The organism is Streptomyces endophytica (assembly GCF_026153355.1).
GTDB lineage: Bacteria > Actinomycetota > Actinomycetes > Streptomycetales > Streptomycetaceae > Streptomyces > Streptomyces endophytica.
The window spans coordinates 3,910,164-4,140,849 of record NZ_CP110636.1 but is presented as its reverse complement, the minus strand read 5'-3'; the positions used below and the strand labels follow the sequence as shown (position 1 = coordinate 4,140,849).

Sequence of the window (230,686 nt, the reverse complement as noted above, 5' to 3'; positions counted from 1 at the left end):
CGGCGGATGCGCCGACGGTGTCGGTCGCGAACGCCACGTCCTGGCCGAGGATTTCACCGAGCCGCTGAGCGGCGGGGGCCAGGGAGAAGGCCGGGTCCGGGGCGCCCTTGGGACGGCCCAGGTGGGAGGCGACGATCACCTTGGCGCCGCGCTCGGCGAGCTTGGCGATCGTCGGGGCGACGGCGCGGATCCGGCCGTCGTCGGTGATGGTGGTGCCGTCCAGCGGTACGTTCAGGTCGGCGCGGACAAAGACCCGCTGTCCTGCTACCTGAAGGTCGTCGATCGTCTTCATGGGAAGTGCTCCGTCGCTTGATTCGGTCGCAGGACGGGGCTCGTACGACGCTTCGTCGCGCCGTACGAGCCCCGTCCTTCACACCTCGGTGCCTGGGGTATCAGGCAGAGATATCAGAGCTGGCCGCCGACGAAGGTGGTCAGGTCCACCAGGCGGTTGGAGTAGCCCCACTCGTTGTCGTACCAGCCGACGACCTTGACCTGCTTGCCCTGCGCCATCGTGAGGGAGGAGTCGAAGGTGCAGGAGGCCGGGAAGTTGACGATGTCCGAGGAGACGATCGGGTCCTCGGTGTACTCCAGGATGCCCTTGAGCTGGCCCTCGGCGGCCTTCTGGAACGCGGAGTTGATCTCGTCCTTGCTGACCTCGCGGTCGAGCTCCAGGACGAGGTCGGTGACCGAGCCGGTGGGGACCGGGACGCGCATGGCGATGCCGTCCAGCTTGCCCTTGAGCTGCGGGAGGACCAGCGCGGTGGCCTTGGCGGCACCCGTGGAGGTCGGGATGATGTTCTCCGCGGCGGCACGGGCGCGGCGCAGGTCCTTGTGCGGGAAGTCCAGGATGCGCTGGTCGTTGGTGTACGCGTGGACCGTGGTCATCAGGCCCTTGACGATGCCGAAGTTCTCGTCGAGGACCTTCGCCATCGGCGCCACACAGTTGGTGGTGCAGGAGGCGTTGGAGATGACGTGGTGCTTGGCGGCGTCGTACTTGTCGTTGTTGACGCCCATCACGATCGTGATGTCCTCGTCCTTGGCGGGCGCGGAGATCAGGACCTTCTTGGCACCGGCGGCGAGGTGCTTCGCGGCGTCCTCGCGCTTGGTGAAGATGCCGGTCGACTCGACGACGATGTCGGCGCCGAGCTCGCCCCAGGGGAGGTTCGCCGGGTCGCGCTCCGCCATCGTCTTGAAGGTCTGGTTGCCGACCGTGATGGTGTCGTCGGTGTGGCTGACGTCCTGCTTGAGGCGACCCAGGATGGTGTCGTACTTGAGCAGGTGGACCAGGGTGGCGTTGTCGGTCAGGTCGTTGACACCGACGATCTCGATGTCCGCGCCCTGCTCCAGGAGCGCGCGGAAGTAGTTGCGACCAATGCGGCCGAATCCGTTGATGCCTACGCGGATCGTCACGAACCGATCTCCTCGTTGGTACGCCGGTAAGACACCGGCGAGCTGTATGGGCTGTCCCCGACCGCCTCCGACCCTACCCCCTATACGAGACGTACGTGACATTGACAAAACGCGCTCGATGCTTCTCAGATGAGCACTTTCGGCCGGATCCGCGGGCACACGAGGACGCCCCCGGTGCGGTTTGTGGCACCGGGGGCGGAATGGGCGGATGAGGAGGTCGGGTCAGCCGACCATGCCCTCGGCGAGTTCCTCGGTGAGGTTGGATTCGGTGCCGGGGATGCCGAGGTCCTGGGCGCGCTTGTCGGCCATCGCCAGGAGGCGGCGGATCCGGCCGGCGACCGCGTCCTTGGTGAGCGGCGGGTCGGCGAGGGCGCCGAGCTCCTCCAGGGAGGCCTGCTTGTGTTCCATGCGCAGCCGGCCGGCCGCGGCGAGGTGCTCGGGAACCTCCTCGCCGAGGATCTCCAGTGCGCGCTGTACGCGGGCGCCCGCGGCGACCGCGGCGCGCGCCGAGCGGCGGAGGTTGGCGTCGTCGAAGTTGGCGAGGCGGTTGGCGGTGGCGCGGACCTCGCGGCGCATCCGCCGCTCCTCCCAGGCGAGCACCGACTCGTGGGCGCCGAGCCGGGTCAGCAGGGCGCCGATCGCGTCACCGTCACGGACGACGACGCGGTCCACGCCGCGGACCTCGCGGGCCTTGGCGCCGATGCCGAGGCGGCGGGCCGCGCCGACCAGGGCGAGGGCCGCCTCGGGGCCGGGGCAGGTGACCTCCAGGGAGGAGGAGCGGCCCGGTTCGGTGAGCGAGCCGTGGGCGAGGAAGGCGCCGCGCCAGGCGGCCTCGGCGTCGCAGGTGGCGCCGGAGACGACCTGTGGGGGCAGTCCGCGGATGGGGCGGCCGCGGCCGTCGACCAGGCCGGTCTGGCGGGCCAGCTGGTCGCCGCCGGCGACCACCCGTACGACGTAGCGGCTGCCGCGCCGCAGTCCGCCGGGGGCCATCACCACCAGGTCGGAGCTGTGCCCGAAGATCTCCAGGATGTCCTTGCGGAGCCGGCGGGCAGCGATGCCCGTGTCCAGCTCGGCCTCGATCACAATGCGTCCGCTGACCAGGTGCAGACCTCCCGCGAACCGCAGGATCGACGAGACCTCCGACTTCCGGCAGCAGGTCCGGGTGACGGGGAGCCGGGAGATCTCATCCTTCACCGCAGCCGTCATCGCCATGGGCCGATCCTTCCATGCATCCGAAAAATACGGTCGTACGCGGCGGCCAGCAGCTCCGGGTCGTGCCGGTCGGGGGCTCCCCCGGCGGTCGACCGGGCGTCGTCTCCTTGCGCCGCGACCGCCGCCAGCTCGACCTCGCTGCCGACGAGCTGCTTGGCGGCAACCGTCAGGCCATCGATGTCGGGCACGGCGGCCTTGTCGGCCAGCACCACGTCGAAGGCGAGTTTAGGGGCGTGTCGGGCCAAAACCTCCAAATGACGCTGCGGGGAGAAGCCTTCGGTTTCGCCCGGCTGCGGTGCGAGGTTGAGGGAGAGGACCTTGCGGGCCTTGGTCTCCTCCAGGGCCTCGCGCAGCTGTGGCACCAGCAGATGGGGGATCACGGAGGAGAACCAGGATCCGGGGCCGAGAACCACCCAGTCGGCGTCACGGACCGCGGCGACCGCCTCGGGGACGGCCGGCGGGTCCTCGGGGACGACGTGGACGGACTGCACCTCGCCGCGGGTCAGGGCGACGGTGGCCTGGCCGCGGACCGTGGAGACGTCGTCGGGGTGGTCCGGGTCGTGGCCCCTGACCTGCGCCTGGAGCTCCAGGGGGACGGCCGACATGGGCAGTACCCGGCCCTGTGCGCCGAGCAGCTTGCCGACCAGGTCGAGCGCCTGGACGTGGTCGCCGAGCTGCTCCCACAGGGCGACGATGAGCAGGTTGCCGACGGCGTGGTCGTGCAGGTCGCCCTCGCTCTGGAAGCGGTGCTGGATGACCCGGGCCCAGGTCTGGCCCCAGTCGTCGTCGCCGCACAGGGCGGCCAGTGCCTTGCGCAGGTCGCCGGGCGGCAGCACGCCGAGCTCATCGCGGAGCCGGCCGCTGGAGCCGCCGTCGTCGGCGACCGTGACGACGGCCGTGAGGTCGCCGGTGATGCGGCGGAGCGCGGCGAGGGAGGCGGACAGGCCCATGCCTCCGCCGAGCGCCACCACCTTGGGGGTGGCGCCCTTCGTCGTACGGCCGCTGGGGACGAATCGGCGGACCCGGCGCAGCCGTGGTGTGCGGCCGCTCACTCGCGCCCCATGTCACGGTGGACGACGACGGTTTCCACCCCTTCGGAAACCAGCCGGTGGGCGAGCTTCTCGGACATCGCGACGCTGCGGTGCTTGCCGCCGGTGCAGCCCACGGCGATGGTGACGTAACGCTTGCCCTCGCGGCGGTAGCCCTCGGCGACGATCCGCAGCAGCTCGGCGTAGCCGTCGAGGAACTCCTTGGAGCCGGGCTGGCTGAAGACGTAGTGGGAGACCTCGTCGTTGAGGCCGGTGAAGGGGCGGAGCTCGGGGACCCAGTGCGGGTTGGGGATGAAGCGGCAGTCGATGACCATGTCGGCGTCGACGGGCAGGCCGTACTTGAAGCCGAAGGACATGACGGTGGCGCGGAGCTCGGGGACCTCTTCGCCGGCGAACTGGGCGTCCATCTTGGCGCGGAGTTCGTGGACGTTGAGGCTGGAGGTGTCGATGACCAGGTCGGCGTCGCCGCGCAGCTCGCGCAGCAGGTCGCGTTCGGCGGCGATGCCGTCGACGATGCGGCCGTCGCCCTGGAGGGGGTGCGGGCGGCGGACGGACTCGAAGCGGCGCACCAGGGCCTCGTCGGAGGATTCCAGGAAGACGATGCGGCGCTTGACGTTCTGCGCGTCGAGGGTGGCCAGGGACTCCTTGAGGTTGGCGAAGAAGCGGCGGCCGCGGACGTCGACGACCACGGCGATCCGGGCGACGTTGCCCTGGGAACGGGCGCCGAGCTCGACCATCGGGGGATCAGCTCGGGCGGGATGTTGTCGACGACGAACCAGCCGAGGTCCTCCAGGCACTTGGCGGCCGTGCTGCGGCCGGCGCCGGACATCCCGGAGATGATCACCAGCTCGGGGATCGCGGCGCTCTCGCCCTGGTCGGACTCGCGCATCGTGCCCGTACTCACCTCTGCACCGTCTCTCTCGGTTTCCTGCGTCTCGTGCTCTGTGCTCATGGTTCCTGCCCCCGTTCTGCCGACAACGCGGCCGGTGGGGCCCCGTCATCCTCAATGATCTCTCCTGTGGCGGTGTTCACCGCGGGAGCGGTCGGTGCCGCTCCGGCCAGTGCGGCGGCGACCGTTTCTGCGGTCTTGCGGCCGACCCCCGGGACGGCGCAGATCTCGTCGATCGTCGCGGCCCGCAGCTTCTTCAGCGAGCCGAAGTGCTTGAGCAGTGCCTGGCGGCGGGTGTCGCCGAGGCCGGGCACGGCGTCGAGGGGCGAGGCCTTCAGCCGCTTGGTGCGCTTGCTGCGCTGGTAGGTGATCGCGAAGCGGTGTGCCTCGTCGCGGACGCGCTGGAGGAGGTAGAGGCCCTCGCTGCTGCGGGGCAGGACGACCGGGTCGTCCTCGCCGGGCAGCCAGACCTCCTCCAGGCGCTTGGCCAGGCCGCAGACGGCGACGTCGTCGATGCCGAGCTCGTCCATGGCCCGGCGGGCGGCCGCGACCTGGGGGGCGCCGCCGTCGACGACGACGAGCTGGGGAGGGTAGGCGAACCGCTTGGGGCGGCCGTCGTCGTCGAGCGGGCCGTCGGGGGCGGGGGCGGTGTCCTCGGGGTTCTCGGGGTTCTCGGGGTCCTCGCCGTCGGGCTGTCCGGGCTCCTCGGTCCACTCCCCGGACTTCTGCTTCTCCTGGAGGTAGCGCCGGAAGCGGCGGCCGATGACTTCGTGCATGGACCGGACGTCGTCCTGTCCGGCGAATCCCTTGATCTGGAAGCGGCGGTATTCGCTCTTCCGGGCCAGGCCGTCCTCGAAGACCACCATGGAGGCGACCACGTCCTCGCCCTGGAGGTGGGAGATGTCGAAGCACTCGATGCGCAGCGGGACCGAGTCCAGGCCGAGGGCCTCGGCGATCTCCTCCAGGGCGCGGGAGCGGGTGGTCAGGTCGGAGGCGCGCTTGGTCTTGTGCAGGGCGAGGGCCTGCTGGGCGTTGCGGCCGACCGTGGCCATCAGGTCCTTCTTGTCGCCGCGCTGCGGGATGCGCAGGGAGACCTGTGAGCCGCGGCGCTGGGTGAGCCACTGGGCGACCGGTTCGACGGGGTCGGGGAGGGCGGGGACCAGTACTTCCTTGGGTACGGCGTCGCCCTGTTCCTCGCCGTAGAGCTGCTGGAGGGCGTGTTCGACGAGGTCGCCGGTGGTGACCGCCTCGACCTTGTCGGTGACCCAGCCGCGCTGGCCGCGGACCCGGCCGCCGCGGACGTGGAAGATCTGGACGGCGGCTTCGAGTTCGTCCTCGGCGACCGCGATCAGGTCGGCGTCGGTGGCGTCGGCGAGGACGACGGCGCTCTTCTCCATGGCCCGCTTGAGGGCGCCTATGTCGTCGCGGAGCCGGGCGGCGCGTTCGTACTCCATCTCCTCGGCGGCGTCCTGCATGCTGCGCTCCAGGCGGCGGATGTAGGCGCCGGTGCGGCCGGCCATGAAGTCGCAGAATTCCTCGGCGAGTTCGCGGTGGTCGGCTTCGGAGATCCGGCCGACGCAGGGGGCGGAGCACTTGCCGATGTAGCCGAGCAGGCAGGGGCGGCCGATCTGGGCGGAGCGCTTGAAGACGCCGGCGGAGCAGGTGCGGACGGGGAAGACCCGCAGCATGAGGTCGACGGTCTCACGGATGGCCCAGGCGTGGGCGTACGGGCCGAAGTAGCGCACGCCCTTCTTCTTGGCGCCGCGCATGACCTGGGCGCGGGGGAAGTCCTCGTTGAGGGTGACGGCGAGGTACGGATAGCTCTTGTCGTCGCGGTATTTGACGTTGAAGCGGGGGTCGAACTCCTTGATCCAGCTGTATTCGAGCTGGAGGGCCTCGACCTCGGTGGAGACGACGGTCCATTCCACCGAGGCGGCGGTGGTGACCATCGTGCGGGTGCGCGGGTGGAGGCCCGCCAGGTCCTGGAAGTAGTTGGCCAGGCGCTGGCGCAGGCTCTTGGCCTTGCCGACGTAGATGACCCGGCCGTGCTCGTCGCGGAATTTGTAGACCCCCGGCGAGTCGGGGATCTGTCCCGGCTTGGGTCGGTAGCTGCTGGGGTCTGCCATGAACCCCACCCTACTGACCGCCACCGACAATCACGGTGTCCGGACCGCGGCCGGGGTGCCTGCCCGCCGTGGGGGTGGCGGGCAGGCGGCCGGGGGCCCTGGTCAGCGGTGGCGGCGCCGGCGCAGGGCGGTCGCGGTGGACAGGCCCAGGGCGAGCAGTGCGGCGGCGCCGGCCGCGGTGGTGGCGGCGGTCACGGGCAGGCCGCCGTCCGGTACCGCGGAGGCCTGTGCGGGCTGCCGGGCGGCCGGCTCCGCGGCGGGCGCGGCCCGCTCCGCGGTCTCCGGGCCGTAGCCGCCGGCCTCGCCGCGCTTGTCGTACGCGGAGCCGGGGAGCTTGTCGCCGTAGGCCTTCGCCACCCGCTTGCGGTAGGCGGCCACGGTGGTGCCGTGGGCGCCGACGGCCTTCCGGGCGTCCGCGTCCAGGGGCTCGATGCGGTCGCCGCGCTGGAGGTACCAGGCGTCGATCTGCGGCTCGTGGAAGACCGTGCCGGCCGCGTCCCGGGCGGCGCCGGCCGCGGTGTAGCGGGTCTCGTCGTCGCCGCTGGCGATGTTGACGACCTTCCAGGTGCGGCCCTGGCGCACGGTCCACACCGAGGCGGTGCGGCCGTCGGCGGCGACGGCCTTGCTGGCGAGGAACTCCAGGCGGGCGACGGGGGCGTGGGCGGTGCCGCGGACGAAGTCCGGGGAGAGGGCGTAGACGGGGACGGCGGTGCCCTCGATGTGCGGCCGTACGGCGCCGGGCGCCACGGCCGCCGCGCCGGAGTGTTTCGCGGCGGCGGCGAAGAAGCGGGCCAGGGTGTTGAGGGTCGCGGGGTCGGCGGCCGCGTCGTGGGCCGCGGTGAGGCTCGCCCGGGCCGGTGCCTGCGGCGCGGGGACCGGGGCGGCGACCGCGGCGTACGGCGCGAGGCCGATCAGGGCGGTGGCGAGCGCTCCGGTGGCGACGGCGCGGACGACGGTGGGGGCGGCGGTGCGCTGCGTCATGCCTCAGGCTCCTATCCGGTAGAGGGAGTGCGTCCAGGAGAAGGAGCTGCCGTTGACGTAGTTGTCGAAATCGCCCCAGTTGTAACGGTAGTTGGAGGGCCAGGGGTCGCCCCAGTAGATCCAGTTGTTGTCGGTGTCGTAGCCGTAGACGACGTGCATGTGGCCACCGCCGGAGGACCACTGGATCCGGGTCTCGACGGGCCGGTTGGCGTTGATCTCGCTCTGGACGGTGCTGAAGCGGAGCCATCCGGTCACGTAGGAGCCGGAGTTGATGCCCATCCAGTCGAAGGCGTTCTGCACGTTGCCGAGGGTGGCCTGGTTGTTGGGGCAGGTAGTGCCCTGCTGGCGGTTGAACGCGGCGTTGCAGAACTGGTTCTGGCTGTAGTTCCTGCCGTACCAGGAGGCGATGGTGTTGCCGGAGCCGGCCCAGCACCAGTTGGTCTTCTCCTGGGCCTGCATGGAGATGTCGAGTTGGTTGGCGGTCAGGGGGCGCGCGGGGGCGGCCGCGGTGGCTGCCGTGGCGGCGGGGTGCGACGGACGGGCGGGCGGGGTGGCCGCCGCGGCGGTCGCGGTGGAGGAGGCGGTCAGTACGGCGGTGGTGAGCGCCGCGGCCGACAGCCATCTCCGGCGGGACAGGGGTGCACGTGGCATGGCGTTCCTCCCGATGGGGGGTGAGGGGGAGAGGAGCGCATCCGGATGCTTGCGAAGGAGCATCGGGTGTTGTCGCAGGCAGGTCAACACGCTTCAATGCGGGATGACATGGGGGTGTGGACGGACGGGCCCGGATGTGAACGACCGGTGCCCGGCGTACTGCAGTGAACAGGCATGGAGAGCACGCGGCGCGCAATCCGGTTGTGAACGTTCACCCGCGCGCCGGAGGAAGAGGACATGGCACAGAACACTCCCCAGTCGACCGAGCTGGCCCAGCTCCTGCGGACCGGTCCGTTCCATCTCGCCCTGCGCTCCGCGCTCACCGCCCGGGGGCTGGCCCTCACCCGTGTCCAGCACAAGCTCGCCCAGCGCGGCATCACCATCGGGGTGACCAGCCTGAGCTACTGGCAGCAGGGCGCCCGGCGGCCGCAGCGGCCCGAATCGCTGCGGGCGGTCCGCGCGCTGGAGGAGGTCCTGGAGCTGCCCGCGCAGTCCCTGCACCGGCTGCTGGTGCCGCAGGGCGGTGCCCGCCCGGAGGCCGAGCGGCCGGTCGCCCGCACGTACCGCTCGCTGGTGGCGCCCGCCGACGCGCTGCAGCGGCTGTTCGCCGAGCTGGAGGCGCCCGCGGACGGCGGGCTGCACACCGTCGGCCACCACGAACGGGTCCGCATCGGGCCGCAGCGCCAGCTCGTCGAGCGGGAGTCCCACCAGGTGGTCCGGGCCCACCGGGACGGCGTGGACCGCTATGTCGCCATCCACCGCGGCGAGGCGGGCTGCGAGCCCGGCCGGGTGCGGGTGCACGCCGGGGAGAACTGCCGGCTGGGCCGGGTGCGCGGGCACGCCGAGGCCGGTGTGGTGGTCGCCGAGCTGCTCTTCGACACCCGGCTGCGGGCGGGCGACACCCATGTCTTCGGCTACGTCTTCGAGGACGGCAGCGGCGGTCCCAGCAGCGAGTACCTGCGCGGTTTCAGCTTCGCCGGCTGCCAGTACGTGCTGCAGGTGCGGTTCGACGAGGCGGCGCTGCCGGTGCGCTGCCGCCGCTTCGCCCAGGCCTCGGCGGGCGCCCCGCGCAGCGCCCAGCAGGAGCTGACGCTCAGCGGCCGGTACCACGCCGTCCACCTCGTCGAGCAGGGCGTACGGCCCGGAATACTGGGGATCGGGTGGGATTGGGGATAAGGGCAGCATCGGGTGGGACTGGGAGCCAGGGCAGCATCGGGTGGGATGGGGGCTGCCCGGGAGGGCGGGCCCGGCCGCTCAGCCCGCCCGGTCCGGCCCCGCGATCCGCTCGCCCGGTCCGGCCCCGCGATCAGCTCGCCGTGCTCGGGCCCGCGATCAGCTTGCCGTGCTCGGGCCCGCGATCAGCTTGCCGTGCTCGGCCCTGACGGGGACCTCGGGCAGTGGCTCGGACGCCGGGCCCTGGACGACCTTGCCGGTGGTGACGTCGAAGCGGCTGCCGTGGCAGGGGCAGCTGCCCTCCTTCTTCTCGACGTCGGAGAGGATGCAGCCGGCGTGGGTGCACTTGGCGCTGAAGCACTTGTACGTGCCCTTGGCGGGCTGCGAGACGACGAGCCGGTCCTCGCGGTAGAGCTTGGCGCCGCCGACCGGGACGTCGGCGGCGGGCCCCAGCTCCACGGGCTTGTCGGGGATCGCCGAGTCGTCCGTGCTGTCGTCCGTGCCGTCGGGCGTACAGGCCGTCAGCCCGAAGCCGGCGGCCCCGGCGAGCGCGGCGCCCCGCAGCACGGTCCGGCGGGCGGGGGGCTGACTCATGACGGCTCCAGGGATCACACGGTTCAGAGGCGGACGGATCCCGACGATACCGGCACGGCTTCCTCCGCTTCCGGCCGGGCCGGGCGGCCCCGCAGCAGGTCCCGCTCGCTCTCCTCCGGACTGCGGCCCTTGGTCCCGGGCAGCAGCCGCCGTACGGAGAGGAGGGCCGGCAGCGAAGGCCGGCAGCGTCGTCGCGGAAGGCCGGCAGCGTCGTCGCGGCGGAGAAGAGGAGGTTCACGCCCGCGCCCCAGGGGTTGTTCAGGCGCGCGGGCCCGCGCTCAGCCCTTCTGCGGGGCGAGGTGGATCTTGCGGCCGGTGCCGGCCCGGAAGCGGGCGACCGCCTCGCCGAACCCGTCCAGCCCGTAGACATCGCTGACCAGCGGGTCGAGGGCGAGTCCGCCGGCGAGCAGGTCGATGGCCGGCTGGAAGCTGTGGTGCACGGCCATCGAGCCGATGATGTCGATTTCGTGGTGGTAGACGCGGTACGGCGAGAAGGACGCCGACCGGGCCGGGTCGGCGACGCCGAACTGGAGGAACGTACCGCCGCGGCGCACCCGCCCGAGGCCGTCCTCGATGGCGGCGACGACACCGGTCGCGTCCACCACGACCTCGAAGCCGGGCGTCCGGCCGAGCTTGCCGGCGTCGGTCACCGCCGCGTCCACCCCGAAGGACTCGGCGAACGCCAGCCGCTCCTCGTTGAGGTCCACCACGGAGACCGAGGCGGCGCCCGCGGTCCGGACGAGCGCGGCCATCATCAGGCCCATGGTCCCCGCGCCGTAGATCAGGTAGTGCTCGCCGGGGCGGCGCGGCAGCCGGTTGAGGCCGTGCACCGCGCAGGACAGCGGCTCGACGAGGCCCGCCGCGGCCTCCGACAGGCCCTCGGGCAGGACGTAGCAGCAGCGCTCGGGGACGGCGACCAGCTCGGCGAAGCCGCCGGCCCGGGTGACGCCGATCGCGGTGTAGTCCGCACAGAGGTTGCCGCGGCCGATCCGGCAGTAGTGGCAGGCGCCGCACGGCATGTTGGGGTCGACCGCGACCCGCTCGCCGGGGCGGCGGGCGGTGACCGCCTCGCCGACCGCGACGATCTCGCCGGTCAGCTCGTGTCCGGGGACCAACGGGTAGCGCGCGGCCGGGAGTTCACCGCCCAGCAGGTGCATGTCGGTACCGCACAGCCCGCAGGACGTGACGCGCACGACGACCTCGTCGGGCGCGGGCGGGGGTCGGGCAGTTCGGTGACGGCGAAGCCGCCGGGACCGCCCGGGGCGGTGACCAAGAGCGCGCGCATCGGCGCCTCCTCACGACGTCGTGCGAGTGCGATGCCGGGGACCCTACAGAAAATTCCACCGAGACGTAAACGCTTACGCAAGCGTTTACGCCTGGGGGCGATCGTCGTAATGTGGTGGACTCGCGGGGACGAGGCCGTACGGGCGCGGCCGTGGGCGCCGCCCTGGCGCCGCACCCGCGGGAGGAAGAGCCGGATGACGACGATGATGGATGTGGCACGGCGGGCGGGGGTCTCCGTCGCCACGGTCTCGCACGTGCTGAACGCGACCCGGCCGGTGCGCCCGGATACCCGGGCGGCGGTGCTCGGCGCCATCGAGGAGCTCGGCTACACCCCCAACACCCTGGCCCGCTCGCTGGTGACCGCCCGCACCCGGTCGATCGGCCTGGCGGTGTCGGCGATCAGCAACCCGTACTTCACCGAGATCCTCCAGGGCGTCGAGGCCGGTGCGCTCCAGGCCGGCTACAGCCTGCTGATCGCCGATCCGCACGACGACCCGCAGCACGAACGCAAGGTCGTCCAGCTGCTGCACGAACGCCGGTGGACGGCATGATCGTCGCGCCGTCCGCGGAGCCCGCCGAGATGGCCGCCTATCTGGCCCGGCGCGAGGTGCCCACCGTCTTCCTGGACCGGCTGGTCGGCGCGGAACACGACCAGGTGTGCGCGGAGAACACCGGCCCGGTGCGGCAGCTCGTCGAGCACCTCGCCGACGCCGGGCACACCCGGATCGGCCTGGTCGCGGGGCTGCCGGGGCTGAGCACGACCACCGAACGCGTCCAGGGCTACCGCGAGGGGCTGCGCTCGCGCGGCCTCCCCTTCGCGCCCGAACTCCTCGCCGGCGGCAACTCCGAGGCGGAGGGCGCCGAGGACGCCACCCGCCAGCTGCTCGCCGCGCCCGAACCGCCCACCGCGCTGATCACCGCCAACAACGCGATGACCATCGGCGCCCTCCGTGCGCTGCGCGACCTGGGCCTCGACGTCCCCCGCGACATCGCGCTGGCCTGCTTCGACGACTTCTCCTGGGCCGACCTCTTCAGCCCCCGGCTGACCGCGATCGCCCAGCCCAGCAAGGAGATCGGGGCCGCCGCGGTGCGGCTGCTGCTGGAGCGACTGGAGGAGCCCGGCCGGCCGCCGCGCACCCTCCGTCTGCCCTGCACCTTCGTGCACCGCACGTCGTGCGGCTGCCCCGGAACCGGACCGGCGAACGGACCCGCCCCGGCCGCTTCCCCGGCCGGCCGGCCCGCTCCCCCGGCCGCACCGGCCGCTCACCAGGCCGCACCGGCCGCCCGCCCCGCCGTTCCGGCCGCCGCCCAGGCCGCCCAGGAAAGGAACCCCACCCCGTGATCGTCGTCGCCGGCGAGGCGCTCATCGACCTCGTACCCAGCTCCCAAGGCCCTTCCCTGGACGGCCAGTTGCCCGCGCTGCTGCCTCGGCGCGGCGGCGGCCCGTACAACACCGCGGTCGCACTGGGGCGGCTCGGCTCGCCCACCGCGTTCTGCTCCCGGGTCTCGACCGACAGCTTCGGCGAGGCGCTGCTGAACGGGCTGCGCGGCGGCGGGGTGGACACCTCGCTGGTGCAGCGCGGCGCCGAGCCGACCACGCTGGCGGTGGCGGACATCAGCCCGGACGGTTCGGCGGGCTACGGCTTCTACGCCGACGGCACCGCCGACCGGCTCTTCAGCCTGCCGCCGGAGCTGCCCGCCGCGGCCCGCGCGCTCTCGCTGGGCACCTGCTCGCTGGTGCTGGAACCGGGCGCGAGCGCCTACGAGTCCCTGCTGCGGCGGGAGGCCGCGCGCGGCGTCTTCACCGCCCTCGACCCCAATGTCCGTCCGGGCCTGATCCCCGATCCGGAGGCCTACCGCGCCCGCTTCCGCTCCTGGCTACCGCATGTCGCCCTGCTGAAGCTGTCGGAGGAGGACGCACTGTGGCTGGCGGACGGGACGCCGCGGCGGACGGCGGGCCGGACTCCGGTACGGGCGGGGTGCGGCGGGTGCCTCTACGGCGGGGATCCGGGTGCCGGCGGGGGTCCGGGTGCCGGCGAGGGCGGCGGCCGGTCGGCGGTCCTCGCGGCGGCCCGGGAGTGGCTGGCCGCGGGGCCCGCGGCGATCGTGCTCACCCATGGCGGCGCGGGGCTGACAGTGCTGACGCGGGACGGCCGCGAACTGACCGTCCCCGGTGAGCGCGTCACCGTCGTCGACACCATCGGAGCGGGCGACACCGTCAACGCGGCGCTGCTGCACCGCCTCGACGCCCATGACGCGCTCTCGTACGCGGCGCTCGCCGCCCTCGGCGACAAGGACTGGGAGGACATCCTCCGCTTCGCCGCCCGCGCGGCCGCCATCACCTGCTCCCGAGCGGGCGCGGAACCGCCGTACGCCACGGAACTGGCGGCGTAGCCGTCGCGACCGGCGGCCAGCCGTCGCAGCCCGCGCCGGTCGGCCGGGACCCTCAGGTCCCGGCCGGCCGGTGGTGCGTCAGGACGCGGACCGGCGGGTGCGCGCCGCGGTCTTCTTGGCGGCGGTCTTCTTGGCGGCGGTCTTCTTCGCCGTCGTCGTGGCCGCGGTCTTCTTCGCCGCGGCCTTCTTGGCGGCCGGCTTCCTGGCGGCGGGGGTCTTCGCCGCGCCGGGGCCGGACGAGCGGCCGCCGTTGCCGGCCGCGACCGTCACGGCGTCGCTGACCCGGTCGCCGAGGATCTCCCGCAGGAACTTGCCGGTGTGGCTGGCCGGGACCGAGGCGATCTCCTCGGGCGTGCCCTCGGCGATGACCAGGCCGCCGCCGTTGCCGCCCTCGGGGCCCATGTCGACGACCCAGTCCGCCGTCTTGATCACATCGAGGTTGTGCTCGATGACGATCACGGTGTTGCCCTTGTCGACCAGCCCGGACAGCACGTTGATCAGCTTGCTGATGTCGTCGAAGTGCAGACCGGTGGTCGGCTCGTCGAGGACGTAGACCGTGCTGCCCGTCGAGCGCTTCTGCAGCTCGCTGGCCAGCTTGACGCGCTGCGCCTCACCGCCCGAGAGCGTCGGCGCGGACTGCCCGAGGCGGACGTATCCGAGGCCGACCTCGTGGAGCGTCTTGAGGTGCCGGGCGATGGTGGGGACCGCCTCGAAGAAGCTCAGCGCCTCCTCGATGGGCATGTCCAGCACCTCGGCGATGGACTTGCCCTTGTAGTGGACCTCCAGCGTCTCGCGGTTGTAGCGCGCACCGTGGCAGACCTCGCACGGCACGTACACGTCCGGCAGGAAGTTCATCTCGATCTTGATCGTGCCGTCGCCGGAGCAGTTCTCGCAGCGGCCGCCCTTGACGTTGAACGAGAAGCGTCCCGGCAGATAGCCCCGGACCTTGGCCTCCATCGTCTCCGCGAAGAGCTTGCGGACGTGGTCGAAGACACCGGTGTAGGTGGCCGGGTTGGAGCGCGGGGTGCGGCCGATCGGGGACTGGTCGACATGGACGACCTTGTCGACCAGGTCGTCACCGGCGACCCGGGTGTGCCGGCCCGGTACCGACTTGGCGCCGTTCAGCTCGCGCGCGAGGTGGGTGTAAAGGATGTCGTTGACCAGCGTCGACTTGCCGGAGCCGGAGACGCCGGTGACGGCGGTGAACACCCCGAGCGGGAAGGAGACGTCGATGTCGCGGAGGTTGTTCTCCTTCGCGCCGTGGACGGTCAGCCGGCGGGCGGGGTCGGCGGGCCGGCGGATGTCCGGGGTCGCGATGGCCTTCTTGCCGGACAGGTACTGACCGGTGATCGACTCCTTGTTGGTCAGCAGCTGCTTCATGGGGCCGCTGTGCACGACCCGGCCGCCGTGCTCGCCGGCGCCGGGGCCGATGTCCACGACCCAGTCCGCGACCTTGATGGTGTCCTCGTCGTGCTCCACCACGATCAGGGTGTTGCCCATGTCGCGCAGCCGCACCAGGGTTTCGATCAGCCGGTGGTTGTCGCGCTGGTGCAGGCCGATGGAGGGTTCGTCGAGGACGTAGAGCACGCCGACCAGGCCGGAGCCGATCTGGGTGGCGAGCCGGATGCGCTGGGCCTCACCGCCGGAGAGGGTGCCGGCCGCGCGGTTCAGCGAGAGGTAGTCCAGGCCGACGTCGACCAGGAACTTCAGCCGTTCGTTGACCTCCTTGAGCACCCGCTCGGCGATCTTCTTCTCACGGGCGTTGAGCGTCATCCCCCGCAGGAAGTCGGCGCAGTCGCTGATCGACATGGCCGCGACCTCGGCGATCGACTTCTCCTGGACCGTGACGGCGAGCACGATCGGCTTCAGCCGGGTGCCCTCACAGGTCGGGCAGGGCACCTCGCGCATATAGCCCTCGAAGCGCTCGCGGCTGCTGTCGCTCTCCGCCTCGGAGTGCCGGCGCTTGACGAACGGCACCGCGCCCTCGAAGGGGGTGGTGTAGGCCCGCTGGCGGCCGTAGCGGTTGCGGTAGCGGACCTCGATCTGGGTCTTGTGGCCGTACAGCAGCGCCTTCTTGGCGCGGGCCGGCAGCCCGGCCCAGGGGATGTCCGTACGGAATCCGAGGGCGTCGGCGAGCGCGCCGACCAGGCGGCCGAAGTACTCCTTGGTGTGTCCGCCGGACCAGGGGTGGAGGGCGCCCTCGTCGAGGGAGCGGTCCTCGTCGGGGACGATCAGGTCGGGGTCGACCTCCATGCGCGTCCCGATGCCGGTGCACTCGGGGCAGGCACCGAAGGGCGAGTTGAAGGAGAAGGAGCGGGGTTCGAGCTCCTCGAAGGAGAGGTCGTCGTAGGCGCAGTACAGATGCTCGGAGTACATCCGCTCGCGCTGGGGGTCCTCCGGGTCGAGGTCGACGAAGTCGAGGATGACCATGCCGCCGGAGAGGCCGAGGGCGGTCTCGACGGAGTCGGTCAGCCGGCGCTTGGCGCTCTCCTTGACCGTGAGGCGGTCGACGACCACCTCGATGGTGTGCTTCTCCTGCTTCTTGAGCTTCGGGGGCTCGGCGAGCTGGATGGTCTCGCCGTCGACCCGGGCGCGGCTGTAGCCCTTGGTCTGCAGGTCGGCGAAGAGGTCGACGAACTCGCCCTTGCGCTCGCGCACCAGGGGGGAGAGCACCTGGAAGCGGCTGCCCTCGGGCAGCTCCAGCACCTTGTCGACGATGGCCTGCGGCGACTGCCGGGCGATCGGCCGGCCGCACTCGGGGCAGTGCGGCTTGCCGATGCGGGCGAAGAGGAGGCGGAGGTAGTCGTAGACCTCGGTGATCGTGCCGACCGTCGAGCGCGGGTTGCGCGAGGTCGACTTCTGGTCGATCGACACCGCGGGCGAGAGGCCCTCGATGAAGTCCACGTCGGGCTTGTCCATCTGCCCGAGGAACTGCCGGGCGTACGAGGACAGCGACTCGACGTATCGCCGCTGCCCCTCGGCGAAGATCGTGTCGAAGGCGAGCGAGGACTTGCCCGAACCGGAGAGGCCCGTGAAGACGATGAGGGAGTCGCGGGGGAGGTCGAGCGAGACGTTGCGGAGGTTGTGCTCGCGAGCGCCACGGACGATGAGACGGTCGGCCACGCCGGTCGGCACCTTTCTTGGAGAGGGGCGGGAGCCGCGGGCTCTGCGTCCGCCGCTCGGTGAGCGAGCAGAGGCGGCGGAACGGAGCGGGGCCCACGCCCCAGGGTATGGGGCCCGCAGCGGCACTGTCTTTGGGATGCCACACACGAGCCTATAGCACGCGCATTCGATTTACGGGGCTCGCAAGCCCTCTTCACCCAAACGTGTGGCGGCCGCACATCCTTCCCGGTCCGCCGCACGCCCGTACGCTGCGGAAACGCCCGCGGCACGGACCGTCCGGCCCGTCAAGCCGGCAGCGCCCGTTCCAGCGCCTCGAATGTGCGCCGCAGCACTTCCGCCTGCCCGGCGGCCACCTCGTCGACCGGCTCACCCGCGAGCTGGCGGCCCACGGCCTCGGCGTACGCGGCACGGATCCCGGCGACGATCAGCGCCGCTGCCAGCCGGGCGGGGTGGTCCGGCCGCCCGGCGGCGCCGCCCGCGGCCTCGGCGAGCAGTCCGGCGAGGCCGGCCTCCAGCTCCTCGACCGCCTCGCGGGCCCGGGCCCGCAGCGCCGGGGAGTCCAGCACCGTACGCCAGAAGTGCTCGAACCCCTCCCCCACCCCGCACAGCGGATGCCGCTCGGCCAGCAGGTCGAGGACGAGCCGGCGCAGCGCGGCCAGCGGCGTCTCGTCCGGGCCGCGCTCCCGTACGGCGCGGCCGATCAGCTCCTGTCCCTCGGGGATGCGGTCGAGGAAGAGGTCCTCCTTGCGCGGGAAGTAGTTGAAGACGGTCATCGTGGAGACCTCGGCGGCGCGGGCCACCTCGGCGACGGTGACGTTGTCGAAGCCGCGCTCGATGAAGAGCAGGGTGGCTTCGCCGGAGATCCGCTGGCGGGTGCGGAGCTTCTTGCGCTCGCGCAGCGTCAGCCGCCCGTCCTCCGCCTCGAAGCCGGTCTCCGCCTGCCGGCCGCGGACCGCTCGGCCCCGCCCGCCGGCCGCGCCGGCCCGCCCGCCTTCTCCCGCCGCACCCCTCGCGCCCTCACCGGTCCGCGCGTCCGCACGCCGCTGCACATCCACCATGCCCGGAATCCTAGGCGTCCCCACCGACAATTTTTAGTCGCAAAAAGTTTTTAGTGGCTACACTTCGGCTCATGACCTATGACGCAGACGTAGTCGTGGCAGGGGGCGGCCCGGTGGGGCTGATGCTCGCCTGCGAACTGGCACTGGCCGATGTCCCGGTCGTCGTCCTGGAGCGGCTGACCGAGGTGGACACGACGATCAAGGCGGGGGCGATCAACACCCCCAGCGCGGAGGCCTTCTACCGGCGCGGGCTGCTCCCGGAGCTGGCCGAGGTGCAGCGCACCGTCCTCGGGAGGTTCAGCTCGTTCCTGAGCCAGCGGCAGGCCGCCGGTGCCTCCGTGGTGCAGCAACCGCCCAAGTTCGCCGGGCACTTCGCGGGCATCATGCTGCGCGGCGACCTGCTGGACGAAGCCGATCCGGACTTCGACGCCGCCGGCCCGGCCGGCGACGTCGGTCTGGTCCCCCAGGAGCCCCTGGAACGGCTGCTCGCCGCGCGCGCCGCCGAACTGGGCGTCGAGGTGCGCCGCGGGGTGACGCTGACCGGCTTCGACGCCGGGGAGGACGGGGTGCGGGTGCACACCTCACAGGGCACGCTGCACACCGGCTGGCTGGTGGGGTGCGACGGCGGCCGCAGCACGGTCCGCCGGCTCGCCGGATTCCCGTTCCCCGGTACCGCCCCGGGGATCACCGGCCGCCAGGCCCTCGTGGAGATGACCGGCACCGAGGCACTGGGGACCGGCTGGAACTGGACGGAGCGCGGGACGTACGCGCACGGTCCGGTGCCCGGGCGGATCCTCACCGTCGAATTCGACGGGCCGCCCGCGGACCGTGAAGCTCCGGTCACCGCACAGGAGTTGGAGGCGTCGCTGCGTCGCGTCTCCGGGGTGGACGAGGTCCGGGTCCACAAGGTGATCTCGGCGACCCGGTTCACGGACAACGCCCGCCAGGTGCCCGACTACCGGGCGGGGCGGGTGCTGCTCGCCGGTGACGCGGCGCACGTCCACTCGCCGTTCGGCGGGCAGGGGCTGAACCTGGGCATCGGCGACGCGATGAACCTCGGCTGGAAGCTGGCCGCGACGGTGCGTGGCCGGGCGCCCGAGGGGCTGCTCGACACCTACACGGCCGAGCGGCACCCGATAGGCGCCTGGGTGCTGGACTGGACCCGTGCCCAGGTGGCGCTGATGCGGCCCGAGTCGCATGCGGGGGCGCTGCGCCGGATCGTCGCCGAACTGACGGGCACGGTCGCCGCCACCACCTTCTTCGCCAAGAAGATCTCCGGCGTCTGGCAGCGCTACGACCTGCCCGGCGACCATCCGCTGACCGGCCGCAGCGCACCCGACCTGGAGCTCTCCGACGGCAGCCGGCTCGGGGACCATCTACGGGACGGGCAGGCGCTGTTGCTCGACCTCGCCGATGACGCGGAGCTGCGCAAGTGCGCCGCCGGTTATGGCGGCCGGGTGCGGCTGCTGACCACCGGCTGCCCGCGGCAACCCGAGCTGGCCGGCCTCCTGGTGCGCCCGGACGGCTGCACCGCCTGGGCCGCGGACGTCCCCGCCCCGGCACCTACGGCCGATGCGGGCGGCACGGTGGGCGCGCCGAACGGGCTGGACGGGTTGGCGGCCGCGCTCCGGCAGTGGTTCGGCTCGCCCGCCGACCTGACGGGCTGACTCCGCCGGCCCCGGGAGGGGCGGCGCCCAGTGGCCCGTCCGGCCGCCGCGCGCCGCCCGTCCCGCCCCGCGTACGCCCCGATCGGTGCCCGCCGCCTCCCGAACTCGCCCGGTCGGCGCTAGCTTCGGAACATGACCGTCACCCCGCCCCATTTCGCGCACGATGTGGCCGCCGTTCGTGAGGCCACCGACCGGCTCCTGATCTCGCTGGGCAAGCTCGACGACGCGGCGATCGGCGAACCCTCGCTGCTGCCCGGATGGACCCGCGGCCACGTCCTCGCCCATCTGGCACGCAACGCGGACGCCCTGGTCAACCTCCTCACCTGGGCGCGGACGGACGTCCGTACGCCGATGTACGCGAGCGCCGAGGCCCGGGACGCCGACATCGAGCGGGACGCCGACCGTTCCCTGGAGGCGCATCTGACGGACCTCAAGGAGAGCGCCGCGCGGTTCGACGCCGCGGTGGACGCACTGCCGGAGGCGCGCCGCGCCTTCGAGGTGGAGATGCGCAACGGGGTCGTGGAGCGCGCCGACCGGCTGCCGCTGCGCCGCCTGGCCGAGGTGGAGCTGCACCACCTGGACCTCGGCGTCGGCCACACCCTGGACCAGCTGTCGCCCGCGTTCATCGACGACGAGCTGGCGTTCCTGACCACCGTCAAGTTCGCCGGGCACCCGGACCTGCCCGCCCTGGAGATCCGCACCGACGACGGCCGCCACTGGCACACCGGCCGCGCGGCCACCGGCTCGGGGGACGCACCCGCGCCCGTGGTGGTGACCGGCTCCGCAGCAGCTCTGGTCGGGTGGCTCACCGGGCGCGGCGACGGCACGGAACTCGACGGTCACGGCTCCGCGCTGCCTGTCGTACCCCCGCTCTAGAGTGGGGTTCATGGCCTACAGCGGAGCAGTGAAGGTCGGCGGACCGGCCGACGTGCACGAGCTGACCGACCTGATGATCTCGAAGGTCGCGGTCGGTCCGATGGACAACAACGCCTATGTGCTGCGGTGCCGGGCGACCGACGAGCAGTTGCTGATCGACGCGGCGGCGGACCCGCACACCCTCCTCGCGCTGATCGGCGACAGCGGCCTGACGTCCGTCGTGACCACGCACCGCCACGGCGACCACTGGGGCGCGCTGCGCGAGGTGGTCGGCGCGACGGGCGCGCGGACGTACGCGGGCCGGTACGACGCCGAGGGCATCCCCGTCCCCACGGACGTCCTGGTCGACGACGGCGACACGATCACCGTCGGCCGGGTCCGGCTGACGGCGCGCCATCTGGTCGGCCACACCCCCGGCAGCATCGCGCTGGTCTACGACGACCCGCACGGCCCCCGCATCTGTTCACCGGCGACTGCCTGTTCCCCGGTGGCGTCGGCAACACCTGGGGCGACGCCGAGAAGTTCAGCAGTCTGATCGACGGCGTGGAAGGCAAGCTCTTCGGCGAACTCCCCGACGAGACCTGGGTCTATCCGGGCCACGGCAACGACACCACCCTGGGCGCGGAACGCCCGCATCTGGCGGAGTGGCGCGAGCGGGGCTGGTAGCGGGGCTGCGGCCACCGGCCGTCGGGACGTGCGGAGACGGGCCGCGTGACGGCCCGTCTCCGGCTGTTCAGGCCTCGACGCGCTGCTTCGCGTCCGCGTCCGCCGCCTCGGCCGCCGCCTGCTTCTTCGAGGCGCGCAGGCTGGTGAGCGTGGTGACGACCAGCACGGCGCAGATGACGCCCAGGGAGACCGGAATGCTGATCTCCGGTACGGCCACACCGGACTCGTGCAGCGCGTGCAGTACGAGCTTCACGCCGATGAAGCCGAGGATGACCGACAGGCCGTAGGAGAGGTGGACCAGCTTCTTGAGCAGGCCGCCGATCAGGAAGTACAGCTGTCGCAGGCCCATCAGGGCGAAGGCGTTGGCAGTGAAGACGATGTACGGGTCCTGGGTGAGGCCGAAGATCGCCGGGATGGAGTCCAGGGCGAAGAGGACGTCGGTGGTGCCGATCGCCAGCATGACGATCAGCATCGGGGTCATCAGCCGCTTGCCGTTCTCGACCACGAACAGCTTGGTGCCGTGGTAGCGGTCGGTCGACGGGAAGCGCCGCTCGACCAGCTTCAGGAAGCGGTTCTCCTCGTACTCCTCGTCCTCCTGGTCCGCCCGCGCCTCCTGGATGAGCTTCCAGGCCGTCCAGATGAGGAACGCGCCGAAGAGGTAGAAGATCCAGGAGAAGTTGGCGATGATCGCGGCGCCCGCGCCGATGAAGCCGGCCCGCAGCACCAGCGCGATCAGCACGCCCACCATCAGCACCCGCTGCTGGTAGACCGCCGGGACCGCGAACTTCGCCATGATCAGGACGAAGACGAAGAGGTTGTCGACGCTCAGGGATTTCTCGGTGATGAAGCCGGCGAAGAACTCACCGGCCGGTGCGGTCCCGCCGAAGACCAGCAGCCCGAGGCCGAACAGCGCGGCGAGCGCGATCCAGACGGCGGTCCAGGTGCCGGCCTCCTTGAGGGAGACCTCGTGTGGTTTGCGGCCGCCGATGAAGAAGTCGGCGGCGATCAGGGCGCAAAGACCAAGGATGGTCAGCGCCCACAGGGTCAGGGAAACGTCCACTGCTCCTCCGGCAGAGTCGTACGGCACTCACAGCGTCGTCGCTGCCGGAGGTCTCTTCCGCCCCGCGCCGCCCGAAGGGCACGGGGCCGGCGTCCCGGGATCTCGTCACCTGCACGAGCCGTGATGACGGGTACGCCGCATCGGGAGTACTCCCCTCCGCACCAAGAAGAGTAAAGGATGGCCAAGGTTTAGTAAAGGGATAGACAAAAGGCCTGGTCAGTGGGTTGGTGGGAGGGGTGGGCCGGCGGGTTCGGTGCGGGCGGCGGCGCGGCGGGCCTCCGCGAGCCGGGTCAGCACCTGGCGCACCACCTGGCTGCCCTTCGGGGCGAGCGCCGGCTCGTACGTCCAGGCGTGGCCGACCCAGGGATCGGCGAGGTGGGCGTCCGGCACCGGGGTGATGCGCAGCAGGGAGCGCCACAGCGGGTCCAGCACCGGGCCGAACTCCTGGGCCTGGGCGCGGTCGGCGACCATCATCAGATGGACCCCGGCCGCCGGGCCCTCGTCGGCCAGATAGCGGAGCATGGTCACCGCGCGGTCGTCGAAGCCGTGCGGGAAGTCATGGACGATCAGCAGCTGCTCGGCGGTGTCCAGATCCGGCGGGAGCGCGTCCGCGGCCCGGCTGCGCATCGCCATCTGCACCAGGTCGACCCGCCTGATCAGCCCCTCCAGGACCGGGGCCACCCCCTTGGCGCCGGGCACCGGGGGCCCCGGCAGGAAACCGGTCTCCACGAGCGGCGCGAGTGCCTGCGCCGCCGTACCGCCGGGGTCGATGACCTGCACGGCGAACTCCCCGGCGGGGTGGACGGCGAGCAGCCGGGCGGCGATCGCGACGGCGGCCTCCAGGGCGAGCCGTCGTATCTCCGCCGCGTCCGGCGGCCCGTCCGTCAGCGCGCTGCCCAGCTCGCGCCGGCCGAACTCGCGCTCCGGTCCGGGCTCCGCGCCACGGACGACGGAGTCGGGTCCGCTGTCGATCCACAGCCCGCGCTCCAGCGGGAGCCGGACGAGCATGGGGATGCGCAGGTCCAGCACCTCGGGGAGGTGCAGATCGCCCAGCCGCAGCGCCATCGGGCGCTCCAGGGGGACGTGGGGGCCCTGCCAGACGGGGTTGTCCCAGCGGGCGAAGGCGGGCGGCAGGGCGGGCTCGACGACCTCCGACTCGGCGGTCAGCTGCGCCAGGTCGCGGTCGAGGGCGGCGCGGGCCTGGGTCAGGAGGGTGGCGTGCCGGTCGCGGGCGGTGGCCCGGGCGACGTCGGCGGCGGTGCCGAGGCGGTTGCGCGGGTCGGCGAGGACCTCGTCGAGCTCCTGCTCCAGACGGGACGCGGCGAAGTCCGATGCGCTGCGGTAGGCCGCGACCGAGCGGGCCAGGTCCTCGAACATGCCCCAGATCTGGTTGTAGAGCCGCTCCTCCATGCTCCATCCGGCGGCGTCCCCGGCCACCGGCGGCGGAGGGCCGTCCGCCGCGGGGGCGCCGGACGGGGCCGGTGCGGGCGGCGTGGGGCCGGGTGCGGGGGTGCTGCGGCGCTTGGGGTGGCGGTAGTCGACGGGGCCGGCGGCGGCCGGGGCGCCGGCCGCGGACGTGCCGACGGGGGCGGACGTGCCGACGGGGGCGGGGGCCGGGATCTCTTGCGCCGGGTCCGGTGCGGCCGCCGCCTCGACCTCGGCGGCTACTTCGGCCGCCCGGGCCAGCCCCTGGTCGTGCAGCAGCGCCGCCAGGCCGCCGGAGTACCCCTGGCCCACCGCCCGTACCTTCCAGGCGCCCTGCCGGCGGTACAGCTCGACGGCGACGACGGCCGTCTCGGCGGTCAGTCCGGTGACGGTGTAGCCGGCCAGGCCCGTGCCGTCGACGGCGGTGAGCCGTACGGACGGGGCGGGGGCCGCGCCGAAGGTGGCCGGCGCGCCGCTCCGGGCGGCGAGCGCCAGCAGCACGCTGACCCGGTGGACGGCCGCGGGCAGCGCGTCGAGGTCCACCGTGAGGCGGTGCTCGGCGGCGGCCCGGTCGGGCACCTCGACGCCGGGCCGGCGGGGCGCACCCGGGTGGACCACGGCTTCGGCGCCCGGCAGCCCGCCCCGCTCGTCGCCGAGCGTCATCCCGGCCACGACGGGGACGCCCGCCGCGATCCGGAGCTCCACCCGGCTCCGGTCCAGTGGATGGTTCTGGCCCCGGACCAGCTCGGCCGTCATCGTTCTTCCCCCTGGTTGTCACTCGTCCCGGGCCCGCCCCGGGCGGCTGCCCGGGGCGCACGGCGGCGCGGCCCGGGTGCGCGCTGCCGTGGTGCTGCGGCTGCTTACAGGTGCGGGACGATCGCCGGGACCAGGTCCTGGAAGGTGCGGCCGACGGAGGGCTCGCCGATGGCGGTCATCTGCCAGCCGTTGCCGACGCGGTGCACCTTGGCCATGACCTGCGCGGTGTAATTGCCGCCGCCCGTGAGGGTGTAGCGGGCCAGCTCCTGGCCGGTGGTCTCGTCGACCAGCCGGCAGAAGGCGTCCTCCACCTCGGTGAAGGTCTGCCCGGTGAAGGAGTTGACGGTGAAGACGATCTGGTCGATGTGGACCGGCAGCCGCGCCAGGTCGACCAGGATCGCCTCGTCGTCACCGCCCTGGCCGGCGCCGCCGACCAGGTTGTCACCGGTGTGCCGGACCGCACCGTCGTCGCTGACCAGGTGCTGGAAGAAGACGACGTCGATCGGCTGCGTGCCGGCGAACAGCACCGCCGAGGCGTCGAGGTCGATCTCCTTGGTCCGCCGGCCGAACAGTCCGCGGCGCGGCGCCGAGCGCCAACCGAGCCCCATCCGGACCGCGGTCAGCGTCCCCCCGTCGGACTTCTGCAGGCTGATGCCCTGCCCCTTGGACAAATTGACCGACACGCGCCGTCCCCTCTCTGTACCGTCCCGCCCACGTTTCCGGCGGCAGCTTCGACCCTACGCACGACGGCGGGCCCGGGGCGTCACGGGCCCGCGTTTGTGGCGTTTCTGCAACACCAGGGCGGGCGCGCCACCCGTCCTGGTGAGTGCGCCACCCGCCCGGCCCCCCACTACTTCACGCCGGCCTCCCTCATCTGCCGCAGCTCCTTCTTGAGCTCGCCGACCTCGTCGCGCAGCCGGGCGGCGATCTCGAACTGCAACTCGGCCGCGGCGGCCCGCATCCGCTCCGTCATCTCCTCGATGAGCTCGGCGAGTTCGGCCGCGGGACGATCCGTCAGCGGTGCGCCCTCCTTGGCGCCCTTGCCCTTCGCCGGCTTGCCGCCCAGCGCCGGGACCGGCGCCTTGCCCTTGGTGTCCTTGGCGTCGCCCGGCTTGCGGTAGCCGCTGCCCAGCAGCTCCCGGGTGTCGATCTCCTCCCGGGCGATGGTGGCGACGATGTCGCCGATCTTCTTGCGCAGCGGCTGCGGGTCGATGCCGTGCTCCTTGTTGTACGCCAGCTGCTTCTCCCGGCGGCGGTTGGTCTCGTCGATGGCCTTCTCCATCGCCGGGGTGACCTTGTCGGCGTACATGTGCACCTGGCCGGAGACGTTGCGCGCGGCGCGGCCGATGGTCTGGATCAGCGAGGTCCCGGAGCGCAGGAAGCCCTCCTTGTCGGCGTCCAGGATGGCCACCAGGGACACCTCGGGCAGGTCGAGGCCCTCACGCAGCAGGTTGATGCCGACCAGGACGTCGAACTCGCCGGAGCGCAGCTCGCGCAGCAGCTCCACGCGCCGCAGGGTGTCGACATCGCTGTGCAGATAGCGGACCTGGATGCCGAGTTCCAGGAAGTAGTCGGTGAGGTCCTCGGCCATCTTCTTGGTGAGCGTGGTGACCAGGACGCGTTCGTCCTTCTCGGTGCGGGTGCGGATCTCGTGCACCAGGTCGTCGATCTGCCCGTCGGTGGGCTTGACCACGACCTCCGGGTCGACCAGGCCGGTCGGGCGGATGATCTGCTCCACGAAGCCGTCGCCCCGGGCCAGCTCGTACGGCCCGGGGGTCGCGGACAGGTAGACGGTCTGCCCGATGCGGTCCAGGAACTCCTCCCACTTCAGCGGCCGGTTGTCCAGGGCGGACGGCAGCCGGAAGCCGTGGTCGACGAGGGTGCGCTTGCGGGAGGCGTCGCCCTCGTACATGGCACCGATCTGCGGGACGGTGACGTGCGACTCGTCGATGACCAGGAGGAAGTCCTCCGGGAAGTAGTCGATGAGGGTGTTGGGCGCCGAGCCGGGCTCGCGGCCGTCCATGTGCATGGAGTAGTTCTCGATGCCGGAGCAGGAGCCGATCTGGCGCATCATCTCGATGTCGTACGTCGTGCGCATCCGCAGCCGCTGGGCCTCCAGCAGCTTGCCCTGCTTCTCCAGGGTGGTGAGGCGGTCCGCCAGCTCGGCCTCGATGCCGGCGATGGCGCGCTCCATGCGCTCGGGGCCGGCGATGTAGTGGCTGGCGGGGAAGATGTACAGCTGCTGGTCGTCGCTGATCACCTCGCCGGTGAGCGGGTGGAGGGTGGAGAGCGCCTCGATCTCGTCGCCGAACATCTCGATCCGGACGGCCAGCTCCTCGTAGACCGGGAAGATCTCGATGGTGTCGCCGCGCACCCGGAACGTGCCGCGGGTGAAGGCCAGGTCGTTGCGGCTGTACTGGATGTCGACGAAGCGCCGCAGCAGCTGGTCGCGGTCGATCTCGTCGCCGACCTTGAGCGGCACCATCCGGTCGACGTACTCCTGCGGCGTGCCCAGGCCGTAGATGCAGGACACCGAGGCGACCACGACGACGTCACGCCGGGTGAGCAGGGAGTTCGTCGCGGAGTGGCGCAGCCGTTCGACCTCCTCGTTGATGGAGGAGTCCTTCTCGATGTACGTATCGGACTGCGGGACGTACGCCTCGGGCTGGTAGTAGTCGTAGTAGGAGACGAAGTACTCGACGGCGTTGTTCGGCAGCAGCTCGCGGAACTCGTTGGCGAGCTGGGCCGCGAGGGTCTTGTTGGGCGCCATGACGAGGGTCGGGCGCTGCAGCTTCTCGATCATCCACGCGGTGGTCGCCGACTTGCCGGTACCGGTCGCGCCCAGCAGGACGACGTCCTTCTCACCCCCGCGGATGCGCTGCTCCAGCTCGGCGATGGCCGCCGGCTGGTCACCACTGGGCTGGTACGGGCTGACGACCTCGAAAGGTGCCACCGTGCGTTCGATCTTTGATACGGGCCGCATGGAATCCACCGTACGACCCGCCACTGACAATCGACGTGGCAATTGCTCCGACCTGCGATGTCGGGGCCGCCTCAGCGACGGGGCGGCACTGTCCGGCGGGCGCGGGACGCGGCGCGGCGGCGTCGGCCGGATGCCGCGGGGCCGCCATCGCGGGGCGCCCCGCCGATCACCGTCCGCCGGTGCCCCGCGACGCCGGCTTCATGATCGACCGGGCCCCCGAGCCAGGCGGTCCCCGAGTCCAGCTTTTCTGCCCGCCTGACCAAAACCGGTCAGAAGCGCGACGGGTGACACATCATCGGCCAAGATGCGCGGACGCTCCGGCTCCGGCAAGTTGGACGGCGGCGGAAGCGTACGTCTGTTGCATGACAGATCCGGGCATCCTGCAATTGCGCGACGCTCCACACGGCACACCGGCCATGTCTCGTTCAGCGCCCGGCCACCCCACGACCGCCTCCCGTCACGGCCCGGCTGCGAGCCTCTTCCGTCCCTCCGGTTCCTGTCCGTTCTCGTCAGCTCACCTCACGACGTCACGAGGAGTCCGTATGCGTATTCGCCCCGTTGCCACCGTCGTCGCCGGTGCGCTCATGGGTCTGTCCGCGCTCGTCCTCTCCCCGGCCGCCGCCCAGGCCGCACCGCACCGGAACACCCCGGTGACGGTCGCCCACCGCGGCGCCTCGTCGTACGCCCCCGAGAACACCCTCGCCTCCATCGACGAAGCCGCCCGGCTCGGCTTCGAATGGGTCGAGAACGACGTCCAGCGCACCAAGGACGGTGAGCTGGTCATCCTCCACGACAACTCGCTCGCACGGACCACCAACGTCAAGCAGGTCTTCCCCGACCGCTCCCCCTGGAACGTCTCGGACTTCACCCTCAAGGAGATCGAGAAGCTGGACGCGGGCAGCTGGTTCGCACCGAAGTTCGAGGGCGAGCGGGTGCCGACCCTCGTGGACTACATGGACGAGGTGGAGGAGAACGACCAGAGCCTGCTGATGGAGCTGAAGTCGCCGGAGCTCTACCCGGGCATCGAGCTGCAGACCCTCAGGGAACTGCGCCGGGCCGGCTGGCTGGACAGGGAGCACCTCCGGCACCGGCTGATCATCCAGAGCTTCAACGCCGACGCCATCAAGACCGTGCACACCGCCCGCGCGGACATCAGAACCGGCTTCCTCGGGAACCCCTCGGTGGCCGACCTGCCGAAGTACGCGCAGTACTGCGACCAGATCAATCCGGTCCACACGGTGGTCACCCCGGAATACGTCGCCGCCGTACACGGGCTGCGGGGGCCGCACCGGCGGCCGCTGGACCTGTACACCTGGACCGTCGACGACGCGGCCACCGCGGTGAAGGTCGCCGGGCTGGGCGTCGACGGCATCATCACGAACAAGCCGGACGTGGTGCGGGACGCCTTGGAGGGCCGCGACCACTCCGGCTGAGCGCCGGTGACCTGCGGGGAGCGGGCCGCGGCGGCCGTCCGCGGGGCCGTTCCCCGCCGCGTTGTCAGTGGCGCGTCCTACCCTGATCAGGTGACGAATTCCGAGCAGGTTCCGGGGCCGGCGGCCCGGGCGGACGCGCCGCCGAAGGCCGGGTCCGCCGCCCGGCGCGACTGGGCGTGGACCCGCCTTGTGACCCCCATCGGCCCGCTGCTGCTCGCCGCGACGCGGGACGGTCTGGTGCAGGTCGTCTTCCACGCGGACGAGCGGAGGGGCCGCCGCGCGCTGACCCGGCTGGAGCAGTTCTTCGGCGGGCCGCCGCTTCCGGAGACACCCCCGCTGGCGACGGCCGCGGCCGAGCTCACCGCCTATTTCGCCGGGGACCTGCGGACCTTCACCGTCCCCTTGGACTGGTCACTGTCGTCCGGTTTCCATGCCCGGGTGCTGCAGACCCTGGCCTCCGGTGTCCGCTACGGCGACGTGGTCGGCTATCAGGACCTCGCCGACCGGGTCGGGGAGCCGGGTGCCGCCCGCGCGGTGGGTGCCGCGATGGGGTCCAATCCGCTGCCGGTCGTCGTGCCCTGTCATCGCGTGGTCGCCAGTGACGGCGGGATCGGCGGCTTCGGCGGCGGCCTGGAGACCAAGCGGCAACTGCTCGCGCTCGAAGGCGTGCTGCCCGCGCCGCTCTTCTGATCCCGTCCCTCCGGTTCCGGCTCCCGGTACCGGCCGTCGTCCGTCCTCGTCGAGGCCGGCTCCCCGAAGGGCAGTGCCATGTCCCGTCAGATCGCCCTGCTCCGCGGCATCAACGTCGGAGGCCACAACTCCTTCCCCAAGGCCCGGCAGCGGGAGCTGGCGGAGGCGCTGGGGCTGAAGGACGTCACCGTGCTGCTGCAGACCGGCAATCTCGTCTTCGCCGATCCGGGCACCCCGCCCGGCGAGACGGCCCGGCGGATCGAGGACCGGATCGCCGCCGAGCTCGGCCTCAATGTGCCGGTGGTCGTGCGGACCCGTGACGAGCTGGCCGCCGCGGTCGCCGCGAACCCGTTTCCGCAGGCCGTGGCGGAGCCCAGGAGCCTGCACCTGACGTTCCTGTCGGAGGTGCCGGCCGACACCTCGCGGCTGAACGCGATCGACCAGGCGGCGTTCGCGCCCGACCGGTTCCGGCTGGCCGGACGCGAACTGTACCTGTGGTGCCCGGACGGCATCGGCCGCTCCAAGCTCGCGGCGCTGGTGAGCCGCACCCCGCTCGGGGTGACGGCCACCGCCCGCAACTGGAACACCGTCACCAAGCTCCTGGCGCTGGCGGACGCCTGACGCCGCCCTGGCCCCGGCCGTTCAGCGCCAGCCGTGGAACTCCCGCAGCCGGTTGGCGACGAGGTTGAAGCGGCCCCGGTCCAGGGCACACGCCTCGCGCCGCATGCCCTCCGGGTGCACCCGAAGGACCCGGTCGAGCGCCACCCAGGAGTCGCGGCCGGCGCGGTCCCAGGGGCCCGCGCCTATGGCCACCCACTCCCGGTCGTTGCTGTGCCGCTTGCTGGACAGCTGGACCGCCAGCAGCGTGCCGCCGGTCTCCCGGGCGACGACCAGCACCGGCCGGTCCTTGCCCCGGCCGTCGTTCTCCTCGTAGGGCACCCAGGTCCAGACGATCTCGCCCGGGTCCGGGTCGCCGTCCGGGTCGGGCGCGTAGGTCATCCTGACGGTGCCGACGGAGCCCGGCCGGGCTTCCACGGTTGCGGTGGGCCCCTGGCTGCCGGGCAGCGCGTCGGCCGCGCCGGAGGGGTCTGATGCGGTGAAGGAAGAGGTCACGCCCCCACGCTAACCGCCGCCCTGAGCAGGGCGTTCAGCGGCCCCGGGCCGCGCTCCACGGCCCGTTGTCAGTGGTCGGCCGTACGGTTTTTCACAGCGGGGGACGGCCGTCGGGGCCGCCCGGGAGGGGAGCATCATGTCCGAGACCACGACGTACCTGGAACTGTCCCAAGAGGGCGGCGGCGCCCACAAGTTCTACGAGGTGACGGTGCGGGACACGGTCGTCTCGGTGCGCTACGGCCGGATCGGCGCGGCCGGCCAGCGGCAGACCTCGACCTTCCCGACGCGGGAGAAGGCCCAGGCCGCGGCGGCGAAGAAGATCGGCGAGAAGGTCCGCAAGGGCTACGCCCCGGCCGTCCAGGGGCAGCGCACCGCCCGCCCGGTGACGCGCCGCCAGGTGTCCTCGGCGCCGTCGACGGCCCGCGCGGTCGCGCCGGTGCTGTGGCGGTTCCGCACCGGAGCCGCGGCGTTCGGCATCCACATCGACGAGGACCGCGCCTGGGTCGGCAACCAGAACGGCGATGTGCACGCGCTCGGCCACGACGGCGAGGTGCTGGCGCACTACCGGCTGCCCGACGGCGTCAAGTGCCTGGTGGCGGACGACTTCTGGATCTACGCCGGCTGTGACGACGGCACGGTCTACGACCTCTCCTCGAAACTCCCCTTCGCCGCCTACGGCATCGCCCCCGACGTCGACATCTTCTGGCTGGACATCCGCGAGGGCATCCTCAACGTCGCGGACCGCAGCGGCGGTCTGACGGTCATCGACCACGAGGACGAGTACCAGTGGTCGCGGCGCAGCACCGGTGACCACGCCTGGATGGTGCGGCGGGACGAGCGCGCCGTCTACCACGGCCACCGGCGTGGCGTGACGGCCTACCTGGCCGACGGCAGCGGCGAGTTGTGGCACACGCCGACCCAGGGCGCGGTGCTGTTCGGCTGGCAGGAGGACGACTCGGTGTACGCCGGTACCGACCGGCGGGTGGTCCAGCGGCTGGCGAAGGACTCCGGTGCGCTGGAGGCGACGTACGCCTGCGACACGGTCGTCTACTCCTGCGCGACGGCACCGGGCGGCCGTTACGTCTTCGCCGGCGACTCGGCCTCCTCGGTGTACTGCTTCGCCGCCGACGGCACCCGCCTGTGGAAGCTGGGCACGGGCGGGGGTTCGGCGCTGTCGATGCAGTATCTGGACGAGAAGTTGTACATGGTCACCACCGACGGGTCGCTGGTGTGCGTGGACGCGAGCGAGGCGGCGGTCGCCGCCGCCCGGGCGGGCACGGTGCCGGTGGCCCGGGACGTGAAGTCGGCCGCCGCGCTGCCGACGTACACGCCCTCGGCCACGGTGCGGACGGTGGCGTCCGCGGCCGCCTCGGGGGTCGTGGTGGAGTGTGTGCAGGAGGGCGGCCGGCTGCGGGTCCATGTGGTCTCCGAGGGCTATGAGCCGTCCTGGAACGTCCAGTTCCCGCGGCACATACGCCGGCCCGGGGTGCGGTATGTCGTCGACGACCTGTCGGCGGCCGCGGGCGGGTTCTACCGCGTCCGCGGCGAGATCCGACAGCTGGTCTGAGGCCGCCGGACCGTTCCGCGGCCGCCGGATCAGGCGGGCCCGCTCCAGGCCGGCCGGCGCGGGTCGTCGGCCCGTACGACGATGTCCGCGGCCTCCTCGGGCCGGGTCTCGGCCTCGTAGCGCGCGAAGGCGGGCAGCGTCCAGTGCTCGTGCGGCGGGGTGCGGCGGGCGAGCGCGGCCGGTGACAGCGTGAGGTGGACGGTGAGATCGAAGGGGAACCAGTGACCGAGCAGGAGGGGACCGTGCAGCAGCAGGACGCCACCGGGCGGCAGCGTCACGTACGCGCTGCGGGTGGCCCGGTCGGCCACCGGGTCCCAGAGGTCCGGGAGGACGCGACCGGTGCCGCCCGGGTCGAGCGGCTGGAAGACCTCGCGCCACAGCGCCTGCCGGTCGAACCACTCGTCGTGGTAGGCGTCGGGGTCCTCCCGGCCGTATTCGAGCCGCAGCGAGGCGGGGCGCAGGAAGCCGAAGGCGCCGGCCGTGTGCACCGCCCGCCCGCGGAGCCGCAGCGCCTCGGCGAGCCGTTCGGCGAGGTCGCCGGGTGCGGCGGCGGGCGCTCCGTCGAGGGCCACTCTCCGCCAGGGGCTGCCGTCCTCGGCCTCCGTGGTGAGGATCCGCTCGGCGAGCGCGTCGGTGAGCCGTTCCCAGGTGATCGCTTCGAGCCGCACCCCGCCATTGTGCCGGGCGGCGGGGCGCGGTGCGCGCGGGGTCAGCCGGGGAGCGGCCCGGCGGGCGGGAGGGGGAGTTGCGGACCTCGGAGACGAAGCCGGCCTGGACGACGGTGCCGTTGACCCCGCCGCTGATGTTGTTGTGCACGTGCCACACGGTTCCGCGGTCCGGTGCCGGCGCGACCTCGTCGAGCAGGGCGCGGAGTTCGGCCGCGGCGGCCGGGTCCTCGCTCAGCAGCCGTCGCAGCCGCAGCCGCCAGGCCGCGGTCACGCCCGCCACCCCGTCCCGGTCGCCCTCCTCCTGCGCGGCGACGAGATCGGCGCGCGAGTCGTCCAGCTCGCCCTCCAGCGCGGCCGCGTCCCCAGCGCCCCGGCGGCGGGCGAGGAAGGCCGCCATGCGGCGCCGCACGGTGCCCCAGCCCTCCGTCGCCATCTGCTGTACGAGCGTGGTCGCCCCTGCCGTGGCGAGTGCCACCAACTCCGCTTCCATCGGTCCCCCTCGGGTGTCGGGTGTGGTTCCGTCGCGCCGCGGTTCAGGCCTGGCCCGCGTCCGGGCCGGCGGCGCCGTAGCGGCTGAGTTCGGCCGCCGCCTCCTTCGTCGCCTCGATGACGTCCTCGGGGGCCACCGGCATCACGGACTTGAGCTTGAGCAGGAGCACCGCGCCCATGATGGAGCCGTCCCAGATGATCGGCGCGGCGCAGGAGTTCCATCCGGCCATGCACTCCTCGTAGCCGAGCGCGTAGCCGAGGTCGCGGACCTCCGCGAGGGAGGCCGCCAGCGCGTCGTTGTCCCGGTAGACGCCCGGTCCGGCCTGGTCCGGTACGGGCTCGGCCAGGACCCGCTGCTGGAGCACCTCCGGCAGGTAGGCCAGGATCGTCCGCCCGGAGGCGCCGGTGCGCAGGGAGCGCGTCACGGACAGCACATCGCGCGGCGTCATGCCGAGTTCGGCCAGGTCGGAGTCGCCGACGGCCATGTCGACGCACTGCCGTTGGGCGCCGGAGAAGGGCGCCACCATGTAGAGGAACGCCAGCCCGCCGTCGGTGGCGGTCCGCAGTTCCTGCAGCACGGTCTGGGTGACCGTGCCGTCGAGGCGGTGGTCGAGCGCGGTGAAGGCGAGCTGGGCGGCGGAGGTGCGCAGCCGGTACAGGCCGCGGTCGACCCGTTCGAAGATGCGCTGGTAGATGCCGGACTGCAGGATGCGGTAGACGACGGAGTCGTCCAGGCCGGTGAACTCGGCTATCTCGCCGGGGCCGTGGGCCGATCCGCCGAGTTCGGCGAAGGCGGTCTGGACGAGGAAGACCCGCTCGGCATGGCTGGATCCCGACGCCCGGGTGCCCGCCGAGGACCCGTTCTTCGCCGTCTGGCGTCCGTTCTTGCGCCCCGAGGGGCCCGGCGTCGTGACGGCGGTGCCCGAAGCGGAGGCCGACGCGCCGGCCGCGGCCGGCGAACCCGGTGCTGTGGTGCTGTTGCCCATCGTGTGCTCTCTCCCCTGGCAGTGTTCCGCGCCCGTAGGCGCCCGGCGTGTCCGGTGGAAGCCGACGCCCCCGTCACCCGCGGCCGCACCCTCCGGCAGTCGGCGCCCGGGAGTGCTCCCGGGGCCGTTCTGCCCGCCCGTGGCCCCGGGTTACCCGCATTATCGGGCGACGTCGAGGGCGAGCTTCCCGGTCGGTGTGCGGGCGGCGAGGTCGTGGTGCGCCCGGGCGGCCTCGCCGAGCGGGTAGGCGGCGCCGGTGAGCGGCTGGAGGGTGCCGTCGGCGACGGCGTCGAACAGCGCCCGCATGGACGTCGGCAGTGCCGTACGGTCCGCGTAGAGCTGCGGCAGCCAGAAGCCGGAAACGCTCAGGGAGCGCTCCATCAGGTCCCGGGTCGGCACGTTCGCCAGGTCGCCGCCGGCGAAGCCGTAGACGGCGAGCCGGCCGCGCGGTGCGACGGCGGCGAGGGTGCGGGTGAAGGTGGCGCCGCCGGTCATCTCCAGAGCGGCGTCGACGGGGCCGCCGGCGGCGTCCAGGATGCGCTCCGTCAGGTCGTCGGCGTGCGAGTCGACGACGGCGTCGGCGCCCAGTTTCGCGGCCAGTTCGCGCTTCTCGGGCGAGCCGGCGAGGCCGATGACCCTGGCCCCGGCGTGCGCGGCGAGCTGGACGGCCAGCGAGCCGACGCCGCCGGCCGCGGCCGGCACGACGAGGGTCTCGCCCTTGGTGATCCGCAGTACGGTGAAGAGCAGGTGCCAGGCACTGTTGCCCTGGAGGGCCAGCGCGACGGCCTGTTCGTCGCTGATGGCGTCGGGCACGTCCCAGGTGACGCGGCGGTGCAGCAGGGCCTGTTCCGCGTAGCCCCCGCCGCGGCACAGTCCGACGACCCGGCGGCCGCCGTCCACGGTCCCCACGACCTCGTTGCCGGGTGTGTAGGGCAGCTCCACGGGGGCGAGGTAGGAGTCCCCCCGGACGTGCACGTCCGCGTAGTTGACACCGGCCAGGGTCACCTGGACCAGCGAGTGGCCGCCGCGGGGTGCGGGCTCGGGCACGTCCTCCAGCCGCAGCACGTCCGGACCGCCGAATTCTCGCATCACAATCGCGCGCACGACTCTCCCTCAGGTTCACAAGTGCGGTGCCCGCACAGGGTAGGCGGGGCGGTCGTTGTCGGGCGGATACCCGATCATTTCGCGCCAACCATGAGAGGTTCGGCCTGCCGTTGCCCTTCTCCTGACGAGATTTTCCCGCCTGCTTTCTCGCGACGCGAGAAACGGCCGGAGCATTTTCTACCGATTGCGCCGTTTTGCAGCAGATCTACCCAGCGGTATGGCCGAGATGGCTGCCTCGCATCCCTCGCTCAAAGTCGGCTACCGGAAGTGATCGCCGCCGCCTACGATCCCGAATTGTGTCCGCCGTTGACCACTTGTGACGGCCGCGTCCCCTGGGGCCGAGCGCGCTCCGCGAGGCAGTGCCGCTCGCCCACCGCACCCGGTGATACGGGCGGGTGGCGGAGGGCATGGCCGCGTGCAGGGCAGCGCGGGCACGGCCTGAGGGGGAATCATGATGGGGAAATCGGGGGGCGGCAGGCCGGCGTACGCGCCGGCCTGCCGGGACCCACAACGCGCACTGCCACTTCCACCGGCACCTCTCCGCCTGCTGCGGACCGCATCCGCGTCCTTGCCGCCCTCGCTGACGGCCACCGTCGCGGCTGCCACGGATGCCGTCATCGCCGCCGCACGCCGCCACTCCCGGCCATACGCGGCACCGCTCTATCTGGACGTGTCCCGCCCCCGCCGGGGGACCGTGCGCCGCCGACGAGAACGGGACTGCCCATGAACGCCTCGAGCAGTACGCCCGGCAGCGGGCTGCAGTTCACCCACCCCTACCTCGCCGTGGTGCTCGGCGGCGGCTTCACGGGCATGCTCGCCGCGGCCGCGCTGTCCGAGTACGCCGAGGTCATCGTCGTCGAGCGGGAGCGGCTGCCGCGGACCCCGGCGCTGCCGACCGACCTGCCGCACGCCCGGCACGCCCATCTGCTCGCCGCGCACGGCGCCCGGATGGTCGAGGCCCTGGTACCCGGCAGTGTCGAGCGCTGGCTGGCGGAGGGCGCCCGCCGGGTCCCGGTGCCGGCGGAACTGGCCGGTCGCGCTTCCCTGGGCCGGCCGGACCGGCACGGTCCGCCGCATCTGATCGCCTGTTCCCGCGATCTGCTCGACCGGGTCATCCGGCAGCAGGTGCCGGCCCGCCCCGGGGTCGCCGTCGTCGACGGCACCGAAGCGGAGGAGCTGACCGGCACCGCGGAGCACGTCACCGGGGTGCGGGTCCGCGACACCACGACCGGTGAAACGTATCGGCTCGACGCCGACCTGGTCGTCGACGCCACCGGCCGCCACTCCACCAGCCGGGCGCGGCTCGCCGCCCTGGGACTGCCGCGGGTGGGCGAGGACCGCGCGGACTCCGCGATCGTCTCGGCGACCCGGATCTTCCGCGCTCCCGAGGGCGCCGAGAACCTCCCGGTGCTCACCTCCCGTTCGGGCCTCACCGTGCCGCCGCCCGGCCCTTCCGGCGCCGCCCGCGCCGCGGCCGGACGTACCCTCCCGGTACGGGCCGTCCCGGAGCGGACCGCGACGCTGGTGCCGATCGAGGGCGGCCGCTGGCTGGTCACCCTCACCGGCACCGGCGAGGACCGGCCGACCCAGCACGCCGGCCGGTTCGTGCCGTTCGCCCGGCGCGCGGGAGATCCCCGCATCGGTGACCTCATCGCCGACGCCGAGCCGCTGAGCGAGGTGCGGCTGTCCCGCGACACCGTCAACCGGCGGTGGCGCTACGAACAACTGCCGTCCTGGCCCTCGGGATTCCTCCGCGCTCGGCGGTGCGGTGGCCGCGCTCAGCCCCGATTTCGGCCAGGGCCTGTCGCTCGCCGCCCACGGCGCCACCGCACTGCGCGAGGCACTGGCCCGGTACGGCATGGACGATCCGGCGCTCGCCCGGAGGGTCCAGCGCACCATCGGACGCCTCGTCGACGAGCTCTGGTCCGTGGCCATCGGTGTGCCCGGCCACTCCCCCGCCGCCGCCGGACCACCGTCTGCCGCGCCTATGTCGACGCCGTCACCGGGCCCGCGTCCGGCACCGTTCCTGCGCGGCCCGGCCGCCCTCGCGATGCTGCGGGACACGGCCCGGACCCGTCCGGTCACCGGCACCGCGGACTGGGAGGCGCCCCCGCTGCCCGTCCGCCCACGGCGCAGCCCACCGCCTCCGGCGCCCGCCTGAGATCTCGCCGCCGCGGCCGCCGCACCGTCCGCCGTCTCGGCCGTCCCCACCGCCCGGCGCCCGCTCGGTTTCCGGCCGACGGCACTGCGCCGCACCGGCAGGGCGGGGCGCCGTAAACCGGCCGAGGGCTGATCCCGCGGCCGCCGGCCCGGACGTACCGGCCCATGGGGGAAATTCGGTCGCCCGGCGTCCTCGGGGTCGCTCAGAGTGGGACGGGGCGGCGCAACCGGGCGCCGCCCGAGGCAGTGCCAGGAACGGGGGGCGGGATGTCGACGCTGCGCGTCACCGCCGAGGAACTGACCATCCACGCGCATCCGAACGCCGATGCGCTGGAGCTCGCCAGGTGGGCCTGTATCGCGCGGTGGTCGCCAAGGGCGCCTACCGCACGGGCGATCTGGCGGTCTACATACCGGAACAGGCCGTGCTGCCCGGGGAGTTGGTGGCCGAGCTCGGGCTGACGGGGAAGCTGGCCGGCTCCGCGGCCAACCGGGTCAAGGCGATCCGGCTGCGGGGCGAGCTGTCGCAGGGCATCGTCTGCCGCCCGACGGCACTGGCCGGGGTGGATCTGGCGAAGGCGCGGGCGGACGGCTCCGACTTCGCGGCGGAGCTGGGGATCGTGAAGTGGGTCCCGCCGGTGCCGGTTTCGATGAGCGGGGACGTCGAGGCGGCGCCCGAACTGCTGCCGTGGATCGACATCGAGAACCTCAAGCGCTGTCCGGCGGCGTTCATGGACGGCGAGCCGGTGGCCGGTCACGGAGAAGGTGCACGCACGGTGCTGTGTGTGACGTACCACGCCGAGAGCGGGCGACTCCAGGTGACCTCCAAGGGGCTGGGCGCGCAGCGGCTCGCCCTGATGGAGACCCGAAGAACCTGTACTGGCGGGCGGTGCGCGGCCACGACGTCGCGCGGGTGGCGGCGGAGCTCGCCGGTGAGCTGGGGGCGTCGCGGCTCGGGGTGTAACGGCGAGGTCTACGGCGCCGGTGTCCCCAGGACCTCGGCTACGGCGCGGACAGCCGGCGTGGGAGCCGGGTTACGCGGTGTTCGACGTCGCCGTGGAGGCCGGCGGGCAGCTGCGGTGGCTGGACCCCGAGGAGCTGACCGGGATGCTGGACGGCCGGCTCCCGTTGGTGCCGACGCTGTACCGCGGCCCCTACGAGGCGGCGCGGTGATGGAACTGGCCGAGGGCCGCGAGACGCTGTCCGGGCGTGCGGCGCACATCCGGGAGGGTGGTGGTCGTCCGCCCGCTCCGGGACCGCTACAGCGCGGAGCTGGGCGGCCGGGCGGTGGCCAAGGTGGTCGGCGCCGCCTATCTGACGCGCAAGGGCGCCGCACGGAGTACGAGTAGCCGCCGCCCGGCCGCCGCGGGCGCCGTCCGCCGCCGGTCAGGACCGCTTGCTCCGCCGGTCAGTTCGCCGGTCACGGGTGCCTCCTGGGGCTGTTTCCCGTCCCAGGAGGCGCCGGGCGAGGTGAAGCGGGGCGTGCGGGTCGCGGGCCGGGGCGGGGGCCTGCGAGCGGTGTGAGGGGGAGGCGTTCGACGGTGGTCGTGCCGGTGTCGGACTCCAGGGCCGGCGCATAGCCCGCGGCGCGCAGCGCGTCCAGGGTGGCGGTCGGCGGGCGGCCGCTGACCAGGACGGTCGGGGCGATGACGCGCAGGGCGAGGTCGCGCAGTCCGCGGTGGCCGGCGAGTTTCCCGGACGAGGGTTTCGTCGTCGGAGCGGATGCAGCAGGCGGCGGGCAGCACCGCATCCGCCCGTGGGCGGCGGGCGGCGTCCCGTACGAGGTAGTGGAGCGGCTGCGGCAAGGCGCCGGTCGCCGAAACGCCGGTGAGCTCGGTCAGGAGGGTATCGGCCGAGTGTCCGGTGTCCAGCGCGCGGCGGACCGATGCGGGGGTGAACCTCCAGGTCACGGCGTGTTCCTCGGACTCCCGGTCGGCGGCGGAGGCGAGCAGTCCGGCGAGTGCGGCGGACGGCCGGCCGGGGACGACGGCGGTCAGGTCGGCCTGGAAGTGGGCCTGTTCGAGCGGTGCCGGCAGCAGATCGCCGAGCGGATCGGCGAGGGCGTCCGGGCCGTTGAGCAGGGCCCGCCCGAGGGGGGTGAGGCTGCCGTGCGCGACGAGGCCCAGGTAGGCCGCTTCGTGGAGGGTGTGGGCGGCGCGTCCCTCGGCCATCGGCCGGCGGGTGACGGCGAGCGGGCGGTACCAGTCCGCGGCCCGGAGGAGGTCCGCCAACGGGGCCGTCGCCAGGCCTCGCGTTGCTCCGGTGCGTCCGTGGCCGGCAGGGGCGGGAGGGGCGCTCCGGCACCGGACGGGACGGTGTCCAGGGCGGTGAGGAGGGCGTGCCGGAGGGCGGGGGCGTGCCGGTCGCGCCCGCGGACGAGTGCGGTCGGGGTCTCCCCGAACGGCGTGTGGGTGGGGGGCCCACAGGGCGGACCAGGCGGCGAGGACGGGGGCGAGGCGGGCGCCGGGCGGGCGGTCCAGCAGCCGTCCGTCGTAGGCGCCGGTGGGGAGCGCGGTGATCCCCGACGGGGTGCGGGTGAGGGCGATCAGCTCGGCGGCCAGGGCGAGGTCGAGGAGCAGGCGGACGTGCGGTTCGGTGGCGCCGGCGGCCTTGGCCAGCCGTTTGATCTCCCGTACGGCCAGCCCGCGGACTTGCGGAGGGCGGCGGGCTGAGTGGCCAGGGAGGCCAGCAGGCGCTCCAGGGTGGCGGCGAAGGCAGCCGCGGCGGCCCGGGACTCGTCGTACGGCGAGGTCGCCGGGACCGGTGCGGCGGGCCATGCCGGGGTCGCGCTCGGGTCCGGGGTGAGCCGTGGGGCGTCGGGGCGGAACGGGCCGAGGTCGTCGCGCGAGGAGTTGGGGAGGCGCGGCGGGGACGACGACGGCGCGCGTCTTCGGTGGGGGCGGCCGAGACCGTCGTCGTAGAGGGCACGCAGGGCCGCCCTCGGCGGCGGAGCGTGCCGGTCCGGCCGGTCGGCGCCGAGCGCGGCGAACACGTCCTGGGGCGGGACCGGTTCGCCGGCCAGGTGGGCGAAGGAGAGCCGGTGCGCCATCAGGGACTGGTAGTCGGCGCCGGGCGCGGGGGCGGTCCGCCCGGTGCGTTCCTGGCTGAGCCGGGCTGGTGGTGGCGAGTATCCGGAGCCGGGGGTGGTCGAGGTGCAGCACCAGGTGGTGGAGGGTTTCGTAGGACCACAAGGCGGTTTGCCAGGGCCGCGGAGTTCGGTGGGGGCGGGGCGGCGGGCGAGCGGCTCGGCGTGGCGGGTGAGGAGCGCGGCGAGCTGCTCGGGGGTGCGGCGGGCGAGGAGGCGGGTGAGTGTGTCGAGACCTTCCACGGCGTTGAGGTTAGTCATCGTGCGAGCAGGGTGGTGAGGGCGCCTACCGGGTCGGGGTCGGCGGGGCCGGCGGGCCACCAGTCCTCGGCGCCCGGTTCGGATTCGTACGGGTACCAGCGGTGGTCGTGTCCGAAGCGGAGCTGGAGGCCGCGCGCCGGGTCGGTGAGGTGGTTGTGGCGGGGTCGGAGGCCGGCAGGTCCGCGGCGCGGAGGGCGCTGCGGGCCCGGTCGAAGTCGCGGCCGGGGGTTCCAGGTGGTGTGGAGGAGGGCGAGCCCTTCGGGTCCGCCCTGGCGCCAGGCGGCGACGGAGCGGGCCACGTCCGTCGGCGTCCGGCCGGTCGCCGCGGCGAGATCGCGGTAGAGGGTGCGGGTGGCGGAGGTCAGCCCCGGTGGGGGTGGGCCGTGGCGGCGAGGCGCACGGGCGTCCTCCCAGGCGGGAGTTCCGGGAACGGGCCGCTGGGGGCCGGCCGTCCGCCGGGGTCCGCAGCGGTGGTGAGCAGGCGTGGGCGCGGGCCGCGGCGTCGGCGGCAAGCAGTTCGAGGGTGGCGGGTCGAAGGGCAGGCCGTCGCCCTCGGGGAGGGCGTGTGGCCGGCCGGGCTGCGGCGGGGCGGGCAGGGGCGGCGGGAGGGCCGCCGGTGGCGGTCGGCGAGGGCGGCGCGGGCGAGGACGGGGCGCGGCGCGGGCGACCCCGGCGCGGGGTGCGTCCGGAGCTTCGGGAGCGGCTCCGGAGGCCCGGACGGCGCCGATCCGCCGGGCCTCACTCCCTCCTGGCGGGTGGAGCCGTACCGTCCGGTGTCCGGGTGTGCGCCTCCCCGGCGTGAGGCGGTGTTACGGCGGGCGAGCGCGTCGAGGAGTTCGCGCTCGCCGCGGCGCGCAATCAGCAGCAGCACGAACGGGTCGGCGTCCAGCAGCCTGGCCACCTGGAAGCAGAGGGCGGCGGCGGGTGTTTGCAGGGCCTGCCGTGGTCGGGCACGAGCAGCGGGGGACGAGGTCGCCCGGCCCGGGAAGGAGACGCACTTCGCCCTCGGCCAGGGTCCGCGGGAGCTTTTTGGCCAGCAGGGCGGCGAGTTGGTCCGGTTCCGCGGCGACGGCGTCCAGGAGGCCGTCCATCGTGGTCGCTGAGGGTGCGCAGGCGGATCTCGGCGCTGTAGGGGCGGGGCCTGCTGCCCCGTACGGTGGCGGAGGATGCGGCCCGGGGTGACGTTGATGGGGTCGACGTGGCCGTCGCGGGCGTAGGTCCGCGCGGGGCGAGCCGGGCGCTGTCGAGCGCGGTGGTCTCCAGGGCGTCCAGCCAGGCGCTGCCCCACCAGGACTCGGCGAACAGGCCCCGGGCGCCGGGCCGGGGCGGCAGGGGCGGGAAGGAGCGCGTACGGTCGGCGCGGGCCAGCCGGTCCGCGGCGGCGGCGCGCCCCGAGGGGCGGCGGGGGATCATGCGGCCCTCCTCAGGGAGACGAGATCGGCCAGCTCGGCATCGGAGAGTTCGGTGAGCGCGGTTTCCCCTCCCGAGAGCACGGCGTCGGCGAGCGCCCTTTTGCGGCGAGGAGTTGGGCGATGTTGTCCTCGACGGTGCCTTCGGTGATCAGGCGGTGGACCTGCACCGGCTGGGTCTGGCCGATGCGGTAGGCGCGGTCGGTGGCCTGCTCCTCCACCGCCGGATTCCACCAGCGGTCGTAGGATCACATGCCCGGCGCGGGTCAGATTGAGCCCGGTGCCCGCCGCCTTCAAGGACAGCAGGAAAACCGGGGCGTGCCCCGACTGGAACCGGTCGACCATCTTCTCCCGTTCGGCGACGGGCGTTCCGCCGTGCAGCAGCTGGGCGGGGATGCCGCGGGCGGCCAGATGGCGTTCGAGGAGCCGGGCCATGCTCACGTACTGGGTGAAGACCAGGGTGGAGCCGCCCTCGGCGAGGATCGTCTCCAGGAGCTCATCGAGGAGTTCGAGCTTCCCGGAGCGGGCGGCCAGGCCCGGGGCGGTCTCCTTGAGGTACTGCGCGGGGTGGTTGCAGATCTGCTTGAGGGCCGTGAGCAGCTTCATGACCAGGCCGCGGCGGGCGATGCCCTCGGCGGTCTCGATCCGGGCGAGGGTCTCGCGGACCACGGCCTGATACAGGGCGGCCTGTTCGCGTCCGAGGGCGACGGGTGGTCCGTCTCCGTCTTGGGCGGGAGCTCGGGGGCGATCCCCGGGTCGGACTTCTTGCGGCGCAGGACGAACGGCCGCACCAGCCTGGCCAGTCGCTCGGCGGCCTCCGGGTCCTGGCCGCCCTCGACCTCGCGGGCGTGCAGGGCCCGGAACGTCTTCAGCCGTCCGAGCAGGCCGGGCGTGGTCCAGTCGAGGAGCGCCCACAGCTCGGAGAGGTTGTTCTCGACCGGGGTGCCCGTGAGGGCGATCCGGGCCGGCGCCTTGATGTCGCGCAGCGCCTTGGCCGTGGACGAGCGGGGGTTCTTCACGTGCTGCGCCTCGTCGGCGACGACCCAGGCCCAGCGCCGGGCGGCCAGTTCGGCGGCGCTGCTGCGCATCGTGCCGTACGTCGTCAGCACGAAGCCGCCCGTCAGGCCGTCCAGGCTGCGGCCGGTGCCGTGGAAGCGCCGTACGGGCGTGCCGGGGGCGAAGCGCTCGATCTCGCGCTGCCAGTTGCCGAGGAGGGAGGCCGGGCAAACCACCAGGACCGGGTCGGTGGGGCGCCGGTGCAGATGGAGGGCGATGACGGTGATGGTCTTGCCCAGGCCCATGTCGTCGGCCAGGCAGCCGCCGAGGCCGAGGGTGGTCATGGTGTCGAGCCAGGTCATGCCCCGTAGTTGGTAGTCGCGGAGCGTCGCGCGCAGTCCGGACGGCTGGGGCAGGGGGGCGCTTCGGAGGTGAGGCGGTCGCGCAGCGCGGCGAGCGCCCCCAGAGGCACCACCTCGACCTGCTCCCCGTCCACCTCGGCGGTGCCGTTGAGCGTCGCGGCGAGGGCGTCGGCCGGCTCCAGATAGCCCAGTTCCCGCTTGCGGGCCTTGCGCACGAGCCGGGGTCCACCAGGACCCACTGGTCGCGCAGCCGGACGACGGGGCGGTGCGCCTCGGCGAGTTCGTCCATTTCGGCCTCGGTCAGCGGGAGTCCGTCCATCGCCAGCTGCCAGCGGAATTGCAGCAGTTGGCCGGTCTCGAAGAACCCGAAGCCGTCCGCGGCGGAGCCGGGCGCAGAGCGCAGCACCGCGGCCGCGGTCAGCCCGCGGGCCAGTTCCCGGGGCCAGTGGACGGCGATGCCCGCGGCACCGAGCCGGGGCGCGGCATCCCCCAGCAGCTCGTAGAGCTCGTCCCCCAGGGGGAGGACGTCGGGGACCGGCCGCTCCAGGAGGCGGGTCAGCGGGGCCCAGACCGGGCGGCACGGCGCAGCGCGAGCAGGGTGTCGACGCGGGAGCGCGGACCGAAGTGGTCGGGCCCCTCACCGTCCCACAACTGCCGGGCGTCGGCGATCAGCGTCGGGTCCGTGAGGCTCTGCACCTGCAGCACCACCGCCGCGCTCCCCTCGCCGTCCGCTTCGCCCTCACCCGTGACGTCGAAGAGCCGGTCCGGCGCGAGATCGAGGCGCAGGGACAGTCGTACCCCCGCATCGACGCCGGCCGCGACCTCGGCGGCCCAGTCGCGCGCACCGGGGAGGCGCTGCGGTGCGTACGCGGCGAAGGGAGCGCCGGCCACCAGCTCGGCGGCCGGGGTACGGGGCAGCGCGTCCACCACGGCGTCCACATAGCGCCGCACCAGGTCTGCGGGTCGTGCAGTTGCAGCGGCCGGCTGCCGGGGAGGGGGACGGCGTAGGCCTCGGCGGGCATGGCGGCGGCGATCGCCCGGAGGTGCGCGATGTCGTCCGGGTCGAGCGGGCCGGCCCGCCAGGCGTCGGTGTCCTCGGGCGTCAGCCCGGGCAGCAGCCGCCCGCGCGCGGCGAGATGCAGCGCGTGCAGGGTGGCGGCCCCCCAACAGGCGGCGGCGGGATCAGCGGCCGGATCGTGCCGGGCGCGGACGAGCAGGGGGACTGCCTCGGCCAGCGGCAGCAGCACGGCCGGAACCGTGCGCGCCCGGGCGCCGCTGCCATGACGGCGGGCCACGGTCAGCCGCGTCGCCTCCGCGCCCGTCTGCTGCGCGCCGTCGTCGCGCGCACCGGTGCCGGGCTCGGGGAGCGGCCCGCCGTCGGGTCGCCAGAGCGCGATCCGTCCGGCGCGGGGCGGCTGCGCGGGCAGAAAGACCGCGGCACAGCAGGCCGCGGCGGCATACCTGCCGTCATCCCACCGCTCGCTCATGCCGTCTCCTGACGTCCGAATCCTCCGGCTCCTGCCGACTCCCGATGAAAGCAGACGGCACTGACAACGCCGTCGGCCGGCGGGGCGGCGGGCGCCGGGCGGCTGAGTTATCCACAGGCAGAAAAAGATTCGTCGCGGATCCGCCGCGATCGGCTACAGTCAGTTACGTCGTCACTCTCAGTGATCGATTGATGTCGATCGGCGGGCGGGGGCCTCCCGCCTCCGCCGCCACCCCACACCGAAAGGCAGCCCGATGCACACCCCGACTCCCGAACAGCGCGCCGCCGCCGAGCTCTTTCCGACCGGCACCCACCTCGTGATCCAGGCCGGTGCCGGCACCGGCAAGACGACGACGCTGGCGATGCTCGCGCACTCCGCGCGACAGCAGGGCCGGCTCGGCCGCTATATCGCCTTCAACAGAGCCGTCGCCCGGCACGCCGCCCGGACCTTCCCGACCGAGGTCGCCTGCGGGACCGCCCACGCCCTCGCCTACACCGCCGTGGGCAAGCGGTATCAGTCCCGGATGAACGCCCCACGGCAAGCGGGCTGGCGCACCGGCGCAGCCCTGGGCATCGAGGACGGTATGTCCTTACGCATCGGTGCGCGCACGGTCACGCACAAGGCACTCTCCTATACGGCCCTGCGCACCGTCACCCGCTTCTGCCACTCGGCGGACCGCGAGCTCCAGGCCCGGCACGTCCCGCCCCTGCGCGGCGCCGAATCCCCGCCGCTGCACGCCCACCTCGCCGAGGCCGTCCTGCCGTACGCCCGCAAGGCCTGGGCCGATCTGCAGCGCCCCGACCACGGCGTGGTCCGCTTCGAGCACGACCACTACCTGAAGATGTGGGCCCTGACCGAGCCCGTCATCCCGGCCGACTTCCTGCTCCTGGACGAGGCCCAGGACACCAACCCGTCGTCGAGCAGGTCTTCACCGCACAGCGCGACCACGCCCAGCTGGTGCTGGTCGGGGACTCCGCCCAGGCCATCTACGGCTGGCGCGGTGCCCGCGACGTGATGACCGGCTTCGACGGCCGACGGCTCACCCTCTCCCACTCCTTCCGCTTCGGACCGGCGCTGGCGGCCGAGGCCAACCGCTGGCTCGCGATCGTCGACGCGCCGATCCGGCTCCGAGGCTCCCCGGACCGGAAGACGGAGCTGTGCCCGGTCCGCTCCCCCGAGGCCATTCTGTGCCGGACCAACGTGGGGGCGATGGTGGAGGTGATACGGCAGTTGGAGGCGGACCGCCGGGTCGCCCTCGCGGCGGCGGCGAGACCCTGAGCGCCCTGGCGCGCGCCGTGCACGACCTCGAAGCCGGACGCCGGACCGGCCATCCGGAGCTGATGCTCTTCGAAACCTGGGCCGAGCTGCGCGAGTACGCGGAGTGCGATCCGGCCGGACGGGACCTCCTGCCGCTGGTGGAACTCGTCGACGAGCACGGCACGGCCGCCGTGCTCCGGGCCCTGGACCGGCTCTCCCCCGAGGACTCTGCCGAGGTGACGGTGTCCACGGCCCATCGGGCCAAGGGTCGCGAGTGGCCGAGCGTACGCATCGCGGACGACTTCACCGGCCCCGATGACCTCGACGAGCGCGACGACACCGGGCAGCCGCTCCCCGGCCCCATCGACGTCGACGAGGCGCGCCTGGCGTACGTGGCCGTGACCCGCGCCCGCTCGCGGCTCGACATCGGCGGGCTGTCCTGGATCAACGGCCACCCGGCCGGCGATCCCCGCCCCACGCCTTGCCCCACGCACAAGACGGCGAAGGAGACGAAGACCGACCAAGGCGAGGAAGAGCAGTGACGGACTCATGGATCGGGAGGATCCTGGAAGGTGAAGTGGGAGATGAGGCCGATGCGTACGGGAAATGAGCCCCTGCAGGCACGCAGCCCGCTGAAAATACGCTGCGGACTGGCACTGTGGGGACTGCGTGGGCCGTCGCCGGGGCCGTGGCCTTCGCCGACTTCGGGCGGCCGGAATGGGCGGCCGCGTGTGCCGCACTCGCCATGGTGGCAGCCGCAGACCTGATCATGGTCATCCGCCACATCCGCCAGGGACCGCACTACCAACCGGGCAAGGACGTACCACCGTACGAGCCCGACCGCGGCCGGAACGATGTCTTCGGCATACGCAACGACACGGACCGCCGCCGCGGCAGTAGGCCGTGACTCGACCACTGGCCGTGACGCGGCGGCCGGCCGTGACCCGGCGGCGGCCGGCCTCCCTACTCGGTGGACCATCCCCACCTACCGCGGTCCTGTGTCCTCGCCGCCCGGCCGGTCGGGGGCGTCCTTCGGAGCCCGGTCACCGTTGCCCGTGGCGTCCGGGGCGAAGCGGGCCGCCTGGATGAACTCCGGGCGGGGGTCGAGGCCGCCGCCAGCCGGAAGTGGCGGAGCGCCTCGTCAGGGCGGGCGGCGCGCTCCAGGGTGCGGGCGAGCGCGAAGTGCGCGAACGCGTTGTCGGGCTCACGCTCCAGCACGATCTGGAACTCAAGCTCCGCCGGCCGTAGTTGAGCGGCGAGGAAAAAGGCACGGGCGCGCAGCAGTCGGGCCGCGGTGTTGTCCGGATGCGCGCTGATGACCGAGTCCAGCAACCGGATCGCGCCGCGGGGGTCGCGGGCGGCCAGCAGCTGCTCCGCAGCACGGAAGTCGATGACATGCGTCTCGGGGCTGCTCTCGGGCACGACCTACTCCTCTCCACCGGCGTCGCTGTCGGCGCAGGCATGCGTCCGCCAGGGACCGTACGGTGTTACCTGGGGCCACAACAACCCTGTCGGCCACGGCATTCCCCGGATCCGGCGGAGGCCGAAGCAGCCCCGGGGACGCTCGGCCGGACCACCGTCCGCTCCCTCATGAGCCCTGCCGCCAGAGGGCCGCTAGAGGCTGATGTGGTACGCCTTGCGGAGCGTCTCGTGGACGGTCCAGCGGGTGCGGTCGCCCTCGCGGAGGATGCAGGCGTCGCCGGGGCCCACCTCGAGGACCGAGCCGCCTTCCACCTCGATGGTGGCGCGTCCGCTGACGACGACGAACAGTTCATTGGCCTCGGTGTCGGTCACCACACCCGGCGTGATCTGCCAGATACCGCGGATCTGCTGGCCGTCGGCGGACTCCCACAACCCTTCCCCGTCACCTCGGGCGTACCGGAGACGATCTGCGAGGGGTCCAGCGGCTCCGGCTCCAGGTCGGCGTCCGCGATGCCGGGGATGTTCACGACGAAGGAGGGAGGTGCCGATTCGGCAGCGGAAGGTGAGGAGGCGGGCTCGGTCACCGACTCGGCTACAGGCTCGCCGGCCGAGAGCTGGGCGTCAAGATCGGAAGCAGCAGTCATGGCGGCGAGGGTATCGCCCGGCCGTTCGAGCCCGGCAGCCACTCCCCCACCGGGCCGGGCCTCGCCCCCAGCCGGCCCGGCACCCGCTTCCGCCTACCGGCGCGACGCCCATCGCCTCAGCCGGCCCGTGCGCGCATCCCCTGCGGGCCCGAGCCCGTCACTCAGCCTGCCCGTGCACGCATCCCTCGGCGGGCCCAAGCCCGTCACTCAGCCGGCCCGGCACCCGTCACCTAGTCCGGCCGGCGGCCCGCACCTTGTCCGCCCGACGGCCGTCACCTCATGCGCCCGGCGGCCGTGCCTCAGCCGCCTCAACCGTTGCGGAGGCGTTCCCACACCTTGCGGACCTGGGGTTCCAGGGCCTCCAGGGGGCCGTCGTTGTCGATGACCAGGTCGGCGATCGCCAGCCGTTGTTCGCGGGTGGCCTGGGCGGCCATCCGGGACTTCGCCTCGTCCTCCGCCATGCCGCGCAGCCGCACCAGGCGGTCCAGCTGGGTTTCGGGGGCGGCGTCGATCACGACCACCAGGTCGTAGAGCGGCGCCAGGCCGTTCTCCGTGAGGAGGGGGACGTCGTGCACGACCACCGCGTCCGGGCCTGCCGATGCTCGAGTTCCGCCGACCGCGCACCCACCAGGGGTGCACGATCGCATTGAGCGCCTTGAGTTTCCCGGGGTCGGCGAACACGATGCCGCCCAGCTTGGGGCGGTCCAGCGTGCCGTCCGGCGCGAGGACGTCCTCACCGAACTCCTCGACCACCGACGCGAGTCCGGGCGTGCCCGGCTCGACGACCTCGCGTGCGATCTTGTCCGCGTCCACGATGACCGCGCCGTACGACGCCAGCAGTCGTGAAACCTCACTCTTGCCCGCGCCGATGCCGCCGGTCAGCCCCACCTTCACCATGGGCCCACGCTATACGTTGCCCGAGGCGCGGCGCTGCGGGGAAGCGACATCCGGGAAAGGGCCGAAGAGAGCCAGGGCAGGGCCCCGGAGGCGGGGAGGGAGCGGGGGCGGTGCCGCGTCAGGCGGGCCCGCCGTCGCCCTCCCGTTCCGCCAGGAAGCGCTCGAATTCCCGGCCGATCTCATCGGCCGAGGGGAGCTCCACCGGTTCGGCCACCAGATTCCCCCGGGTCTCGGCACCGGCCACCGCGTCGTACTGGTGCTCCAGCCCACTGACCAGCGCGACCAGTTCCTCGTCGCCCTCGGAGATCTGCCGCTCGATCTCCTCCTGAGTGCGCAGCGCCTCCGTACGCAGTGCATGCGCCGGGCCGGGCAGCACCAGGCCGGTCGCCGCCGTCACGGCCTCCAGGACCGTCAGCGCCGCGTCCGGGTACGCGGAGGGGCGATGTAGTGCGGTACGTGCGCCGCCACGCCGAGCACGTCGTGCCCCGCCTCCGCCAGGCGGTATTCGATCAGCGCCTCCGCGCTTCCCGGAACCTGGGCCTCGTCGAAGAAGCTGGCGTGCCCGGGCATCAGGTCGGTGCGGTTGCCGTGCGGGGTGATGCCGACCGGGCGGGTGTGCGGGACGCCCATCGGGATGCCGTGGAAGTTGACCGAGAGACGCACCCCGAGCCGCTCGATGATCTCCTTCACGGCGGCCGCGAAGCGCTCCCACTCGACGTCCGGCTCCGGGCCGGACAGCAGCAGGAACGGCGCATCGGTGGTGTCGCGCACCAGCTTCAGCTCGATGCTCGGCGTTTCGTAGGCGGTCCAGCGGTTGCGCTCGAAGGTGAGCAGCGGGCGGCGGGCGCGGTAGTCGATGAGGCGGTCGTGGTCGAAGCGGGCCACGACCCGGTGCGGCAGGCCGTCCAGCAGCCGCTGGACGATCTGGTCGCCCGTCTCACCGGCGTCGATGTACCCGTCGAAGTGGTACAGCAGCACCAGCCCGGCCGAGTCCCGCGAGGCCAGCGCCTCGACCTCCGCGAGCCCGCTCGGCTCCCATTCGTACAAACCCTGGGGATCCAACACAGTGACCGCTCCTCCTCGTTCTCATGAACGGCAACGTGCGGTCGGCCGTCGGCATTCCCGGCCGTGGATATGACCCGGTCCCGTACCGGACAGTTCCCGCCACCACCGGACCCCACCGTTCCGCGGCCGCCCGTGCCCCTACTGTGCCCTGTTCCGGGCGAGCCCCACCTTCCCCCTCTCCCCATTCACGAAGATGACCCCAACCCACCTCCCCCGAGGGCGAATTGATCCTCCATCCGCTTCTCACCCGAAGCCCTGACGCCTCCCAGCAGGCAACTTCAAGGCCACCGCTACCGCACCTCCGTCTCCGTCTCCGACTCCCGCATCACGCTGACCGGTTCGCCCCGGGCCGTGCTCACCGCGGGCGGCGGCTACGGGCTGTACGTGAGCGGCGCCTCGTACTGGACCGTCAAGGGATCACCGTCACCGGCAGTCAGAAGGGGATCGTGATGGACGCCGCGACATCACCCACTGCGACACGGCCGGTTGCCCGGTGACCATCGCGGGGGTCAACACCGTCACCGGTGGCCGCGGCGCTGCCCATCCGGGCGTCCCCGTGGGCTGACCCGCGATTGCCCCGACCGGAGCGCGCCCTGGCCCCGCAACGCACCTCCGTGGGGCCACGGCCACGGCGGCACGGCGAAGAACACGACGCCCACCAAAGGCCCGAGGGCCCGACGGCTCGACGGCTCGACGGCAGACGGCAGACGGCACCAGCGACTCGACGGCACGATGGCACGGCGAAGGCCCGCTCCCCGAGGGGAACGGGCCTTCGTCGATCAGCTACTGCCTACCGGCGCGAGCTCAGCTCTGGCCGCCGGCCAGCTTCTCGCGGGAGCGCGGCGAGCGCCTCGTCCGACGCCAGGGCGCCGGCGTTGTCCGCCGACTCCGAGGAGTACGAGCCGCCGCCGGCCTGGCCGCCGCCGGCCTGGCCGCCACCCTGCGCCGCCGGCGCCGCAGCGCCCTCGGCCGCAGCCTGCTCGTCGGCCTCGCGGGACTTGATGACCTGGGCCTGGTGCTGCTCGAAGCGCTGCTGCGCCTCGGCGTACTGGTTCTCCCAGGCCTCGCGCTGGGTCTCGTAGCCCTCGAGCCAGTCGTTGGTCTCGGGTCGAAGCCCTCGGGGTAGATGTAGTTGCCCTGGTCGTCGTAGGACGCGGCCATGCCGTACAGGGTCGGGTCGAACTCGACCGCCGTCGGGTCGGCACCGAAGGACTCGTTGGCCTGCTTCAGCGAGAGGCTGATGCGACGACGCTCGAGGTCGATGTCGATGACCTTGACGAAGATCTCGTCGTTGACCTGGACGACCTGCTCCGGGATCTCGACGTGGCGCTCGGCCAGCTCGGAGATGTGGACCAGGCCCTCGATGCCCTCGTCGACGCGCACGAACGCACCGAACGGAACGAGCTTGGTGACCTTACCCGGGACGACCTGACCGATCTGGTGGGTCCGGGCGAACTGCTGCCACGGGTCTTCCTGGGTCGCCTTGAGCGACAGGGAGACGCGCTCGCGGTCCATGTCGACGTCCAGGACCTCGACCGTGACCTCCTGGCCGACCTCGACGACCTCGGAGGGGTGGTCGATGTGCTTCCAGGACAGCTCGGAGACGTGGACGAGACCGTCGACGCCACCCAGGTCCACGAAGGCACCGAAGTTGACGATGGAGGAGACGACGCCGGAGCGCACCTGACCCTTCTGGAGGGTGGTGAGGAAGGTCTGGCGGACCTCGCTCTGGGTCTGCTCCAGCCAGGCGCGGCGGGACAGGACCACGTTGTTGCGGTTCTTGTCCAGCTCGATGATCTTGGCCTCGAGCTCCTTGCCCACGTAGGGCTGAAGGTCGCGGACGCGGCGCATCTCGACCAGGGAGGCCGGGAGGAAGCCACGGAGGCCGATGTCGAGGATGAGACCACCCTTGACGACCTCGATGACGGTACCGGTGACGATGCCGTCCTCTTCCTTGATCTTCTCGATGGTGCCCCAGGCACGCTCGTACTGGGCGCGCTTCTTCGAGAGGATCAGGCGGCCTTCCTTGTCCTCCTTCTGGAGGACGAGGCCTCGATCTCGTCACCGACGGCAACGACCTCGTTGGGGTCGACGTCGTGCTTGATCGAGAGCTCGCGGCTCGGGATGACGCCTTCGGTCTTGTAACCGATGTCGAGCAGGACCTCGTCCCGGTCGACCTTCACGATGACGCCGTCGACGATGTCGCCGTCGTTGAAGTACTTGATCGTCTCGTCGATCGCGGCGAGGAAAGCTTCCTCGTTACCGATGTCGTTGACCGCAACCTGCGGGGTGGTGGCGGTGGTCTCGGTGCTGCTCGTCATGTGGGAAAGGGCTCCGGTACGGACATTGAAGTCGTAGGTACTGCTACGCCGAGAGCCCGTATCGCCTCTGCATAAGCCGGACAGTGTCAGAGACGCTCTCGTGGAGGCTCGTGGATGCCGAAGCATCGGAACCGCCTGAAACGCCTCAAAACCGAGGGGTGCATACAGATGCGAGCGCGGCCTGCTCCGTCTGAGGCGCGCAAGCCCGCAGCGCAACTTGTAGCATACGGGGCAGCCGGACACGGTCAATGCGCGAACGCGCACACCCGGGGCAGAGCGCCCCAAAACCGGCACACGCGATGTTCCGCGAGGCCGAGCGGCCTCACAGTCCCTGCAGCAACAAGCAGAGCGAAGACTACGACGACGGGCGCGATGAACCAAGACCACGAGCCCGAGGCGACCCGCCGTGACGCCTCGGACACCGAGAGCAGCCGCGCCAATCGGGGCTGGTGGGACCGCAACGCCGACGAGTACCAGAGCGAGCACGGCGCGTTCCTGGGGGACGACCGGTTCGTGTGGGGTCCTGAGGGGCTGGACGAGGCGGAGGCGGCGCTGCTCGGGGCCGGCCGCCGAGCTGAAGGGCCGCCGGATCCTGGAGATCGGGGCCGGCGCGGCGCAGTGCTCCCGCTGGCTGGCGGCGCAGGGCGCGCTCCCGGTGGCGCTGGACATCTCCCACCGGCAGCTCCAGCACGCGCTGCGGATCGCCGACGCGACGCCGGGCGCCGCCACGGACCTGGTGGAGGCGGACGCCGGGGCGCTCCCCTTCCGCGACGGCAGTTTCGATCTCGCCTGCTCGGCATACGGGGCACTGCCGTTCGTCGCCGATCCCGTACGGGTGCTGCGCGAGGTGCGCCGGGTACTGCGGCCGGGCGGCCGGTTCGTCTTCTCCGTCACCCACCCGCTCCGCTGGGCCTTCCCGGACGAGCCGGGGCCCGAGGGACTGTCGGTGGCGTCCTCCTACTTCGACCGCACCCCGTACGTCGAGCAGGACGGGTTGGGGCGGGCGGTGTACGTCGAGCACCACCGGACGCTGGGCGACCGGGTGCGGGACGTGGTCGCGGCCGGGTTCCGGCTGCTGGACCTCGTCGAGCCGGAATGGCCGGAGTGGAACACCCAGGAGTGGGGCGGCTGGTCCCCGCTGCGCGGGCATCTGATCCCGGGCACGGCGATCTTCGTGTGCGAGGCGGAGGCGTAACGGCCCCTGCCGGCGGCCGGCGGCGTTGTCGGTGGCGGGCGGCAGACTGGGGGTTGTGATCGCCCGTGACGCACTCGCCCAGCTGCCCGTACGGACCGCCCTGCCCGCGCTGCGCGCCGCCCTCGACGGGGCCGGCAGCGTGGTGCTGTGCGCCCCGCCGGGCACCGGCAAGACGACGCTGGTGCCGCTGGACCTGGCCGGGCTGACCGGCGACGGGCCGCGCCGACGGGTGCTGGTCGCCGAGCCGCGGCGGATCGCGGCCCGGGCCGCGGCGCGCCGGATGGCCTGGCTGCTGGGCGAGCAGGTGGGTGACCGGGTGGGGTTCACGGTGCGCGGCGAGCGGCGGGCCGGGCCGCGTACGGCCGTGGAGGTGGTGACGACCGGCGTGTTGCTGCAGCGGTTGCAGCGCGATCCGGAGCTGGCCGGGGTGGATGTCGTGGTGCTGGACGAGTGCCATGAGCGGCATCTGGACGCCGACACCTCGGCGGCGTTCCTGCTGGACGTGCGGGAGACGCTCCGCCCGGAGCTGCGGCTGGTTGCCGCGTCGGCGACGACGGACGCCGAGGGGTGGGCCGGACTGCTGGGCGGGGCGGCGGGGCCGGCCCCGGTGGTGGAGGCGGCGGGCGTGTCGCATCCGGTGGAGACGGTGTGGGCGCCCCCGGAGCGGCCGGTGCGGCCGGCGCACGGCCTGCGGGTCGATCCGGCGCTGCTGACTCATGTGGCGGGCGTGGTGCGGCGGGCGCTGCGCGAGCGGACCGGCGATGTGCTGTGCTTCCTGCCCGGGGTCGGGGAGATCGGGCGGGTCGCCGGGGAGCTGGCCGGGGTGGACGCCGAGGTGCTGCAGGTGCACGGCCGGGCGCCGGCCGAGGTGCAGGACGCCGTACTGGCGGGCGGCGACGGCGTCCGCAGGGTGGTGCTGGCGACCTCGGTGGCGGAGTCGAGTCTGACCGTGCCGGGGGTGCGGGTGGTGGTCGACAGCGGGCTGGCGCGGGTGCCGCGGATGGACCATGCGCGGGGGCTGAGCGCGCTGACGACCGTACGGGCGTCCCGGGCGGCGGCCCGGCAGCGGGCGGGCCGGGCCGGGCGGGAGGCGCCGGGCGTGGTCTACCGCTGCTGGGCGGAGGGTGAGGACGGGCGGCTGCCGGCCTTCCCCGACCCGGAGATCAGGGTGGCCGATCTGACCGCGTTCGCGTTGCAGGCGGCGTGCTGGGGCGATCCGGACGCGGGCGGTCTGGCGCTGCTGGACCCGCCGCCGGCCGGGGCGCTGGGCGCGGCCCGGGAGGTGCTGACGGCGGTCGGCGCGGTGGACGCGGCGGGCCGGGCGACGCGGCGGGGGCTGCGGATGGCGCGGATGGGCGTGCATCCCCGGCTGGCGCGGGCTCTGCTGGACGGCTCCGCCGAGGTCGGCGTGCGACGGGCGGCGGAGGTGGTGGCCCTGCTCAGCGAGGAGCCGCCGCGGGCGTACGGGGACGATCTGGCGGAGGCCTGGCGCACCGCGCGCCGGGGCGGGGACGGCTATGCCGCCAGGTGGCGGCAGGAGGCGCGGCGGCTGGCGGCGGCGGTCGGTGAGCCCGGTGCGGCCGGGGCCGGGGAGGCGCCCCGTGGTGACGGCCCGGGGCGGGGCGCGTCGGACGACGCGGTGGCGGGGCTGGTCGCCGCGCTGGCGTTTCCCGAGCGGGTGGCCCGGGCGCGCGGGGCCGGCAGCTATCTGATGGCGTCGGGCACCGGTGCCGAGCCGGGCCGGGAGGGTTCGCGGCTGCGGGACGCGCAGTGGCTGGCGGTCGCGGTGGCGGACCGGCCGGTGGCCGCGGCGTCGGCGCGGATACGGCTGGCGGCGGTGATCGACGAGGACACGGCGTGTGCCGCGGCGCGGGCGCTGTATTCCTCGGGTGAGGAGGTGCGCTGGACGGACGGGGACGTGGTGGCGCGGCGGGTGGAGCGGCTGGGGGCGATCGAGCTGGCGGTGCGGCCGCTGTCGGCGCCGGATCCGGAGCTGGTGCGGGAGGCCGTGGTGGCCGGGCTGCGCCGGGAAGGGCTCGGGCTGCTGCGGTGGCCGGCGGGCGCGGTGGCGGTGCGGCAGCGGATGGCGTTCCTGCACCGGGAGCTGGGCGCGCCGTGGCCGGACGTGTCGGACGCGGCGTTGCTCGCGCGGGTGGAGGACTGGCTGGGGGTGGAGCTGGGCCGGGCGCGGCGGCGGGCGGATCTGGAGCGGGCCGACACGGCTGCGGCGCTGGTCCGGCTGCTGCCCTGGGCGACCGGCGACGCGGCCCGCTTCGACGAGCTGGCTCCGGAGCGCATCGAGGTGCCGAGCGGTTCCCGGGTGCGGGTGGACTACGGCGGGGAGCAGCCGGTGCTGGCGGTGAAGCTGCAGGAGCTGTTCGGCTGGCAGGAGTCGCCGCGGACAGCCGGCGGGCGGGTGCCGGTGCTGGTGCATCTGCTGTCGCCGGCGGGGCGCCCGGCCGCCGTCACGGCCGATCTGGCGTCGTTCTGGCGGGACGGATACCGCGCCGTGCGCGCGGAGTTGCGCGGCCGCTATCCCAAGCACCCCTGGCCGGAGGACCCTTCGGCGGCCGAACCGACCCGGCACACCACCGCGCGGCTCAGGCGGGGTTGAGGGCGGGTTCCGCTTCCGTCTCCGGGGTGGCCGGGCGGCGGCCGCGGGCTTCGAGGTGGAGGCTCAGCGCGAGCAGTGCGGCGCCGAGGGTCAGGAATCCCCAGGGGAGGTAGCTGGTCAGGAGCAGGACGAGGGTGCGCTGGGAGGTCACCAGGGCGACGGTGGAGTCGACGTAGTCGGCGCGCATCCTGACGTGGCCGGCGAACGCGGTGACCTTGCCGCCGCCGGGCAGGAGGTCGCCGCCGCGCAGCTCTTCCCGGTGGATTTCCTCGCCGTTGACGGGGGCGCCGGTGACCGGCTCGACCCAGAACATCCGCTTGGTGGCGTACCAGCGGGTGGTGCCCATCTTCTCGACGGCCTTCGGGGTGATGCCCTTGACCGGCATCTTCTTGGGCAGCGGGACCTTGGTCCAGGGGATGGTCTGCTCGAAGTAGTAGACCTCCAGGCCGCGGAAGGTGCGGGTGCCCTTGTAGTGGATGGGGGCCGAGGTGCGGGTCTGGGCGTCGAAGTAGGTGTAGTCGCGCTTCTCGGTGAGGAACGGCCACTTGTACTCGATGCCGGTGCGGTGCACGGGGTCGCCGTCGACCATCTCGCCGGTGGCGTGCACGGGGTCCTGGGAGTGGGCGTCGAAGATGTAGCGCTCGGGGATCTCGGAGACCATCTTGCCGTCGGGTCCGGCGACGTAGGACAGGGCGTCCCAGACGACGACGTCGCGGCCGGCGGTCCGCTCGATCCGGTCGGAGGCGGCGACGTCGCCCTTGAGGGTCTGGACGATGGTGACCTTGGGGACCTTCCTGGCCTTCATGGTGCCGTAGTCGATGAGGGTGGCGGGCCGGGCCTCCAGGACCATGTCCTGGTACTGGCCGGGCGGGATCTTGGCGAGCCGCGGGAAGGCGTACCACCGCAGCAGCGGGGAGAGTGCGGTGAAGAAGACGGCGAAGGCGAGCAGTACCAGGCTGGCGGTGCGGCGCATGGCGGCGGCGTCCCTCCCTCAGGGGTGTGCGGGGACGGTGGTGAGCAGCGGCTTGGGTGAGGTGGTGCCGCTGGGGGTGCCGACGGCCGTGACGGTGAGGACGAGGGCGAGTGCGGCGGCCAGTCCGGCCGCGGCGGCAATCAGGGCGCGCATGGTCGCCTCCCGGCACATCTGATACGGCGTCAGGGCGGGGGCACCGTAGCAACGGGCGGCGGAGATGAGAACACGTGCCGCCCGGGCAGATGGGGCACCGCCGCCCTGCCCGGGACGGCGGGCAGGGCGGCGGTGCGGACCGGGCGGGGTGCCGGCCGGCCGTGGTCTGCGGCCGGGGTCGCCGGCCGCCGGTGTGGTCAGGAGGTGGCCGGGGCGGCAACCTTCAGCTTGACGGTGAGGACGGCGCCGTCGTCGGTGGTCAGCCGCAGCAGGAACGTCCCGGTGTGCGAGTCGGTGTAGATCTTCGGGAGTTTCAGCAGGCCGTCGGCGTCCGTGGTCAGCCCGGCGAGGGTGCGGACCGGCTTGTCCTTGTTGTCGCCGGTGGCCTTCGGGTCCTTGAAGTAGGGACCCCGGTCGTTCTCCACCGGCTTGTCGGGGTCGTCGGTGACCATGGTCGCGGTGACCGGCACCCCGGCCGCGATCTTGCCCTGGAAGGTCGCCTTGATCTCGACGGCGTCCTCGGCGAAGGCCTGGCCGGCGGTGGCGGTCAGTTCCTTGTCCGAGGTGCGGGTGAGGGTGTCGGCCTTCGGCGCCGGCTTGGCCTTGACGGTGGCGTCGAAGGTGACGGCGGGCAGGGTGCGGCCGACGGCCGTCGCCCGGACGGTGAAGTCGCCGGCCTGGTCGCCCGCGTGCAGGGTGGGCGCGGTGGCCAGGCCGTCCTTGCCGGTGGTGACGGTGGCGGTGGTGGCGTTGCCGGGGAAGCGGGCGTCGGTGCCGGCGGGGAGGGTGAAGCGGATCCGGGCGCCGGCGACGGGCTTGCCCGCGGCGTCCTTGGCGCGTACCCGGGGCGCGGTGGCGAAGTCGGTGCCGGCGGTGGCGGTCAGGTCCTGGTCGCCGACGCGGGCGAGAGCGGTGACGGGGCCGGGCTTGGCGGGTGCCGGGGTGCCGGGCTTGGGGGTGCCGGGCTTGGGCTTCGGGGTGGGAGTGCCCGGTGTGTGGCCGGAACCGGAACCGCCGGGTCGCGCGGGCCCGTTGGGCTCGGGCCGGGGCTTGGCGGGCGTGCCGGAACCCTTGCCGTGGGCCCGGCCCTGGCCGCTTCCGCCGCCGGTGCGGCCGCCCGCGTGCCCGGTTTCATGCCCGTTGCCGGTTTCGTGGGTCCCGCGGTGGTGCACCGGGAGGACGCCGTGGCCGTCGGGCACCTCGTAGGTGCCCTTGCGGTAGAACGTGTACCAGGACAGCACGGTGCGCAGATAGTCGGCGGAGTTGTTGTAGCCGAGGACGGCGCGGTCCAGGTCGCCGGGGTCCGACAGATCGCGGCCGTCGGCGCAGAGGTAGCGGCCGGCGGCGAGCGCGGCGTCGTAGACGTTGTTGGGGTCCTTCTTGCCGTCGCCGTTGCCGTCGGCGCCCCAACCGCCCTGGTACGGACCGCCCTGGGACCAGGTGGAGGGGATGAACTGCATCGGGCCGACGGCGCGGTCGTGGGTGGTGTCGCCGTCGTAGCGGCCGCCGTCGGTGTCGAGGATGCGGGCGAAGCCGTGGCCGTTGAGCTGCGGGCCGAGGATCGGCTGGAGGGTGGTGCCCTCGGCGTCGACCGCGCCGCCACCGGCCTGGCCGGATTCGACCTTGCCGATTCCGGCGAGCAGTTGCCAGGGCAGCCGGCAGCCGGGGTCCTCGGCGTCGATGCGGGACTGGGCGTTCTTGTACGCGGCCAGGACGGTGGCGGGGATGCCGGCCTGGGCGGGCCCGGTGATGACGCGGGTGCCGCCGTCGGGGCGGGAGTGGGAGGAACGGCGGGGCGGCGCGAGGCTGTTGTGCGGCGGCAGTTCGGTGTAGTACGGCGCGCCGCCGTCGATGGGGGTGTCGACCGGCGGGGAGGGTTCCTGTTCCTTGGCCGCCTTTGCGGTGGCGTCCGGCGACTGGGAGGCGGTCAGGGCGGCGAGGACGAACGCCGCCACGGCCGTCGAGGCCGCTCCCCTGCGAAGTCGCCGCCGGAATGTGGCTGCCATACGTGGTCCCCTCCGCGTTGACGCACCGCGTTTCTGACGTGGTGTCGCGCTCCCCGGCGCTCCAACTCAGGCGACACTACGACAACTCGGGCCCGGCATCTACCACCTCATCGGACACATAATGATCTGAATCGATCGAGGGGTGGGTTGTCATGCCGTTCACGCTCAGCCATGCGGCGGCGGTGCTGCCGGCCGTCCGGCGGACCGGCACGGCCCGCGGGCGGCTGGTCGCCTCGGCGCTGGTGGCGGGGTCGTTCGCGCCGGACATGACGTACTACGCGGACACGCTGGTGCCCGGCGGTATGGAGTTCGGCGCGGTCACCCATGCGCCGTCCGGGGTGCTGACGGTCGATGTGCTGATCACCGCGGCGCTGGTCGGCGGCTGGCTGCTGGTGCGCGACCCGCTGCTGGCGCTGCTGCCGCGGGCCTGGCGGGGCCGGGTGTCGCTGTGCGTCCGGGGTCGCCCGTGGCGTCCGCGCGGACCCCGTGAACTCGCCGCGCTCACCGGCTGGTTCGTGCTCTCCGCGGTGCTCGGTGCGACGACCCATGTGGTGTGGGACGCCTTCACCCACCCGGGCCGCTGGGGGACGCGGCTGGTGCCGGGCCTGGACCGGGTCGTGGGCGGGTGGCCGGTGCCGACGTATCTGCAGTACGGCACCTCGGCGCTGGCGATGACCGCGCTGGTGTGGTTCGGATGGTCGGCGCTACGGGCCGCCGAGGCCGCCGACCCCGGGGTCAGGGCCGGCGCCGCGGCCGCCGTGCCCGCGTTGACCGTGCGGATGCGGCTGCTGCTCATCCTCCCGCTGCTGGTGTGCGTCCTGGCCGGCGCGGTGGACCGCGTCCTGCGGGCGCACGCCGAATACGGGGACGCGGCGGCGTGGTTCGACTATCTGCCATCCGCACTCTTCGGCGCGGGCGCCGGGCTCACCGTCGGGCTGCTGCTCCACGGCCTGGCGGTACGCCTGCTGGACCGGCGGGCGCGCCGCGGGCGGCCGGCCGAGGGCCCGCTGCCGGCCGCGCGGGCCGGTGCAGCAGCGGACCCACGGGAGGCGGTGCACGCCACCGACTGAGGCACGCCCGGGCGGAACCGAGGCCCCGCCCCTCGGCCCCGGCCCGCCGCGTCCGGCCGGCGGGCTCCGCCGCGCTCCCGTCAGTGTGCCGCCGACTCCCAGTCCTTGCCGGAGCCGACCGACACGTCCAGCGGGGCGCGCAGTTCGACCGCGTCGGCCATCTCGCGGCGGAGCAGCTCCTCGACCTGCTGGCGTTCGCCGGGGGCCACCTCGACGACGATTTCGTCATGGACCTGGAGCAGCATCCGGGACCGCAGCTCCGCGGCCCGCAGGGCGATGTCGACCCGCAGCATCGCGATCTTGACGATGTCGGCGGCGGTGCCCTGGATCGGGGCGTTCAGCGCCATCCGCTCGGCCATCTCGCGGCGCTGGCGGTTGTCGCTGTTGAGGTCCGGCAGATAGCGGCGGCGGCCGAGCATCGTCTCCGTGTAGCCGGTGGCGCGGGCCTCGTCCACGACGCGGCGGAGGTAGTCGCGCACCCCGCCGAACCGCTCGAAGTAGGTGTCCATCAGCTTGCGGGCCTCGTCGGGCTGGATGCCCAGCTGCTGGGAGAGGCCGAACGCCGACAGCCCGTACGCCAGGCCGTAGGACATCGCCTTGATCTTGCGGCGCATCTCCGGGTCGACCTCGGTCTTGGCGACCGAGAAGACCTGGGAGGCGACGGTGGTGTGCAGGTCCTCGCCGGAGGTGAACGCCTCGATCAGGCCCTCGTCCTCGGAGAGGTGGGCCATCACGCGCAGTTCGATCTGGCTGTAGTCGGCGGTCAGCAGCGACTCGAAGCCCTCGCCGACGACGAAGCCGCGGCGGATCGCCCGGCCCTCGTCCGTCCGCACCGGGATGTTCTGCAGGTTGGGGTCGGTGGACGACAGCCGGCCGGTGGCGGCGACGGTCTGGTTGAAGGTGGTGTGGATCCGGCCGTCCGCGCCGATGGTCTTGATCAGGCCCTCGACGGTCGTGCGCAGCTTGGCCTGCTCACGGTGGCGGAGCATGATCACCGGGAGTTCGTTGTCGGTCTGCGCGGCCAGCCAGGCCAGGGCGTCGGCGTCGGTGGTGTAGCCGGTCTTGGTCTTCTTGGTCTTCGGCAGGCCCAGCTCGCCGAAGAGGACCTCCTGGAGCTGCTTGGGCGAGCCGAGGTTGAACTCATGGCCCGCGGCGGCGTGCGCCTCCTTGACGGCCTGCGCGACCGCCCCGGCGAACTGCTGCTCCATCCGCTCCAGCCAGCCCCGGTCCGCGGCGATACCGGCCCGCTCCATCCGGGCCAGCAGATCGCTGGTCGGCAGCTCCACATTGCGCAGCAGATCGGCCGCCCCGACCTCGGCGAGCTTCGTCCCGAACGCCGTGCCCAGGTCGAGGACCGTACGGGCCTGCGCCATCAGGGCGTCCGCCTCGGCCTGTTCGTCCGCGCCGAACGCCAGCTGGCCGTCGCCGGCCGCGGCCGGGGCGAGGTCCCGGCCGAGGTACTCGATGGAGAGGGCGTCCAGCGCGAAGGAGCGGCGGCCGGGCTTGACCAGATAGGCGGCGAGGGCGGTGTCCATCGTCACGCCCTCGATGCGCCAGCCGTGCTCGCCGAAGACCCGCATCAGGCCCTTGGCGTTGTGCATCACCTTCGGGCGCTCGGGGTCGGCGCTCCAGGCGGCGAACGCCTGCTCGTCGGCCTCGTCCAGCTGCGCGGGGTCGAACCAGGCGGCCGGCCCCTCCGGGGTGGCCAGCGCGATCTCCGCCACGCTGCCGCTGCCCAGTGTCCAGACGTCGACGGTGGCCACGCCCAGCGGGCCGGTGGCGTGTTCGGCCAGCCACGGGGCGAGTTCGCCGGTGGCCAGGACCGTGCCGTCCACCTCGACGCCGGGGGCCGGCGCGGCCTCCTCGGCGGTCTCCACGGCGCCCGGGTCGACGGCGTGCAGCCGGTCGCGCAGACCCTGGTTGCGGATCTCCAGGGCGTTGAGGAACACCTTGAGGGCCTCGCGGTCGTACGCCTCGCGGGTCAGCTCCTCGGGGCCGCACGGCAGCTTCACATCGCGCACCATCTCGGTCAGCACGCGGTTGCGCTTCACCGACTCCAGGTGATCACGGAGGTTCTGGCCGGCCTTGCCCTTGACCTCGTCCACGCGCTCCACCAGTTCCGCGAACGAACCGAACTGGTTGATCCACTTCGTGGCGGTCTTCTCGCCGACGCCGGGGATGCCGGGGAGGTTGTCGGACGGGTCGCCGCGCAGCGCGGCGAAGTCCGGGTACTGGGCGGGGGTCAGGCCGTACTTCTCGAAGACCTTCTCGGGGGTGAACCGGGTCAGCTCCGAGACGCCCTTGGTGGGGTAGAGGACCGTGACGTCGTCGGAGACCAGCTGGAAGGAGTCCCGGTCGCCGGTGACGATCGAGACGTGGAAGCCCTGGGCGACGGCCTGCTCGGTGAGCGTCGCGATGACGTCGTCGGCCTCGAAGCCGTCCACCGCGAAGCGCTTGACCCGCATCGCGTCGAGCATCTCGCCGATCAGCTCGACCTGGCCCTTGAACTCGTCGGGGGTCTTGGAACGGTTGGCCTTGTACTCCGGATACTCCTCGGAGCGCCAGGTCTTGCGCGAGACGTCGAAGGCGACCGCGAAATGCGTGGGCGCCTCGTCACGCAGGGTGTTCGCGAGCATCGACGCGAAGCCGTAGATCGCATTGGTCGGTTGGCCGGTGACGGTGGTGAAATTCTCCACGGGCAGGGCGAAATACGCCCGGTATGCCATGGAATGTCCGTCCATGAGGAGCAGGCGGGGACGATCGCCCGCCGCCGCCTCGGTGCCGGTCGCTTCGCTCTTCTTCGCTGCCTTTGCTGCCACGCCCCCGATCCTGCCACGGCCCACCGACAATCCCCGCCGCGACGGCCCCCGCCCCCGGCCCGCACACCCCCGTCACCCCTCGCCGCAGCCCCTGCCGGCCCTCCCCCGCACCCCGGCCGCACTCCCCTGCACCGCCCGCCCCGGTCCGTGACAGGATCTGATGCGCACCACAACGATCCGCCGCGCCGGCGGAGCCAGCACCAGCTCACGGCTCAAGGGAGAGCGCCATGGCAGGCAAGCCGCCCGCGTCGGACCCCGTCCAGGACGCGCCCCAGGTCAGCGCACCCCAGCACTCCGCCGTGGGCATGCCGGCGATCACCAACGCCCTCAAGATCGCCCACCAGCAGATGGGCGTCCGCCGCACCGCCCTGACCCTGCTGCGCGTCAACCAGCCCGACGGCTTCGACTGCCCCGGCTGCGCCTGGCCCGAGCCCGACAAGCCGCACACCGCCGAGTTCTGCGAGAACGGCGCCAAGGCCGTCGCCGAAGAGGCCACCCTGCGCCGCGTCACCCCGGACTTCTTCGCCGCGCACCCGGTCGCCGACCTCGCCGACCGCAGCGGCTACTGGCTCGGCCAGCAGGGCCGCCTCACCCACCCCATGTACCTGAACGAAGGCGCCGACCACTACGTCCCCGTCACCTGGGAGCGCGCCTTCGACATCATCGGCGAGGAGCTGACCGCCCTCGGCTCCCCCGACGAGGCCGTCTTCTACACCTCCGGCCGCACCAGCAACGAGGCCGCCTTCCTCTACCAGCTCTTCGCCCGCGAGTTCGGCACCAACAACCTGCCCGACTGCTCCAACATGTGCCACGAGTCGTCCGGCTCGGCCCTCACCGAGACCATCGGCATCGGCAAGGGCAGCGTCCTGCTGGAGGACCTCTACAAGGCCGACCTGATCATCGTCGCCGGCCAGAACCCCGGCACCAACCACCCCCGCATGCTCACCGCCCTGGAGAAGGCCAAGGCCGGCGGCACCAAGATCATCTCGATCAACCCGCTGCCCGAAGCCGGCCTGGAACGCTTCAAGAACCCCCAGACCCCGCGCGGACTGGCCGGCGGCGGCACCGCCCTGACCGACCTCTTCCTCCAGGTGCGCCTCGGCGGTGACCAGGCGCTCTTCCGCGCCCTCAACCGCGGCATCCTCGACGCGGCGTCGAGCGCCTCCGGCGCGGGCTCCGGCGCCCTCGACGAGGAATTCATCCGCGAACACACCCACGGCTTCGAGGAGTTCGCGCAGGCCGCGAAGGCCGACGACAACTGGGACGAAACGCTCGCCGCCACCGGGCTGACCCGCGACGAGATCGAACGCGCCCTGGAGATGGTCCTCGCCTCCCGGCGCACCATCGTGTGCTGGGCGATGGGCCTGACCCAGCACAAGCACTCCGTCCCCACCATCCAGGAAGTCGTCAACTTCCTCCTCCTGCGCGGCAACATCGGCCGCCCCGGCGCCGGCGTCTGCCCCGTACGCGGCCACAGCAACGTCCAGGGCGACCGCACCATGGGCATCTTCGAACGGCCCGCCCCCGCCTTCCTCGACGCCCTGGAGAAGGAATTCGGCTTCGCGCCGCCGCGCGAACACGGCCTCGACGTCGTCCGCGCCATCCGCGCCCTCCGGGACGGACAGGCCAAGGTGTTCTTCGCCATGGGCGGCAACTTCGTCTCCGCCACCCCCGACACCGACGTCACCGAAGCCGCGATGCGCCGCGCCCGGCTCACCGTCCACGTCTCCACCAAACTCAACCGCTCGCACGTCATCACCGGCGCCCGCGCGCTGATCCTGCCCACCCTGGGGCGCACCGAGCGCGACCGCCAGGACGGCGGCGAGCAGTTCGTGACCGTCGAGGACTCCATGGGCATGGTGCACGCCTCCCGCGGCCGCCTCGAACCGGCAGGCCCCCAGCTGCTGTCCGAGCCCGCCATCGTCGCCCGCCTCGCCCGCCGCGTCCTCGGACCCGGCAGCCGCACCCCGTGGGAGGAGTTCGAGAAGGACTACGCGACGATCCGCGACCGCATCGCCCGCGTCATCCCCGGCTTCGACGACTTCAACACCAGGGTCGCCCGCCCCGGAGGCTTCGCGCTGCCGCACGCCCCCCGGGACAGCCGCCGCTTCCCCACCGCCACCGGCAAGGCCAACTTCACCGCCGCGCCCGTGGAATACCCCACCGTCCCCGAAGGCCGGCTGCTGCTGCAGACCCTGCGCTCGCACGACCAGTACAACACCACCATCTACGGCCTCGACGACCGCTACCGCGGCATCAAGAACGGCCGCCGGGTGGTGCTCCTGCACCCCGACGACGCCCGCGCCCACGGCCTCACCGACGGCGACTACACCGACCTGGTCAGCGAATGGACCGACGGCAGCGAACGCCGCGCCCCCGGCTTCCGCGTCGTGCACTACCCGACGGCCCGCGGCTGCGCCGCCGCCTACTACCCCGAGACCAACGTCCTCATCCCGCTCGACCACACCGCCGACACCAGCAACACCCCCGCGGCCAAGTCCGTGGTGATCCGCCTGGAGAAGACCCCCACCGACTGACCCCCACCACGGCGGCCGGCGCCGCGCCGCCCGCCGGGAACACCCGACCCCGCGCTGAGCGCTCGCTCAGTCGCCTGATAGGAACGGGCACGGATCGACGACGATCACGGGCGAGCGAACGGAGCCGTAGGCATCATGGGTGAGCAGACCACCACCACATTCCCGCAGGAGATCCTCGACCAGTGGGCCGGACTCGGCATCGACCTGCCCGCACTCTTCTCCGCCGGACACCTCGGCGAGCGGATGAGCGTCCAGGTCACCGAGGCCGGACCCGACCGCGTCGTGGGCACCATGCCCGTCGAGGGCAACACCCAGCCCTACGGCCTCCTGCACGGCGGCGCCTCGGCCGTACTGGCCGAAACCCTCGGCTCCGTCGGCTCCATGCTGCACGGCGGCCCCACCAAGCTCGCCGTGGGCGTCGACCTCAACTGCACGCACCACCGCGGCGTCCGCTCCGGCCTCGTCACCGGCGTCGCCACCCCCGTGCACCGCGGCCGCTCCACCGCCACCTACGAGATCGTCATCACCGACGAACACGGCAAGCGGGTCTGCACCGCCCGTCTGACCTGCATGCTGCGCGACGTCGACACCGACGCCTACCGCAGCTGACCGGATCCGGACGGCCCACGCCGCCCACCACCACGGCCCCGCCCCCGCCCAGGGTGCGGGGCCGCACGTTTTTCCGTAACGCTGCGTCACACGCGCGCAATACCGCCGCAACCCGCACAGCCCGGACCCCGTGCCATCACAGGCCCCGGCCCACCCCATCCGATAGCCGGACGCCCTCCGGCGGTCGCACCGCGCAACCACCCACGGAAGTGCGAGTTCACCTTCCGCGCCGCGTTCGCTCCACCTGTAAGGACCATGACGGCAAAACGCTCATCGCTGGTCATAACAAGAGCGTCACATCCTGGCCAGCGCCTCTGCCGACGCGACGAACACCGCTCTAGAGTCACCGCCAGTCACCGCGCCGCCGGGCGCGCTGCGAGCACGGACCCCTGTACCACCGTGCAGCCCGGCGCGCGAATCGGCCATGCGACAGCCGTGGCCGCGCCAGGGAAAGGACTGATCGTGCGTCACCGTTCCTTGCTCCTCATCACCACCGCACTCACCACCGGCGCCCTCACGCTCACCGCGTGCGGCTCCCGCGGCGACGGCAACAAAAACGGCGAAGGAAAAACCACCGTCGTCATCGGCCTCGACGCCCCCACCACCGGCGAACTCTCCGCACTCGGCCTGGGCATACGCAACTCCGCCCAGCTCGCCGTCGACATCGCCAACAAGAACAACGAAGTCAAGGGCGTCACCTTCAAACTCCAGGCCCTCGACGACAAGGCACTGCCCAACGTCGGCCAGCAGAACGCCACCAAACTCGCCGGCAACAAGGACGTCCTCGGCATCGTCGGCCCCCTGAATTCCGGCGTCGCCCAGTCCATGCAGCAGGTCTCCAAGCAGAACAACCTGACGCTGATCTCCCCGGCCAACACCACGCCCGACCTCACCCAGGGCCCGGACTGGAAGAAGAACAAGCGCGTCCGGCAATTCCCCACCTACTTCCGGACCGCCACCACCGACGAAGTACAAGGCGCCTTCGACGGCCAGTACGCCTGGGAAAAGGTCAAGGCCAAGAAGGTCTACGTCATCGACGACCAGAAGACCTACGGCGTCGGGCTGGCCTCCTCCTTCAAGGACCAGTTCGCCAAACTCGGCGGAAAGATCGTCGGCACCGAACACGTCAGCCCCGACGACCGCGACTTCAAGGCCGTCGTCTCCAAGGTCAAATCCGCCAAACCCGACCTGGTCTTCTACGGCGGCGAATACCCCGCCTCCGGCCCCCTCAGCCAGCAGCTCAAGGACGGCGGCGTCACCGTCCCCCTCATGGGCGGCGACGGCATGTACAGCGCCGACTACATCAAGCTGAACAAGAAGGCCCAGGGCGACTACGCCTCCTCCGTCGGCAAGCCCGTCGAACAACTCCCCTCCGCCAAGAAATACATCGCGGACTACAAGGCAGCCGGATTCAAGGAGCCCTACGAGGCCTACGGCGGCTCCACCTACGACTCCACCTGGGCCCTCATCCAGGCCGTCAAGAACGTCGTCGAAGCCAACAACGGCAAACTCCCCGACGACGCCCGCAAGAAGGTCACCGACGCCATGAACAAGGTCACCTTCGACGGCGTCACCGGAAAGGTCGCCTTCGACAAATACGGCGACACCACCAACACCATGATCACCGCCTACCAGGTCGAAAAGGGCGACTGGGCCGCCCGCTTCAGCGCCCCGTTCAAGGAATTCGACAAGAGCTGACCCCACCAGCACCACGCACACACCCGGGCCGCGCCAGGACGCCACCAACGACCCTGGCGCGGCCCGCGGCACATCGGGACACCCGAAAACCCCCCGAATTCCCACCCGTGCTTGATCACACCACGGAGGCCCTGCGGTGAGCGAACTGCCGCAACAGCTGGCCAACGGACTCATCCTCGGCGCGATGTACGGACTCATCGCGATCGGCTACACGATGGTCTACGGAATAGTCCAGCTCATCAACTTCGCCCACGGCGAGATATTCATGGTCGGCGGCTTCGGAGCGCTCAGCGTCTACCTCGCCCTCCCCACCGGCACCTCCCTCGCCCTCGCCCTGCCGGTCATGCTCCTCGGCGGCGTCGCCGTATCCGTCCTCGTCGGCATCGCGGCGGAACGGTTCGCCTACCGCCCGCTGCGCGGCGCGCCCCGCCTCGCCCCCCTCATCACCGCCATCGGCCTGTCCATCGCCCTCCAGCAAGCCATCTGGAAGTGGTACCCCGACGGCAAACAGGCCCGCGTCTTCCCCCAGTTCAAGGGCCGCGCCCTCGACATCCTCGGCGCCACCGTCCAACGCGGCGACCTCTTCGTCCTCATCGCCGCACCGCTCTGCATGATCGCCCTCGGCTTCTTCGTCGCCCGCACCCGCAGCGGCCGCGCCATGCAGGCCACCGCCCAGGACCCCGACACCGCCAAACTCATGGGCATCAACACCGACCGCATCATCGTCCTCGCCTTCGCCATCGGCGCCGCCTTCGCCGGCGTCGCCGCCGTCGCCTACGGACTGCGCACCGGCGAGGTCCAATTCCGCATGGGCTTCATCATGGGCCTCAAGGCCTTCACCGCGGCCGTCCTCGGCGGCATCGGCAACATCTACGGCGCCATGCTCGGCGGCGTCGTCCTCGGCATCGCCGAAGCCCTCGCCACCGCCTACGTCGAAGACATCCCCGGCATGCAGCAGTTCGGCGGCGGAGCCTGGAAGGACGTCTGGGCCTTCGTCCTCCTCATCCTCGTACTCCTCCTGCGGCCACAAGGCCTACTGGGCGAACGCGTCGCGGATCGGGCGTGATACCGATGACCACCACCACCGCAACCACCCCCCGGGGCCTCCTCCCCCTCCCCGAACGCACCGCGCGCCTCACCACCGCCGCCGGCGCCCTCGCCACCGCCGCCACCACCGGCCTCTCCTGGACCTGGAGCAGCGACTTCCCCGGCGACCTCACCTACTACGGCTCCCCCGCCGGTCTCCAGCTCGTCACCCTCACCGGCGGCCTCCTCACCCTCCTCCTCGCCGCCTCCGCACTCGGCCTGCGCGGCCTGACCTGGCTCACCCCCGCCGGACGCAACGCCCCCACCCTCCTCGCCGCCCTCGCCACCTTCGCCGCGACCTGGTTCACCCTCGGCGCCATCGCCGTCCAACTCGGCGGCCTCGTCAACCTCGAACCCGGCGGCTTCGCAGCCGGCGCCGCCGCCCTCCTCACCCTCCTCGGCGCCCTCGCCCTCCCTCCCGACCAACCCCCCACCGACCCACCCGGCAACCCCTGGCAACGCTTCACCGCGCTCCTGACCGCCAGCCCCCTACGGCCCCGCGGCCGCCCGCTCCCCACCTGGGCCGAGATCCTCACCATCGCCGCCGCCTTCGCCGCCGGACTGATCGCCTTCACCTACGGCATCGACACCGACGACGGCGCCCCCTTCGTCGGCTACCTCCTCTTCATCGCCCTCGCCGTCCCCGCCCTGCACCGCGCCGGACTCATCGCGCGCCTCACCGAACTCACCCACCGACACCGCGGCATCGCCCTCACCGCAGCCTTCCTCGCCGCCGCCAGCTTCCCCCTCACCCAGGACACCGACCAGTACACGATCATCGGTGCCAACATCCTGATCTTCGCGACCGTCGCCCTCGGCCTCAACGTCGTCGTCGGCCTCGCCGGCCTCCTCGACCTCGGATACGTCGCCTTCCTCGGCGTCGGCGCCTACGCCGCGGCCCTCGTCTCCGGCTCCCCCGAATCCGCGCTCGGCCTCCACTTCCCCTTCTGGGCCGCCCTCCTCACCGGAGCCGCCGCCTCCCTCGTCTTCGGCGTCCTCATCGGCGCCCCCACCCTCCGGCTACGCGGCGACTACCTCGCCATCGTCACCCTCGGCTTCGGCGAGATCTTCCGCATCGCCATGCTCAACCTCAACGGCACCACCGGCCCCGACGTCACCAACGGCGCCATGGGCATCCCCAACATCCCCAACCTCGAAATCCTCGGCTTCAACTTCGGCGAAACCCACGACATCCTCGGCATCCCCATCGCCACCTACGGCAACTACTACCTGCTGATGATCCTCGTGACCGCCCTCGTCGTCCTCGTCTTCCGCCGCGCCGCCGCCTCCCGCATCGGCCGCGCCTGGATCGCCATCCGCGAGGACGAGACCGCCGCCGTCGCCATGGGCATCAACAGCTTCCGCCTGCGCCTCCTCGCCTTCGCCCTCGGCGCCGCCCTCGCCGGACTCGCCGGCACCGTCCACGCCCACGTCGTCACCACCGCCACCCCCGAACAATTCCAATTCGCCGGACCCCAACCCCCCAACTCCGCCTTCCTCCTCGCCGCCGTCATCCTCGGCGGCATGGGCACCCTCAGCGGCCCCCTCGTCGGCGCCGCACTCCTCTTCCTCATCCCCGCCAAGCTCGACTTCCTCCAGGACTACCAACTCCTCCTCTTCGGCATCGCCCTCGTCCTCCTCATGCGCTTCCGCCCCGAAGGCCTCATCCCCGACCGCCGCAAGCAACTCGAATTCCACGAAACCGGTCAACTCGACGTGCCCGACCAACGCCTCCCCGACCCAGCCGCCACCACCGGCGTCACCAAGGCAAAGGCGTGACGACCATGACCACACCACCCACCCTCGCACCCGCCACCGACAACACCCCACCGACAACGACCCTGTCCTCCGCGCCGACGGCGTCACCATGCGCTTCGGCGGACTCACCGCCGTACGAGGAGTCGACCTCACCGTCCACCCCCGCGAAATCGTCGGCCTCATCGGCCCCAACGGCGCCGGGAAAACAACCTTCTTCAACTGCCTGACCGGCCTCTACATCCCCACCGAAGGCACCGTCTCCTACAAAGGCACCGTCCTCCCGCCCAAACCCCACCTCGTCACCAAAGCCGGCATCGCCCGCACCTTCCAGAACATCCGCCTCTTCGCCAACATGACCGTCCTCGAAAACGTCCTCGTCGGCCGCCACACCCGCACCAAAGAAGGACTCTGGTCCGCCCTCCTCCGCAGCCCCGGCTTCAAAAAGGCCGAACGCACCAGCGAAGAACGCGCCACAGAACTCCTCGAATTCATCGGCCTCGCCCACAAACGCGACCACCTCGCGCGCAACCTCCCCTACGGCGAACAACGCAAACTGGAAATCGCCCGCGCCCTCGCCTCCGAACCCGGCCTGCTCCTCCTCGACGAACCCACCGCCGGCATGAACCCCCAGGAGACGCGCGCCACCGAAGAACTCGTCCTCGCCATCCGCGACAAAGGCATCGCCGTCCTCGTCATCGAGCACGACATGCGCTTCATCTTCAACCTCTGCGACCGCGTCGCCGTCCTCGTACAAGGCGAAAAACTCGTCGAAGGCACCTCCGACACCGTCCAGGCCGACGAACGCGTCGTCGCCGCCTACCTCGGCGAACCCTTCGAGGGCGCCCCCGGAGAAGCCGAGGCGGCCGAGGTCGCCGCCGCCGAAGCGGCAGCCGACACGGCAGCCGGCACGGCGACGGACACGGCGCCCGACGCGCCGAGCACCCCCGGCACCACCAAGGGAGAAGCCCCGTGACCGCACTGCTAGAGGTCGAAGACCTCCGGGTCGCCTACGGCAAGATCGAAGCCGTCAAAGGCATCTCCTTCACCGTCGAAAGCGGCCAGGTCGTCACCCTCATCGGCACCAACGGCGCCGGAAAGACGACCACCCTGCGCACCCTCTCCGGACTCCTCAGGCCCAGCTCCGGAAAAATCACCTTCGGCGGAAAACCCCTCACCGGAGTCGCGGCCCACAAAATCGTCGCCCTCGGCCTCGCCCACTCCCCCGAAGGCCGCCATCTCTTCCCCCGCCTCACCATCGAGGAAAACCTGCAACTCGGCGCCTTCCTCCGCAAGGACAAGGACGGGATAGAAAAAGACATCCAGCGCGTCTACGAGCTCTTCCCCATCCTCGGAGAACGCCGCAAACAAGCCTCCGGCACCCTCTCCGGCGGCGAACAACAAATGCTCGCCATGGGCCGCGCCCTGATGTCCCGCCCCAAACTCCTCATGCTCGACGAACCCTCCATGGGCCTCTCCCCGATCATGATGAAGAAGATCATGGAAACCATCCGCGAACTCCGCGAACAAGGCACCACCATCCTCCTCGTCGAACAGAACGCCCAGGCCGCCCTCACCCTCGCCGACCACGCCCACGTCATGGAAATCGGCCGCATCGCCCTCTCCGGCACCGGCCAGCACCTCCTCCACGACGAATCCGTCCGCAAGGCCTACCTCGGCGAGGACTGACCCGCATACGCGTGCGGCCCCGTACCGGTGATCATCACCGGTACGGGGCCGCACGCACAGACCGTGCAGAGCCGCGCTACTGCTCCTTCTTCTGCTTCTTCTCCTCGGCGTCCTCGATGACCGCCTCGGCCACCTGCTGCATCGACAGCCGCCGGTCCATCGACGTCTTCTGGATCCACCGGAAGGCAGCCGGCTCGGTCAGCCCGTACTGCGTCTGCAGAATGCTCTTCGCCCGGTCCACCAGCTTGCGCGTCTCCAGCCGCTGCGTGAGGTCCGCGACCTCCTTCTCCAGCGTCTTCAGCTCGGTGAACCGGCTCACCGCCATCTCGATCGCCGGCACGACGTCGCTCTTCGAGAAGGGCTTCACCAGATACGCCATCGCACCCGCGTCCCGCGCCCGCTCGACCAGCTCCCGCTGCGAGAACGCGGTCAGCATCAGCACCGGCGCGATGCTCTCCTCGGCGATCTTCTCGGCCGCCGAGATACCGTCCAGCACCGGCATCTTCACGTCCAGGATCACCAGATCGGGACGGTGCTCGCGGGCCAGCTCCACGGCGGTCTGGCCGTCCCCGGCCTCGCCGACGACGGTATAGCCCTCCTCCTCCAGCATCTCTTTGAGATCCAGACGGATGAGGGCCTCGTCCTCCGCGATCACGACGCGCGTGGTCAGCGGCGGAACGTGCGACTGATCGTCATCGGCGGCGGGCTGCTCGGGCTCGGCGGCGCTCACGGGACTCCTCATTCCGGTCAGGTGGTGCCCCATGAGCCTACCTATCTCCTGTATCTTTGATGCACGGCGGGTCTCCGTTGACCTTCACTTCGAAGGACGCCCCGGTAGCCCAGCGGCAGAGGCGATGGTCTCAAACACCATATAGCGTGGGTTCGAATCCCACCCGGGGCACTCGACCTTCAATTCGAAGGCTTCACGCGCGGATGGCGATCTTCACTCGACCTGGTGAACATTTCTTCGATCCGGCCCAGCGCGGCAAAGATCGCATCAAGCTCGCATGCATGTACGACCGCAGTACGCGCGAGCAGACCCTGGCCCTCGTCGCCCAAGGCCGCAGCCTCAACTCCGTGAGCAAGCAGACCGGCATATCCCGGTACGCCATCCGCTCCTGGCAGACCAGGATCGAGCCGCTCTCCCGCGCGACGGAATGTCCGCGGTGCGAGCCCGAGCCACGACCGCCGGCGGCCACCGAGGCGTACGCCTATCTGCTCGGCCTCTACCTGGGCGACGGGTGCCTCAGCAAGCAGCCCCGGAACCGTGGGTACGCGCTCCGCATCGCCTGCGCGGACGCCTGGCCCGGCCTCATCGTGGCGTGCCGCGCGGCGGTGAAGGCGGTCCGCCCCATGAACAGCGTCTGCATCATCCAGCGCCAAGGATGCGTGATGGTGACGAGTTACAGCCACCACTGGCCGTGCCTCTTCCCCCAGCACGGCCCCGGCAAGAAGCATGAGCGGCGGATCTCTCTCGCGCCGTGGCAGCAGGAGATCGTGGACGGACATCCCTGGGAATTCATCCGCGGGCTGATCCACTCCGACGGGTGCCGGATCACCAACTGGACGACGCGGACGGTCGGCTGCGAGCGCAGGCGCTACGAGTACCCGCGGTACTTCTTCACCAACATGTCGGCCGACATCATCCGTCTCTACACCCACGCCCTCGACCGGGTCGGCGTCGAATGGAAGCCGGCGCATCAGGCGCGCAGGGCGGAGAACATCTCCGTGGCGAAACGCAGTTCCGTGGCCCTCATGGACCAACACATCGGGCCGAAGTACTGACAGGGACGGCAGTCAGGTACCTCGGCCCAGCGGGATCTTGTGCGGGTGGGGCTAGTCGGTGGCGTCGGATTCGCCGATGCGGTGGACGCGGACGAGGTTGGTGGAGCCGGGGACGCCGGGCGGGGAGCCGGCGGTGATGATGACCAGGTCGCCCTTCTGGCAGCGGCCGATCTTGAGGAGCTGCTCGTCGACCTGGGCGACCATCTCGTCCGTGGAGTCGACGGTGGGGCCGAGGAAGGTCTCGACGCCCCAGCTGACGTTGAGCTGGGAGCGGGTGGCCGGGTCAGGAGTGAAGGCGAGCAGCGGGATGGGCGAGCGGTAGCGGGAGAGTCGGCGGACGGTGTCGCCGGACTGGGTGAAGGCGACGAGGAACTTCGCGCCGAGGAAGTCGCCCATGTCGGCGGCGGCGCGGGCGACGGCGCCGCCCTGGGTGCGGGGCTTGTTGGCCTCGGTGAGCGGCGGGAGGCCCTTGGCGAGGAGGTCTTCCTCGGCGGCCTCGACGATGCGGCTCATGGTCTTGACGGTTTCGGTGGGGTACTTACCGACGCTGGTTTCGCCGGAGAGCATGACGGCGTCGGTGCCGTCGATGACGGCGTTGGCGACGTCGGAGGCTTCGGCGCGGGTGGGGCGGGAGTTGTCGATCATCGAGTCGAGCATCTGGGTGGCGACGATGACCGGCTTGGCGTTGCGCTTGGCGAGTTTGATGGCGCGCTTCTGGACGATGGGGACGGTTTCCAGGGGCATTTCGACGCCGAGGTCGCCGCGGGCGACCATGATGCCGTCGAAGGCGGCGACGATGTCGTCGATGTTGTCGACGGCCTGGGGCTTCTCGACCTTGGCGATGACGGGGAGGAAGCGGTCTTCCTCGCGCATGATGCGGTGGACGTCTTCGATGTCGCGGCCGTTGCGGACGAAGGAGAGGGCGATGATGTCGGCGCCGTAGCGCAGGGCCCAGCGGAGGTCGTCCCGGTCCTTCTCGGAGAGGGCCGGGACGGAGACGGCGACGCCGGGGAGGTTGAGGCCCTTGTGGTCGGAGACCATGCCGCCTTCGATGACGACGGTGCGGACCTGGGGGCCGGCGACGTCGGTGACCTGGAGGGTGACCTTGCCGTCGTCGACGAGGATGCGTTCGCCGGTGGTGACGTCGGCGGCGAGGCCGGGGTAGGTGGTGCCGCAGACGTGGCGGTCGCCTTCGGTGCCGGGTTCGACGGTGATGGTGAACTCGTCGCCGCGTTCGAGAAGTACGGGTCCTTCGCGGAATCGGCCGAGGCGGATCTTCGGACCTTGAAGGTCGGCGAGGATGCCGACGCTGCGGCGGGTTTCTTCGGATGCTTTGCGGACCCGGTCGAATCGCGCTTCGTGGTCGGCGTAGGTGCCGTGGCTGAGGTTGAAGCGGGCGATGTCCATTCCGGCTTCGACGAGGGCTTTGATCTGCTCGTACGAGTCGGTGGCGGGTCCCAGTGTGCAGACGATCTTTGCTCGGCGCATGTTTCGACCCTATGACTTACCCGGCGGTAGGTAACTGTAAAGAAGTGACTGCTCAACGAGCGCTTGGTGAAAGGCTGTTGACAAGTAATGGAATGCGCGCGAAGGCGCTCCGATGAGCGGAATTTCGCCCTCGCGCGGCGGTGTCTCAGAGTGCGGGACGCGTCATGGTGAAGCGTGCGTTGACGCTGGCGTAGACGGTTTGGCGTTGGGGTTCGAGGTCGAGGGCGGGGGCGCTTTCCTGGACGGGGGCTCCGCCGTAGCCGGCGAAGGAGCGCATGGCGGGGGCGGCGACGGGTGCGGTGTTCTCGGCGCCGAGGTCGGCGATCTCAAGAAGGGCGTCGAGGCGGGCGCCGAGGGCTTCGGCGTATTCGCGGGCGCGCTGGACGGCTTCGTGGACGGCTTGGGTGCGGGCGGCGCGGTGGGCGGGCGAGTCGGGGCGGAGGTCCCACCAGGGGCCGTCGACGCGGGTGAGGTCGAGGTCGGCGAGGCGGGTGGTGAGTTCGCCGAGGGTGGTGAAGTCGGTGAGGGTGGCGGTGTGGGTGACGCGGCCGCGGTAGGCGCGGACGCGTTCGTGGCGGCCTCTGTCGGTGAGTTCGGGGGTGATGCTGAGGGCGCCGGTTTCGAGCTTTTCGAGGGCCTCGGGGTAGCTCTTGATGAGGGTGAGGGCCTGTTCGTTGCGGCGGGTGAGGTCGGCGAGGGCGGTGGTGCGGTCGGTACCGCGGGCGGCGACGGTGACGGCGATGCGGGCGATCTCGGGGTCGACTTCGAGGGTGGCTTCGCCGCGTACGGCGAGGCGGGGGGTGTCGGGGGTGCCGTAGGGCAGGGGGCCGGGGTCGGTCATGGGTGGCTCCTCGGGCGGGGTGCGGGTGGGTGCGGTGGGCGCAGGGTTGCACACCGGGGTGCGGATCGTGGGATTCCGGGCGGCCGGGGGTGTTGCGGAGGGGGCGGCTGGGCCAGAATCTACGCGCGTTGCCACCGGCTGTGGTGGCGCTTGTCCGCGTGGATTCAGGGGAGTTGGGATGTCGCTGGACCGTAGGAAGTTCGTGGGGAGTTCCGTGGTGACGGGGGCCGGGGTGGCGCTGGCGGGGGCGGCCGGGGCGCCGGCGGCCGCGGCGGCGCCGGTGGGGCAGCACGGGCGGGGGCATGGTCACCGGCCGGAGCGGTACGCGTTCACGGTGATGGGGACGACGGATCTGCACGGGAACGTCTTCAACTGGGACTACACCACGGACGCGGAGTTCGATGACGCCGATCACAACGACGTGGGGCTGGCGAAGATCTCGACGCTGGTGTCGCAGGTGCGGCGGGAGAAGGGCCGGCGCAATACGCTGCTGATCGATGCGGGTGACACCATTCAGGGGACGCAACTGGCGTACTACTACGCGAAGGTGGACCCGATCACGGATCCGGGCGGTCCGGTGCATCCGATGGCGCGGGCGATGAATGCGATCGGGTATGACGCGGCGGCGCTGGGGAATCACGAGTTCAATTACGGGATTCCGGTGCTGCGGAAGTTCGAGGAGAGTTGTGATTTTCCGCTGCTGGGGGCGAATGCGGTGGATGCCCGGACGTTGCGTCCGGCGTTCCGGCCGTATGTGCTGAAGCGGTTGCGGTCGCCGCACGGGCGGGTGGTGACGGTGGCGGTGCTGGGGTTGACGAATCCGGGGATCGCGCTGTGGGACAAGGCGCATGTGCAGGGGAAGCTGGCTTTTCCCGGGTTGGTGGAGCAGGCCGCGCACTGGGTGCCGAAATTGCGGTCGATGGGCGCGGATGTGGTGTTCGTGGCGGCGCATTCGGGGGCGAGCGGGACGTCGTCGTACGGGGATCAGTTGCCGTATGTGGAGAATGCGGCGGCGTTGGTGGCGGAGCGGGTGCCGGGGATCGACGCGATTCTGGTGGGGCATGCGCATGTGGAGATTCCCGAGCGGCGGGTGGTGAACGAGCAGACCGGCCGGGAGGTGGTGCTGTCGGAGCCGTTGAAATGGGGGCAGCGGCTGACGCTTTTCGATGTGGTGGTGGAGTGGTGTCGTGGGCGTTGGGAAGTGGGGTCGGTCGGTTCGCGGGTGCTGAATTCGAATGCGGTGGCGGAGGATCCGCGGATCACTGATCTGCTGCGGGCGGAGCACCGGAAGGTGGTGGCGTATGTGAACCGGGTGATCGGCCGGTCGAAGGCGGAGTTGTCGGCGGCCGAGGCTCCGGTGAAGGACGTGCCGGTGCTGGACTTCATTGCCCATGTGCAGGCCGAGGTGGTGGGTAAGGCGTTGGCGGGGTCGGAGTTCGCCGGATTGCCGGTGCTGTCACAGGCGTCGTGCTTTTCGCGTGCGGCGCGGGTGCCGGAGGGGGATGTGACGATCCGGTCGATGGCGGCGTTGTATCCGTTCGACAACACGCTGGAGGCGCGGGTGTTGACCGGTGCGCAGGTGCGGGAGTACCTGGAGTTCTCCGCGCGGTATTACATGCGGACGGCGGCGGGCGGTCCGGTGGATCCGGCGCGGATCACGAATGCGGACGGCATTCCGGATTACAACTATGACGCGGTGCGCGGGCTGTCGTACGAGATCGATATCGCGAAGCCGGCGGGTCAGCGCATCGGGAAGCTGAGCTGGGAGGGGAAGCCGGTGGCGGACGATGCGCAATTCGTGCTGGCGGTGAACAACTACCGGGCTGGTGGGGGCGGCGGTTTTCCGCATGTGGCGGGTGCGCGGCAGGTGTGGTCGACGTCGGACGAGATCCGGAATTTGATCATCAATTGGGTGCAGGAGAAGAAGGAGATCGATCCGTCGGTGTTCGCTTCGGTGGACTGGCGATTGGTGCGGGACGGGGTGCCGGTGTTTTAGCGGGCCTTTGGCGGGTCTTTTGGCGGGTCTTTTGGCGGGCGGCCGGCCCTTGGCGGAAGTGCCGGTCCGTTGGCGGTGGGGTGCGGCGGTGCCGGGGGCGCCGCCGCGCCCTGTTGTCAGTGGCGGGGGACGAGGGTGCTGCCCTGGGTGGGGATGGTGCGGGTGTGGGGGGCGGGGGGTTGTGGGAGGCCGAACGTGGTGAAGGCGGTGCGGGTGGGGAGGGGGTAAGGGGTGGTGTCGGTGAGGTTGTTGAGGATGGTGGCGCTGCGCCAGGCGGCGAGGCCGAGGTCGGGGGCGCCGACGCCGTGGGTGTGGGTTTCGGCGTTCTGGACGTAGAGGGATCCGGTGACGGCGGGGTCGAGGACCATGCGGTGGTGGGCGTCGATGCGGGGCGTTCGGCGGCGTCGCGGCGGATGTAGGGGTCGAGGGCGGCGAGCAGGGTGTCCATGCGGCGTTCGCGGTAGCCGGTGGCGAGGACGACGGCGTCGGTGGTGAGGCGGGAGCGGGTGCCTTGCTGGGTGTGGTCGAGGTGGAGTTCGACCTTGGTGGTGCCGACGCGGCCGGCGGTGCGTACGGAGACGCCGGGGGTGAGGGTGGCGTCGGGCCAGCCGCCGTGGAGGGTGCGGCGGTAGAGCTCGTCGTGGATGGCGGCGAGGGTGTCGTGATCGATGGCCTTGTGGAGTTGCCACTGGGTGGGGACGAGGGTGTCGCGGACGCGTTCGGGGAGGCCGTGGAAGTAGCGGGTGTAGTCGGGGGTGAAGTGTTCGAGGCCGAGTTTGCTGTATTCCATCGGGGCGAAGGCCGGGGTGCGGGCGAGCCAGTGGATGCCTTCGCGGCCGGCGGGGCGGGCGCGGAGCTGGTCGAGGAAGATTTCCGCGCCTGACTGGCCGGCGCCGATGACGGTGAGGTGGTCGGCGGCGAGCAGGCGGTCGCGGTGGTCGAGGTAGTCGGCGGAGTGGATGACGGGGACGGCGGGGGCGTCGGCGAGGGGGCGGAGGGGGACGGGGATGTGGGGGGTGGTGCCGATGCCGAGGACGAGGTTGCGGGCGTGGGTGCGGCCGAGGGCTTCGGCTTCGCCGTCGGCGCCGAGTTGGGTGTAGTCGATCTCGAAGGTTTCGCGTTCGGGGTTCCAGCGGACGGCGTCGATCTGGTGGCCGAAGTGCAGGGTGGGGAGGCTTTCGCTGACCCAGCGGCAGTAGGCGTCGTATTCGGCGCGGTGGATGTGGAAGCGCTCGGCGAAGTAGAAGGGGAAGAGGCGTTCGCGGGTCTTGAGGTAGTTGAGGAAGGTCCAGGGGCTGGCGGGGTCGGCGAGGGTGACGAGGTCGGCGAGGAAGGGGACTTGGAGGGTGGCGCCGTCGATGAGGAGGCCGGGGTGCCAGTGGAAGGCGGGGCGCTGGTCGTAGAAGGCGGTGCGCAGGTGGCTGAGGGGGTGGGCGAGGGCGGCGAGGGAGAGATTGAAGGGGCCGATGCCGATGCCGGCGAGGTCGAGGGGCTCGTCGGGGGTGGCGGGGTGGGTGACGGGGGTTTCGGGGTTGCTGCTCATCGGGGGATGTGGCCTTCCACGAGTTTGAGGAGGGTGGTGAGGTCTCCGGTTTGCGTGTGGGGGTTGAGGAGGGTGGCCTTGAGCCAGAGGCCGGTGGGGGTGGTGGCGCGGCCGAGGACGGCCTGGCCGTCGGTGAGGAGGGTGCGGCGGATGGTGGCGAGGGTGGTGTCGTCGGCGCCGATGGGGCGGAAGAGGACGGTGCTGAGGGTGGGGCGGGAGTGGAGTTCGTAGCGGGGGTGGTCCTCGATGAGGTCGGCGAGGGTCTGGGCGGCGGCGAGGGTGCGGTCGACGAGTTCGCCGAGGCCGCGGCGGCCGAGGGCTTTGAGGGTGACGGCGATCTTGAGGATGTCGGGGCGGCGGGTGGTGCGGAGTGAGCGGTGGAGCAGGTCGGGGAGGCCGGCTTCGGTGTCGTCGTCGGCGTTGAGGTAGTCGGCCTGGTGGGTGAGGGCGGCCAGCGCGCTCGGGTCGGGGACGGCTAGGAGGCCGGCGGCGACCGGTTGCCAGCCGAGTTTGTGCAGGTCGAGGGCGACGGTGTGGGCGCGGGCGAGGCCTGTGAGGGCGGTGTGGTGGGTGTCGCTGAAGAGGAGTGCGCCGCCGTAGGCCGCGTCGATGTGGAAGCGGGCGCCGTGGTGGTCGGCGAGGTCGGCGAGGTCGGTGAGGGGGTCGATGGCACCGGAGTTGGTGGTGCCGGCGGTGGCGGTGAGGAGTACCGGGCCGGTGTGTCCGGTGAGGTTGGCAAGGCAGGTGTGGACGGTGTCGGGGGTGAGGATGCCGTTGGGGGTGGGGAGGGTGAGGGGTTCGGGGAGGCCGAGGAGCCAGGCGGAGCGGTGGATGGAGTGGTGGGCGTTGGCGCCGCAGACGATCTGGAGGGGGCCGGTGTGGGGGCGGCCGGGGGCGGGGGTGGCCTCGCGGGCGAGGAGGAGGGCGAGTTGGTTGGATTCGGTGCCGCCGGTGGTGATCAGCGCGTCGGGTTCGGCGGCCTGGGGGTAGACGAGCGCGGCGAGGGCGCGGCTGGTGAGGGTTTCGAGGGTGGAGGCGGCGGGGGCCTGGTCCCAGGAGTCGAGTGAGGGGTTGAGGGCGGCCGCGGCGAGGTCGGCGGCGGTGGCCAGGGCGAGTGGGGGGCAGTGCAGGTGGGCGGCGCAGTGCGGGTCGGCGGGGTCGGCGGCCCGGCGGCGAGGGTGTGGACGAGGGCGCGCAGGGCGGCGTGCGCGCCGGTGCCGTGGTCAGGGAGGAGGGGGTGGCAGGCGTCGTGCACGGCGCGGGCGACGGCGTCGGGGCCGCCGGGCGGAAGGGGGCCGGCGCGGTCCTCGGCGCCGGTGGTGAGGGCGTCGAGGACGGTGTCGAGGAGGGGGCGGAGTGCGCGGGGGCCGTGGGTGCCGCCTGCGAGGGCGGTGCCGGCAGGGGGCACAGACATGGATGTGCTCTTCTGTCAGGGAGAGTTGGGGCGGTGTGCCTGGCCGGTCCGGGTACGGACGAGCTGTTTAGGCGGCCCTAAGTTACTTTCCCTGTACGGCGCGTATCCCGCTCGCGGTCATACCACCCGTAAGTGGTACGGGTGTACCGCAGGTGTTCGGGTGCGGCCGGATGCCGTGGCGGGGCGGAGGCACCTGGGGGTGGGGCGTCTGGGGCGGGCGGGGGTGCTCGGGGCGCGGGCATCCGGGGTGGAGGCGGCACCCGGGGCGGGGCATCCGGGGTCGAGGCGGCACCCGGGGCGGGGTAGCCGGGGCCGGGGTGGGGCGAACGGATCTCGTAGGGGTTGCCCGTAGGGGATGCGAAAGCCCCCTGCGGGGCCACAACGTGGGGGCAGGGGGCGGTATTCCGCGGGGGGAAGAGTCGGGGGGGTGGTTCCGAGGGGGGCTGGGGGCTGGGGCCAGGCCCGGGTGGGGTTCCCCAGGCCCGGGTGGGGTTCCCGGGTCGGTTCCCCAGGGGGCGGAGGCGGAAGCCCCCGGGATACGCCGCGGGGGGGGGCAGGAGCCCCCGGGCGGGCGGGTGGGCGGGTGGGCGGGGGGCGAACGGAACTCGTAAGGGGCACCCGTAGGGGGTGGGAAGGCCCCTACGGGCCACAACGTGGCGTCAGGAAGCGGTATTCCCGGGTGCACCGGCCCCAGCGGCACCCGCACCAGGGGCACCCGCACCAGCGGCACCGGCCCCAGGGCACCAGCCCCGGGTGCGGCAGTCCCAGAGGCACCAGCCCCAGGGGCCAGGTCCGCGAAGGTGGTCCGGACCCGCAACGCGCGTCGCAAATCGTCGAGTTGGTCGGTGAGTTTGCGGCGGAGGGCGGGGGTGGGGTCGCGGTCGGTGAGGCAGGTTTCGCCGAGGTGCAGGGTTTCTTCGTCGATGAAGGTGGCGGGGAAGGCGTAGCGGCCGGCGGCTTCGGCGAGGGCGGCGCCGCGGGCGGCGGCGAGGCCGGGGACGTCGGTGAAGTAGCGGGCGACGTAGGGCCGGAGCAGGTCGTGGTGTTCGGGGGCCCAGAAGCCGGTGGCGGTGGCGGTGAAGAGGTAGTTGGAGAGGGCGGTGTCCTCGTCGGTGGTGAAGAGGGCGTCCCAGGCGGCTTGTTTGGCGGCGGGGTCGGGGAGGGCGGCGCGGCAGCGGGCGGCGCCTTCGCGGCCGGTGGCGCTGGGGTCGCGGGCGAGTTCGGCGTCGATGGTGGCGTGGAGTTCGGCGGGGGGTGCGGCGCCGAGGGTGGCGAGCCGGCCGAGGATGCGCCAGCGCAGTTCGGGGTCGAGGTGGGGGCCGCCGGGGACGCTGCCGTCGTCGAGCCAGTCCTGGATGCCTTCGGGGGTGGTGGCGCTGTCGATGAAGGCGCGGACGGCGGTGAGCCGGAGGCCGGCGGCGGTGCCGTGTTCGGGGCCTTCGGTGCGGCGGAGTATGTCGCGGCTGAGGGCGGTGAGGGTGGTCAGGGCGGTGTGGCGGTCGGTGGGGGTGAGGTAGCGGTCGGCGATCTGGGTGCGGGCGAAGGTGAGGACGCCCTGGAGGATGGCGAGGTCGGTTTCGTGCGGGAGGTGGGCGCGGGCGGCATCGAGGTAGGCGGTGGGGGCGAGTTCGCCGTCGCGGACCATGTCGCGGGCGGCGTTCCAGACGACGGCGCGGGTGAGCGGGTCGGGCAGGCCGGAGAGGGCGGCGAGGGCGGTGTCCCAGGAGGCGGGGTCGAGGCGGACCTTGGCGTAGGTGAGGTCCTGGTCGTTGAGGAGGAGCAGGGCGGGGCGGCGGCCGGTGCCGGTGTGGGTGGCGTCGTCGGGGACGTCGAGGGTGAGCGGGGTGCGGGCGATGAGGCGGCCGGGGGTGTGCGGGTCGGGGTCGTAGAGGCCGACGGTGAGGCGGTGCGGGCGGGTGCCGTCCTGGCTGCCGGTCTGTTCGACGGTGAGGTTCCACTGGCCGTCGGTGTCGCCGACGACGGGGGTGAGGGTGTCGACGCCGGTGGTGCGCAGCCAGCGGGCGGCCCAGCTGTGGACGTCGCGGTGGGTGGCGCGGGCGAGGGAGTCGATGAAGTCGGCGAGGGTGGCGTTGCCGAAGCGGTGGCGGGCGAAGTGGTCGTTGATGCCGGCGAGGAAGTCCTTCTCCCCATCCAGGCGACGAGTTGGCGCAGGGCGGAGGCGCCCTTGGCGTAGGAGATGCCGTCGAAGTTGAGGAGGGCGGAGGCGGTGTCGGGGACGTCGTCGGGGGCGGGGGCGACGGGGTGGGTGGAGGGGCGCTGGTCGGCGTCGTAGCCCAGCCCTTGCGGGCGATGGCGAAGTCGGTCCAGGTGTCGGTGAAGCGGGTGGCTTCGGAGAGGACCTGGTAGCCCATGTATTCGGCGAAGGACTCATTGAGCCAGATGTCGTCCCACCACCGGAGGGTGACGAGGTCGCCGAACCACATGTGGGCCATTTCGTGGGCGATGACCATGCCGCGGGTCTGGCGTTCGGTGTCGGTGACGGCGGAGCGGTAGACGAATTCGTCGCGGAAGGTGACCAGGCCGGGGTTCTCCATGGCGCCGGCGTTGAATTCGGGGACGAAGGCCTGGTCGTAGGAGTCGAAGGGGTAGGGCTCCTCGAAGATCTGGTGGTAGCGGTCGTAGCAGCGGCGGGTGAGGTCGAGGATTTCCTCGGCGTCGGCGTCGAGGTGGGGGGCGAGGGAGCGGCGGCAGTGGATGCCGAAGGGCAGTCCGGCGTGTTCGGTGCGGACGGAGTGCCAGGGGCCGGCGGCGACGGCGACGAGGTAGGTGGAGATGAGGGGGGTGGGGGCGGCTTTCCAGTGGCCCTCCCCCAGGTGTTCGGTGATGCCGTTGGCGAGGACGGTCCAGTTTTCGGGGGCCTGGACGGTGAGGGCGAAGACGGCCTTGAGGTCGGGCTGGTCGAAGGCGGCGAAGACGCGCTGGACGTCCTCCATGAACAGCTGGGTGTAGACGTAGGCCTCGCCGTCGGCGGGGTCGGTGAAGCGGTGCATGCCCTCGCCGGTGCGGGAGTAGCGCATGGTGGCGTGGACGTGGAGTTCGTGGGGGCCGGCGGTGAGGCCGGTGAGGGGGAGGCGGTTGTCGTCGAGGGTGGCCGGGTCGAGGGGCCGGCCGTCGAGGGTGGCGGTGTGCAGCTCGGCGGGGCGGAGTTCGACGAAGGTGTCACCGTCGGTGCGTGCGGTGAAGTGGATGACCGTACGGGAACCGAATCGCTCGTCGCCCTGGGTGAGGTCGAGGGCGATGTCGTAGCGGTGGACGTCGATGTGGCGGGCTCGGGTCTGCGCCTCGTCGCGCTGCAGTTGGGGCATGGTGGCCATGCTGCCGTACGGTCGGTCGGCGGCGCACGGGGGTTCGCCGGGGGGCGGTGGGCGGGGCGGGTCAGCCGACGAGGGGTGGGTTGTCGGGGTCGGGGATCTGGGTGGACCAGCCGCCGGGGACGCTTTTGACCTGGCGGTCGCGGAAGCGGACGGGGGCGGTGCCGACGCGGCGGGTGAAGAGGCGGCTGAAGTAGGCGGGGTCGTCGTAGCCGACGCGGCGGGCGACGGCGGCGACCGGGAGTTCGGTGCCGACGAGGAGTTCCTTGGCGCGGCCGAGGCGGATGCCGAGGAGATAGTCCTTGGGGCTGCAGCCGGCGCCGCGGCGGACGGCGGTGCGGAGTTCGGTGGGGGTCATGCCGTGGCGGGCGGCGTGTTCGGCGACGGAGAGGGGGAGGAAGGCGTCGCGGGCGAGGGCGGCCAGGACGGGGTCGCCGTCGGCGTCGGTGTCGGCGCGGGCGCGGCGCAGGGCGACGAGGAGTTCGTGGACGGCGGCCGCGGTCTCGACGTCGAGGAGGGGGTTGCCGCGGCGGGCGGCGCGGGCGATCTTGCCGATGGCGGTGCGGGCGGGGCCGGTGTCGGCGAGGGGGACGACGGGGTGGTCGGGGTCGATGTAGCCGAGTTCGGTGTAGGTGGCGGTGGCGGGGCCGGTGAAGTCGACGAAGCTTTCGTCCCAGCCGGTGTCGGGGTCGGCGCCGTAGTGGTGGGTGACGCCGGGGAGGATCCAGAGGAGTGCGGGGGCGGTGAGGGTGTGGCGGTGGCCGTCGGGGGTGGTGTACCAGCCGCGGCCGGCGCGGATGACGATGGCGACGTGGTGGTCGAGGGTGCGGGGGCCGACCGGGGGAGGGTGCCGTGCTGGAGGCCGACGCCCAGGCAGACCAGGCCGAGCCGGTGGTGGACCGGGCTCGGGGTGAAGTAGCGCATCCAGGTGTGGTACACGCCGGGGCTCCCGTCGCTCCGTACCGGGCGGTGTCTTCCGGGTCGTTCGGGTCTGGTTGATCCGGGGCCCGCCCTGACCGCTTCCGTCCAAACAACGCCGATCTTTGTCCATGGACCGGCGGGCCGCCAGAGGGCGAGGGTGATCGGTGAGGTGAGCGCGCCCGCGTGTGCCCGGTCGGCCCGGCCGGGCGGGCGCGGGCGGCCTGGGAGGGGGCGTGGTGGCACGGTTCGTGGTGGGCGAGCGGGATTTCGAGCTGGACGGGCGGCCGGTGCGGTTGCTGTCGGGGGCGCTGCACTATTTCCGGGTGCACGAGGCGCAGTGGGGGCACCGGCTGGCGATGCTGAAGGCGATGGGTCTGAACTGTGTGGAGACCTATGTGCCGTGGAATCTGCACGAGCCGCGGCCCGGGGAGTTCCGGGACGCGGAGGCGCCGGGCCGGTTCCTGGACGCGGTGCGGGCGGCGGGACTGTGGGCGATCGTCCGTCCGGGGCCGTACATCTGCGCGGAGTGGGAGAACGGCGGGCTGCCGGAGTGGCTGACGGGGCCGCTGGGGTCGCGGGTGCGGACGCGGGACGCGGCGTATCTGCGGGCGGTGGAGGGGTGGTTCGGGCGGTTGCTGCCGCAGGTCGTGGCGCGGCAGTGCACCGTGGCGGGGCCGGACGGGCGGGGTGGTCCGGTGGTCATGGTGCAGGCGGAGAACGAGTACGGCTCGTACGGCAGTGATGTGCGGTATCTGGAGTGGATCGTGGGGCGGCTGCGGGAGCTCGGGGTGGAGGTGCCGCTGTTCACGTCGGACGGGCCGGAGGACCACATGCTGACGGGTGGTGCGGTGCCGGGGGTGCTGGCCACCGCGAATTTCGGCAGCGGGGCGCGGGAGGCGTTCGCGGCGCTGCGGCGGCACCGGCCGGCGGGGCCGTTGATGTGCATGGAGTTCTGGTGCGGGTGGTTCGCGCACTGGGGCCGGGTGGCGGAGCCGCGGGAGGCGGCGGACGCGGCCGGGGCGTTGCGGGAGATCCTTCAGTGCGGTGCCTCGGTGAACGTCTACATGGCGCACGGCGGGACGAGTTTCGGCGGGTGGGCGGGGGCGAACCGGGCGGGTGAGCTGCACGACGGGGCGTTGCTGCCGACGGTGACGTCGTACGACTACGGGGCGCCGGTGGACGAGCGGGGGCGGCCGACGGAGAAGTTCCGGCGGTTCCGGGAGGTGCTGGCGGAGTGGGCCGAAGGGCCGCTGCCGGCGGTGCCGGAGCCGCTGCCGGTGCTGTCGTCCGCGGCGGTGGTGGAGCTGGTGGCGTGGGCGCCGGCCGGGGCGGTGATGGACGCGCTGGGCGGGGCCGAGGTGGTGGGCGGCGGTCCGGCGACGTTCGAGGAGCTGGGTGTGGACCGGGGGCTGGTCCGTTACCGGGTGGCGGTGCCGGGGCCGCGGGAGGGATATCCGCTGCGGCTGCGGGGGGTGCGGGACCGGGCGGTGGTGTGCGTCGACGGGGTGCGGCGGGCGGTGGTGGACGGCGAGGACGCGGTGGTGGGGGACGTGGCGGGACCGGCGTCGGTGGAGGTGTGGGTGCAGTCGCTGGGGCGGGTCAACTACGGTCCGCGGCTGGGTGAGCCGAAGGGGATCACGGGCGGGTTGCTGCACGAGCGGCAGTTCCTGCACGGGGTGCGGTCGCGGGGGCTGCGGCTGGACGCGCTGGAGCAGCCGGGGGCGTTGGAGAAGGTGCCGTTCGGGCCGGTGGCGCGGGCGGCGGGCGGGGCGGGGCTGTACCGGGGGGTGGTGACGGTGGCGGGGCGGCCGGGGGACGCGGAGGTGACGCTGCCGGGCTGGGTGCACGGGTTCGTGTGGGTCAACGGGTTCTGTCTGGGCCGCTATCGGGCGGTGGGGCCGCAGCGTGCGCTGTATGTGCCGGGGCCGGTGCTGCGGGCGGGCCGCAACGAGGTGCTGGTGTGGGAGTGGGAGGGCGCCCCGGCCGCTGTGGGGGAAGGGGCCGGGGCGCCCGGTCTGGTGCCCGCGGCGGGTTGACCGCCGCGGGTGGGGAGCCGTGGGGGCGCACCGACCCGCTCCCACGGCTCCGACTACACCTCGCGCACCTCGAAAGAGTCCAGGACGAACTCCGCGGTTCCGTCGTCGCCGGTTTTGTGCAGCCCGATCCATGCTTCGCCGGTGGCGGGCGCGGTGAACTCGTAGGTGTGGGTGGTGGGCCGGGTGGCGACGGGGAGCGGGGTGCGGGTCAGTTCGCGGGGTGCGGGGTCGTCGACGGCGGTGATCCAGGCGTACTGGCCGGCGCGTTCGTTCTCGTAGCGGAAGGTCACGCGGTAGCGGTGGCCGGGGGTGCAGCGGACGGTGTGCGGGACGGTGCGGTAGACCAGGCCGGTGTTCTCGCCGCGGGACTTGAGGGACTGGCCGCCGTCGATGACGTCGTCGATGGCCTTGCCGTTCCAGCCGGCCTGGGTGTAGGGGGCGTGCCGCTGGGCGATGTGGGTGCGGGGGTCGGTGCTGCCGCCGGCGTCGCCCTTGACGAAGACGCCCCAGCCCTGGGGGACGTGCTCGAAGTCCTCGTATACGAGGGTGCCCTTCTTGGTGGTGGGGGTGGCGGGGACGACGCGGACGTTGTCGAAGCGGATCCGGGCCGCTCCGGCGGCGGCGGTGAGGGCGAGGGTGGTGGGGCCGCCGCCTTCGGGGACGGTGAAGTGGGTGAAGAGGCGCTGGAAGCGGGTGCCGGACTTGCGGTCGGCGGCGACGTAGTTGCCGGCGGTGGAGGTGTCGGTCCAGTTGGCGGTGGTGAGGCCGTCGGCGGTGCGGATCTCCAGGGCGGCGCGGCGGCGTTCGCCGGGGGTGGCGCCGACCTCGACCTGGACGGAGGCGGCGTAGCTGCCGGGGGCGAGGCGGGTGAGGTTCTGGGCGACGCGGGCGGCCGGGCCGGCGCCGATGACGAGTTCGTGGTCACCGCGGTCGCTGGCCCGGACGGTGGCCGGTCCGGTGGTCCGCCAGGCGTCGAGGGTGCCGGAGTGGAAGCCGGGGTCGGTCAGCGGGGTGCCTTCGCCCCAGCGGGGGTCGGGCTGGGCGGGGGCCGGGTCGCGGTGGACGACGTACGGCACGCCGGCCTCGGCGGTGAGGGTGATCCGGCCGGCGCGGACCGGCAGCCGGGTGTGCCGGGTGCGGCCCTGGTCGGTGAGCCGGTAGGCGTGCACGGTGGTGGCGGTGGACCAGCCGCGGGGCAGGTCCCAACTCGTGGTGCCGCCGCGGGGGTTGTAGTGGTAGAGCTTGCCGGGGTCGGTGGCGCGGCGGGGTTCCCAGGGGAGCAGGTAGCTGCCGCCGTCGTAGACCAGCCGGCCGTCGGTGGTGATCCGGCGGGTGCCGCCGGTGTCGCTGACGGCGGTGTGGGTGGGGCCCTCGAAGGTGATCTCGTGGTCGGTCCAGGTCTTGATCGGGTAGGCCTGGAGGTATTTGGCGGGGAGGGCGTCGGTCCAGATGATGGCGTAGAAGGCGTGCCAGTCGGTCTTGCCGACCCAGCCCTCGAAGTTGCCCATGCGGCCGCTGCCGAGGAGGGTGGGCCACTTGTTGGCGAAGACGTCCTTGTGGTGGTTGCGCAGGAAGCGGATCAGCCGGGAGTTGATGCCGCGGGAGGTGTCGGGGCCGTAGTCGGTCTCGTTGGCCCAGTGCGACCAGAGGGAGGACCGTTCCAGGCCGTGGCCCCATTCGGTGGCGATCTGCCAGCCCTGGTCGCGCAGATGGCGCTGGAGGCGGTCGGAGTTCCAGCCGGATTCCCGGAAGACGTCGAGGTAGAGGGTGGTCAGGGCGGGGTCGGTCTCCTTGCGGAGCCGGGCGAAGCGGGCGGCGATGGTGCCGGCGACGAGGTCGCGGCGGGCGTCGATGCGGTAGGACTGGTCGAGCCAGTCCCACTGCTTGTCGTCCTTGTTGACGAGCTGCTCGGAGAAGGCGTGCGCGACGGGGTAGGACTCGGTGGCGTTGACGTGCACCGCGAAGTCGCTGTTCCACTTCTTTCCGGCGCGCAGCAGGGTGTTGAGGTCGGCGAGGCCGCCGGCCCGTTCGTTGTAGTTGCCGCCGTAGTCGGGGTGGGCGGAGTCGTGGCCTTCGGACTGGTAGCCCTTGAGGAGGGTGAACTGCCGTAGTCCGTCGGTGGCCAGGGCGATCCGTTTGACGTGGTCGAGGGTGGCGAGGAACGGGTTGGTGGCCTGGCTGGCGAAGTTGAACGGGATGTGCGGGACGACCCGGAGGTGCTGTTCGTCGGCGCCGAGCGGCATGACCATGATGTCGCGCAGGGCGATCGCGGCGTCCTGCCAGTCGGTGCGGCCGTCGCCGTTGCGGTCGCCGGTGACGATGACGGTCGCGTACGGCAGCGGGTCGGTGGCGCCCGTCGGCTGGCCGGCCGCGCGGTGGGTCCACTGCCCGGGGGTGAGGGTGGCCGCCACGAAGCCGTCGCCCTGCACGGTCTGCCGCCACAGCCGGCCGTTCTCCCAGGTGGTGGCGCCGGTGGGCTTGTCGTAGACGGTGTTGGTCTCGATGCCGGCGGCCAGCTGGTCGGTGGCGACGACGGCGTAGGCGCAGCCGGTGGGGGCGGCCTCGGCGGGGGTGTGGTCGGTGACCTCGACGAGGGTGTCGCCGCTCTTGGCCTTGTCGAGTTCGATGCGGGCCGCGAGCAGGGTCGCGCCGGGCTGGTCGCTGCGTACGGAGAGCAGGGCGAGGCCGGGGATCTGGAGCGTGCCGACGCGCAGGGCGGGGGTGTCGGCGATGCGGGTGACCCGCCAGGTGGTCCGCCGGTCCTGGACGGTGATCTCGACGGTGACGGTGGTGCCGCCGTCGAAGGTGAGGGTGTAGGTGGCGCGGTCGGCGCGGGCCCGGTGGGTGACCTGCGGAGTGCGGGCGGTGCCGTCGACGAGGACCTGGGTGACCGGGGTGTGCTGGCCGTGCAGGACGGCTCCGGTGGCGCGGTCGGTGTAGGAGACGATGCGCGGGAAGGCGGTGTCGACGCGGACCTCCAGTGCGTCGGACCGCAGCACGGCCTCGGCGGCGCGGGGCGCGGCCGAGGCGGTGCGGGCGCCGAGCGGGAGGGCCCCGGCGACCGGGGCGAGCGCGGTGGCGGCGACGACCTTTCTGCGGCTGGGCCCGCGCGGGGCACCGGTCTGTTCGTTCACGCGCGCTGTCCTCCTTCGGGCGGCACTTCCTGTCGGCGGACAGCGTGCTGCGGGCGCGGGGGGTGCGCCTATGGACAAAGGAGGGGGAGGTGTTGGACAGATGTGGCGGAGGGGCGGGTTGCGGACCGGGGTGGTCGGGGCCGGCGGGCGGTCCGGGGTGGCGGCTCAGCGCGGGGCGGCGGGCGGCCGGGCGGGGTGGGCGGTGCCGGCGGGGCATTCGACGGGGCCGTGGTGGCCGCCGAGCAGGACGTAGGCCAGGGCGGCGGCGGACGCGGCGAGGAGGACGGCGGCGAGGACGGTGGCGCGGCGGTCGCGGTCGCGGTCGCGGTCGCGGTCGCGGTCGGGGTCGCGGTCGGGGCCCGGGGGCCGGGTGCGGGGGTCGGTGGGCATGCCGTTCACGCTAGGCAGCCGGGCGCCGCCCGCCCATGGGTCCTACGGTCATCGGCGGCGGCACAAGGCCCGGCCGGAGGGGTGCGCTCGGTCCCGGGCGGGGCGGGACGAAGGTCCCGGCGGGCGGGGACCGAGGTCCCGGGCGTCCGGGCGCGGCGAAGGGCCCGGGAGCGGCTCCCGGGCCCTTCGGTGCGTGGGTGGTGCAGGGGCGGGGTCAGCCGCCGAGCTGGCCCGCGGCCTTCTTGATGTCCGCGGCGAAGGTGCTCACCTCGGAGTAGACGCCGGGCTTGCCGGGCCGTGCGCAGCCCTCGCCCCAGGAGACGATGCCGACCTGGAGCCACTGGCCGGCGTCGTCCTTGCGGAACATCGGGCCGCCGGAGTCGCCCTGGCAGGTGTCGATGCCGCCGGTGTCCAGCTTGCCGGCGCAGATCTCGTCGCCGGGCGTGAGCTGGTCGCCGTACGCCTTCTGGCAGGTGGCGTCGTCGACGAACGGGACGGTCGCCTTGAGCAGGTAGCGCTGCTGGTCGCCGCCCTCCTTGTCGGCGCCCCAGCCGGCGATGGTGAAGTCGCCGTTGTTGAGCTTGGTGTCCTCGGCGATCTTCAGGGTGGGCTGGTCTATCGGCTTGGCGAGCTTGATCAGCGCCCAGTCCTTGCCCTTGCCGTTGTAGCCGGGGGCCTGCAGCACCTTGGTGGAGTTGACCTTGACGGCGGCGGAGTCCTGGAGGTCCACCACGCCGGCGGTGGCGGTGATGGAGGTGTTGTCACCGCTTTTGTCGACGCAGTGCGCCGCGGTCAGCACGATGTCCTTGGCGTAGAGGGCGCCGCCGCAGCCCATCGACAGCCGGACCATGAAGGGGAATTCACCCTGGTCGGCCTTGGTGCCGCCGACGACCTTGGTGTGCACGGAGCCGGACGGGTCGGGTGCGGGGGCGGCGGAGGCGGTGCCGGGCTGGAGGCTGAAGGCCGCCAGGGCGACCGCGCCGAGGGCGGTGGTTCTCGTGAGGAGCTTCCGGTAGCTGCGCAACGGGCTTCCTTTCGTGGGGGGTTGCACGTCGCTGACGAGCCCATGCCAACACCGGAGCCCAGGTGGCCGTCGAAGGATCAATGTGGAGGACGACGGCCCGCCGCTTGGCGTCCGGACCCAGTGGGGGATGAGTCCGTGGAGCGCCCTGTGATTATCCGGAGTGTCAGATCGGGGTGACAAGGGTGCGCATCCGGCCAACTCCCGCGGCAGCCACGCCCCGAGGGCCGTACCGGACATTCCCGGCGGCGCCGTACAGTGGCCGGATGACGACCGGTGACCGCGGCATCGAGCACGGCTATCCCACCTCGACACGGTCCGTTCGGCCGTGCACGCGCTGTTCACCCGGCTGTCGTACGACACGGTGAGCACCTTCGGCACCAGCGTGCTGCCGGTCGACGTGGCCTTCGACGACACCGAGGACCTGCATCTCGGCGCCCAGCGGATCGCCCGCGCACTGGTGCGGCAGCTGCATCTGCCCGACGCGCGGATCGTGGTGAGCTTCCGGGAGATGGAGCACGCCGCGAACGTCGAACTGACCGCGGGGCCCGAGTACTTCATCGAGCTCAACGACCGCTTCCGCGGCCACCGCAAGGACATCGGCGCCGCGCTGGCCCACGAGGTGATGCACGTCTACCTGCACCGCCTGGACCTGTCGTTCCCCGGCACCCGCGACAACGAGATCCTCACCGACACCGCCACCACCTACCTCGGCGCGGGCTGGCTGCTGCTGGACGCCTACCGCGAGCACGGCCCGTCCTCGCAGAAGCTCGGCTATCTGACGCCGGAGGAGTTCGGCTATGTGCTCGCCAAACGGGCCGCGTTCTTCGGGGAGGACCCGGCGCCGTGGTTCACCAGCCCGCAGGCGTACGACGCGTACACCGCGGGCGCGGCGCGGGCCCGGCAGGACCTGCGGCGGCCGCCGCTGGCCGCCGCCGGGTGGGCCGCCCGGCTCCGCTACGCCAAGGACCGGCGGGCGGCCCGGGATCCCGGGCACTCCGGCCGGCCGTCCGGGCCGGGCGGGGACGACTACACCGTCGAGGGCCCGGCCCCGCTGCGGGTGTCGTTCCCCTGCCCCGCCTGCCACCAGCGTCTGCGCCTGCCGGTACGGGGGCGGCTGCAGGCGCGGTGCGGGCTGTGCAAGACGCTGCTGGACTGCGACACCTGACGCCTGACCAGGCGGCCTGGTGGCCCGGGCGGGCTAGACCCAGCCCTCCAGCCCCGTCAGGAAGCCCTCGAAGTCGTCGCGGTGGATGGTGTGGCCGGCGCCGGGCACGGTACGGACCTCGAAGCCGCGCCGGGTGAGTTCGGCGGCCGCCTCGTCGGTGAAGAGGAACCCCTCCCCCGCGATCTGCACCAGCGAGGGGACGACCGGCTTCTCCGGCGTGCGGTCCGTGCGGTGTTCGCCGGACAGCGCGAGCGCGGTCGCGGTGTCCCAGTCGGCGAGCGTGGCCAGTTCGATGTCGACGTCGGCGTCGGACCAGCGCGGGTTGAAGCCGCGCACCATCGCCCGGTCGGCGTTCTTGAACGGCAGGAACACGGCCGGGTCGACGGGCTGCCCGGTGCGGCCCAGTGACCAGGCCGGATCGCAGTAGACCGCGCGCCGCGGCTGCAGCCGCTCCACGGCCAGCGAGAGCGCGAGGCCGCCCAGGGAGTGCCCGATGACGACCTCGGGCGCGGCGGGCAGGGTCTCCACGAGGTCCTCGGCGAAGAGTTCGGCGCCGTACTCCCCGCGCGGACTGCGGCCGTGGCCGCGGAGGTCGACGGCGAGCACCCGGTAGCCCCGGTCGGCGAGCGCCGGGCCGACCCGGTGCCAGGTGCGGTGGTCGGACATCATTCCGTGGACCAGCACCGCGGTCCGGCCGCCGGCGCCCCATTCGTGGGTGTGCAGCTGCATACCCGTACCTCTCTCCCGTACGTCCGCGCTCCGGTGGGCGGCGCCCCGGGCCGGCTCTCCCCGGCCGGGGCGCACCCGGCCGACGTTACACGTGTAAGGAGGGGCGGGGAACCAGCCGCGCCCGGGCCCGCCGGGCAAAACCCCTGTGCGAGGATGCCCCGCAGGATGACTGACCCAGCCGGCCCCCGGGCCACCCCGACTCCCCGACCAGCGCGGCCGTTGCCCGGCTCGCCGGGGTCTCGCGCGCGACGGTCTCGTACGTCCTGAACGGCCAGGCCGAAGGCCGGGTCGGGGCCCGCACCCAGGCCAGGGTCCGGGCCGCCGCCGAGGAGCTGGGGTACGTGCCGCACGCCGCGGCACGGACCCTGCGGGCCGGGCGGGGCAGCATCGTGCTGCTGGCCGCCCCCGCCGACACCGTCCCGGCCTTCGGTCCGCTCTTCACCCGCTTCCTGGCCGGTTTCCAGACCGCGCTGCACGGCCTCGGCTACACCGGCGTGCTGCACGGCGCGCCCGCCGCCCCGCCGATGGCGGCCGCCCGCGCCTGGGCCGAACTGCGGCCGGCCGCCGTACTGGCGCTGCACGGCCCGCCGTTGGACGCCGCCGCGGTCGACCTGCTGCACCGCGCGGGCACCGCCGCGGTCCTCACCCACGGGCCGTCCGCGCCGCCCGGCGCCCATGCCCTGCTGCTCGACCAGCGGGAGGCCGGGCTGCGGGCGGGCGGGCACCTGCTGGCCGGCGGCCGGCGCCGGATCGGGGTGGTCCGGCCCGCCGATCCGGGCCTGGCGGACTTCGCCGGGCCGCGCCTGGCGGGCGTGCGGGAGGCGGCGGCCGGCCGGCCCGGCACCGAGGTGCGTCCGCTCGACCTGGAACCGACCGAGGAGTCCGCGGCCCGGCTGGCGGCCCGCTGGCCCGGGCTGGGATTGGACGGGGTGTTCGCCTACAACGACGAGTACGCGATGCTGCTGATGCGGGCCCTGCAGGACGCCGGGCACACCGTCGGCACCGGGCCGGACGAGATCGGCGTGGTCGGCGCGGACGATCTGCTGCTGGCCCGGCTGCTGCGTCCCCGGCTGACCAGCGTCCGCGCCGAGATCACCCCGCCGGACCGGATCGCCGCCCTGGTCGCGGCGCTGATCCGCGACCCGGACCGGGCCTCCGCGGTCCATCGGCTGGGCACGTTCCGGGTCGAGGCGCGGGAGTCGGGGTGAGGGGCGGCGCCGGGTGCGGCACGGGCCGGTGGTGCGGCTACCGCCAGTCCGCCTCCGGGGTGGCCGCGGCCAGCACCGCCCGGGCGTTCTCCCGGATCGGCCCGCCGTGCGCCACACACACCGTCCCGACGTCGTCGAGCGCGGCCAGCCGCCGGAAGGAGGCCTCGGCCTGCTCCCGCGAGACGTTGAACGGCCCGAGCACGGCACGGTCGCCGTCCGGGGAGGCGCCGATGACGTCCCCGGGGAACAGCAGCCCGCTCGCGGGCAGATGCAGGGCGATCCCGCCGGGCGTGTGACCGGGGACCGCGAGCACCCGGACCGGCTCCGGCCAGCCGTCGAGGGTGTCGCCGTCGTGGAGTTCCCGGTCGACGGCGAGGTGCCGCAGCGGCGGGACGCCGGCGGCCGCGAAGCCGGCCATCACTCCTTCGTGCAGCCGGCGTTCGGCCTCGGTGAGGACGGGCGCGGGCTCGGCGGCGGTGCCGCGGACGTAGGGGGCGTCCGGCGCGCCGGCCAGCACCTCGGCCCCGGTGGCCTCGACGAGGTCGGCGGCGGAACCCATGTGGTCCACGTGGTGGTGGGTGAGCACGATCTGCCGCAGCCGGTCCGGGCGGCCGCCGAGCCGGGCGAGCGCGTCGAGAACGGCCGGCGCGGAACCGGGGACGCCGGTGTCGACCAGGGCGAACCCGTCGTCGGGCAGCGCGACGAGGTAAACGTGCCCGGTGGGGAAGGGGAGTTGCCAGACGGCACGGCTGATACGGGTGAGAGGGTCCATGGCCGGACGCTAACCGCGGGGCGCGGCACCGGTCGCCGGATTGCGCCGTGGGCGGATTGAGCGAACGGCGAACGGACGGGCACGGGCGTGGCACCGCGGATCGGGGCGGGGCGCGCGCGTGACCAGGGCCGGCGAAATCCGGCCGGAACCGGTCTTGCGTGCGCTACGTCCCATCCGTGAACCGAGGAGGCATGTCATGCGAGGAATCCCCCACTCCCGCACCCGTACGCTCACCGCCGCGCTGGCGCTGGCGGTGTCCGGCGCCGTGGCCCTGTCCGGCTGCGGCAAGGAACCGCAGAAGGTCGGCAGCGCCCCGCCGCCGAAGAAGCCGGACGCGTTCGAGCAGCGGGCGGACCAGATCGTGCGGGACTGGCCGAAGGTCTCGCCGGTGCACGGCCGGCAGCAGGCGCTGCTGCCGCTGGTGAAGGCCCAGCCGCCCAAGGACGCCGGCAAGGCCCGGGAGATCACCGTGACCGTCGGGCACAGCCCCTGCGACGCCCACTTCGGCGCGCGCAGCCACGAGTCGAAGGGGCTCGTGGTCGTCACCGGCTGGGGCAAGCGCAAGAGCTCCAAGGGAATGTGCACCGAGATGCTGGCCACCGACAAGGTGACGATACGGCTGAAGGACGCCCTCGGTGACCGCAAGGTCGTCGACGCGGCCACCGGCAAGCAACTGCTGAAGGGCTGACCGGAGAAGGGTCCGAGGGCTGGCCGGCCGGCGGGGCCGACGGGCCGACAGGCACGGCGCTGCGGCATGCGCCTTGGAGCGCGCTCCAGCGCCTACCCTCCCCGTATGAGCCCTTCCCTCGCCACCACCACCCGTGTCGACCTGCCCGAGCTGCTGGAGTTCGTCCGCCCCCGGCACCGCGCGATCCTGCTCACCCGCCGCTCCGACGGCACCCCGCAGGCGTCGCCGCTGACCTGCGGGGTGGACGACTCCGGCCGGCTGGTGATGTCGACGTATCCGGAGCGGGCCAAGGTCCGCAACCTGCGGCGGGTGGCGTCGGCCAGCGTGCTGGTGCTGTCCGACGAGTGGAACGGCCCGTGGGTGCAGGTCGACGGGGAGGCGGAGGTCATCGACGCGCCGGAGTCGGTCGAGCCGCTGGTCGAGTACTACCGCAACATCGCCGGTGAGCACCCGGACTGGGACGAGTACCGCGAGGCGATGCGCAAGCAGGGCAAGTCACTGATCCGGGTGACCCCGCTGCGCTGGGGCCCGATCGCCACCGGCGGTTTCCCGGCCCGTCTCATGACCGGCGACGACGGGTCGTCGGACAGCCGGGAAGCCGGCAACCAGGCGTCCGACGAGCGGACTTCCGGGGACCGGGCATCCGACGACCGGGCCTGACCGCGGCCGTCAGCCGCGCGGTGCGGGGAAGGTCAGGGACGGTGAGAGGGCCTCGTCGGGGAGGCCGAGGCGGTCGCGGAAGGCCGTGCGGCCGGCTTCGGTGACGCTGAGGATGCGGGTGGTCGGGGACTTGACGATCCATCGGCGCTCCAGGGTGTGGCGGTAGAGGGCGGCGCCGAGCGCACCGGAGAGGTGCGGGCGCCGCACCGTCCAGTCGAGGCACGTACGGACGTGGGCGCGGTGGGCGAGGGACGGGCCGGTGTCGGGGATGCCGAGGGCGGCCAGCCAGTGGGCGCCGGCGGCGGTGAGGACCAGGCCGTATTCCCGGGCCAGCAGGCCGCGTTCGGTCATCACCTCGGCGAGGGCGCAGCCCAGGGCGCCGGCGATGTGGTCGTAGCAGGTACGGGCGTGGTGCAGGGCCCGGCGCTGGTTGGCCTCGGCCAGTGAGCGGATCGGGACCGGGCGGTAGGGGGCGAGTCCGGCGAGGTTCTCCAGGGTTTCCGCGGTGTCCGGGCCGGCCAGGCGGACGTAGCGACGCCGCCCCTGGCGTTCTTCGGCGAGCAGCCCGCCGGCGACCAGGAGGTTGAGGTGCTCGGTGGTCGTGGAGGGTGCCACCGCGGCGTATTCGGCGAGTTCTCCGGCGGTCCAGGTGCCGCCGTCGAGCAGGGCCATGCAGATGGCGGCGCGGGTGCGGTCCGCGAGCAGCGCCGCGAGCGCGGCGAGATCGGGGGTCTCCGCGAGTTTTTCCTGATCGGCGTCCCATCGTTTCATGTACACAGAGTAACCTCTGATAACATTTCGGTGAGCGCCGAACCATCCGGCTTCTATCCTCAACGGCATGAGAGGCGCGCTGGAGAAGAGCAGTTCGGTCACCCCGGCGCTGCTGTCCACGGAGAACGACGACGGAACCTTCGTCCTGGTCGAGCTGCGGATCCGGTGGGAGCTCGGCCCGGTCGTGAGCCTCTGGCTGCCGACCCGGGGGCGTACCGCCAGGAACCTCGCGGTGCGCCCGGACGTCGTGTTCAATCTGCCGCCGGACGCAACGGGGACCGAAGAGGGACCGGGGGCGCTGCCGTCCTCGGCGGACGCACCGTGGACGGAGCCGTCGGAGCTGGTGCGGCCGCCCCGGCTGGCGCACTGCCCGGTGCAGTTGGAGGCCCGCCGGGTCGGCGAGCGTACGGTGACCGACGGGGCGTGGACGCAGATCGAGGCACAGGTGCTGCGGGTGCACGCGGACCCGCGGTGGGTGCTGCCGCTGAGCGACCGGCGGATCGACCTGGGGGCGTGGCATCCACCGGTGCACGACTTCCGGCCGTCGGCCGCTCCCCCGGCCCAGACCGCGCCGGCCCCCGCCCGGGAGATGGCCCGCCAGCTGGGCCGCCGCTACCCGACTTCCGAACGCAGCGGTTCGTAGGGGGAGTTGAGGGGGCGCGGGGGCGTTGAGGGGGCGCCGGGGGCGTGGGCATTCCGGCAGGTGCGGCGTTTCCGGAAAGACCCGCGGCGCCTGCCCTCCGGTCGGGGAGAAAAGACAGGCGCCGCGGACGGGATCCGGGGCGGGCCCGGTTCCCGTGCCTCCGTACGACGTTGTACGGGACATTCAGGGCCGGTCGCGCGAGGTGCGCGCCGGGTCAGACGGCCAGTGCGCGGTCCGTCGGCTTGATGGGGGCCGGCAGGGCGCTGGCTCCCGTCAGGAAGCGGTCCACACCGCGGGCGGCGGAACGGCCCTCGGCGATGGCCCACACGATCAACGACTGGCCGCGGCCGGCGTCACCGGCGACGAACACGCCGGGGACGTTGGTGGCGAAGTCGGCGTCGCGGCCGACGTTGCCGCGGGCGTCGAGCTCCAGGCCGAACTGCTCGACCAGGCCGTTCTGCTGGTCGGTGCCGGTGAAGCCCATGGCGAGGGTGACCAGGTCGGCGGGGATGACCCGCTCCGTGCCGGGCTTCTGCTCCAGCTTGCCGTCCTTGAACTCCACCTCGATCAGGTGCAGCGCCTTGACGTTGCCGTCCTCGTCGCCCTCGAAGTGGGTGGTGGAGACGGAGTAGACCCGCTCGCCGCCCTCCTCGTGCGCGGAGGTGACCTTGTAGAGCATCGGGAAGGTCGGCCACGGCTGCGTCACCGCGTTCCGCTCCTCGCCCGGGCGGGGCATGATCTCCAGCTGGGTGACGGAGGCCGCGCCCTGGCGGTGGGCGGTGCCGACGCAGTCCGCGCCGGTGTCGCCGCCGCCGATGACGACCACGTGCTTGCCCTCGGCGGTGATCGGGGCGACCGTCAGGTCACCCTCCTGCACCTTGTTGGCGAGCGGCAGGTACTCCATCGCGAAGTGGATGCCCTTGAGCTCCCGGCCGGGCACCGGGAGGTCGCGGGAGGTGGTGGCGCCGGCGGCGATGACGACCGCGTCGTAGCGCTTGCGGAGCTTCGCCGCGTCGATGTCGCGGCCGATCTCCACCTCCGTGCGGAACTTGGTGCCCTCCGCGCGCATCTGCTCGATGCGGCGGTTGATGTGGCGCTTCTCCATCTTGAACTCGGGGATGCCGTAGCGGAGCAGGCCGCCGATGCGGTCCGCGCGCTCGTACACCGCGACCGTGTGGCCGGCCCGGGTCAGCTGCTGGGCGGCGGCGAGACCGGCCGGTCCGGAGCCGATGACGGCGACGGTCTTGCCGGAGAGGCGCTCGGGCGGCTGCGGGGTGACGTCGCCGTTGTCCCACGCCTTGTCGATGATGGAGACCTCGACGTTCTTGATGGTCACCGGCTGCTGGTTGATGCCCAGCACACAGGCGGCCTCACAGGGCGCGGGGCAGAGGCGACCGGTGAACTCCGGGAAGTTGTTGGTCGCGTGCAGCCGCTCGCTGGCCTCGGTCCAGTCCCCGCGGTAGGCGTAGTCGTTCCACTCGGGGATGAGGTTGCCGAGCGGGCAGCCGTTGTGGCAGAAGGGGATGCCGCAGTCCATGCAGCGCGACGCCTGCTTGCTGATGATCGGCAGCAGGGAGCCGGGCTGGTAGACCTCGTTCCAGTCCTGGACGCGCTCCTCGACGGGGCGGGTCTTGGCAGTCTCGCGCTCGTGGGTCAGGAAGCCCTTGGGGTCAGCCATTGGTCGCCGCCTCCATCATCTTCTCGTGGGTCTCGGACTCGGAGAGCCCGGCCTGCTCGGCGGCTTCCTTGGCGGCGAGCACTGCCTGGTACGTGGGCGGGATGACCTTGCTGAACCGCGGGGCCGCGGCATCCCAGTCGGCGAGGAGCTTCTCGGCGACGGTGGAGCCGGTCTCCTCCTGGTGGCGGCGCACCACGTCGTGCAGCCACTGCTTGTCGTTCTCGTCCAGCGGGTGCACCGCGCCGGCGAGTTCCTTGTTGACGTTGTTCCTGTCCAGGTCGATGACGTAGGCGAAGCCGCCGGACATGCCCGCCGCGAAGTTGCGGCCGGTCTCGCCCAGGACGACCGCGTTGCCGCCGGTCATGTACTCGCAGCCGTGGTCGCCGACGCCCTCGGAGACCACCGTGGCACCGGAGTTGCGGACGCAGAACCGCTCGCCGACCCGGCCGCGCAGGAACAGCTCGCCGCCGGTGGCGCCGTAGGCGAGGGTGTTGCCGGCGATGGTGGAGTACTCGGCGAGGTGGTCCGCGCCGCGGTCCGGGCGGACCACGATCCGGCCGCCGGACAGGCCCTTGCCGACGTAGTCGTTGGCGTCGCCCTCCAGGCGCAGCGTGATGCCGCGCGGCAGGAACGCGCCGAAGGACTGGCCGGCCGAGCCGGTGAAGGTGATGTCGATGGTGTCGTCGGGCAGGCCGGCGCCACCGAACTTCTTCGTCACCTCGTGGCCGAGCATGGTGCCGACGGTCCGGTTGATGTTGCGGATCGCGACCTGGGCCCGGACCGGCTGGGCGGCCTCGGCGGTGTCCGCGGCCAGCGCGTCGGCGGCGAGCTTGATCAGCTCGTTGTCGAGCGCCTTCTCCAGGCCGTGGTCCTGCTCGACGACCTGGTGGCGGACCGCGCCGTCGGACAGCTCGGGGACGTGCAGCAGCGGGGCGAGGTCGAGGCCCTGCGCCTTCCAGTGGCTGACGGCCCGGGTGGTGTCGAGGAGTTCGGCGTGGCCGATGGCCTCGTCGAGGCTGCGGAAGCCCAGCTCGGCCAGGAGCTCGCGGACCTCTTCGGCGATGAACTGGAAGAAGTTGACGACGTATTCGGCCTTGCCGTTGAACCGCTCGCGCAGCGTCGGGTTCTGGGTGGCGATGCCGACCGGGCAGGTGTCCAGGTGGCAGACGCGCATCATGACGCAGCCGGAGACGACCAGCGGTGCGGTCGCGAAGCCGTACTCCTCGGCGCCCAGCAGGGCGGCGATGACGACGTCGCGGCCGGTCTTGAGCTGGCCGTCGGTCTGCACGACGATGCGGTCGCGCAGGCCGTTGAGCAGCAGGGTCTGCTGGGTCTCGGCGAGGCCGAGCTCCCAGGGGCCGCCCGCGTGCTTCAGCGAGGTCAGCGGGGAGGCACCGGTACCGCCGTCGTGGCCGGAGATGAGCACGACGTCCGCGTGGGCCTTGGAGACGCCCGCGGCGACCGTGCCGACGCCGACCTCGGAGACCAGCTTGACGTGAATCCGCGCCTGCGGGTTCGCGTTCTTGAGGTCGTGGATCAGCTGGGCGAGGTCCTCGATGGAGTAGATGTCGTGGTGCGGCGGCGGGGAGATCAGGCCGACGCCGGGGGTGGAGTGCCGGGTCTTGGCGACCCAGGGGTAGACCTTGTGGCCGGGCAGCTGGCCGCCCTCGCCGGGCTTGGCGCCCTGCGCCATCTTGATCTGGATGTCGTCGGAGTTGACGAGGTACTCGCTGGTGACGCCGAAGCGGCCGGAGGCGACCTGCTTGATGGCCGAGCGGCGCGCCGGGTCGTAGAGGCGCTCGGGGTCCTCGCCGCCCTCACCGGTGTTGGACTTGCCGCCCAGCTGGTTCATGGCGATGGCGAGGGTCTCGTGCGCCTCCTGGGAGATGGAGCCGTACGACATGGCGCCGGTGGAGAAGCGCTTGACGATGTCGGCGGCCGACTCGACCTCGTCCAGGGGGATGGACGGGCGGTCGGACTTGAAGCCGAACAGGCCGCGGAGCGTCATCAGGCGCTCGGACTGCTCGTTGACCCGCTCGGTGTACTTCTTGAAGATGTCGTAGCGGCGGCTGCGGGTGGCGTGCTGCAGCCGGAAGACGGTGTCCGGGTCGAAGAGGTGCGGTTCGCCCTCGCGGCGCCACTGGTACTCGCCGCCGATCTCCAGCGCGCGGTGCGTGGCGGCGATGCCGGAGGCCGGGTAGGCCTTGGCGTGCCGTGCCGCGACCTCCTTGGCGATGACGTCCAGGCCGGCGCCGCCGATCTTGGTGGCGGTGCCGTGGAAGTACTGGGCGACGAACTCCTCGTCCAGGCCGACGGCCTCGAAGACCTGCGCGCCGCGGTAGGAGGCGACGGTGGAGATGCCCATCTTGGACATGACCTTCAACACGCCCTTGCCGAGCGCCTTGATGAGGTTCTTGATGGCCGCCTCGGGCTCGATGCCGGGCAGGAAGGTGCCGGCGCGGACCAGGTCCTCGACGGACTCCATGGCCAGGTAGGGGTTGACCGCGGCGGCGCCGTAGCCGATGAGCAGGGCGACGTGGTGCACCTCGCGGACGTCACCGGCCTCGACGAGCAGCCCGACCTGGGTGCGGGTCTTGGTGGCGATGAGGTGGTGGTGGACCGCGGCGGTCAGCAGCAGCGACGGGATCGGCGCGTGCTCGGCGTCGGAGTGCCGGTCGGAGAGCACGATGAGGCGGGCGCCGTCGGCGATGGCGGCGTCGGCCTCGGCACAGATCTCCTCGATGCGGGCGGCCAGCGTCTCGCCGCCGCCGGAGACCCGGTAGAGGCCGGAGAGGGTCACGGCCTTCATGCCGGGCATGTCGCCGTCGGCGTTGATGTGGATGAGCCTGGCCAGCTCGTCGTTGTCGATGACCGGGAAGGGCAGGGTCACGCTGCGGCAGGAGGCCGCGGTGGGCTCCAGGAGGTTGCCCTGGGGGCCGAGGGAGGAGATCAGCGAGGTGACCAGTTCCTCGCGGATGGCGTCCAGCGGCGGGTTGGTGACCTGCGCGAAGAGCTGGGTGAAGTAGTCGAAGAGCAGCCGGGGGCGCTCGGAGAGCGCGGCGATCGGCGAGTCGGTGCCCATCGAGCCGATCGGCTCGGCGCCGGCCTTGGCCATGGGGGCGAGCAGCACCCGCAGCTCTTCCTCGGTGTAGCCGAAGGTCTGCTGGCGGCGGGTGACCGAGGCGTGGGTGTGCACGATGTGCTCGCGCTCGGGCAGGTCGGCGAGCTCGATCAGACCGGAGTCCAGCCACTCCTGGTAGGGCTGCTCGGCGGCGAGCTGCGCCTTGATCTCGTCGTCCTCGATGATGCGGTGCTCGACGGTGTCGACGAGGAACATCTTGCCGGGCTGCAGGCGGCCCTTGCGGACGACCTTGCCGGGGTCGATGTCGAGGACGCCGACCTCGGAGGAGAGCACGACCAGACCGTCGTCGGTGACCCAGTAGCGGCCGGGGCGCAGGCCGTTGCGGTCGAGGACCGCGCCGACCTGGGTGCCGTCGGTGAAGGTGACGCAGGCGGGGCCGTCCCAGGGCTCCATCATCGTGGAGTGGTACTGGTAGAAGGCGCGCCGGGCCGGGTCCATGGAGGTGGAGTTCTCCCACGCCTCCGGGACCATCATCAGCACGGAGTGCGGCAGCGAGCGGCCGCCGAGGTGGAGCAGCTCCAGGACCTCGTCGAAGGAGGCGGAGTCGGAGGCGTCCGGGGTGCAGACCGGGAACAGCCGCTCCAGCTTCCCGGCGTTCTCCGCGCCGAAGAGCTTCGAGGCGAGCTGGGACTCGCGGGCGCGCATCCAGTTGCGGTTGCCCTGGACGGTGTTGATCTCGCCGTTGTGCGCGACGAAGCGGTAGGGGTGCGCGAGCGGCCAGCTCGGGAAGGTGTTGGTGGAGAAGCGGGAGTGGACGAGGGCGATCGCGGTGGCGAAGCGGCGGTCGGACAGGTCCGGGAAGAAGGGCTCCAGCTGGCCGGTGGTCAGCATGCCCTTGTACACGATCGTGCGGGCGGACAGCGAGGGGAAGTAGACCCCGGCCTCGCGCTCGGCGCGCTTGCGCAGCGCGAAGGCCTTGCGGTCCAGCGCCAGGCCGGTGTTCTCGCCGTCGGCGACGAAGAGCTGGGAGAAGGCCGGCATGGTGGCGCGGGCGCCGTTCCCGAGCAGCTGCGGGCGACCGGGACGACGCGCCAGCCGATGACGTCCAGGCCCTCTTCGCCGGCGATCGTCTCGATACGGGAGACGGCGTCGGCGGCGGCCTGGGCGTCGGACGGCAGGAAGGCGATGCCGACGGCGTAGGCGCCGGCCTCGGGGAGCTCGAACGTGACGTTCTCGCGCAGGAACGCGTCCGGGACCTGGAGCAGGATGCCGGCGCCGTCGCCCGAGTCGGGCTCGGAGCCGGTGGCACCGCGGTGCTCCAGGTTCGTCAGGACGGTGAGCGCCTGTTCGACCAGTGCGTGGCTGGCCTCGCCGGTGAGGGTGGCCACGAAGCCGACGCCGCAGGCGTCGTGCTCGTTGCGCGGGTCGTACATCCCCTGCTGGGCGGGGCGCCCGTCCATGGGCGACCAGGCGGCGTGGGCGCTGCTGGTGGTCGCGGAGTGCGTGGACGCGAAACGCATCGGCTCTCCCAACGTCGTCGTGGCATAGGCATTGCCGAGGGACGACGTTGGCCCTCCGCGAAATTTCGTGCAGGTTACAGGATGGCCCGCTTCCCGAGAACCGAAAAGAGGCTTCCAACATGCGGACACCGCACGCGCGGTGAGTCGTGGACGCGGACGGAAATCAGCCGTCCCACAAGGCGGCGTTCGGCGAGCGACATTGCCCGCGACGCCTGGGGCTTATGCCCGGTCGTCAACAAACCGAAACCGCGGGGTAACGGGTTAATTATGCAGTCACCCGTATGACGCGTCACCCTACGACGGTTCCGAACAGTGCTCCCAGGGCGTACGTCACACCCGAGGCGGCGCCGCCGAGGGCGAGTTGGCGCAGTCCGCTGTACCACCAGGAGCGGGCCGTCACCCGCGCCACGACGGCCCCGCAGGCGAACAGTCCGACCAGCGCGAGCAGCACCGCGGGCCAGATCGCGGAAGCCCCAACAGGTAAGGAAGGACAGGCAGAAGCGCGCCCAGCGCAAAGGATCCAAAGGAAGAAATGGCGGCAACGGTCGGAGAAGGAAGGTCGGACGGGTCTATTCCCAATTCCTCGCGGGCATGGATCTCCAGCGCCTGCTCGGGGTCGCGGGAAAGCTGTTCGGCGACCTGGCGGGCGAGCTCCGGCTCGACGCCGCGGGACTCGTAGAGGGCCGCGAGCTCCTCCTGCTCGTCCTTGGGGTGCTTGCGCAGCTCGTCGCGCTCGATGTCCAGCTCGGCCTGCACCAGCTCGCGCTGCGAGGCGACCGAGGTGTACTCCCCGCGGCCATCGAGAAGGCACCGGCGGCCAGCCCGGCGAGGCCGGTGATGATGATCGTCTGCTGTGACAGCGCACCGCCCGCGACACCCGTCATCAGGGCGAGGTTCGAGACCAGACCGTCCATCGCGCCGAAGACGGCGGGGCGCAGCCAGCCGCCGTTGACATCGCGGTGGGTGTGGTTGTCGCGGTGTGCCACATGCGTCGGCGCCGCGGCATCCATGATCTCCATGACGGACATATCGGGACCTGCTCCCTTCCGCGAGGTGTGGGCCGATGGCGGCACTTCCCCCTGCAACCCTCGAAGTTATGCGGGGATCACCCTCCGCCGCTAGCAAGGAAGGCCGAACTTACCGCGCTGACCTGCGGTTTCTTCAAAAAGTCGGTAATGGGAGGCCGGTCACGGGCGGTGATCGGGCCGCTTGCGGGCCCGGTCGTGGGTCCGTAGGGGCGTCCCGGCCGGGGCGTCGACCGGGTGACCTCGCGGCCCGGCGCAGGAGAGCCGGGGCACCGCGTGGCACGCATAGCACCATGAGCGCAGCGGACCCCCCGTCCCGGCGCCGGGCGCCCCGGGCCCGGCCGGCGACGGCGTACGCGACCGGGCCCGCGGGGCGCTGCTCGGGCTCGCCGTGGGGGACGCGCTGGGCGCCCCCGCGGAGAACATGAAGCCCTCGCAGATCCGCCGCCGCTGGGGCCGGATCGAGGGCTACGTCGAGGACGACCCGGCGGGCACCGACGACACCGAGTACGCGATCTTCTCCGGGCTGCTGCTGGCCGCGCACGGCTCGGCACTGACCGTCGCGGACGTCGAGGCGGCCTGGCATCAGTGGATCGCCGACCGGGACGAGGGCCCGTTCCGCGGCGCCGGCTTCAGCGAGCGCGGCACCCTGGAGAACCTGCGGCGCGGCCTGGCCGCCCCGATCTCCGCGCAGCACCGGCACGCCTGGAGCGACGGGCTGGCGATGCGCGCCGCGCCGTTCGGGGTGTTCGCGGCCGGCCGGCCCGCCGAGGCCGCCCGGCTGGTCGCCATCGACGGCACGGTCAGCCATGACGGTGAGGGGATCTACGGCGGCCGGGCGGTGGCCGCCGGGGTCGCCGCCGCGATGGTCGCCCTCCCCCAGGGCCCTCGGCGCGCTCCGGGCCAGGGGGGACGCCCCTCACCGACGTGGTGCTGGCCGCCGCGCTGTCCGTCGTCCCGGAGGACTCCTGGACCGCCCGCTCGCTGCGCCGGGCGGTGGCCGCGGCCCAGCGCTGCGGCCACGATCCGGGCATCACCCAGCTCGGCACGGAACGCGCGGTGCGGTCCGCCGTCGTGGTCGGCGGCTATCCCTGGACGGACCTGGCGCCGGAGGCGGTCGGGCTGGCCTTCGGGGCGTTCGCGGCGGCTCGCGGCGACTTCCGGGGCTCGGTGCTGACCGCGGTCAACATGGGCCGGGACGCCGACACCACGGCCGCGGTCGCCGGGGCCCTCGCCGGAGCCCTGGGCGGGGCACCGCGATCCCCGAGGACTGGGCCCGCGCCATCGGCCCGGCCCGCGGCAGCTGCCTGCCGTCGATGGCCGGCTACCACGTCCTGGACATCGCGGACCTGCTGGCACCGGACGGAGTGGGCGGGGGCCCGTCCGGGGCGTCCCCCGGGGCGTGGCCCGTTCCCGGGGCCGGAGCCGGGGCGCAGGCCGGCGCCGGGGTGGGGCCGGGATGAGCCACGGGATGAGCGGCCGGGTGGATGGCGGGGCCGGTGGGACGGGCGCCGGCGGGCCCGTGGACGCCGCGCACGGCCGGATCGAGGGGCTGCTGCTCGGGCTGGCCGCCGGGGACGCCGCCGGATGGCCCGCGGCCCGGCACCGGGCGGCGCGGATGCCGGAGTGGACCCGGCGGCTCACCCGCGAACTGGACACCTTCGCGGAGCAGAACGCCACCACCACCCTGCCGGTGCCGATCGCCCTGAACCAGCCGCCCGAGCCACTGCGGCTGGGCCGTCCGACGACGCCGAGTGGGCGGCCTTCACCGCCGGGTCCGTACTGACCGCGGCCGGGGCACTGCTCAGCGATCTGGGCCGGAACCGCCGGATGCGGGCCGCCCTCGACCTCGCCTGGAACGCGCTCGCGAGCGAGGTCGCCACGGCCGCCGACCGGGCCCCCGAGGTGGAGTCCGCCGTCCTGCCGCTGCGCGCCCGGATCTCCGTACGCGCCGGGCTCGGCAACCTCGCCGCCGGGCTGCGGCCGCCCGCCACCGGCCACGACAACCCGCACTTCTTCGACGACGCGGCGTGCGTCCGGGCCGCTGTCCTGGCCGTGGTGCACCCGGGCGACCCGGCCGCGGCGGCGGACCTGGCCGAGTACGACGCGCGCTACACCCAGGACGGCGACGGGGTGCACGGGGCCCGGGCGATGGCCGCCGCGGTGGCCGCCGCGCTCGGCGGCGCCCCGGCGTCCGGCGCGGTCGACACCGCGCTGGCCCAGCTGCCCGACGGCACCGAGATCCGCCGCAACGCCCTGCACGCGGTCCACCTCGCCCGGACCCACGCCACCGACCGGCCCGGCCGCCCCGGCACCGCGTTCGCCCTGGTGCCGGTCCTGGAGCACGAGATCGTCGACCACGTCTACAGCTACGGCATCGCCGCCGCCGAGACCGTGCCGGTGGCCCTGGCCCTGGCACTCGCGACCGACGGGAAGGTCGCCGAGGCGGTGCCGGCCGCCGCCTGCCTCTCCCGGGTCGCCGACTCCGCGCCCGCCCTCGCCGGGCGCTGACCGGCGCGCTCGGCGGTGCCCCGGGACTGCCCCGCACCTGGCGCGACGCCTGCCGGGTGCTATCCGGCTGCGCACTGCCCCGGCTGGCCGGCACCGACCTCGTCGAACTGGCCGGCGCGCTGGCCCGGGCGGAGCTGACCACCCCGGAAGGCCCCGCGGGCGCCGGCCCCGCAGCCCCGCCCGGAGCCGCCCCGGAGGCCGCTCCGGACCCCTCCCCCGCCCCTCTCGTGGAAGGACTCGTCCGCACATGACGTACACCAGCGACGCCGCACCGGAGGCACCGGGCGCACCCGATGTCCTCGGCGTCGGGGCCACCCAGATCCTGCCCGTCACCCCGTCGCGTCCGCCCCGCCCCCACCGGTCAGGCCCGATGCCCCCTCCCTGGAGGACCGGGCGATCGGCGCTCTGGTGGGGGCCGCGGTCGGTGATGCGCTCGGCGGTCCGGTCGAGGGCCGGACGCCGGAGGAGATCGTCAAACGGTACGGCGGCCGGGTCACCGGCATCGTCGGCCCGTTCCACGACGACTGGCGCACCGCCCGCCCCCTCGCGCCGTACCACAAGGGCAACGGCCACGTCACCGACGACACCCTGATGACCCATGCGCTGGTCCGGGTCTACGAGTCGGTGCGCGACCACCTCGATGCCTACGACGTCGCCGACCACCTCGTCCCGGACCTGATCGGCACCCCGCGCTGGATCCCGGAGCTGGAGGCCGAGGCGCTGCCGCTGCAGCGGATCTTCCTCGCCGAGAAGTGGATCGTGGCCCGGCTGCACTACGGGCACGCCGATCCGCGCGAGGCGGGCGTCGGAAACATCGTCAACTGCGGTGCGGCGATGTACATGGCGCCGGTCGGTGTGGTCAACGCCGGTAATCCGGACCGGGCCTACGCCGAGGCGCTGGACATCGCCGGTGCGCACCAGTCCTCCTACGGGCGGGAGGCGGCCGGGGTGTTCGCCGCGGCGGTGGCCGCCGCGTTCATGCCCGACGCCACCCCGTCCTCGGTCGTCGTGCAGGCCCTGCGGCTGGCGAAGGACGGCACCCGCGCCGCGATCGAGGCGGTCTGCGAGGCCGCCGCGCCGCTGCGCGACCACGAGTCGGCACTGGCCCCGCTGCGGGCCGCGGTCGCCCCGTTCGACACCGTCGGCCCGGACTACCGCAACCCCTCGCTCGGCGCCCGCCGCCCCTCCCGGCTGCACGCGATCGAGGAACTCCCCATCGCGCTGGGCATGTTGCTGGTCGGCGGCGGCGACTTCCGGTCCACCGTGCTGGGCTCGGTCAACTACGGCCGGGACTGCGACTCGATCGCCACGATGAGCGGCGCGCTGGCCGGTGCGCTGCGCGGCGCCTCGGCGGTGCCCGAGGAGTGGAGCGCCGAGGTCGGCCGCGCCAGCCGCCTCGATCTGCAGGCCCCGGGCGCGGCGCTGGCGACCGTCGCCCGCGAGATCTTCACCCGCGACCGGGCCCGGGCCCGCACCCACGAGCAGGCGTTCACCGCGATCTCGGCCATCCCGGCCCTGGCGGAGACGAGCGCACCGTGACGTCGCGGGCCCCGGCCGCCGCCCGGCCCGTCCCGGCCGCGCCGCTCCGGCTGACCTGGGTGCAGCCCGAGGACCTGCTCGGGCACGAGCTGCGGCAGGCGGCGGAGGACGGCCGGGACGCCGCCGCGGTGGCCCGGATCGCGCGGCGCTGGCAGGCGGCGGGCGGGGCGCCGGCACCGGAGCGGGCGGGCGCCTCGGACCGCCCCGCGGACCCGGAACTGCGCGCCACCGCGACCGCCCTGCTCGACGAACTGGCCGCGCTGCCCAGCCCGTTGGCCGTGGACGAGCCGACAGAACTGACGGACATTCAGGCGGCTTGCTCCGCATGGCCGTTGGCGCGTACCGGCGCGGGCACCGGTGAGCCGGCCGCCGCCCGGCTGGAGGCCGCCTGGCTCGGGCGGGCGGCCGGCTGCCTGCTCGGCAAGCCCGTCGAGAAGCTGCCGCTGGACGGTATCCGGGCCCTCGCCCGCGCGACCGGGAACTGGCCGCTGACCTCGTACTTCACCGACGAGGGGCTCGATCCGGCGGTGGCCGCGCGGTACCCGTGGAACCGGCGCAGCCGCACCACCTCGCTCGCCGGGCGCATCGACGGGATGCCCGAGGACGACGACCTCAACTACCCGCTGCTGAACCTGCTGCTGCTCGAACGGCACGGGCCGGACTTCACCGCCGCCGACGTGGCGCGGCTGTGGCTGGACGAGCTGCCGGCCGGGCGGACCTTCACCGCGGAACGGATCGCGTACCGCAACCTGCTGGACGGCATCGAGCCGCCGCACACCGCGCGCCACCGCAACCCGTTCCGGGAGTGGATCGGCGCGCAGATCCGGGCGGACGTCTTCGGCTGGACCCAGCCCGGCGACCCGGCCGCGGCCGCGGCGCTGGCCTGGCGGGACGCCACGCTCAGCCACACCGCCAACGGCGTCTACGCGGCGATGTTCATGGCCGCCGCACTGGCCGCGGCCGGATCGGGGTCCCCCCGCTCGACCGAAGCCGAGAGTGGGGGAGGCACCGATGTGCACGGCGCGCTGCGGGCCGGGCTCGCGGTGGTACCGCCCCGGTCCCGGCTGGCCCGGGCGGTCCGCCGCGGCATCGCCCTGGCCTGCGAGGCGCCGGACCGCACACCGGCCGGATTCGCCGCCGTCGCCGACCAGTTGCACACCGCGTACGGCCACCACCACTGGGTGCACGCGGTGCCGAACGCCGCGCTGCTGGCCGCCGCGCTCACCCATGCCGACGGCGACTTCGCCGGTTCGGTCTGCCGGGTGGTGTCCGGCGGCTGGGACACCGACTCCAACGGGGCGAGTGCCGGTTCGCTGACCGGGCTGCTCGCCGGCGCGCCGGACGCGCTGCCCGGCCACTGGACCGCGCCGCTGCGCAACCGGCTCGCCACGAGCGTCGGCGGGCTGGACGGCATCGGCTTCGACGCCCTCGCCCACCGCACCGCCGCGCTCGTCGTCCCCCGGACCGAGCCGCGCCCCTTCCCGACCGAGTCTCCCCTGACCGACCGGAGGTCGCCGCACCATGACCGACCCGTCCCTGTCCGGGATGTCCCGGCCCGCTGCCGCCGGCCCGAAAGACGCCGCCCCCTCCCCCGGCCCGCTCGACGGGCTGCGGGTGCTCGACCTCGCCACGCTGTTCGCCGGCCCGCTCGCCGCCACCCTGCTCGGCGACTTCGGCGCCGAGGTGATCAAGATCGAGCATCCGCACCGGCCCGATCCCGCGCGCGGACACGGGCCCGCCAAGGACGGCGTCGGGCTGTGGTGGAAGCTGCTGGGCCGCAACAAGCGGACCATGACGCTCAACCTGTCCCATCCGGACGGCCGGGAGGTGCTGCTGCGGCTGGCTGCCGGGGCGGACGTGGTCATCGAGAACTTCCGGCCCGGGACCCTGGAGAAATGGGGGCTGGGCTGGGCCGAGCTGTCCGCGGTCAACCCGCGGCTGGTGCTGGCCCGGGTCACCGGCTTCGGGCAGTTCGGCCCGTACGCCCGGCGGCCCGGGTTCGGCACCCTCGCCGAGGCGATGAGCGGCTTCGCGGCGATCACCGGCGAGCCGGACGGGCCGCCGACCCTGCCGCCGTTCGGCCTCGCCGACGGCATCGCGGCGCTCACCGCGTCCTACGCCGTGATGGCCGCGCTGCGCGGGCGGGAGGCCACCGGCCGCGGCCAGGTCATCGACCTGGCGCTGATCGAACCGCTGCTGACCGTCCTCGGCCCGCACCCGCTCTGGTACGACCAGCTCGGCCACGTCCAGCCGCGGACCGGCAACCGCTCCGCCAACGTCGCCCCGCGCAACACCTACCGGACCGCCGACGGCTCCTGGGTCGCGGTCTCCACCTCCGCCGAGTCGGTCGCGGAGCGGGTGATGCGGCTGGTCGGCCGGCCGGAGGTGATCGACGAGCCGTGGTTCGCGACCGGCGCCGGCCGGGCCCGGCACGCCGACGAGCTGGACGCGGCGGTCGGCGACTGGATCTCCCGGCACGACCGGGACGAGGTGCTGGCCGCCTTCGAACTGGCCGAGGCGGCGATCGCGCCCGTCTACGACGTCCGGGACGTGCTGGCGGACCCGCAGTACGCGGCGCTGGGCTCGATCACCGAGGTCCCGGACGACGAGCTCGGCCCCCTGCGGATGCAGAACGTCCTCTTCCGGCTGTCCGAAACCCCGGGCGCCATCCGGTGGGCCGGCCGCCCGCACGGCGCGGACACCGACGAGGTGCTGGCCGCCCTCGGCCTGGACGAAGGGGAGATCACCGGACTGCGGGAGGCGGGCGCGCTGTGACCAAGGCCCCGCCGATGCCCCAGGAATCCCCCACCGCCACGCCACTGACCTGGCTCTATGTGCCCGGCGACCGGCCCGGGACAGTCGCCAAGGCGCTCGGCTGCGGGGCCGACGTGGTGGTCCTCGACCTGGAGGACGCGGTCGCCCCGGACCGCAAGGACTACGCGCTGGGGGCCACCGCCGAGCTGCTGAGCGACCCGGCGCCGGGCCCGGTGCCGGTGCACGTCCGCGTCAACGCGCTGGACGGTCCGCTCGCCGAGCACGAGATCCGTACCCTCGCCGCGCTGCCGGGGCTGGCCGGGCTGCGGCTGCCCAAGGTGCAGGGGCCGGCCGACATCCGCCGGGCCGCGGGCTGGGCGACGACGGCCGCCGGGCCGCTCGGCGGGCCGGCCGGCGGACGGTTCGCGGAACCGGTCGAAACACCGCTGGCCGCGTCCGCCCTCACCGGCCGGCTCACCGCCGGACGCACCGCCCGCGGTCCCCGCACCGCCCGGCCCGGCCCCGGCACGGCCACCGCCACCCTCGCCCCCGCGGCCGGTCAGGCCACCCGCGCGCTGCCCGCCACCCCGGCGCTCTACGCCCTGCTGGAGTCCGCCCTCGGCATCGAGCACGCCTTCGTCATCGCCACCGCGCACCCGGCGCTGCGCGGGATCTCACTCGGCGAGGCCGACCTGGCGGCGGAGCTGGGGGTACGGGACGAGGCGGGGCTGGCCTGGCCGCGCAGCCGGGCCGTGGTCGCGGCCCGGGCGGCCGGGCTGGCGCCGCCGCCGCAGTCGGTCTACCCGGACGTGCACGACCTGGAGGGCCTGGCCCGGTCCTGCGCCCAGGGCCGGGCGATGGGGTTCCTGGGCCGGGCGGCGATCCATCCGCGCCAGCTGCCGGTCATCGAAGCGGCCCACCTCCCCTCGCCGGAGGAGATCGAGGCGGCGGCGGAGATCGTCCGGGCGGCCGCCGCGGACGGCGGGGCCCAGGTGCTGGCGGACGGGCGGTTCGTGGACGCGGCCGTGGTGGCCGGCGCCCGCCGGGTGCTGTCGCTGGCCGCACGCAGACAATGAGGCGGCCCGGGACACGGGGTCCCGGGCCGCCTCAGGCCTGGAGAAAGGTCAGCTCCTGATCCTCAGGACTTCTTGCTGTCCGCGGCCTCGGCGGCCGGCGCTTCGGCGGCCGCCGCCTCCGGCTTCCCGTCCTGCGCCGGGTCCGCCTTCTCGGTCTTCTCGGTCTTCTCGGTCTTTTCCGCCGTGCCCTTGCCGGCGGACTTCTCCGTCTTCGCGGCGGGCTTGTCGACCGAGACCTTGTCCCGGCCCCGTCCTCGGCTTCCGCGGAGGCGCCGTCGGTGGGCTCGCCCTCCCCGCCGTCCTTGCCGGCCGCGGCGGCCTCCGCGGCCGCGCGCTCCTCCAGCGCACCGGGCTCGACGACCTCTTCGCGGCCGGGCGCCTTCTTGGCGGAGACCACGAAGTAGACGACGGCCAGGACGAAGACGATCAGCGCGGTCCAGACGTTCAGCCGCAGGCCCAGGATGTGGTGCGCCTCGTCGACCCGCATGTACTCGATCCAGGCGCGGCCCGCGCAGTAGGCGGCGACGTACAGCGCGAAGGCCCGTCCGTGGCCGAGCCGGAAGCGCTTGTCGGCCCAGATCACCAGCGCCGCGACGCCGATGCACCACAGGCACTCGTAGAGGAAGGTCGGGTGGTACGTGCCGCCGACGCGGCCGATGGCCGGGTCGGAGCTGATCTTCAGCGCCCAGGGGACGTCGGTGGGCTTGCCGTAGAGCTCCTGGTTGAACCAGTTGCCCCAGCGGCCGATCGCCTGGCCCAGCGCCAGGCCCGGCGCCAGCGCGTCGGCGTAGGCCGGCAGCGGGATGCCACGGCGGCGGCAGCCGATCCAGGCACCGACCGCGCCGAGCGCCACCGCACCCCAGATGCCCAGGCCGCCCTCCCACACCTTGAAGGCGTTGAGCGGGTGCCCGTCCTTGCCGAAGTACGGCTCGTACGTCGTGATGACGTGGTAGAGGCGGCCGCCGACCAGTCCGAAGGGCACGGCCCACACGGCGATGTCCGCGACCGTGCCGGAGCGGCCGCCGCGCTGGACCCAGCGCTTGTTGCCGAGCCAGACGCCCACGAAGACGCCGATGATGATGCAGAACGCGTAGCCGCGCAGCGGGATCGGGCCGAGGTGTACGACGCCGACCGACGGGCTGGGAATGAATGCGAGTTCCATGGCAGGGACGACGCTACCGCGCCGGGCCGGGTCGGCGACAACCCGCCCGGCAACGGCTCCGTAACGACCCCGCCGGTGCGTCGTGACGCTGTGTGGCTAGGAGGAGGGCACGGCCGCGGCCCCCTGGTGGGCGTGCGCGCGGGTGCCGGGTGCGCCGTCGGCGCCCGTGCCGGGCGAGGCACTCGTGACGGGTGGGGCGTGGTGGCCCCGCGATGCGCCGTGGCCGGACGACCCTCCGTGGCCCGACGACCCTCGGTGGCCCGACGACCCGCCGTGGCCCGGTGAGGCGGGGGCGGACGGGGCGCCGGTGCCCGGCTGCTTGCCCTTGTTGGCGTCCAGGACCATCTGCTTCAGGTCCGCCGGGGTCATCCGGCCGCCCTTGACCTTGGACAGGTCCTTGCCGTTGAGCAGGACGGTCGGAGTGCCGCGGTATCCGGAGGAGGCGAAGGCATCGTTGGACTTGCGGACGAACGCGTCGTACTTGCCGTCGTTGACGCATGCGGTGAAGGCGGGGGTGGTCAGGCCCTTGACCTTGCCGGCCAGCTGGAGGAGGACCTTCTTGTCGGCGAACTTGTCCTCCTGCTCGGGCGGCTGGTTCGCGTACAGGACGTCGTGGAAGTCGCGGAACAGTCCGGCGTCCTGGGCGCACAGCGCGGCGTTGGCGGCGTTGAGGGAGCCCTTCCCGCCGGCGTTGCCGTCGATGATCGTCACGAGGTGGTACTCGCTCTTCAGCCGGCCCTGGTCCTGGAGTTCGTGGATCACCGGGCGGAAGCCGGTCTCGAACTGCTGGCAGGCGGGGCAGCGGAAGTCCTCCCACACCGTGAGGGTGGAGGGGGCGTTCGGTGCGCCCACCGGGACGGCTGGTCGGTCACCGCCGCTGGCCTGCTTCGGCAGGGCCGTCTCGTTGTCGGAGCTGCTGCCGCCGCTGCCCGACGACATCACCCAGGCGGTGACGCCGCCGGCGATGGCCAGCACCACCAGCACCGCCCCGGCGACGATCGCCTGCCGGCCGCGCCGGGCGCGCGCCTGCTCCTTCTCCCGCTGGGCCTGCAGCCGCTCGCGGGCGCTTCTCTTACCCTCTTGGTTCTTCTGGCTCACGCCCCTGACAAACGAAGCGGAGGGGTGCCGTCGCACCCCTCCGCACCGATGTTCGCCCTATCGAGGGACGGCGTTCCGTGCCGCCGTGGACGTCCGCCCGGACGGCCGCCGGCCCCTGGGACCGGCGGCCGTCACTCCCGGATGCGGCCGTCCCTCCCGGCCTGCGGCTGTTCTTCCCGGCCTGCGGCTGCCCCTCCCGGCCTGCGGCTGTTCTCCCCGGCCTGCGGCTGTTCTTCCCGGCCTGCGGCCTCAGGAGCGCTTGCGTACGCCCTCGGCCAGGTCGCCCGCCAGGGCGCGCACCCCGGCGAGACCGGCCGGTTCGTCGCCGTCGGCCTCCAGCAGCCGCTTGACGAACGCCGAGCCGACGATCACCCCGTCCGCGAACTGGGCCACCTCGGCGGCCTGGGTGGCGTTGGAGACGCCCAGCCCGACACAGACCGGCAGCTCGGTGGTGGCGCGGGTGCGCACCACGAGCTCCTGGGCCTCCCGGCCGACGGACTCGCGGGTGCCGGTGACGCCCATCAGCGAGGCGGCGTAGACGAAGCCGCTGCCGGCCGCGGTGATCTTGGCGAGCCGCTCGTCCCGGCTGCTCGGCGCGACCACGAAGACGGTGGCCAGGCCGTGCTGCTCGGCGGCCTTGCGCCACACCTCGGACTCCTCGACGGGGAGGTCCGGCAGGATGCAGCCGGCGCCGCCGGCCTCGGCCAGGTCGGCGGCGAACCGCTCGACACCGTAGGCGTCGACGGGGTTCCAGTACGTCATGCACAGCACCGGTGCGCCGGTGGCGGCGTGTACGTCGCGGACCGTGCGGATGACGTCGACGATCTTGATGCCGCCGCGCAGTGCGATGTCGTCGGCGGTCTGGATGACCGGGCCGTCCAGGACCGGGTCGCTGTGCGGCAGGCCGACCTCGACGATGTCGCAGCCGCCGTCCAGCATCTCGGTCATCGCGCGGATACCGCCGTCGACGGTCGGGAACCCGGCCGGGAGGTAGCCGACGAGCGCGGCGCGGTTCTCCGCCTTGGCCTGGGCCAGTACGGAATCGAGCAGTTCGATGTTGCCTGCCATCACTTCTCCCCCTCGCCGGTCGGCTGGACCGCGCCGTTGACGTCGGCGCCGCCCTTCCCGTCGTACAGCCCGAAGTACCGCGCCGCGGTGTCCATGTCCTTGTCGCCGCGGCCGGAGAGGTTGACCAGCAGCAGGCCGTCGGGGCCCAGCTCGCGGCCGACCTCCAGGGCGCCGGCCAGCGCGTGGGCGCTCTCGATGGCCGGGATGATGCCCTCGGTCCGCGACAGCAGCCGCAGTGCCTGCATCGCGGCGTCGTCGGTGACGGCGCGGTACTCGGCGCGGCCGACGTCCTTGAGGTAGGCGTGCTCGGGGCCGATGCCGGGGTAGTCCAGGCCGGCCGAGATCGAGTACGGCTCGGTGATCTGGCCGTCCTCGTCCTGGAGGACGTAGCTGCGCGAGCCGTGCAGGATGCCGGGGGTGCCCTCGGTGAGGGTGGCGGCGTGCTCGCCGGTCTCGACGCCGTGGCCGCCCGGCTCACAGCCGATCAGCCGGACGTCGGCGTCGGGCAGGAAGGCGTGGAACAGGCCGATGGCGTTGGAGCCGCCGCCGACGCAGGCCAGCGCGGCGTCCGGCAGGCGGCCGGCGCGCTCCAGGATCTGCCGGCGGGCCTCGACGCCGATGACGCGGTGGAAGTCGCGCACCAGGGCCGGGAAGGGGTGCGGGCCGGCGACCGTGCCGAAGAGGTAGTGGGTGCGGTCGACGTTGGCGACCCAGTCGCGGAACGCCTCGTTGATGGCGTCCTTGAGGGTCCGGCTGCCGGACTTCACGGCGATGACCTCGGCGCCGAGCATCCGCATCCGGGCGACGTTGAGCGCCTGCCGCTGGGTGTCGACCTCGCCCATGTAGATGGTGCAGTCGAGGCCGAAGAGGGCGCAGGCGGTGGCGGTGGCGACGCCGTGCTGGCCGGCGCCGGTCTCGGCGATGACCCGGGTCTTGCCCATGCGCTTGGTGAGCAGCGCCTGCCCCAGCACGTTGTTGATCTTGTGCGAGCCGGTGTGGTTGAGGTCCTCGCGCTTGAGGAACACCCGGGCGCCGCCGGCGTGTTCGGCGAACCGCGGCACCTCGGTGAGCGCGCTGGGGCGCCCGGTGTAGTTGACCATCAGGTCGTTGAGCTCGGCCGCGAACGCCGGGTCGGCCTTGGCCTTCTCGTACTCGGCCGCGACCTCGTCGACCGCGGCGACCAGCGCCTCGGGGATGAACTTGCCGCCGAAGGCACCGAAATAGCCCTCGGGGCTGGGCACCTGCCCGTCGGGGTCGGGAAGGAAGAAATCGGAGGACATGAAACGCGCTCCTCGATCGGGGCGTACGCCCCGCACTATCGGATTTCGGACATCACGCTACGGGAGAGGCTGCCGCGCAGGCCGGTACCGGGGACGGACGTCCGTCCCCGGATCAGCGTGCGGCGGCGCTGCGCCATCGGCGCCCGTTGATCTGTCCCGGCTCCGAGCCGATGTGGTAGCGCACCCGCCGTCCGCGGACCCGGCGGGCCGGCGCGCGGCAGCCGCGCGGCCGGCAGCCACGGCCCAGTCCCGCATGCCGGCCGTCGCCGGCGGCAGCGGCGAGCAGCACCGCCGGCCCGGAGCGGTGGCCCGGGCCGGGGCGGCGGATGCGGAAGGCGGTGGCGGTCATCTGGGGTGTCCGGGGCCGTCAGGCCCGTCCGTGGCGGATCGCCGGGTGGGAACCGGCGGCGACCAGGTCGGCCACCGCGGTCTTCGGGTCCTTGCCGGTGACCAGCGACTCGCCGACCAGGACCGCGTCCGCGCCGTCGTTGGCGTACGCGATCAGGTCGTGCGGTCCGCGGACACCGGACTCGGCGATCTTGACGATGTGGTCCGGGATCTCGGGGGCGACCCGGGCGAAGTTGCCGCGGTCGACCTCCAGCGTCTTGAGGTTGCGGGCGTTGACGCCGATGATCCGGGCGCCAGCGTCCACCGCGCGGGCGACCTCTTCCTCGTCGTGCACCTCGACCAGCGGCGTCAGCCCGATCGACTCGGCCCGCTCGATCAGCGAGACCAGCGCCTCCTGCTCCAGCGCGGAGACGATCAGCAGGGCGAGGTCGGCACCGTAGGCGCGGGCCTCCCACAGCTGGTAGGCGGTGACGATGAAGTCCTTGCGCAGCACGGGGATGTCGACCCGGGCCCGGACGGCCTCCAGATCGGCCAGCGAACCGCCGAACTTGCGCTGTTCGGTCAGCACGGAGATCACCGCGGCGCCGCCGGCCTCGTAGTCCGCGGCCAGGCCGGCCGGGTCGGCGATCGCGGCCAGCGCGCCCTTGGAGGGGCTGGAGCGCTTGACCTCGCAGATGACCGTGACGCTCTCGCCCTTGAGTGCCGCGACACCGTCCATCGCGGGGCGTGCCTTGCGGGCCCGCTCCTTGAGCTCGTCGAGGGAGGTGCGCGCCTGCCGCTCGGCCAGGTCGGCGCGGACCCCGTCGATGATCTCGTCGAGCACACTCACGCGAGCGGCCTCCTTCTTGAGCGGGGGAGGTGGACAGTGGCCCGTGGGACGCACTGCCCCATCCGGCTCTCCGATGGTATCCGCCACGGGATGCAGGTCCCGCATCCGGTTGACCGTGGTCCCACAAGCTGGACACCTGCGCGCCGGCGGCTCATGGCGCCAGACCACTGCCGAAGGGGAGATTGCGGACGGTCGTGAAGACCAGCAGCAGGCCGCCCAGCGCCCACCAGTGCACGGCGCGCGGCCGCGGTCCGGCCGTGCGGAGCCCGCGGGCCGCCCGGCCGGCCCAGACCGCCCAGAAGGCCGCGCCGGCGGCGCAGGCGGCCACCAGGAGGGCGTTGGCGGCCAGGGCGGTGGCCAGGTCCGCGTGCGCGAGGGCGTGGGCACTGCGGAGCCCACCGCAGGCCGGGCAGAGGACACCGGTGAGGTGCCGCAGCGGGCACACGGGGTAGTGGCCGGGCTGATTGGGGTCGACGGCGCCGACGTAGCCGAAGGCCGCGAGGGCGGCGGTCAGCGTGCCCAGCGGGGCCCGGAGGCGGCGGGGCAGTCCGGCCGCCGGCGGGGCTGCCGGCGGAGCTGGGGGCCGGGCACCGGCCGCACGATCGCTCACGTGCCGATTGTGCGCGGATACGCGCGAAGGCGCAGCTTCTCGGCCGCCGTACGGAGTGGACACGGACGGCGGGTACGGCACCCGCGGGGTGCGTACGGGCCGGGAAGCGGCGCCTTCGGGGGCAGGGCGGTCCGGAGGATCACCCGGTGCGGGGCGGCTCAGCCCTCCTGCGGCTGCGCCTGGGGGGTGCGGGCCTTCGCCGCGCCCTTGGGCTCCTGGCCCAGGCCGGCCGCGCGCATCAGACCGCCCACCACGGCGCCGGCGCCGATGAGCACCATGCCGGCCCAGAAGCCGGGCACGCTCCCCAGCACGATGAAGGCTCCGGCGACACAGAAGCCGATGAACGAGATGATGACGCCCGTCCAGGCTGCGGGGGTGTGTCCGTGGCCACTGCTCGACATGAGTGCTCCTCGTTGCTCTATCGCGCCGGGGTCCGGGCGCGGTGATCCTCGGCGTCCATTGTCACCGATGCCGGAAGGGGCCCCTTTACCGGGTGGGGTCCTCGCCGCGGTCCAGGGACTTCCAGATCTCCTCCGGGCGGTCCAGGTCCGGGGCCGCCGGGGCGCGGCGCGGGCCGCGGGCGCCGCCGGGCGTGCGCTCGTACCGGCCCGACATCGCAGGCCAGCGGCGCCCGAACAGCAGCGCCAGGACGCCGGCGACGAGCAGCAGCAGACCGCCGGCCGCGGCCACCCAGGGCCAGCCGGTGTGCGTGACGTGATGCACATCGGCGCCGGTCAGGCCGACGGCGGTGGCCGCCTTCTCGCGGAGTGCGGAGGTGTCGGAGTTGCCGAGCACGGCGGCGACGACGATGCCGGTGCCGCTGAGCGCGAGCAGTGTGGCGACCGCGATGCGGCCGGCCCGGCGGACCGCGAAGACGGCGACCAGCGCGGCCAGGCCGACCACGGCCAGTGCGCCGGGCACGCCGGTGACGTCGGCGCCGGTGACCGTGCGCGGCAGCTCGCCCTGGGCCAGCACCGCGGAGCCGCGGGCCCAGGTGCGGCCGGAGGCCAGCAGGGCCAGGCCGGCGCCGGCCGCGCCGGTCAGCAGCGCGAGCGCGAGGCTGCGCCGGGCGCCGCCGGCGGCCCGGGCCGGACCGGACGGGGTGCCGGCCGGGGGCGCGGTCTCGTCCGAAGGCGCGGTGTCCGGGGACTCGGCGGCGTCCGGGGGCTCGGTGGCGGCGGGGGTCTGCGGTGCGGCACTCACGCGTACCACTATCGCGCACCGGCCGCAGGGGGCCGGTGCGCGGGGGTGGTAGTGGGCGGGCGGTGGGCTAGCGGCCCAGGTGGTTGGCGGTGTGCACGGCGCGGAGCACCGCCGCCGCCTTGTTGCGGCACTCGGTGTCCTCGGCCACCGGGTCGGAGTCGGCGACCACGCCGGCGCCCGCCTGGACGTAGGCGGTGCCGTCCCGCAGCAGCGCCGTGCGGATCGCGATGGCGGTGTCGGAGTCGCCGGCGAAGTCGAGGTAGCCCACGCAGCCGCCGTACAGGCCGCGCTTGGTCGGCTCCAGCTCCTCGATGATCTGCATGGCGCGCGGCTTGGGCGCGCCGGACAGGGTGCCGGCCGGGAAGCAGGCGGTGAGCACGTCGAAGGCGGTGCGGCCCTCGGCGACCTCGCCGGTGACCGTCGAGACGATGTGCATCACGTGGCTGTAGCGCTCGATGGACATGAAGTCGACGACCTCGACGCTGCCCGGTGCGCAGACCCGGCCGAGGTCGTTGCGGCCCAGGTCGACCAGCATCAGGTGCTCGGCGCGCTCCTTGGGGTCGGCCAGCAGCTCGTCGGCGAGCGCCTGGTCCTCCTGGACGGACGCCCCGCGCGGGCGGGTGCCGGCGATGGGGTGGACCATGGCCCGGCCGCCCTCGACCTTCACCAGCGCCTCGGGGCTGGAGCCCACCACGTCGAACGCGCTGCCGTCGGCGGCCTCGAAGCGGAAGAGGTACATGTACGGGCTGGGGTTGGTGGCCCGCAGCACGCGGTAGACGTCCAACGCGCTTGCCGTGCAAGGGGTTTCGAAGCGCTGGGAGGGCACCACCTGGAAGGCCTCGCCGGCCCGGATGCGCTCCTTGATGTCCTCGACGGCGTCCTGGTAGGCGGGGCCGCCCCATTCGGCGGTGTACGCGGGGACCTCGGACGGCGGCAGCGCGGCGGCGCTGGGCGGCGCGGGCCGGGCGAGGTCGTCGGCCATGGTGTCCAGGCGGGCCACCGCGTCGGCGTACGCCTCGTCGATGCCGGTGTCGAGGTCGTTGTGGTTGATCGCGTTGGCGATCAGCAGGACCGTGCCGTTCCAGTGGTCGAGGACGGCCAGGTCGGAGGTGAGCAGCATGGTCAGCTCGGGCAGCCGGAGGTCGTCGGCGGTACTGTCGCCGATCTTCTCCAGGCGGCGCACGACGTCGTAGCCGAGGTAGCCCACCATGCCGCCGGTGAAGGGCGGCAGTCCCGCGCCCTCGATGAGGTCGCGCGGGGTGTGCAGCGCCTCGACGGTGGCGCGCAGGGCGGCCAGCGGGTCGCCGTCGGTGGGCACGCCGACCGGCGGGGTGCCGAGCCAGTGCGCCCGGCCGTCGTGCGTGGTGAGGGTGGCGGCGCTGCGGACGCCGACGAAGGAGTAGCGCGACCACGTGCGGCCGTTCTCGGCGGATTCCAGCAGGAAGGTGCCGGGGCGCTCGGCGGCGAGTTTTCGGTACAGCCCGACCGGTGTGTCGCCGTCCGCGAGCAGGCGCCGGGTGACGGGGATGACCCGCCGGTCCTTGGCGAGCGTGCGGAAGGTGTCGAGGTCCGGATGGGCGGTGCCGGTGGTTCCCGTGGTCATGGCAGCGGAGCCTACTGGTCCCGGGGGTCCCCGGTCGTCAGCACATCGGCGTCGAAGCAGGTGCGGGCGCCGGTGTGGCAGGCGGCGCCGACCTGGTCGACCTTCACCAGGAGGGTGTCCGCGTCGCAGTCCAGGGCGACCGACTTGACGTACTGGACGTGGCCGGAGGTGTCGCCCTTGACCCAGTACTCCTGGCGGCTGCGGGACCAGTACGTGCAGCGTCCGCTGGTCAGCGTGCGGTGCAGCGCCTCGTCGTCCATCCAGCCCATCATCAGCACCTCACCGGTGTCGTACTGCTGGGCGATGGCGGGCACCAGGCCGTCGTTGCCGCGCTTGAGGCGGGCGGCGATCGCGGGGTCCAGTGCGGAGTCGGCGAGGGGCGTGCGGCTGCTGCTCATGGCTCCATTGTGCCGTGCGGACCCTGTCATCCTGCAGATATGCCCCCGCAACCGCCGCCGCCCGTACCACCGCCCCCGCCGCCGGAGCCGGACCGGGCCGCGCGGGTGGCGGCGCGGGTGCTGGGGGCGGTGTTCGCGGCGGCGGTGGTGGTGGCGGTGGTGGTCGTGCTGGTGCTGCTGCACCGCTGAGGGCGCACAGCGCCCCGGGCCGGGGGCCCGCAGCCGCCGGTCAGATGCCGAGCTTCGCCGCCAGCAGCCGGTCGACCGCTTCCTTGTCGCCGTCCAGCTGCACATCGGCGACCCGCTGCCGGCCGAAGGCGAACATCGTCAGCTCGCCGGGCTCGCCGACGACCGTGACGACCGGTGCGCCGCGGTGGGCGACCGCCGTGCGCCCGTCCGGGCGGCGCAGCACCAGCCCGACCGGTGAGCTGCGGCCCAGCACCCGGGCCATCCGCTCGATCCGGGTCCACAGCGCGTCCGCGAAGACGGGGTCCACCTCGCGCGGGGTCCACTCCGGGCCGGCGCGCCGGACGTCCTCGGCGTGGACGTAGAACTCGACGGTGTTGGACGCCTCGTCGACCGGCTTGAGCGCGAACGGCGACAGCCTGGGCGGGCCGGTCCGGATCAGATGGATCAGCTCGCCGTACGGTTTGGCCGCGAATTCCGCCTGCACCCGCTCCAGCCGGCCCGCCAGTGGTTTGACCAGCAGCCCGCCGGCCGCGTCGGGGCGGCGCTCGCGGACGACCACGTGCGCGGCCAGGTCCCGGGTGGTCCACTTCGCACAGAGCGTCGGCGCCTCGGGCCCGGCGCTCTCCAACAGGTCGGCGAGGAGGAGTCGTTCACGCTTCGCATGGGTCGACATAACGGCCAGCCTACGGCCGGTCGCGATCACCTGCCACGGCGCCGCGCGGCCCCCGCGGCGGGCCGGGGCGCGGGCGCGGGGCGGCGGACGGCCCGAGGCCCAGGTGTTCCTTGAGGATGCGTTCCAGTTCGCGGGCGGCGCGGGACGGGGAGACGTCGCCGCGGTGGGCGACGGAGACGACGCGGTGCATGCCGGGGGTGGCGAAGGGCGTGATGCGCAGGCCGGAGCGCTCGGCGACCATGCTGGGCACGACGGCGATGCCCAGGCCGGCGCGGACGAACCCGAGGACCGCGTCCATCTCGCCGCCCTCGACGGTGAAGGTCGGCTCGAAGCCGGCCGTGCGGCATGCCGCGGTGGTGAATTCCCGCAGGTCGTAGCCGCGGCGGAACATGGCCAGCGGGCGGCCGCGGAGGTCCTCGACGTGGATCCGGGTGCGCCGGCCGGTCACCGGGGCGGGCCGGTCCGGGGCGGAGACCACGACCAGTTCCTCGCGCAGCAGCTCGGAGGTGGCCAGGGCGGGGGCCTGGACGGGCAGCGGGGTGATGATCAGGGCGAGGTCGAGGGCGCCGTCGGCCAGGGCGCGCACCAGGTCCTGGGAGCCGTTCTCGGTGACGATCAGGTCGACGCCGGGGTAGGTCGCGTGGAAGGCGCTCAGGACGTCGGGGACGAGGCTGGCGCAGAGGCTGGGCGGGGCGCCGAGCCGGAGCCGGCCGCGGCGCAGCTGGGCGACGTCCTGGACCTCGCGGCGGGCGGTCTCGGCGTCGGCGAGGATCCGGCGGGCGAGCGGCAGCAGGGTCTCGCCGGCGTCGGTGAGGGTGATGTGGCCGCGGGCGCGGTGGAAGAGCTCGGCGCCCAGCTCCCGTTCCAGGGACCGGATCTGCTGGGAGAGCGAGGGCTGGGCGACGTGTTCGCGTTCGGCGGCGCGGGTGAAGTGGCGGGTGTCGGCGACCGCGGTGAAGTAGCGGAGCTGCTGCAGCTGCATAAGGGGAATGTAAGGCATCGATAGCCTTAGCCTATGGAGATGAGCCGGAGCATGTCTTGGACTGATGACGGCGCGCTCCTTACGGTCGGGATCCATGGCACTGGGCATACGGACGGACCGACGGCCGTCCATGACACAACGGCTCTGGGACTCGTCCGTCGGCAAGAAGACCGTGATGGCCGTGAGCGGGCTGGTCATGCTGCTCTACCTGGTCGTCCACATGATCGGGAACCTGAAGATCTTCTTCGGGCCGGGCGAGTTCGACCACTACGCGCACTGGCTGCGGGTGGTCGGCGAGCCGTTCATGCACCGCGAGTGGACGCTGTGGCTGGTCCGCGTCGTGCTCCTGGTCGCCGTCGTCGCCCACGCCACGTCCGCGTACCAGCTCAGCCGCCGCGACATCAAGGCCCGCCCCACCAACTACGTGCACAAGAAGCGCCGGGCCAGCTACGCCACGCGCACCATGCGCTGGGGCGGGATCATCCTCGGCCTGTTCCTCGTCTGGCACCTGCTCGACCTGACGACGGGCACGGTGCACCCCGGCTTCCGGCCCGGCCACCCGTACCGGAACGTGGTGGGCACCTTCTCCACCTCGTACGGCAACGTCCTCTACATCGTCGCGATGCTGGCGCTCGGCCTGCACGTCCGGCACGGCTTCTGGAGTGCCGCGCAGAGCCTCGGCGTGGGCAGCCGCACCCGTGACCGCCTCCTGAAGACCACCGCCAACGTCCTCGCGCTGGTGCTGACCGTGGGCTTCGTCTCCGTACCCGTCGCCGTCATGACCGGAGTGGTGAGCTGACCATGTCTCCTTACGCCGACTACGCGACCGGGGAGCCGGTCGCCGACACCAAGGCGCCGGCCGGACCGGTCGCCGAGCGCTGGGACACCCGCCGCTTCGAGGCGAAGCTGGTCAACCCGGCCAACCGCCGCAAGCACACCGTCATCGTCGTCGGCACCGGGCTCGCCGGCGGCGCGGCCGGTGCCACCCTCGCCGAACAGGGCTACCACGTCGAGCAGTTCTGCTACCAGGACTCCCCGCGCCGGGCGCACTCCATCGCCGCGCAGGGCGGCATCAACGCGGCGAAGAACTACCGCAACGACGGCGACTCGGTCCACCGGCTCTTCTACGACACCGTCAAGGGCGGCGACTTCCGGGCCCGCGAGTCCAACGTGCACCGGCTCGCGCAGATATCGGTCGAGATCATCGATCAGTGCGTGGCCCAGGGCGTGCCGTTCGCCCGCGAGTACGGCGGCCTGCTCGACACCCGCTCCTTCGGCGGCGTCCAGGTCTCCCGCACCTTCTACGCCCGCGGCCAGACCGGCCAGCAGCTGCTGCTCGGCGCCTACCAGGCGCTGTCCCGGCAGATCGCGGCCGGGAACGTCACGATGCACCCGCGGACCGAGATGCTGGACCTGATCGTGGTGGACGGCCGGGCGCGCGGCATCGTGGCCCGGGAGCTCGTCACCGGCCGCATCGACACGTACTTTGCCGACGCGGTGGTGCTCGCCTCCGGCGGCTACGGCAACGTCTTCTACCTGTCGACGAACGCCATGAACTCCAACGCGACCGCGATCTGGCGGGCGCACCGGCGCGGCGCGTACTTCGCCAACCCGTGCTTCACGCAGATCCACCCGACCTGCATCCCGCGCACCGGCGACCACCAGTCGAAGCTGACGCTGATGAGTGAGTCGCTGCGCAACGACGGCCGGATCTGGGTGCCGAAGGCCAAGGGCGACACCCGGCCGCCCGCCGGAATCCCCGAGGACGAGCGCGACTACTACCTGGAGCGCATCTACCCCTCCTTCGGCAACCTCGTCCCCCGCGACATCGCCTCGCGCGCCGCGAAGAACGTCTGCGACGAGGGGCGGGGCGTGGGCCCCGGCGGGCAGGGCGTGTACCTGGACTTCGCCGACGCGATCGCACGGATGGGCCGGGAGGCCGTCGAGGCCAAGTACGGCAACCTCTTCGACATGTACCAGCGGATCACCGACGAGGATCCGTACGAGGTGCCGATGCGGATCTACCCGGCCGTGCACTACACGATGGGCGGCCTGTGGGTCGACTACGACCTGGCGACCACCGTCCCCGGCCTGTTCGCGATCGGTGAGGCCAACTTCTCCGACCACGGCGCCAACCGGCTCGGCGCGTCCGCGCTGATGCAGGGCCTGGCCGACGGCTACTTCGTCCTGCCGTCGACGATCAACGACTACCTGGCGCGCCATCCGCACGAGGACGAGGTCGGCGCCGACCACCCGGTCGTCCAGGAAGTCCTCGCCGAGACCGAGGACCGGCTGCACCTCCTGCTGGCCGTCGACGGGGACCGCACGCCGGACTCCTTCCACCGCGAACTCGGCGAGCTGATGTGGGAGTTCTGCGGCATGGCCCGTACGGACTCCGGTCTGCGCAAGGCGCTGGGGCGCATCCCGCAGATCCGCGAGGAGTTCTGGCGCCGCATCAAGGTGCCCGGCACCGGGGCGGAGTTCAACCAGTCCCTGGAGAAGGCCAACCGGATCGTCGACTACCTGGAGCTCGCCGAGCTGATGTGCCTCGACGCGCTGCACCGGGCCGAGTCCTGCGGCGGTCACTTCCGCGAGGAGTCCCAGACGCCGGACGGCGAGGCCGCCCGCAAGGACGAGGAGTTCTCCTACGCGGCCGCCTGGGAGTTCACGGGTACGGGCGAGGCCCCGACCCTCCACAAGGAAGACCTGGTCTTCGAGTACGTCCACCCCACCCAGCGGAGCTACGCATGAGGCTCACCCTGCGCGTCTGGCGCCAGCAGAACGCCGACGCCGAAGGCGCCATGTCCACGTACGAGGTGGACGGCATCTCCTCCGACATGTCCTTCCTGGAGATGCTCGACACGCTCAACGAGGAGCTCATCCTCCGGGGCGAGGACCCGGTCGCCTTCGACCACGATTGCCGCGAGGGCATCTGCGGCGCCTGCTCGCTCGTCATCAACGGCGAGGCGCACGGCCCGGAGCGAACCACGACCTGCCAGCTGCACATGCGGTCCTTCCAGGACGGCGACACCCTCGACATCGAGCCGTGGCGGGCCTCCGCCTTCCCCGTGATCAAGGATCTCGTCGTCGACCGCTCGGCCTTCGACCGGATCATCCAGGCCGGCGGCTACATCACCGCCCCGACCGGCTCCGCACCGGAGGCCCACGCGACGCCCGTACCCAAGCCGGACGCCGACTTCGCCTTCGAGCACGCGGAGTGCATCGGCTGCGGGGCGTGTGTCGCCGCCTGCCCGAACGGGGCGGCGATGCTCTTCACCTCCGCCAAGGTCAACCATCTGGGCGTCCTGCCGCAGGGCGCCCCGGAACGCGAGTCCCGGGTCCTCGACATGGTGTCCCAGATGGACGAGGAGGGCTTCGGCGGCTGCACGTTGACCGGCGAGTGCGCCACCGCCTGCCCCAAGGGCATCCCGCTGTTCAGCATCACGAAGATGAACCGCGAGTTCGTCCGGGCGGCCCGGAAGGCGCGCTGAGCGCCCCGCCCGCGCAGGGGCGGGGCACGGTGGTCAGCGCACCGGGTGCCCCGCCTCGCGCAGGGTCTGCTTGACCTCGCTGATGCGGAGGTCGCCGAAGTGGAAGACGGAGGCGGCGAGGACCGCGTCGGCGCCGGCGGCGACGGCCGGGGGGAAGTGGGAGAGCTTGCCGGCGCCGCCGGAGGCGATGACCGGGATGGTGACGTGCTTGCGGACCGCCTCGATCATCTCGACGTCGTAGCCGTCCTTGGTGCCGTCGGCGTCCATGGAGTTCAGCAGGATCTCGCCGGCGCCGAGTTCGGCGGCGCGGTGCGCCCACTCGACGGCGTCGATGCCGGTGCCGCGGCGGCCGCCGTGGGTGGTGACCTCGAAGCCGGACGGCGTGCCGGCGTCGGTGCGGCGGGCGTCGACCGAAAGGACCAGGACCTGGCTGCCGAAACGTTCGGCGATCTCGCGGATCACGTCGGGGCGGGCGATGGCGGCGGTGTTGACGCCGACCTTGTCCGCTCCGGCGCGCAGGAGCTTGTCGACGTCCTCGGGGGTGCGGACGCCGCCGCCGACGGTCAGCGGGATGAAGACCTGTTCGGCGGTGCGGCGGACCACGTCGTAGGTGGTCTCGCGGTTGCCGGAGGAGGCGGTGATGTCGAGGAAGGTCAGCTCGTCGGCGCCCTCGTCGCCGTAGATCTTGGCCATCTCGACGGGGTCGCCGGCGTCGCGGAGGTTCTGGAAGTTGACGCCCTTGACGACCCGGCCGTTGTCGACGTCCAGGCAAGGGATGACTCGGACCGCCAGGGTCATCGCGGATCTCCTTCGGGGGCCCGGGGTGCGCTCCCCGGGGTTGCGCTGTCGCGGAATGCTTCGAGTTCGATCTGCACCAGCACCCGCGGATCGACGAAGCCGGAGACCACGACCATGGTCGCGGCGGGCCGCACGGCGTCGAAGAGCTCCTTGTGGGCCCGGCCGACGGCGTCCACGTCGCGCACGTGGGTGAGGTACATACGGGTGCGGATGACGGATTCGGCGCCCAGGCCGAATTCCCGCAGCGCGTCGAGGCCCTGCCGGAAGGCCGCGAGCGCCTGTTCGTACGGGTCCCCCTCGCCGTGCAGCACCGTGCCGGTGAACGGCAGGGTGCCGGCGACGAGGACCCGGTCCCCGGCCGCGACGGCGCGTGCATGGCCGAAGGCCCCCTCCCAGGGGCTGTCGGACTGGACGCGCCGCACGGCCTCGCTCATCGGGACACCGCCTCCAGGGCTTCCTCCAGGGTGAACGCCTTGGCGTAGAGCGCCTTGCCGACGATGGCGCCCTCGACACCCTCCGGCACCAGGCCCGCGATGGCCCGCAGGTCGTCGAGGGAGGAGACGCCGCCGGAGGCGACGACGGGGCGGTCGGTGGCGGCGCAGACGTTCCTCAGCAACTCCAGGTTGGGGCCCTGGAGGGTGCCGTCCTTGTTGATGTCGGTGACGACGTAGCGGGCGCATCCCTCGGAGTCCAGGCGGGCCAGCGTCTCGTAGAGGTCGCCGCCGTCGCGGGTCCAGCCGCGGCCGCGCAGCGTCGTCCCCCGGACGTCCAGGCCGACCGCGATCCGGTCGCCGTACTCGGCGATGATCTTGGCGACCCACTCGGGGTTCTCCAGCGCCGCGGTGCCGATGTTGACCCGGGTGCAGCCGGTGGCCAGCGCCGCGGCGAGCGAGGCGTCGTCGCGGATGCCGCCGGACAGCTCGACCTTGATGTCCATCGAGCGGGCCACCTCGGCGATCTGCGCGCGGTTGTCGCCGGTGCCGAAGGCCGCGTCGAGGTCGACGAGGTGCAGCCACTCGGCGCCGGCGCGCTGCCAGGCGAGTGCCGCCTCCAGCGGGTCGCCGTAGGAGGTCTCCGAGCCGGACTCACCGTGCACCAGGCGGACGGCCTGGCCGTCGCGGACGTCGACGGCGGGCAGCAGTTCAAGCGTGTTCACAGCGTTCACAGCGTTTCGATCCAGTTGGTCAGGAGCTGGGCACCGGCGTCGCCGGACTTCTCGGGGTGGAACTGGGTGGCCCACAGCGGGCCGTTCTCGACCGCGGCCACGAACGGTTCGCCGTGCGTGGCCCAGGTGACCTTGGGTGCGGCGAGGTGCGGGTTGCCGATCTCCAGCTCCCAGTCGTGCACCGCGTAGGAGTGCACGAAGTAGTAGCGGGCGTCGGCGGGCAGCCCGGCGAACAGCCGCGAGCCCTCGGGGGCTTCGACGGTGTTCCAGCCCATGTGCGGGACGATGTCGGCCTTGAGCGGGCCGACCGTGCCGGGCCACTCGTCCAGGCCCTCGGTCTCCACGCCGTGCTCGATGCCGCGGCCGAAGAGGACCTGCATGCCGACGCAGATGCCCATGACCGGGCGGCCGCCGGCCAGCCGGCGTCCGACGATCCAGTCGCCGCGGGCCTCCTTCAGCCCGCGCATGCAGGCGGCGAACGCGCCCACGCCGGGGACCAGCAGCCCCTCGGCGTTCAGCGCCCGGTCGAAGTCCCGGGTGATCTCCACGTCCGCACCGACGTGCGCCAGCGCGCGCTCCGCGGAGCGGACGTTGCCGAAGCCGTAGTCGAGGACCACGACCTTCTTACGGGAGGACGGAGCGGTCAATTCCACACCTCCAGCCGCAGCACACCGGCGGCCAGGCACATCGCCGAGCCGACGGAGAGCAGCACGATCAGGCTCTTGGGCAGCTGCTGCTTCCAGAAGGAGTAGACGCCGCCGAGGAGGAAGAGCCCGAGGAGGATGAAGACGGTCGACAGGCCGTTCACAGCGCGCCCTTCGTGGACGGGATGATGCCGGCCGCGCGCGGGTCGCGCTCGCTGGCGTAGCGCAGGGCCCGGGCCAGGGCCTTGAACTGGCACTCCACGATGTGGTGGGCGTTGCGCCCGTACGGGACGTGGATGTGCAGGGCGATCTGTGCCTGGGCGACGAAGGACTCGAAGATGTGCCGGGTCATCGTCGTGTCGTAGCTGCCGATCATCGGCGCCATGTTCTCGGGCTCGGTGTGCACGAGGTACGGGCGGCCGGAAAGATCGACGGTCACCTGGGCGAGCGACTCGTCCAGCGGGACGGTGCAGTTGCCGAAGCGGTAGATCCCGGACTTGTCGCCGAGGGCCTGCTTGAAGGCGGCACCGAGCGCGAGGGCGGTGTCCTCGATGGTGTGGTGGGTGTCGATGTGCAGGTCGCCGTCGGTCTTGACCTTGAGGTCGAACAGGCCGTGCCGGCCGAGCTGGTCGAGCATGTGGTCGTAGAAGCCGACACCCGTCGACACGTCGACCTCGCCCCGGCCGTCGAGGTCGATCTCGACGAGCACGGAGGTTTCCTTCGTGGTGCGCTCCACGCGCCCGACGCGGTTCATGCGCTCTGCTCCTTCAGGGGTGTGGGGGTGTCCCCCACGAACTTCACTAGTTCACGGGCCGCGTCGAGGAACGCGTCGTTCTCCGCCGGGGTGCCCGCGGAGACCCGCAGCCGTCCCGGTACGCCGTTGTCGCGGACCAGCACGCCGCGGTCGAGGAACTGCTGCCAGACCGCGTGGGCGTCGTCGAACCGCCCGTACTGGACGAAGTTGGCGTCCGACTCCGTCACGTCGTAGCCGATGGCGCGCAGTTCGTCGACCAGCCGGTCGCGCTCCTGCTTGAGCTGCTCGACGTACCCCAGCAGGGTGTCGGTGTGCTCCAGCGCGGCCAGCGCGGTGGCCTGGGTGACCGCCGAGAGGTGGTACGGCAGCCGGACGAGCTGGACCGCGTCCACCACCGCCGGGTCCGCGGCGAGGTAGCCGAGGCGCAGCCCGGCCGCGCCGAAGGCCTTGGACATCGTGCGGGAGATGACGAGGTGGGGCCGCCCGGCGAGCAGCGGCAGCAGCGAGTCGCCGTGGCTGAACTCGATGTACGCCTCGTCGACCACGACCATCGACGGCTTGGCCTCCTGGGCCGCCTCGTACAGGGCGAGCACCGCCTCGGCCGGGACGGCGTTGCCGGTGGGGTTGTTGGGGGTGGTGATGAAGACGACGTCGGGGCGGTGCTCGGCGATGGCACGCTCGGCCGCCGGCACATCGATGGTGAAGTCGTCGTTGCGCGGACCGGAGATCCAGCCGGTGCCCGTGCCGCGCGCGATGAGCGAGTGCATCGAGTACGAGGGCTCGAAGCCGATCGCGGTGCGGCCCGGCCCGCCGAAGGTCTGCAGCAGTTGTTGGATGACCTCGTTGGAGCCGTTGGCGGCCCAGACGTTGTCGATGCCGACCTCGTACCGGCCGGTGCGGGTGAGGTAGCGGGCCAGCTCGGTGCGCAGCTCGACCGCGTCCCGGTCCGGGTAGCGGTTGAGGTCGCGGGCGGCCTCGCGCACCCGCTCCGCGATCCGCTCGACCAGCGGCTCGGGCAGCGGGTAGGGGTTCTCGTTGGTGTTCAGCCGTACCGGGACGTCCAGCTGCGGGGCGCCGTAAGGGGACTTGCCGCGCAGTTCGTCGCGCACCGGGAGGTCGTCCAGGCCGGCCACTGCGGAGTTGCGGGTCATGGGTGCGGTGCCTTGCTTCGTTCGCGTCACTTGCCTTCGGGGACCTTCCAGCCGAACCGGGCCTTGACGGCCGCCCCGTGTGCGGGCAGGTCCTCGGCCTCGGCCAGCGTCACGACGTGGTGCGCGACCTCGGCCAGCGCGTCCTTGGTGTAGTCGACGATGTGGATGCCGCGCAGGAACGACTGCACGGACAGCCCCGAGGAGTGGCAGGCGCAGCCGCCGGTGGGCAGGACGTGGTTGGAGCCCGCGCAGTAGTCGCCGAGCGAGACCGGCGCCCAGGGGCCGACGAAGATCGCGCCGGCGTTCTTCACCCGCTGGGCGAGGGCGGCGGCATCCGCGGTCTGGATCTCCAGGTGCTCCGCGCCGTACGCGTCGACGACCCGCAGGCCCTCCTCGACGCCGTCCACCAGGACGATCGCGGACTGCCTGCCGGACAGCGCCGGGGCGATCCGGTCGTCGACGTGCCGGGTCGCGGCGACCTGCGGCTCCAGCTCCTTCTCGACGGCCTCGGCGAGCTCCACGGAGTCGGTGACGAGGACCGCGGCGGCCAGCGGGTCGTGCTCGGCCTGGCTGATCAGGTCGGCGGCGACGTGCGCGGCGTCGGCGGTGTCGTCGGCCAGGATGGCGATCTCGGTCGGTCCGGCCTCCGCGTCGATGCCGATCTTGCCGGTGAAGTAGCGCTTGGCGGCGGCGACCCAGATGTTGCCGGGGCCGGTGACCATGTTCGCGGGCGGGCAGGACTCGGTGCCGTGCGCGAACATCGCGACGGCGGTGGCGCCGCCGGCCGCGTAGACCTCGTCCACGCCGAGCAGCGCGCACGCGGCGAGGATCGTCGGGTGCGGCAGCCCGCCGAAGTCGGCCTGGGCCGGGGAGGCGAGCGCGATCGACTCGACACCGGCCTCCTGGGCCGGCACCACGTTCATGATCACGGACGACGGGTAGACCGAGCGGCCGCCCGGGGCGTACAGCCCGACCCGCTCGACCGGCACCCACTTCTCGCTGACCGTGCCACCGGGAACGACCTGGGTGGTGTGCGGGGCGCGGCGCTGGGCGCGGTGGACGATGCGGGCGCGCCGGATGGACTCCTCCAGGCTCGCGCGCACGGCCGGGTCGAGCTCCTCCAGGGCACGGGTCAGCGCGGCGGCCGGCACCCGGACCTGGTCGAGCGTGACCCCGTCGAACTTCTCCGCGTACTCGATCAGCGCCGCGTCGCCACGATGATGCACGTCCTCGCAGATCGGCCGCACCTTCTCCAGGGCGGCTTCCACGTCGAACTCGGCACGGGGCAGCAGGTCGCGCAGGGCGCCGCCCTCGGGAAGGGCGTCACCGCGCAGATCGATTCGGGAGATCACGCCCCCAGTGTCTCAGACCCGCTCCCGCGCCCGGCCGCCCGTATCACTCAGTGATACACAGCGACGCGGGGGCCGGACGCAGGGTGACCCGGCGCCCCGAAGTTGACCGGAGTTGGCCCTGACCACGCGTGTTCAACAGGTCACCGGGCGGGCAAGGGCCACGTAGCGGCGTACGGGGAGACCTGCGGGAGCGGCTGCGGGACGCGCGCGGACCGGCGCACGGGATGCGTCCGAACAGGTTGCGACACGCGAAGACGGCGGAGCAGGCACGCGCCGCGGCGGACCACGGAATGGCAAGGGGGACACAGTGACGGAGACCAGGGACGGCGACGCGCCCGCCGACCTGCGGCTGACCTCGGCGGAATGGAGCATGTGGCAGGCGTTCCGCAACGGCAGCACCTGCGATCTGCACATCGGGGACCCGGTCCGCGACGATCCGCACGGGCAGCACCTGTGGGGCCCGGAGCGCCGGGTGCGGGCCCGCGTGGTGGCGCTGCTGCTGCTCGACGGACCGCCGGCGCAGCCGGGCCGGGTGTCGGCGCTGAAGCTGACCGGCGCGTACATCACGGACACTCTCGACGTCGCGGGCGGCACGATCAAGCCATTCGTGGAGCTGCGGGACTGCCGCTTCGAGGCCGAGGTGGTGCTGCCGGAGAGCCGGTTCAGCACGCTGCGGATGGTGAACTGCGCGATACCCCGGCTGGAGGCCGCCCGGCTGCACACCGAGGGCGATCTGCATCTGCCGCGGTGCGTGGTGCAGTCCGGCATCCGCCTCACCGACGCCCACATAGGCACCGACCTCATGCTCAACCAGACCGTCGTGCACAAGGACCGCCAGGGCCGCTCCATCATGGCGGACGGCCTGACCGTCGCCCAGGACCTGCAGGCCGAGATGCTGGAGTCCTACGGCGAGCTGTCGCTGCGCGGCGCCACGGTCGGGGTGTCGCTGAGCCTGCGCGGCAGCCACCTGAGCAACCCGTTCGGCCGCCGGGCGCTGAACGCCCCGCAGCTGACCGTCGAGCGCACCCTCTATCTGACCGCCGCGGGCCTGGCGAACTCCCCGTTCTCCAGCGGCGCCACTCCCCCGTACGGCATCACCACCACCCCGCCCCGCGGCACCCGTATGCAGCGCTTCGAGTGCGAGGGCGGGATGCGGCTGGACGACGGCCGGTTCGGCGACGCGGTCGACTTCGAGCACGCCCGGTTCGTCATGGAGTCCGACCAGGAGCTGTCGCTGCGCCGGATCCAGACGCCGGAACTGCGCTTCCTCGGCGAGCGGCCGCAGCGCGGCCGGGTGATCCTCTCCGGCGCCCGGGTCGTCAACCTCGTCGACAAGTCCGCGAGCTGGCCGGGCCTGGGCGGCCTGTGGATGGCCGGCTTCGCGTACGAGACGCTGATCCCGCGCGGCCACTTCCCGCTGGCGCTGCGCCTCCAGTGGGTCGCCGCGGCCACCCCCGAATACGCGCCCGAGCCCTACGAGATGCTCGCCGCCTCGCTCCGCGCCAGCGGCGAGGATTCCGACGCCCGCGAGGTCCTGCTGGCCAAGCAGCGCCGCCGCCGCGAGACGCTGCCGCTGGCCGCGAAGGCGTGGGGCTTCCTCCAGGACTGGACCGTCGCCTACGGCTACCGCCCCGGCCGCGCCGCGGTCTGGATGGCCATCCTCTGGGCCATCGGCACGGCCTACTTCTCGACGACCCCGCCCCCACCCCTCAAAGCGGGCGAGGCACCCCCCTGGAACCCGTACCTCTACTCCCTCGACCTGCTCCTCCCCGTCATAGACCTCAACCAGGACGCCGCCTGGAAACCAGGAGGAACCGCCCAATGGGCAGCGGCGATCCTCATCCTGGCGGGCTGGGTCCTGGCAACAACGGTGGCAGCGGGGGCGTCCCGCCTGTTGCGCCGGCAGTAGATCCCTCGTGGGCACCACGTCGCGGGAAGGCCAAAAACGTGGGCGGCTAGGCTAACGCCGTGACCTCGCTACCCCTCTTTCCGCTCAACTCGGTCCTGTTCCCGGGGCTCGTGCTGCCCCTGAACGTGTTCGAGGCGCGGTACCGGGCGATGATGCGCGATCTGTCCGCGCTGCCCGAGGACGAGCGCCGGTTCGCGGTGATCGCGATCCGGGACGGACGCGAGGTCGCACCCACCGCGCAGGGCCTGCCGGACACCACGCTGCCGGAAGAGAAGGGGCCCGCCGCGGGCTTCGGGGACGAGCCGATGCGGGCGTTCCACGCCGTGGGGTGCGTGGCGGACGCCGCGACCATCCGCGAGAAGTCGTCCGCCGCCGACACCGGCTACGAGGTCCTGGCGACCGGCACCACCCGCTTCCGGCTGCTGTCCGTGGACACCTCCGGGCCGTATCTGACCGGCGAGGTGGAGGAGCTGGAGGAGAGCCAGGGCGACGGCGCGGGCGCGCTCGCCTCGGGCGTCGTGCGGGCCTTCCGCACGTATCAGAAGCGGCTGGCCTGGGCGAACGAGCGGACCCTGTCCAGCGGACAGGACCTGCCGGCCGACCCGTCGGTGCTGTCGTACCTCGTCGCGGCGGCGGCCGTGCTGGACGTGCCGGCCAAGCAGCAACTGCTGGAGGCCCCGGACACCGCGGCCCGGCTCGGGCAGGAGCTGAAACTCCTTCGTCAGGAGTCGGCGGTGCTCGGTAAGCTCCCGTCGCTGCCGGCGGTGGAGCTGACCCGGCAGCCGACCAGCCCCAACTGACGACCGGTCGCGGCGGGACCGCCGGCGGACGGGTCCGACGCGGGGCACCCAGCGGCCCCCAGAGGCCCCCAGCCGCACGAAGAGGCACGAAGACGTTGGCGAAGAAGTCCAGGAAATCCGTCGGCACCCCGGCGACGGTCGCGCTCACCGCGGCCGGTGTCGCCTTCACCACCCACTCCTACGACCACGACCCGGCCACCGCCTCGTACGGCGAGGAGGCCGCCGAGGCGCTCGGCGTCGCCCCCGAGCAGGTCTTCAAGACACTGCTGGCGGACGTCGACGGGACGCTCACGGTCGCCGTGGTGCCGGTGTCGGGGTCGCTGGACCTCAAGGCGCTGGCGGCCGCGGTGGGCGGCAAGCGGGCCGCGATGGCCGATCCGGCGGTGGCCGAGCGCACCACCGGGTACGTCGTGGGCGGGATCTCGCCGCTGGGCCAGCGCAAGCGGCTGCCCACGGTCGTGGACGCCTCGGCCGAGGACCGGCCGACGGTGTGCGTGTCGGCGGGGCGGCGCGGGCTGGAGGTCGAGCTGTCGCCGCAGGACCTGGTGGCGCTCACGGGGGCGCGGCTGGCGCCGATCGCCCGGGGCTGAGGAGGGGCGTGCCAGGGGGCGGCCGTGGTGCCGCCCCCGTCGTCAGCCGTCGGCGGGCGGGTGGTGGCCGTGGTGGTCACCGGGCGCGGGCGCCGTGGACCAGTCCGGGGCCGGCGGTTCCGGGTCGCGGGGGCCGAAGAGTCCGGTCAGGACGAGCTGGGTCACCATCGCGGCGAGGGGCCAGGCCAGCAGGGCGCCCTTGGCCTGGAGGCGGAGCGGGCCGTAGAAGGTGACGCCGGGACCGACCTGCTTGGCGTGCGCGACGACGTCGGGGGTGGGGCCCAGCCACATGCCGGTGACCCAGCCGATGGCCGCGCCGAGGAGTCCGCCCACGGTGAGCGCCACGACCAGGGGGATGCCGCCGCGGCGGCGGACGAGGAACGTCACGGCGGCGCTGACCACGCCGAAGCCGAGGGACAGCAGCAGGAAGGTGCCGTCCGTGCCGATCGCCTCCTCGCCCTCGGTGTCCTTGAGGTAGACGTTGCGGGTGTCCGCGATCAGCGGGATGTGCGGGGCGAGCCAGTTCCACAGGACGCCGAGCAGTACGCCGCTGACCGCGACCACCAGCGCGATCAGCGCGGCCTCGCGCAGCTCGCGGCCGAGCGGGGGGTCGTCGGTACCGGCGGTGGCACCCGGGCCGGCGGCGGGCGCGGCGTCGGGGTGCTGCGGCTCTTCGGGCGGCTGGTTGTCGGAGGGCGTCAGCGGTGCGGTCACCCCGTCATCGTGCCAGGTGGGGCCGGTGGGACCGGAAGCAGGACGCCCGTTGGGCGCCGGGGCGCCGGTCATCGGGTCGCCGCGCGGCGGTAGGCCCAGGTGGCGACGGCCAGCGAGAGCACGCCGACGGCGGCGCAGACGCCGAGGTCGGCGCCGACCGCCGACCAGTCGGGGTGCGGGCCGAAGCTGCGGGCCAGCGCCTCCACGCCGTAGGTGGAGGGCAGCAGATCGCGCGCCCAGCCGACCAGCTCGGGCATCCGGGCGGCCGGCAGCACGCCCAGCAGCAGCGCCGCCGACATGCCCAACTGGCCGCAGAGCGTGGCGAGTTCGGGGCGCGGGGCGAGCAGTCCGAGGGCCGCGCCGAGCCCGGCCAGCGCGGCGCCGGCGAGCGGCAGCACGGCGGCCAGCACCCAGAGGTGGGCCATCGGCAGCTGGAAGAGCAGACAGCCGGTGACGGCGGTGACGAGGGTGCCGGGCACGGTGAAGGACGCGTAGGCGGCGGCCGCGCCGAGCACCACGGCGGCCGGCGGCACCGGCAGCGTCGCGTAGTGGTCGAGTCCGCCGCCGGCCCGCAGCTGGCCGAAGTACTGGGCGAGGAGGTTCAGCGCCACGAAGGCGACGACCAGCACGCTGGAGCCGGCGACCACGTCCCGGGCCGGGTCGCCGCCGTCGACGACCCCGCGCAGCAGGACCATGATCCCGATGGACTGGAAGGTGGCGACGAACAGCAGCGGTATCCGGGCGACCCGGGCGCGGGAGAGCTGGGCGCGGTAGACGGCGCCGAGCGCGGGCCCGAAGCGGGCGCGCGGCGCCAGCGGGGCGGCCTCGGCGGACGGATCCGCGGCGCCCGGGGACGTCGTCCCGGCCACCGCTTGCGCGGGAACCACACTCACCGTGTCATCCAGCCTTCCTCGTGGTGTCCCCCTTGCGTCGTCGGTCCCCCGGTCGCTCCCCGGTGTGCAGTACGTCCGCCGGGTCCCGCGGCGTTCATGCCTTCACCAGTCCCTCGGCGCGTCCGCCGAGCGCCAGGTAGACGTCCTCCAGGCTCGGCGTGGCGAGCGTGAAGTCGTCGAGGGCGGCGAACGCGGGGCCGGCGGTGACCGTGGTGACCGCGGAGCGGGCCTGGTCGGCGGGGAGCCGGAGGGTCCAGCGGCGGCCGGAGGTGCGCGCGGCGGCTTCGAGGGCGGCGACCTCGGGCACGTCCAGCGGCGGGCGGTCGCGCCAGACCAGCTCCAGCCGGACCTCGTCGCTGACCAGGTCCTTCAGCCCGCCGGGCGTGTCGCACGCGATGACCCGGCCGCGGTCGATCACCGCGACCCGGTCCAGCACGCTCTCGGCCTCCAGCACGTTGTGGGTGACCAGCACGACCGTGGCACCGCGCTCGGCCCGGCGGCGGTCCACCGCGGCCCATACGGCCCGCCGGGCGACCGGGTCCATGCCGGTGGTCGGCTCGTCCAGGACCAGCAGCGGGCGCTCGCCGGTCAGCGCGGTGGCGAAGCAGGCCAGCCGCCGCTGGCCGCCGGAGAGCTTCTTCAGGGGGCGGGCCGCGAGGTCGGTAAGGCCCAGCTCGGCGAGGACCGCGTCCCGCTCGGCGCGCGCCTCCCGGGCGCCGAGGCCGCGCAGCCGGCCGGTGGTCTCCACGGCCAGCGAGACGGTCAGCTCGTCGAGGGCGGTGGACTCCTGGCCCAGGTAGCCGAGCAGCCGGGCGGCGCGTTCGGGTGGCGCACCAGGTCGTGGCCGAGGACGTGGATGCTGCCGGCGTCCGGGCGGAGCAGGCCGGTCAGCTGGCGGACCAGGGTGGACTTGCCGGCGCCGTTGGGTCCGAGCAGCCCGAAGATCTCCCCGCGGCGTACGTCCAGGCTGATGCCGTCGCTGGCCCGTACGGCGGGGGCTGCTGCCGCCCCGCGGCGCCCGCGCGGTGCGGGGTAGGTCTTGACCAGCTCCCGCACGGCGATCACCGGCCCGCCGTGCTCCGGCCCTTCTGCGCCCGTCCTCACGAGCTATGAGGGTACGCGTCCCGGGCCCGCCGCCGGTCCGCGGGGCACCGTGGCGGGGGTGCCGGGTGGCGGTGGTCAGTCCCCGACGGGGGCGTGTTCCGCGGCGGTGCGCAGGTCGACCTCGCGCCAGAAGCCGGCCCGGATCGCGTAGCGGTCGTGCTCGTCGATCTGGTCGTCCTTGTGGGCGAGCAGCCCGAACCGGGCGGCGTAGCGCAGCAGTTCGCCGTCGATCCGGTGCGGGATGCGCGGGTACTCGGTCGACAGCTGCTGGAGGTGGACCGGGTCGGAGAGCCGCTCGGTCCAGCGGCGGGCGAAGACCTGGCCGACCTCGAAGGGGTCGCCGCTGACCGCGGTGATGTCCTCCTCACGGTCGGCCCAGCGCTGTTCGGCGCTGGTGAGCTGGGCGAGGGTGGGCAGGGCGGCGGTCGCGTCCGGTTCGCCGAGCGGGCCGCCGCGCTCGACCCAGCCCTTGTCGGAGGACCAGCGCAGGGTGGCGCCGGTCGCGCCGGCGGCCGGTGCGGCGCTCTGGCCGGCCGCCCGGTCGCGGCCGAGGCCGGCCAGGTCCTTGGGGGTGGGCACGCCCCTGCTGCCGCCGATGCCGGGCTCGCCGGCGGCGGGCTGGTCGCCGTCGGCGCCGGCGGCCGGGCGGGCCACGCCGTTGGCCGGGGTGCCCTGGTGGGTGCGGTCGGCGGTGTCCGGGCCGGCGGGCGAGGCGGCCGCCGCGGCAGCGGCGGCGACCGCGGACTCGGGCAGCGGTGCGGAGAGGATCGCGGCGATCTCGGGGCGCGGGACGGGCGGGGGCGCGGAGGGGCCGCCGAGCTCCTTGGCGCGCACCGCGCGGGTGATCCAGGTGCGGTCGAGGACGCGGCGCTCATCGGCCTCGGCGACCAGGTCCTCGGACTGGTTGTAGTCGCCGTCGGCGGCCTGGACGGCCCAGAGGTGGACGGCGACGCCGTGTTCCTTGGCGGACATCAGGCCGGGGAGCAGATCGCCGTCGCCGGTGACCAGGACGATGTCGGAGCAGGCACGGTTACGGGCGAGTTCGGTCAGCTCGGCGTGCATGGCGGCGTCCACGCCCTTCTGCGCCCAGCGGCCGTCGCTGCGGGTCAGGGCGCCCAGCCGGACGGTGACCCGGGGCATCACGCGCAGCCGGCGGTGCTCGGGCTGCGGGACGCGGTCGGGGGCGCCGTCGAACCAGTAGATGCGCAGCAGGGGGCGTTCGGTGTCCGCCTCGGCGCGCTGGCGCAGGCCCTGGATGAGGGCGGCGTGATCGACGGTGATCCGGGAACGGGCGGGCTCTCCGGCGAGCAGGCTCGCGGCGGCGCCGAGCAAGTATCCGGCGTCCACCAGGACGACGCAGCGATCCACGTTCCACCCTCTTCCCTGAGGTGCTGAAAGTCCGGTCGCCCCCCGGCTCGGCCCGTGGCACGAGTTTTCCTTCGGCTTTCCTTCGAGTCTGCCCGACCGTACGGGCGTTATCTGCCGGAACTGGATCATCGGCGTGGCGGATTCGGCGGGGATCTCGGGTACAGCGCGTGATCGCGCGCATTACAGAGGGTAATTGCCCGAAATGCAGGCTTCTGTCCCGCGTGTAAGTCTGGTCCCGGCCCCGATCCCAGATTCCCCCTCAGGAGGCAACGGTCATGGCCAAGGACAAGAAGCAGAACCGCAGTCAGAAGGCCACCAGTCCGGCGGAGCGCGGCCAGCAGGCGGCTCAGAAGTCGTCCATGGAGGCCCAGACGAAGTCGGTCACCGCCACCCCGGGGGATCTCGCCCGCAAGAACCGCGAGCGCCGGTTCGGCCACAACTGACGTGTGGGGCAGATGAATTGAGGGGCGCGTCCACGGCGGGACGCGCCCCTCGGGTGCACCGGCGTACCGTCAGCCGGCCAGGCAGGACGGGCCGAGCAGCACCTTGAGGTCGCCGAAGAGCGACGGGTCGGGGGTGACCCGGTGCCGGTCCAGCCGGAGCACCGTGGTCTTGCGGGCGCCCTGGAGCTTGATCCGCACCTCGGTGGAGCCGCGGTGGCTGCTGAGCACCTCACCGAGCTTCTCGACCATCGGCGGGGTGACCTTGACCGTCGGGATGGTGATCGTCACGGGGGCGTTGGCGCCGGCCTCGGAGAGGTCGGGGACCATCATCTCCATGGCGACCAGCCGCGGGATGTCCTCGCGCTTGTCGAGGCGGCCCTTGACGAACACCACGGTGTCCTCGACGAGTTGGGTGGACACCAGCTGGTAGGTGGCCGGGAAGAACATGCAGTCGATGGAGCCGGCCAGGTCCTCGACGGTGGCGATCGCCCAGGCGTTGCCCTGCTTGGTCATCTTGCGCTGCAGGCCGGAGATGATGCCGCCGATGGTGACGATCGAGCCGTCGGAGTAGTCGCCGCCGGTGAGCTGGGAGATGGCGGCGTCGGCCTTGTCGGACAGCACGTGCTCCAGGCCGAAGAGCGGGTGGTCGGAGACGTACAGACCGAGCATCTCGCGCTCCTGGGCGAGCAGATAGGTCTTGTCCCACTCGTCCTCGGAGAACTCCACGTCCAGACCGAAACCGGGGCCGTCGTCGGCGGAGTCGTCGCCCATGCCGCCGAAGAGGTCGAACTGGCCCTCGGCCTCCTTGCGCTTGACCTGGACGACGTTGTCGATCATCGATTCGTAGTGCGCCGTCAGGCCCTTGCGGGTGTGGCCCAGCTCGTCGAAGGCACCGGCCTTGATCAGCGATTCGGTGGTGCGCTTGTTGCAGACCACCGCGTCGACCTTGTCGAGGTAGTCCGGGAACGAGGCGTACTTCCCCTTGGCCTTGCGGCACCGGATGATCGAATCGACGACGTTCTGGCCGACGTTGCGGACCGCGGTGAGGCCGAAGAGGATCACGTCGTCGCCCTGAGCCGCGAAGTTGGCCTCGGACTCGTTGACGTTGGGCGGCAGCACCTTGATGCCCATACGGCGGCACTCGTTCAGATAGACCGCGGACTTGTCCTTGTCGTCGCGCACGGACGTCAGCAGCGCGGACATGTACTCGGCGGGGTAGTTCGCCTTGAGGTACGCGGTCCAGTACGTGACCAGGCCGTACGCGGAGGAGTGCGCCTTGTTGAAGGCGTAGCCGGCGAACGGGACCAGGACGTCCCAGAGGGCCTGGATCGCCTGGTCGGAGAAGCCCTTCTTCTTCGCGCCCTCCTGGAAGAGGACGAAGTTCTTCGCCAGCTCCTCGGGCTTCTTCTTGCCCATGACGCGGCGCAGGATGTCGGCCTCGCCGAGGGAGTACCCGGCGATGATCTGGGCGGCCTTCTGCACCTGCTCCTGGTAGACGATCAGGCCGTAGGTGAGGCCGAGGACCTCCTTGAGCGGCTCCTCCAGCTCCGGGTGGATCGGGGTGATCTCCTGGAGGCCGTTCTTGCGCAGCGCGTAGTTGGTGTGCGAGTCCATGCCCATCGGGCCCGGGCGGTACAGGGCCGAGACGGCGGAAATGTCCTCGAAGTTGTCGGGCTTCATCAGCCGCAGCAGCGACCGCATCGGGCCGCCGTCGAACTGGAAGACGCCGAGGGTGTCACCGCGGCAGAGCATCTCGTACGTCTTGGGGTCGTCCAGCGGGACGGAGAGCAGCTCCAGGTCGACGCCCTTGTTCTTCTTCACCATCTTGACGGCGTCGTCCATGATGGTGAGGTTGCGCAGGCCCAGGAAGTCCATCTTCAGCAGGCCGAGCGATTCGCACTGGGGGTAGTCCCACTGCGTGATCGTCACGCCGTCGGTGTGCCGCACCCAGATCGGGGCGTGGTCGACGATCGGCTCGCTGGACATGATCACGCCGGCCGCGTGCACACCCATCTGCCGGACCAGGCCCTCGACGCCCTTGGCGGTGTCGATGACCTTCTTCACGTCCGGTTCGTTCTCGTACATCGCGCGGATCTCGCCGGCCTCGTTGTACCGGGGGTGCGAGGGGTTGGTGATGCCGTCGAGGTCGATGCCCTTGCCGAGGACGTCGGCGGGCATGGCCTTGGTGAGGCGGTCGCCCATCGCGTACGGGTAGCCGAGGACGCGGGCGGAGTCCTTGATGGCGTTCTTGGCCTTGATCTTGCCGTAGGTGCCGATCATGGCGACCTTGTCGGCGCCGTACTTCTCCGTGACGTACCGGATCACCTCGACGCGCCTGCGCTCGTCGAAGTCGATGTCGACATCGGGCATGGACACGCGCTCGGGGTTGAGGAACCGCTCGAAGATCAGCCCGTGCTCGATCGGGTCGAGGTCGGTGATGCCCAGGGCGTACGCCACGATCGAACCGGCCGCGGAACCACGGCCGGGGCCGACCGCGATGCCGTTGTTCTTGGCCCACATGATGAAGTCGGCGACCACGAGGAAGTAGCCCGGGAACCCCATCTGGATGATGACGTCCATCTCGTACTCGGCCTGCTTCTGGCGGTCCTCGGGGATGCCGCCCGGGAAGCGGCGGGCCATGCCGCGCCGGACCTCCTCCTGGAACCAGGTGACCTCGGTGAAGCCCTCGGGGATGTCGAACTTCGGCATCAGGTCGCGCTTCTCGAACATCCCGGTGGTGTCGATCTGCTCGGCGACCAGCCGGGTGTTGTCACACCCCTGCTGCCAGGCGTCCGAGGAGTCGATGGCGTACATCTCCTCGGTGGACTTGAGGTAGTAGCCCGTGCCGTCGAAGCGGAAGCGGTCCGGGTCGGAGAGGTTCTTGCCGGTCTGGATGCACAGCAGCGCGTCGTGTGCCGTGGACTCGTGGGCGTAGGTGTAGTGCGAGTCGTTGGTCACCAGGGGCGGGATGCCGAGTTCCTTGCCGATCTTCAGCAGGTCCTCGCGGACCCGGCGCTCGATCTCGATGCCGTGGTCCATCAGCTCCAGGAAATACCGGTCCTTGCCGAAGATGTCCTGGTAGTCCGAGGCCGCCTGGCGCGCCTCGTCGTACTGGCCCAGGCGCAGCCGGGTCTGCAGCTCGCCCGACGGGCAGCCGGTGGACGCGATCAGGCCCTCGGACCACTGCGCGATGGTCTCCTTGTCCATCCGCGGCCACTTCTGCAGCCAGCCCTCGGCGTAGGCGTCCGAGGACAGCCGGAAGAGGTTGTGCAGACCGGTCTTGTCCGCCGCCCAGATGGTCTTGTGGGTGTAACCACCGGAACCGGAGACGTCGTCGCGCTTCTGGTGCGGCTGGCCCCACTGGATCTTGCGCTTGTTGCGCCGCGACTCGGGGGCGACGTACGCCTCGATGCCGATGATCGGCGTGACCCCGGCCTTCTGCGCCGAGTGGAAGAAGTCGTAGGCGCCGTGGAGGTTGCCGTGGTCGGACATGGCGATGTGCGACATGCCCATCTCGTTCGCCGCCTTGAACATGTCCGACAACCGCGCCGCACCGTCCAGCAGGGAGTACTGGGTGTGCACGTGCAGGTGCGTGAACGGCGGCTTGGCCACGGCGCGGGACCTCCGGAAGACAAGTGGGCGACTGGTGGACGGAACGGTCTCGAAGTCTACGACTCCCCACTGACACTCGCGGGGCACTCGTGGGTAGCCTCGGCCGTTGTCCCGGCAGATGTCCCGGCAGACCCGCCCCCGGCCCCGCCCGGGGGTGTCCCCCACACGGTCAGTTCCGGCTCTCCGCCCTTGTTTTCCGCACCCCAGGAGGCACCCAGCGATGCCGTCCCAGTACGCCCCGGCGCAGGACGCCGCGCAGCGCGGCGAGGAGATCCTCGCCGTCTTCGACACCGCCTTCGGAGAGCTGCTCGCCGCCGACCCCGCGGCATTCCGGGTGAAATTCCGGAAGATGGCCGCCTCCGCGTTCGCCTTCTACCGGGGCACGGCCTGCCTGTTCTACCGGGACCTGGCCGACGGCGCGGACCGCGGTCCGTACCTGGACGACCGCACCGGCCGGGTGTGGATCCACGGCGATCTGCACGCCGAGAACTTCGGCACGTACATGGACGCCACCGGCCGGCTGATCTTCAACGTCAACGACTTCGACGAGGCGTACGTCGGCCCGTTCACCTGGGACCTGAAGCGGTTCGCCGCCTCGGTCGCGCTGATCGGCTACGCCAAGGCGCTCGCTGACGAGCAGATCACCGAGCTGGTGCGGATATACGCCGGTGCCTACCGGGAGCGGATCCACGCGCTGGCCTCCGGCGCGAAGACGGACGAGGTGCCGCCCTTCACCCTGGACACCGCCGAGGGCCCGCTGCTGGACGCGCTGCGCGACGCCCGGTCGCTGACCCGCTTCGCGCTGCTGGACTCGATGACCGAGATCCGCGACTTCGAGCGGCGCTTCGCCGCGGGCGGCGGCAGCGTCGAGCTGGACGCGGCGACCCGCTACAAGGTGCTCGCCGCGTTCGACGGCTATCTGGAGACGCTGCCGGAGTCGAGCCTGGGCCGCCCCGACTCCTACCGGGTCAAGGACGTGGTGGGCCGGCGCGGCATCGGCATCGGCTCGGCCGGCCTGCCGTCGTACAACATCCTCCTGGAGGGCAACAGCGACGCCCTGGAGAACGACGTCGTGATCTACATGAAGCAGGCGCAGACCCCGGCCGTCTCCCGGCACATCACCGATGCCGCGGTCCGCGGCTATTTCGAGCACGAGGGCCACCGCACGGTCATCTCGCAGCGCGCCCTCCAGGACCACGCCGACCCGTGGCTGGGCTGGACGCAGATCGAGGAGGACGGGCGCCGCACCGGCCAGCTGGTCGCCGAGATCTCGCCGTACGCGGTCGACCTGGACTGGTCGGACATCGACGACCCGCAGGAGATCGCCGCGGTCGTCGCCGACCTGGGCCGCGCCACGGCCACCATGCACGCCGCGGCGGACGACGAGAGCGGCCACTCCCTGGTCCCGTTCTCGACCGAGCGGGCCATCGACGCGGCGATCGCCGCCGACGAGGACGGCTTCGCCCCGCTGCTGGTGGACTTCGCGCACTCCTACGGCGCCCGGGCCCGCGCCGACCACCAGATCTTCGTCGACCTCTTCCGCAACGGCCGGATCCCGGGCCTGACGGAGGCCTAGGGCCGGTCCGACGGGTCATGGCCGGCTCGGGGCGGGGACCCATGATCATGCCTGGTCGGGGCCCCGCCCCTTAGGCGCCGCTTATCCCGGCGCATGGCACACTCGGCAGCGATGGACATCTCGGCGGCACACCTGCGGGCACTGCGCGCGGCGCTCTTCACGGCGCTGTGCGTGACGCTGTCCGCGGGCTCCCACGTGCTGCTCTCCCGGATGCCGCTCCCGCTCAGCACCGTCGCCGCGCTCTGCGCCGCCGTCTTCGCGCTCGCCTACGCGCTGGCCGGCCGGGAGCGCGGCTACTGGCGGATCGCGGCGCTGCTGCTCCCCCTGGAGCTCGCCGCCGACCTGGTCTTCAGCCTGGGTCAGCACACCTGCTACGGCGCGGCGGGCGGCCCGGTGGCCGGCCCGCTGCGCTCGCTCGGGGTGGACCTGCTCTGCGGCGGCGGCAGCGTCGGCGCCCCCTTCCTGCGGCTCACCGACGAGGCTCCGGCGCCCGCCTCGGCCTGGCTGCTGCTGCTCGCGGCGCACCTGGCCGTCGGGCTGCTGGCGGCCGGCTGGCTGCGCCGCGGTGAGGCCGCGCTGGCCCAGCTGCTCGACGCGGTCTGCGCGGTCGCGTTCCGCCCGCTGCTGATCGCGGTCGCGGTCGTCGGCGCCACGGCCGCCCCGCGCCGCCCCGTCCCCGCCTCCGTACGGACCGGGCCGCGGGCCCGTGCCGTCCCCCTGCTCGTGCACTGCGTCGTACGCCGCGGGCCGCCCTGCGCGCTCGCCGCCTGAGGCCGGTTTCCACCCGGCCCGCGCGGCCCGGCAACCCCGTACGCGTACGCTCACCCGCGCCGCGTACGCCTCCCGCAGCACGCACACCCGTCCCACGGACCCACGGAGCAGGAAGTCATGAGCAACCGCAACAGCCAGGCCAACAAGCAGGCAGCCCGCGAGCGGCTGCGCGCCGAGCGCGAGCGGCAGGCGAAGAAGGACCGGATGCGCCGGCAGCTGATCGTCGGCGGCGCGATCGTCGGCGCGCTGGCGATCGCCGGCGGCATCGGGGTCGCGGTCGCCACCTCGGGGGGCGGCAGCTCCTCCGGCGGCGACGCCGCGGCCAGCGCGGGCGACAGCAAGGCGTGGGCGAAGGCCGCCAAGGCCAAGCTGGTCAAGCCCGCGAACACCACCGGCGCCAACGGCACGACCATCGTCGTCGGCAAGCCGGGCGCCAAGAACACCCTCAGCCTCTTCGAGGACCCGCGCTGCCCGGGCTGCTCGGCCTTCGAGCAGAACGTCGGCGCGACCGTCGAGAAGGACATCAAGGACGGCCGGTACAAGGCGCAGTACCACCTCGGCACGTTCCTCGACGCCAACCTCAAGGGCACCGGCTCCAAGAACGCGCTGTCCGCGCTGGGCGCCGCGCTCAACGTCAGCCCGGACGCCTTCCTGAAGTACAAGTACGCGCTGTACTCGAAGGAGTTCCACCCGGAGGAGACCGGCCCGGACAAGTTCGCCGACGACAGCTACCTGATCAAGGTCGCCGACACCATCCCGGCGCTTAAGGGCAACGCGGCGTTCCAGAAGGCCGTCAAGGCCGGGACGTACGACCGGTGGGCGCTGGAGATGTCCGCCGAGTTCAACTCCCACAAGGACGTCAGCAGCACCCCGACCCTGAAGGTCAACGACACCGTCATCGGCACGGACAGCCCGCAGGGCAAGGTGGCGCCGTCCACCGTCGCGGCCTTCAACTCGATGGTCGACAAGGAGCTCAAGCACTGACCTGACGGTCGTGGTAGTCCCCGGCCGGCGTGCGGTCCGCGCGCCGGCCGATGCCAAATCTTGACCCGGCCGAATGCCGTGCACATGGCAGACTCCCGACCGTGCAGGCGACGGGAGTGCGCCCGGGCGCCCGTCCCGCGGGCGTACCGGCGGTTCAGCTCAGGGTGGTGCGGGCGGCGCTGTTCACCGCGCTGTGCACCACCCTGTCCGCGGCCTCCCACGTGCTGCTCTCGCACGCCCCGTTGCCGCCCGCCGCGGTCGCCGCGATCTGCGCCGGTGTCTTCGCCGCGGCCTATCCGCTGACCGGCCGGGAGCGCGGCTACCGCGCCGTGGCCGGGCTGCTGGTGCCGCTGGAGCTGGCCGCCGACACCGTCTTCACCGCCGGGCAGCACACCTGTTACGCCCCGGCCGGCGGGCCGCTCGCCGGCCCGCTCCGCTCGGTGGGCGTCGATCTGCTGTGCCGGAGCGGCGAGTTGGGCACCCCGCTGGCACGGCTGGCGGCCCACCCCGGCGGTCCGCTGCCGCCGTCCGTACCGGCCGCCGCGCCCTGGCTGCTGCTGGCCGCCCACCTCACGGTCGGCCTGCTCGCCGCCGGCTGGCTGCACCGCGGGGACGCCGCCCTGGACGCGCTGCTGCGCGCCGCGGCGGCCGCCACCTTCCGCCCGCTGCTGACCGCGGCCGCGGTGGCCGCGGCGGCACTGCTCCCGCCCCGCCGCCGGGTCCGTCCGCTGCACCCACTGCCGCCGGCCCGCCCGCTCCCCCTCCTCGTGCACTGCGTCCGGCGCCGCGGCCCGCCCCGCCCGGCCGCCGTCTGACCTTCCGTACGCACCACCACACCACCGCGAGGGACCCCCACATGAGCAACCGCAACAGCCAGGGCAGCAAGCAGGCGGCCCGCGAGCGCATCCGCGCCGAGCGCGAGCGGCAGAAGAAGAAGGAGCGGCTGCGCCGGCAGCTCGTCGTGGCCGGCGCCGTGGTCGGCGTGCTCGCCGTGGCCGGCGGGATCGGCTTCGCCGTCCTCAAGGCCAACGAGCCGACCGGCTGGGAGGCCGCCAAGGAGGCCCGGCAGATCGCCCCGGCGCACACCCAGGGCAAGGACCACACCGAGATCCTGATAGGCGACCCGAAGGCCAAGGAGACCATGGAGGTCTTCGAGGACGTCCGCTGTCCGGCGTGCGCGGCCTTCGAGCAGAGCACCGGCTCGGCCCTCCTCAAGGACATCCACGACGGCCGCTACAAGGTCCGCTTCACGATGTACACCTTCATCGACGGCATGCAGGGCGGCGAGGGCTCCAAGAACGCGCTGAGCGCCCTGGGCGCCGCGCTGAACGTCAGCCCGGAGGCGTTCCTGAAGTACAAGTCCGCGCTGTACTCGGCGAAGTACCACCCCGACGAGCGCGAGGACCTCTACGCCAAGGACTCCGAGCTGCTCAAGGTCGCGGCCGACGTGCCGGAGCTGAAGGGCAACAAGGCGTTCGAGACCGCGGTCGAGAAGGGCACCTACGACCGCTGGGCGATGGACATGACGGCGCTGTTCGGCCGCAAGGGCGTCAAGGGCACGCCGACGTTCATGCACGGCGACAAGAAGCTGGTGATGGACCAGATCCCGCAGGATCCGCGGATGACGGAGGCGCAGTACAGCCAGCTGGCGAAGGCCAACTTCGAGAAGATGATCGACAAGGAGTTCGGCCCGGCGAAGGGCAAGAACTCCGGCGGGGATTCCGGCAAGAGCGGCGGAAAGGGTATCCGCGAGGGCGAAAAGGACCCCACGGGCGCCCACTGAGCGGACGGCCGGCAACGGGAGGGCGAATTCCGGTAATTCCCCTGCACTGCCCTCCCGTTGACGGCCTACCGGCCAGTAAGGTGAGCGCCCGTGACCGATCACGACCAGATCTCGCGCCGCACCGCCGTCACGGCCGTCGCCGCCACCGCCGCCCTCCTGCCGCTCGCCGGTGCCACCGCCGCCCACGCCCAACAGGGCCCGGGCCAGGGCTCGTTCTTCCAGCACGGAGTCGCTTCGGGGACCCGCTGCCGGACGGCGTACTGCTGTGGACCCGGGTCACCCCGGCCCCGTCCGCCACGCCGGGCTCCGGCCGCGGCCCGGCCACGGAGGTGGCCTGGGAGGTGTCCGCCGACAAGGGCTTCGGCACGGTCCTCGCCCGGGGGAAGGTGACCGCGTCGGCGGCCCACGACCACACCGTCAAGGCGGACGTCCGCGGCCTGCGGCCGGCCACCACCTACTACTACCGCTTCACCGCGGGCGGGCAGCACTCCCCCGTCGGCCGCACCCGCACCGCCCCCGCACACGACGCCGCGCCGGGCAACGTCCGCTTCGGCGTGGTCTCCTGCGCCAACTGGGAGTCCGGGTACTTCTCGCCGTACCGGCACCTGGCCGCCCGCACCGAGCTGGACGCGGTGCTGCACCTCGGCGACTACCTCTACGAGTACAAGTCCGGCGAGTACCCGGACTTCAAGTACGTGGTGCGCCCGCACTCCCCCGCCCACGAGCTGCTCACGCTCGCCGACTACCGCATCCGGCACGGCGTCCACAAGACCGACCCGGACGCGCTGGCGATGCACGCCACCCACCCGGTCATCGCCATCTGGGACGACCACGAGTTCGCCGACAACGCCTGGAAGGGCGGTGCGGTCAACCACCAGCCGGACACCGAGGGCTCCTGGTCCGCCCGGATGGCCGCGGCGAAGCAGGCGTACTTCGAGTGGATGCCGTGCGGCCGTCCGTCGCCGGGACCACCTACCGCCGGCTGCGCTTCGGCAACCTCGCCGATCTGCACCTGCTGGACCTGCGGTCGTTCCGCGACCAGCAGGCCGCACCGGGCAGCGGCGCGGTCGACGACCCGAGCCGGACGATCACCGGGCGGGCCCAGCTGGACTGGCTCAAGGCCGGCCTCGAACGCTCCGACACCGCCTGGCGGCTGGTCGGTACCTCGGTGATGATCTCCCAGGTCGCCTTCGGCTCCATACCCGCGAAGCTGCTCGGCCCGCTCGCCGAGATCCTCGGGATACCCAAGGAGGGGCTGGCGATCAACACCGACCAGTGGGACGGCTACACCGACGACCGGCGCGAACTGCTCGGCCACCTCAGCGACCGCGGGATCGACAACACCGTCTTCCTGACCGGTGACATCCACATGGCCTGGGCCAACGACGTCCCGCTGCAGGCGGCGACCTACCCCGCCACCCCGCCGGTGGCGACGGAGTTCGTGGTCACCTCCGTCACCTCCGACAACGTCGACGACTTCCTGCACGTCGCCCCGCACACGGTCTCGCTGGCCGGGGTCGCCGCCATCCGGGCCGCCAACCGGCACGTGAAGTGGCTGGACATGGACTCGCACGGCTACGGCGTCCTGGACGTCAGCGGCGAGCGCACGCAGATGGACTACTACGGCATCTCCGACAAGACCGACCCGAACGCGACCAGCACGCTGCTGCGCTCGTACCGCACCCGCAGTGGCACCCAGCAGGTCGAGCGGGCGGACCGGCCGGCGGGCTAGGACGGCCGGGGGCCAGGGGTGACTCCCCCTGGCCCCCGCCCTCAGACCTCCGCCAGGAACCCCAGCGCCACCTTCCAGGCGCTCTCCGCCGCCTCCGCGTCGTAGTCCGGCAGGTCGGGGTCGGTGAAGAGGTGGCCGGCGCCGGCGTAGCGGAAGACCTCCACGTCCGCGCCGGCCCGGCGCATCTGCAGGTACCAGGCGGTCAGCCAGTCGTGCGGCTCGAACGGATCGGGGTCGGCGACGTGCAGCTGCACCGGCAGCTCGTCGACGGCCGCGCCCTCGGCGATGTCCGAGGTGCCGTGCATCAGCAGCAGCCCGCGGGCCTTCTCGTCGCCCAGCGCGAGGTTCTGCGCGATCGCGCCGCCGAAGGAGAACCCGGCGTAGACCAGGCCGCGGTCGGAGTACGGGGCGGCGGCCGTGATGGCGCGCTTGAGCAGCTCCTCCTTGCCGATCTCGTCCTTGATCAGGATGCCGTCCGGCACGGAGTCGGCGGTCCGCCCGTCGAAGAGGTCGGGGACGATCACCTCGTGTCCCGCGGCGCGCAGCCGGTCCGCCGCCGCGTGCACCGCGGGGCGCAGCCCGCACACCGAGTGGAACAGCACAATCGTCGGAACCCCGCTGGTCGCGGGCTCGCTGGAGGCCGGCACTGCATCACTTCCCTTGATCGGATCGCTCTCCTTCCATCCTGCCAGTTACGGTCGGCAGGACCGGGTACCCGCACAGACAGCGCATCCCACCCGAGGAGGAATTCTGTGTCCGTGGAGGACGTGCTGCGCCCGATCGCCGTCCTGGGCGGCTCCGTCGTCATCACGCTCGTCCTGGTCTGGCTCGCCGACCGGGCGCTGCGCCGGATGGACGCCGCGCACCCCGAGACCCCGCTGTGGGGCCTGCTGCGGCGCTGCCGGATACCGCTGCAGGTGGTGCTGTGCGCGGCCCTGCTGCGCGGCGCGTACGACGAGACCGGGCTGAAGACCGTCGAGGAGCACGAGGCGGGGATCGGCCAGACGCTCAGCCTGGTGCTGATCGCGGCCACCGCCTGGCTGACCATGCGGGCCGCCGCGGCGATAGTGGAGTCGTCGTACTCCCGCTACGCGGCGAGCGCCCGGGACGCGGCGCGGGTGCGGCGGGTGCGCACCCAGGTGACGCTGATCCAGCGGGTGGTGACGGCGGTGGTGACCGTCGTCGCGGCCGCCTCGATGCTGCTGACGTTCCCGGAGATGCGGACGGTCGGCACGTCCATGCTGGCGTCGGCCGGACTGCTGGGCATCGTCGCCGGTATCGCCGCCCAGTCCACCCTGGGCAACCTCTTCGCCGGGCTGCAGATCGCCTTCGGCGACATGGTGCGGATCGGCGACACGGTCGTGGTGGACGGCGAGTGGGGCACCGTCGAGGAGATCACCCTGACCTTCCTGACCGTGCGGACCTGGGACGAGCGGCGGATCACCATGCCGGTCTCGTACTTCACCGGCAAGCCGTTCGAGAACTGGTCGCGCGGCGGCGCCCAGATGACCGGCACGGTCTTCTTCCACCTCGACCACAGCGCGCCGGTGGAGAAGATGCGGCAGCGGCTGCTGGAGGTCCTCCAGGAGTGCCCGGACTGGGACGGCCGGGCCTGGAGCCTGGTGGTCACCGACACCACACCGTCCACGATCATGGTGCGGGCGCTGGTCACCGCGCGGGACGCGGACGCGATCTGGTCGGTGCGCTGCCAGGTCCGCGAGCGGATGCTCGAATGGCTGCGGACCGAGCACGCCTACGCGCTGCCGCGGATCAGCACGGCACCGGCGGAGCTCGACCGGCCGCCGGGCGAGCGGCGCACCCGCGACTGACCGCGGCGCCCGGGGAGCGTCAGGGGGCGCCGCGCAGGCTGCGCATGTCCAGGTGGCGCAGCACCCGGTCGACGATCTCCGGGTCGGCGCCCGGTTCGCTGCGGGCGGCCAGCACCTCGTGGCGGGCCGCCGAGAGCATCTCGCCCTGGATGCGCTGCACCTTCTTCAGCCGGCCGATCCGCTTCTCGAAGAGGTCGCGCCGCTCGTCGTCGACGATGTCCGGCGCGATCCGGGCGCCGATGTCGAAGGCCCGGCGGGAGAGCTGGTCGCTGACCTCGTCGGGCAGCTCCTCGACCTCCATGATCTCCTTCAGCCGCCGCTTGGACGCCTTGATCACCCGGACCGCCAGCTCCCGCTCCAGGGCGTCCACGGCGTCGGTGTCGGCCCGCACCCGCAGCTTGCGCACCAGCCAGGGCAGCGTCAGGCCCTGGACGAGGAGGGTGGAGAGCACCACCGCGAAAGCGATGAAGAGGATGTCGTCCCGGGCCGGGAACGCCCCGCCGTCGACGTCGAACGGGATGGCCAGCGCCAGCGCCACCGACGCCACCCCGCGCATCCCCGACCACCACATGATGAGCGTCTCGCGCCAGCTCATCGGGATGTCCTCGTCGTAGTCGCGGCGCTTGTGCATCCGCTTGGCCAGCCAGGCGGCGGGCAGCAGCCACAGCAGCCGGACCGCGACGACCACCGCCACGACCGCGGCGCCGGCGCCGAGCAGTTGGCCCCAGCGGTGTGCGGCGGCCCCGAAGATGTTGTGCAGCTCCAGGCCGATCAGCCCGAAGGCCACTCCGGTGACGAGGGTGTCGACGACCTCCCAGAAGGTGTATCCGGCGAGCCGGCCCATCACGTCGTCCGGGTCGACCGCGTACTCGGCGAGGAAGAGCGCGCAGGTCAGCACCGCCAGCACCCCGGAGCCGCGGAACTCCTCGGCGAGCACGTAAGCCACGAACGGCACCAGCAGCGTCAGCCCGATCTGCAGCGTGGGGTCACCGAGCAGGCCCATCAGCTTGTTGGTCACCCAGCCGAGCGCCAGACCGACCGCTATGGCCACGACGGCGGACAGGACGAGGGAGCCGAGCGCGCCGGGCACCGAGAAGCTGCCGCTGACCACCGCGGCGAGCGCGACGTGGTAGAGCACGATCGCGGTGACGTCGTTGAAGAGGCCCTCGCCCTCCAGGATGGAGACCAGCCGGCGGGGCAGCCCGAGTTTGCCGGCGACCGCGGTCGCGGCCACCGGGTCGGGCGGGGCGACCAGCGCGCCGAGCACCACCGCGGCGGCCACCGGCATCCCGGGCACCACCGCCTGGGCGACCGCGGCCACCGCGGCCGTGGTGGCGAAGACCAGGGCCACCGCGAGCAGGAAGATCGGCCGGAGGTTGGCGGTGAACTGCCGCCAGGACGTGCGCTGCACGGCCGCGTAGAGCAGCGGCGGCAGCACCACCGGCAGGATGAACTCGGGCGGTACCTCGACGTTGGGGACGAACGGCAGCAGCGCCAGGACGGCCCCGGCGAGGGTCATCAGCACCGGTGACGGCAGCCGCAGCCGGTCGCCGACCGGGACCATCACCACGGCTCCGAGCAGAAGGACGAACAGCAGAGCCATCTGATCCACGGTGGCTACGCTCCGGAGCGGTCGGATTCGATCACTTTCCGCCCAAGGGTGCCATGACCGCCGTGGTTGACCGCCGTGCCGGCCCGCGCGGCGCCGCGTTCCACCGGCCGCGCGCCGGCACGGAGCTCCGTCAGCTGCTCTCGTCCCGCACGGTGTCCAGGGCGTGCTGGAGGTCGTCCGGGTAGGCGGACGCGAACTCGACCCAGCCGCCGTCGGAGGGGTGCTCGAAGCCCAGCCGGACCGCGTGCAGCCACTGCCGGCCGACGCCCAGCCGCTTGGCGAGGGTGGGGTCCGCGCCGTAGGTGAGGTCGCCGACGCAGGGGTGGCGGTGGGCGGCCATGTGCACCCGGATCTGGTGGGTGCGGCCGGTCTCCAGCTTGATGTCGAGCAGGCTGGCCGCGCGGAACGCCTCGATCAGGTCGTAGTGCGTGACCGACGGCTTGCCCTCGGCGGTGACCGCCCACTTGTAGTCGTGCTGCGGGTGCCGGCCGATGGGGGCGTCGATGGTGCCGCTCATCGGGTCGGGGTGGCCCTGCACGAGCGCGTGGTACCGCTTGTCGGGGACGCGCTCCTTGAACTGCCGCTTCAACGACGTGTAGGCCCGCTCCGACTTGGCCACGACCATCAGGCCGGAGGTGCCGACGTCGAGGCGGTGCACGATGCCCTGGCGCTCGGCGGCACCGGAGGTGGAGATGCGGTAGCCGGCCGCGGCCAGTCCGCCGATGACGGTGGTGCCGGTCCAGCCGGGGCTGGGGTGCGCGGCCACGCCGACCGGCTTGACGATCACGACGATGTCGTCGTCGTCATGCACGATCTCCATGCCCTCGACGGGCTCGGGCACGATCTCCACGGGCGCCGCGGCCTGCGGCATCTCGACTTCCAGCCAGGCACCGCCGTGCACCCGCTCGGACTTCATCACCTCGGACCCGTCGACCCGGACCTTGCCGGAGGCGGCGAGTTCGGCCGCCTTCGTACGGGAGAAGCCGAACATCCGGGCCAGCGCGGCGTCGACGCGCTCGCCCTCCAGGCCGTCCGGTACGGGCAGGGTGCGGATCTCGGGAAGCGTGCTCACCCCACGAGTATGGCAGTCGTCCCGTGGTGTCCTGCCCGGCGGCCGGGGGCCCGGCACCGGACCGCCCTGCGCGGTCAGTCCTTGTGGAGCGTCCCGTCGGGGTCCAGCCCCCGGAACGAGAGGATCACGATCAGGATGCCGCCGCAGACGATCGCGGAGTCGGCGAGGTTGAAGACGGCGAAGTGCGCGGGGGCGATGAAGTCGACCACGGCGCCCTCGAAGACGCCCGGCGAGCGGAAGATCCGGTCGGTGAGGTTGCCGAAGGCGCCGCCGAGCAGCAGCCCGAGGGCGATGGCCCAGGGCAGGCTGTAGAGCTTGCGGGCGACCCGGGCGATGACCAGGATCACGGCCGCCGCGATGATCGTCAGGAAGATCGTCAGCGCCTCGCCGATGCTGAAGGCGGCGCCGCGGTTGCGGATCACGTTGAACTGCAGCAGCGTGCCGATGACCTGGATCGGCTCGTGGTTCTCCAGCTTGGCGACGACCAGCAGCTTGCTGCCCAGGTCGAGCAGGTAGACGACGCACGCGACCAGCAGCAGCGCGGCGATCCGCCGCTTGCCCCGGCCGGCGCCCTGCTCCGCCGGTGCTTCCGCTGCGGCCTCCGGTGTGGGATCCGCTCCGGTACCCGGCTCGGGTTCCGGCGTGCCGGTGATGCGTTCCGCCTCTGCCACGTGTGAGTCCCTCAGCCCGTCGTGTCCGCGGCCAGGCCGTGCCTGGCTGAACCACGAGAGTACGGCACACACGTGCGGGCGCGGGCGGTCCGGGGGCCGCCCGCAACGACCGGTCGGGAGGCGCCGGCTCAGCGGCGCTCCTGCTTCTGCTTGCACTCCACGCACAGCGTCGCCCGGGGGAACGCCTGCATCCGCGCCTTGCCGATGGGGTTGCCGCAGTTCTCGCACAGTCCGTAGGTGCCCGCGTCCAGCCGGCCGAGGGCGCGCTCGGTCTGGTGGAGCATCTCGCGGGCGTTGGAGGCGAGCGCGAGCTCGTGTTCGCGGGTGATGTTCTTGCTGCCGGTGTCCGCCTCGTCGTCGCCGGCGCCGTCGCCGGAGTCGCGCATCAGCCCGGCGATGGCGTCCTCGGCGGTGGTGATCTCCAGCCGCAGCCGCTCCGTCTCCTCCCGCAGCGCCGACCGCGCCTCGTCGACCTCGGCGGTCGTCCAGGGGTCCTCGCCGGGCCGTACGGCGAGCTCACCGGGCGCCGCGGCCGTGCGGACCCCGGGCACCGTGGAGTCGTTGCCGTGCTCCCCGGCCGCCGCGGCCGCCGTCTTCTTCGCCACCACCGTCTTGGCTCCCGTCTTCTTCGCGGGCACCGCGGCCTTCCTGGCCGGAGCCCGCTTCGCGGTCTTCGCGGCCGCCGTCTTCTTGGCCGTGGTCTTCTCGGCCGCCGTCTTCCGGGCGGCCGCCTTCTTCGGAGCGGCCTTCTTCGGAGTGCTGTTCTTCGGTGCGGGCTGCTTCGCGACGGCCTCGCCGGCAGGCGTCGTGCTCTTCTCCGCGGCGGTCTTCTTCGCCACCATGGCCGCGACCCCTTCACATATGTGACTTTTATTCGCGAATCGTGACGGGAACGATAAATCGCCACAGAGCACGCGGCAACGGGACGCACCGCCCCATCGGGTCCTGCCACCCGGCCCGGAAGTCCGGTCTGCCTCGGTTGTGCCCCGCTGCCCGCCCGGTAATCCGCTTGGCCGTCCGGCACCCGGCCGCTGGCCATTCGGGTCACGGCCCCGGTCGCGCGCCCTGGTCCCGCGCCGCCGCCCCGGCAGCCCCTACGGCACCCCGCGGCCGGGGCCCGGGCGAGCGCCGCCGGAATTCGGTCGGCCACTGTCGGCGGCGCCCCGTACACTGGGCCCAGCGAGAGGCAGTGATGGGACGAGTAGCGCCGTACGCAGCCAGCAGCGACCCGGGGACGGTGGAAGCCCGGGGGCGTGCGCGACGTGAAGATCACCCCGGAGCCGCCGGAAGAAAGCTTTGGACAGTGGGCCGTGCCCCACGGGCCGCGGACCACCCAGGGCGAGTAGAACCGGCAGCGCGACCCCAATGAGGGGGCGGTGCGGCACGCACCGCCAAGGAGGGTGGTACCGCGGGAGCCAGGGCTCTCGTCCCTCCGGACGGAGAAGCAGCAGATGTCCGCCGGAGGAAGCCCCCGATGAGTGAGCAGCCCTTGTACCGCCAGGTACCCGCCCAGGTCGACCTGCCAGCCCTTGAGCACGCCGTGCTCGATTTCTGGCAGGAGCAGAAGATCTTCGCCCGCACCCTCCAGCAGTCCGAGGGCCGGCCCGAGTGGGTCTTCTTCGAGGGCCCCCCGACGGCCAACGGCATGCCCGGCGCGCACCACATCGAGGCCCGCGTCTTCAAGGACGTCTTCCCCCGGTTCCGCACGATGCAGGGCTACCACGTCGACCGCAAGGCCGGCTGGGACTGCCACGGCCTGCCGGTCGAGCTGACCGTCGAGAAGGAGCTCGGCTTCAGCGGCAAGAAGGACATCGAGGCGTACGGCATCGCCGAGTTCAACGCCAAGTGCCGCGAGTCGGTGACCCGGCACACCGACGCCTTCGCCGAGCTCACCACGCGGATGGGCTACTGGACCGACCTCGACAGCCCCTACCGCACCATGGACCCCGACTACATCGAGTCGGTCTGGTGGTCGCTGAAGCAGATCTTCACCAAGGGCCTGCTGGTCCAGGACCACCGCGTCGCCCCGTGGTGCCCGCGCTGCGGCACCGGCCTGTCGGACCACGAGCTGGCGCAGGGCTACGAAACCGTCGTCGACCCCTCGGTCTACGTCCGCCTCCCGCTGACCTCCGGCCCGCTGGCCGGCGAGGCCGCGCTGCTGATCTGGACGACGACCCCCTGGACCCTGGTCTCCAACGTCGCCGCCGCCGCGCACCCGGACGTCACGTACGTCGTCGCCACCGACGGCACGGAGAAGCTGGTCGTCGCCGAACCGCTGCTGGAGAAGGCGCTGGGCGAGGGCTGGGAGGCCACCGGTCAGTCCTTCACCGGCCGCGAGATGGAGCGCTGGTCCTACGAGCGCCCGTTCTCCCTGGTCGAGCTGGAGGGCGCCAACTTCGTCGTCAACGCCGAGTACGTCACGACCGACGACGGCACGGGCCTGGTCCACCAGGCCCCGGCCTTCGGTGAGGACGACCTCAAGACCTGCAAGGCGTACGGCCTCCCGGTGGTCAACCCGGTCCGCCCCGACGGCACCTTCGAGGAGGAACTCCCGCTGGTCGGCGGCCAGTTCTTCAAGAAGGCCGACGGCACGCTGGTGGCCGACCTGGACGCCCGCGGCCTGCTCTTCAAGCACATCGCCTACGAGCACAGCTACCCGCACTGCTGGCGCTGCCACACCGCGCTGCTCTACTACGCCCAGCCGTCGTGGTACATCCGCACCACCGCGATCAAGGACGCCCTCCTCCGGGAGAACGAGAACACCAACTGGTTCCCCGAGTCGGTCAAGCACGGCCGCTTCGGCGACTGGCTGAGCAACAACATCGACTGGGCGCTGTCCCGCAACCGCTACTGGGGCACCCCGCTGCCCATCTGGCGCTGCGAGGACGACCACCTCACCTGCGTCGGCTCGCTCGCCGAGCTGACCGAGCTGACCGGCACCGACCAGTCGGGCCTGGACCCGCACCGCCCGTTCATCGACGCGATCACCTTCGGCTGCCCGCAGGAGGGCTGCGCCCACACCGCCGTGCGCGTCCCGGAGGTCATCGACGCCTGGTACGACTCCGGCTCGATGCCGTTCGCGCAGTGGGGCTACCCGTACCGCAACAAGGAGCTGTTCGAGAAGCGCTACCCGGCGCAGTTCATCTCGGAGGCCATCGACCAGACCCGCGGCTGGTTCTACACGCTGATGGCCGTCGGCACCCTGGTCTTCGACAAGTCCTCGTACGAGAACGTGGTCTGCCTCGGCCACATCCTCGCCGAGGACGGCCGGAAGATGTCCAAGCACCTGGGCAACACCCTCCAGCCGATCCCGCTCATGGACCAGCACGGCGCGGACGCGGTCCGCTGGTTCATGGCGGCCGGCGGTTCGCCGTGGGCCGCCCGCCGGGTGGGCCACAACACCATCCAGGAAGTCGTCCGCAAGACCCTGCTGACGTACTGGAACACCGTCGCCTTCCAGGCGCTGTACGCCCGGACGTCCCAGTGGGCGCCGTCCGCGTCCGACCCGGCCCCGGCCGAGCGGCCGCTGCTGGACCGCTGGCTGCTCGGTGAACTGAACACCCTCGTCGAGCAGGTCACCGAGTCGCTGGAGTCCTTCGACACCCAGCGCGCCGGCAAGCTGCTGTCCAGCTTCGTCGACGACCTGTCCAACTGGTACGTCCGCCGCTCGCGCCGCCGCTTCTGGCAGGGCGACGCGGCCGCGCTGCGCACCCTCCACGAGGTCATCGAGACGGTCACCCGCCTGATGGCGCCGCTCACCCCGTTCATCACCGAGCGGGTCTGGCAGGACCTGGTCGCCCCGGTCACCCCGGACGCCCCGGACTCCGTCCACCTCTCCGGCTGGCCGGTCGCCGAGCAGTCGCTGATCGACCCGGCGCTCTCCGACCAGATGGCGCTGGTCCGCCGGCTGGTCGAGCTGGGCCGGGCGACCCGCGCGGAGTCCGGTGTGAAGACCCGGCAGCCGCTGTCCCGCGCGCTGGTCGCGGCCCACGGCTTCGCCGGGCTGCCCGAGGACCTGCGCGCCCAGATCGCCGAGGAGCTGAACGTCAGCTCGCTGGCCTCACTGGCAGAATCTTCCTCTGGTCGAGGGGGCGGCGGCTCGCTCGTCGACACCACCGCGAAGGCCAACTTCCGTGCGCTGGGCAAGCGGTTCGGCAAGGGCGTCCAGGCGGTCGCCAAGGCCATCGCCGGCGCGGACGCCGCGGCGCTCTCGCTGGCGCTCCGGGAGGGCACGGCGAGCGTCGAGGTCGACGGCGAGACCCTCTCCCTCGCCCCGGACGAGGTGATCATCACCGAAACGCCGCGCGAGGGCTGGTCGGTGGCCTCCGACGCGGGCGCCACGGTCGCCCTGGACCTGGAGATCACCCCCGAGCTGCGCCGGGCCGGTCTGGCCCGGGACGCGATCCGGCTGATCCAGGAGGCGCGGAAGAACAGCGGCCTGGACGTCGCGGACCGGATCGCGCTGCGCTGGGCGTCGTCCGACGAGGAGGTCCGTACGGCCCTCGCCGAGCACGCCGGCCTGATCGCCGAGGAGGTCCTCGCCACGGACTTCGCCCCCGGCGAGCCGGACGGTGGCTACGGCCCGGCCTTCACCGACGAGGCACTGGCACTGACGTTCCACCTCCGTAAGGCGTAATCCGCGGGGCCCGATCCCGTCCCGAATGCCCCGGTGTGCACCACACCGGGGCATTCGTCATTTCCTTACAGGCACGGGGAGTTCACACCACTTTGTCGGCAGAGGCGCCGGACGCCACCGCCCGGCCCGGAGCGCACCCCGACAGGTCCGGCACGACGCGCAAAAGGGCCGGGCCCCGAGGGAAGTCCCTCGGGGCCCGGCCCTGATTGCCGACGGTACGCCTCAGGCGGGCGTCAGTTGTCGTCCTCGTCGATGAGGAAGCCCCTCATCGGCGACGGGGTCTGCTGCATCGGCGACGGGCCCTGCGGCCGCACCGGAGCCATCGGCTGGGTCATCGCCGGCGACATCTGCTGCTGACCGCCGTAGGACGGACCGCCGCTGGAGCCGTTGCCCATCGAGTGGTTGCCGCCCATGGTCTGGCCGCCACCCATGGTGTGGTTGCCGCCCATCGTGCCGGCACCGGCCGACGCCATCGACGGGGACGGCGGCAGCGAGGGGGCCGCCGGAGTCCGCGGCGGGGCGAGCGAGTCGTCCGCCTGGTTCTCCAGCTGACGCAGCTGGCTCTCCAGGTAGGACTTCAGTCGCGTGCGGTACTCGCGCTCGAAGCCGCGCAGGTCCTCGACCTTGCGCTCCAGCGTCGCGCGGGCCGACTCCAGCGAGCCCATCGCCACGCGGTGCTTCTCCTGCGCGTCCCGCTCCAGCGCGTCGGCCTTGGCGCGGGCGTCCCGCTCCAGGCCCTCGGCGCGGCTGCGCGCCTCGCCGACGATCTTGTTGGCCTCGGAACGGGCCTCCGCGATCGCCTGGTCGGCGGTCTGCTGCGCCAGCGACAGCACGCGCGCGGCGCTGTCACCACCGGGACCACCCTGCTGCCCACCGGGCAGCTGCTGCGGGCCGCCGGGGCCGCCCATCGGGCCACCCATCGGACCGCCGGGGCCCATCGGGCCGGGGCCGTGCGGGCCCTGCGGGCCGTGGCCACCGGGACCAGGAGGCAGCTGCGGTGCACCACCGGGCAGTTGGGGCGGGCCACCCATCCCCTGCTGCTGCGGCGGGACCGGCTGCGGACCGGATATGGCGGCGGGCACAGGAGCCCCCGGACGCTGCTGCTGCTCCTGCTGCTGGTCCGGTCCCTTGCGCAGCCCCTGCTGCTGCTGGTTCTGCGCGGCGGCGCGGGTGGCGGCGGCCAGCTTCGCGCGAAGGTCCTCGTTCTCCCGCAGGAGCCGGGTCAGTTCGGCTTCGACCTCATCGAGGAAGGCATCGACCTCGTCCTCGTCATAGCCTTCTCGGAGGCGGACGGTCGTGAACTGCTTGTTCCGCACGTCCTCGGGGGTCAACGGCATCTCTACTTCACCTCAACGTAGTCGTCGGCAATCGGCAAGACCGTATCGTTCACACCAACAACACCGACCTCACGACGGTGATCAGGATGTAGACGATGATCATCAATACGAAGAAGGACAGGTCGAGCGCCACGCCCCCGAGACGCAGCGGCGGGATGACCCGCCGCAGAAGCTTGAGTGGCGGATCAGTGACAGTGTAGGCGGCCTCCAGAATGACCACCATCGCCTTGCCGGGTTGCCATGAACGGGCGAACTGGAAGACATAGTCCATCACCAGCCGGAAGATCAACACGATCAGGAAGCAGTACAGCGCGATATAGATCACCTGACCAGCGACACTCATCTCGCGCGTCCCTCTCCCCTTGCTTCTGTGTCGGCCCTACGGCCTCGGTGTGCCCGGTGTTGCGTCTCAGCTCTGGTTGAAGAACCCGCCCTCTGCGATACGGGCCTTGTCCTCCGCCGTGACATCGACGTTAGCAGGCGACAACAGGAACACCTTCTGCGTCACCCGCTCGATGCTGCCGTGAAGACCAAACACCAAACCGGCCGCAAAGTCGACAAGTCGCTTCGCATCGGTGTCATCCATCTCCGTGAGATTCATGATCACCGGAGTGCCCTCGCGGAAGTGTTCCCCGATGGTACGGGCTTCGTTGTAGGTCCGGGGGTGCAGCGTGGTGATGCGGTAGGGCTCCCGCTCGGACACAACCTTGGGCATGATCACCGGTGCGTTCTTCTCCAGATTCGGACGGTCGGGTGTGATGGATGACACGGGGGCGATTCGCGCGGGTCGTCCGTTTTCCGGGGCGAGCGGGGCGGGTTCGCGTTGCGCCGGGGGCGTCACGGCACGGACGGGTTCGTCCCGTTCCGGGCGTGTTTCGGCCTGCACTTGGTGCTGTTGACGCCGTCCCCGGTCGGGTTCCGGGTCGAGCTCGGGCTCGAACTCGTCGTCGGGGTCGAACCCCCGGCCGTCGTACCCATCGTCCTCCACGAGGCCGAGGTAGACCGCCATCTTGCGCATCGCGCCGGCCATTCTCTGCGTCCTCCGCTCTGTGGTGGATCGGCTCCGTCACCAGGGCCTTGGATCCACGCGGCCTCCCCGCTTTCTGCGGAAATGACCATATTTTGTGCTGTGGTCCGACTTGCTTGGCGACGTTACCCGAGCCGTGGTCGGACTCCGAGTACCGCGGTACCGACGCGCACATGTGTCGCCCCGGCCGCCACGGCGTCCTCAAGGTCCGCGCTCATGCCTGCTGACACCATGTTGGCAGCAGGATGGGTGGCGCGCAGGTCGGTTGAGATTTCCATGAGCCGTTCGAATGCGGCGAGTTGGCGGCCCGCATACGGCCCGGCCAGCGGCGCGACCGTCATCACGCCGTCCAGGCGCAGCCCTTCGGCCCCGGCGATCGCCTCCGCCAGCGCCGGGACGCGGTCCGGCGCCACACCGCCCCGGTCGCCCTGCTGGCCCGACTCGGCGTCAAGTGCCACCTGGACGAGACACCCGAGCTCACGGCCCGCACGAACCGCTTCCCTGGAGAGCGCGGTGACCAGTCGTGCCCGGTCGACCGACTGCACAATTCCGGCATAACTCGCCACGGACCGCACCTTGTTGGTCTGCAACTGACCGACGAAGTGCCAAGTAAGCGGCAAATCAGTGCATTCGGCGGCCTTGGGTGCCGCCTCCTGGTCGCGGTTCTCCGCGACCTGGCGCACCCCCAGTTCCGCCAGCAGCCGTACGTCGCTCGCGGGGTAGGTCTTGGTGACGACGATGAGCGTCACCTCGTCCCGCGGCCGACCGGCCTTGGCGCAGGCGGCGGAGATACGATCCTCCACCCGCGCCAGGTTGGTCGCCAGTTCCGTTCTCCGGTCGTCCGTCACAGCTCGCCGTCCAGCCACACGTAACTCGCGAGCCGCCCGGTCGTGCGGTCCCGCCGATAAGAAAAGTGATCCGTGGATTCCCGCGTGCAGACCGGCGGGATGTGCGGATCGTCACGCACCGGCACGCCCGCCGCGACGAGTTGGGCCCGTACGCCGGCGGTGACGTCCACCGCCGGGGTGCCCCAGCTGGTCGTCGCGTGCGCCTCGGGCACCACCGCCGCGACGTCGGACCGCATCTGTTCGGGCACCTCGTAACAGCGCCCGCAGATCGCCGGTCCGGTGTACGCGAGGATCCGGGCCGGCTCCGCGCCCAGCTCGGCCATCGCCTCGACGGCCGCCGGAACGACGCCGGCGACCAGGCCAGGCCGGCCGGCGTGTGCCGCTCCGGTGACGCCCGCGACCGGGTCGGCGAGCAGCACCGGGGTGCAGTCGGCGGTCAGAACGGCGAGCGCGAGACCCCGGCGGGCCGTCACCACCGCGTCCACGCAGGGGACGTCGGCGTCGCGCCAGGGGCCGTCGACCACGGCCACGTCCCGGCCGTGGACCTGGTTCATCCAGATCACCGCGGCCGGGTCGAGACCGAGCGCGCCGGCCGCGCGGGCGCGGTTGGTGCGGACGGCCTGCGGGTCGTCGCCGACCGCGCCCCCCAGGTTGAGCTGCTCATACGGAGCGGCGCTCACCCCGCCCCACCTGTCGGTGAAGGCGAAGTGCGCGCCGCTCTCGTGGTGCTGTTGCCCTATCACTTCGGTGCTTTACGTCACTTCAGGAAGTCGGGAACGTCGAGTTCCTCGGCCGCGCTGTCGGAGTACGACGGACGGGCCGGGGGAACCTGCGGCCCGCTCGACGGGGTGGGGGCGACCTCGCCCAGCGTGGACGACGGCTCGGCGGCCGGCTCACCACGCTCCGCGGAGGCCCCGGCGTCCCGTACGGGGACGGAGCCCAGGCCGCCGAAGGACGACGGGGTGCGGGGCTCGGGCGGGGCGGCCGGACGGCTGGCGGCCGGGGCCGGCTCCTCGCGCTTCGGGGACGACAGGGCGGCCTGCGCATCGCGGCGGGCCGGCGGCTGGCCGCCGTCGAAGCCCGCGGCAATGACGGTGACCCGGACCTCGTCGCCCAGCGCGTCGTCGATGACCGCGCCGAAGATGATGTTGGCCTCCGGGTGCGCGGCCTCGCTGACCAGCTGGGCGGCCTCGTTGATCTCGAAGAGACCGAGGTCGGAGCCGCCGGAGATGGACAGCAGCACGCCGCGGGCGCCGTCGATGGACGCCTCCAGGAGCGGCGAGGAGATCGCCATCTCCGCGGCGGCCACCGCACGGTCGTCGCCGCGCGCCGAGCCGATGCCCATGAGGGCCGAGCCGGCCTCCGACATCACGGACTTGACGTCGGCGAAGTCGAGGTTGATCAGGCCGGGCGTGGTGATCAGGTCGGTGATGCCCTGGACACCCGACAGCAGCACCTGGTCCGCGGACTTGAACGCGTCGAGCACGCTCACCTGGCGGTCCGAGATGGACAGCAGCCGGTCGTTGGGGATCACGATGAGGGTGTCGACCTCTTCGCGCAGCTGGGCGATGCCGTCCTCGGCCTGGTTGGCGCGACGGCGGCCCTCGAAGGTGAACGGCCGGGTGACCACACCGATCGTCAGGGCGCCCAGCGAGCGGGCGATGTTGGCGACGACGGGTGCGCCGCCGGTGCCGGTGCCGCCGCCCTCGCCCGCGGTCACGAAGACCATGTCGGCCCCCTTGAGGACCTCCTCGATCTCCTCGCGGTGATCCTCGGCCGCCTTGCGCCCCACGTCCGGGTTGGCGCCGGCGCCGAGGCCGCGGGTCATTTCGCGGCCGACGTCGAGCTTGACGTCGGCGTCGCTCATCAGCAGCGCCTGCGCATCGGTATTGATCGCGATGAACTCGACGCCCTTGAGCCCGACCTCGATCATCCGGTTGATGGCGTTCACGCCACCGCCGCCGATGCCGACGACCTTGATGACTGCGAGGTAGTTCTGCGGTGCTGCCACGTCGAAGGCCTCTCGCCTCGAGTTACGTGTCGTCGCCGCACTTGCGCGTGGACGCCGACTGATGCCGATGGGACGGTCCGTATCGCCGACCCGAACCCTAACGTTGAAGTTTAGGGTTACCTGTGCCTGTGTTCCTTGGTTCCATAGTCCCTTTGGAACGAGACACTAAGTCGACAAGGCGCGCCCGTTCAACGAACACGCCGAACCTCCCGTTTTTCTTTTCACCCTATGTGATCACCCATAGTCGTAGCCATCCAGGGTGCTGGCCTGCGACTTGGTACGTCAACTCCCCGACACCGCAGGGGCGCTGGGGACCGAGACGTCGAAGTGCCGGGCGGTACGGGCCGCTTTCAGCAGCGCGGCCAGCACCTTCGCCTTTTCGGCGCCCTGTTCGCGACTACCCCAGGCGACCGTGCGGCCGCCGGCCAGTTCGACGCTGATGGCGTCATATGACCGTACTCGGACCTTGCGCACGTCTTTGCGTACGACTGGGGGCAGATCCCGAGCGACCTCGACCGCGGCGCGCCGCAACCGGTCAGGACCGAACCGGCGCAGACTTGGGGAGTCGGAAACGGACATTTCCAGAAGCGGAATGCCCTTGGGAGCGGTGGCGACGGTGGCGAACCGGACGCCCTCGGCGTCCACTTCGGCAAACTTTCCGCCCGTTTGCATCAGCAGTTCCGGGGTCCTTTCCGTCACTTTGAGGCTGATGGTGTGCGGCCAGGACCGTTCCACGTCAACGGTCTTGATGCGCGACAGCCGGGCCCGCAGCCGGTGTTCGAGGGCGTCGGTGTCCACCGAGACCAGCGGGGCGTTCATCGGGGCGTGCGCCGCCGCGACGACCTCACGCGGAGTCAGGACGTCGGTGCCGGTGGCCCTGACGCGCTCCAGCCGCAGCCAGTCGGACGCGTAGAGCGCCCAGACGCCGAACGCGCCGAGCAGCACCGCGAGGACCAGGATGATGATCAGACCGCGGCGGCTCGGCGCGCGACGGGGCAGGCGCACCCAGCGGAGTCTTCGCCCGCGCACCTCCTCGGAGGAGGGCGGGCCGGACGGTGACTTCTTCTCGCCGCGTCGGGCGGTTGTCGGTCCGGCCACGCTCCCTGCCTTCTCTCGTGCGCTACTTGCGGTGCTGCTCGATCGCCTCGTACACCATGCCGACCAGCAGTTCATCGGCGTCCCGGCGGCCGAACTCGGAGGCCGAGCGGGACATCTCGTACAGCCGGTGCGGATCGGCCAGGACCGGGAGCACGTTGCCCTGCACCCAGTCCGGGGTCAGCTGGGCGTCGTCGACCAGCAGGCCCCCGCCGGCGTTGACCAGCGGCTGGGCGTTCAGCCGCTGCTCGCCGTTGCCGATGGGCAGCGGGACGAACGCGGCCGGCAGCCCGACGGCGGACAACTCGGCGACGGTCATCGCGCCCGCGCGGCAGAGCATCATGTCCGCCGCGGCGTACGCGAGATCCATCCGGTCCACGTACGGTACCGGGACATAGGGTGGCATCCCGGGCATGTTGTCCACATGCGGCAATTCGTTCTTCGGGCCGACCGCATGGAGCACCTGGATGCCGGCCCGCTGGAGGGCCGGCACGGTGGCCTGGATGACCTCGTTCAGCCGGCGAGCACCCTGGGAGCCACCGGACACCAGCAGGGTCGGCAGGTTGGGGTCGAGGCCGAAGGCGGCACGCGCCTCGGGGCGGACCGCGGCCCGGTCGAGCGTGGCGATGGTGCGACGCAGCGGGATGCCGACGTAGCGGGCGCCGCGCAGCTTGCTGTCGGGGGTGCTGACGGCGACGAATTTCGCGTACCGCGAACCGATCTTGTTGGCCAGGCCGGGGCGGGCGTTGGCCTCGTGGACGATGATCGGCACGCCGAGCCGCTTGGCGGCCAGATAGCCGGGCAGCGCCACGTAGCCGCCGAAGCCGACCACGCAGTCGGCCTTGGTGCGCTCCAGGATCTGCTCGGCGGCCTTGATCGTGCCGCGCAGCCGCCCGGGGACGGTGATCAGTTCGGGGGTGGGCTTGCGCGGCAGCGGTACGGCCGGGATGAGGCCCAGCTCATAGCCGCGCTCCGGGACGAGCCGGGTCTCCAGCCCCTTCTCCGTGCCGAGTGCCGTGATCCCCACGGTGGGGTCCTGCCTCCGCAGTGCGTCCGCGAGGGCGAGCGCGGGCTCGATGTGGCCGGCGGTCCCCCCACCGGCGAGTACGACATGCACCGAAATTCACCGCTCTCCGGACGGCCGCTTCTTGACGCGCCGTCTCATCGTCTTCCATCTCACCCCAGCCGGTTTCCTGCCGAAAACCGGCTTCCGCGTAGCCAGCGCGGCCAGTGCCGCCCGTGCGGCGGGCTCGTCACGCGCGAAGGCGATCAGCAGCCCGACGGCGAACATCGTCGGCAGCAGGGCGGAGCCTCCGTAGGAGAACAGCGGGAGCGGGACACCGGCGATCGGCAGCAGGCCGAGCACCGCACCGATGTTGACCACGGCCTGGGCCGTGATCCAGGTGGTCACGCCTCCCGCGGCGTACCGTACGAAGGGGTCCTCCGTGCGTCCGGCCACGCGGATACCCGCATAGCCTAGAGCCGCGAAGAGGGCGAGGACCGACAGCGTCCCCGCCAGACCCAGTTCCTCCCCGGTGATGGCGAAGATGAAGTCGGTGTGCGGTTCAGGGAGTTCACCCCATTTTTCCATACTTGCGCCCAGGCCGGAACCGAAGAATCCGCCGGAGGCCAGGGCGTAGATCCCGTGCACGGCCTGCCAGCACTGGTCACCGGGGCCCGGATCGGTCGCGCCGATGCAGGCGAGGCGGGACATCCGGTTGGCGCTGGTCTTGATCAACAGTGCGCCGATCACCGTCGCGGTACCCAGTACGCCGACGAACAGCCGGGTCGGCGCACCGGCCAGCCACAGCAGCCCGAAGAGGATCGCCGTGAGAATGATCGCGGTGCCCATGTCGCCGCCGAGCATGATCAGGCCGAGCAGCAGGAACGCCACCGGGATCAGCGGCACCAGCAGGTGCTTCCACTGCACCAGCAGCTTCTTGTCGTGCTTGCGGGCCAGCAGGTCGGCGCCCCACAGGACCAGCGCGAGCTTGGCGAACTCGCTCGGTTGCATCTGGAAAGGGCCGCCGAGGTTGATCCAGTTCTGGTTGCCGTTGACCGCGACCCCTATGCCCGGAATCTGCACCAGGCACATCAGGAAGACCGAGATCGTGAGCAGCGGATAGGCCAGCGTGCGGTGCATCCGGACGGGCATCCGGGTGGCGATCAGCAGCAGCCCGCCGCCGAGCACGGCCGCGAGCAACTGTTTGCGGAAGAAGAACGACGGGGCAAGGCCGGACTGCAGCGCCTTGATCTGGGACGCCGAGTAGACCATCACCAGGCCCAGAACGGTGATCAGCAGACTGCCGCCGAGGATCAGGTAGTACGCGGTCAGCGGACGGTCCCAGGCGCGCTTCAGCCGGTCCAGCAGCCGCCGCGGCCCGCCGGCCGACGGACGGCCGCCGCGCGCCGGGCGCGCCGTCGCGGGCCGGCGGGGCGGACGGGCGGGTGCGGACGGGCGCCCGCCCGCTCGCGCCGACGATTTCGCGCCCGGTCGGGCGGACGATCCCCCGCCCGCTCTGCCTGCGTCCGCCGATCGGGCCGTCATCCTCGTCCCCTCCAGGTGCGCTCGCCGCCGGCTGCCGGCGGCCACGGGGAGAAACGGTCTACTGGTCCCTCGCGGTCAGCTCGCGGACCGCGTCGGCGAAGGCGTCGCCCCGCTTGTTGTAATTGACGAACATGTCCATCGAGGCGCAGGCCGGAGCCAGCAGGACGGTGTCGCCGGGCTCGGCCAGACGGGTCGCTTCCCGGACGGCCTCGGGCATCGCCCCAGTGTCGGTCCGGTCGAGGTCGACGACCAGGACCTCGGGGGCGTGTCGCGCCAGGGCTTCGCGAATCAGCGCCCGATCGGCACCGATCAGCACCACCCCGCGCAGCCGGGCCACCGCCGTCTTCACCAGCTCGTCGAAGGTCGCGCCCTTGGCGAGCCCGCCGGCGATCCACACGATGTGCTCGTACGCCGCCAGCGACGCCTCGGCGGCGTGCGTGTTGGTGGCCTTGGAGTCGTCGATGTAGCGGACGCCGTCGATCTCCGCGATGTGCTGGATGCGGTGGGCCTCCGGGTGGAAGGCGCGCAGTCCGTCACGTACCGCGGCCGGGCTGACGCCGTAGGCCCGGGCCAGCGCGGCGGCCGCGAGGGCGTTGGCGACGTTGTGCGGGGCGGCGGGCCCGGAGCCGGGGGCGATGTCGGAGACCTCGGCGAGCTCCTGGGCCTGCTTCTGCCGGTTCTCGACGAAGGCGCGGTCGACGAGGATGCCGTCGACGACGCCGAGTTCGGAGGGGCCCGGGGTGCCGAGGGTGAAGCCGATGGCGCGGCAGCCCTCCTCGACGTCGGCCTCGCGTACCAGGTCCTCGGTCGCCCGGTCGGCCACGTTGTAGACGCAGGCGACGCGGTTGCCCTCGTAGATCCGGCCCTTGTCGGCGGCGTACGCCGCCATGGAGCCGTGCCAGTCGAGGTGGTCGGGGGCGAGGTTGAGGACCGCGGCGGAGTGCGCGCGCAGCGACGGGGCCCAGTGCAGCTGGTAGCTGGAGAGCTCGACGGCGAGCACGTCGTAGGGGCGGGCGCCGTCCTTGCCCTGGTTCAGCACGACGTCGACGATCGGGGTGCCGATGTTGCCGACGGCCGTGGTGTGCAGGCCCTCGGCCTCCAGGATGGCGGCGAGCATCCGGACGGTGGTGGTCTTGCCGTTCGTGCCGGTGACCGCGAGCCAGTCGGCCGCGTCCGGACCGCGCAGCCGCCAGGCGATCTCCACGTCGCCGACGACGTCCACGCCGGCCGCCGCGGCCGCCGCGAACAGCGGGCTGTCGGGCTTCCAGCCGGGCGAGGTCACGACCAGGTCGGTGCCCTCGGGCAGGGTCTCGCCGTCGCCGAGGCGGACGGCGATCCCGGCCGCCTCCAGCTCGCGCGCGGACTCCTGCTGCTTCTCGCCCGCGCCGCCGTCCACGACCGTGACGCGGGCGCCGAGGCCGGCCAGGGCGCGGGCGGCACTGATGCCGCTCACGCCGAGGCCGGCGACGGTGATGTTCAGGCCGGCGAACCCCTCGGGGATCCGGTCCGGGTCGTGCGTGGTCACTTCGCTGCCTGCCAGCCGCCGTAGAAGATGCCGAGTCCCACGATGACGCACATGCCCTGGATGATCCAGAACCTGACCACCACAAGGACTTCGGACCACCCCTTGAGTTCGAAGTGGTGCTGTAGTGGCGCCATCCGGAAGACCCGCTTGCCGGTCATCTTGAAGGAGCCGACCTGGATGACCACGGACATGGTGATCAGGACGAACAGACCGCCCAGGAGGGCGAGCAGCAGCTCCGTGCGGGAGCAGATGGCCAGGCCGGCGAGCGCGCCGCCCAGGGCCAGCGAGCCGGTGTCCCCCATGAAGATCTTGGCGGGCGAGGTGTTCCACCACAGGAAGCCGAAGCAGGCGCCCATCAAGGCGGAGGCCACGACCGCCAGGTCGAGGGGGTCGCGGACTTCATAACAGCCCGGTCCGGCGGTGATCTGGTTGGCGCAGGACTCCTGGTGCTGCCAGATGCCGATGAAGGTGTACGCACCGAAGACCATCACCGAGGCGCCGGTGGCCAGGCCGTCGAGGCCGTCGGTGAGGTTCACGCCGTTGGACATCGCCAGGATCATGAACAGCGCCCAGATGACGAAGAGCACCGGGCCGATCTGCCAGCCGAAGTCCTGGGTGAAGGACAGCCGGTCCGAGGCCGGGGTCTGGCCCCGCAGGTCCGCGAACTGCAGCGAGAGCACCGCGAAGGCGATGCCGACGATCAGCTGGCCGGCCATCTTCGCCTTGGCCCGCAGGCCCAGCGAACGCTGCTTGACGATCTTGATGTAGTCGTCGAGGAAGCCGACCAGGCCCATCCCCGCGAAGAGGAAGAGCACCAGCACGCCCGAGAACGTCGGGTCGCTGGAGGTGATCACCTTCGTGATGACGTAGGCGATGATCGTCGCCAGGATGAAGGAGATGCCACCCATGGTGGGCGTCCCCTTCTTGCTGCCGTGGGTGCGCGGGCCGTCATCGCGGATGAACTGCCCGTACCCCTTCTTGGCCAGCAGTTTGATCAGCAACGGGGTGCCGATCAGGGTCAGGAAGAGCCCGATCATTCCGGAGAAGAGGATCTGCTTCATCGAGTTCATCGGGCTGCGGCTCCACCCTCGGCGCCCGCGGCGCCCGACAGCCCTGCGTCATCCAGCAGTGCTGCGGCGACCCGCTCCAGCCCCACCGACCTGGACGCCTTCACCAGCACGACGTCTCCCGGCCGCAGCTCGCTGCGCAACAGGTCGACCGCCGCCCGCGCGTCGGACACGTGCACCGACTCCTCACCCCACGAACCCTCGTTCTTGGCGCCCATGTCGAGCCAGGCCGCTTCCCTGCCGCCGACCGCCACGAGCTTGCTGACGTTGAGCCGGACGACCAGGCGCCCGACCGCGTCGTGTTCGGCGAGTGACTCCTCGCCGAGCTCGGCCATCTCACCGAGCACCGCCCACGTACGAGCACCCTTCGCCTTGGCGGCGGCGCCCATGGCGACCAGCGCACGCAGCGCCGCTCGCATGGACTCGGGGTTCGCGTTGTAGGCGTCGTTGACGACCGTCACGCCGTCCGCGCGCTCGGTGACCTCCATGCGCCAGCGGGAGAGCGTGCCGGCTTCGGAGAGCGCGGTGGCGATCTCGTCTACGGGCATGCCCAACTCATGGGCGACGGCGGCCGCGGCGAGCGCGTTCGACACGTGGTGCTCACCGTACAGCCGCATGGTCACATCGCTGCACCCGGAGGGTGTGTGAAGCGTGAAAGCGGGCTGTCCGAGCTCCGTGAGCCGGACATTCACGGCGCGTACGGCGGCGTCCTCGGCCTCGCCGAACAGCACCGTGCGGGCCTTGGTGCGGGCCGTCATGGCGCGGACGTACGGGTCGTCGGCGTTGAGCACCGCGATCCCGCCGTCCTCGGCCGCGGGCAGCGCCTCGACGAGTTCGCCCTTTGCCTCCGCGATCTGCGCGCGGCCGCCGAACTCGCCGATGTGCGCGGAGCCGACGTTGAGCACCACGCCGATCCGGGGCGGGGTCAGCGCGGCGAGGTAGCGGATGTGGCCGACGCCGCGGGCGCCCATCTCCAGCACGAGGTGACGGGTCGTCTCATCGGCGCGCAGCGCGGTCAGCGGCAGCCCGATCTCGTTGTTGAGGTTGCCCTCGGGCCAGACGGTCGGGCCGTGCCGCTGCAGCAGTTGGGCGATCAGGTCCTTGGTGCTGGTCTTGCCGGCCGAGCCGGTCAGGCCCACGACGGTGGTGCCCAGCCGCTCGACGACGGCGCGGGCGAGTGCGCCGAGCGCGGCGGTGACGTCGTGCACGACGATCGCCGGGACGCCGAGGGGGCGGGCGGCCAGTACGGCCACCGCGCCGGCCTCGACGGCGCCGCGGGCGAAGTCATGACCGTCGACGCGTTCCCCGGCGAAGGCCACGAACAGGCCGCCGGGGCGGACCGCCCGGGAGTCGGCGACGACCGGTCCGGTGACCTGGCGGTCGGCGTCCGGTATGTCGTACTGCTGCCCGCCGACGATGCTCGCGATCTCGGCGAGGGACAGGGAGATCACAGGTCACCCCCGGCGAGCGGCGAGCGGTGACGGGGAATCGGTTGTGCGCGCATGGCGGAGTGTCATCCCTGGTGTTTCGGGTGCGGTGACGTCTGGGAAGCCTCGATGGCCTCGCGCAGCACCTGGCGGTCGTCGAAGGGGCGCACCACTCCGGCGATGTCCTGGCCCTGCTCGTGGCCCTTGCCCGCGACGATCACGGTGTCGCCGGGCTCGGCGCGGGCGACGGCGGCGGCGATGGCGGCGGCCCGCTCTTCTTCCACCAGGACCGTGCCGCGTTCGTGGATCGGGACCTCCGCGGCGCCCGCCAGCATGGTGGCGAGGATCGCGAGCGGGTCCTCGCCCCGCGGGTTGTCGGAGGTCAGGATGGCCGTGTCGGCGAGGCGGGCGACCGCGGCACCCATGGGGGCGCGCTTGTGCGGGTCGCGGTCGCCGCCGCAGCCGAGGACGGCGTGCAGCTTGCCGTCGGTGACCTTGCGCAGCGCGCGCAGGACCGATTCGACGGCGTCGGTCTTGTGGGCGTAGTCGACCACCGCCAGGTACGGCTGGCCGGCGTCGACGCGCTCCAGGCGGCCGGGGACGCCGGGCACCGCGGCGACGCCGTCGGCCGCGGTCTGCGGGTCGATGCCGGCGACGACCAGCGCGGTGATCGCGGCGAGCGCGTTCGCGACGTTGAACGGGCCGGCGATCGGGGAAGCGGCGCGCAGCGTCTGCCCGTCGGGGCCGTGCACGGTGAAGGTGGAGCCGAGCGCGCCGACCTCGACGTCGGAGGCGCGCCAGTCGGCATCCGGGTGGCCCTCGGCGGAGAAGGTGGTGACCGGGACCTCGGACTCGCCCTCGGCCAGCCGCCGGCCGTATTCGTCGTCGAGGTTGACCACGCCGGCCCGGCTGCGGGCCTTGGTGAACAGCTGGGCCTTGGCCTGGAAGTAGTCCTCCATCCCGGAGTGGAACTCCATGTGCTCCGGGCTGAGGTTGTTGAAGATCGCGACGTCGAAGACGCAGCCGTCGACCCGGCCGAGGACCAGGGCGTGGCTGGAGACCTCCATGGCCAGGGCGCGGACGCCGCGCTCGCGCATCACGGCGAACAGCGCCTGCAGGTCGGTGGCCTCGGGGGTGGTGCGCTCGGACTTGATCCGCTCGTCACCGATCCGGGTCTCCACGGTGCCGATCAGGCCGGTCAGCCCGCCATCGGGGCGCTTCGCGGCCGCGGCCCGCAGTCCGCCCTCGATGAGGTAGGCGGTGGTGGTCTTGCCGGAGGTACCGGTGATGCCGATCTGGAGCAGGTCCTCGCCCGGCGCGCCGTAGATGGAGACGGCCAGGGCGCCCATCCGTCCGCGCGGGTTGTCGACGACGAGGACCGGCAGTCCGGTGGCGGCCGCGCGGTCGGCACCGGACGGGTCCGTCAGGATCGCCGCGGCACCGAGATCGGCGGCCTGGGCGACGAAGTCGGCGCCGTGCAGCCGGGCGCCGGGCAGCGCCGCGTAGACGTCGCCGGGGCGGACCGCCCGGGAGTCGTGCGTGATGCCGGTGACGTGGGCCTCTGCATGCTCGGGTGCGAGCGCGGGGGTGCCCAGCTGCTCGGCGAGGTCCGCCAGGGGGGTGGGGCGGACGTGGTCAGGGCGCGGCGCTCCCGGGTAGGTGCCGGGGCCACCCTTCTGGGCGAGCGGGGCGTTCGGGGACTGATCAGCGTGTGACACGGCGGTGAGCGTACCGGGCCGATCGGGCCCGGGGCGAAGTGAGGGCCGGGTGGGGGCGCGGTCGGCGGGCTCGGGGAGGCCGTCGGGGGTGATGGTCGTCACGGCGGGATTGCCTCGATTTCATTGGCCTGGCCTGAAGGTGACCGGCAGGCGCGGGGGCTGGGCGCCGGTCGGCGGTACCTGGAGGGTCTTCAGCGCGAAGGCCATGACCTGCTGGTAGATCGGGCCGCAGACCTGGCCGCCGAAGTAGCTGCCCTTGGTGGGATTCTGCACGGCGCAATAGACCGTGATGCGAGGTTTGTCCGCAGGGGCGAACCCGGCGAAGGACGCGGTGTAGCCGTGATAGCGGCCGGTTTTGGGGTCCACCCGGTTGGAGGTGCCGGTCTTGCCGCCGACCCGGTAGCCGTCGATCTTCGCCTTCGCGCCGGTGCCCTCCTCGTCGTCGACCACCGACTCCAGCATGGTGGCGAGGGTCCGGGCCGTCTTCTGGCTGACCACCCGGGTCTTCGCGGGCTTGGGTGCCGGGGCGAAGCGGCCGTCGGGTCCGGTGCTGCCGCGGACGAGCGTGGGGGCGATCCGCTCGCCGCCGTTGGCGATGGTGGAGTAGACCGAGGCGGCCTGTACGGCGTTGAGGGACAGCCCCTGGCCGAACGGGATCGTGTACTGCTGCGAGGTGTTCCAGGCCTGCGGCTTGGCCAGGATGCCGTCGGTCTCGCCCGGGAAGTCCAGCCCGGTCGGCCGGCCGATGCCGAATTTGCGCAGGTAGGAGTAGAGGACCCGGTTGGCCTCGGGCTGGGTCCGGCCGAGCTGGCCGGCCGCGAGGATGGTGCCGATGTTGCTGGACTTGGCGAGGACGCCGTTGAGCGTGAGGTGCCAGGTCTCGTGGTCGACGTCGTCGGCGAAGAGCCGGTCGCCGCGGTGCAGCCGGTTGGGGACGGTGACCCGGGTGGACGGCGTGGCGACCCCCTCCTCCAATACGGCGGCCATCGACATCAGCTTGCTGGTGGAACCCGGTTCGAAGGCGTCGGACAGCGCGGCGTTGCCGAGCGCGTCCGGCTCCGCCCCGGCGATGTCGTTGGGGTCGAAGGCGGGGGCGTTGGCCAGGGCCAGGATCTCGCCGGTGCGGGTGTCCTGGACGACGACGTAGCCGCGGTCGGCCCCGGACTTCGCCACCTGTTTGGTGATGGCCTGCTGGGCCGCCCACTGGATGTCGCGGTCGAGGGTGAGCTCCATGTCGGCGCCCGGGACGGCGGGGTGTTCCTGGGTGGCGGCGGTCGGCACCCGGCGGCCGCCGGACTGGGCGTAGACCAGCTTGCCGTCCTTGCCGGCGAGCTGCTTGTCGAGGCGGGCCTCCAGGCCGCCGCCGCCCTTGCCGACGCTGTTGACGAAGCCCAGGACGCCGGAGGCGAGGTCCTTGTTGGGGTAGACGCGCTTGCTGTGTTTGTCGGCGAAGATCCCCACCAGGACGTCGGGGCGGGGCGCACTCTTGGGCGCGGCGGCCGCCCGGGCGTCGAGGGTCTTGCGGAGGTCCTTGATCCGCTTCCACACCTGGGGGGTCTGCTGCCGGGCGAGCAGCACGTACCGGGAGCCGGGCCGGTCGAGCTTCTCGGTCAGCGCGGCCTTGTCCACGTGCAGGATCGGCGCGAGCAGCGCGGCGGCCCGCCGCGGGGCGTCGGGGATCTTGGTCTTGGCGGGCGCCAGCAGGCTGGGGTCGGCGGTGATGTCGTACGCGTCCACGGAGGTGGCCAGCGCGACGCCGTTGCGGTCCGTGAGGTCGCCGCGCTCGGCGGCCAGCTTGACCGGTACGTAGCGGTTCTCGTTGGCCCGGGCGGCGTACGCCCCGGCGTCCACGGCCTGCACCTGGAAGAGCCGTACGACGAAGACCAGCATGATCAGCGTCAGTCCGAGGGAGACCAGGCGGAGCCGGGGGCGCGGGCTGCCGAGGCGGAGCGCCTGGGGGCCGGAGCCGGGCCGGCCCGGGCCGGGGCGGCGGGCGGCCGGGCGGGGCGCGCCGGGCCGCTGCGCGGGGCGCCGGGCGGCGGGCGGGCGGCCGGTGCGGTTCTGGGGCTGACCGCCGCGCCGGGCGGGGCGCGGAACCCGGCGGGGGTCCCTGGGCTCGGTCATACCGCGGTCACCTGCCGGGGGTCGTCGGTGCGGGGCGGGCGCGGAGCCGGAGGGGCGGGCGGTGGAGGCGGGGACGCGCTCGGGGGCGGATGCCGGGGACGCGGCGGGCGCCGGGGCCGGGCGACCCGGGGCGGCGCCCGCGGCCGGGGTGCTCTGCGGGCCGAGCGTCCCGGAGCCGGGCGGGACCGGTGGCTCGACGGACGGCGCGACGACCGGTGCGGTCGCGGGGACGCGTGGGGCGGCCGGCCCGCCCGCCGTGGTGGCGTGCAGGAGGGCGGACGCGGACGGCTCGGCCGAGCTGCTCAGCGGCGCGCCGTCGGCACCGGCCACGCCGGGCTTGCCGCGGACCGTGCCGTCCGGGAGCAGGAAGGCCGGGGCGCCGCCGGGCACCATCCCGAGCTGCCGGGCGCGCCGCTCCAGGGCGCCCGGCGCGGAGTAGCCGTCCACCTCCTGCTGCAGCGCCTGCTGCTCGTCGGTCAGCTCGTCGGTCTTCTTCTCCAGCCTGCTCAGCTCGAACGACCCTTGATTGAGCGCGGAGTTGAGCAGCAGCAGGGTGATCAGCCCGGATCCGAGGAGGACCACGATGAGGAGGACGAAGGGGGTGCGGGCCGCGGTGCCGGGGGCGGCCGGGGTGGCCGGGAAGAGCGCGGAGAGCCGTTTCGGCGCGCCGCGCGGCCGCCCCTGGCCTCTCACGGGGTGCCCACGGAATGCCGGGCGTTCCTGCCGTCCCCGACGTTCTCGCGGATGCGCTCCGCGCCGCGCAGCCGGGCGGGGGCGGCCCGGCGGTTCTCCGCGATCTCCTCCTCCGTGGGGAGTTCGGCGCCGCGGGTGAGCAGCTTCAGCCGGGGCTGGTACTGCTCCGGCACGACCGGCAGGCCGGGCGGTGCGGTGCTGGTGGCGCCGGCCGCGAAGACCTGCTTGACCAGCCGGTCCTCCAGGGAGTGGTACGAGAGCACGGCGATCCGGCCGCCGACCGCGAGCGCGTCCACGGCGGCCGGGACGGCCCGCTCCACACAGGCCAGTTCGCCGTTGACCTCGATGCGCAGGGCCTGGAACGTGCGCTTGGCGGGGTTGCCGCCGGTGCGCTTGGCGGCCTGCGGGAGCGCGTCCCGGATCAGTTCGACCAGTCGCCCGCTGTTCGTGAAGGGCTCCTTGGCGCGCTCGCGGACGATGGCCGAGACGATGCGCTTGGCCTGCTTCTCCTCACCGTAGGAGCGCAGGATCCGCACCAGCTCCCCGGGCGGGTAGGTGTTGAGGACCTCCGCCGCGCTGATGCCGGTCGTCTGGTCCATCCGCATGTCCAGCGGGGCGTCCTGGGCGTACGCGAAGCCGCGGCCGGCCTCGTCGAGCTGCATGGAGGAGACGCCGAGGTCGAAGAGCACACCCTGGACCCGGGGGACGCCGAGCCGGTCGAGCACCTCGGGGAGCTCGTCGTAGACGGCGTGCACCAGGGTGGCGCGGTCGCCGTAGGGGGCGAGCCGTTCCCCGGCGAGCTTCAGGGCGGCCGGGTCGCGGTCCAGGGCGATCAGCCGGGCCGCCGGGAAGGCCGTGAGCAGCGCCTCGCTGTGCCCTCCGAGGCCGAGGGTGCAGTCGACGACGACCGCGCCGGGCTCGGCGAGCGCAGGGGCGAGCATGTCCAGACACCGCTGGAGCATGACGGGTACGTGGCGGGTATTACTCATGCGCCTTCCGATGGGGTGGGCGGCAGGTGGGTCCCCGGCCGCTGGCTGGGGGATGCCGCACGTACCGCTTGGTCCCCGCCCGCTCTGAAGGGGAAGTGGCCCTCCGGCGACGGGGAAGTGACGTCGGAAGTCCATGGGAGCGGGAGGAGGCCGAGCCGTACGTACGATGCGCACGCGAGGAATTCGGTATCCAAGGAGAGCGTCACGCCTCCCACTTCGCGCCACTTTAGTCCACCGGCTGCCCCGGTCAATCAACTGGTTCCGCGCGTCCCGCGACGGGTTCGCCGGGGCCGTCCCGGCGGGCTTTTCACCCGTGTGGTGGCTGCCCGGCCGGAGCTGTGGATTACCTCACAAGGGGTGACGTTGCCCCCTATGCCCGGCCTCCCACGGGGCCGGAACGGTCAGTGACTATTACGGTGAATGCATGCCCATACCTGCATCGCAGCCGCCGTCCCCGTCCTCCGACCGTGCCGCCGTGCGCTCCGGCGGCACGGTCACCGACCGCCTGGTCGAGGCCAACCAGCGCTATGCCGCCGCCTTCACCGATCCCGGCATGGACGCCCGACCCGTCCTCAAGGTCGCCGTGGTGTCCTGCATGGACGCCCGGATCGACCTGCACGCCGCGCTCGGGCTGGAGCTCGGCGACTGCCACACCATCCGCAACGCCGGCGGTGTGGTCACCGACGACATCATCCGCTCCCTGACCATCAGCCAGCGGGCGCTCGGCACCCGCTCCGTCGTGCTCATCCACCACACCGGATGCGGTCTGCTCAACCTGACCGAGGACTTCCGCCACGACCTCGCGGCCGAGGTCGGCCAGCGCCCGACGTGGGCCGTCGAGGCGTTCAAGGACCTCGACGAGGACGTCCGGCAGTCCATGCAGCGGGTGCGCACCTCGCCCTTCCTGCTGCACACCGATGACGTGCGCGGCTTCGTCTTCGACGTCAAGACGGGTCTGCTGCGGGAGATCGACTCCCAGGACTGACCGTCCGGAGTGCGGGCCGGCCCGGTTTTCCGGGCCGGCCCGCGCCGGAAACGCCGGGTTCGCCCGGAACGTCGGGGCGCGGAGTTGTGAGTTATCCACAGGCCATGACGCCGGAGCGCGCGGGCGGCAAGAATGCGTAGGTGACGTCGTGCCGGCGGTGGCCGGACCGGCGCGCATTTTTCGGGGTGGGCCGGTTCCGCACAAGGGGGTGTCGGCCCGTGGCACAGGGCCGAGGAGGGCCGAGTGACGACGTATGACGAACGAGCGAGCCTCACCGATCTGACCACCACCGCGGAGCGGGTTCACCGGTCGGTGGAAGGCGTGATCGAGGGCAAGCCGGAGGTCGTACGGCTCGCGCTGACGGTGCTCCTGGCCGAGGGCCATCTGCTCATCGAGGACGTGCCCGGCGTCGGCAAGACCATGCTGGCCAAGGCGCTCGCCCGCTCCATCGACTGCTCGGTGCGGCGCATCCAGTTCACGCCCGATCTGCTGCCCTCGGACATCACCGGCGTCAGCATCTTCGACCAGCAGCAGCGCGACTTCGAGTTCAAGCCCGGCGCGATCTTCTCCCAGATCGTCATCGGCGACGAGATCAACCGCGCCTCCCCCAAGACCCAGTCCGCGCTCCTGGAGTCCATGGAGGAGCGCCAGGTCACGATGGACGGGCAGACCTACGAACTCCCCAGTCCGTTCATGGTCGTCGCCACCCAGAACCCGGTCGAGATGGAGGGCACCTACCCGCTGCCCGAGGCCCAGCGCGACCGCTTCATGGCCCGGGTGTCGATCGGCTACCCCAGCCCGGCCGCCGAGCTGCAGATGCTCGACGTGCACGGCGGCGCCTCGCCGCTCGACGACCTCCAGCCGGTCGCGCACGCCCACGAGATCATCAAGCTGATCGACGCGGTCCGCGAGGTCCATGTCGCCGAGGCCGTCCGGCGGTACGCCGTCGATCTGGTGTCCGCCACCCGCCATCACCCCGAGCTGCGGCTCGGCGCCTCGCCGCGGGCGACGCTGCATCTGGTGCGCGCCGCCAAGGCCACCGCGGCCCTCGCGGGGCGGGAGTACGCCCTGCCGGACGACGTCCAGTCGCTGGCGGTGGCGGTGCTGGCGCACCGTCTGCTGCCCACCGCCCAGGCGCAGTTGAGCCGCAGATCGGCCGAGCAGATCGTGCTGGAGATCCTCCAGCGCGTTCCGGTTCCCGAGCCGTCCGCGCAGCCGTGGCGGACGCACGGCCGGCAGCCGCCCGGGGTCCGGGGGTTGTGATGGGCGGAGGGGGGAGCGAGGGGACGCCGGAGCCGGGCGGGCTGCGGGCGGCCCTCGGGGGGATGACGACGCGCGGCCGGTCGTTCCTGGCCGCCGGGGTGGCCGCCGCGGTGTGCTCCTATCTGCTGGGGCAGCCGGACCTGCTGCGGGTCGGGCTGCTGCTCGCCGCCCTGCCGCTGGTGTGCGTCCTGGTCCTGCACCGCACCCGCTACCGCGTCGCGGGCAGCCGTGCCCTCTCGCCCGCCCGGGTGCCGGCCGGCTCCGAGTCCCGGGTCCGGCTGCTGATGGAGAACGTCTCCCGGCTGCCGACCGGCGTGCTGATGCTGCAGGACCGGGTGCCGTACGTGCTGGGGCCCCGGCCGCGCTTCGTCCTGGACCGGGTCGAGGCCGGCGGCCGCCGGGAGGTCACCTACCGCGTCCGCTCGGACCTGCGCGGCCGCTATCCGCTCGGGCCGCTGCAGCTGCGGCTGTCCGACCCGTTCGGGATGTGCGAGCTCACTCGCTCCTTCCAGACCTTCGACACCCTGACGGTGGTGCCGCGGGTCGAGCCGCTGCCGGCCGTCCGGCTGGCCGGCGAGGCCGCGGGGTACGGCGACGGACGGCACCGCTCGCCGGCCCTGGCCGGCGACGACGACGTCATCCCGCGCGGCTACCGTCACGGCGACGACCTGCGCCGCATCCACTGGCGGTCCACGGCGCGCCACGGCGAGCTGATGGTGCGCAGGGAGGAGCAGCCGCAGAAGGCGCGCTGCACGGTCCTGCTGGACACCCGCGATCTCGCCCACCCGGGAGGCGGGCCGGACTCGGCCTTCGAATGGGCGGTGTCGGCCGCCGCCTCGACGGCGGTGCATCTGCTGGAGCGCGGTTTGACGGTCCGGCTGCTGACGGACACCGGCAGCTCGGTGCCGGGCCCGGACGGCACCGGCGGCTTCCCGGGGAGCGCCGGGTCCGCCGACACCGCCGGCCTGATGCTGGACACCCTCGCCGTGGTCGAACACTCCGAGGAGGAAGGGCTGTCGGCGGCGTACGAGGTGCTGCGCGGTGGCAGCGAGGGGCTGCTGATCGCCTTCCTCGGCGACCTGGACACCGAACAGGCGGCGATCGCCGGGCAGATGCGCCGGCGCTGCGGGACGGCGATCGCGTTCGTGCTGGACGGCGACGCCTGGAGCCGTGGGCCCGGCGGCATACGGTTCACCACCGGCCAGGTCCCGCTCGCCGAACGGCTGCGGCTGCTGCGGCGGGCGGGCTGGACGGCACTGCCGGTGACGCCCGGCGACGCGCTCGCCGATCTGTGGCGGGCCGCCGCCGACCACGCCGGGACGGCGCCGGACCACCTGGAGCCGGGGCCGGACGGGGCCGCGGAGACGGTGACGGGGGGACGGCCATGAAGGGGAGCGTGCGGCCGGTGCAGGGGCACGACGCGTACGGGAACGGCCTCGGGCGAGGGGAGGCGGACGGATGAGCGGCCGGGCACGACTCGCGCTGTGTGCCGCGGTGGCCACCCTGTGTGCCGCCTGCGCACTGCTGCCGCTGGTGGATCCGATCAGCTGGATCTTCCAGGCGGCGATCCTGCTGGCGATCATGACCGGGGTGGGCGCGCTGGCCCGCCGGGCCCCGCTCGCCGGACCGCTGACGATCGCCGCCCAGCTGCTGGTCCTGGTCCTGCTGCTGACCGTGCTCTTCGTGCCGACCGACGCCGTGCTCGGTGTGCTGCCGGGCCCGGACGCGGTCACGGAGTTCGGCCGGCTGCTGCGGAGCGGCGTCCAGGACGTCGGCCGGTACGCCATCCCCGCCCCGGTCACCCCCGGCATCCGGCTGCTGCTGGTCGCCGGAGTGCTGCTGATCGGCCTGGTCGTGGACGCCCTGGCGGTGACGTACCGCAGTGCCGCGCCCGCGGGCCTGCCGCTGCTCGCGCTCTACTCGGTCGCCGCGGGGCTGGCCCAGGGCGGCGCGGGCTGGCTGTGGTTCCTGATCGCGGCGGCGGGCTATCTGCTGCTCCTGCTGGCCGAGGGCCGCGACCGGCTCTCCCAGTGGGGCCGGGTCTTCGGCGCGGCGGGCCCGGGGCGGCCGGGCGACGGACCGGGTTCCGCGACCGGCGGCCCGGCCACCGCGCCGGTCCGTACGGGCCGGCGGATCGGCGCCCTGGTCCTCGGCATCGCCCTCGTGGTGCCCGCCGCGCTGCCCTCCCTCGGCGACGGGCTGCTCGGCCCCACCGGAAGCGGCCCGGGACGCGGCGGCGGGGGCGGCACGATCTCCGCGGTCAACCCGCTGGTCTCGCTGCAGGACAGCCTCAACCAGCCCGAGGACCGGGAGGTCCTCAACTACCGCACCACCGCCGCCGATACCCGCGATCTGTATCTGCGGATCGTCGCCCTCGACCAGTTCGACGGCACGACCTGGAAGCCCTCCGAGCGCACCGTCACGGACGTGCCCGAACGGCTGCCGGAGCCGCCCGGCCTCAGTTCCGCGGTCGGCCGCGAGCGGATCAACACCTCCATCTCGACCGCCGGGTGGTACGCACAGAACTGGCTGCCGCTCCCCTACCCCGCGTCCCGGGTGGACATCTCCGGCCGCTGGCGCTTCGAGCCGAAGGGCCGCACGCTGGTCGGCGACCGCGGCCAGAACACCCGCGATCTGCAGTACCAGGTCGAGAGCCTCCAAGTACGGCCCACCTCCCAGCAACTGGCCGCCGCCCCGGCACCCCCCGGCGACCTGCTGCGCGAGTACACCAAGGTGCCCGCCGCGCTGCCCCCGGTCGTCCGGTCCACCGCCCGCCGGGTCACCCGGGGCGCCCCGACCGCCTACGCCAAGGCCGTCAAGCTCCAGGACTGGTTCGCGCTCGACGGCGGCTTCACGTACAACACCGAGGTCCGGGCCGGCAGCGGCGCCGAGGCGATAGCCCGGTTCCTGCGGCAGAAGGAGGGCTTCTGCGTCCACTTCTCGTTCTCGATGGCGGCGATGGCCCGCACGCTGGGCATCCCGGCCCGGGTCGCGGTCGGCTTCACCCCGGGGACGAAGCAGCCCGACGGCACGACCTCGGTCAGCCTCAAGGACGCGCACGCCTGGCCCGAGCTGTATTTCCAGGGCATCGGCTGGACCCGTTTCGAGCCCACGCCGAGCCGCGGCAGCATCCCGGACTACGCCTATCCCGACACCTCGGACACCACCGAGCCGGGTCGCCAGGACCCCGCGCCGGCCCGGCCCGCGCCGCCCACCGAGGGCCCGTCGGCGACCCCGTCGTGCGATCCGGGCGAGCACCCGGCCGGCAGCGGGACGGCCTGTCCGACGCTGCCCGCGCAGTCCGGCGTCCGCCCGTCGGACGACGGCCCGTCCCCCTGGGCGGTGGCCGCGCTCGGGCTGGTCGGACTGCTCGTCCTGCTGCTGCCGCTGGTCCCGCTGCTGTGGCGGCTGCGGCTGCGCTCCCGGCGACTGGCACCCGCGGCCCCGGGCGGGAGCGGCACGCCGGGCGCAGGCGGCACCACGGACCCCGGCGGGGTGGCGGCCGCGCTGGCTGCCTGGCAGGAGCTGCTGGACACCGCCTGGGACTTCGGGATCGTCCCGGACGAGTCGCTGACCCCGCGCAGGGCGGCCGCCCGGATCATTCGCGTCGGGGAATTGCCACCGGAGCCCGCCGACGCTGCGCGCCGGGTCGCCGAGGCGGTCGAGCAGATCCTCTACGCCCCGCACCCGCGGCCGGTGACCGGACTGGGCGGCGACGTCCAGCAGGTGCTGGCCGGATTGCGGGCCGGCGCACCCCGTGGGCTACGGCTGCGGGCACTGTTCGCCCCGCGCTCCGCCGCCCGCCTCCACCGCGCCACCGCGGCCCGCTGGGCCTCCCTGCGCCTCCGCTGCCGCACGAGCCGCCCGGTGACCGCGATACGACGAGCGACGGCCACCCTCCGGCGGGGACGGCAGCGGGCGTAGGGCGCTGGGCGCAGGGGCGTCTGGGGGCGGCAGCAGGCGTAGAGCGCTGGCGCAGGGGCGTCTGGTGCGCAGGGCGCGTCCGGGAGCGCGGGGGCACGTCCAGCAGGCCAGGGCGCGAGGGGCGTCTGCCGGGTGGGCCGGGCGGCGTCGTGCGGCGTCGTGCGGCGGGCCGCGACGTCTGGGGGAGCCAGGGGGTCCGGCGGGCTATGAGGTCCGGCGAGGCCGAGGCGCGCGGCAGGCAGGGCCGTAGCGCCCGGCGCGGCCCCGACGCCCGGCAGGGCCCCTAGCCCGGCGGAACGGCCACAGCTGGTGCGACAGCGACGCCCGGCATGGCGGCGACGTCCGGCGGTACCGCCACAGCCGGCAGGCCGCGACGCCCGGCACGGCCGTGTCCCCGCCCGCCTCAGCGCGGCCTGCAGCAAATACGGGCCATCGGCCGCAGAACGTGCTCACAGCAGCAGAACGTGCTGTGGCCGCCCGACGGAATCGGGCGGCCACAGCACGGAGGACCGGGGACGCGGCGACGGCGCGTCAGGGGGAGGACGTTCGGAGCGGGATCAGTGGCCCTGCTGCTCGTCGCGGCGGCGCTGCCAGCGGTCTTCGATGCGATTCATCATGGAGCGCCGCGGCCGGGCCTGACGCCGCGCCGGGCCCTCGGCGCCGGCGCGCTGTTCACCGGGCTTGGGCGCCTTGCGCCACCCGGTGACCGCCAACACGGCACAGCCGAGCATGACGAGGAATCCGACCACGCTGATCCAGATCTGCTGCGCGACCATGCCGGCCATGAGCAGGGCGATACCCACCAGGAAGCCCGCGACCGCTTGGTAGACCCGTCGCCGGGTGTACGTACGCAGCCCGCTTCCCTCAAGCGCTGTCGCGAACTTGGGATCTTCGGCGTACAGCGCTCGCTCCATTTGCTCGAGCATGCGCTGCTCGTGCTCCGAGAGCGGCACGGAGTCCTCCTACTCGTCGGTCGCGGGGGGCGACCGGGGTGCGACCCTTTCAGGATAGGCAGGGAATCGCCCCCGTGAAACCCGCCCCTCGACGCCAGTTCACTGTCCGGGCCGCCGTGGCGGCCGGTGGTGATGCTGCCTGCATTCCCCACCCGCCTGTCCGTCATGCCGGAACGTCGTACACCGATCATACGGGGCGAAGGGGCTGATCGGGTGGCCTGTGGCCGACTGCACGCGGCCGGTCGGGCCCGCTCCCCGGGTCAGTCGCGCTCGGCGAGGACGTGCAGCTGGGTCGCGACCGCGTGGAAGGCGGGCTGCTCGGCGGCGGCCGCCTCCAGCTTCAGCAGGGCGTCCATGGCGCCCGGCTCGGTGTCGACGAGTACGCCCGGGACCAGGTCGGCGAAGACCCGGACGCCGTGCACCGCGCCGACCTCCAGGCCGGTGGCGGAGACCAGGCCGGTGAGCTGTTCGGCGGTGAACCGGCGGGGCATCGGGTCGCCCTCGCCCCAGTGGCCGGCCGGGTCGGTGAGGGCCTGGTGGGCCTCGGTGAAGTGGCCGGCCAGGGCGCGGGCGAGCACGGCGCCGCCGAGGCCGGCCGCGAGCAGGCTGAGGGTGCCGGCCGGGCGCAGCGCGTCGACGGCGTTGCGGATGCCCTCGGCCGGGTCGTCGACGTACTCCAGCACGCCGTGGCAGAGCACGGTGTCGTAGCCACCGCGCTCGACGACGTCGAACAGGCCGTGGGCGTCGCCCTGGACGGCCCGGATCCGGTCGGCGACGCCGGCCTCCGCGGCCCGGCGCTCCAGGGCGAAGAGGGCGTTGGGGCTGGGGTCGACGACCGTGACGCGGTGGCCGAGGCGGGCGACCGGCACGGCGAAGTTGCCGGTGCCGCCGCCGGTGTCGAGGACGTCCAGGGCGTCGCGCCCGGCCGCCTTGACCCGGCGCTCCAGGGCGTCCTTCAGGACGTCCCAGACCACGGCGGTACGAAGGGATGCGCGCGGGCGCAGCGGGTCAGACACGGCGGGTGGCTCCTCGGCGGGGGCATGAACATCCAGTCGTCCACCACCCTATTCCGTCCCGCGCCGTCCGCCGCCCACGGAGCCCCACGGAGCGGGTGCCGACCTGCTCACCCCGCCCCGCCGGGGCCCCGCGGCTCGTCCGTGACGGCCCCACCGCGGAGCCCCGGGCCCGACGCCGGCGGTCCGCTCACTCCGCCGGTGAAGTCCGGTGCTTCCCCTCGGCCGCCCCTCACCCCGCCCGCTGGGGCGGCAGCGGTGGCTGGAGGAGCAGCATCCGTTCGACCAGGCGCAGGAACATGGCGACGTCCCGCAGGAGATCGTCGGCGTCCCGGGTGCTGGCCGCGCCGGCTATCCCGGCCTCGGCCCGGGCCCGGCGGGCGGCGCCGGAGGCGAACAGGGCGCTCCACTCGGCGAGTTCGGGCGCGACCTCGGGGAGGAGGTCCCAGGCGCTGCGGATGCTTTCCCGGCGGCTGCGCCGCGGGGCGGCCCCCGGTTTGCGGCGTAGGGTGGGCTCCGGACGGGCGCGCACGGCGAGGACGGCGGCGGCGGTGCGCAGCGCGGCCAGATGGGCAGTGGCGAACCGCTCGTTGGGGGCTTCCAGGGTCCGCGCTTCTTCGAGGCCCTGCTGGGCCTGGGCGAGCAGGGCCAGGGCGGCGGGTGGCGCGGCCGCCCGGCGCAGGACGGGGTGGACATCGCTCGGGGGACCGTACGCAGCGGAACTGGCCCCCTGGGGACGAGCTGCCATGACGAACCTCCTGTCGTCACATGCCGGTTCGGGACCGAACGCTGATTCGGCCCGTCTGACCCCATCGTGCGGCACACCACTGACAATCGGCCCTGACCTGCACTTTCGCCGGATAGACGGCGGATTTCGCGCGGCGGGGCAGGGCGGGCGATTTCCGGCCCCCGACGCGGGCGGTTCCCGGCCCCCGACGCGGGCGGTTCCCGGTCCCCCGACGCGGGCGACGCCCGGCCCCCGAACCGATGCGCCGGACCCCCTTGCGGAACACGGGGTGGGATGCGGCATACTTTTTGCACTGACCAGTCAGTACAAGGGAGGGGATCGTGGACAGCACCCCGCATGGGGCGGCGGTCACGGCCGAGCGGTTCGGGGTCAAGGGCCCCCGTGGCTGGGCTTTCCGGAACGTCGACATCACGGCCGGACCCGGCTCGCTGATCGCCGTACAGGGCCCGTCGGGCTCGGGCCGTACGTGCCTGCTGCTCGCGCTCACCGGCCGGATGAAGTCCGCCGAGGGCACCGCCGGGATCGGCGGGCTGGCGCTGCCCAAGAAGAAGGCCGCCGTCCGGTCGGTGACCGCACTCGCGCATGTGCCCGGGATCGCCGACCTCGAACCTGCCCTGACCGTAGGTGAGCACCTGCGCGAACGTGCCCTGTTGCAGGGCCGGTTCGGCGGTTCGCTGCGCGCCCTGCTGCGGCCGCGCCGGGAGCGCCGGGCCGAGGCCCGCGCCCTGGTGGACGACGCGCTGGCCACGGCCGGGCTCGACCTCGCGGCGCTGCCCAAGGGGATCCGCACGTCGGTGCGCGACCTGGAGCGGCTGGAGGCGCTGCGGCTCTCCGTGGCGCTCGCGATGATCGGCCGGCCACGACTGCTGGCCGTCGACGACACCGACCTGAAGCTGTCCGACGAGGAGCGCACCGCCGCCTGGGCGATGCTGCGCGGCGTCGCCGCGGCCGGCACGACCGTCCTCGCGGTGTGCAGCGAGCCGCCCGGGGACGGCGAGGACGTGGTGCTCGTCCGCACCGGCAACCGCCCGGAACGGCCCGGCGTGCAGGGCTCCGCCGGCGCGCACGACACCAGCGCGCAGAACGCGGGCGCGCAGGACCCCGCGGAGGGGCCGGAGGAGCCGCGTGCCGGGGACGGCACGGCCCCGCGGACGGCGACGACACCAAGGACGACGAGGAGGGGGCGGCCGATGCGCTCGCCGAAGCTGGCCGCGCTTGAGCTGAAGCGGTTCGGGAGGGGGAAGCTGCCGCGCGCCGCACTGGCCGCGCTGCTGCTCCTGCCGCTGTTGTACGGCGCGCTCTACCTGTGGTCCTTCTGGGACCCGTACGGGCGGCTGGACAAGATACCGGTCGCGCTGGTCAACGAGGACAGGGGCGCCGAGGCCGGCGGGAAGCACATCTCGGCGGGCGACAGCATCGTCGACGGCCTCGCGGACAGCCACACCTTCGACTGGCACCCGGTGGGCGCCGCGGAGGCCGCCCGGGGCGTCGAGGACGGCACGTACTACCTGTCGCTGTCCATCCCGAAGGACTTCAGCCGGCGGATCGCCTCCAGTTCGGGTGACCACCCGGAGACCGGCGCCCTGAAGGTGCGCACGAACGACGCGAACAACTACATCGTCGGGCAGATCTCCCGGACGGTGTTCTCCGAGGTGCGCGCGGCGGCCTCGGCGAAGTCGTCGCGCACCTTCCTCGACAAGATCTTCGTCTCGTTCTCGACGCTGCACGGCAGGACCGAGCAGGCCGCGGACGGTGCCGACCGGCTCAAGGACGGCATCGGGCAGGCCGAGGACGGCGCCGGCAAGCTGGCCGACGGTCTGGGCAGCGCCAAGAACGGCAGCGGCAGGCTCGTCACCGGGCTCGGTGACCTGAACGCGGGCGCCGGGCGGCTCTCCCAGGGGAGCGGCGACCTCGCCCGCGGTGCCGGTACGGCCGCCGACGGCTCGCGCCAACTGGCCGACGGCGCCGGGCAGGTGGCCGACGGGACGCAGCAACTGGCCGACACCGTCAACGGCGTCGTCGGCAAGGTGGGGCCCTTCATCCGGGCGCACGGCAAGGAGATCGGCGAGGCCGCCCAGCTCGTCGCGGACGGCTCGCAGGCGGTCCACGACCACCTGGACCGGCTGCCCGCGGCGGCCTCCACGGGGGCCAAGCTCTCCCGGGGCATCTCCGACCACCTCGCCACCTACTACCGGCTGCGCTGCGAGAGCGGGGTCACCCTCGACACCTCCTGCGCCGAGCTGAAGCGGATCAAGGACCAGGCGGCGACCGCGGCGGACAAGGCCGAGGAGGTCAGCGGCTACGTCCACGACCAGAAGAACCTCGACCGGCTGGGCCGGGACCTGGACACCCTGCACTCCCTGGCGAGCGAGCTGGCGCAGCGCGGTCCCACCCTGGGCGCCGACATGGACGCCGCGGTCAAGAAGATCAACGACCTCAACGACGGCGCGCACAAGGTGTCCACGGGCGCCCGCAAGCTGGCTGCGGGCAATGCGAAGCTGGCCGCCGGCGCCGACCGGCTCAACGACGGCGCGCACCAACTGCACGACGGCACGGGCCGGGCCGCGGACGGGATGCACGACCTCGACTCCGGGGTGGGCAAGCTCAAGGACGGCGCGCAAACCCTGGACGGCGGCATGTTCAAGCTCTCCGACGGCTCGCAGAAGCTGGCCGGCGGGCTGCACGACGGGGCGGAGCAGATCCCCGACTACGGCAAGAAGGAGCGCGACGCCCGCACCCTGGTGATGTCCGACCCGGTGCAGCTGGCCTCCGGCGCCGCCCACAAGGCGCCCAACTACGGCACCGGCTTCGCGCCGTACTTCATCCCGCTGTCGCTGTGGGTCGGCGCCATGGTGGCGTACATGCTGATCCAGCCGCTCAACAGGCGGGCACTGGCGATGGGCGCCTCCTCCTGGCGGGTGGCGGTCTCCGGCTGGCTGCCGGTGGTCGGCGTGGGCGTGCTGCAGACCGCGGCCCTGATGGCCGTACTGCACTTCGGGCTCGGCCTCCAGATGGCCAGGGCGGCCGGCACGCTCGGCTTCCTGGTGCTGGTCACGGCCTGTTTCTCGGCGCTCGTGCAGTGGCTGAACGCCCAGTTCGGACCGGCCGGCCGGATCCTGGTGCTGGCGCTGCTGATGCTCCAGCTGACCTCGGCCGGCGGCACGTACCCGGTGCAGACCAGCCCGGGCTTCTTCGGCGCCATCCACCCGTATCTGCCGATGAGTTACATCGTGGAGGGGCTGCGCCGGCTCATCACCGGCGGCGACCTCGGGCCCGTATGGCAGGGCGGTGCGGTGCTGGCGGCCTTCACCGTCGGCGCGCTGGTGCTGACCTCGCTGACCGCCCGTGGCCGCCAGGTGATACGGATGAAGGACCTCCACCCGGAGCTGAGCCTGTGAACACACACACCCCGGAGCGCGGCACAATCGCCCCCATGGACAGCTCCAACACTCGCCGCGACGCCACCCGGCGCAAGCTCTTCGAAGCCGCGGTCACACTCATCGCCGAACAGGGCTTCTCCTCCACCACGGTGGACGAGATCGCCGAGCGGGCGGGGGTCGCGAAGGGCACGGTCTACTACAACTTCGCGAGCAAGAACGTTCTCTTCGAGGAGCTGCTGCGGCACGGCATAGAGCTGCTGGCGACGTCCTTGCAGGCGGCCGCCGACGAGGTCGCCGACCGGGGCGGCAGCCGGATCGACGCACTGGACGCGATGATCCGGGCCGGCCTGGACTTCATCTCCCGTTACCCGGCGCTCACCCAGCTCTACGTCGCCGAGCTGTGGCGCACCAACCGCGCCTGGCAGTCGACGCTGATGGTGGTGCGCGAGCGCGCCATCACGGTCGTGGAGAACGTGCTGCGCGAGGCGGTCGCCCAGGAGGAGCTGAGCGAGGAGATCGACATCCCGCTGACCGCTTCGGCCCTGTTCGGGATGGTTCTGGTGGCGGCCCTGGACTGGCAGTCGTACCAGCCGGACCGGTCGCTCGACGAGGTGCACGCGGCGCTGTCGCGGCTGCTCCAGGGCCGGGTCAGCGGCCGTTCCGCGTAGGGCCGGTGGGCGCAGAGGCGGCGTGATGGCCGCGGACCGGCTGCGGAAATAGACGAGTGCGCGCCGTATTGGTCAGGTACGGCGCGCACCCCTTTGTGTTCCCCCGCGGGCCCGCACCGGAGAGTGCGCCGCCCTGGCGCGGATCGTTCCCCCGCCGATCCGACCAGGGTGGCGTTTCCCCCGTGCTCCCCCGTGGAGCCCCCGTGCTCCCCCGTCGTTCCCCCGTCTTCCCCCGTCTTCCCCCGTCACGTCCGGGAGCCGCGCCGCTCCGCCGCCCCGTGTCGGCGGTGCGGCGCCGCTTCCCTTCCGTGGCCCCCACTCTTCCGTCCGGGCGGGCGCCGGCCCATCCGCGTACCTACTCATCTGGCCGTCTGAGTACGGATACTCAAAACTGAGCACCGGGCCCCACGGGCGGCCTACGATCTGCGGCGTGTCCGTACTTCCCTTGGTTTTCACCAGTGGCTGGGCGAGCGGGATCAACGCCTACGCCGTCGTCCTGCTCCTCGGTCTGCTCGGCACGGCCGGCGTCACCGACGACGTACCGGCCGCGCTGCAGCGCCCTGACGTGCTGATCGTGGCCGGGGTGCTCTTCCTGGCCGAGGCGATCGCCGACAAGGTCCCGTACGTCGACTCGGTCTGGGACGCGGTGCACACGGTCATCCGGCCGGTCGCGGGAGGCGTGGTGGCGGCGCTGCTGGCCGGGCACGACGGGTCGCTGCCCGAGCTGGCGGCGGCCGCGGTGGGCGGTTCCACGGCGCTGCTGAGCCACCTGGTCAAGGCGGGCGCCCGGATCGCGGTGAACACCTCGCCGGAGCCGGCCAGCAACATCGTGCTGAGCCTGCTGGAGGACCTGGGCGTGGCCGGGATCGTGGTCTTCGCGGTGTTCCATCCGGTGATCGCGGCGTCCCTGGCGGCCCTGCTGCTGATCACGGGCATCGTGCTGATCGTCGTGCTGTGGTCGCGGATCCGCCGCTATCTGCGCCGACGGCGGGCCCGGCGCGAGGAGAAGCGGCTGGCCGCGGCGGGTGCCGGGGTGCCGCCGGCGGGCTGAGCGGGCCGCCGGCCGCGGCCGCGGCCGCCCGTTCCGGCGTTGTCAGTGGCGGCGGATAAAGTCGCAGGCATGGCACGGATTGCGGTGATCGGCGCCGGGATGGGCGCGATGGCGGCCGCTGCCCGGCTGGCCGTCGCGGGCCACCGGGTGGCGGTGTTCGAGCGTGCCGCGACGCACGGCGGCGCGGTGCGGCAGCTGGCACGGGACGGTTTCACCTTCGACACGGGACCGGGCCTGCTGCATCTGCCCGCGGTCTACCGCGACCTGTTCCTCAAGACCGGCCGCGAGCCGCTGGAGAGCTGTCTGGAGCTCTCCCAGGTCGATCCCGCGAGCCGTCATGTCTTCGCCGACGGTACGGCGGTGTCGCTGCCCAACGCCTCGCGGGCCGGGGTCCTCACGGCGCTGGACGAGGCGCTGGGCGCGGGGACCGGTGAGCGCTGGAGCGAGCTGCTGGGCCGCGCCCGGGACGCCTGGGACGCCGCCCGCCGGCCGCTCCTGGAGGAGCCGCTGTGGCAGGACTGGCGGGTGCTGGGGCGCGATCCGTATCCGGCGGTGCGCCGGCGCGGGCTGTTCGGCCGGCGCGACAAGGGACCGACGACGGCCACCCTCGCCGAGATCGCCCGGCGCGAGCTGGCCGACCCCCGGCTGGCCGCCCTGCTGGAGAGCCATGCGCTGGCGTACGGCCTGGATCCGCGCAGCGCCCCGGCGAGCGCCGCGGTGCTGCCGTACATGGAGCAGACCTTCGGCAGCTGGTATCCCCGCGGCGGTGTGCGGGCGCTGGCCGACGCACTGTACGAGCGCTGTCTGGCCCGCAAGGTCGCGTTCACCTTCGGTGCGGAGGTGACCGGGATCGCCGAGAAGGACGGCCGGGTGGCGGGCGTCGAGCTGGCCGACGGCCGGCTGGAGGAGGCCGCGTTCGTGGTCGCGGGCCTCGATCCGGCCCGGCTGCCCGGGCTCCTCGGTGGTCGCGAGCCGTACGGCGCGGACGAGGTGCGGCCGCGGACCGGCCCGGCGGACCGCGCCCCAGGGCGGCTGACGGTCTGTCTGGCGCTGCGCGGCCCCCGCGAGGCGGGCGCGGTCCACCGCACGGTGGTCCATGCCGCGGACCGCGCCGCGGAGCTGGCGGGCGTGTTCGGGGACGGCAGCGGGGGCCTGCGGACGCCCTGTGCGCGGCCGACGGTGACGGTGCTGCGCCCGGACGACCCCACGACGCGGCCCGACGGGGAGCACGAGGCGGTGACGCTGTCCGCGACGGTCGCGCCGCCCGGCCCGGTGGACCGGCGCGATGGTGCGGCCGTGGAGGAGGCGGCCGACCGGCTGACGGCGGTGGCCGAGGCCGCGGTGCCGGGGCTGCGCGAGCGGGTGCTGTGGCGTGAGGTGCTGCCGCCGGCGGACGAGGAGCTGATACCGGCCCCCGCGCTGCCCGGCCGGGAGGGCCGTTTCCTGCGGCCCGGCAACCGCACCCGGATACCGGGGCTGTACGCGGTCGGCGGCTGGTCCCATCCGGGCGGCGGGCTGGCGCACGCGGGGATGTCCGGGGCGCTCGTCGCGGGCCTGATCGTGCACGGCGACGACTGGCACGGCTCCACGTAGGGCCGGGGGGCGCCGTTCGGCTCAGTAGCGGTACGGCCGGCCGTCGTAGTCCTGCTGCTGGTACGGGTACGGCTGCTGCTCGGGCGGGAGTTCGTCGCCGCGCTGCTGCGGGACCCAGACCCCGCCGGGCGGGGTCTCGCCGTAGCCCTGGCCGGGGTTCTGGCCCGCCTGCTGGTCCTGGGCGCCGTACTGCTGCCCGCCGTAGGACGCCTGACCGTAGGGGTCGGGCTGGGCGTAGGGGTCGTAGGGCGCGGCGTACTGCTGGCCGCCGTAGGGGTCGGCGTAGCCGGTCTGGCCGGAGCCGTCGCCGTATGCCGCGTACGGGTCGCCGTAGGCGTCCTGGCCAGCCGCGGGCGCGCCGTAACCGCCGTCGTAGCCATAGCCGTTGGCGTCCGCGGTGCCGTTGCCCGCGGCGGCGCCGTACGCGTCGTAGCCGGTGTAGTCGCCGCTCTGCGGGGCGCGGGCGTCCGGGCTGTAGATGCCGTACTGGCCGGTCTCCTCGGGCATCGGCTGCGGCGCGTAGACGGTGGTGGCGTCGAAGGACTGGGTGGCGAACACGCTCCGGTCCTGCGGGTCCTGGTACGGGTCCTGCCCGCCGTAGCCGCCCGGGCCGTACCCGTCGGCCGCGTAGTCGTAGGAGCCCTGACCGGCGTAGGCATCCTGACCGGCGTAGGAGTCCTGACCTGCGTAGGAGTCCTGGCCGGCGTAAGTGTCCTGGCCTGCGTAGGAGTCCTGGGCGCCGTAGCCGTCCTGCCCGGGGAAGCCGGGGCTCTGGAAGCCGCCGGTGCTCTCGAAGGTGTCCGGGCCGCCGTCCGCGCCCCGGGCGGGGCCGTTCTGCGGGCCGTCGGCGGGGCCGGCACCGGGACCGTCGGCGGGCGGCACCGCCTCGACGTCGGAGACCTGAAGGGACGGTTCGGCGGCGGGCGGGCCGGACCGGCGGCCGCGGCGCCGCCGGCTCTCACCGGGTTTGCCGCCCAGCGCCCAGCCCTCGGTGAAGCCGCGCTTGAAGGAGAGCGTCACATTGGTCTGGCCGAAGGCGAACGCGATCAGACCGATCCCGATCACGATCACCGACGGGATGACGACGCCGATGACGACGCCGAGGAAGCCCACGAAGGCGAGCAGCCGCCAGCGCAGCCGCGCCTTGTACTGGAGCAGCACCTCACCGAGCAGCCACAGGGCGACCAGACCGAACGCGATGTAGAGGATCGTCCAGCCCATATACGCCCCTCTTCCGCCGCTCGCCGGCCACCGTGATTCAGGGCCGCTGGTGCAGCCCCAGATTCTCGTAGATTTCCAGAGTCGCCGTGGAGTGGTTGAGGGTAATGAAGTGCAACCCGGGCACGTCCTCGGCCATCAAGCGCGAACACAGCTCGGTCGCGTACTCGATCCCAATGGAGCGTACCGCCGCCGGGTCGTCCTTGACGGCCAGGATGCGCTCGGCCAGTTCGGGCGGGAACGCGGCATTGCTGAGCTGTGCGAACCGCTCGATCTGACGGACGTTCGTGACCGGCATGATCTCCGGGATGATGGGCGTCTGGCAACCCGCCGCCGCGACCCGGTCGCGCAGCCGGAAGTAGTCCTCCGGGTAGAAGAACATCTGGGTGATGGCGAAGTCCGCACCGGCCCGGCACTTGGCGACGAAGTGGGTCACATCGGTGTCCCAGTCCGTCGAGCGCGGGTGCATCTCGGGGAAGGCGGCGACGCCGACGCAGAAGTCGCCGGACTCCTTGATCAGCCGGACCAGGTCGGCGGCGTAGGAGACACCGTCCGGGTGCCTGACCCACTCGCCCATGGGGTCGCCGGGCGGGTCGCCGCGCAGCGCGAGCATGTTGCGGATCCCGGCGTCGGCGTACTGGCCGATGATGTTGCGCAGGTCCGCGGTGGAGTGGTTGACCGCGGTCAGATGGGCCACCGGGGTGAGGGTGGTGTCCGTGGCGATGCGCTCCGTGGCGCGCACCGTGCCGTCACGGGAGGTGCCACCGGCGCCGTACGTCACGGAGACGAAGGTCGGGGCGACGGCCTCGATCCGACGAATGGCGTTCCACAGGGTCCGCTCACCCTTCTCGGTCTTCGGGGCGGCGAACTCGAAAGAGTAGGACTGCTTGCCGGAAGCGAGCAGTTCACGCACGGTCCGTGCGCGATCAGTCCTGGTGGAAGCTGTACCTAGGGCCATACGGGCAGGTTAACCAGCAGCCGGTCACACACCAACCGTCATCGGCGTTATGCCTGGTTGGTCCGGTTCATGTCCAGTGGGTGGACATTTTGCGGCCCGCCGGGGCCCGTCAGGCGTCCCAGGTCCGGATGCGCTTGGCCAGTGCCGCGGCCGCCGCGCCCGGATCGTCCGCCTCCGTGATCGCGCGGACCACCACGACCCGGCGGGCGCCGGCCGCCAGCACCTCGTCGAGGTTGCCGGCGTCGATCCCGCCGATCGCGAACCAGGGGCGCTCGGGGGCCCGCGCCGCGGCGTACCGGACCAGGTCCAGGCCGGGGGCGTGCCGGCCCGGCTTGGTGGGCGTCGGCCAGCAGGGGCCGGTGCAGAAGTAGTCCACGCCCGCTTCGGTGAGCGCGGCGTCCACCTCGGCCTCGGCATGTGTGGAGCGGCCTATCAAGACGTCCGGGCCGAGCAGGGCGCGGGCGGCCGGGACGGGCAGGTCGCCCTGTCCGAGGTGCAGCACATCGCTGCCGGCGGCGTGCGCCACGTCCGCCCGGTCGTTCACGGCCAGCAGCTTGCCGTGCCGCCGGCAGGCGTCCGCGAAGACCTCCAGGTGGCGCAGCTCCTCGCCGGCCTCCATGCCCTTGTCGCGCAGCTGGACGATGTCGACCCCGGAGGCGAGCACGGCGTCGAGGAACTGCGGGAGGTCGCCCTGCTGCCTGCGGGCGTCCGTGCAGAGGTAGAGCCGGGCGTCGGACAGGGCCTGTCGTGCAGTGCTCATGGGCGGCTTCCCCCCAGGTCAGGGGCGCACGGACCGGGTCTTCCGGTCCGTACGCCCCGAAAGGTGGTTACGGATCGAGGTGGCTGCGGAGGCCGCCGCGGCTGCCGGGAGCGGCCGCGGCGGCGGGGGCGTCAGACGGCGAGGGCCTGGGCCCGGCGCTTGACTTCCGTGCCGCGGTTCTCGCGCAGCGCCTGGGCCGGGGTGCCGGGCAGGCTCTCATCCGCGGTGAACAGCCACTCCAGCATCTCCTCGTCGGTGAAGCCGTCGTCCTTGAGGAGGGTGAGGGTACCGACGAGGCCCTTGACCACCTTGTCGTCCTTGATGAAATCGGCGGGCACCTGGAGCACCCGGTTCTCGCCGCGGCGCACCGCGATCAGCTGGCCCTCCTTGACCAGCTGCCGGACACGGGTCACCTCGACGCCGAGCTGTTCGGCGATGTCGGGGAGGGTGAGCCAGGCGGGAACGAGTCCATCGATCTTTGCGTCAATCTCGGTCACAGGACAAGCCTGCCACCTCGCACTGACAGCCGGTAGCCGGGCATCCCCATGAGGGGCTTCCGGCACACCGGAGAGTGACGGCGCCCGCGGTGCCCCCGGGCACCCCGATGCCCGGGCCGCCCGCCGGGTTACTGCGCCGCGGCCTTCAGCGGGACCGCCGCGTTCGCCGCCCGCTCCCGGTCCAGGGCCACCCCGCGCTCGATGAGCTTGCGCCCCTGGGCGAGGTCCCGCGGCCGGCCCACGGCGAGCAGCGCGACCAGCCGGCCCGCCGGGCTCCCGCCGGGCGGAATCTCGCCCGGCCCGTCGGCGCCGCGCAGCCAGAGCACCGACCAGGCCGCGCCGGACGGGTCACCGCGCCACACCAGCTCGTCGGAGTCCACGTGGTGGCCCACGTACTGCACGAACCGGCCGAACTGCTCGGACCAGAAGTACGGGACCGGGTCGTACACCAGCCCCTCCGAGCCGGCGCGGGCGATGTTCTCGGCGACCGTGCGGGGGCCCTGGAGGGCGTTGTCCCAGTGGTGGATCAGCAGGCGGGTGCCGTAGCGGGTGGACGGGAAGGAGGCGCAGTCACCGACCGCGTAGACGTCGGGGGCGGAGGTGCGCAGCCGTTCGTCGGCGAGCACGGAGCCGTCCTCGGCGGAGATCTCGACGCCCGAGCCGGCGAGCCAGGCGGTGGCGGGGCGGGCGCCGATCCCGACGACCACCGCGTCGGCGGGCAGCACCGTGCCGTCGGCGAGGGTGACCGCCCCGGAGGTGACGGATCCCACCCGGGCACCGAGCCGCAGCTCGGCGCCGGCGTCCGCGTACCAGCCGGTCATGTGGGCGGCGACCTCGGCGGGCAGCGCACCGGCCAGCGGGCGGTCGGCGGCCTCGACGACGGTGACCGCGCAGCCCGCCTCCCGGGCCGCGGTCGCGAACTCGGCGCCGATCCAGCCGGCCCCGACGACCACGATCTCGTGCTGGGCGGCGAGCACCGGCCGCAGCCGTTCGGCGTCGTCGAGGGTGCGCAGCAGATGGACGCCGGGCAGCCCCTCACTGCCCGGCAGCGTGATCGGGTCGGCGCCGGTGGCGATCACCGCGTGGTCGTACGGCACCCGGCCCTCGGCCGTCTCGACCACGCGCTCCTCCGGGACCAGGGCGGTGACCCGGCGGCCGAGGTGGAGGTCGATGCCCAGTCCGGCGAAGTCGACGTCGAAGGCGGAGCCGTCGGCCTTGCCCAGCAGGACCGCCTTGGACAGCGGCGGGCGGTCGTACGGCTGGTGCGGCTCGTCGCCGATCAGCGTGATCGTGCCGGGCCAGCCCTGTTCCCGCAGGGCGACCGCGGTCTGCACGCCCGCGATTCCGGCGCCGACGATCACCACGCGCGGCGTGCGGTCAGGGGCCTGGGAGGACTTGCTCTGCTCGCTCACCCGATCAACTCTAGGACGGGCGGCGACGCGGCTCGCAGCAGCGCGCAAGGAGATCTCTGACACACCGTCACGGACCGCCGTCCGGGTCCCCGGGGCCATCGGGCCGGGCCCCCGTTCCCTTACGGCCCGTCGCGACCGGGTATTAGGGTGACGGGTACACGCACTCGCGGGAGCCCGGACGCACCGGGCTGAGAGGGAGGCTGGCCGGCCTCCGACCGTACGAACCTGATCCGGGTCATGCCGGCGAAGGGAGGGGCTGGACGCCCATGCATCCACCTGCCACACGCACCACCGGACACCCCGATGTGCTCGTCATCGGGGGCGGCATCATCGGGCTGGTCACCGCCTGGCGGGCGGCCGGCCGCGGGCTGACCGTGGCCGTGGCCGATCCGGCTCCGGGCGGCGGCGCGGCGTACGTCGCGGCCGGAATGCTGGCCGCGGTCACCGAGCTCCACTACGGCGAGCAGACCCTGCTGGGGCTCAACCTCGCCTCGGCCGGCCGCTACCCGCGGTTCATCGAAGAGCTGGAGGAGGCCGGCGGGCAGCCGACCGGCTACCGGCGGTGCGGCACCCTGGCCGTCGCCCTGGACGCCGACGACCGGGCCCACCTGCGCGAACTGCACACCCTGCAGACCCGTTCGGGGCTGGACTCCCAGTGGCTCACCGGCCGGGAGTGCCGCCGTCTGGAACCGATGCTGGCCCCCGGCGTACGCGGCGGGCTGCGGGTCGACGGCGACCACCAGGTCGATCCGCGCCGGCTGGCCCACGCGCTGCTGGTGGCCTGCGAGCGCGCCGGGGTGGTCTTCCACCGCAGTCGCGCGGAGCGGCTGACGGTCGACGCCGGGCGGGCCACCGGGGCCCAACTCGCCGACGGCACACGGCTGTCGGCCGGCCAGACCGTCCTGGCGGCGGGCAGCTTCAGCGGCCGGCTGGCCGGGGTGCCCGAGGAGGTGCGGCCGCCGGTGCGGCCGGTCAAGGGCCAGGTGCTGCGGCTGCGCCTGCCGGACATGCCGCCCGGCTCCCCCGCCTTCCTCTCGCGCACCGTACGGGCCGTCGTCCGCGGCGGTCCGCTCTATCTGGTGCCGCGGGAGAGCGGCGAACTGGTCGTCGGCGCCACCAGCGAGGAGCTGGGCTGGGACACCACGGTCACCGCGGGCGGCGTCTACGAGCTGCTGCGGGACGCGCACGAGCTGGTGCCCGGCATCACCGAACTGCCGCTCGTGGAGAGCTGCGCCGGGCTGCGCCCCGGCTCCCCCGACAACGCCCCGCTGCTCGGCCCGACCGAGCTGCCCGGCCTCCACCTGGCCACCGGCCACTTCCGCAACGGTGTCCTGCTGACGCCGGTCACCGGTGACGTGATGGCCGAACTGCTGGCCACCGGGAGCCTCCCCGACGAGGCCCGCCCCTTCAGCCCCGCGCGCTTCGCCGCCATCTCTGAGGCCGCGCGCCCCCGCCTCCTCCAGGAGCAGCCCGTATGAGTGCCCCCGCCCCCACCGTCTCGGTGTCCGTCAACGGCGAACCCCGCGAGATCCCCGGCGGACTCACCCTCGACCGGCTCGTCGCGACCCTGTCCTCGGCACCGTCCGGGGTGGCCGCCGCGGTCAACGAGGTCGTGGTGCCGCGCACCCAGTGGCCCGCCACCCCGCTCGGCGACGGCGACCGCGTCGAGGTCCTCACCGCGGTCCAGGGAGGCTGACCGCCATGACCGAAACCGGCCTCTCCCCCGAGACCCGCGCCACCCCGCCCACCGACGTCTCCGATCCCCTCACCATCGCCGACACCACCTTCAGCTCCCGCCTGATCATGGGCACCGGCGGCGCGCCCAGCCTCGACGTCCTGGAGCGGGCGCTGCTCGCCTCCGGTACGGAGCTGACCACGGTCGCCATGCGGCGGCTGGACCCGACCGTGCAGGGCTCGGTGCTGTCCGTCCTGAACCGGCACGGGATCCGGGTACTGCCCAATACGGCGGGCTGCTTCACCGCGGGCGAGGCGGTGCTCACCGCCCGGCTCGCCCGGGAGGCGCTCGGCACGGACTGGGTCAAGCTGGAGGTCGTCGCGGACGAGCGCACCCTGCTGCCCGACCCGATCGAGCTGCTGGACGCCGCGGAGACCCTGGTGGACGACGGCTTCACGGTGCTGCCCTACACCAACGACGATCCGGTGCTGGCCCGCAAGCTGGAGGACGTGGGCTGCGCCGCGATCATGCCGCTGGGCTCGCCGATCGGTTCCGGCCTGGGCATCCGCAACCCGCACAACTTCCAGCTGATCACCGAGCGGGCCAGCGTCCCGGTCATCCTGGACGCCGGCGCCGGCACGGCCTCCGACGCGGCCCTCGCGATGGAACTGGGCTGCGCGGCGGTCATGCTGGCCTCCGCGGTGACCCGCGCGCAGGAGCCGGTCCGCATGGCGCACGCGATGCGCCATGCGGTGGCGGCGGGCCGCCTCGCGTACGGCGCGGGACGCATCCCGCAGCGACATTTCGCGGTGGCGTCCTCCCCTACGGACGGGGTGGCCACCCTCGACCCTGAGCGGCCAGCCTTTTAGCCCCCCACGTACCCGTCTGTACCGCCGCGGGTCTTGCTCGCCGTTGCGCGCTTTGCGGCGCCTCCCACGTACTTGGCCGTCCCGCCGCGGTTGTTGTTCGCCGTTGCGCCTGCGGCGGGCTGGGTGTTGTTGGGTGCGGTGACGGACCTCCGGGGCCGGTTGTGTGGACTGCTGACGCTTTACGTCCACACAACCGGCCCCTCCGGCCCGTCCCCTCCCGTGAGAGGGAAAGTGAAGGACGGTGGGGGCGCACGTAACCGTCCACATGCGCGCAGGCAACAGACCAGGCTCGCCCCCAACCAGTTCTTACCTCCCCCTCACGGGAGGGGCTGGACCGGAGGACGAAGTCTGGAGGGCCGGCACCGCACCCGAAAACACCACGCCCGCCGCCAGGCGCAACGGCGAGACGACCCGCGGCGGGACGGACAGGTACGTGCGGGGCGCCGCAAAGCGCGCAACGGCGAACAACACCCGCGGCGGGAAAGCCAGGTACGTGGGAGGCGCCGCAAAGCGCGCAACGGCGAGCAAGACCCGCGGCGCCGCAGACAGGTACGTGGGGCGAATACACTCGCTTGCCGTGGATACGACGCTCCAAGACCCCCTAGTGGGTCAGCTGCTCGACGGCCGCTACCGCGTCCAGGCGCGCATCGCCGCAGGGGGATGGCCACGGTCTACCGGGCCGTGGACACCCGCCTCGACCGGGTGCTCGCGCTGAAGGTGATGCACCCGGGCCTCGCCGAGGACGGTGCGTTCGTCGAGCGCTTCATCCGGGAGGCGAAGTCCGTCGCGCGGCTGTCGCACCCGAACGTGGTGGGCGTCTTCGACCAGGGCACCGACGGTACGTACGTCTATCTGGCGATGGAGTACGTGGCCGGCTGCACCCTGCGCGACGTGCTGCGCGAGCGCGGCGCCCTGCAGCCGCGGGCCGCGCTGGACATCCTGGAGCCGATCCTCGCCGCCCTGGGGGCCGCGCACCGCGCCGGGCTGGTGCACCGCGACATGAAGCCGGAGAACGTCCTCATCGGCGACGACGGGCGGGTCAAGGTCGCCGACTTCGGGCTGGTGCGGGCGGTGGACACGAACACCACCGCCTCGACGGGCTCGGTGCTGGGGACGGTCTCGTACCTGGCGCCCGAGCAGCTGGAGCACGGCACCGCGGACGCCCGGGTCGACGTCTACGCGTGCGGCGTGGTGTTCTACGAGATGCTCACCGGCACCAAGCCGCACACCGGCGGCTCCGTGGCGCAGGTGCTCTACCAGCACCTGCACGAGGACGTGCAGCCGCCGTCCGCGCAGGTGCCGGGGCTGGCCGGGCAGCTGGACGAGCTGGTCGCGCTGGCCACCGCCCGCGATCCGCAGGCGCGCCCGCAGGACGCGGTGGCGCTGCTGTCGCGGACCCGGGAGACCCGGGCCGCGCTGACCGACGAGGAGCTGGACGTCGTCCCGCCGGGCGCCAAGGAGGTGCCGGCGGACTCCGACGCGGAGGCCACGGACGTGATACCCCGGCCCGGTGGCGTACAGCTGCCGCTGCCGGGTGCGGACGAGGCGGCGCTGAACCGCACCAGCCGCCTGGAAGTGCCCCCGGTGCCGGAGGAGCGGACGACCCGGCTGCGTCCGGCCCCGGCCGCGGCTCCCGCCGCGGCCGGCGGGCTGCTGCAGCGGCGCCGGCTCGCCACGATCATCGCGGCCGTGCTGCTGGTCCTCGGCGTCGGCACGGGCGTCTGGTACATCAACTACGGCCAGTTCACCACCGTCCCCGCGGTGCTGGACATGACCCAGGCCAAGGCCACCAAGACGCTGCGGGACGCGGGGCTGGGGATCAGGGTCGTGCGCGGCTTCAGCTCCAACGTGGAGCGCGGGCACGTGATGAAGACGAACCCGGCGACCGGCGGGCGGATCCGCGGTACGGGGACGGTCACCGTCACCGTCTCCCGCGGCCCGAACCACGTCGCCGTACCGGACCTGTCCGGCACCCCGGTCGCGGACGCCAAGCGCAAGCTGCGCGACCTCGGGCTGCGGCCGGGGGCCGTGACCAAGGCGTTCAACAGCGACGTCGCCAAGGGCTCGGTGATCCGTACCGACCCCGCCGCGGGCAGCCAGCGGCAGCCCGACACGGCGGTGGCGCTGGTCGTCAGCCGGGGCGCCCAGGTCGACGTGCCCGGCGTGATCGGCAGCGACCGCGCGGACGCCGAGGCCGTGCTGCAGGCCAAGGGGCTGCACGTGAAGTTCGCCGCGGAGCCGGTGAACTCGCCGCAGGACAAGGGCACGGTGGCCCGGCAGGACCCGGCGGAGGGCGACGTCGCCGGCACCGGCGACACGGTCACCCTCACGCTCTCCAAGGGCCCGGAGATGGTCCCGGTGCCCGACGTCACGGGCAAGAACGTCGAGGACGCCAAGAAGCAGCTGACCGCTCTCGGCTTCCAGGTCGAGGTGAAGAAGCCGTTCCTGTTCCCGCAGGACGAGGTGGACACCCAGTCCGTCGACCCGGGCGAGAAGGCGCCGAAGGGCAGCACGATCACGATCAAGCTGAAGGGCGCCCTGTAGCGCGGGGCCCCTCGGAGCAGGGGGCCGTCCGGCGCCTGGCACCCTTGGAGGGTGAGTGAAACCCCCTCCCCCCAGGACGCCGGACGGTCCGCCCGGGCCCGTAATCCGGTCGGCGGCCATGTGCCGGTGGCCGGCGGGCTGGCCAAGACCGGTATCGCCTACGCCCGCGAGATGGGCGCCGAGGCCGTGCAGGTCTTCGTGGCCAATCCGCGCGGCTGGGCGACGCCGCCCGGCAGCCCCGAGCAGGACGAGGCGTTCCGGGCGGCCTGTGCGCTGCAGGGCCTGCCGGCGTACGTCCATGCGCCGTACCTGATCAACTTCGGGTCGCACACTCCGGAGACGGTCGAGCGGTCGGTGGCCTCGCTGCGCCATTCGCTGCGCCGCGGCCGGGACATCGGCGCGCTCGGGGTGGTCGTGCACACCGGTTCGGCGACCGGCGGGCGGCCGCGCGCGGAGGCGCTGGCGCAGGTCAGGGCGCGGTTGCTGCCGCTGCTCGACGAGCTGACGCACCCTGACGACCCGTATCTGCTGCTGGAGTCGACCGCGGGTCAGGGCGCGTCGCTGTGTTCCCGGACCTGGGACTTCGGGCCGTACTTCGAGGCACTGGACGCCCATCCGAAGCTGGGCGTCTGCCTGGACACCTGCCACATCTTCGCGGCGGGGCACGACCTGACCGGGCCGAACGGGATGCACCAGACGCTCGACCTGCTGGTCGGGACGGTCGGCGCGGGGCGGCTGAAGCTGATCCACGCCAATGACTCCAAGGACGTGGTGGGCGCCCACAAGGACCGGCACGCGAACATCGGCGCCGGGCACATCGGCGAGGACGCGTTCCGGGCGCTGCTGACCCACCCGGCCACCGAGGGCGTCCCGCTGGTCATCGAGACGCCGGGCGGCAAGGAGGGGCACGCGGGCGACGTCGAGCGGCTGAAGAAGCTGCGGGACGGCTGACGGCACGACGGGCCGGGACCATCGGCCGGGGTCGGCCGGCTCAGAGCTCGGGGCCGTCCCCGGGCTCCTCCTGGTAGGAGAAGCGCTGCTCCTGCCAGGGATCGCCCAGGTTGTGGTAGCCGCGCTCCTCCCAGAAGCCGCGGCGGTCGGCCCGCATGTATTCGATGCCGCGGACCCATTTCGGGCCCTTCCAGGCGTAGAGGTGCGGCACGATCAGCCGGACCGGGAAACCGTGCTCGGCGGTGAGCAGTTCTCCCGAGCGGTGCGTGGCGAAGAGGCAGTTCTCGGCGGCGAAATCCGCCAGCCGGAGATTCGAGCTGAAGCCGTATTCGGCCCACACCATCACATGGGTGACATCGGGCGCGGGCGGCGCGAGATCCAGAATGGTCTTGGTGAGTACCCCGCCCCATTCGGCGCCCAGCATGCTGAATTTCGTCACGCAGTGCATGTCGGCGACGACCGTGGCATACGGCAGTGCCGTGAATTCTTCGTGTGACCAGCAGTGTTTCGCGTCGTCCGCGGTGGCGCCGAACGCGCGGAACTCCCAGCGCTCGGGGCGGAACTTCGGGACCGGGCCGTAATGCGTCACCGGCCAGCCCCGCTGGAGCCGCTGCCCCGGAGGAAGCTGCGGATGCTCCTCTTCGCGGCTTTCCGGCTGACCCATGCCCTCCATGTTGTCAGACCGGAAGGGGTGCCGATGACCAGGGAGGGAGAGATTCGGGCAACTCGTACTAAGCGTGTACTTACTGGACGGTCCGCCGAGGGCGGTGCGAGGATGCGCGGCACCTGCCCAGTTCTCGCGTGGAAGGAGCCCGCAGCCATGCAGGGCGACCCCGAGGTCATCGAATTCCTCAACGAGCAGCTGACCGCCGAGCTGACCGCCATCAACCAGTACTTCCTGCACGCCAAGATGCAGGAGAACTTCGGCTGGACCAAGCTCGCGAAGTACACCCGCGCCGAATCGTTCGACGAGATGAAGCACGCGGAGGTCCTGACCGACCGGATTCTCTTCCTCGATGCGCTGCCGAATTACCAGCGGCTGTTCCACGTACGGGTCGGCCAGACCGTCACCGAGATGTTCCAGGCGGACCGGCAGATCGAGGTCGAGGCGATCGACCGGCTCAAGCGCGGAATCGAGCTGATGCGCAGCAAGGGCGACATCACCTCGGCGAACATCTTCGAGGACATCCTCGCGGACGAGGAGCACCACATCGATTACCTCGACACCCAGCTGGAGCTGGTGGAGAAGCTCGGAGAGGCGCTCTACATCGCCCAGGTGATCGAGCAGCCGAGCTGACGGCTACGCGGCCTCCGGGAGCGCCGCGGGCCCCACGGCGTCCTCCTCCGCGTCCGCCGGCGACAGCCCGGACGCTGTCCGCCCGGACGCCAGCGGGTCGGCGCCGTTCTCGATGAGCTCCCGGCGCGGGCAGGCACCCCGGCCGAGCAGCGCCTGGATGCGCCGCACGCAGTTGCCGCAGTCGGTGCCGGCCTTGCAGGCGGAGGCGATCTGGCGGGGCGTGCAGGCGCCCGTCGCCGCGTGCTGGCGGACCTGTTGCTCGGTGACGCCGAAGCAAGAGCAGACGTACAACGCGGTGTCTCCTCCGTGAGGGGCGGCTTCGGACGGTTCCGGCGACTGGTCGGCGGAAGAACCTCGTCGACCGGTCCAGCCGATCTTGAGTGAGGTTACCCTTACCTTACCCGGCACGCCCTGGCTCCACAACGCCCGGCGGGCCCTGAACGACGCAGTGGGGCGCGGATCACAGATCCGCGCCCCACTCACGTTCACCGGCGATCACTGATCGCGGTACATCTCCGCCACCAGGAAGGCCAGGTCCAGCGACTGGCTGCGGTTGAGCCGCGGGTCGCAGGCGGTCTCGTAGCGCTGGTGCAGGTCGTCGACGAAGATCTCGTCGCCGCCGCCCACGCACTCGGTGACGTCGTCACCGGTCAGCTCGACGTGGATGCCGCCCGGGTGCGTGCCGAGGCCCTTGTGGACCTCGAAGAAGCCCTTGACCTCGTCCAGCACGTCGTCGAAGCGCCGGGTCTTGTGCCCGGAGGCCGCCTCGAAGGTGTTGCCGTGCATCGGGTCGCAGATCCAGGCGACCTGCGCGCCGGCGGCGGTGACCTTGTCCACCAGCTCGGGGAGCTTGTCGCGGATCTTGTCCGCGCCCATGCGCGTGATGAAGGTCAGCCGGCCCGGCTCACGCTCCGGGTCGAGGCGCTCGATGAGGGTGAGCGCGTCCTCCGCGGTGGTCGTCGGGCCGAGCTTGACGCCGATCGGGTTGCGGATGCGCGAGGCGAACTCGATGTGCGCGTGGTCCAGCTGACGGGTGCGCTCGCCGATCCAGACCATGTGCCCGGAGACGTCGTAGAGGTTGCCGGTGCGCGAGTCCACCCGGGTCAGCGCCGACTCGTAGTCGAGCACCAGCGCCTCGTGGGAGGAGTAGAACTCCACGGTCCGGAACTCCTCCGGGTCCACCCCGCAGGCGTTCATGAAGTTCATCGCCCGGTCGATCTCGCGGGCCAGCGCCTCGTAGCGCTGCCCCGAGGGCGAGGACTTCACGAAGTCCTGGTTCCAGGCGTGCACCTGCCGCAGGTCGGCGTAGCCGCCGGTGGTGAAGGCGCGCACGAGGTTCAGGGTCGCCGCGGAGGCGTGGTACATCCGCTTGAGCCGCTGCGGGTCCGGGATGCGGGCCGCCTCGGTGAACTCGAAGCCGTTGACGGAGTCGCCGCGGTAGGTCGGCAGGGTCACGCCGTCCCGGGTCTCGGTGGGCTTGGAGCGCGGCTTGCTGTACTGGCCGGCGATCCGGCCGACCTTGACCACCGGCACCGAGCCGGCGTAGGTCAGGACGGCGCCCATCTGCAGGAGGGTCTTGAGCTTGTTGCGGATGTGCTCGGCGGAGACGGCGTCGAAGGCCTCCGCGCAGTCGCCGCCCTGGAGCAGGAACGCCTCGCCACGGGCGACGGCTCCCAGGCGCTCACGCAGCTGGTCGCACTCGCCCGCGAAGACGAGCGGCGGATAGGACTCGAGCTCCGCGATCACATCGCGCAGAGCCTCTTGGTCCGGCCAGTCAGGCTGCTGCGCCGCGGGAAGGTGTCGCCAGGTGTTGCCACCGGCGTGGGTTTCAGCGTTCACGGTCACATGCCCCACATTACGGGGTCCGGTGGGGCTGTCCGTCCGGCATCCGGACTGTGAGACGCAGAGCACCCGGACGGTCCGGTAGGGTGCGCCCCATGTGCACGCGACCGATGCCGACCATGAACTGGTGGTGGACCGCTCCTCCGGCGGCCCACTGATTCGCGCGCACATCCCACACTCCGCGAAGGCCGCCCGAGGGCGGCCTTCGGCGTTTCCGGCGGTCGTCCCTTCTTCCCCGGCCCTCCGGCCCACCCGGAAGGAACCGCCATGCACCGCGTACGCCCCGACGTCCGCCCCGATGCCGCCGCACTCGTCCGGCGGCTGCTGGACCCCGCCGGCCCCCCGTTCGCGCTGCTGCGCCGCCGCTCCCCCGGCCGGGAGGCGGGGGACATCGTCGAGGTGCTGATCGGCGAGGTCACCGAGGTCGAGCGGCTGGCGGACATCCCACTGGGTGAGACGGCACCCGGTGCGCCGGTGACCGACGCGCTCGCGCTGATCCCGTTCCGGCAGATCCGCGAGCGCGGCTTCCGGGCCCACGACGACGGCACCCCGCTCGCCGTGCTGCGCCCCCGCGAGACCTGCGAGCTGCCGCTGGACGAGGCGCTGGCGGCGCTGCCGGCGCACGACGTGCGGGTGACGGACGGCGCGTTCGACGTGTCGGACGAGCGGTACGCGGAGATCGTCGAGCGGGTGGTGCGGGAGGAGATCGGCACCGGCGAGGGCGCGAACTTCGTCATCCGCCGGACCTTCGAGGGCTCGATCGCGGACTTCTCGGCGGCCGACGCGCTGGCGCTGTTCCGGCGGCTGCTGGCCGGCGAGCGCGGCGCGTACTGGACGTACGTCGTGCACCGCCCCGGTGTGCGCACGCTGGTCGGCGCCAGCCCGGAGGTGCACGTCCGGATGACCGGGGGAACGGTCGTGATGAATCCGATCAGCGGCACCTACCGCTACCCGGCCGACGGGCCCACCCCGGAGAGCCTGCTGGCGTTCCTCGGCGACCGCAAGGAGGTCGACGAGCTGTCCATGGTGGTGGACGAGGAGCTCAAGATGATGTGCACGGTCGGCGACCGGGGCGGGGTGGTGATCGGGCCCCGGCTCAAGGAGATGGCGCATCTCGCGCACACCGAGTACGAGCTGCGCGGCCGGTCCACCCTCGATGTGCGCGAGGTGCTGAAGGAGACCATGTTCGCGGCGACGGTCACCGGATCGCCGGTGCAGAACGCCTGCCGGGTCATCGAACGGCACGAGCCGGTCGGCCCGGACGGGCGGGGGCGCGGCTACTACGCGGGCGCGCTGGCGCTGATCGGCCGGGACGCGGGCGGCGCGCAGACGCTGGACTCGCCGATCCTGATCCGGACCGCGGACATCACCGCGGAAGGGCGGCTGCGGGTGCCGGTCGGTGCCACGCTGGTGCGCGCCTCCGACCCGCACGGCGAGGCCGCCGAGACGCACGCGAAGGCGGCGGGCGTGCTGACCGCGCTGGGCGTACGGGAGGCACCGGCGCGCCCGGCGGACGGCGGGCGGCCGCCGCGGCTCGCCGACGACCCGCGGGTGCGGGCCGCCCTGGACGCCCGGCGGGCGGACCTGGCGCCGTTCTGGCTGCGGATGCAGACCACCGCGCCGACCGCCGAGCTGAGCGGGCACGCGCTGGTGGTCGACGCGGAGGACACCTTCACGGCGATGCTGGCGCATCTGCTGCGGACGTCGGGGCTGGCGGTGACCGTGCGCCGGTTCGACGAGCCGGGGCTGCGCGCGGCCGCCCTGGCGCACGAGGGCCCGGTCGTGCTGGGCCCTGGGCCGGGCGACCCGTCCGACCCGGCCGACCCCAAGATGCGCTTCCTGCGGTCGCTGACCGCGGACCTGGTCGCCGGCCACCAGCACGGCCTGCTGGGGGTGTGCTTGGGCCACGAACTGCTCGCCGCGGAGCTGGGGTTGGAGATCGTCCGCAAGGAGGTGCCCTTCCAGGGGGCGCAGGAGCGGATCGACTTCTTCGGGCGCCCCGAGACGGTCGGCTTCTACAACACCTTCACGGCCCGCTGCGACGACCGTACGGAGGCCGAACTGGCCATGCACCGCGTGGAGTTGAGCCGGGACGCGGAGTCCGGTGAGGTGCATGCGCTGCGCGGTCCGGGCTTCGCGGGGGTGCAGTTCCACCCAGAGTCGGTACTGACCCTGGACGGGGCCGCGGTCACCGCGCAGCTGCTGGCAGCTGTCCTCGTGTGACCAGCATGTTCTCGTTGGTGCGGTGGGCGAGGTAGTCCTCGACGTTGGCCACGGTGGCCTGGGTGATCTGGCCCACCGCATCCTCGGTGAAGTACGCCTGGTGCGAGGTGACCAGCACGTTCGCGAAGGTCATCAGGCGGGCGAGGGTGTCGTCGTCCATGACGTCCAGGGACCGGTCGTAGGAGAAGAGCCCGGACTCCTCCTCGTAGACGTCCAGCGCGACGCCGGTGAGCCGGCCGGCCTTGAGCGCGCGGACCAGCGCCGCGGTGTCGACCAGACCGCCGCGGCTGGTGTTGACCAGGATGGCGTCATCCTTCATGGCGGCCAGCGCGGCGGCGTCGACGAGGTGCCGGGTGTCGTCCGTCAGCGGGAGGTGCACGGTGATCAGGTCGGCCTCGGCGAACAGCCGCTCGCGGGGGACGTACGTCATGCCCAGCGCGGCGCAGCGGGGGTTCTCGACGAGGTCCCAGCCCAGCAGGTCCATGCCGAAGCCGTGGGCGATCCGGGTGAACGCCTCGCCGATCCGGCCGGTGCCGAGCACGCCCGCGGTGCGGCCGCGCAGATCGCGGCCCATCAGGCCGTCCAGCCGGAAGTCGAAGTTGCGGGTGCGCCGGGCGGCCCGCACGATCTTGCGGTCGACGGCCAGCGCCAGCGCCCAGGCGAATTCCGCCACCGCGTACGGGGAGTAGTGGGAGACCCGGCCGATGCTCATCCCGAGATCGGCCGCGGCCTCCAGATCGATGTTGTTGAAGCCCGTGGAGCGCTGGGCGACCATCTTCGTCCCGCCGGCCGCGAGGGTCTGCAGCACGTCCGCGCCGAGGTCGGCGTTGACGTCGGAGCTGACGACCTCGTAGCCGTGCGCGATCGGGGCGGTGTCGCGGTTGAGGACGACGTCCAGGCTGCGCACCTGGTGGCGGCCGGCGAAGGCGCGCTCCAGGAACGGCCGCTCGTCCTTCTGGACGCCGAAGGCGACGATCTCCACGTTCCCTCCCGCCGGTGCGTGCTCACCAGGAGCAATGGGCCGGATATGTCGTGTACGGCGAATATACGGCCCCTCGCCCGGCGGTGCCGCCCGGAGGGACGGCGGCCGTGGTCAGCCGAAGAACACCCCGGCCTCGGCGTAGAGCGCCGGGTCGACGGTCTTCAGCTTGGCGGTCGCCTCGGAGATCGGCACCCGGACGATGTCGGTGCCGCGCAGCGCGACCATCGTGCCGAAGTCGCCGTCGTGCACCGCCTCGATGGCGTGCAGCCCGAAGCGGGTGGCCAGCCAGCGGTCGAAGGCGCTGGGCGTACCGCCGCGCTGGGTGTGGCCGAGGACGGTGGTCCGGGCCTCCTTGCCGGTGCGCGACTCGATCTCCTTGGCCAGCCACTCCCCCACGCCGGAGAGCCGGACATGACCGAAGGAGTCCTTGGAGTCGTCCTTGAGCACCATCTGGCCGTCCTTGGGCATCGCGCCCTCGGCGACCACCACGATCGGCGCGTAGCGGACCTTGAAGCGGGACTGGATCCACCCGCAGACCTGGTCGACGTCGAAGCGCTGCTCGGGGATGAGGATGACGTTGGCGCCGCCGGCGAGACCGGAGTGCAGCGCGATCCAGCCGGCGTGCCGGCCCATGACCTCGACGACCAGGACCCGCATGTGCGATTCGGCGGTGGTGTGCAGCCGGTCGATGGCCTCGGTGGCGACGCCCACGGCGGTGTCGAAGCCGAAGGTGTAGTCCGTGGCCGAGAGGTCGTTGTCGATGGTCTTGGGGACGCCGACGCAGGGGACGCCGAACTCGCCGGACAGCCGGGTCGCCACGCCCAGGGTGTCCTCGCCGCCGATCGCGATCAGCGCCTCGACCTCCTGCTTGGCGAGGGTCTCCTTGATCCGGCGGACGCCGTCCTCGGCCTTCAAGGGGTTGGTCCGCGAGGAGCCGAGGATCGTGCCGCCGCGGGGCAGGGTGCCGCGCACCGCCGGGATGTCCAGCGGCACCGTGTCGTTCTCCAGCGGCCCGCGCCAGCCGTCCCGGAAGCCGAGGAAGTCGTAGCCGTATTCCTGGGTGCCCTTGCGGACGATCGCCCTGATCACCGCGTTCAGTCCGGGGCAGTCGCCGCCGCCGGTCAGTACTCCGACCCGCATCGCTGCAATCACCTACATCCCGTCAGTGGCCGCGCACGGCCGTGGTTGAGCTGACGCCGGTCACGCTAATGGTGATCTGGGTCACTCCGGGATGCCGGAAGCGGCGATTCCGGTGATTTTTGGGGGAGTTGACACCCCGTCTTCACCCGTACGAGCGGATCGATCATGCCCGGCCGCGGTCTCCCCCTCCGGAGCGCCGGCCCGGGCGCGGCTCAGCCCTCGTCGAGGCCGCGCTCTATGGCGTACCGCACCAGCTCGACGCGGTTGTGCAACTGCAGCTTGCCGAGGGTGTTCTGGACGTGGTTCTGCACCGTGCGGTGCGAGATGACCAGCCGCTCGGCGATCTGCTTGTACGAGAGGCCCTTGGCGACCAGGCGCAGCACCTCGGTCTCCCGCTCCGTCAGCCGCGGGGCGCCCGGCTCGTCCGGGGTCGCGGGGGCCGGCTCCGTGGCCAGCCGGCGGTACTCGCCGAGCACCAGGCCCGCGAGGCCCGGGGTGAACACCGCGTCCCCGGCGGCCGTGCGCCGCACCGCGTCCAGCAGCTCCTCGGTGCTCGCCGACTTCAGCAGATAGCCGGTCGCACCGGACTTGACCGCCTCCAGCACATCGGCGTGCTCCCCGCTCGCCGACAGCACCAGCACCCGCAGCGCCGGATTGGCGCCGACCAGCTCCTTGCAGACCCGTACGCCGGGCAGGCCCGGCAGATTGAGGTCCAGCACCAGTACGTCGGGCGAGGCGGCCTGCGCGCGGCGGACCGCCTGGAGGCCGTCACCGGCCGTCGCCACGACCTCGAACCCGGCCTCGGCCAGATCCCGCGCGACCGCGTCGCGCCACATCGGGTGGTCGTCGACCACCATCACCTTCAGGCCCGTCTGCTCCGTCATGCCCGGGTCTTCCCCCGCCTTCCGCCCTCGGGCGCCGTGCCCTTGGGGACCGTCAACTCCACTTCCGTGCCCTGGCCGGGGACCGAGACCCATTCCGCGGTGCCGCCGAGGTCCCGCAGCCGGCCGCGGATCGACAGGGCCACCCCCAGGCGGCCCTCGCGCTCGGCGTCCGCGAGGCGGCCCTCGGGGATGCCAGGGCCGTCGTCGCGGACCGTCACGATCACCGCGTGCGGTTCGTCCTCCACCAGGATCCATGCCTGGGCGCCGTCCCCCGCATGGACCCGCACATTGTCCAACGCGGCACTGACAGCGGCCGCGAGCTCCGCCGCCGCGGCGGCCGGCAGCTCGACCGGGGCGCCCGGCTCGGAGAAGGTCACCCCGGCCCCCGCGTACGGCGCGAGCAGCGCCCGGACGTCACAGGGCCCGCCGGCGGCCGGCGGCGGGGGCGGCACCGGCACCGCGGCCGGCGTCGGCGCCAGGGCCGGGCCGGCCGGCCGCGACACCGGGCCGCCGGAGACCAGGGTGCGCAGCGCGACCTCCTGCTCGCCGGCCATCCGGCCCAGCTCCGCCGCCTCGCCGCCGATCGCGGCACCGCGCCGCTGCACCATCGCCAGGACCTGCAGCACGCTGTCGTGGATGTCGCGGGCCAGCCGCTCCCGTTCGCGGGTGGCGGCCTCGACCTGCAGGGCCCGGGCGAGGGTGCGTTCACTGGCCCGGGCGACCTCGACGACGTAGCCGATGCCGACGCTGGCCACCCACACCAGGATCACGTTGTGGATGGTGTCGCGGGCCAGCACCTCGCGTTCGACGAGGTTGGCGGCCGCCACCACGCTGGAGGCCACCGCGGCCCAGCGCCAGCCGCCCTTGATCGCGAAGCCGAGGACGGCGCCGGCCGCCCAGATGGAGGGCAGCGTGGGCGAGCCGCCCATGATGCGCGCGTGGCTGTCGACCAGCGTCGTGAGCAGGATGCCGCCCGCCGCGAAGCTCAGGTCGCCGACGAGGAACCGGCGGGTGCAGCGCTCCGGCGAGGTCGTCCGCCGCCAGGTCAGCGCCATCCAGAGGGTGAGCGCGCCCATGTAGGCGGCCGCGCCCAGCGGGTGTTCGTACTTGCGGTACGACATCGCCACCAGGACCAGGACGTAGAGGAGGGTGAGGATCCGGTAGCCGGTGAGCGCACGCCACAGCGGCAGCTCGACGGACATCCGCAGCACCCTCGGAGGGCGCTTGCCGTGGCGCCGGGCGGCGGCCATGCCGCCGGTCACCGTCCGTATGTCCGCATCCGTCATTGCCGGCCCCCACCCCTCACCGGACACGATCCGCGCCCGGCCTCGGCCCTGCCCGTCTTCGTCGGCCTATTCGGCGGCGGCCTTCTTGGCCTGCTCCGCCTCGGCCTTCTTCTTCGCCTCCGCGGCCTTCGCCGCGTCCGCGATCTGCCGCTTGGCGGCGGTCGCGTAGATGTCCACGTACTCCTGGCCGGAGAGCTTCATGATCTCGTACATGACCTGGTCGGTGACCGACCGCAGGATGAAGCGGTCGCCCTCCATGCCCTGGTAGCGGGTGAAGTCCAGCGGCTTGCCGATGCGGATCCCCGGCCGGATCATCTTCGGCACGACCTTGCCCGGAGGCTGCACCTTCTCGGTGTCGATCATCGCCACGGGGATGACCGGCGCGCCGGTGGCCAGCGCCACCCGGGCCAGACCGCCCGGCTTGCCGCGGTAGAGCCGGCCGTCCGGGGAGCGGGTGCCCTCCGGGTAGATGCCGAACAGCTCACCGCGCTTGAGGACCTCTATGCCGCTCTTGATCGCCGCCTCGCCCGCGCCGCGGGCGCCCGAGCGGTCCACCGGCAGCTGGCCCACGCCCTTGAAGAACGCGGCGGTCAGCTTGCCCTTGACGCCCGGGGAGGTGAAGTACTCCGACTTCGCGATGAAGGTGACCTTGCGGTCGAGCACCGCGGGCAGGAAGAACGAGTCCGAGAAGGACAGGTGGTTGCTCGCGAGGATCGCCGGACCCTCGGCGGGAACGTTCTCGATGCCTTCCACCCAGGGCCTGAAGGCAAGCTTCAGCGACCCGCCGAGGGAAAACTTCATTGCGCCGTAGATCAACCGACTGCCTCCTGTGTGTGACGCAAAGACCTTAACCTGCCCGGGTGGCACGCTCGTCCCGGCCGGGCGTTCAAGGGCTCCGGCAGCTGGTGCACGCCCGCTTGCGGGACGCCTGTGGGGCCCGCGGGCGCCGTCGGACGGAGATGAGGGACTACCGGCGGACCGGCCGGGCCGCACGCGCCGTCGGACCTATCCGCCCGCCGTCACTTTGCGTACCCTGAGGTAACTCGCCAGGTCCCCTCATCGAACGGAGTCCCCCGGTGCCGCTCCTTCCCGGAGCCGAGCCGTTCCGCCGTGACGGCGGAGAGGTCGGCGTCCTTGTGTGCCACGGCTTCACCGGCTCCCCCAGTCCCTGCGCCCCTGGGCCGAACATCTGGCCGACCGGGGGCTGACCGTCTCCCTTCCACTGCTGCCCGGTCACGGCACCCGCTGGCAGGACCTGCAGATCACGACCTGGCAGGACTGGTACGCCGAGGTCGACCGCGAACTGCGGGCGCTGACCGAGCGCTGCTCCCAGGTCTTCGTCTGCGGCCTGTCGATGGGCGGCGCGCTGGCGCTCCGGCTGGCCGCCAAACACGGCGCCGCGGTCAGCGGGGTGGTCGTGGTCAACCCGGCCAACAAGGTCCATGATGCCGCGGCGCCGCTGCTTCCGGTGCTGCGCCATCTGGTCCGCACGACCAAGGGCGTGTCCAACGACATCGCCAAGCCCGGCGCCGAGGAGCTGGCCTACGCCCGGGTGCCGCTGCACGCCGCGTACTCCCTGCGCCGGTTCTTCCAGCAGGTGGACTCCGAACTCCCGGCCGTCACCCAGCCGTTGCTGGTGATGACCAGTCCGCAGGACCACATCGTCCCGCCGGTGGACTCCGAGCGGATCCTCGCCCGGGTCTCCTCGACGGACGTCCGGCAGACCCTGCTGGAGCGCAGCTACCACGTCGCCCCGCTCGACCACGACGCGGAGAAGATCTTCGAGGACACCTTCGCCTTCATCTCCCGGCTGGCCCCGCAGGCGGGGGCGGACGCCGTGGACGCGGCCCCGGAGGGGACGGCGGCCAGTGGCGGAGCGTAGCCCCCGCGACCCCCGGGACCCGCTGGACGAGGAAGCCGCCTGGGCGGAGATCGTCGCGGGCTACGGCGAGCAGCCGTCGATCCCGGCGGACGACGACGCGCCCGCCAAGGGGACCGACGAGGGCGGCGGGGCCAAGGACCACAAGGGCGGGCCCGGGGACCCGGGGAAGGCCGGCACCGACCGCCCGGGCAGCTTCGTGGTCTACGCACCGGGCGTCGGCCCGCGGGACTGGGCCGCCGCCGAACCGTCCGACGACGACTTCGACGAGACCGACGAGGGCCACTTCACCCCGCCCGAGCCGCCGCCGCTGCCGAAGGCCGACGTCACGAGCAAGTTCGCCTGGATCGCGGTGCTCGGCGGCCCGCTGCTGCTGATCGCCCTGGTGATCTTCCAGCAGCCGGTGACGTGGTGGAGCACGGTCCTGGGCATCGGCGGCTTCCTCGGCGGCTTCGCCACGCTCGTGGCCCGGATGAAGAACGACGACGAGGACGACGACCGGCCGCCGGGCGGCGGCGCGGTGGTCTGAGTCAGTCCCCGGCCGGCACCCGCAGCGCGGCCAGCACCGGCAGGTGATCCGAGGCTGCCAGCAGATCGGCCTCGCGTACACCGGGGAGTCCGTGCGGCACCCCGCAGCCCAGCACCTCGACGCCGTCCGTGGTGAGGACGGCGTCGATGCGCTGCACCGGCTCGTGGGGCGTGGAGGTGAACTCCCCGCCCCACGGCTCGGCCGCCCAGGCGTCGGTGAGCCGGTCCGCCAGCCGCCGGAAGCTGCGGCCGTCCGGCCGGTCGTTCAGATCCCCGCCGACGACCGCGTGCCGCGTCCCGAGGGCGGCCAGCCGCTCCAGCAGCAGCCCGGCCTGCTCGTACCGCTCCCGGTCGGCGAGGCTGAGGTGAGTACTGACGACGCCGAGCCGGGCCCCGCCGATCCGCACCACGGCGGTGGCGAGACCGCGCTGGTGCAGGCCGGGGGTGCGGGGCAGCAGGACGTCCTCGGTGCGCTCCACGTGGGCGCGGAGCGTGGCGAGGATCATCGGGCCCGCGGTCGTCCCGCCGCCGGTGACGTACACCAGGCCGGCCGAGCGGGCCAGCCGCTCGGCGGCCTTGCGCCAGCGGAAGAACCGCGGCGCCTCCTGGATCAGCACGAGATCGGCGGCGCAGGCCCGGATGACCCTGGCCAGCGCCGCCCGGTCGTCGCGCATCGAGCGGATGTTGTAGCTGAGCACGCGGACCCGTACGGCGTCCTCCTCGGTGCCGGACGCCGGGAGTCCGGGGTGCTCGGCCACCACCGCGGGTCAGCCCTGGCGCGCCAGGTCGGCCGCGCCGACCAGTCCGGCCTTGCCGCCGAGCTGGGCGGCGAGGACCTGGGCGTGCGGCCGGTACTGATTGCCGACCAGCCAGCGGCGGAACGACTTGCGGATCGGTTCGAGGACCAGTTCGCCCTCGTCCGAGACCCGCCGCCGACGATGAAGGCCGACGGGTCGAACAGCGAGGCCAGGTCGGCGAGGCCGGCACCGGCCCAGCGGGCCAGCTCCCGGAACGAGTCGATGGCGACCTTGTCGCCCTGACGGGCGGCGGCGCTGATGTGCTTGCCCTGGATGCCGTCGGGGGTGCCGTCGCCGAGCGAGAGCAGCACCGTGGCGTTCTCGGGGGTGGCGAAGGCGCGCTGCTTGGCGTAGCGCAGCAGGGCGCGGCCGGAGGCGTACTGCTCCCAGCAGCCCTGGCTGCCGCAGCCGCACAGCAGGCCGTCCGGCACGACCCGGATGTGGCCGAACTCCGCGGCGACGCCGAAGCGGCCGCGGCGGAGCTTGTTGCCGATGATGATGCCGCCGCCGAGGCCCGTGCCGAGCGTGATGCAGATGACGTCGCTGTGGCCCTGGCCGGCACCGAAGCGGTACTCGCCCCAGGCGGCGGCGTTGGCGTCGTTCTCGACGACGACGGGGAGGCCGACGCGCTGTTCGACCTTGTCCTTGAGCGGTTCGTGGCGCCAGTCGATGTTCGGTGCGAACAGGACCGTGGCGCGCTTCTCGTCGACGTAGCCCGCGGCCCCGATCCCCACCGCCTCGATGTGGTGCCCGGCACCTACCGTGCGGACCGCGTCCGCGATGGCCTCGGTCAGGGCATCGGTGGCCTGCGGGGTCGGTACCTTGCACGTCTCAAGGATCGAACCCTCTTCGTCGACCACGCCGGCCGCGATCTTCGTGCCGCCGATGTCGACGCCGATGGTGAGTCCCATGTGTCCCTCAGTTTTTCGCTCGAACCCCGCCGGGACCCACCGTACCGGAGCCCGGGTCAGTCGAGATCGATTCGCTCGGTGCCGGTGGGACCGTCGTCGTCCCGCGGGTCGTCGGCGCGGCCGGTGCCGGGCCGGTCGGTGAGGTCGTCGCGGGTCCAGCGGCGCTCGCTGCGCTCGACGGCGGAGCGGTAGGCGGCGACGATTTCGGAGCCGGCCGCGGCGAGGTGGTCGAAGACGTCGGGGTTGCGCTCGATGACCGGTTCGACGGCGGCCCGGGCCTGCTTGAAGAGCTGGCTCACGGCGCTCTGCGCGGCCATCCCGCCGAGCGCGCCGGGCAGCTGGATGCCGGCGAGCTTGCCGGTGACCGCCTCGGCGAGCTTGCGCAGTTCCTCGGCGGCGCTGCCCGGCTGGGGGCCGTACTCGGTCCGGCGGCGGGCCTTCTCCGCGGCGAGGTCCTCGGCGCAGGCGGCCTCCCAGGCGTCGGCGTCGGGCCCGGCCGCGCGGTCGGCTGGGCGCTCGGTGGCATCGCTCATGATGAACTCCGTGGACTGCTGCGGCGGGGCGGTACGGCGAGTCGGGACGGGCTCCTGGCCCACCCCCGACGTTACCCGAACGGTGGTACCGCGTTCAGTCGCTCTTGGGCCACAGGTCGGGATCCGGGGTGAAGCGGATGTCGAGCACGCCGTCGCGGAGGCCGGCACCGGAGACGGAGCAGCGGCGCAGCGCGGAGGGCAGGGTGCGGATCCGCCGGAAGCGGCCGACCGTCACCACGATTTCGTCGCCGCGCCGCACCAGGCCGAGGCCCCGGCGCTCGGCACCGGGCAGCGGCACCCGCCAGACCAGGATGCCGTCGGTGGCGAGCCGGTCCTCGACGGTCCAGGGGTCGCGGCGGTCCGCCGCGGCGGGGGCCGGGATGCCGATCCCGCGGTCCGGTCCGCCGATCAACTCGTCGAGCTCGGCGACGCCCTGGGGGTCGCGGCCGAGGTGCGGCACCTCGTGGACGGGGACGTCGGGGAACTCCTCGCGGAGCGCCTTGAGGGCGGTCTGCTGACTGCCGGAGAGCGCGGCGAGGAAGGGGTCGGCGGAGCCGGTGGGCAGCAGCCGGTTGACGACCACGCCGTCGGTGCGGCGGCCGTGCAGGGCCAGGCCGGCGCGGATGGTGCGCAGGTTGGCGGCGGCGACCGGGCCGGCCTCGGTGACCAGGCGGACGGAGGTGCCGGGGTCGTCGATCACCTGCTGGACGGCGGCGAGTTCGGTCTCCCAGCGGCCGGCGGCGTCGTACAGCTTCTGGGCCGGCATCGGGACGCCGGCGAGCTGGGCGAGGACCGGGCGCAGCGCGCGGGCGGCCTGGCGCTCGGGCGGCAGCAGCCGGCGGAGGTAGCGCCGGACCTGGGCGGGGAGCGCCAGCAGCCGGATCGTTTCGGCCGCCGAGGGCATGTCGACGACGACCAGGTCCCAGTCGTCCGAGGCGTGTTCGGCGCGCAGTGCCTGGAGCAGGGCGAAGTCCTCGGCGCCGGGGAGTTCGGTCAGTTCGTCCTCGTCGAGGGGCGCGGCGCCCAGCAGGTCGAGGGCGGCACCGGCACGCTCCTGGAAGGCGAGGAATTCCTGGCGGAAGCGGTCGCCGGGGTCGATGCGCCGGGCGTGCAGGCCGGGCGCTATCGCGGTGGGCCGTTCGGCGCCGAGGGGGGTGCCCAGCACCGTTTCGCAGGCGCCGCCCTCGGTGGTGAGCAGCAGGGCCCGGGCGCCTTGCCGGGCGCCGGCCAGGGCGGTCGCGGCGGCGAGCGTGGTGCGGCCCGCGCCGCCGGGGCCGGTGACGAGGACGGTGCGCACGCTCAGAGCTTCTTGGCCTCGTCGGCGGGCGCGGCCTCGTCGGCGGCCGCCGGGTCGGCGTCGGGGTGGCTCTCGACGCGCCGCTTCAGCCCTTCCAGGGCGCGCTCGATGATGACCTTCTCCGCCTTGCGCTTGATCATGCCGAGCATCGGGATCTTGACGTCGACGGTGAGCTGGTACGTGACCTCGGTGGCGGCACCGCCCTGCAGCGCGGCGAGGCGGTAGGAACCGTCCAGGGCGCGCAGCATCTGGGACTTGACCAGGGACCAGCTGACCTCGTCGGCGCCGGTCCAGGTGTAGGCGAGGGTGTGGTCGTCCTTGATCGCGCCGGCGTCGAGCAGCAGGCGGACCTCCACCGCGCGGCCCTGGTCGTCCGTGGCGAGCACCTCCGCCTCCTTGACCTCTCCGGTCCACTCCGGGTAGCGGTCAAAGTCGGCGATCACTCCCATCACTTCGGCGGGCGCCGCCTCGATCGTGATGCTAGAGCTGGTGTGTTCGGCCATCGCCGTGACTCCTCCATGCCGATTCATGCCGGTCCGCCGACGCTCACGCGGTGTCCGCAAGGTGCTGTCTCTGCTGCTGAAGGCTACCGCGCGGGGAAACGGGAGCGTACGCAGCCGGCCACCGCCGGGCTCACCAGGTCAGGACGTAGGGCGTACCGGTCGCATTGAAATGGCCGACATTGACGCATTCGGTGCGGCCGATGCGCATCCGGCGGGCCAGCGGCTGGTGGACGTGGCCGAAGAGGGAGTAGCGGGGGCGGGTGGTGCGGATGGCGTCCAGGAGCGCGCCGCTGCCGCGTTCGAAGCGGCGGGCGACGGTGTCGTAGCAGAGCTCGGGGACGTCCGGCGGGATGTGGGTGCACAACACGTCGACCTCGCCCACCGCCTCGATCTTGGCGGCGAACTCCTCGTCGCTGATCTCGAACGGCGTCCGCATGGGGGTGGTCAGTCCGCCGCCGACGAAGCCGAAGACCCGGCCGCCGATCTCCACCCGCTGTCCGTCAAGCACGGTGGTGCCGGGTCCGGCGTATTCGGGCCACAGTCGCGGCATGTCGACGTTGCCGTAGGTGGCGTACGTGGGGGTCGGGAAGGCCGCGAAGAGTTCGGCGTACTGCTTGCGGACCGCGCCCTCGATGACCGCCTCGCGGCTGCGGCCCGACGCGTCGAGTTCGGCCCAGAGCCGGCGGCCCAGTTCGCGGGCCTCCTCGAAGCGGCGGGCGGTGCGCAGTTCGACGAGGGCGTCGGCGTGCGCGACACCGAAGAGGTCGGGGAAGATGCCGCGCGAATGGTCGGCGTAATCCAGGAAGAGCACCAGGTCGCCGAGGCAGACCAGGGCATCGGCACCGTCCCCGGCCACCGTCAGGTCCCGGCTGTTGCCGTGTACGTCACTGACCACATGCACGCGCATGGCGTCACCCTAGATCGCCCGCGGAGCGAGGGGCAGGGCCCCCCACCGGTTCACCGGGCCGCGGTTACTTTCGGGTCACCGACCCGCTGGTCTAGTCTGCGCGGAACAGTCCCCATGGCGTGTCCGCAAGCGTGTGACGCATCAAACATCTGGTCGCGACCCCTATCCCAAAAGCAATACCGGTGGGTAACGTCCGGGCAGTCCAATCCCCCAGCATGATCATGGACCGCCGCCGGTGTGCACACAGCGTCGTGGCGCCGGCGCTTTTGAGGAGCAGCAGTCTTGCGCGAGTTCAGCCTTCCGGCCCTGTACGAGGTCCCCGCGGACGGCAATCTGACGGATCTCATCCGCCGAAATGCCGCGCAGCACCCGGATGTTGCCGTCATGGGGCGCAAGGTGAACGGCGTGTGGCAGGACGTCACCGCCACCACCTTCCTCGCCGAGGTCCGTGCCGCCGCCAAGGGCCTGATGGCTTCCGGCATCCAGCCCGGTGACCGGGTGGGGCTGATGTCGCGCACCCGTTACGAGTGGACGCTGCTGGACTTCGCCATCTGGAGCGCCGGCGCGATCACCGTGCCCGTGTACGAGACCAGTTCCGCCGAGCAGATCCAGTGGATCCTCGGCGACTCGGGTGCGGTGGCCTGTCTGGTGGAGACGCCCGGCCACGAGGCGACCGTCGAATCGGTCCGCGACCGGCTGCCCGACCTGGAGAACATCTGGCAGATCGAGCGGGACGCGATCGCCCGCCTGCGGGCCGCCGGCGCCGGGCTCACCGACGACGAGGTGGACGCCCGCAGCGCCCTCGCCGACGCGGACGCGCCCGCCACCATCGTCTACACCTCCGGGACCACCGGCCGCCCCAAGGGCTGTGTGCTCAGCCACCGCAGCTTCTTCGCCGAGTGCGGCAACGTCGTCGAGCGGCTGCGCCCGCTCTTCCGCACCGGTGACTCCTCGGTCCTGCTCTTCCTGCCCATCGCCCACGTCTTCGGGCGCCTGGTGCAGGTCGCCTCCGTGATGGCCCCGATCAAGCTGGGCCACGCCCCGGACATCAAGAACCTCACCGAGGACCTCGCGTCCTTCCGGCCGACGCTGGTCCTGGGCGTGCCCCGGGTCTTCGAGAAGGTCTACAACTCGGCGCGGGCCAAGGCGCAGGCCGACGGCAAGGGCAAGATCTTCGACAAGGCGGCGGACACCGCGATCGCGTACAGCCGGGCGCTGGACACCCCCGACGGCCCGCCGCTCGGCCTGAAGCTCAAGTACAAGGTCTTCGACCGGCTGGTCTACGGCAAGCTGCGCGCCGTCCTCGGCGGCCGGGCCACCCACGCGATCTCCGGCGGCGCGCCGCTCGGCGACCGGCTGGGCCACTTCTACCGCGGCATCGGCTTCACCGCCCTGGAGGGCTACGGCCTGACGGAGTCGTGCGCGGCCACCGCGTTCAACCCCTGGGACCGCCAGAAGATCGGCTCCGTCGGCCAGCCGCTGCCCGGCTCGGTGGTCCGGATCGCCGACGACGGCGAGGTCCTGCTGCACGGTGAGCACCTCTTCACCGAGTACTGGAACAACCCCACGGCCACCGAAGAGGCGCTGTCCGACGGCTGGTTCCACACCGGCGACCTCGGCACCCTCGACGAGGACGGCTATCTGGCCATCACCGGCCGCAAGAAGGAAATCCTGGTCACCGCGGGCGGCAAGAACGTCGCGCCGGCCGTCATCGAGGACCGTATCCGGGCGCACGCCCTGATCGCCGAGTGCATGGTCGTCGGCGACGGCCGCCCGTTCATCGGCGCGCTGGTCACCCTCGACGAGGAGTTCCTGCCGCGCTGGGCCGAGGAGCACGGCCACCCGGCCGGCAGCACTCCGGCCGAGCTGGCCACCGACCCGGAGCTGCTCGCCGCGGTCCAGCGGGCCGTCGACGACGGCAACGCGGCCGTCTCGCAGGCCGAGTCGGTGCGCAAGTTCCGCATCCTGCCCACCCAGTTCACCGAGGAGTCGGGCCACGTCACGCCGTCGCTGAAGCTGAAGCGGAACGTGGTCGCCAAGGACTTCGCGGAGGAGATCGAGGCGATCTACCGGGGATGACGAGATCCCTGGGGATCATGGCCGGAATCCGCCGCCGGGGCTGTGTGCCGCGGCGGCGGTTCGCGTAGCGGCGCCCGTACGGCCCCGGCTACAGCAGCTCCTTGAGCCGTTCCGCGAGCAGGTCCCAGCGCCACTTCTCCTCCACCCAGGCGCGCCCGCGCTCGCCCATGGTGCGGCGCAGGGCGGGGTCCGTCAGGAGGGTGACCAGGCGTTCGGCGGTGGGGGTCGGGGAGCCGCCGGGGACCACCCAGCCGGTCTCGCCGTCCAGCACCGCGTCCGGCGCACCGCCGGAGTCGCCCGCCACCACGGGCAGCCCGGTGGCCGAGGCCTCCAGGTAGACGATGCCCAGCCCCTCGACGTCGAGGCCGCCGCGGCGGGTGCGGCAGGGCATCGCGAAGACGTCACCGGCACCGAAGTGGGCCGGCAGCTCCTCCCACGGCACCGCGCCGGTGAAGTGCACGGATTCCGCCACGCCCTTCTCCCGTGCCAGCGCGCGCAGGTCCTTCTCGTACGGGCCGCCGCCGACGATCAGCAGGACGGCGTCCGGGACGGCGGCGAGGACCGCCGGCATCGCCTCGATGAGCGTGTCCTGGCCCTTGCGCGGCACCAGGCGGGAGACGCAGACCACGACCGGGCGGCCGGCCAGGCCGAGCCGGGCCCGCACCGCGTCGCCGCCCGAGCCGGAGTGGAAGGTCTTCTCGTCGACGCCGGGCGGGAGTTGGACCATCCGGGAGGCGGCCGCCGGGGTCAGCGCGGCGGCGATCCGGGAGCGGGTGTACTCGCCGAGGTAGGTGAGGGTGTCGGTGCCCTCACCGATCCGCCGCAGCAGCTGCCGGGCGGCCGGCAGCTGCGCCCAGCCCGCCTCGTGGCCGTGCGTGGTCGCCACGATCCGCCGCGCGCCGGCCTCGCGGAGCGCGGGCGCCATCAGGCCGAGCGGTGCCGCGGCACCGAACCAGACGGAGGAACAGCCGTGTTCGCGCAGCAGGCCGACGGCCCTCCGGGTCACCCTCGGGGTGGGCAGCAGCATCGTCGTACGGTCCCGGACCACCGGGAACGGCTGGTCGGCGTCGAACGCGGCGGTGGCCGCGCGCCCCTCCGCGCTCCGCTTCCAGGTCGAGGCGTAGACGACCACCTGGGTGGGGTCCAGCCGCAGCGCCATGCTGTGCAGGAAGGCCTGGATGCCGCCGGGCCGGGGCGGGAAGTCGTTCGTGACGATCAGGGTCTTGTGCACGAGGCCCGAGGCTACCCGCCGACGGGCGCACGGTGGCCGGGAGGCCCGCCACGCCCGTACCGCGGCGACGCCCCGTGACCGGCCGCCGACGGCATGATGCAGACGACGGCGGACAGGCGGAGGTGGCGATGGACGGCGCCGGCGGGGCGCGCGGGAGGTGGCTCGCGGTCGCGGCCTGGGCGGTGACCCGGGCCGTGCTGCTGCTCTGCGTGCTGAAGGTGCTGGTGCTGCCGGGGCCGGACGTCACCACCGACGTCTCGGTGATCTACCACGGCTGGGCCGAGGTGCTGAGGACCGGCACCTTCCCGCTGGCCGACGTGACCTGGCAGTACCCGCCGGCCGCCGCGCTGGCGGTGCTCTCCCCCGGCCTGCTGCCGTTCCTCGGCTACGCCCCGGCGTTCTTCGTCCTGGTGCTGCTCGCGGACGCGGCGACGCTGGCGCTGTTCCTGCGGGCCGGGCGAAGGCCCGGCCACCGGGCGGCCGGGGCCTGGGTGTGGATCGTCGGCGTCGCCCTGCTCGGCCCGACCGGGTACGCCCGCTACGACCTGATGGTCACCGCGGTCGCGGTCGCGGCGCTGCTGGCGGCCGCCCGCCGGCCCCGGGTGGCGGGCGCGCTGATCGCGTTCGGGACGCTGCTGAAGGTGTGGCCGGCGCTGCTGCTGGCCGGGGCGGCGCTGCGCGGCCGCCGGGCGCGGGTCCTGTGGCGGAGCGCGGCCGGCACCGCGGCGGGGCTCACCCTGCTCTTCGTGACCGCCGCACCGGGCGCCCTGGCGTTCCTGACCTTCCAGCGCGACCGCGGTACGGAGGTCGAGTCGCTCGGCGGGCTGGTGTTCCACTTCGCCCGCCACTACGGCTGGGACGGCCAGGTGCTGCTGAACTACGGCTCGGTGGAGTTCCTCGGGCCCGGCGTCCCGCTCGTCAGCACCCTCGCCGTCATGCTGAGCGGGGCGGCGCTGGGCTGGCTGGTGCTGTGGCGGACGCGGGCGCGCCGGTTCACCCGGGCGACGCCCGCCGACGCGGCCTTCACCGCCACCCTGCTGTTCACCACCACCAGCCGGGTGATCAGCCCGCAGTACCTGCTGTGGCTGGTGGGACTGGCCGCGGTGTGCCTGGCCGTACGCGGCACCCGGCAGACACCGGCGGCGGTGCTGGTGCTGCTCGCCACCGGCGTCACGCTGCTGGAGTTCCCGGTCCACTTCGCCGACGTGGTGGCGAGCGCCCCGTGGGGCGTGGCGCTGCTCGCGGTGCGCAACGGGCTGCTGGTCGCCGCGTCGCTGCTGGCCTGCCGCCGGCTGTGGACCGCCACCGGCGCGGGCCGGCGGGGCACCGGACGCGGCGGCTCCGGCCTGCGCCGGGCGCCCGCGCCGCGCACCGTCACCGCCCCAGCAGCCGCTTCACATAAGCCCGCCACTGCCGGGTGAACTCCCCCAGCCCGACGCCCAGTTGGGCCCGCAGGGCCCGGTCGGTGAGCTCGGTGCGGCCGGCCGCCGGGCGGTGGCCGGCACCGGCGGCCGGGGGCCCCGGGCGGGCCGGGGCGGGCCCGGCGGTGGCCACTTCGATCGGCGCGTCCCCGGTCGCCGCGGAGGTGCGCAGCGCGCTCCGTCCCGCCGCCTTGTAGAACGCCAGCAGCTTGGCCTCGCCCCACTTCTCGGCGATCATCCGGCAGGCCAGCCAGCTGCCCTCGTACGCCGTCGCCAGCCGGTCGGCGCCGGCCCGGAAGCCGAAGTCGGCGTCGGTCGGGAGCCGGCCGGGCGGCTTGCCGGCCCGCACCGCGCGGGTCAGCTCGGGCGCGGCGGTGGCGGGCTTGCGGTGCACCCCGCGGTAGGCGACCCAGTCGGCGAAGCCCTCGGACAACCACAGCGGGGTGCTCGCCGTGGTGA

163 protein-coding genes, 1 tRNA gene, 33 pseudogenes and 1 riboswitch (2 of these 198 only partly in view) are annotated in these 230,686 nt (G+C 72.7%); of the genes and pseudogenes, 77 read left to right on the top strand and 120 right to left on the bottom strand.

Annotated features, from left to right (window positions below):
* The 8 genes and pseudogenes from OJ254_RS18405 to OJ254_RS18370 form a co-directional block, all read right to left on the bottom strand.
* Positions 1-292: the start of a phosphoglycerate kinase gene (locus OJ254_RS18405; protein ID WP_265363202.1), read on the bottom strand. Its footprint begins 911 nt before the window's first position; only the first 292 of its 1,203 coding nucleotides appear in the window; the start codon lies at positions 290-292; the stop codon falls past the left edge of the window.
* A gap of 113 nt (positions 293-405) precedes the next feature.
* Entirely contained in the window at positions 406-1,410 is a 1,005-nt protein-coding gene (gene gap / locus OJ254_RS18400) for a type I glyceraldehyde-3-phosphate dehydrogenase (protein ID WP_261952137.1), read from the bottom strand.
* Positions 1,411-1,632: 222 nt separating this feature from the next.
* Positions 1,633-2,622, bottom strand: a complete 990-nt coding sequence (whiA, locus tag OJ254_RS18395; RefSeq protein ID WP_018091880.1) for a DNA-binding protein WhiA — start codon at positions 2,620-2,622, stop codon at positions 1,633-1,635.
* Positions 2,613-3,674, bottom strand: coding sequence for a gluconeogenesis factor YvcK family protein (locus OJ254_RS18390; protein ID WP_265363201.1), 1,062 nt, complete (start codon positions 3,672-3,674; stop codon positions 2,613-2,615). The genes whiA and OJ254_RS18390 overlap by 10 nt, the downstream gene beginning before the upstream one ends.
* Positions 3,671-4,560, bottom strand: a pseudogene (rapZ, locus tag OJ254_RS18385) (RNase adapter RapZ). Before rapZ ends, OJ254_RS18390 begins: the two are co-directional and overlap by 4 nt.
* Before the next feature lie 59 nt (positions 4,561-4,619).
* Positions 4,620-6,686 (bottom strand): excinuclease ABC subunit UvrC, encoded by a 2,067-nt coding sequence (uvrC, locus tag OJ254_RS18380; protein WP_265363200.1) that lies wholly within the window; start codon positions 6,684-6,686, stop codon positions 4,620-4,622.
* A gap of 102 nt (positions 6,687-6,788) precedes the next feature.
* Positions 6,789-7,667, bottom strand: a complete 879-nt coding sequence (locus OJ254_RS18375; RefSeq protein WP_265363199.1) for a hypothetical protein — start codon at positions 7,665-7,667, stop codon at positions 6,789-6,791.
* 3 nt (positions 7,668-7,670) lie between these two features.
* Complete coding sequence (locus OJ254_RS18370) at positions 7,671-8,318, bottom strand: papain-like cysteine protease family protein (protein ID WP_265363198.1); 648 nt, start codon at positions 8,316-8,318, stop codon at positions 7,671-7,673.
* A 237-nt stretch (positions 8,319-8,555) separates the two neighbouring features.
* Between OJ254_RS18370 and OJ254_RS18365 the strand changes: the two genes are divergently transcribed.
* On the top strand, positions 8,556-9,494 hold the full coding sequence (locus tag OJ254_RS18365) for a hypothetical protein (RefSeq protein WP_265363197.1): 939 nt from the start codon (positions 8,556-8,558) through the stop codon (positions 9,492-9,494).
* A gap of 156 nt (positions 9,495-9,650) precedes the next feature.
* On the opposite strand, the gene OJ254_RS18360 is transcribed toward OJ254_RS18365, so the two are convergent.
* Together OJ254_RS18360 and OJ254_RS18355 are read right to left on the bottom strand one after the other, a co-directional pair.
* The gene (locus tag OJ254_RS18360; RefSeq protein ID WP_265363196.1) at positions 9,651-10,085 is read right to left on the bottom strand and encodes a Rieske (2Fe-2S) protein; all 435 of its coding nucleotides are present in this window, start codon (positions 10,083-10,085) and stop codon (positions 9,651-9,653) included.
* A gap of 278 nt (positions 10,086-10,363) precedes the next feature.
* Positions 10,364-11,278, bottom strand: a complete 915-nt coding sequence (locus tag OJ254_RS18355) for an alcohol dehydrogenase catalytic domain-containing protein (protein ID WP_265363195.1) — start codon at positions 11,276-11,278, stop codon at positions 10,364-10,366.
* Between the two features lie 285 nt (positions 11,279-11,563).
* On the opposite strand from OJ254_RS18355, the pseudogene OJ254_RS18350 reads away from it, so the two are divergent.
* Both OJ254_RS18350 and OJ254_RS18345 read left to right on the top strand, forming a co-directional pair.
* Positions 11,564-12,711 (top strand): annotated as a pseudogene (locus OJ254_RS18350) (LacI family DNA-binding transcriptional regulator).
* Positions 12,708-13,763, top strand: a complete 1,056-nt coding sequence (locus OJ254_RS18345) for a carbohydrate kinase family protein (RefSeq protein WP_265363194.1) — start codon at positions 12,708-12,710, stop codon at positions 13,761-13,763. Before OJ254_RS18350 ends, OJ254_RS18345 begins: the two are co-directional and overlap by 4 nt.
* Before the next feature lie 78 nt (positions 13,764-13,841).
* Here the strand turns inward: OJ254_RS18345 and uvrA are convergent, their stop codons facing one another.
* Entirely contained in the window at positions 13,842-16,886 is a 3,045-nt protein-coding gene (uvrA, locus tag OJ254_RS18340) for an excinuclease ABC subunit UvrA (protein ID WP_265363193.1), read from the bottom strand.
* Between the two features lie 284 nt (positions 16,887-17,170).
* A complete protein-coding gene (locus OJ254_RS18335) occupies positions 17,171-17,944 on the bottom strand; it encodes a TetR/AcrR family transcriptional regulator (protein ID WP_265363192.1) in 774 nt (257 codons plus the stop codon).
* A gap of 71 nt (positions 17,945-18,015) precedes the next feature.
* Between OJ254_RS18335 and OJ254_RS18330 the strand changes: the two genes are divergently transcribed.
* The 3 genes and pseudogenes from OJ254_RS18330 to OJ254_RS18320 all read left to right on the top strand — a co-directional run bounded on the left by OJ254_RS18330 (position 18,016) and on the right by OJ254_RS18320 (position 21,153).
* On the top strand, positions 18,016-19,611 hold the full coding sequence (locus tag OJ254_RS18330; protein WP_265363191.1) for an FAD-dependent monooxygenase: 1,596 nt from the start codon (positions 18,016-18,018) through the stop codon (positions 19,609-19,611).
* Between the two features lie 132 nt (positions 19,612-19,743).
* Entirely contained in the window at positions 19,744-20,487 is a 744-nt protein-coding gene (locus OJ254_RS18325; RefSeq protein ID WP_265363190.1) for a maleylpyruvate isomerase family mycothiol-dependent enzyme, read from the top strand.
* Positions 20,488-20,497: 10 nt separating this feature from the next.
* Positions 20,498-21,153 (top strand): annotated as a pseudogene (locus OJ254_RS18320) (MBL fold metallo-hydrolase).
* Between the two features lie 67 nt (positions 21,154-21,220).
* Here OJ254_RS18320 and OJ254_RS18315 read toward each other — a convergent pair.
* The 4 genes from OJ254_RS18315 to uvrB form a co-directional block, all read right to left on the bottom strand.
* Entirely contained in the window at positions 21,221-22,213 is a 993-nt protein-coding gene (locus OJ254_RS18315) for a TerC family protein (RefSeq protein ID WP_265363189.1), read from the bottom strand.
* A gap of 216 nt (positions 22,214-22,429) precedes the next feature.
* Positions 22,430-24,394 carry a TerD family protein gene (locus OJ254_RS18310; RefSeq protein ID WP_265363188.1) on the bottom strand — a complete coding sequence of 655 codons (1,965 nt, stop codon included), beginning with the start codon at positions 24,392-24,394 and terminating at the stop codon, positions 22,430-22,432.
* A gap of 104 nt (positions 24,395-24,498) precedes the next feature.
* Positions 24,499-25,077: a TerD family protein gene (locus tag OJ254_RS18305; protein ID WP_265363187.1), complete on the bottom strand. Its 579-nt coding sequence runs from the start codon at positions 25,075-25,077 to the stop codon at positions 24,499-24,501.
* A 167-nt stretch (positions 25,078-25,244) separates the two neighbouring features.
* Positions 25,245-27,377, bottom strand: coding sequence for an excinuclease ABC subunit UvrB (gene uvrB, locus OJ254_RS18300; protein WP_265363186.1), 2,133 nt, complete (start codon positions 27,375-27,377; stop codon positions 25,245-25,247).
* A 542-nt stretch (positions 27,378-27,919) separates the two neighbouring features.
* Between uvrB and OJ254_RS18295 the strand changes: the two genes are divergently transcribed.
* From OJ254_RS18295 to OJ254_RS18285, 3 genes are all read left to right on the top strand, one after another.
* On the top strand, positions 27,920-28,810 hold the full coding sequence (locus OJ254_RS18295) for a glycerophosphodiester phosphodiesterase (protein WP_265363185.1): 891 nt from the start codon (positions 27,920-27,922) through the stop codon (positions 28,808-28,810).
* Positions 28,811-28,900: 90 nt separating this feature from the next.
* Positions 28,901-29,500, top strand: coding sequence for a methylated-DNA--[protein]-cysteine S-methyltransferase (locus OJ254_RS18290; protein WP_265363184.1), 600 nt, complete (start codon positions 28,901-28,903; stop codon positions 29,498-29,500).
* Positions 29,501-29,578: 78 nt separating this feature from the next.
* On the top strand, positions 29,579-30,121 hold the full coding sequence (locus tag OJ254_RS18285; RefSeq protein WP_265363183.1) for a DUF1697 domain-containing protein: 543 nt from the start codon (positions 29,579-29,581) through the stop codon (positions 30,119-30,121).
* Positions 30,122-30,142: 21 nt separating this feature from the next.
* Here OJ254_RS18285 and OJ254_RS18280 read toward each other — a convergent pair whose 3' ends face one another.
* Positions 30,143-30,613, bottom strand: a complete 471-nt coding sequence (locus tag OJ254_RS18280) for a type II toxin-antitoxin system PemK/MazF family toxin (RefSeq protein ID WP_201802071.1) — start codon at positions 30,611-30,613, stop codon at positions 30,143-30,145.
* A 136-nt stretch (positions 30,614-30,749) separates the two neighbouring features.
* Here OJ254_RS18280 and OJ254_RS18275 point away from each other — a divergent pair, with 136 nt between their 5' ends.
* Complete coding sequence (locus OJ254_RS18275; RefSeq protein WP_265363182.1) at positions 30,750-32,180, top strand: WGR domain-containing protein; 1,431 nt, start codon at positions 30,750-30,752, stop codon at positions 32,178-32,180.
* A gap of 29 nt (positions 32,181-32,209) precedes the next feature.
* Here the strand turns inward: OJ254_RS18275 and OJ254_RS18270 are convergent, their stop codons facing one another.
* The 3 genes from OJ254_RS18270 to OJ254_RS18255 form a co-directional block, all read right to left on the bottom strand.
* Positions 32,210-32,848 carry a nucleoside/nucleotide kinase family protein gene (locus OJ254_RS18270; RefSeq protein ID WP_265363181.1) on the bottom strand — a complete coding sequence of 213 codons (639 nt, stop codon included), beginning with the start codon at positions 32,846-32,848 and terminating at the stop codon, positions 32,210-32,212.
* Between the two features lie 533 nt (positions 32,849-33,381).
* A complete protein-coding gene (locus OJ254_RS18260; RefSeq protein ID WP_265363180.1) occupies positions 33,382-34,323 on the bottom strand; it encodes an IclR family transcriptional regulator domain-containing protein in 942 nt (313 codons plus the stop codon).
* 159 nt (positions 34,324-34,482) lie between these two features.
* Positions 34,483-35,427: a quinone oxidoreductase family protein gene (locus OJ254_RS18255; RefSeq protein WP_265363179.1), complete on the bottom strand. Its 945-nt coding sequence runs from the start codon at positions 35,425-35,427 to the stop codon at positions 34,483-34,485.
* A 723-nt stretch (positions 35,428-36,150) separates the two neighbouring features.
* On the opposite strand from OJ254_RS18255, the gene OJ254_RS18250 reads away from it, so the two are divergent.
* Both OJ254_RS18250 and OJ254_RS18245 read left to right on the top strand, forming a co-directional pair.
* Positions 36,151-37,704, top strand: coding sequence for an FAD-dependent oxidoreductase (locus tag OJ254_RS18250; protein ID WP_265363178.1), 1,554 nt, complete (start codon positions 36,151-36,153; stop codon positions 37,702-37,704).
* Between the two features lie 227 nt (positions 37,705-37,931).
* Positions 37,932-38,933, top strand: a complete 1,002-nt coding sequence (locus OJ254_RS18245) for an RNA ligase (ATP) (RefSeq protein ID WP_265363177.1) — start codon at positions 37,932-37,934, stop codon at positions 38,931-38,933.
* Here OJ254_RS18245 and OJ254_RS18240 read toward each other — a convergent pair.
* From OJ254_RS18240 to OJ254_RS18225, 4 genes and pseudogenes are all read right to left on the bottom strand, one after another.
* On the bottom strand, positions 38,895-39,815 hold the full coding sequence (locus tag OJ254_RS18240; RefSeq protein WP_265363176.1) for a helicase-associated domain-containing protein: 921 nt from the start codon (positions 39,813-39,815) through the stop codon (positions 38,895-38,897). The genes OJ254_RS18245 and OJ254_RS18240 overlap by 39 nt on opposite strands.
* A gap of 314 nt (positions 39,816-40,129) precedes the next feature.
* Complete coding sequence (locus tag OJ254_RS18235; RefSeq protein ID WP_265363175.1) at positions 40,130-40,912, bottom strand: hypothetical protein; 783 nt, start codon at positions 40,910-40,912, stop codon at positions 40,130-40,132.
* A 14-nt stretch (positions 40,913-40,926) separates the two neighbouring features.
* Entirely contained in the window at positions 40,927-41,442 is a 516-nt protein-coding gene (locus OJ254_RS18230) for a hypothetical protein (RefSeq protein ID WP_265363174.1), read from the bottom strand.
* An 897-nt stretch (positions 41,443-42,339) separates the two neighbouring features.
* Positions 42,340-45,184, bottom strand: a pseudogene (locus OJ254_RS18225) (DEAD/DEAH box helicase).
* A gap of 253 nt (positions 45,185-45,437) precedes the next feature.
* Here OJ254_RS18225 and OJ254_RS18220 point away from each other — a divergent pair.
* Both OJ254_RS18220 and OJ254_RS18215 read left to right on the top strand, forming a co-directional pair.
* Positions 45,438-46,983, top strand: a pseudogene (locus tag OJ254_RS18220) (UvrD-helicase domain-containing protein).
* 51 nt (positions 46,984-47,034) lie between these two features.
* A pseudogene (locus OJ254_RS18215) lies at positions 47,035-47,348 on the top strand (DUF6343 family protein).
* A 78-nt stretch (positions 47,349-47,426) separates the two neighbouring features.
* On the opposite strand, the pseudogene OJ254_RS18210 reads toward OJ254_RS18215, so the two are convergent.
* From OJ254_RS18210 to OJ254_RS18195, 4 pseudogenes are all read right to left on the bottom strand, one after another.
* Positions 47,427-47,863, bottom strand: a pseudogene (locus OJ254_RS18210) (tetratricopeptide repeat protein).
* A 192-nt stretch (positions 47,864-48,055) separates the two neighbouring features.
* Positions 48,056-48,390: pseudogene (locus OJ254_RS18205) on the bottom strand (cupin domain-containing protein).
* A 425-nt stretch (positions 48,391-48,815) separates the two neighbouring features.
* A pseudogene (gene coaE / locus OJ254_RS18200) lies at positions 48,816-49,404 on the bottom strand (dephospho-CoA kinase).
* 118 nt (positions 49,405-49,522) lie between these two features.
* A pseudogene (locus OJ254_RS18195) lies at positions 49,523-50,469 on the bottom strand (PAC2 family protein).
* Between the two features lie 312 nt (positions 50,470-50,781).
* On the opposite strand from OJ254_RS18195, the pseudogene OJ254_RS18190 reads away from it, so the two are divergent.
* A pseudogene (locus OJ254_RS18190) lies at positions 50,782-50,930 on the top strand (right-handed parallel beta-helix repeat-containing protein); the annotation flags it as partial.
* 343 nt (positions 50,931-51,273) lie between these two features.
* On the opposite strand, the pseudogene rpsA reads toward OJ254_RS18190, so the two are convergent.
* A pseudogene (rpsA, locus tag OJ254_RS18185) lies at positions 51,274-52,790 on the bottom strand (30S ribosomal protein S1).
* A 372-nt stretch (positions 52,791-53,162) separates the two neighbouring features.
* Between rpsA and OJ254_RS18180 the strand changes: the two are divergent.
* Together OJ254_RS18180 and hrpB are read left to right on the top strand one after the other, a co-directional pair.
* Positions 53,163-53,985: pseudogene (locus tag OJ254_RS18180) on the top strand (class I SAM-dependent methyltransferase).
* A gap of 55 nt (positions 53,986-54,040) precedes the next feature.
* The gene (gene hrpB / locus OJ254_RS18175) at positions 54,041-56,599 is read left to right on the top strand and encodes an ATP-dependent helicase HrpB (RefSeq protein WP_265363173.1); all 2,559 of its coding nucleotides are present in this window, start codon (positions 54,041-54,043) and stop codon (positions 56,597-56,599) included.
* Here hrpB and pgfA read toward each other — a convergent pair.
* From pgfA to OJ254_RS18160, 3 genes are all read right to left on the bottom strand, one after another.
* Entirely contained in the window at positions 56,586-57,572 is a 987-nt protein-coding gene (gene pgfA, locus OJ254_RS18170; protein ID WP_265363172.1) for a cell envelope lipid trafficking protein PgfA, read from the bottom strand. The two genes, hrpB and pgfA, sit on opposite strands and share 14 nt — an antisense overlap.
* A gap of 18 nt (positions 57,573-57,590) precedes the next feature.
* Positions 57,591-57,725, bottom strand: coding sequence for an SPW_0924 family protein (locus OJ254_RS18165; protein WP_265363171.1), 135 nt, complete (start codon positions 57,723-57,725; stop codon positions 57,591-57,593).
* A gap of 197 nt (positions 57,726-57,922) precedes the next feature.
* Complete coding sequence (locus OJ254_RS18160) at positions 57,923-59,731, bottom strand: lytic transglycosylase domain-containing protein (RefSeq protein WP_265363170.1); 1,809 nt, start codon at positions 59,729-59,731, stop codon at positions 57,923-57,925.
* 152 nt (positions 59,732-59,883) lie between these two features.
* On the opposite strand from OJ254_RS18160, the gene OJ254_RS18155 reads away from it, so the two are divergent.
* The gene (locus tag OJ254_RS18155) at positions 59,884-60,801 is read left to right on the top strand and encodes a DUF4184 family protein (RefSeq protein ID WP_265363169.1); all 918 of its coding nucleotides are present in this window, start codon (positions 59,884-59,886) and stop codon (positions 60,799-60,801) included.
* A gap of 80 nt (positions 60,802-60,881) precedes the next feature.
* Here OJ254_RS18155 and polA read toward each other — a convergent pair whose 3' ends face one another.
* A complete protein-coding gene (polA, locus tag OJ254_RS18150) occupies positions 60,882-63,620 on the bottom strand; it encodes a DNA polymerase I (RefSeq protein WP_265363168.1) in 2,739 nt (912 codons plus the stop codon).
* 227 nt (positions 63,621-63,847) lie between these two features.
* On the opposite strand from polA, the gene OJ254_RS18145 reads away from it, so the two are divergent.
* The 7 genes from OJ254_RS18145 (at position 63,848) to OJ254_RS18115 (ending at position 72,994) form a co-directional block, all read left to right on the top strand.
* A complete protein-coding gene (locus OJ254_RS18145) occupies positions 63,848-66,157 on the top strand; it encodes an FdhF/YdeP family oxidoreductase (protein ID WP_265363167.1) in 2,310 nt (769 codons plus the stop codon).
* 135 nt (positions 66,158-66,292) lie between these two features.
* Positions 66,293-66,766, top strand: coding sequence for a PaaI family thioesterase (locus OJ254_RS18140; protein WP_261952088.1), 474 nt, complete (start codon positions 66,293-66,295; stop codon positions 66,764-66,766).
* Positions 66,767-67,243: 477 nt separating this feature from the next.
* The gene (locus tag OJ254_RS18135) at positions 67,244-68,464 is read left to right on the top strand and encodes a branched-chain amino acid ABC transporter substrate-binding protein (RefSeq protein WP_265365214.1); all 1,221 of its coding nucleotides are present in this window, start codon (positions 67,244-67,246) and stop codon (positions 68,462-68,464) included.
* A 136-nt stretch (positions 68,465-68,600) separates the two neighbouring features.
* Entirely contained in the window at positions 68,601-69,530 is a 930-nt protein-coding gene (locus tag OJ254_RS18130; RefSeq protein WP_265363166.1) for a branched-chain amino acid ABC transporter permease, read from the top strand.
* Positions 69,531-69,535: 5 nt separating this feature from the next.
* Positions 69,536-71,329, top strand: a complete 1,794-nt coding sequence (locus OJ254_RS18125; protein WP_265363165.1) for a branched-chain amino acid ABC transporter permease — start codon at positions 69,536-69,538, stop codon at positions 71,327-71,329.
* An 88-nt stretch (positions 71,330-71,417) separates the two neighbouring features.
* Positions 71,418-72,281, top strand: a complete 864-nt coding sequence (locus OJ254_RS18120; protein ID WP_265363164.1) for an ABC transporter ATP-binding protein — start codon at positions 71,418-71,420, stop codon at positions 72,279-72,281.
* Positions 72,278-72,994: an ABC transporter ATP-binding protein gene (locus OJ254_RS18115; RefSeq protein WP_265363163.1), complete on the top strand. Its 717-nt coding sequence runs from the start codon at positions 72,278-72,280 to the stop codon at positions 72,992-72,994. Before OJ254_RS18120 ends, OJ254_RS18115 begins: the two co-directional genes overlap by 4 nt.
* Before the next feature lie 76 nt (positions 72,995-73,070).
* Here the strand turns inward: OJ254_RS18115 and OJ254_RS18110 are convergent, their stop codons facing one another.
* Positions 73,071-73,736: an ANTAR domain-containing response regulator gene (locus OJ254_RS18110; protein ID WP_410011165.1), complete on the bottom strand. Its 666-nt coding sequence runs from the start codon at positions 73,734-73,736 to the stop codon at positions 73,071-73,073.
* An 86-nt stretch (positions 73,737-73,822) separates the two neighbouring features.
* On the opposite strand from OJ254_RS18110, the gene OJ254_RS18105 reads away from it, so the two are divergent.
* Both OJ254_RS18105 and OJ254_RS18100 read left to right on the top strand, forming a co-directional pair.
* Positions 73,823-73,895: transfer RNA gene (locus OJ254_RS18105), tRNA-Leu, on the top strand.
* 110 nt (positions 73,896-74,005) lie between these two features.
* A complete protein-coding gene (locus tag OJ254_RS18100) occupies positions 74,006-74,779 on the top strand; it encodes a transcriptional regulator (protein ID WP_265365213.1) in 774 nt (257 codons plus the stop codon).
* 51 nt (positions 74,780-74,830) lie between these two features.
* Here the strand turns inward: OJ254_RS18100 and pyk are convergent, their stop codons facing one another.
* The gene (pyk, locus tag OJ254_RS18095; protein ID WP_265363162.1) at positions 74,831-76,267 is read right to left on the bottom strand and encodes a pyruvate kinase; all 1,437 of its coding nucleotides are present in this window, start codon (positions 76,265-76,267) and stop codon (positions 74,831-74,833) included.
* Positions 76,268-76,412: 145 nt separating this feature from the next.
* The gene (locus OJ254_RS18090; protein ID WP_265363161.1) at positions 76,413-77,108 is read right to left on the bottom strand and encodes an SIMPL domain-containing protein; all 696 of its coding nucleotides are present in this window, start codon (positions 77,106-77,108) and stop codon (positions 76,413-76,415) included.
* Between the two features lie 178 nt (positions 77,109-77,286).
* Between OJ254_RS18090 and OJ254_RS18085 the strand changes: the two genes are divergently transcribed.
* On the top strand, positions 77,287-79,104 hold the full coding sequence (locus OJ254_RS18085; RefSeq protein ID WP_265363160.1) for a bifunctional metallophosphatase/5'-nucleotidase: 1,818 nt from the start codon (positions 77,287-77,289) through the stop codon (positions 79,102-79,104).
* Between the two features lie 116 nt (positions 79,105-79,220).
* On the opposite strand, the pseudogene OJ254_RS18080 reads toward OJ254_RS18085, so the two are convergent.
* The 4 pseudogenes from OJ254_RS18080 to OJ254_RS18065 form a co-directional block, all read right to left on the bottom strand.
* Positions 79,221-80,647, bottom strand: a pseudogene (locus tag OJ254_RS18080) (lysine N(6)-hydroxylase/L-ornithine N(5)-oxygenase family protein).
* Positions 80,644-82,061, bottom strand: a pseudogene (locus tag OJ254_RS18075) (pyridoxal phosphate-dependent decarboxylase family protein). The pseudogenes OJ254_RS18080 and OJ254_RS18075 overlap by 4 nt, the downstream one beginning before the upstream one ends.
* An 805-nt stretch (positions 82,062-82,866) precedes the next feature.
* Positions 82,867-85,387 (bottom strand): annotated as a pseudogene (pepN, locus tag OJ254_RS18070) (aminopeptidase N); the annotation flags it as partial.
* Positions 85,388-85,457: 70 nt separating this feature from the next.
* Positions 85,458-86,332: pseudogene (locus OJ254_RS18065) on the bottom strand (helix-turn-helix domain-containing protein).
* Between the two features lie 218 nt (positions 86,333-86,550).
* On the opposite strand from OJ254_RS18065, the gene OJ254_RS18060 reads away from it, so the two are divergent.
* Complete coding sequence (locus tag OJ254_RS18060) at positions 86,551-88,350, top strand: glycoside hydrolase family 35 protein (RefSeq protein WP_265365212.1); 1,800 nt, start codon at positions 86,551-86,553, stop codon at positions 88,348-88,350.
* A 53-nt stretch (positions 88,351-88,403) separates the two neighbouring features.
* Here the strand turns inward: OJ254_RS18060 and OJ254_RS18055 are convergent, their stop codons facing one another.
* From OJ254_RS18055 to OJ254_RS18045, 3 genes are all read right to left on the bottom strand, one after another.
* Positions 88,404-91,484, bottom strand: coding sequence for an endo-alpha-N-acetylgalactosaminidase family protein (locus OJ254_RS18055; RefSeq protein ID WP_265363159.1), 3,081 nt, complete (start codon positions 91,482-91,484; stop codon positions 88,404-88,406).
* A 165-nt stretch (positions 91,485-91,649) separates the two neighbouring features.
* Positions 91,650-91,874, bottom strand: coding sequence for a hypothetical protein (locus OJ254_RS18050; RefSeq protein ID WP_265363158.1), 225 nt, complete (start codon positions 91,872-91,874; stop codon positions 91,650-91,652).
* 214 nt (positions 91,875-92,088) lie between these two features.
* On the bottom strand, positions 92,089-92,898 hold the full coding sequence (locus tag OJ254_RS18045; protein WP_265363157.1) for a S1 family peptidase: 810 nt from the start codon (positions 92,896-92,898) through the stop codon (positions 92,089-92,091).
* 263 nt (positions 92,899-93,161) lie between these two features.
* Between OJ254_RS18045 and OJ254_RS18040 the strand changes: the two are divergent.
* Positions 93,162-94,063: pseudogene (locus OJ254_RS18040) on the top strand (hypothetical protein).
* A 33-nt stretch (positions 94,064-94,096) separates the two neighbouring features.
* Here OJ254_RS18040 and OJ254_RS18035 read toward each other — a convergent pair.
* The gene (locus OJ254_RS18035) at positions 94,097-94,792 is read right to left on the bottom strand and encodes an alpha/beta fold hydrolase (RefSeq protein WP_265363156.1); all 696 of its coding nucleotides are present in this window, start codon (positions 94,790-94,792) and stop codon (positions 94,097-94,099) included.
* A 179-nt stretch (positions 94,793-94,971) separates the two neighbouring features.
* On the opposite strand from OJ254_RS18035, the pseudogene OJ254_RS18030 reads away from it, so the two are divergent.
* Positions 94,972-96,000, top strand: a pseudogene (locus OJ254_RS18030) (LacI family DNA-binding transcriptional regulator); the annotation flags it as partial.
* A gap of 37 nt (positions 96,001-96,037) precedes the next feature.
* On the opposite strand, the gene OJ254_RS18025 reads toward OJ254_RS18030, so the two are convergent.
* Positions 96,038-96,772, bottom strand: a complete 735-nt coding sequence (locus OJ254_RS18025; protein WP_265363155.1) for an MBL fold metallo-hydrolase — start codon at positions 96,770-96,772, stop codon at positions 96,038-96,040.
* A gap of 196 nt (positions 96,773-96,968) precedes the next feature.
* Between OJ254_RS18025 and OJ254_RS18020 the strand changes: the two genes are divergently transcribed.
* Both OJ254_RS18020 and OJ254_RS18015 read left to right on the top strand, forming a co-directional pair.
* Entirely contained in the window at positions 96,969-97,460 is a 492-nt protein-coding gene (locus OJ254_RS18020; protein ID WP_265363154.1) for a hypothetical protein, read from the top strand.
* A gap of 105 nt (positions 97,461-97,565) precedes the next feature.
* Positions 97,566-98,033, top strand: a pseudogene (locus OJ254_RS18015) (PPOX class F420-dependent oxidoreductase); the annotation flags it as partial.
* 96 nt (positions 98,034-98,129) lie between these two features.
* Here OJ254_RS18015 and OJ254_RS18010 read toward each other — a convergent pair.
* A complete protein-coding gene (locus OJ254_RS18010) occupies positions 98,130-98,891 on the bottom strand; it encodes an ArsR/SmtB family transcription factor (RefSeq protein ID WP_265363153.1) in 762 nt (253 codons plus the stop codon).
* A 67-nt stretch (positions 98,892-98,958) separates the two neighbouring features.
* Here OJ254_RS18010 and OJ254_RS18005 point away from each other — a divergent pair, with 67 nt between their 5' ends.
* Complete coding sequence (locus OJ254_RS18005) at positions 98,959-99,534, top strand: hypothetical protein (protein WP_265363152.1); 576 nt, start codon at positions 98,959-98,961, stop codon at positions 99,532-99,534.
* A gap of 214 nt (positions 99,535-99,748) precedes the next feature.
* Here the strand turns inward: OJ254_RS18005 and OJ254_RS18000 are convergent, their stop codons facing one another.
* The 3 genes and pseudogenes from OJ254_RS18000 to OJ254_RS17990 form a co-directional block, all read right to left on the bottom strand.
* Complete coding sequence (locus OJ254_RS18000; RefSeq protein ID WP_265363151.1) at positions 99,749-101,212, bottom strand: glutamate synthase subunit beta; 1,464 nt, start codon at positions 101,210-101,212, stop codon at positions 99,749-99,751.
* Positions 101,205-105,727 (bottom strand): annotated as a pseudogene (gene gltB, locus OJ254_RS17995) (glutamate synthase large subunit). The gene OJ254_RS18000 and the pseudogene gltB overlap by 8 nt, the downstream one beginning before the upstream one ends.
* Before the next feature lie 376 nt (positions 105,728-106,103).
* Positions 106,104-106,833: pseudogene (locus tag OJ254_RS17990) on the bottom strand (VIT1/CCC1 transporter family protein).
* A gap of 430 nt (positions 106,834-107,263) precedes the next feature.
* On the opposite strand from OJ254_RS17990, the pseudogene OJ254_RS31670 reads away from it, so the two are divergent.
* The 7 genes and pseudogenes from OJ254_RS31670 to OJ254_RS17960 all read left to right on the top strand — a co-directional run.
* Positions 107,264-107,656, top strand: a pseudogene (locus tag OJ254_RS31670) (ADP-ribosylglycohydrolase family protein); the annotation flags it as partial.
* Positions 107,657-107,766: 110 nt separating this feature from the next.
* Positions 107,767-108,042: pseudogene (locus OJ254_RS31665) on the top strand (ADP-ribosylglycohydrolase family protein); the annotation flags it as partial.
* Positions 108,043-108,241: 199 nt separating this feature from the next.
* A pseudogene (locus OJ254_RS17980) lies at positions 108,242-109,601 on the top strand (ADP-ribosylglycohydrolase family protein).
* Between the two features lie 157 nt (positions 109,602-109,758).
* Positions 109,759-110,889 carry an ADP-ribosylglycohydrolase family protein gene (locus OJ254_RS17975; RefSeq protein WP_423835920.1) on the top strand — a complete coding sequence of 377 codons (1,131 nt, stop codon included), beginning with the start codon at positions 109,759-109,761 and terminating at the stop codon, positions 110,887-110,889.
* A pseudogene (locus OJ254_RS17970) lies at positions 110,886-112,340 on the top strand (ADP-ribosylglycohydrolase family protein); the annotation flags it as partial. The gene OJ254_RS17975 and the pseudogene OJ254_RS17970, both read left to right, overlap by 4 nt.
* A gap of 70 nt (positions 112,341-112,410) precedes the next feature.
* Positions 112,411-113,664, top strand: coding sequence for a CaiB/BaiF CoA transferase family protein (locus OJ254_RS17965; protein ID WP_423835919.1), 1,254 nt, complete (start codon positions 112,411-112,413; stop codon positions 113,662-113,664).
* 14 nt (positions 113,665-113,678) lie between these two features.
* A complete protein-coding gene (locus OJ254_RS17960; RefSeq protein ID WP_265365209.1) occupies positions 113,679-114,719 on the top strand; it encodes an HpcH/HpaI aldolase/citrate lyase family protein in 1,041 nt (346 codons plus the stop codon).
* Positions 114,720-114,750: 31 nt separating this feature from the next.
* On the opposite strand, the gene lgt is transcribed toward OJ254_RS17960, so the two are convergent.
* The 11 genes from lgt to hisI all read right to left on the bottom strand — a co-directional run bounded on the left by lgt (position 114,751) and on the right by hisI (position 124,318).
* Complete coding sequence (gene lgt, locus OJ254_RS17955; RefSeq protein ID WP_265363150.1) at positions 114,751-115,881, bottom strand: prolipoprotein diacylglyceryl transferase; 1,131 nt, start codon at positions 115,879-115,881, stop codon at positions 114,751-114,753.
* Between the two features lie 96 nt (positions 115,882-115,977).
* Positions 115,978-116,979: a DsbA family protein gene (locus OJ254_RS17950; protein ID WP_265363149.1), complete on the bottom strand. Its 1,002-nt coding sequence runs from the start codon at positions 116,977-116,979 to the stop codon at positions 115,978-115,980.
* A 249-nt stretch (positions 116,980-117,228) separates the two neighbouring features.
* Positions 117,229-118,047: a tryptophan synthase subunit alpha gene (gene trpA / locus OJ254_RS17945; protein ID WP_265363148.1), complete on the bottom strand. Its 819-nt coding sequence runs from the start codon at positions 118,045-118,047 to the stop codon at positions 117,229-117,231.
* Entirely contained in the window at positions 118,047-119,327 is a 1,281-nt protein-coding gene (gene trpB / locus OJ254_RS17940) for a tryptophan synthase subunit beta (RefSeq protein WP_265363147.1), read from the bottom strand. Before trpB ends, trpA begins: the two co-directional genes overlap by 1 nt.
* Before the next feature lie 112 nt (positions 119,328-119,439).
* Positions 119,440-119,676, bottom strand: a complete 237-nt coding sequence (gene trpM, locus OJ254_RS17935; RefSeq protein WP_265363146.1) for a tryptophan biosynthesis modulator TrpM — start codon at positions 119,674-119,676, stop codon at positions 119,440-119,442.
* A gap of 18 nt (positions 119,677-119,694) precedes the next feature.
* A complete protein-coding gene (trpC, locus tag OJ254_RS17930) occupies positions 119,695-120,504 on the bottom strand; it encodes an indole-3-glycerol phosphate synthase TrpC (protein WP_261952054.1) in 810 nt (269 codons plus the stop codon).
* 151 nt (positions 120,505-120,655) lie between these two features.
* Positions 120,656-121,114 carry a DUF2752 domain-containing protein gene (locus tag OJ254_RS17925; protein WP_423835918.1) on the bottom strand — a complete coding sequence of 153 codons (459 nt, stop codon included), beginning with the start codon at positions 121,112-121,114 and terminating at the stop codon, positions 120,656-120,658.
* A gap of 158 nt (positions 121,115-121,272) precedes the next feature.
* Positions 121,273-121,515, bottom strand: coding sequence for an HGxxPAAW family protein (locus OJ254_RS17920; RefSeq protein WP_261952052.1), 243 nt, complete (start codon positions 121,513-121,515; stop codon positions 121,273-121,275).
* 85 nt (positions 121,516-121,600) lie between these two features.
* Positions 121,601-122,317, bottom strand: a complete 717-nt coding sequence (locus OJ254_RS17915; RefSeq protein WP_265363145.1) for a TIGR02234 family membrane protein — start codon at positions 122,315-122,317, stop codon at positions 121,601-121,603.
* 67 nt (positions 122,318-122,384) lie between these two features.
* Positions 122,385-123,920, bottom strand: a complete 1,536-nt coding sequence (locus OJ254_RS17910) for an anthranilate synthase component I (RefSeq protein WP_265363144.1) — start codon at positions 123,918-123,920, stop codon at positions 122,385-122,387.
* 11 nt (positions 123,921-123,931) lie between these two features.
* Entirely contained in the window at positions 123,932-124,318 is a 387-nt protein-coding gene (hisI, locus tag OJ254_RS17905) for a phosphoribosyl-AMP cyclohydrolase (RefSeq protein WP_265363143.1), read from the bottom strand.
* Between the two features lie 39 nt (positions 124,319-124,357).
* Between hisI and OJ254_RS17900 the strand changes: the two genes are divergently transcribed.
* Positions 124,358-124,507, top strand: coding sequence for a hypothetical protein (locus OJ254_RS17900; protein WP_158795122.1), 150 nt, complete (start codon positions 124,358-124,360; stop codon positions 124,505-124,507).
* Between the two features lie 40 nt (positions 124,508-124,547).
* Here the strand turns inward: OJ254_RS17900 and OJ254_RS17895 are convergent, their stop codons facing one another.
* A complete protein-coding gene (locus OJ254_RS17895) occupies positions 124,548-125,180 on the bottom strand; it encodes a TIGR03085 family metal-binding protein (RefSeq protein ID WP_265363142.1) in 633 nt (210 codons plus the stop codon).
* Between the two features lie 10 nt (positions 125,181-125,190).
* A complete protein-coding gene (locus tag OJ254_RS17890; RefSeq protein ID WP_265363141.1) occupies positions 125,191-126,162 on the bottom strand; it encodes a LysR family transcriptional regulator in 972 nt (323 codons plus the stop codon).
* A 130-nt stretch (positions 126,163-126,292) separates the two neighbouring features.
* Between OJ254_RS17890 and OJ254_RS17885 the strand changes: the two genes are divergently transcribed.
* The 3 genes from OJ254_RS17885 to OJ254_RS17875 are packed head-to-tail and all read left to right on the top strand — an operon-like array spanning position 126,293 to position 129,653.
* On the top strand, positions 126,293-126,961 hold the full coding sequence (locus OJ254_RS17885; protein WP_265365207.1) for a succinate dehydrogenase: 669 nt from the start codon (positions 126,293-126,295) through the stop codon (positions 126,959-126,961).
* Between the two features lie 2 nt (positions 126,962-126,963).
* Positions 126,964-128,913, top strand: coding sequence for a fumarate reductase/succinate dehydrogenase flavoprotein subunit (locus tag OJ254_RS17880; protein WP_265363140.1), 1,950 nt, complete (start codon positions 126,964-126,966; stop codon positions 128,911-128,913).
* A complete protein-coding gene (locus OJ254_RS17875; protein WP_265363139.1) occupies positions 128,910-129,653 on the top strand; it encodes a succinate dehydrogenase/fumarate reductase iron-sulfur subunit in 744 nt (247 codons plus the stop codon). The genes OJ254_RS17880 and OJ254_RS17875 overlap by 4 nt, the downstream gene beginning before the upstream one ends.
* A 33-nt stretch (positions 129,654-129,686) precedes the next feature.
* Here the strand turns inward: OJ254_RS17875 and hisF are convergent, their stop codons facing one another.
* From hisF to hisD, 8 genes are read right to left on the bottom strand one after another with little or no spacing between them, the layout of a single operon-like run.
* Positions 129,687-130,451: an imidazole glycerol phosphate synthase subunit HisF gene (gene hisF / locus OJ254_RS17870; protein ID WP_265363138.1), complete on the bottom strand. Its 765-nt coding sequence runs from the start codon at positions 130,449-130,451 to the stop codon at positions 129,687-129,689.
* Positions 130,448-130,885, bottom strand: coding sequence for a RidA family protein (locus tag OJ254_RS17865; protein WP_265363137.1), 438 nt, complete (start codon positions 130,883-130,885; stop codon positions 130,448-130,450). Before OJ254_RS17865 ends, hisF begins: the two co-directional genes overlap by 4 nt.
* On the bottom strand, positions 130,882-131,607 hold the full coding sequence (gene priA / locus OJ254_RS17860; RefSeq protein ID WP_261952042.1) for a bifunctional 1-(5-phosphoribosyl)-5-((5-phosphoribosylamino)methylideneamino)imidazole-4-carboxamide isomerase/phosphoribosylanthranilate isomerase PriA: 726 nt from the start codon (positions 131,605-131,607) through the stop codon (positions 130,882-130,884). The genes OJ254_RS17865 and priA overlap by 4 nt, the downstream gene beginning before the upstream one ends.
* Before the next feature lie 5 nt (positions 131,608-131,612).
* Positions 131,613-132,263: an imidazole glycerol phosphate synthase subunit HisH gene (hisH, locus tag OJ254_RS17855; RefSeq protein ID WP_423835917.1), complete on the bottom strand. Its 651-nt coding sequence runs from the start codon at positions 132,261-132,263 to the stop codon at positions 131,613-131,615.
* Positions 132,260-132,424: a hypothetical protein gene (locus tag OJ254_RS17850; RefSeq protein WP_030413628.1), complete on the bottom strand. Its 165-nt coding sequence runs from the start codon at positions 132,422-132,424 to the stop codon at positions 132,260-132,262. The genes hisH and OJ254_RS17850 overlap by 4 nt, the downstream gene beginning before the upstream one ends.
* Positions 132,421-133,014 carry an imidazoleglycerol-phosphate dehydratase HisB gene (gene hisB, locus OJ254_RS17845; protein WP_261952040.1) on the bottom strand — a complete coding sequence of 198 codons (594 nt, stop codon included), beginning with the start codon at positions 133,012-133,014 and terminating at the stop codon, positions 132,421-132,423. The genes OJ254_RS17850 and hisB overlap by 4 nt, the downstream gene beginning before the upstream one ends.
* On the bottom strand, positions 133,011-134,165 hold the full coding sequence (locus tag OJ254_RS17840; RefSeq protein WP_265363135.1) for a histidinol-phosphate transaminase: 1,155 nt from the start codon (positions 134,163-134,165) through the stop codon (positions 133,011-133,013). The genes hisB and OJ254_RS17840 overlap by 4 nt, the downstream gene beginning before the upstream one ends.
* A gap of 26 nt (positions 134,166-134,191) precedes the next feature.
* Complete coding sequence (hisD, locus tag OJ254_RS17835) at positions 134,192-135,517, bottom strand: histidinol dehydrogenase (RefSeq protein ID WP_265363134.1); 1,326 nt, start codon at positions 135,515-135,517, stop codon at positions 134,192-134,194.
* A gap of 307 nt (positions 135,518-135,824) precedes the next feature.
* Between hisD and OJ254_RS17830 the strand changes: the two genes are divergently transcribed.
* From OJ254_RS17830 to ybaK, 3 genes are all read left to right on the top strand, one after another.
* On the top strand, positions 135,825-137,426 hold the full coding sequence (locus tag OJ254_RS17830; RefSeq protein WP_265363133.1) for an oxidoreductase: 1,602 nt from the start codon (positions 135,825-135,827) through the stop codon (positions 137,424-137,426).
* A 59-nt stretch (positions 137,427-137,485) separates the two neighbouring features.
* Positions 137,486-138,226: an LON peptidase substrate-binding domain-containing protein gene (locus tag OJ254_RS17825; protein WP_265363132.1), complete on the top strand. Its 741-nt coding sequence runs from the start codon at positions 137,486-137,488 to the stop codon at positions 138,224-138,226.
* Positions 138,227-138,321: 95 nt separating this feature from the next.
* Positions 138,322-138,816: a Cys-tRNA(Pro) deacylase gene (ybaK, locus tag OJ254_RS17820; protein WP_261952035.1), complete on the top strand. Its 495-nt coding sequence runs from the start codon at positions 138,322-138,324 to the stop codon at positions 138,814-138,816.
* Between the two features lie 42 nt (positions 138,817-138,858).
* Here ybaK and OJ254_RS17815 read toward each other — a convergent pair whose 3' ends face one another.
* The 4 genes and pseudogenes from OJ254_RS17815 to OJ254_RS17800 form a co-directional block, all read right to left on the bottom strand.
* Positions 138,859-139,530 (bottom strand): ABC transporter permease, encoded by a 672-nt coding sequence (locus tag OJ254_RS17815; protein WP_265363131.1) that lies wholly within the window; start codon positions 139,528-139,530, stop codon positions 138,859-138,861.
* 68 nt (positions 139,531-139,598) lie between these two features.
* Entirely contained in the window at positions 139,599-140,423 is an 825-nt protein-coding gene (locus OJ254_RS17810; RefSeq protein ID WP_410011159.1) for an ABC transporter permease, read from the bottom strand.
* 94 nt (positions 140,424-140,517) lie between these two features.
* Positions 140,518-141,527 (bottom strand): annotated as a pseudogene (locus tag OJ254_RS17805) (ABC transporter ATP-binding protein).
* Positions 141,528-141,602: 75 nt separating this feature from the next.
* Positions 141,603-142,895: an NYN domain-containing protein gene (locus OJ254_RS17800; RefSeq protein WP_265363130.1), complete on the bottom strand. Its 1,293-nt coding sequence runs from the start codon at positions 142,893-142,895 to the stop codon at positions 141,603-141,605.
* Between the two features lie 275 nt (positions 142,896-143,170).
* Here OJ254_RS17800 and OJ254_RS17795 point away from each other — a divergent pair, with 275 nt between their 5' ends.
* Positions 143,171-143,338, top strand: coding sequence for a hypothetical protein (locus tag OJ254_RS17795; RefSeq protein ID WP_265363129.1), 168 nt, complete (start codon positions 143,171-143,173; stop codon positions 143,336-143,338).
* Positions 143,339-143,407: 69 nt separating this feature from the next.
* Here OJ254_RS17795 and dnaE read toward each other — a convergent pair whose 3' ends face one another.
* Entirely contained in the window at positions 143,408-146,950 is a 3,543-nt protein-coding gene (gene dnaE, locus OJ254_RS17790) for a DNA polymerase III subunit alpha (protein ID WP_265363128.1), read from the bottom strand.
* Between the two features lie 220 nt (positions 146,951-147,170).
* Here dnaE and OJ254_RS17785 point away from each other — a divergent pair, with 220 nt between their 5' ends.
* From OJ254_RS17785 to OJ254_RS17760, 6 genes and pseudogenes are all read left to right on the top strand, one after another.
* Positions 147,171-148,526 carry a DUF2252 domain-containing protein gene (locus OJ254_RS17785; protein WP_265363127.1) on the top strand — a complete coding sequence of 452 codons (1,356 nt, stop codon included), beginning with the start codon at positions 147,171-147,173 and terminating at the stop codon, positions 148,524-148,526.
* Positions 148,527-148,637: 111 nt separating this feature from the next.
* Positions 148,638-149,297: a hypothetical protein gene (locus OJ254_RS17780; RefSeq protein WP_261952028.1), complete on the top strand. Its 660-nt coding sequence runs from the start codon at positions 148,638-148,640 to the stop codon at positions 149,295-149,297.
* Between the two features lie 117 nt (positions 149,298-149,414).
* Positions 149,415-150,281: a thioredoxin domain-containing protein gene (locus OJ254_RS17775; protein ID WP_265363126.1), complete on the top strand. Its 867-nt coding sequence runs from the start codon at positions 149,415-149,417 to the stop codon at positions 150,279-150,281.
* Positions 150,282-150,382: 101 nt separating this feature from the next.
* Positions 150,383-151,096: a hypothetical protein gene (locus OJ254_RS17770; RefSeq protein WP_265363125.1), complete on the top strand. Its 714-nt coding sequence runs from the start codon at positions 150,383-150,385 to the stop codon at positions 151,094-151,096.
* A 41-nt stretch (positions 151,097-151,137) separates the two neighbouring features.
* A complete protein-coding gene (locus OJ254_RS17765; protein ID WP_265363124.1) occupies positions 151,138-152,064 on the top strand; it encodes a thioredoxin domain-containing protein in 927 nt (308 codons plus the stop codon).
* A gap of 80 nt (positions 152,065-152,144) precedes the next feature.
* Positions 152,145-153,796 (top strand): annotated as a pseudogene (locus tag OJ254_RS17760) (alkaline phosphatase D family protein).
* Between the two features lie 41 nt (positions 153,797-153,837).
* Here OJ254_RS17760 and OJ254_RS17755 read toward each other — a convergent pair.
* Entirely contained in the window at positions 153,838-154,443 is a 606-nt protein-coding gene (locus OJ254_RS17755) for a dienelactone hydrolase family protein (RefSeq protein ID WP_265363123.1), read from the bottom strand.
* Positions 154,444-154,554: 111 nt separating this feature from the next.
* Between OJ254_RS17755 and OJ254_RS17750 the strand changes: the two genes are divergently transcribed.
* On the top strand, positions 154,555-155,625 hold the full coding sequence (locus OJ254_RS17750) for a mechanosensitive ion channel family protein (protein WP_279351993.1): 1,071 nt from the start codon (positions 154,555-154,557) through the stop codon (positions 155,623-155,625).
* A 19-nt stretch (positions 155,626-155,644) separates the two neighbouring features.
* Here the strand turns inward: OJ254_RS17750 and OJ254_RS17745 are convergent, their stop codons facing one another.
* The 4 genes from OJ254_RS17745 to OJ254_RS17730 all read right to left on the bottom strand — a co-directional run bounded on the left by OJ254_RS17745 (position 155,645) and on the right by OJ254_RS17730 (position 159,822).
* Entirely contained in the window at positions 155,645-157,237 is a 1,593-nt protein-coding gene (locus OJ254_RS17745; protein ID WP_265363121.1) for a Na+/H+ antiporter, read from the bottom strand.
* Positions 157,238-157,367: 130 nt separating this feature from the next.
* Positions 157,368-158,309, bottom strand: coding sequence for an RluA family pseudouridine synthase (locus OJ254_RS17740; protein WP_265363120.1), 942 nt, complete (start codon positions 158,307-158,309; stop codon positions 157,368-157,370).
* Positions 158,310-158,383: 74 nt separating this feature from the next.
* A complete protein-coding gene (gene lspA, locus OJ254_RS17735) occupies positions 158,384-158,980 on the bottom strand; it encodes a signal peptidase II (protein ID WP_265363119.1) in 597 nt (198 codons plus the stop codon).
* Positions 158,981-159,108: 128 nt separating this feature from the next.
* On the bottom strand, positions 159,109-159,822 hold the full coding sequence (locus OJ254_RS17730; RefSeq protein WP_265363118.1) for a TraR/DksA family transcriptional regulator: 714 nt from the start codon (positions 159,820-159,822) through the stop codon (positions 159,109-159,111).
* A 632-nt stretch (positions 159,823-160,454) separates the two neighbouring features.
* Between OJ254_RS17730 and ileS the strand changes: the two genes are divergently transcribed.
* On the top strand, positions 160,455-163,616 hold the full coding sequence (ileS, locus tag OJ254_RS17725; RefSeq protein ID WP_265363117.1) for an isoleucine--tRNA ligase: 3,162 nt from the start codon (positions 160,455-160,457) through the stop codon (positions 163,614-163,616).
* Positions 163,617-163,849: 233 nt separating this feature from the next.
* On the opposite strand, the gene OJ254_RS17720 is transcribed toward ileS, so the two are convergent.
* The 16 genes and pseudogenes from OJ254_RS17720 to rsmH all read right to left on the bottom strand — a co-directional run bounded on the left by OJ254_RS17720 (position 163,850) and on the right by rsmH (position 182,025).
* Positions 163,850-164,953: a DivIVA domain-containing protein gene (locus OJ254_RS17720; RefSeq protein ID WP_265363116.1), complete on the bottom strand. Its 1,104-nt coding sequence runs from the start codon at positions 164,951-164,953 to the stop codon at positions 163,850-163,852.
* Between the two features lie 49 nt (positions 164,954-165,002).
* Positions 165,003-165,296 carry a YggT family protein gene (locus OJ254_RS17715; RefSeq protein WP_030415214.1) on the bottom strand — a complete coding sequence of 98 codons (294 nt, stop codon included), beginning with the start codon at positions 165,294-165,296 and terminating at the stop codon, positions 165,003-165,005.
* A gap of 66 nt (positions 165,297-165,362) precedes the next feature.
* Entirely contained in the window at positions 165,363-165,983 is a 621-nt protein-coding gene (gene sepF / locus OJ254_RS17710) for a cell division protein SepF (RefSeq protein WP_030415215.1), read from the bottom strand.
* Between the two features lie 122 nt (positions 165,984-166,105).
* Positions 166,106-166,828: a YggS family pyridoxal phosphate-dependent enzyme gene (locus tag OJ254_RS17705; protein WP_265363115.1), complete on the bottom strand. Its 723-nt coding sequence runs from the start codon at positions 166,826-166,828 to the stop codon at positions 166,106-166,108.
* A complete protein-coding gene (pgeF, locus tag OJ254_RS17700; RefSeq protein ID WP_265363114.1) occupies positions 166,825-167,571 on the bottom strand; it encodes a peptidoglycan editing factor PgeF in 747 nt (248 codons plus the stop codon). Before pgeF ends, OJ254_RS17705 begins: the two co-directional genes overlap by 4 nt.
* A gap of 14 nt (positions 167,572-167,585) precedes the next feature.
* Positions 167,586-168,839 carry a cell division protein FtsZ gene (ftsZ, locus tag OJ254_RS17695; RefSeq protein WP_265363113.1) on the bottom strand — a complete coding sequence of 418 codons (1,254 nt, stop codon included), beginning with the start codon at positions 168,837-168,839 and terminating at the stop codon, positions 167,586-167,588.
* Between the two features lie 282 nt (positions 168,840-169,121).
* Positions 169,122-169,937, bottom strand: a complete 816-nt coding sequence (locus OJ254_RS17690; RefSeq protein WP_265363112.1) for a cell division protein FtsQ/DivIB — start codon at positions 169,935-169,937, stop codon at positions 169,122-169,124.
* Positions 169,938-169,959: 22 nt separating this feature from the next.
* Entirely contained in the window at positions 169,960-171,051 is a 1,092-nt protein-coding gene (gene murG, locus OJ254_RS17685) for an undecaprenyldiphospho-muramoylpentapeptide beta-N-acetylglucosaminyltransferase (RefSeq protein WP_265363111.1), read from the bottom strand.
* 6 nt (positions 171,052-171,057) lie between these two features.
* Complete coding sequence (ftsW, locus tag OJ254_RS17680) at positions 171,058-172,482, bottom strand: putative lipid II flippase FtsW (protein ID WP_265363110.1); 1,425 nt, start codon at positions 172,480-172,482, stop codon at positions 171,058-171,060.
* A gap of 58 nt (positions 172,483-172,540) precedes the next feature.
* A complete protein-coding gene (gene murD / locus OJ254_RS17675; protein WP_265363109.1) occupies positions 172,541-174,007 on the bottom strand; it encodes a UDP-N-acetylmuramoyl-L-alanine--D-glutamate ligase in 1,467 nt (488 codons plus the stop codon).
* Positions 174,004-175,068: a phospho-N-acetylmuramoyl-pentapeptide-transferase gene (gene mraY, locus OJ254_RS17670; protein WP_261957163.1), complete on the bottom strand. Its 1,065-nt coding sequence runs from the start codon at positions 175,066-175,068 to the stop codon at positions 174,004-174,006. Before mraY ends, murD begins: the two co-directional genes overlap by 4 nt.
* 5 nt (positions 175,069-175,073) lie before the next feature.
* Positions 175,074-176,525, bottom strand: a complete 1,452-nt coding sequence (locus OJ254_RS17665) for a UDP-N-acetylmuramoyl-tripeptide--D-alanyl-D-alanine ligase (protein WP_265363108.1) — start codon at positions 176,523-176,525, stop codon at positions 175,074-175,076.
* 62 nt (positions 176,526-176,587) lie between these two features.
* Positions 176,588-178,321 (bottom strand): UDP-N-acetylmuramoyl-L-alanyl-D-glutamate--2,6-diaminopimelate ligase, encoded by a 1,734-nt coding sequence (locus tag OJ254_RS17660; RefSeq protein WP_265363107.1) that lies wholly within the window; start codon positions 178,319-178,321, stop codon positions 176,588-176,590.
* Between the two features lie 18 nt (positions 178,322-178,339).
* Positions 178,340-180,343: a peptidoglycan D,D-transpeptidase FtsI family protein gene (locus OJ254_RS17655; protein WP_265365206.1), complete on the bottom strand. Its 2,004-nt coding sequence runs from the start codon at positions 180,341-180,343 to the stop codon at positions 178,340-178,342.
* A gap of 420 nt (positions 180,344-180,763) precedes the next feature.
* Positions 180,764-180,925: pseudogene (ftsL, locus tag OJ254_RS31885) on the bottom strand (cell division protein FtsL); the annotation flags it as partial.
* A 107-nt stretch (positions 180,926-181,032) separates the two neighbouring features.
* Positions 181,033-182,025: a 16S rRNA (cytosine(1402)-N(4))-methyltransferase RsmH gene (gene rsmH, locus OJ254_RS17650; RefSeq protein WP_265363105.1), complete on the bottom strand. Its 993-nt coding sequence runs from the start codon at positions 182,023-182,025 to the stop codon at positions 181,033-181,035.
* A gap of 424 nt (positions 182,026-182,449) precedes the next feature.
* On the opposite strand from rsmH, the gene OJ254_RS17645 reads away from it, so the two are divergent.
* From OJ254_RS17645 to OJ254_RS17630, 4 genes are all read left to right on the top strand, one after another.
* On the top strand, positions 182,450-183,010 hold the full coding sequence (locus OJ254_RS17645) for a beta-class carbonic anhydrase (protein ID WP_265363104.1): 561 nt from the start codon (positions 182,450-182,452) through the stop codon (positions 183,008-183,010).
* 243 nt (positions 183,011-183,253) lie between these two features.
* Positions 183,254-184,273: an AAA family ATPase gene (locus tag OJ254_RS17640; protein ID WP_261952005.1), complete on the top strand. Its 1,020-nt coding sequence runs from the start codon at positions 183,254-183,256 to the stop codon at positions 184,271-184,273.
* On the top strand, positions 184,273-185,661 hold the full coding sequence (locus tag OJ254_RS17635; protein WP_265363103.1) for a DUF58 domain-containing protein: 1,389 nt from the start codon (positions 184,273-184,275) through the stop codon (positions 185,659-185,661). The genes OJ254_RS17640 and OJ254_RS17635 overlap by 1 nt, the downstream gene beginning before the upstream one ends.
* Positions 185,662-185,731: 70 nt before the next feature.
* The gene (locus OJ254_RS17630; protein WP_265363102.1) at positions 185,732-188,197 is read left to right on the top strand and encodes a transglutaminase TgpA family protein; all 2,466 of its coding nucleotides are present in this window, start codon (positions 185,732-185,734) and stop codon (positions 188,195-188,197) included.
* A gap of 557 nt (positions 188,198-188,754) precedes the next feature.
* Here the strand turns inward: OJ254_RS17630 and OJ254_RS17625 are convergent.
* From OJ254_RS17625 to OJ254_RS17615, 3 genes are all read right to left on the bottom strand, one after another.
* Positions 188,755-189,150: a DUF3040 domain-containing protein gene (locus tag OJ254_RS17625; protein WP_030415502.1), complete on the bottom strand. Its 396-nt coding sequence runs from the start codon at positions 189,148-189,150 to the stop codon at positions 188,755-188,757.
* Positions 189,151-189,410: 260 nt separating this feature from the next.
* On the bottom strand, positions 189,411-190,166 hold the full coding sequence (locus tag OJ254_RS17620; protein ID WP_265363101.1) for a methyltransferase: 756 nt from the start codon (positions 190,164-190,166) through the stop codon (positions 189,411-189,413).
* 229 nt (positions 190,167-190,395) lie between these two features.
* Positions 190,396-190,911: an SAV_6107 family HEPN domain-containing protein gene (locus OJ254_RS17615; RefSeq protein WP_265363100.1), complete on the bottom strand. Its 516-nt coding sequence runs from the start codon at positions 190,909-190,911 to the stop codon at positions 190,396-190,398.
* Positions 190,912-191,231: 320 nt separating this feature from the next.
* Here OJ254_RS17615 and OJ254_RS17610 point away from each other — a divergent pair.
* The 5 genes and pseudogenes from OJ254_RS17610 to OJ254_RS17590 form a co-directional block, all read left to right on the top strand.
* A pseudogene (locus OJ254_RS17610) lies at positions 191,232-191,780 on the top strand (ATP-binding cassette domain-containing protein); the annotation flags it as partial.
* A gap of 321 nt (positions 191,781-192,101) precedes the next feature.
* A complete protein-coding gene (locus tag OJ254_RS17605) occupies positions 192,102-194,309 on the top strand; it encodes a YhgE/Pip domain-containing protein (RefSeq protein WP_265365205.1) in 2,208 nt (735 codons plus the stop codon).
* Positions 194,310-194,344: 35 nt separating this feature from the next.
* Complete coding sequence (locus OJ254_RS17600) at positions 194,345-194,959, top strand: TetR/AcrR family transcriptional regulator (protein ID WP_265363099.1); 615 nt, start codon at positions 194,345-194,347, stop codon at positions 194,957-194,959.
* Positions 194,960-195,389: 430 nt separating this feature from the next.
* A complete protein-coding gene (locus OJ254_RS17595; protein ID WP_261951997.1) occupies positions 195,390-196,010 on the top strand; it encodes a DUF4126 domain-containing protein in 621 nt (206 codons plus the stop codon).
* A 69-nt stretch (positions 196,011-196,079) separates the two neighbouring features.
* Positions 196,080-197,603 (top strand): phytoene desaturase family protein, encoded by a 1,524-nt coding sequence (locus OJ254_RS17590; protein WP_265363098.1) that lies wholly within the window; start codon positions 196,080-196,082, stop codon positions 197,601-197,603.
* A gap of 21 nt (positions 197,604-197,624) precedes the next feature.
* On the opposite strand, the gene OJ254_RS17585 is transcribed toward OJ254_RS17590, so the two are convergent.
* The 5 genes from OJ254_RS17585 to OJ254_RS17565 all read right to left on the bottom strand — a co-directional run bounded on the left by OJ254_RS17585 (position 197,625) and on the right by OJ254_RS17565 (position 202,448).
* Positions 197,625-198,824: a hypothetical protein gene (locus tag OJ254_RS17585; protein WP_265363096.1), complete on the bottom strand. Its 1,200-nt coding sequence runs from the start codon at positions 198,822-198,824 to the stop codon at positions 197,625-197,627.
* Positions 198,825-198,861: 37 nt separating this feature from the next.
* A complete protein-coding gene (gene metF, locus OJ254_RS17580) occupies positions 198,862-199,779 on the bottom strand; it encodes a methylenetetrahydrofolate reductase [NAD(P)H] (RefSeq protein ID WP_265363095.1) in 918 nt (305 codons plus the stop codon).
* Between the two features lie 109 nt (positions 199,780-199,888).
* Positions 199,889-200,539: a thiamine phosphate synthase gene (thiE, locus tag OJ254_RS17575; protein WP_265363094.1), complete on the bottom strand. Its 651-nt coding sequence runs from the start codon at positions 200,537-200,539 to the stop codon at positions 199,889-199,891.
* 131 nt (positions 200,540-200,670) lie between these two features.
* Positions 200,671-201,036 carry an Rv2175c family DNA-binding protein gene (locus OJ254_RS17570; protein WP_265363093.1) on the bottom strand — a complete coding sequence of 122 codons (366 nt, stop codon included), beginning with the start codon at positions 201,034-201,036 and terminating at the stop codon, positions 200,671-200,673.
* A gap of 128 nt (positions 201,037-201,164) precedes the next feature.
* Positions 201,165-202,448, bottom strand: coding sequence for an NAD(P)/FAD-dependent oxidoreductase (locus OJ254_RS17565; RefSeq protein WP_265363092.1), 1,284 nt, complete (start codon positions 202,446-202,448; stop codon positions 201,165-201,167).
* Between the two features lie 156 nt (positions 202,449-202,604).
* Positions 202,605-202,717, top strand: a riboswitch (TPP riboswitch).
* Between OJ254_RS17565 and thiO the strand changes: the two genes are divergently transcribed.
* The 5 genes and pseudogenes from thiO (at position 202,715) to OJ254_RS17540 (ending at position 208,487) form a co-directional block, all read left to right on the top strand.
* Positions 202,715-203,926: a glycine oxidase ThiO gene (gene thiO / locus OJ254_RS17560; RefSeq protein WP_265363091.1), complete on the top strand. Its 1,212-nt coding sequence runs from the start codon at positions 202,715-202,717 to the stop codon at positions 203,924-203,926. Its footprint overlaps the riboswitch before it by 3 nt.
* Complete coding sequence (gene thiS / locus OJ254_RS17555) at positions 203,923-204,144, top strand: sulfur carrier protein ThiS (protein WP_261951989.1); 222 nt, start codon at positions 203,923-203,925, stop codon at positions 204,142-204,144. Before thiO ends, thiS begins: the two co-directional genes overlap by 4 nt.
* Before the next feature lie 5 nt (positions 204,145-204,149).
* A complete protein-coding gene (locus OJ254_RS17550; protein WP_265363090.1) occupies positions 204,150-204,992 on the top strand; it encodes a thiazole synthase in 843 nt (280 codons plus the stop codon).
* A gap of 577 nt (positions 204,993-205,569) precedes the next feature.
* Positions 205,570-207,536 (top strand): annotated as a pseudogene (gene pknB / locus OJ254_RS17545) (Stk1 family PASTA domain-containing Ser/Thr kinase).
* Between the two features lie 51 nt (positions 207,537-207,587).
* The gene (locus tag OJ254_RS17540; protein ID WP_265363088.1) at positions 207,588-208,487 is read left to right on the top strand and encodes a deoxyribonuclease IV; all 900 of its coding nucleotides are present in this window, start codon (positions 207,588-207,590) and stop codon (positions 208,485-208,487) included.
* 40 nt (positions 208,488-208,527) lie between these two features.
* On the opposite strand, the gene OJ254_RS17535 is transcribed toward OJ254_RS17540, so the two are convergent.
* Positions 208,528-209,160: a sulfite oxidase-like oxidoreductase gene (locus OJ254_RS17535; RefSeq protein WP_265363087.1), complete on the bottom strand. Its 633-nt coding sequence runs from the start codon at positions 209,158-209,160 to the stop codon at positions 208,528-208,530.
* A 147-nt stretch (positions 209,161-209,307) separates the two neighbouring features.
* On the opposite strand from OJ254_RS17535, the gene bfr reads away from it, so the two are divergent.
* Positions 209,308-209,784 (top strand): bacterioferritin, encoded by a 477-nt coding sequence (gene bfr / locus OJ254_RS17530; protein ID WP_265363086.1) that lies wholly within the window; start codon positions 209,308-209,310, stop codon positions 209,782-209,784.
* A gap of 3 nt (positions 209,785-209,787) precedes the next feature.
* Here the strand turns inward: bfr and OJ254_RS17525 are convergent, their stop codons facing one another.
* Both OJ254_RS17525 and OJ254_RS17520 read right to left on the bottom strand, forming a co-directional pair.
* Entirely contained in the window at positions 209,788-210,075 is a 288-nt protein-coding gene (locus OJ254_RS17525) for a (2Fe-2S)-binding protein (RefSeq protein ID WP_265363085.1), read from the bottom strand.
* 204 nt (positions 210,076-210,279) lie between these two features.
* On the bottom strand, positions 210,280-211,629 hold the full coding sequence (locus OJ254_RS17520; RefSeq protein ID WP_265363084.1) for a class II 3-deoxy-7-phosphoheptulonate synthase: 1,350 nt from the start codon (positions 211,627-211,629) through the stop codon (positions 210,280-210,282).
* A 264-nt stretch (positions 211,630-211,893) separates the two neighbouring features.
* On the opposite strand from OJ254_RS17520, the gene OJ254_RS17515 reads away from it, so the two are divergent.
* A complete protein-coding gene (locus tag OJ254_RS17515; RefSeq protein ID WP_265363083.1) occupies positions 211,894-213,849 on the top strand; it encodes an anthranilate synthase family protein in 1,956 nt (651 codons plus the stop codon).
* Here OJ254_RS17515 and OJ254_RS17510 read toward each other — a convergent pair.
* From OJ254_RS17510 to OJ254_RS17490, 5 genes are all read right to left on the bottom strand, one after another.
* Positions 213,815-214,831, bottom strand: coding sequence for a 2-hydroxyacid dehydrogenase (locus OJ254_RS17510; protein ID WP_265363082.1), 1,017 nt, complete (start codon positions 214,829-214,831; stop codon positions 213,815-213,817). The genes OJ254_RS17515 and OJ254_RS17510 overlap by 35 nt on opposite strands.
* Positions 214,832-214,942: 111 nt before the next feature.
* Positions 214,943-215,971 (bottom strand): 6-phosphofructokinase, encoded by a 1,029-nt coding sequence (locus OJ254_RS17505; protein WP_265363081.1) that lies wholly within the window; start codon positions 215,969-215,971, stop codon positions 214,943-214,945.
* Positions 215,972-216,183: 212 nt separating this feature from the next.
* Entirely contained in the window at positions 216,184-216,855 is a 672-nt protein-coding gene (locus OJ254_RS17500; protein ID WP_265363079.1) for a response regulator, read from the bottom strand.
* Positions 216,852-218,141: a MacS family sensor histidine kinase gene (gene macS / locus OJ254_RS17495; RefSeq protein WP_423835916.1), complete on the bottom strand. Its 1,290-nt coding sequence runs from the start codon at positions 218,139-218,141 to the stop codon at positions 216,852-216,854. Before macS ends, OJ254_RS17500 begins: the two co-directional genes overlap by 4 nt.
* A 66-nt stretch (positions 218,142-218,207) precedes the next feature.
* On the bottom strand, positions 218,208-218,942 hold the full coding sequence (locus OJ254_RS17490) for a lysophospholipid acyltransferase family protein (protein WP_261957161.1): 735 nt from the start codon (positions 218,940-218,942) through the stop codon (positions 218,208-218,210).
* 275 nt (positions 218,943-219,217) lie between these two features.
* Between OJ254_RS17490 and OJ254_RS17485 the strand changes: the two are divergent.
* Together OJ254_RS17485 and OJ254_RS17480 are read left to right on the top strand one after the other, a co-directional pair.
* Positions 219,218-220,023 (top strand): annotated as a pseudogene (locus tag OJ254_RS17485) (alpha/beta hydrolase).
* Positions 220,010-220,549, top strand: a complete 540-nt coding sequence (locus tag OJ254_RS17480; RefSeq protein WP_265363078.1) for a hypothetical protein — start codon at positions 220,010-220,012, stop codon at positions 220,547-220,549. The pseudogene OJ254_RS17485 and the gene OJ254_RS17480 overlap by 14 nt, the downstream one beginning before the upstream one ends.
* A 1-nt stretch (position 220,550) precedes the next feature.
* On the opposite strand, the gene OJ254_RS17475 is transcribed toward OJ254_RS17480, so the two are convergent.
* The 6 genes and pseudogenes from OJ254_RS17475 to OJ254_RS17450 all read right to left on the bottom strand — a co-directional run bounded on the left by OJ254_RS17475 (position 220,551) and on the right by OJ254_RS17450 (position 225,496).
* Entirely contained in the window at positions 220,551-221,306 is a 756-nt protein-coding gene (locus OJ254_RS17475) for an endonuclease/exonuclease/phosphatase family protein (protein ID WP_265365203.1), read from the bottom strand.
* Positions 221,307-221,315: 9 nt separating this feature from the next.
* Positions 221,316-222,256: pseudogene (locus OJ254_RS17470) on the bottom strand (ROK family glucokinase).
* 56 nt (positions 222,257-222,312) lie between these two features.
* Positions 222,313-222,789, bottom strand: a complete 477-nt coding sequence (locus tag OJ254_RS17465; RefSeq protein WP_265363077.1) for a DUF5304 domain-containing protein — start codon at positions 222,787-222,789, stop codon at positions 222,313-222,315.
* A gap of 94 nt (positions 222,790-222,883) precedes the next feature.
* Positions 222,884-224,086, bottom strand: coding sequence for an ArsA family ATPase (locus OJ254_RS17460; RefSeq protein ID WP_265363076.1), 1,203 nt, complete (start codon positions 224,084-224,086; stop codon positions 222,884-222,886).
* Positions 224,087-224,088: 2 nt separating this feature from the next.
* Positions 224,089-224,589, bottom strand: coding sequence for an SRPBCC family protein (locus tag OJ254_RS17455; protein ID WP_265363075.1), 501 nt, complete (start codon positions 224,587-224,589; stop codon positions 224,089-224,091).
* A gap of 130 nt (positions 224,590-224,719) precedes the next feature.
* Positions 224,720-225,496, bottom strand: a complete 777-nt coding sequence (locus OJ254_RS17450) for a metallophosphoesterase family protein (protein WP_265363074.1) — start codon at positions 225,494-225,496, stop codon at positions 224,720-224,722.
* A gap of 282 nt (positions 225,497-225,778) precedes the next feature.
* On the opposite strand from OJ254_RS17450, the gene OJ254_RS17445 reads away from it, so the two are divergent.
* Positions 225,779-227,575, top strand: coding sequence for an AMP-dependent synthetase/ligase (locus OJ254_RS17445; RefSeq protein ID WP_265363073.1), 1,797 nt, complete (start codon positions 225,779-225,781; stop codon positions 227,573-227,575).
* Positions 227,576-227,663: 88 nt separating this feature from the next.
* On the opposite strand, the gene OJ254_RS17440 is transcribed toward OJ254_RS17445, so the two are convergent.
* A complete protein-coding gene (locus tag OJ254_RS17440) occupies positions 227,664-228,806 on the bottom strand; it encodes a glycosyltransferase family 4 protein (RefSeq protein WP_265363072.1) in 1,143 nt (380 codons plus the stop codon).
* Positions 228,807-228,934: 128 nt separating this feature from the next.
* Between OJ254_RS17440 and OJ254_RS17435 the strand changes: the two genes are divergently transcribed.
* Complete coding sequence (locus OJ254_RS17435; RefSeq protein ID WP_265363071.1) at positions 228,935-230,227, top strand: glycosyltransferase 87 family protein; 1,293 nt, start codon at positions 228,935-228,937, stop codon at positions 230,225-230,227.
* Here the strand turns inward: OJ254_RS17435 and OJ254_RS17430 are convergent.
* Positions 230,181-230,686, bottom strand: the 3' end of a protein-coding gene (locus OJ254_RS17430) for a hypothetical protein (protein WP_265363069.1). 883 nt of this gene lie beyond the right edge of the window; 506 of the gene's 1,389 nt are visible here — the last part of the coding sequence; the start codon falls outside the window, past its right edge; its stop codon occupies positions 230,181-230,183. The two genes, OJ254_RS17435 and OJ254_RS17430, sit on opposite strands and share 47 nt — an antisense overlap.

What these genes read in the sequence shown, in the direction of transcription:
- OJ254_RS17465 (WP_265363077.1), bottom strand. Translation starts at nt 222,789, where the DNA reads ATGAGCGATGCCACCGAGCGCCCAGCCGACCGCGCGGCCGGGCCCGAC.
- trpM (WP_265363146.1), bottom strand. Translation starts at nt 119,676, where the DNA reads ATGACCGCCACCGCCTTCCGCATCCGCCGCCCCGGCCCGGGCCACCGC.
- OJ254_RS18375 (WP_265363199.1), bottom strand. Translation starts at nt 7,667, where the DNA reads ATGACGCAGCGCACCGCCGCCCCCACCGTCGTCCGCGCCGTCGCCACC.
- uvrC (WP_265363200.1), bottom strand. Translation starts at nt 6,686, where the DNA reads ATGGCAGACCCCAGCAGCTACCGACCCAAGCCGGGACAGATCCCCGAC.
- OJ254_RS17590 (WP_265363098.1), top strand. Translation starts at nt 196,080, where the DNA reads ATGGCACGGATTGCGGTGATCGGCGCCGGGATGGGCGCGATGGCGGCC.
- OJ254_RS18365 (WP_265363197.1), top strand. Translation starts at nt 8,556, where the DNA reads ATGGCACAGAACACTCCCCAGTCGACCGAGCTGGCCCAGCTCCTGCGG.
- hisB (WP_261952040.1), bottom strand. Translation starts at nt 133,014, where the DNA reads ATGAACCGCGTCGGGCGCGTGGAGCGCACCACGAAGGAAACCTCCGTG.
- OJ254_RS17450 (WP_265363074.1), bottom strand. Translation starts at nt 225,496, where the DNA reads ATGCGCGTGCATGTGGTCAGTGACGTACACGGCAACAGCCGGGACCTG.
- thiE (WP_265363094.1), bottom strand. Translation starts at nt 200,539, where the DNA reads ATGAGCACTGCACGACAGGCCCTGTCCGACGCCCGGCTCTACCTCTGC.
- OJ254_RS18090 (WP_265363161.1), bottom strand. Translation starts at nt 77,108, where the DNA reads ATGACCGACCCCGGCCCCCTGCCCTACGGCACCCCCGACACCCCCCGC.
- OJ254_RS17550 (WP_265363090.1), top strand. Translation starts at nt 204,150, where the DNA reads ATGACCGAAACCGGCCTCTCCCCCGAGACCCGCGCCACCCCGCCCACC.
- OJ254_RS17765 (WP_265363124.1), top strand. Translation starts at nt 151,138, where the DNA reads ATGAGCAACCGCAACAGCCAGGGCAGCAAGCAGGCGGCCCGCGAGCGC.
- OJ254_RS18085 (WP_265363160.1), top strand. Translation starts at nt 77,287, where the DNA reads ATGTCGCTGGACCGTAGGAAGTTCGTGGGGAGTTCCGTGGTGACGGGG.
- OJ254_RS17505 (WP_265363081.1), bottom strand. Translation starts at nt 215,971, where the DNA reads ATGCGGGTCGGAGTACTGACCGGCGGCGGCGACTGCCCCGGACTGAAC.
- hisF (WP_265363138.1), bottom strand. Translation starts at nt 130,451, where the DNA reads ATGACCCTGGCGGTCCGAGTCATCCCTTGCCTGGACGTCGACAACGGC.
- OJ254_RS18005 (WP_265363152.1), top strand. Translation starts at nt 98,959, where the DNA reads ATGAGAGGCGCGCTGGAGAAGAGCAGTTCGGTCACCCCGGCGCTGCTG.
- OJ254_RS17960 (WP_265365209.1), top strand. Translation starts at nt 113,679, where the DNA reads ATGCCCCAGGAATCCCCCACCGCCACGCCACTGACCTGGCTCTATGTG.
- OJ254_RS18145 (WP_265363167.1), top strand. Translation starts at nt 63,848, where the DNA reads ATGGCAGGCAAGCCGCCCGCGTCGGACCCCGTCCAGGACGCGCCCCAG.
- OJ254_RS18160 (WP_265363170.1), bottom strand. Translation starts at nt 59,731, where the DNA reads ATGGCAGCCACATTCCGGCGGCGACTTCGCAGGGGAGCGGCCTCGACG.
- metF (WP_265363095.1), bottom strand. Translation starts at nt 199,779, where the DNA reads ATGGCCCTAGGTACAGCTTCCACCAGGACTGATCGCGCACGGACCGTG.
- bfr (WP_265363086.1), top strand. Translation starts at nt 209,308, where the DNA reads ATGCAGGGCGACCCCGAGGTCATCGAATTCCTCAACGAGCAGCTGACC.
- ftsW (WP_265363110.1), bottom strand. Translation starts at nt 172,482, where the DNA reads ATGACGGCCCGATCGGCGGACGCAGGCAGAGCGGGCGGGGGATCGTCC.
- OJ254_RS17900 (WP_158795122.1), top strand. Translation starts at nt 124,358, where the DNA reads ATGCCCCCGCAACCGCCGCCGCCCGTACCACCGCCCCCGCCGCCGGAG.
- OJ254_RS17720 (WP_265363116.1), bottom strand. Translation starts at nt 164,953, where the DNA reads ATGCCGTTGACCCCCGAGGACGTGCGGAACAAGCAGTTCACGACCGTC.
- macS (WP_423835916.1), bottom strand. Translation starts at nt 218,141, where the DNA reads ATGACGGATGCGGACATACGGACGGTGACCGGCGGCATGGCCGCCGCC.
- OJ254_RS17600 (WP_265363099.1), top strand. Translation starts at nt 194,345, where the DNA reads ATGGACAGCTCCAACACTCGCCGCGACGCCACCCGGCGCAAGCTCTTC.
- OJ254_RS17910 (WP_265363144.1), bottom strand. Translation starts at nt 123,920, where the DNA reads ATGACCACGGGAACCACCGGCACCGCCCATCCGGACCTCGACACCTTC.
- OJ254_RS18330 (WP_265363191.1), top strand. Translation starts at nt 18,016, where the DNA reads ATGACCTATGACGCAGACGTAGTCGTGGCAGGGGGCGGCCCGGTGGGG.
- hisI (WP_265363143.1), bottom strand. Translation starts at nt 124,318, where the DNA reads ATGAGCAGCAGCCGCACGCCCCTCGCCGACTCCGCACTGGACCCCGCG.
- uvrB (WP_265363186.1), bottom strand. Translation starts at nt 27,377, where the DNA reads ATGCGGCCCGTATCAAAGATCGAACGCACGGTGGCACCTTTCGAGGTC.
- OJ254_RS17865 (WP_265363137.1), bottom strand. Translation starts at nt 130,885, where the DNA reads ATGAGCGAGGCCGTGCGGCGCGTCCAGTCCGACAGCCCCTGGGAGGGG.
- OJ254_RS18000 (WP_265363151.1), bottom strand. Translation starts at nt 101,212, where the DNA reads ATGGCTGACCCCAAGGGCTTCCTGACCCACGAGCGCGAGACTGCCAAG.
- OJ254_RS17455 (WP_265363075.1), bottom strand. Translation starts at nt 224,589, where the DNA reads ATGGCCGAACACACCAGCTCTAGCATCACGATCGAGGCGGCGCCCGCC.
- OJ254_RS17435 (WP_265363071.1), top strand. Translation starts at nt 228,935, where the DNA reads ATGGACGGCGCCGGCGGGGCGCGCGGGAGGTGGCTCGCGGTCGCGGCC.
- OJ254_RS17615 (WP_265363100.1), bottom strand. Translation starts at nt 190,911, where the DNA reads ATGGCAGCTCGTCCCCAGGGGGCCAGTTCCGCTGCGTACGGTCCCCCG.
- lgt (WP_265363150.1), bottom strand. Translation starts at nt 115,881, where the DNA reads ATGGAACTCGCATTCATTCCCAGCCCGTCGGTCGGCGTCGTACACCTC.
- OJ254_RS18275 (WP_265363182.1), top strand. Translation starts at nt 30,750, where the DNA reads ATGTCCGAGACCACGACGTACCTGGAACTGTCCCAAGAGGGCGGCGGC.
- OJ254_RS17585 (WP_265363096.1), bottom strand. Translation starts at nt 198,824, where the DNA reads ATGGGCTGGACGATCCTCTACATCGCGTTCGGTCTGGTCGCCCTGTGG.
- OJ254_RS17780 (WP_261952028.1), top strand. Translation starts at nt 148,638, where the DNA reads ATGGACATCTCGGCGGCACACCTGCGGGCACTGCGCGCGGCGCTCTTC.
- OJ254_RS17730 (WP_265363118.1), bottom strand. Translation starts at nt 159,822, where the DNA reads ATGGTGGCGAAGAAGACCGCCGCGGAGAAGAGCACGACGCCTGCCGGC.
- whiA (WP_018091880.1), bottom strand. Translation starts at nt 2,622, where the DNA reads ATGGCGATGACGGCTGCGGTGAAGGATGAGATCTCCCGGCTCCCCGTC.
- OJ254_RS18285 (WP_265363183.1), top strand. Translation starts at nt 29,579, where the DNA reads ATGTCCCGTCAGATCGCCCTGCTCCGCGGCATCAACGTCGGAGGCCAC.
- OJ254_RS18165 (WP_265363171.1), bottom strand. Translation starts at nt 57,725, where the DNA reads ATGCGCGCCCTGATTGCCGCCGCGGCCGGACTGGCCGCCGCACTCGCC.
- OJ254_RS18310 (WP_265363188.1), bottom strand. Translation starts at nt 24,394, where the DNA reads ATGACGGCCGAGCTGGTCCGGGGCCAGAACCATCCACTGGACCGGAGC.
- OJ254_RS18370 (WP_265363198.1), bottom strand. Translation starts at nt 8,318, where the DNA reads ATGCCACGTGCACCCCTGTCCCGCCGGAGATGGCTGTCGGCCGCGGCG.
- OJ254_RS18050 (WP_265363158.1), bottom strand. Translation starts at nt 91,874, where the DNA reads ATGCCCACCGACCCCCGCACCCGGCCCCCGGGCCCCGACCGCGACCCC.
- OJ254_RS17500 (WP_265363079.1), bottom strand. Translation starts at nt 216,855, where the DNA reads ATGACGGAGCAGACGGGCCTGAAGGTGATGGTGGTCGACGACCACCCG.
- OJ254_RS17785 (WP_265363127.1), top strand. Translation starts at nt 147,171, where the DNA reads ATGCCGTCCCAGTACGCCCCGGCGCAGGACGCCGCGCAGCGCGGCGAG.
- OJ254_RS17880 (WP_265363140.1), top strand. Translation starts at nt 126,964, where the DNA reads ATGTCTCCTTACGCCGACTACGCGACCGGGGAGCCGGTCGCCGACACC.
- OJ254_RS17535 (WP_265363087.1), bottom strand. Translation starts at nt 209,160, where the DNA reads ATGGAGGGCATGGGTCAGCCGGAAAGCCGCGAAGAGGAGCATCCGCAG.
- OJ254_RS18025 (WP_265363155.1), bottom strand. Translation starts at nt 96,772, where the DNA reads ATGGACCCTCTCACCCGTATCAGCCGTGCCGTCTGGCAACTCCCCTTC.
- OJ254_RS18360 (WP_265363196.1), bottom strand. Translation starts at nt 10,085, where the DNA reads ATGAGTCAGCCCCCCGCCCGCCGGACCGTGCTGCGGGGCGCCGCGCTC.
- OJ254_RS17890 (WP_265363141.1), bottom strand. Translation starts at nt 126,162, where the DNA reads ATGCAGCTGCAGCAGCTCCGCTACTTCACCGCGGTCGCCGACACCCGC.
- OJ254_RS18295 (WP_265363185.1), top strand. Translation starts at nt 27,920, where the DNA reads ATGCGTATTCGCCCCGTTGCCACCGTCGTCGCCGGTGCGCTCATGGGT.
- OJ254_RS17920 (WP_261952052.1), bottom strand. Translation starts at nt 121,515, where the DNA reads ATGTCGAGCAGTGGCCACGGACACACCCCCGCAGCCTGGACGGGCGTC.
- trpA (WP_265363148.1), bottom strand. Translation starts at nt 118,047, where the DNA reads ATGGCAGGCAACATCGAACTGCTCGATTCCGTACTGGCCCAGGCCAAG.
- mraY (WP_261957163.1), bottom strand. Translation starts at nt 175,068, where the DNA reads ATGAAGCAGATCCTCTTCTCCGGAATGATCGGGCTCTTCCTGACCCTG.
- OJ254_RS17645 (WP_265363104.1), top strand. Translation starts at nt 182,450, where the DNA reads ATGCCCATACCTGCATCGCAGCCGCCGTCCCCGTCCTCCGACCGTGCC.
- OJ254_RS18035 (WP_265363156.1), bottom strand. Translation starts at nt 94,792, where the DNA reads ATGCAGCTGCACACCCACGAATGGGGCGCCGGCGGCCGGACCGCGGTG.
- rsmH (WP_265363105.1), bottom strand. Translation starts at nt 182,025, where the DNA reads ATGAGTAATACCCGCCACGTACCCGTCATGCTCCAGCGGTGTCTGGAC.
- OJ254_RS18140 (WP_261952088.1), top strand. Translation starts at nt 66,293, where the DNA reads ATGGGTGAGCAGACCACCACCACATTCCCGCAGGAGATCCTCGACCAG.
- OJ254_RS17840 (WP_265363135.1), bottom strand. Translation starts at nt 134,165, where the DNA reads ATGACCCGCAACTCCGCAGTGGCCGGCCTGGACGACCTCCCGGTGCGC.
- OJ254_RS18020 (WP_265363154.1), top strand. Translation starts at nt 96,969, where the DNA reads ATGCGAGGAATCCCCCACTCCCGCACCCGTACGCTCACCGCCGCGCTG.
- thiO (WP_265363091.1), top strand. Translation starts at nt 202,715, where the DNA reads ATGCATCCACCTGCCACACGCACCACCGGACACCCCGATGTGCTCGTC.
- ileS (WP_265363117.1), top strand. Translation starts at nt 160,455, where the DNA reads ATGAGTGAGCAGCCCTTGTACCGCCAGGTACCCGCCCAGGTCGACCTG.
- OJ254_RS17630 (WP_265363102.1), top strand. Translation starts at nt 185,732, where the DNA reads ATGAGCGGCCGGGCACGACTCGCGCTGTGTGCCGCGGTGGCCACCCTG.
- OJ254_RS17635 (WP_265363103.1), top strand. Translation starts at nt 184,273, where the DNA reads ATGGGCGGAGGGGGGAGCGAGGGGACGCCGGAGCCGGGCGGGCTGCGG.
- OJ254_RS18100 (WP_265365213.1), top strand. Translation starts at nt 74,006, where the DNA reads ATGTACGACCGCAGTACGCGCGAGCAGACCCTGGCCCTCGTCGCCCAA.
- OJ254_RS17655 (WP_265365206.1), bottom strand. Translation starts at nt 180,343, where the DNA reads ATGACCGAGCCCAGGGACCCCCGCCGGGTTCCGCGCCCCGCCCGGCGC.
- OJ254_RS17965 (WP_423835919.1), top strand. Translation starts at nt 112,411, where the DNA reads ATGACCGACCCGTCCCTGTCCGGGATGTCCCGGCCCGCTGCCGCCGGC.
- OJ254_RS17490 (WP_261957161.1), bottom strand. Translation starts at nt 218,942, where the DNA reads ATGAAGTTTTCCCTCGGCGGGTCGCTGAAGCTTGCCTTCAGGCCCTGG.
- OJ254_RS17605 (WP_265365205.1), top strand. Translation starts at nt 192,102, where the DNA reads ATGCGCTCGCCGAAGCTGGCCGCGCTTGAGCTGAAGCGGTTCGGGAGG.
- sepF (WP_030415215.1), bottom strand. Translation starts at nt 165,983, where the DNA reads ATGGCCGGCGCGATGCGCAAGATGGCGGTCTACCTCGGCCTCGTGGAG.
- OJ254_RS18125 (WP_265363165.1), top strand. Translation starts at nt 69,536, where the DNA reads ATGACCACCACCACCGCAACCACCCCCCGGGGCCTCCTCCCCCTCCCC.
- thiS (WP_261951989.1), top strand. Translation starts at nt 203,923, where the DNA reads ATGAGTGCCCCCGCCCCCACCGTCTCGGTGTCCGTCAACGGCGAACCC.
- trpB (WP_265363147.1), bottom strand. Translation starts at nt 119,327, where the DNA reads ATGTCCTCCGATTTCTTCCTTCCCGACCCCGACGGGCAGGTGCCCAGC.
- OJ254_RS18260 (WP_265363180.1), bottom strand. Translation starts at nt 34,323, where the DNA reads ATGGGCAACAGCACCACAGCACCGGGTTCGCCGGCCGCGGCCGGCGCG.
- OJ254_RS17775 (WP_265363126.1), top strand. Translation starts at nt 149,415, where the DNA reads ATGAGCAACCGCAACAGCCAGGCCAACAAGCAGGCAGCCCGCGAGCGG.
- OJ254_RS17875 (WP_265363139.1), top strand. Translation starts at nt 128,910, where the DNA reads ATGAGGCTCACCCTGCGCGTCTGGCGCCAGCAGAACGCCGACGCCGAA.
- OJ254_RS18010 (WP_265363153.1), bottom strand. Translation starts at nt 98,891, where the DNA reads ATGAAACGATGGGACGCCGATCAGGAAAAACTCGCGGAGACCCCCGAT.
- pyk (WP_265363162.1), bottom strand. Translation starts at nt 76,267, where the DNA reads ATGCGCCGAGCAAAGATCGTCTGCACACTGGGACCCGCCACCGACTCG.
- OJ254_RS18325 (WP_265363190.1), top strand. Translation starts at nt 19,744, where the DNA reads ATGACCGTCACCCCGCCCCATTTCGCGCACGATGTGGCCGCCGTTCGT.
- OJ254_RS17885 (WP_265365207.1), top strand. Translation starts at nt 126,293, where the DNA reads ATGACACAACGGCTCTGGGACTCGTCCGTCGGCAAGAAGACCGTGATG.
- pgfA (WP_265363172.1), bottom strand. Translation starts at nt 57,572, where the DNA reads ATGCGCCGCACCGCCAGCCTGGTACTGCTCGCCTTCGCCGTCTTCTTC.
- OJ254_RS17715 (WP_030415214.1), bottom strand. Translation starts at nt 165,296, where the DNA reads ATGAGTGTCGCTGGTCAGGTGATCTATATCGCGCTGTACTGCTTCCTG.
- OJ254_RS17895 (WP_265363142.1), bottom strand. Translation starts at nt 125,180, where the DNA reads ATGTCGACCCATGCGAAGCGTGAACGACTCCTCCTCGCCGACCTGTTG.
- OJ254_RS18110 (WP_410011165.1), bottom strand. Translation starts at nt 73,736, where the DNA reads ATGAGGAGTCCCGTGAGCGCCGCCGAGCCCGAGCAGCCCGCCGCCGAT.
- OJ254_RS17795 (WP_265363129.1), top strand. Translation starts at nt 143,171, where the DNA reads ATGGCCAAGGACAAGAAGCAGAACCGCAGTCAGAAGGCCACCAGTCCG.
- OJ254_RS18250 (WP_265363178.1), top strand. Translation starts at nt 36,151, where the DNA reads ATGAACGCCTCGAGCAGTACGCCCGGCAGCGGGCTGCAGTTCACCCAC.
- OJ254_RS18120 (WP_265363164.1), top strand. Translation starts at nt 71,418, where the DNA reads ATGCGCTTCGGCGGACTCACCGCCGTACGAGGAGTCGACCTCACCGTC.
- OJ254_RS17515 (WP_265363083.1), top strand. Translation starts at nt 211,894, where the DNA reads ATGCACCGCGTACGCCCCGACGTCCGCCCCGATGCCGCCGCACTCGTC.
- OJ254_RS18155 (WP_265363169.1), top strand. Translation starts at nt 59,884, where the DNA reads ATGCCGTTCACGCTCAGCCATGCGGCGGCGGTGCTGCCGGCCGTCCGG.
- OJ254_RS18335 (WP_265363192.1), bottom strand. Translation starts at nt 17,944, where the DNA reads ATGGTGGATGTGCAGCGGCGTGCGGACGCGCGGACCGGTGAGGGCGCG.